Origin of the sequence: Paenibacillus sp. FSL M7-1455, assembly GCF_038004655.1 — a bacterium.
Lineage (GTDB): Bacteria > Bacillota > Bacilli > Paenibacillales > Paenibacillaceae > Paenibacillus_AQ > Paenibacillus_AQ cookii.
On record NZ_JBBORO010000001.1, the window covers coordinates 3,119,699 to 3,350,384 of the forward strand.

Genomic DNA, 230,686 nt, shown 5'->3' on the forward strand with positions numbered 1-230,686 from the left:
GGCGGTACATACATCAGTCATCGATTTGGTGGCCCGGGCGCTTGGGCAACAAGGCGTCATTGTCGCTACGGTATGCGGCGGTTCTCTGTTGCTCGCCATGGGGGGATTGCTGGAGGACAGACCGGCCGTCACGCATCATCTGGGCATGGAATTGCTCGGAGCGACCGGCGCTGTACCCGTTCCGGCACGTGTCGTGGACCACGGCAATCTGGTTACCGGAGGGGGCGTCACCTCAGGACTTGACGTATCTCTTTATTTGGTCGAGCGTGAGCTTGGGCCGCGCATCGCGCACGCCGTAGAACGGCTGTTTGAATATGAACGAAGAGGAACGGTATGGAGAGAGACCGGAATGGCGCTAGGCCGTCAGGACGCCTTGACGGGAACCGAACCGAGCAGCGCATCGGATGAAGCTCCCGAGGTACATGAACGCCCGAGCCCGGATCGCCTTATCGCGCGAGCCTCCGATTTCGACGGGGATTGGGATACGGTGATCGCCACGCCGGTCGGAAAAATGCAAGTCAGGCTGTCCATATCGACCCGACATGGGACGATACGCGGCAAAGCGACTCAGGGAAATGAAACGGTTGAGTTTATCAATCCCGTTCTCGAGGACAACATGCTTACCTGGATGCTGCGGATCACGAAACCGATGCGCCTCCATTTGAAATTCGAGGTTGCCGCCGACGGGGACCAAATGGTCGGAAGCGCCAAGGCCGGCATGCTGCCGGCGTCGAAATTGACCGGCATGCGGATTTCCTGACGGAAAGCGGCATCGGCAACAAAAATAAAAGCCGCGGAGGTTTGGCATGACATGATGAAACGAAAAGCGCTATACACGCTTCTTGCCTGTGCAAGCATCTTATTTATCCTTTACGCCCTGACGCAAAACTATATCATCGATCCCGGAGCCGAGGCATTTTTAAGCCATAAAACCGGACTGAAACGGGAGCTGAATCTCCCCGCTTGGTTGAACGTGATGTACGTCCATGTCGCGTTTGCCTGCATCGCCATGGCGGCGGGCCTGCTTAATTTTTCGAATCGCATGTTCGAAAAAAGCCGCCGATTCCATCGCGTCAACGGCTACGTTTATTTTCTATCCGTGCTCATTGTCGTGCTGACTTCCGGATACATGGCTCCATACGCCACCGGCGGCAAATTAAGCGGCATGGCGTTCAATGCGCTGAATATCATCTGGCTGCTCATCAGCATCACGGCGCTTGCGCAAATCAAAAAGAAACGGATCGACCGCCACCGGAACTGGATGATCCGAAGTTATGCCTTTTGTTTTACGAACCTGTTCATCCATCTCATCACTTCCCTTTTCCACCGGGGATTCGGAATGACGTACGTCACCAGCTATACCATTAGCATCTACGTCTCCATCGTACTGCTGCTGATTATTCCTGAAATCATCGTTCGAAGGATCGGGCGGACCGGAGATGCTGCCATCGCCTCGTAAATAAGGCTGCCTGCCCGCCTGTTAGATGAATTGCAGGTGTTCCTTGTATAAAATACTCCAAACGCTAAAAAGGCTCCGATCTTAAAGCCGCATCAGCGAGAAAGGATAAGTATTCCATGAAAAAAATTTTAGGATTGCTCATGGCCATTTCGCTGGTCATAAGTTTATTGGCTCCTGCAGCAAGCGCTGCATCGGCAGACAAAAAAGAAGCTTCCAAGGCCAATAGCCTTCATGTGCAGATCGTATTGTACGATGGGTTTGACCTCATGGACGCGTTGGGGCCGTATGAAGTATTTGCGGCCGCGGGCATGTTCGCCGAAGGAAAGGTGTCTGTCGAATTGGTGTCGGCGGAAGGCAAACGTTCCGTACCGAGCGGCCTGAAGGGGCCCGCCCTGGAAGCTCAGGCCGCCTTAAATCCGAATCGTCCGGGAATCATCGTGGTGCCCGGGGCTTCGGGCAAGCCGGCGGGAAATTCGGAAGATGCCGTCCCGATGATATTACGGCAGGCCAAAAATACAGACTTGACGCGTTTGATAAAACAGGCTTTGGATAATAAGAATGTGACCGTAGCTACGGTATGCGGTGGTTCTTTGCTGCTTGCCATGGACGGTTTGTTAAAGGATAGACATGCCGTTACGAATCAAATGGGCATGGCTGCGTTAAAAGCCGCTGGCGCAATTCCGGTCAATGCCAGAGTCGTGGAAGACGGCCCCCGGCTGGTGACCGGCGGAGGCGTAACCTCGGGACTGGACGTGGCGCTGTATTTGGTCGAGCGTGAGTTAGGTCCCCGAATCGCCAATGCCATCGAAAACTTGTTCGAATATGAACGAAAAGGCACGGTATGGCGGGCCGAAGGCATGATGCCGACCGACTTTGGGGCGAATTCCGCTGCAATCCGTTGACACCTTAAAACTTCAGCGGTTACCTGAAAGAAGTGTCGTTGGTGAATGAACGGCACTTCTTTTGTCGCAGGTCACCCCACTTACAAAATGGGGATGAGGATGCTCCAAAGCGCAGTTCTTCCGCCGATCACTGCCCTTTTTCTAACCAACATGCCATGTTTCTAAGATGATTTTCGTTTCGACCGGCCCCAATAAAAAAATGCCGCCTATTGGCGGTCGGAAGCTTCTAATGCACGCAGAATATTTTTTTGTTCTTCCAACAATTCGTCAATTCGTCGTTCGGCATCATACCTTGCATGGGTTTAAAAGGTTATGGTAGCTCTCCAGGAACCTCCGCCTTGGGTACAACGATACGTTCCAGTTACCGTTCGGCCGTCGCCGGAGAGGGTACCGGTGTATTCACAGTTGTTTCCGTCGCTGCTGTTTCTCCGCAGAACCTGGACATTGTTGCCGTATATGTTGATCGTCAACACGGCCGTGATTTCCTGAGCTCCGGGCATCGTCCATCTGGCGTCGAAAACGTTGCTGTTCCCGCGGCGGGTCCATACGCCGTTCCATCCGCCCTCCTGCTCATGCCAGATTCGTCCCAGGCGGGCTCTCTCGCGATGAATGATGGTTGCCGTCCAAGTGCCCTGACCCCGGATGCAGCGAAAATTGCCGCTCACCGTTCGGCCGTCCCCGGAAAGCGTGCCGGTGTACACGCAGGTATTCCCGTCGCTGCTGTTTTGCCGCAGGACATAAACGAAATTGCCAAACATATGGATCGTCAACACGGCCGTGATGGCCTGAGCCCCCGGCATGGTCCAGGTAGCATCGAACGTATTGCTGTTCCCCCTTCTGCGCCATATGCCTCTCCAAGGACCTTCCTGCTCGTGCCATTCGACTCCCAATTCCTGCTGACGTACTGCAGGATCGGAGGCTTCGGTCGGATAACCGCCGGGATCATTCACGACGCCGTAAGCATACGGGTTGTAACCATGGGGCGCATAACCGGACGGACCGTAATGGTATGGATACATTCATATTCTCCTTTACTGTACCGATTTAGCAACATAATATGACGGGATAAATGCCTATGTGACTTGCAAACGCCTAAATTGGGCTCATGCCGGCGTGATTTGCTCATAAAAAAAAGCGTTAAACCTCCGCTAAAGGAAGGTTTAACGCTTAATGTGACAGACAATGCAAAGCGGTCCTGCTTGAAATCTATGACTCTTCATGCACCTGCTTGGCCCGATGAACCGTCAAAGTCACCCGATTCGTTTCGCACATGAACGTGGAGAGATGCACAGGCTCATCTTTCGCGTCGAAGGCGACTTTCAAAATCCGGAACAAATTCGCCCCGACATCGCATTCGAGCAGCCTGGCATAGTCCTTCGTCGCGCTGATGACATCGATTTCTTTATCATTGCTTACGATTTCCGTTCCGTATTCCTCGGCCAAAATTTTATACGTGGACTCGTTCATCGCGATTTTTTTCTCCAGATCGGGGAAGCGGGTCAGCGAATAATGCGCGATATCGTAGAACAGCGGACGCTCATTGACATACATGAGACGCTCCAACTCCAGGACAGGGCTGCCGACATCAATCCGAAGATGCCCGGCCACTTCTTCGGTCGCTTCGATGACGTTGCTCCGCAGAATGCGGGAATTCGGAATCATGCCAAGCTGGTGGCTGAACTCCGAGAATCCGCTTACAGACAGCAGCTCGTTGTGAAATTTGTTGGACGCCACAAAGGTCCCCCGCCGCGGAATCCGGGTTAGGGCCCCTTCCCGCACCAATTCCTCGATCGCCTTGCGGATCGTAATCCGGCTCACGTTATAAATGTCGCATAGCTCGGCTTCCGTCGGGATTTGCTCATCCGGCTTGTAGCGCCCGTGCTGGATGTCATTCTTCAACATTTGCCGGATCTGCATATAGAGCGGCTGAGGGGTTGAAGGATTTAAATTCATTGAACATTCATCCTTATCCATCAATGATCTTTTCTTATCCCTCTATTATACATTGATGGTCCCGCCCAGTCACCATGCGGCAAAATAGCCGATGGTTTTTGCGGCCCTTTGCGCCCCTTGCTCCAAGCATCTTTCGACCGGAAGCCCTTTCAAAGTCCCGTAAATAAACCCGGCGATAAAAGAATCCCCGGCCCCGAGCGTATCGATGACCTCCACTTCGACGATGCCGTGCTTATAAAATCGAACGCCGTCGTATGCCAGCGAGCCGTTTTCGCCAAGGGTAGCCACGACGATTCGGGAACCCCCAGCCTTGATTTTCTTCATCAGATTCCGGATATGCTCGTCATCCTGCGTATAAGACAAAAACGGATAGTCCACATAAGGCGCAAGCGTCGTCACGAGTTCATGGTCCAACTTATCGGCAAAGTCAAAAGAGGTCAAGAGCCCCTTTTCTTTAAAATAAGGAAAATAACTGTCGGCATGGCCTCAAATGGCGGAATGGACGAGCTGGAACGACTCCGTAAACCGAAGATCCTCCGGGCTGAGGCAGAAGCCGGCCATTACGCCCTCCTCATAATCGCCCAGCTTTCTTTCGTTGCCTGCCATTTCGACGTAGGTGATCGCAGTGGTTCCTTCTTTTGCGCAAACCCTTGACGTATCCACGCCCTTCCCCTGAATCGCCCGGACCATGATCTCCCCGTAACGGTCGGTTCCTACCCAGCCGATATAGGCGGTGTCCGCGCCCAGCTCGGACAAATAAACCGCCACGTTCACCGGGTTTCCTCCCGGGTAAGCCTCACCTGTCGATTGATACACGTCCATGCAGTTGTCTCCGACGGTCACGATTCGCATCTTCTCTCACCTTCCCCGTGTTCAAAGAAGGAGTGCCGGATGGCATCGCAGCACTCCCGATCCGTATTAATATTCCATTTTGCGGTAGTATCTTCTCAGCGTCAGCGGATGGTTTCTTTCGCGTTCCAGGTAGACGCTGATCCGGCTGAGCAGCGCCCAGTTGATGCTGACGGCGAAATGTTTCCGGAACTCGTCGCTGATGCCTTCCATCGCAAAGTCTTTGGTGTCGATTACCGTCAATCGCTTCGTGACTTTTTCGGCAAACCGCTCTACGCGGTCCGTCAGCGGCCGGGTTTCATCCTCGCCCTTCAGCAGGATGACGCTGGTATCTTCCACCACCAGCTCGAGCGTACCATGGAAGAACTCGGCCGCATGAATCGATTTGGCCTTGATCCACTGCATCTCTTCCAGCACGCACATGGCGTACGAATACGTGTTTCCCCACAGGTTTCCGGAACCGACCATCATGTGGTAGTCGGTGTCTTTATGCTCAATGGCAAAAGCCTCCGCCTTGTTGTCGAACGTTTTGACGGCATCCAGAATGGCCCGCGGAAGCAGGGCGACTTCCTTCGTGAACTGCTCGTATTGAGGAAATTCGTTACGGTTATGCATGAACCGGAATACGACCATGTACAGAAGCATGAAAAACGTATCGAAGGAATGTTTCTCCGATCCCGTCGTGATGCAGTGGTCCACCAGCTTGGTGATCGGGGTATCCGGCTCGGCTACCAAAGCAAAGGTTGTTGCTCCCCGCGCTTTGCAGTATTCGATGGCCTCGATCGTCTCTTTGGTGGTTCCCGATACCGAGGTGAAGATACATACCGAATCCTTGCTGAAATGCTTGTTGTTCATCACGACGAATTCGGCGGCGATTTCGGCATGCACGTCGATCGCCGAGCTGGATTTGAGGATATATTCGTAAGGGTACATCATGGCGATCGTGCCGCCGGCGCCGATCATGAAGATGTTGCTGTATCCTTTCCGGCAGATCCCGTCCACAATCTCCTCGATTTGGCTTCGATAAGCGAGTCCTTCTTTTTCAACGAGTTTCAGGAATAGCTCTTCATCAAAATTAAACATTGATCGTATCCTCCTGTACTGGAGCAGGTGCAGCTCCGATTCTTTATTTGTTATGTCTTGTATTATAACTAGATAATACTTTTATGACAATCATTTTTTGCAAGAAAGGAATGTTAAGCCACGATATGCGGGTTGTTGTCTTGTTCCCTTTTCCGGCCGTATTTCTTTTCCCAATAATAATAGACGGGCAGGCCGGTGGCGATGACGATCAATGCCGCGATCATCCCCTGGAGCGGAGCCCAAGTAAACGTTCCCCAAGCGAGCCACGCCGCTCCAAGAATGGCCAGAATCGTCGTCACTCTCCACAGAGGCATTCGGTAGATCGGCTGATAATCCTCCCTCTTCCGGCATTTATAGACGGCCGCAAAGTCCAAAATGTTGATGACCAGCTGGATCAGCGTAAAATACCCGAGCAGCGAAGTTAAGTCGCTGAAAAACACGAGGATGCAAGCATACGTCACCTGGGCCAAAATCGAAAAACTCGGCGTTTCATATTTGGGGTGGACCTTGGCAAACCGCCGAAAGAACAGCCCGTCTTTGGCCATGGCATATTCCAGGCGGGGCTGGAACATGATGCAAGAGCTTAAGGAACCTAGAATGACGATGATGGCCGTAACCGCCACGAATGGGGACGCAATGTTGGCCAACCCCGGAATATAGCCGACGGCATCGGACACGGCGGCGCTGGAGCCCAGCAATTTGTCAAAAGGCATGAGCCCCGTGATGCACACCGAAAGCAGCGTGTATAACCCCAGGACAATCAGCACCGAGCTAATCAGCGCTTTCGGCAGCACTTTGCCCGGATTCCGGATTTCCCCCGCCATGAAGCAGATCGACGCCATGCCTGTGTATGCCCAGGTGGTGGCTGAGATGCCGCCAATCAAGCTGCCCTTAGCGGAGCCGGGCGCGGGAGTGTAGGAAAAGTGGTCGTAGTTCATGTACATCAAGCCTAAAACGATGACGATCAGAAACGGAATGATTTTGATCAGCGTAATGACGACTTGAAACCGTCCCCCCTCTTTCACGCTGCGGTAATGAATGGAGGTGATGAACAGAATGATCGCGATTCCCAGCAATTTGCCGGCAATCCCCGTAAAAAACGGGAAGAAGCTTGCAAGATACGTGACGATCGCCAGCGCCATGATCGAAATGGACGGAGGGTCAAGCGCCCAGAACGTCGCCCATCCGTAGAGGAAGGCAAGCGGTCGCCAGCCCGCCTTGTTCAGATAAACGTAACCGCTTCCATTTTCGGGATAGGCCGTTGACAGCTCCGCCAGCACCATAACCTGCGGGATGGCGATCACGCCGCCGATAATCCAGGCCAGAATCGATATCGAGGGCAATCCCGCCGCTCTGGCCACGTCTCCCGTCGAGACGAAAATCCCGGAGCCGATCGTCGTTCCCACGGCCAAGGCCAAAGCGGACCAAAAGCCCAACTTCCTAGTCAGTGTGCCATTACTCATCGTGAGTTCCTCCAAATCAAGATGATTAGATGCCCAGTTCCCTTATTTTTCGGACCGAATGCATGACGGTATCGTGCGGGTCCTGATAATAATGAAATCCCATGATTTCCAAAGTACAGGTGCCTTGATACCCATGCCTCTTGAGACTGTCAAGATAACCTCTCCAATCCAGCGCCCCGTCGTCCAAAGCCAGATGAGCGTCCGTCGCTCCGTCCCCGTCGATCAGGTGGAAATGGCACAGCTCCGGCAGCGTGGAGAAATAATCCTCCGGCGTCTCCCCGGCCAGCTGCATCGCGACGGTGTCGATCATTCCCTTTAGTGCCGGTGACCGGATCTCGTCCATCATGCTTTGAATGCCTTTGACATCGGTGATGAGGTTCGATTCGAAGCGGGTCAAAGGCTCCAAAGCAAGCATGACTCCCTCCCGCTCGGCCAGCTTGGACAGTTGACCGATCGAGTCGGCGGCATACTTCCAGGATTCCTCGACGGTTGCATGAAAGCTCCCGATTCCGGAAGTGACCAGCATCATGTCGGCGTCCAACTCCAGCGCAGCGTATACATTTTCGACGAAGTAATCCACGCTTTTCTGCCGCAATTCCGGATCGGAGGCCGCGAGATTAAACGGATATACGCATTGTTCGGGGGTATAGCAGACCACCTTCATGTTTCTTGACCTGAGCTCCTTCCTAATGCGCCTAAATCGGCCAATCCCTCCCCGATACACGTAAAAATGGGGTTCGCCTGCCCACAGCTCAATGTGTTCTACGCCCAGCTCTGTCATGGAATCGAGAAAATGCTCGAACGGATAATGCCTGTACGTAATGTTCATTCCTGCAATATTCATGGCTCCACCTCCTAATGAAAACGCTTTTAATTGTTATGTCTTGTATTATATTCAATCAATACATTAATTTCAATCCATTTCGCAAAAAAAATCCCGTCAAAAGTTCCCTGAAGGAGGAAAAACTGATGACGGGCGCAACTTCGGAAATTTTGAAGGCTGGAGTTATTGGGCATTTGGCTTGTGACGTTCGCCGCTGTACTTAGTCTTTTGCTTGATAAGACGCCATCCGGTTTGACGGGTTGTTACCCTTGGGCGACGTTATGGACCGCTGCGCCTTCTCCGCTTGCGAACCGGTACGCATGCTGCCGATCAGGACCATTCCAGCTATGACCAGCAATCCGCCCATCCATTGATGCCAACCGGTCTCTTCTTTCAGCAGCCAGACGGATAATATCAAGGCCGTAAACGGCATCATGCCCGAAAAAGCGGCGGCCGTCGATGCGCTGCAGCGCCGGATTCCCGCATACCAGCAAACAAACGCAAGCGCGGTCACAACCGGGCCATACCAAACTAAAGCCAGCCACTCCTGCCAGCCGATCCCCGCCAATGACGCCAGCGGATGCTCCGACAAGCTCGGGATGAAGCTGATCGTCCATGCCATCGCGGATACCAACACGGTCTGCACGGCCGGATGAATGTTTTGTTGTTTATTGACGCGCAAGGCAGCAGCCGCTCGGGAAAGGACATTAAACAACGACTCGCACGCCGCGGCGCAAAGGACCAGAAGATTTCCTTGGAGATGTTCATAAGTAAAACGGCTGCCCGGCAAAAACAAACCTTGAATAAGCAGGATCCCGAAAACCGTGCAAAGCACCCCGAGGATGCGCGTGACGTTCGTCTTCTCGCGCAGCAGCAGCATGGCGAACAGGACGGTGATCGCCGGGGTTGCGCCCGTCAATATTCCAGCCTCCGACGAGCTTGTCCGGGCGAGCCCAAGGAGCAGAAACATCCGGAACAAAAAGACCCCAAACACCGCCTGGCTGAACAGGAGGACCCAATCCCTTGCCGCGAGCGAACGAATCGTCCTAAGCAGCTTCCTTGAGCAAAACGGCAGCAGACAAACCAGCGAAATCAGCAGGCTTACGGATGTGATCGTAAACGTCCCCAGATCCCCGTTCACAAACGTTGCGGCGACGACGGAGGTGCCGGCCAGCCCGAATGCGCACCCCAAATAAAAAAATCCTTTCATACGTTCCATCTGCTTCACTTCCCCCGAAATAGTGGTTTGGATCCAAAATGACTGTTACAATCATAGTGGAATATACTGGTATGCAAAAGAACCAGTTCGGCAATAGATTTTACGAACCAGTTGGAGGACCGCATGTGGGGAATGAATTTGAATCGGAACCTGGATATTTCATTGAAGCGGCAAATTTACCAAAACTTAAGGGATCAGATGTTGGCCGGAACGCTGAAAGCGGGCGACCCGCTTCCCTCCACGCGCGAATTGGCCAAGGCGCTTTCCGTTTCCCGGAATACCGTGAACGAAGCTTACGAAATGCTGATTGTCGAGGGTTACGCGGAAAGCCGGCAAGGGGCGCCCACCCGGGTGGCCGAAGGGCTGATCCTGAACCGGGAACGGAACGATGCGGCAGGAACGCGGAGCGAACCGGAGGCTGCGCCTTTAATCCGGGCCGATTTTAAGACAGGCCAGCCGGATTTGCGCCTGTTTCCGCGTTATGTTTGGCAGCGTGCTTTCCAAAAGGCATTGAGCGGGATGCCGGCCGATTTGCTCGGTTATACCGGACCTCAAGGTTTGCTCGAATTGCGTCAAGAGATTGCCTCCTGGCTTATGCGAAGCAAAGGAATCGCCGTCGATGCCGGAGACATATTCATTACGGCCGGCGCCACGCAGGCGCTTCACCTGGTTTCCGACCTTTTGTATGCGGAACATCAATTCATGCTGGTCGAGGACCCGTGCAATATCGAGATGATTCAGACGTTCATCCGGAAGGGATACACGGTGGTCCCCGTGCCGGTGGATGCGCAAGGAATCCGGACCGAGACCTTATGCAAAGGGCAGCCCGGTCCGGTATACGTCACGCCTTCGCATCAATTTCCTCTCGGCGGCATCCTGCCGGCGTCAAGGCGGACCGCTTTGATTCGTTTCGCCCGCTCCTGCGGCAGTTACATCGTCGAAGACGATTACGACAGCGAATTCAGGTATTACGGGGAACCCGCGTCCCCCCTTTATGCGATGGCTCCCGAGCGGGTCATCTACATCGGAACGTTCAGCAAAGTTCTTTTTCCCGCGCTCCGCATCGGTTATGTCATTGTCCCGCGGGAACTGCAGAAGCGCTGGCGCAGGCTGCGCACGTATACGGACGTCCAGAATCCACCGTTTGAACAAGCCGCGTTAGCCGAGTTTCTGCGTACCCGAACATTTGACCGGCATATCACAAAAATGCGGAAAATATACAAGCAGCGCCGCCAAATTCTTTTGGATTCGCTAGGAGATTGTTTTGGGGACGGGTGGCGCCCCTGGGGGGATGCCGCGGGTCTTCATCTGGCCGTCGAATTTGACGGGATGGTTTTTAACGATGCTTTCCGGGACGATGCCCGCCGGAACGGGATCCGCATTGCGCCGGTGGAACACCACTGCCTTCGGAAAGGCGAGCATCATAACAAGCTGCTGTTAGGGTATGGCCATCTGGAGCCGGAGGATATCCGCTCAGGAATTTATCGGCTGCGCGAGTTCATGAAGCAGGCTAAAGATTCATAGAAAAAAAGATCCCATCATTCAAGAAATCAATGGGATCTCCGGTTCTCAGGCGCATTCGCTTCCAAAAACCCCGTAATCGCAGCCAGGATCATTTTACCGATCCCTTTCTTTTGATGCTCCGGCTTTGGTCAGCTTAGGATATTTCACTATATTTGTGAGGAGATATGTTTCGAGGAACCAAAAATCTGCGAATCTGCAATTGTAACATAATGACCAGGCCGTTCTACATAAAATTACAAAGCCATCGGGAACCGAAAAAACGGAAGGACCCGTCGTACCCACAAGTGTGTGTACCCGTCTCCGTCCCATGTTCACCGTTTTTTACGAGTTCGACATCTTCTGGAAGCAGTTAAAACCGTTCCAAGGAGGAAAATTGGGCATGTATCCATCTTACCCGTATTACGGCTCGGAGGTGCAGTGCAAACAGGTCCCGATCACGTTTCCGCCGCAAAAGCAGGATCGGCAGCCGGGAATTGAATCGGTCATGAACCCTCGACCTATCGCTGAAAATCCCTATTATAAGGGATCCGGAAAACTTGCGAACAAAATCGCGGTGATAACGGGAGGAGACAGCGGGATTGGGCGCGCCGTCTCGATCGCATTCGCCAAGGAAGGCGCGGATGCGGCCATCGTCTACTATAACGAACACCAAGATGCAGCCGATACGAAAAACAGAATCGAGCAGCTGGGAAGACGGTGTCTTTTAATTTCTACCGATTTGAAGGAAGAAAAAGCATGCCGTGAGGCGATCGGACAAATCGCCGGTTTTTTTGGCAGAATCGACGTTTTGGTCAATAACCATGGAGTCCAGTTTCCCCGGAAAAGCATCCTTGACATATCGGGGGAACAGCTTGAATTCACGTTCCGCACCAACATCTTCTCCTTTTTTTATTTGACCCAGGCGGCGCTGCCTTATATGAAGGAAGGAAGTTCGATCATTAACACCGCATCCGTGACGGCTTATCGAGGAGAAAAAACGTTGATCGATTATTCTTCGACAAAGGGAGCCATCGTATCGTTCACGCGTTCGTTATCCCTGAATTTGACAGACCAAAAAATCCGCGTCAACGGCGTCGCGCCCGGCCCCATATGGACTCCGCTCATCCCGGCTTCTTTTTCTCCGGAACGGGTCAAACATTTCGGCGTAGAGGTGCCCATGAAACGAGCGGGGCAGCCTTTTGAGCTGGCACCCGCCTATGTTTATTTGGCCTCTGACGATTCTTCGTATGTATCGGGTCAAATTCTTCACGTCGGCGGCGGCGAAATGGTCGAATCATGATATGAGCTTTCGCCCTATCCAAACCGAAATCCAATGGATAAGACCGCTTTGACGAAGCTCAAAAAGCGCCTCCCGGCCCGTGGAAGACGCTTGTTATCGAGCACATAAGTTCCTTCAGAAAACGAAATACCGAACCGGGGACGCTGCCGTCTTTTTCGAGGTACCGCCGATTCAGCGCGCCCCGTCCGTTTCTTCTCCCCAGACCCTGAAATTTTCGCTGCACGTCGTACGCGTGACTTTCAGGTATTGGTGTCTCGTAATGTTCGAACCGATTTCGGAGGCGCCGTTTCCTTTCACATGAATGCAATTTTCAGGGATCGGCGTTCTCTTCCCGTCTTTCCCGACATAAAAATATTGGTCCGTTACCGTTCCGTATTCCATGTCCGGATTGGAGGTATCGTAGGTCCCGTCCGCCCGGATCGGAATGACATCGTATTTGCCTTCTTTTGCAAGCCTTGGCGCGCCCGCAACGTTGTAATTGACCTGTATGTCGCCCTCGAAACCTTCAGGTATCAAAAATAGGTCGTCCGTCGTTGTCGTTTTGGTCAAGGAAGCAACGGTAATCCCTAACATGATACTGACTCCAATGGCCGTGATTATCGTACCCCAAATAAACCTATGACACGGTACATCTTCCCCCTCTCGCCATCGATCCTTGAAAGCAAAGCCTTTACTTGATAGTACTTTTTTTCACTTGCAGATTCCAGCCGATTCCCTGCGCCGGCCAATGGGCCGTCCATCGGTTCGAGACCTATTGGAACAACCTCCATTCGGATGCAAGGTGCCCGTACTCGTTAAACGCTTTTTGGTTTGGGAAAGTTGCGGAACATATCATGGATATCCGTCTCTTTGGAATTTCAAAAAAACAAACTCTTCCCCGCAAGCGGGAAGAGTTTGTCGCGACAAACCTTCGCGTAATTTATTAGCGGTTTTCTATGGCTTCATCGGATGATCGAATGCGCTGTTATTCAAAAGCATCCGTAACCGCGCCTTTAGAAGCCGATGTTACCAATCGGGCATATTTGGCGAGCACGCCAGAAGGCTGGTTCGGCTGTTCGCCTTGTTACGGAATAAGCGGGCGATATCTTTTTTTTGGATTTGACGCAAAAACATCAATATCACACCAACCCCCACGATCCTTGGGAGCTGATATGGGTCCGCTTCGACGGGGTCCAGGCCAAAGAATATTTCGATATGCTCGGCGGTATGGACGACCCCATTTTCCGTACGGGTGATCCGGAGCGGATGAAAAAACATTTCGCGGATCTGTTCGAGTTGTTTCAAAACCGACCGGCAGGCATGGAATTGAGCGCATCATGCATCCTTACGAACATATTGACCGACATGGCGCTTGGCAACATTGACCGGATCACGACGCGGCTGTCGAATCCACGCCTTGGGTACCCGAGCGAGATCCAAACCGCCGTTTCCTATATCGAAAGCCATTACTCATGCCCGCTTAAGGTCGAAGACATCGCCAATCACGTGCATTTAAGTCCCTATTATTTTTCGCGGCTGTTCCGCAAAACGACCGGCTGCACCGTCATGGAATACATCATGAAACACCGGGTGCAGGAGGCCAAAAGGCTTCTCGCCGACCCCAGCCATGAAATCGGGACGGTCGCGGAGCTTGTCGGTTTTTGCAATCACAGCTATTTCGCCAAACTGTTCGCCAGGCATGTCGGGGTATCGCCCAGCAGGTATCGTCAATCCATTCGGTAGGCAGCTTAGGACATCAACCGCTTATTGGAATGATTTATCGTGACATGGCTTGGGTTTTCCATTACGATTACTTTAATGATATTGAACTAAAATACAGGCGGAAAATGAAATGTTACTTGTACTGAAACTATTGAACATCGGAGTCAACCTGATTGTTGCTACCTTCATGGGTTCATGCATCATCATCGGCTTCGTCTTTTTTCTGATCGGTTTTCAAGGAGAGCGGTTATCCAAGCTTGCAAAAGGTAAACAGACCCGCATTGATCTGATCAAAATCTTCTCTACCCTAGGCATTTTAGCCGTTATTTTGCTCCTTTCCTTCGAAAGCTTGCGGACGACCGGCCACCTGGCGTTTGCCTCCCCGGATCCGGAAACGGCACGCCAGGTAGGCGTGAAGCTCATGCTGCTCGGAATGGCCCAAGGCGCATGGTTTTTCGTTTCGCTGAAATGGCTCCTCCCGCTTGTATTTGATCCCGTGAATCTAAACAAGAAACAAACCTGCGTGGTCATCACCGCCCCGCTGCTCAACCTTCTTGCAGGTCTGTTCACGTTTCTTCGCGCCGGAACCTTCAAGGACGCTCCGTTCTGGTTCTGAGAGTTGAACCCCGAGCCGTGTAGGGCTTTGGGTTCTTTTTTTTGCGCCGAAAGCACCAAACGTCTCCCATTGAGAGGCAGGACAAAATGATAGCGTTTTCATAAAAATACCAACAAGTAAACCTTGCGAGAGCTATGGGGGGAATTGGCCGAAAGTCCCCTCTTTTCGTAAAAGAGGACAATGGAACAATTCAAGCCGCGAAATGATTCTTTAGCATCAGAAGGCAAAAAAAGGAATGTGCCCCATGCCAGCGAAGATCTTAAACATCCGAAAACAATCGCATGATCGCCACCTGGAAGGATGACAAACCAAATTCAGGAGGGAAAATGAGATGAAAAGATCGAAATGGCTGCTTCAAATCGGACTGTTGGGCACCTTGTTTTTGTCGGGATCGGCGACGGCGCTGGCCGAAGAGGCCGAGCTTGTGCCGATCGAATCGCTGAAACCTGCTGTCCCGATGGACAAACCGGTCCTGACCGGTACGGGCGGTCCCCTGATTCTGAGCGACTCGCCGGAATCCCCGAAGACGGAAGGCGCGTATTACCGGGACTCGGTGACGGGATCGTTCCGGGTGTTTTGGCATCATCAAAATATGACCGGCGAACCGCTTACCGTGGCCGTGGCGGTGACCAACGAATCCGATGAGCTCGTCATGCTGTTTTCGAACGGAATCGGTCTTGCCACGGACTATTACCCGGACGTTGCCGGACAAAACGCGCTTGCCGATTTCATGGGCGACCAAGCGGCGCAGAAAAAGGAAGCGATCCTGCAGCCGGGCGAAAGCTACTACCTGACCGCCCAAACGGAACATACGCATACCGCAAGCGGCATCGCCAATTTTACCGCTTATACGCAGCAGGGGCATAAGGACGCCAAAGTGACGGTCACGACGCTGGGTTATAAGGAACAGCCGGCCAACCCGATCGACGTTCCGATCCTGCCGAAGGACATGCATGTCCGCGGCACTTTCCCGCATATGGACCGGACCGGCACGCTTCAGTACAACACCTCGAGCGGCAACTCGCTGATCCGCATCTCCTCGGCGGCCTACGGCCCATGGAGCGACAGCATGCCGGGCGAGTATGAGGAAGGCTGGAACGCGGTCGACGGCGGTACCGCCATCAACAACGGGAACTATGGCGTCATGTACCGCCTGAACGTCGCCATCCATAACGAAGAGGACGCGAAGCGGGTCATCTCGGTATATGATAACCCGTCGGGCGGCGCCGGGCATTACGTCATCGGCTGGGGCAAGGACCTGCTGCAATCGCCGTTCGTAAACTACCAGAAAGCCTGGAAATTCACCGAGTTCACGGTCAACAAAAAAGGCAAGACCGTGGCGGCCGAACTTAGCCTGACCGGCGGCGCCGCCGGACCTCAGACGCTTTATTTTACCAATCGCGGCGCGAAGTGATTCGAGTCCTCATGGAGCATATCAGGCTCCCGGTCAAAATAGACGCAAGGAGCTCAAGGCACGAATGCCCTGGGCTCCTTTTTAGCGTTGCTTGCCTCTGCACATATGTTTGGCGAATCCGAATCGGCCGCAGGCATAAAGCCCGTCAGCAGCGCCCCGCCTTCCGGATGATTCCCCGCCTCCAGATCGCCTCCATGCCTGCGGACGATTTTCTGCGAAATGGTTAACCCTAACCCGCTGCCTCCGGTCGAACGGTTTCGGGAACTTTCGCCGCGGTAAAGAGGTTCAAATACCCGCTCCAACTCTTCCGCAGAAAAGCCCGGCCCCGTATCGCGAATCGCAAATTTGACCCGATCTCCATCTTTAGCGCATTCGACGCGAATTTCGCCACCGGGAGGCGTGTGCCTGACCGCATTATCAAAAAGATTGCTCATAGCCCGCTCCAATAAATGCCCGTCGCCGCTGACGAAGCAATTTTCCTCGGCATAGCTCGATATCGAAATGCTTTTTTGCCGGGCATACGGATTCACGCTTTCGACGGACTTCCGGAGGACATGGCTCAGATTCACGATCCCGTTGTTTAGTTTCGTATCCAGGTATTCCATTTTGGCAAATGCAAACAGGTCCTCTACCAGCCGGTCCAATTGCGCCGATTTTTCCTTGCAGACCGCCAAATATTTGGCCATTTTCTCCGGCGACCTTGCGATGCCTTGCTCCAAACCGTCCAGATACCCCCGTAAAGCAAAAAGCGGCGTCCGCAAATCATGCGCGACGGCTGCGACCACGAACCGCCGTTCTTCTTCCAGTGCCGCCTGTTTCCGGGAGGCTTGCTCAAGGCCCTCCAACATGACTTGAAAACCGTCGCGCACTTCGGCGATTTCCGCGATCCTGGAGCCGGGCAGCCGGACGTCCTCATCCCCTGCCGCAATCCTCCTTGCCGCCAAGCTCATTTTTTCCAAGGGCTTCAGCAAAAATCTTCGCATCTCCATTCCGACGACAAAAATGGCCAGCAGCAATCCGGCAAGGATCGACATCCCCCCGACTCCGAGGGACTTTGGCATGTAAATGGCAACCTTTCCTATCAATCGGCCGTTCTCGATGATTGAAAATCGTTCGGCCGCCGACATCGTTCCGCGCCGCGCGGCATTCGACCGGTATATTTCCCGGCCCGAGGCGGATGTGATGACCGCATCCATCTTTGCTTGCCGCAGCTGCGCATCCAGTCGGCGCTGCCATTCGGGGTCTTGCCATTCCCCCGGGTTCGATTCGATCATGCGGATCGTTTCGTTCAAATTTCTTTGCTGAATTTCGTTTTGCGGCCCCTGTTTAGAAAAACTAAACGTGTTGGTTTCCATAAAGTGAGCCGTCACATAGAAAATCCACGGCACCGTAAGGATGAAGAAAAAGCAGAGCAGCGTAAACGTACGAATGCGAAGCGTTCTCATGTTATCCTCCCTCGAAGCGGTAGCCTACTCCCCAGACGTTAACCAGGAATTGCGGGCTGTTCGGGTCCGCCTCGATCTTCTCCCGCAGCCGGCTGAGATGAACCCGAATCGTATGCTTATCTCCCACCCCGTCCCAAAACTTGGCAAGCAGTTGTTCATATGAAATAACATGCTTGGGATGTTCGGCAAACAATTTCAACAACTCATATTCTTTCGGCGTCAGTACGACGCTTTGACCGTCTACCAGGACTTCCCTGGCCGTAAGATTCAGCTTGAGGCGGCCATAGTCCAACATCTTAGCCTCTATAGGCTGCCGGTTAGACGATCGCCGCAATACGGCTTTCACCCGGGCAACGATCTCGCCGGGCGAAGCGGTTTTAACGATATAGTCGTCGCCGCCCAGGGTCAGCCCCCTGATCTTGTCCACATCGTCTCCGCGGGCGCTCAAAAAAAGGATCGGAACGCTGCTTTCCGCCCGAATCCGCCGGCAGAGCTCAAAACCGTTTTGTCCCGGCATCATGATATCCAAAATCATGCAGTCTATCGCCCCCTGCTCGAACGCGGCCCATGCCTGAGCGGAGTCGTATGCGGTTATAACATTAAAATTGTCATTTTCCAAAAAATCCCTCAAAAGTTCGACGATACTCGGGTCGTCGTCTACGACCAGGATCGTAGGCAAATCGCTCATGAACATCCCACCTTTGCGTTCTAGTTTACCATGTTTTCCGGGGGCATCTCATGGTAGTTGATCGTTTGTGATGAATTGTTTATTGTTTCGTGACTTTTGGATGCGGGAAAAACGAAAAAAGCAGCCGACCGCTCTGGATTGAAGTGCTCCCTGTCAAGTGGACAGTGTAAAAAAACAAAAATAGTTTATCTAGATCCCTCAGTTTGTTTAACGGAACTGAGGGATCTTCCTTATGCAACTCGCCTGTATTCGTTGGGTGACAGACCCTCTAAACGTTCTGTATAGCGATGGTTATTGTAATAGCGAATATAATTGCTAACATCTTTCAGGACGTCTTCATAGGTATCATGCTTTGTAAGATAATAACTTTCCGATTTATAAGTACCCCAAAAGCGCTCAATAGGTTGGTTGTCCAAGCATCGGCTCACACGAGACATGCTTTTCATAAATCCATACTTTAGTTGGAGCCGATTATACTCGTGGGACGTGTACTGGAAACCTCTGTCGCTGTGTAGGAGTGGGGTTACACCGGGATTCTTCTCATAAGCCTGCTTCAGCGTATCCACCACGAGTTTAGTGTTGTTGGAATGGCTTAATACCCATGAAACAATGGAGTTATCATATACATCGATAATGGCGCTTAAATAGGCTTTGCGGCCATTTCCATACTTCAGTTCTGTCACATCTGTACACCACTTTGTATTTGGAGACTGGGCCTCAAAGTTACGGTTCATTACATTTTCAACGACATGGGTCTCTGGGGCTTTCATATAGCTTGGTCGTTTCTTACGAATGACTGCTTTGAGGCCAAGCGCACGCATAATTCGGTAATAGCGCTTTTTGTTGTACTGCTTTTTGAGCTTTCGGTTTAATTGAGTACGCATTTGGCGGTAGCCAAGTATTCCGTTTCGCTTGTCATAACGAAGCTTTACTTCTTTGGCTAGCACTTGAATTTCAAGTTCCTTGGTAGATGGCGTCCAACCTAACCACTTGTAATAGGCAGATCGAGCAACCCCTGCTAACGCACACAACTTCTTAATTGCGTAACCTTTTTCTTTGTTCAGTTCTTGAATCGCTTGATACAAGTTTACTTGTCGAACAAGGGTTAGCGTGTATTTCGTCGCTTGATCTCCGCCAACTTTTTTGCGAAGGCATTCTCCATCTCCAGGTATTCGTTTCGAGCTTCTAATTCCTTGATCCGCAGCTTGAGACGTTCATGCTCATCCAGTTCCTCTACAGGCTTCTTTCGACCGCGATTGTCCTTAAGAGCATCTTCACTGCCTGCTTGATACTTCCGAACCCAGGCATACACTTGCTGATAAGATACACCGTACTTTTCGATGGCTTTCTGATAATCCAAACCATTAGCGATTGTATATTGCGCAATTTCAATACGTTCCTCGTAAGTTGTTTTACGTCCTTTGTTCATTTGAGATAGTCCTCTTCCTTTAAGAGTAGGTTTTAATTCTATCTCCTTAGTATACTTGTTAATCCATTTCCGCAACACACTGTTGCTGGAAATACGATGCTTCCTTGTCGCCTCTTCAAGGGAGCAATGTCCAAATAACACATCCTGAACAGCAGCAATTTTCAATTCCCTTGAATACGTTTTCCATGTTCTCGATTCCCCCAATCCATCCAAACCATCTGCTCTGTATTTTCTTATCCACTCTCTAACTGTGTGGGAACTAACCCCTAGTTGTCTCGCTTCATAGTTTGGATTTGACCTGTGCTCCAGGCATCGCTGTATGGCATGCAGTTTCGTTTCAGTTGAAGTTGAACTTCTTTTAGACATAGAAATACTCCCATCATTGCAGTAGTAGAAGTTTTTATTTTTTCTACTGTCTACTATGATGGGAGCATATCAGATCGACTGCCTGTGCCTTATTTATCAAACGATCGCCTCCCTAAAACAAGTCGGGAAATCGGATGTTTTTATGTCGAAAATCATTTTTTTAGTAGTACAAGAGGTTCCCCTTCATAGGATAAATAAAGAGGATTTGAATAAGGGGGTTACCGAATCTTGAACATATGGATAAGCCATTTCCTGCTTGGACTTTCGCTGGCTGCCCCGATTGGACCCGTCAATGCCGCACAGATGGACCGGGGACTCAAGGGAGGTTTTTTGCATGCCTGGCTCGTTGGGCTCGGCGCCATGGCCGCCGACGGCATTTTTATGCTGCTCGTGTACTTCGGTTTTATTCATTTTCTGAATATCCCGTTCATGAAAACCTTTCTCCTGCTTTTCGGCTTTTTTATCCTGACCTATATCGGAGTGGAAAGCCTGATCGCGGCGGGAAAAACGGGGATGGAAACCCGCGGCGGCAGCGAATCGCATGTCAAATCGTTCAGCGCCGGCTTCGTGATGTCCATCTCCACCCCCCTCTCCATCCTGTTCTGGATGGGAATATACGGATCCGTTCTGGCGGACATGATCGCCAAATACGATGCCAAAGGAGTGCTGCTCTACAGCTGCGCCATCATGGCCGGCATCATGCTGTGGGACGTGGCGATGGCCCTGGCGGCCAGCATGTTCAGGCGGATGCTCACCGAACGCCTCATCAAAGGCATATCGGTCATCTCGGGGTTGTCGCTCATCGGATTCGGCCTTTATTTCGGCTACGAGGCATGCCGTATTTTGTTCTTCCGCTAACGTCGAAAATGTTCTCGGTTCCTTCTTCGGACGCATCCTTGTCGGGCCCATCGGCTTTGTTCCAGAAATGGCGCATGATCAGCGTGACGCTTCCAATGACAACGATAAACCCGAGGCTGATAAAAAAGCCGGGGCGGCTGATTTTGTGAAAGAGCGTGCCGACCAGCGTGAAGCCGATCAGCGCCATGCCGATGTAACGTTTGATTTTGCCCCAACCGGTGAGCTTGAGCAGCTTCCCGGACGTCAGCAAAATGAACAGCCAGTTATACAGCAGCATCAGCCCTGCCGCCGTCGTGATGTATTCGTAAACTTTTTTGGGCATCAAAAGAGCGAATACGACGGAGGCTAACAGGCCGGCGGCCGTTAATCCGATGGCTGGCAGGGGCTTTTTCCCTTCCTTTTTCTTCCCCTTGACGAAAAACCTCGGCGCATCGCCGTCGCTTGCAAGCGTCACGATCATGGTGGTCACCGCGAACAAAGAAGCCGTCATGGTCGAGAAACCGGCAATGATAAGCACGGCGTTGAATACATGCGGAACAAACGCGAGTTTATAGTCGACGAGGGCCACGACAAACGGGCTTTCCTCGGCGGCATACGATTTCCATGGCTCAAGGATCAAGGCCAGTCCGATCGAGACCACGTAAATGGACGCCAACAGCAAAAGCATGACTTTGCCGGCCTTCGGCGCTTCCTTGGGATCCTGAAGCCGCATCGTCATCAGCCCGAGAGCTTCCAGACCGCCATAGCCGTAAAACGCAAAAATGAGTGCCGCACAAAAGCCGACAAAACCATTGGGAAGCCAGTCTCTGGGAAACGCAGGACCATGGGCGGCGGTTTTGAACGCTCCCGTTACCGCGAGAACGGCGATCACCAGGAACATGAATATGGCCGCGATCTTCATGACCGCGAAAATGCTCTCCATCCGCTCAAAACCTTTGGTTCCGATAAAAATGATCACAAGCCCCAATATGCCGTACCCGGCCGCGAAGCACCACATCGGCACCTGGGGAAACCAAAACCGCGAGAACAAAGCAAGCGCCGTTAATTGGCTTCCCATAATGAGCAGCTCGGACGACCAATAGACCCAACCGCTGCCGAATCCCGCCCAACGCCCGAAAGCTTTTTTGGCATAAGAACGAAAAGAACCTTCCATCGGGTCTTCCGCCGTCATTTGGGACAGTTTGTCGTACACCAAAAAGGCCCCAAAAGCCGCTAATGCGTATGCAATGACTGCCGAGGGCCCGCCGATTTGGATGGCAATATGGGAGCCCAGGAAAAACCCCGTCCCTACGGTGCATGCGACCCCCAAAAGCGACAGTTGCCACCATTTCAGCTTTTTTTCTTTTGTATCGGAGCTGTTTCCTCGAGCCATAACGAACTTCCCTTCTCGATATCATTGAACCTGTTTATCATCTCCAAAAGCTCACATCTTATGTGCACTTTTTCCGGAATCGGTTATGACCGTCCTTCCCTGGTCCCTCTCTGGTCCCGCCTGGCTGTTATTCCGTTGCAAACCGTATGGCGCATGGGCTCAAAATCATGGATAACGAATGTCTATGTATATGAAAAACCTAACCAAAACTAATGTTTTGCATCATGTCCCTATATCGGAATCTATGGTAGGCTAACTTAGAATGCCTAAATGAGCCATGGATCCTTTGAGCCGTACAATCCAACAGTGACGACAACAAGCCCAGCGTTCAGGATCTGGGAGGATTTTGTACCAGGATTCGAATATGGGGAGGTTGTAGACTGAGATGAAAAAATACGTTCTATTGATGGCAGCCCTGATTGTAAGCGCCTCAATCCTTCAAGCATGCGGCTCCGGGCCGGAGCTTTCCACAAAGGCGTCCCCGAGCATTTCCGGCAGTCATGCCGACAAAGGCAATTCGGCGGCTCTTCAAGGCGCCAATCCTCCGGAGACGGTTCAGCCATCCAATGTGCCTGCCGCGGATCAGCATGATTCAACCGCAGCCGCTTCCGCAAAAACGGACCGCCCTGCCGCCTCCGACGATGGTTCCGCCATGCCGGCGGCTCCTTCCGGTACGGCCGAAGATGACACGGCTTTTTCCGTTGTTTATCATGACGGTTATAAAACGATCGTGGCCCTTGATGAATCGCAAATCGAAAAGATGACCGGATTGCGGATCGACCCGGCTTCGATCGGAGACATCATAAACAAGCTAGAGCAAGAGAAAACCTGGACAGACCAAGCTCCTCTTGCCCCATACGCCAAACTCATTGCCGAAGCGGCCGGAACCGAATCGAACCGAATCCGTTCTGTTTTAAATAAAATGATCCAAAACAAGGTTTCGGGTTTGCGATTGTATATTTCCCACAGCAAGCACAACGGAGAGGCCCATTTTGGAACGAATAACAAGGACCATTAAGGGAGCGCCTTCACCGGTTCGGCGAAAAGCCCCAGGCATCATGCCTGAGGCTTTTTTTCACATCAACAACGTTACAATAGCGGATCTCCGCCTTCGCCTGACCATGTCATTTCGACGAAAGTGGAAGGCGCGGCAGTCGACGCGGTTTTGGAACCGGATGCATAGAGCCCGCCGGCCACGCCCGTCATCGTGTAATCGGTATAGAGCTTGTTGGAGGTGAAGTTCGTATAAATCATAGCGCCTGAAATATTGGATGCGTTAACGCCCTTAAGCTCCAAATTGCTGCCGTAAGATACGCCGTCCGAAGCCGTCATTTTATTCGTTTTGAAAGCCTGCCCGGTGGACGCGTTGTTCTGGACCGTGGAATTGATGATTTGCACCTGATTGGTTCGAATGTAAAAACCGTTGTTTCCAACCGACGACTCGGGAACGGTGTTCTGGAAATCGATATTGGCCCCGATCACCTTGATGTGATGCGTGCCTTCCTTGAAATCGAAACCGTCGTTGACCGTACGAATCGCATTGCAATTCAAAAACGTGATATACCCGCTTTGGTCCGGATTCGGGCTTGTCGTCCAGTTTTGATCGGCGTCTCCGACGTAAAAACCTTCCCCGAATTTGCCGCCCGTTCCCGTCCCCTGTGCCGTACTGTCCGAGATGAGCCAATACTGGCTGTTTTTGCGGATTTTGAACCCTTCCCCTTTGGTGTTTTTGACGGTCACGTTGGTCACGAATCCATGCGATGCCTCGATCAACAACCCTTTGTTGGATTGGGAGTTGGAGTCGATCGTCACGTTTTCCAGCTTGTAATAATTGTTTTTGATATGGAATGCCGCGTTGCCGGCCGAACCGGTAAATTTGAACGTGGCGCCGCCGCCCGTCCCGCGGATCGTGATGTATTGGCCCGCCGCCCCGTTTACCGAGGTCGCAATGGTCCCATTGGACACGTTGTAGGTTCCCGTTACTTCGATGACATCGCCGGGGCTTGCGCTGGACAAGTAACTCCGCAAGGTCGCGACGTCTCCCGCCGGTACGGATTTCGTTGCCGCCTGCGCCATGCCGCCCGGATAGAAGGCCCAAACCAGGGCGAAACAGAATAAAAATACCATGCCAAACCTAATCGGAGAGCGCGTCATCATGAACCAACCTCCCATTCTTCGAATCAACCGACTTCCATCATGCGAACGGACTTCATGGATTTCCCAGCCTGCATAAAAAAGAAGCATCAACTCCTTCACCGTTTTTACTTGTTTAAGCGCTTTAATTATAAATCGGCCCCAATAACAGAAAACGGTCCAAAAATATCATTTTTTCATCCGCATCCGGTACCTGTGCGGGGTTTCGCCGTATTTGGTTTTGAATAAGGAGATAAAATAGGACGGGTAATTGAAGCCGGTCATCCTGCCAATTTCTTCGATGGTCAAGGATGGGATGGCCAGAAGCATTCTGGCCTCCTCGAGGCGCTTATCGTTCGTGAAGGCGGTGATGCTGATCCCCATCCGCTCTTTGAACGTCCTCGATAAATAATTCGCGGAGAAATGCAGTTCGGCTGCCATATCGTTTAGCGTAAACGGAAGGTTGTAACGCTTGTCGATCCATTTTGCGATCAGGCCGACCAGCTCTTCCGGGCCGGGGGCTCCTCCTTCCTGGAGGAAAACGCTTGGGCCGGCCGTGTAGATCCGGCTAACGAAATATTCAAAGAACTGGAAGGAAAACAAGGTCACAGCCTCCACCCGGAAGCTTGGCGGCACGACGGCCAGCGTCTCCTTTAATTGCATAAACCGCCCTTCAAGGTCCGAGGCATGGTCCGGCAACAAATAAAATACCTGGCAGGCCCGCTTATGTTCCAAAAACGAATGGAAAGCGGATGCAAGATTCGGCAGCGCATGGATGAAGCGTTCAATGACGGAGCTTTTGATTTTCAGAAGGGTTCGGATATAAGCCGGGGGAACCTGCACTTTAATTTCATGGATTTGAAAAGGTTTGACGACGACCAGCGTGGAGGGCTTCAAAGGGAACATCCGATTATTGATGACGTATTTGCCCGCGCCTTCAAGAACGTATAAAATCTCCAACCCTTCGTGGGCGTGAAAATATTCGACCGGCTCCGTGTGCACGCCTTGGAATTCGAACAAGTATGCATTGTCCTGCCAGCGAATGGCATTATGAATTTTCATGCCGCACCTCCCAGAGATTCGATATGGTTTTTCCCCGTCAAAATTCCACATTATTGCCGCACGGTTCAACCGACCAACCGCATTAACCGGCAAAACGTCGCGTGGGCTCTACCATGATAAATCTACGCGCGCTTCGGCATTTCATGAATTCTCCGGGAGAGGCGGAAACAGATTATGTTTATGACAGCCCTGATCTTGGATAAAGCCGGTACATGGACGTTTCGTCATCCATCGATTGCGCGATCCCAAAAGCTTCGGCCACGCTATTGCCGTTTTGGATCATTTCATAGAAAAACCGCAGTACAAACATCAGGGCGGCGTTTCCGTCAGGGTAGTCATCAGGCCCGATGTAGAAATCGCAGCCGCGATCCAAAAAAGCTTCGGCCAATGCCGGGTCGCCCAACGTGCATCCGTTGCCCAACACGGTTTTTCCATCCAGCCTTGCATAACGCATAACTTCATCCGGGCCGAAAGCGCCGCGCGGCTCCCCATCCTCGTATACGTCTTCCCCCAGCTCCGGCATGAGGAGTTTCCCCTCATCCCCGTGAAAACTAAGGATGATCATATCGGTACCATAATAGATATCTTCACCGGATAATACGGAAATCAAATCGGTCGGCCTTCCGATCCAGTAAGTGAAGACCCTTGCCTGAAAACACTCGAGGGCGGCGCGAATGGCTTGCGTTTCCATATCGCTGTCGGGGCCGCATACCAAAGCGACATTCATAACGGGTTTGCTCAAAAACTTATTCCTCCATTCGATTTTATCCGTCACGGGACGGCTAGAATAAAAAAAGCCGCGGTCATCGCGGCTCACCGTGCGTTCAGTTCATTCAAGCACCGTACGGCCAAACGTTCGTAAAACTTCGCCGCGGGCAACAGGGCCGCTTCGTCCGGTTCAAACTTCGGATGGTGCAGCGCATAGGGCGAACCGGAGCCGACGTTCACGAATGCGCCCGGAATCTGCTGCAGGTAATAGGAAAAATCCTCTCCCCCCATGCTGGGTCCCACCACCTTGGTGATGAAACCGGACTCTTTGGCCGTATCGAGCGCAAAACGGGCCCAATAGGCGTCATTGATCGTGGCGAGCGGTCCCGGATACCATTTCAACTTCGCCGATACGCCCGCGGAGGCCCCGATGCCTTCGATTATTTGGCGAATCGTCTCCGGAATGCGCTGCTGAACCTCCACGTCCAGCGTTCTGACCGTTCCTTCGAGCTCTACGGTACCGGGAAGCACGTTCCAAGTATTGCCGCCGGAGATGCGGGTCACGCTGACCACGACGGCGTCCAAAGCGCTGACGCGGCGGCTGCTGATCGTCTGCAGGGCCATAACGATTTGGGAAGCGGCGACGATGGCATCGGTTCCTTTTTCGGGCGTAGCTGCATGCGCCCCGATTCCGCGAATGAGGATTTCGAAGCGGTCGACGCCCGCGGTGATGGCGCCCTCGCAGCTGCCCAACTCCCCGACCTCTAGTTCCGGGGCATTATGGAGTCCGAAGATGACCGATACGCCTTCCAGTCCACCCGAATTCATCACGTCCCTGGCACCATGCCCGGTCTCTTCCGCCGGCTGAAAAACGATCCTAACCGTTCCTTGAAGCTCATGTTCTTTTTCCTTTAGCAAATAAGCCGCTCCCAAGGCGACGGTCGTATGAAAATCATGGCCGCACGCATGCATTTTTCCCGCAAACTTCGAACGGAACGGAACGTCCGCTTCCTCCTCGATCGGCAGTGCGTCAATGTCTGCCCGCAGCGCCATGATCGGTTCCTTTCCGGTTCCGATCTGTGCGATCACGCCCGTCTTCAGGTCGGGCAGATCCAGCACTTCAATATCCGCTTCCTGCAACCATCGTTTGATTTTCCGCGTCGTTTCGAACTCTTCGTTGGATAATTCGGGTTCTTGATGCAGCTCGCGGCGAATACCGACCAACCGTTCTTCCAAAACCTTTGCTGCATTGCCGTTCGTCGTATTGGATTTTACCATGATCGTGCCTCCTCTCGTTCCGGTGCTCGGCCGGTCATTGAAAACCTTGCCGATTCGGATCTCGTACCGTGCCTTGGTGGATTGGCATGGTCTATTTTCGCTTTCTTAATTAAAAAAACGAGCGGCCTTCCTTGATGTGCTGCGGTCTAATGCCGAGCCAAAGTCCGCCGGGGAGAAGGCGCGCTTTCGCCTGCGATAATCGGTTTATATTGGGATAATATGCCGTTCATGTGCTGCCTTGCTCCCTTCAGTCGCTTTTGTGGCCATCTTGTCACTTTATATTGTATAACACATGGCAAATAATGGACAAGGCGACTCCGCTGCAAAGCAACCCATCCAATTACCGGCCCCTATACAAAGCGACGAAGCTTCCGCCCCTCCGCCATACAGCGCATCGCGTAAGCCAACGCTCTTGGCGCCGGTTTCGGGAAGGCCATATTCAGGAATCTCACCAGGCATTCGACCAACTGCTTTCGCTCATTGAATTTTTGCTTTCCGAGCCGAGCCCTGCGCCGATCAAATGGCTGCTGTCCCAGCGCGGTCATATCCGCTGCGACCGGATTCGCCTGCCCGTACCCGATGCGGGAAATATGTCCTTTCAGCCAGGTTTATCAAAAAAGAATCTGGGGGGCCATGTATGCCTGAAATAAACAAGGGGCACTGATTCCGCATGAAAATAAATATGGGCCGCAAAGGTGCTTTCATGCAACCTTGCAGCCCGAGAGTATATAAAAATCCCTTTATCAGCTTTTAATGATGGTCCGGTACAATCGGAGATTCGCTGCCCCTTCTTCAAAACAAACGCCTCTGCCGGGAGCAGCGATATGTTCCAACAACTGTCTCTATACTTCAGATCCAAACGTCTGTGAGCGTTAAGGACCTGCAAGATCTACCACAGAAATGTTAGGTTAAGAAAAAGACATTGCTGTTTTTTACCGAATACAAGGGAGGGTTCTTACTCCACACCTAGCTATGTAGCGACTTTCTCGTTAAATAAAGATCTGCAGCTATAACGACTGTTAAGACAGGGAGACAGATATACCAGGGTGTAAACATGGAAAGAATCACGCTTCCTAAAAACGCCGCAGTGTAAGTTATTTTTCTCTGTTTGTTCATGAATACCTCCTTAAGTTGATTATTGAAAAAATATCAAATTAATCATATTAGGGATACGTATCAAATGAATGATTGGAGAATTAATGCCGCTAAGCAGCTGCAACACGGGAGGCCGGGAACATGGGCCGCAACGTTAAGCGGCGGGAAGGACGTCTGTCGTTACTGCAGTTCCGGTGTAAATTCCGACACATGACCTGTGAAACAAAATATTTCCGTCTGCCGAAATACATCATAAACATCCCCTCTGCCCGGCAGCGCGCCGGATATTGGATTTTCGCGCCGCGTTCATGAGGGGATTCGCAAGTTTTATTTTAGCAATTCAAGTACGCTACGGTCGGTCCACAGACGATTGCCGATCAAAAGCGTCGTCGAATTCAGCATTTTTTTCTGCCCGTTCACGACGGCATAGTTTTTGTCCACCGTGAGACGGATTTGCTTTCCGCCCTTTTCCACGACAGCGACCGGAAATGCTTTATCGGATTTATCGAATTTTATGGTCGCGTCAAGGGCGCGAATGTCGTGACCGGAGGCATACTGTTTCTTGCTCAACTCATCCAAATGGAACCCCATGATATGCTGAACGTATTTATTGACGTCCGTGTTCTGGAGAACCCCGCTTTTGGCAAAATCGGTCGGCTTAAAGTTGTCGGGATGGTAGGCATATAAAACGACATCCTCTGATGTATGGTCTTCATTTGCAAAAGATATCCCTGCTCTTTCCCCAAGCATGCGTCCGATGACCCCTGAGAAATCCCCGTCCTCCTGTTTCCAAGCTTGCTTGATCTCCGCGGTTTCGCGGGAAGTGAGTCCGGTAAGGCCGTAATACTGCTCCAGCACTTGCTTCATATTGGATCCGCTTTTGTTGATTTTGCTTCGAATCGCATGATTCGTCAGCTTGGCTTTTTTCATGACCGAGTCAAACTGCTTGGCTGAATCGTAAGCGGTAAGGTACAAGCCGCCCGTGTTGTGATCCGCCATCGAAATAACGGCTGTACGGCCGTCCTTTTTTGCAAAATCCATCGCCACTTTCATCGCTTGATCATAAGCGAGCGTCTCGCTGACCATGCCTACCGGATCGTTTTCGTGGCCAAAAGTATCAATGTCGCTGGCCTCCACCATCAGAAAAAATCCGTTGGGGTTCGAAGACAAAATCGATAACGATTTGGAGGTCATTTCCGCCAGGCTCGGCTGCTCTTCCGGATTGCGGTCGAAATCGGCATCCAAATTCCATGGCTGGAACAAGCCCCAAATTTTCTTCGCTTTGGAGTGATCCATCCCGCCTTTGGTTGTCACGTAATCATAACCTTGTGCCTTGAGCGCCTTCGTCAGATCGACGCCGTCTTTTCGGGCGCCTCCCTTCCCTTCGGGTTTCATTAAGGCGGAGCCGCCGCCGAACAATACGTCCACGCCGCTGTACGCCATTTGCCTGGTGATGTTTTCGGATTCGTCGCGGCTGATCGCATGGCTTACGAAAGCATCCGGCGTGGCATCATCCAGCGTGCAAGTGAAGACAAGCCCTGTCGATTTTCCCGCAAGCCTGGCAGCTTCAAGCAGCGTAGGCATCGGCTTGTTAACGTCGCTTGCTTTCGTTGACGGAACTCCCGGCATGGTGACTTCCCTCGGGAGAATGCTCAGGGATTCCGTTACTGCTTTATGGCCAGTCGCATAAGCCGAAGCCGCCGCGCCCGAATCCGTTGTGATCGAGTTTGCGGCATAGGTCCTTACGAGACCGTCAACATAGGAATCCGCTTCAAGCGGTTTCCCTTCCTGATACCATCGCGTCAAGCCGGTAACGCTGTTGCCCATCCCGTCCGGAATGACCATGATGACGTTTTTGACCGTATGTTCCCCGGCCCCCGTCTCGGCTTGTGCCTTGCAAGATCCCGCTAAGCTTCCCGCTGCCATCACAACCGCGAACATGCCGCAAATCCATGTTTTTTTAGTTTTCAATTGTCTTCTCTCCTCAGCTTTTCTGTCTAGACACTTGAATCCTCGTTCCATCCTCTATATTTTCACGCCGATGTTTTCCATGTATTAAGAGAGTTTCATAGATTTGTTAACTGGACCATCCCTGGCCGGATGGTGGGGGGGATAATGACCGGAATTTAAAAAGACGCTCCGTTAGGAGCGCCTCTAAAACGATATGTCAGGAAGCAAGCTTCACGAATATCAGTCATGCACATAGGTCTTGGTTTGCATTTATTTGGGTTCGACTTCGTCCAGCGTCATGCGGTATTCGAGGTCTTGCATATAGCTGCCGTCATGATTGAGAAATGCCATGCCCATGAAAAGGTCGCCGCCTTTCCCGCGGACGATGGCGATCAGCCTGTTCAGGCCGCCTTTCAGGATGACTTCCTGCTCAGGCTTCGCGACCTTTTCCCCGTTTATATAAATCTCGAACCACGCCTCGGTGTTGATCCGCAGCTTCCCCTGCCGCATCTCATTTTCCTTCCCGGGCACCAGGATGAAACAGCTGAGGAACCATGGCGTATCTCCAGCGTCCGCTATGCGAAGCATGCCGTCATCCGGGCGCCGTTCCTTTTTCTGCATCCATCCGTACAAGCCTTCGCCCAAATTGTTCAACGAAAATTCGGGGTCCGTGTGGTAAGCCTTCATCGCTTCGTAATCGACATGCGGCGGACAAGGCAGGGCCATCACCGCTTCCACGGCCCAATGTGCATCACCCTTCTCGCTCGTAAGCAAGCCGTCATCGAAGGCAGCTCCGAGATTGGCGAGCAGGCGCGAATACAGGCGCAGCGCCTTGTCGCTGCCGGGATCGGGCAGCAGCTGAGAGCATACCACGCTTCCCTCGCCAATCTTGGCTTCGATCACGAATGCCCCTGCGGGCACGGCTTTAGCGCGATTCAGTTCCACCAGCGCCAAACGGCTGTACTCCGCCGTGTAGCCGTTCACGAAGTAGTCCTTCCAGGCGGTGCCTTCGACGCTGCGGCACAGCAACTCCGTGCCGGGTGCTTCGATTTTGTGGCTGGCCAGCACCCGGTTGACCACGTCTCGCGGCGACAAGAATACCTTGTCGTAGCCGAACAGGTCGACCGGGCTGATGCCGCGCATGGCGGCGCCGTCATCCGCCGCCAAGTGATACGCCTCGTGCGGAGTCACCCGCACGGGGCGGTCCAGCAGGCGCGCCAGCGCCGCCTGCTGCGGGGCTTCCGCCGGCAGGACGAGCACGCGTCCGCCGGCTTCGGCGTGGCGCCGGACGGCCTCGGCCGCGCCCGGCGCCTCAAGCAGGCAGGCTTCGGCCACCAGCAGGCCGAAGCCCTGCCCGGGCGGCATGGCGGCATGCCGGCCATGCCCGCCTGCGTCCGGCGCCGGGGCGATGCCCTGCGCCGGCACCCCTTGCGCGGCGGCTGCGCCCGCCGGCGCCAGAAGCGGCGCTGCTTCGCCAAGCGCCGTGTAGTTCAGCCGCAGCTTGTCGAGGAAAGCTGCGGCCGCTCCGCCGGCGCGCACCAGCGCGGCCGTGCGGGCGGTTTCGCCTGCGCCCGCGTTATCGACGCGCCCGGCGTAGGCGATCAGGTTCCGCAGCAGCAGGCAGGCTTGCGGAACGCGCGCGAAGTTCGCCATCAGATCGAGCTGGCTCGCGATAAACATGCCTGTGCCGCTGCGGTATTCCAGCAGCGGCGACCACAAGTCTCCACCGTCTCCGAAATCGCCTGCACCGCATTCGAGCAGCAGCGTAAAGTCGCCGATGACCGGCTTTTCAAAGGCCGCATGAATGATCGGCAGCGGTCCTTCTTCCCGCAGCTCCTCATGCCAGAACATTAAATCCTCATCGCCGATCCCCTTCAGAACCGGATGGCTGTAGCTGCCAGCATGGGCACGGATGAAAGGCCTGCGCGACAGCGTCAGCTTGCCGAGCGACAGCTGGTTTTGCTCCAGCAGAATGAGACGGCCGCCGCGTTCCACGAATGCCTTCAGCTGCGCTTCCAGCCAGCCGTCCGCATCCTCGGCGTAGGTGCCGATGATGAGTAAGCTGTCCGCCGGCAGTCCGGCCAAGCTTTCCCGCTCTATTGCTGCGCATTCAGGGATCATCCGGCGAATCATGTCATACTCGCCGGCCGGACCCCAAAAGAATGCTTCCCGTCCGACTTCTACCGCTTCGCTGCGCATCCTGGCGGAAACCAGTCTGTATTCGATACGCAGCTCATGCACTAGCTGCCCGTCATGCATCAGTTGCGCGGTCAGCTCAGCCCGTTCTTCTGCATCCACAGATTCCGGGGTCCATTGCAGCGAGATGATTTGGTGCTCAGCCGGAGCTTGGCGGAAGTCAAAGCTTTGCTCATGAACGAGCCTCCCTCCCTGCCTGATCTTGCATTCCACCCGGACGTCCTGCGCGGCAAGTGTATCGTTGTACACGTCGAAGCTGCGGTGAACCGGCGCATCATCGTAAAAACAGCGATTGTATTCGGCCGCGATGATGGTGGCCGGCTTGAATGCTCTGGCCATGATAGCAAAGGCCGGATTTGGTGAATAAGCCGGATACTCCTCAGGCAGCAGACCGTTGTTCAAGGTCAGTGAATAGGCGGGGATCCGCTTCGGCTTGACGCCGGGCTGGCCGAGTTCGCCTGGACCTGCCGGCGGTAAAATCACGTCGCGGTCAGGCATAGCCCGCATGAAATAATGCGCAAAGTTGAAGGTCGAAATGCCGGATACGCCCTGGCGCCGGGCGTATTCCACAAACAGCCGCTCCTTCTCGGCAAGGCCGGCCGTGCTCTCATCCGTCCCGCAGTAGGCTCGCAGTCCGACATACATACTGCTGTTCTGCGGGCAGATGTACCACCACCCGCCATGCTCGCCGAACGTCAGCGGAACGTCACGGTCCCACTGGCCGATCGTGCCGTCGATATTGTAATGGCGGCTCTCCACCTCCGTATCTTCTTTCGATAGAAGACGGTTGTCTCCTTCAGCAAGAATCGGCCGCGTCGGGTCCAGCCCGCGGATAGCGGCCATCAGGCCGGGGATATGCGTTTTGAAAGCGTCACGCCCGTCGACCCAGCGCATTTCATTCTGTACGCTCCACAGGATGACGGACGGATGGTTTTTGTCCCGCTGCACAAGGCGGCGGACATGGTTCCGGCAGTTTTCCAGGTAAGCCGGATGGTCTGACTGCATCGATTTGCCCGAGCCGTATATCGCGGTTTCATCCACGATGAGCATGCCTTCTTCATCGGCGATCCGCACGTAGTCCTCAGGGTACGGCTCGGCATGCAGCCGGATGCTGTTCACGCCGACGGAGCGGCACATCCGGTACCAGTTCCGGATGTAGGCTTCCGTCTGCTGCACCCCGCCTTGAAAATGCCAGGAATCTCCGCGCAGATTGACCGGAATGCCGTTCAGGACAAACTGCGGTCCTTCGCACCAGAACTCCCGGAACCCGAACGTAATATGACAGCGGTCGATGACCCGCTCATCCACCAGCAGCTCAAGCTCCGCCCGATAGAGGAACGGGGAATCCGGACTCCACTGATGGGCATCCGTCCAATCCAGTATGAAGGAGGCACGGTATGCTACCCCGTCCCTCTCGTTTTCGCACAGCCTTGGCAGCTGAATAACGGCACCGTCAACGGGAACGGCCGCTGCACTCGCTGCAAGAACCGGATTTGGAGCCGGATGAGTCAAGGATGCTTGGGCATGCTCCACATGATGCTCATTCCCGTTCAACACGCCAAGCTCCCGTACGACAAGCCTGATTTGCACCGTATTCTGCTCCATCTCTTGCGAATTGTGCTCCATCTGGACCGTACCCTGCCCCATCTCGGTGGAAGCTCCTCCGGCAATTGCATGCACCTCCAGTTTCCCTTTCCGGACGGACGTGCGGATGCTGACATCCTCCAGCGACAATTCCGGATAACCTTCCAAATAAACATCCTGCCAAATGCCGCGGCAAACGGTGCCGAACCAGGAACCGGTAAGGCCGGTCACTTTTTGCGATCCGGACGGAAGGGTCACCCGGTCAAAGCTCCCGCAAACGACGTGCAGGTGGTGTTCACGATCCGCCTGCACCCGGGACGTAATATCCAGCCTGAGCGGCAGGTAGCCATCCTCCCATACGGCGATTTCCTCCCCGTCCAAATAGATAACGGCCTTCTGCATGATGCCGTCCAGGCGCAGCACAATCCGCTGGCCGGCCATGGGGTCCGGAAGCCGGAAGCTCCGGTGCAGCACGCCCGCCTCGGCGGCGTCCCATTCCTTCGGATAATCGTACAGGTCCATCGGAACATATCCGTATTCGGGAATGTTCCCGAACGACCGGCCGGTTCCCTGCTTGTAGGTTCTTCTCCAGCTGGATGGGACTTGAACTTTGTGCTGATCGTATACGATATTTTCCGGCAGCTGACGGGATTGGGGCTGATCGTACAGCGGCATGAAATCCCACTCTCCGTTCAGACATAGCGAGTTACGCATGTTGTGCACCCCTTCTTTCGGCCGGGCAGCGTACCTCTAGCACAAGCATCAGCTTGCGCCAAATGTCCTGCCCGTCCGGAGCCCCCTCCCACTTGATAAAATGGGGCTCCATCACTTCGGCCCAGTTTTCGGGCTTCAACGACGTTTTCAACCGGCCCTCATAGGGCGCAGGCGTGAGCGTCTCCGGCAGCTCCGAGTAGAAAAACAAAACGTTCTCGTGCATGCCGATCATGCCGTACTTATCGCCGTCCCCCGGCTTTTCCTCCTGGTATTGGTAGTGATAATATACATAGCTTGCCGTTTGCTCCGGCTTTAGCAGAGCGATTCTTCCGTAAGGGGTGCGTTCCTTATGGACACGGGTCCACTGCGAATTCGACACAGGGTGCTGGTAATGAAAAATATCAGTCATCGGTACCCAACGTCTTCCCGGTGCGCCTCCCGGCCATTCAGCCAGCCGCTCTCCGGTTTCAGCCAGCAAGCTTTCCGGGAGAACCGGCGTGTCCAGACATTCATAATATAGAAACAGCTGTTCTTGATCGGCAAATAGGCTTAGATTGGCGACCTGAAGCCGCTCCATCGCATCAGCAAGCGAATGCTCTCTTTCCTGGGCTCGAAAAAAAGAGCGCGGACTGCCTTCTCCGTTCCAGACGGCTCGAAATAAACATCGAATCATGTTGTCCCTCCTTGAGGTGGTTTTGGTTTTGCCATGCTAAAAATCTTTGGGTATCTGAGAATCGCGCTTATCTGAATTTCGCGCTGCTCACATTTAGCACGATTTTGCCATGAAAGGTATACCGTATTGTCCTTGAATAGAATTGAATTGAACCTCTTGATTGCTGCACCGGACCTGGAATTGTAAAAGCGCCCCCTCCATGCAGGGAGAGAGCGCCGAAGAAACCCTTAAACACCAGTAAGCTTTAAGGCACTACCGAGAAACGAATGTCGTCGAACAGCATGTAATCGAATCCGCTCACATAAAAGCCGACTTTGCCGGAAGGTTTATGTCCCGTGTCAGTGCCGGACAGCCTCAGTTCCCCGTTCACATAGAGCTGGATGTCGCCGTCTTTGACGACCGCCTTGACGTCATATTCCGTATCCGGCTGCAGGTCTTGCGTAGGCAGCGCCTCTTCCTTGATCTTCTGCCAGGCGGTGTCGTACAGCATCCATGCCGACGTGCCGTCGGCCCTTGTTTTGTAGCCGATTCGCGTCGATGCAGTGGCGTCCTGGCGGTCAAAAATGTACAGCACTCCGTCATTTGGCATAACCGCAGGCGTCTTCAGCTTGAATTCAAGCTGGTAGGACGAGAAGCTTCGGTCGAGCAGGCCGGTGGCGCCGTTTAAGATTTTATAGCGGCGGTTTCCGTCCGGATCGGCTACAATGCTGCGATTGGGATCGACAGGCCAGCCGTTTCCTCCGGTTTCAAAATCGGTCTCATGCATGATGTTTGAGACGGTGACCGCGATGTCCGCCTTGATCAGCGGGTTTACCTTGGATACGGCCGTGATGACCGTTTCGCCCTCGTACACGGCGCTCAGTACACCCGTGTCGTTCACTTCGGCTACCGCAGGATTCGCGGATTGCCAGGTCACATCCGTATCCGGCGTATCCGCGGGATCAAACGTCAGCTGAAGCTGCTTGCTCTCTCCGGCAGCCAGCCGAACCTGGTTATCCGCCGGGATCATGCCGGCCAAATCGGTTGTCAGCGCTTTGAACTGGATATCATCGAACATCATGTCGCTGACGTTGTTAACGTAGAACCCGACCTGACCCTCCGCGTTATGTCCCGGATCGGTGCCTTTCAGCCGGAACCCGCCGTTCACGTACACGCTAATGTCGCCGCCCTTGACGAGCATTTTGATGGCATATTCCTTGCCCGGCTTCAAATCATGCTCAGGCATCTTGACTTCCTTCAGCACGGACCACGCCGAGTTGTAGAGCAGCCATGACGATGTTCCGTCCGCCCGGGTTTTATATCCGATACGGCTTGAAGCGCTGCCCGCCTGGCGGTCGAAAATATACAGCGTTGCGTTTTCGCCGATGGTCGCCGGCGTCTTCAGTTTGAAGGTCAGCTCATAATCGGAGAACTTTTTGCTGCTCAGCGCGGACGCGCCGTTAAGTAATTTGTACCAGCGGTTTTCATCCACTTTCACGATGCTCCGGTTAGCATCCACCGGCCATCCATTTGCACCGGATTCGAAATCGGTGAAGTCCATAATGCCGTCGCCGGCTTCCACGGTTACATTTACTGAAGCCATCAACTGCGGATTTTCCACAGATGCCACAGTGATCTCGGTTTGGCCGACAGACTGTCCGGTAATAACACCGGCGTTATCGACCGTTGCGATTTCCGGATCGGCGGATGTGAAAGACAGAGCCGGATGATCTGCGTTCCACGGCAGGACCACGGTTTGCAGTTTGACCGTTTTCCAGCGGTCGACCGTCACATCGTCATTGTACACGGCAACCCCCTGTACAGGATGGCTGTCCTGACCTGTGCTGGTGCCGGCTCGGCCGTTAATGCCGATTTCTCCAAACGGGATGTTGGGAAAGCCAGGTATGGCGCTGAATACGGCCGCATCCGGCCGCAGGGACAAATCTCCGCTCGCCAGGTCCACAAAGCCCGGATCCTCCGTCGTAACGAAGTTATTGGCATACTGAACCAGCCCGAATTTGTCATACGCTCCATTGGCATTGGTCGTCGTGCTGCGTGGAATGGTCGGGTTGTAGATGACATTGCCCTGGAACGTGTTCGTATCGGGATAATAACGGTTTTCTGTAAAGAAGTTGGCCAGCTCTGGATACTTGGTCAAATAAGGCGTTCCGACAAAATCGTTGTTGGCGGCGAACAGCGCCTGCCATTTGGGCATGTAGTTTTTCGGGATTTGATTGTCCGGCTGATCCCCAAGGTAGATGTCTGCGTAATCATACGGAACTTTACTGTCTACGAAAATATTGTTGCGGGACAAAATATGTGCGCCGCCGTTGTTTTTAATCGCCGAGTTGCCCATTTTGTAGAAAATGTTTTCGTCGATCTGAAGCCCCATGGTGAAGTTGTCGGGATAGACGCCCTCGACGCCGGCCTTGCTTTCTCCAATATTGTGAAAATAATTTCTGCGGATTACGGTACCCCGCTGCTGCGGTGTTTCGCCCGCGTTCATGTAAATAGCCCCAAGATCCGAGAAGGTTTTGCACACATCGTATATGTTGTTGTACTCCACGACATGGTCGTTGCCGAAGATCAGCACGCCGGGATGAGGCGCGTCATGCAGCTCGTTATGCGCCATGCGGTTGCCGACCCCGGAGAGAAGAACGCCCGGATTGTAAGCTTTATGGTAATAAGCAAAATCATGAATGTGCGAATTTTCAACGACATTGTTTCCCGGCTGCAGGGTCGTTTTGTCGCCGCCCGTCAGCGTGACCGCCGTCCCGCCGATATGGTGGATATGCGTGCTGACGATGGCATGATCCGTTCCCGGCACGCCCTGAAAATCATTGTAGTAGAACCGGCTTTGCGTATTGACCAGCACGCCGCTGTTCGTGAAGTTGCGGATCTCGCTGTTCAGAATACGCACGTGGCTGCCGCCCATAATAACCGCTGCTGAGTCGCGTCCATCTTCCATGACCAGCTCGGAAAAGTCGATGTACGAAGCGTTCAGCGCATTGATCATCGGCGTCTTCAGCATCGTAACCTCGATCGTCGGATTCGCTGCTGTAAATTCGGCGTTCGGCAAAAAGTACAGCTTTCCCGCGTGGCGGTCGATGTAATACTCGCCCGGCATATCGATCTCTTCCAGCAGGTTTTGCGCAAAATGAAAATCCGGGTACCAGTTTTTGAGCAGGCCGCTCATCTCTCCGTAGCGGAGGGTGATGGTTTTGGCGGCTGTGTCAATGGAGGCGATTTTGTTGTAGGACCATTCCCAGCTGTAGCCGAATATTCCGTCCAGCCAAATATCGTCCGCCTGGGTCCAGTACTGTGGCCGGTCATACGTATACGAAAAAGTTCCTCCGCGCGTATGAACTTCGCCGTTCGGATTTTTCCGCGTCGGGCCCGGATCGATGATCTCATCCATTTGTACCGTCCCTTGGTTCGGCCATCTCGCCAAGGTCATTCCTTGCCCATTGACGTACAGCTCCATCGGTGGGACTTTGCTCAGATCGTTGGCAAGATAGTAGCCGTGGCGGCTTTGCTCGCCGTAATCGGTAATCCCCTGGCCTGCCAAGTCGGCCACCAGCACTTTTTGTTTCGCCTCGGGACTGATGATCCGGTTAAGAATCGCTTGATCGGTGACCGGTGTGAAGGCGGATTTTTCAATGCGTTTCGATCCGGACAAGGTCACCTTTTCGCCTGGATAAGCCGTATACTTAATCGGCTTCCCGGCTTCGCCGGAGTCCTGCTCGTTCAAATCAAAGCTGCCTGATCGTTCGTACCGCCCTTCACGCAGATACACCGTCACGCCGCCGGCGGGCAGGCCATCTTTCGCTTTCAGCTTCCGGATGGCATCCCTTGCCTTCTCCAGCGTTTTAAACGGGTGGTTCTTGGATCCATTATTCGTGTCGCTGCCATTGGTGGCTACATACAACGATTTTCCCGTTGGTTTGGCGACTGCTTCATCCGCTGCAGCTGGCGGCGGAGACGGGGTGAACGCGATCAGCACGATGGCCGCGAGAACCGCGAGCAACCGTTTTTTTGCCATGGCTTCTCTTTCCTTTCAGCATGGATTAGGGCCGGCCCCGGTCCCGTTGTATGCTTCAATTAAAGCCGCCCATGACAGCAGGTTTCTCCCCGTTATCCGTGCGCTGCATGCGCTTCTCTGCTTTTCAATATTCTTCTTACTTTTTCAACCCCTTGTCTTTCAGGAATTGTTCAAACTGTTTCTTCACCTCCTCCACATACTTATCCTCGCCCGCTTCCTTCAGCTTGCCGTAGAGCACCGGCCAGGTTTCGTCAAAATCAAGCGTCCCGGTCACAAGTCCGCGTTTGTATTCGCCCCATACGGCGTTCAGGTTGGCGATCTCGGTGCTGACCGGCTCCGAATTGAATTTGAACGCCCCGACCGGATTGATTTCGGCTGTTTCGTTGATCTTCTTCGTTTCCTCCCAAACGTTCTCCGGCTGTCCTTCCTTCAAATAGGAATTGAATACGCTGCCGAACACCCAGTCCATATTCGGTTTATAACGGGAATCCGGAAGTGCGCTAATGTATTCGCCGGACTGCTTCTCGTAATGAACGCCTTCCAGGCCGTTGCACAGCAGATTGTACAGCTCCTTGTCGGTGTTCACGAGGTTCAGCAGCATCATCGCCCGGTCCGGATTCGGCGAAGTGCGGCTGATCGATTGGTTGGTGGTCGCCGAATAACCGTTGGAGAACCAGTTGCTGAGCGGGATGATGACCACGTCGTGTCCGCCGTTTCTTGCCTTGACTTCAGCTTCGACGCCGGGTTTCAGAACGATATGGTAATCCACCGCGATCTTGCCTTTGAAGTCACCCGATTTCACGGTCGCCGCATCCTTGTAAATGTAACCTTCCTTGTACCATTTGCTGGCCAGGCGGAAATTGTTCAGCTCTTCTTCCGGATAACGTTGAAGCGTATAGGTCGGGTCATCCGTCTTGATGTAGAAGTGGTCATCGAGCCCCGGCACGATCCAATATTTGTCGTCATGCACCTGCGGATTGATAAAATCAGTGCCGAAGATTCCGAACGGGATCATATCCGGTTCGTTGTCCTTGATCTGCTTCAGGAACGGTTCAATGTCCTCAATCTTTTTAATCTTCGTGGTGTCCAGTTTATACTTGTCGGCAAGCTCCTTCAGCACGATAAATCCATATCGGGAACCGTTGATCTGCTGGTTGGGGATGCCGTATATCTTGCCGTCGACGGAGAGGCCGTCCCACATCACCTGGGGCACATCGGATTTCAGCTCAGGCGCGTATTGATTCAGCAGATCGTCAAGCGGCTGTATGGCTCCTTTGCGTACCAGCTCCTCCGGCTTCAGCATGTAGCCGGTCCAGAGAATGTCGAACTTCTCGCCTGCTGCCAGCACAGTGTTCATTTTTTGCACGTAGTCGCCAATAGAGACCGGCATCAGCTTGACGGTAGCGTTGATCTTTTCTTTGACGATTTTGTTGACTTCGTCCTGCACCTTCTGCTGATCGGGCTGGAGCTGGGACAGCGGATAATACCAGGTCAGCTCGACGGGTTTCAATCCGCTCTCGTTCTTCACATCCGTTGATCCGGCCGATTCTCCGCCGCCGTCCGCGCTTTTTCCTCCGCCGCATCCGGCAAGGACGGTCGCTGCCAGCAGGATAAACGCCAGCACGCCAAACCACTTTTTCTTCATCTGTGTGACCTCCTGTTTTTATAATCGCTTGCGTGTATGTTAACCCTTGAGGGAGCCAACCGTAAGCCCTTTCACGAAAAAGCGCTGGAAGAACGGGAAGATGATCAGCATCGGTCCGCCGGCCAGCACGGCGATCGCCATCCGGGCGGAATTGTTCGGGAAGCTCGCCAGGTCGATGCCCAGCTGCGTCGCAAACTCGGTATTCGTCGTGAGAAACTCGATGCTGTTCAGCGTCCGGACCAGCAGCAGCTGCAGCGGCACCTTACCCGGATCGTCGATGTACAACATCGCGTTAAACCAGTCGTTCCAATAGGAGAACGAGATCAGCAGGCCCAGCGTAGCCAATGCCGGCGTGGACAATGGAAGAATGATGCGGAAGAAAATCCGGAATTCCCTCGCCCCATCCATTTTCGCCGATTCGATGATCTCAAGCGGTATCTTGGACATGAATCCTTTCATGACCATGATGTTGAACGGCGACAGCAGCACCGGCAAAATGAGTGCGAGCAGGCTGTCTTTGAGGTGCAGGTACTGGGTCATTAGAATATAGGAAGGTACGAGTCCCCCGCTGAACAGCATCGTGAAAAATACGTAAAAGGTCGTCATCCGGTTGTAGCGGTAATCCGGCCGGGAAATGACGTAAGCGGTCATCGCGGTCAGCAGCAGGCCGACGAGCGATCCGATTACCGTGACGGTGATCGTAACCCCGTATGCCTGAATCATCACGTCCGGGGCATCCAGCAGATAGCGGTACGCCTCCAGGCTGAACGATTTGGGGATGAATTGATAGCCGTCCCGGGACAATGCCTTCTCATCCGTTAACGATACGGCGATGACGAGCAGAAACGGCAGCACGACCAAGACGGACAGGATGATAAAGAGCAGGTTGATCAATACTTTCGACAGCTCCAATGTTTTCGTCACCTTATGTCACCTCCTTACCATAAAGAATGGTCGGGATTGATTTTGCGCACAATGCCGTTAGCCAGCAGAACCAGTACGAAGCCGACAACCGATTGGTAAAAGCCCGTTGCCGCCGACATGCTCACGTTCCCGATTTCCCGCAGCGCGCGGTACACGTAAGTATCGATAATATCGGTGGATCCATACAGGAAACCCGAGTTGTTCGGAATGAAGTAGTGCAGACCGAAATCGCCGCGGAACATGTTGCCGATGGACAAAATCAGCAGTATGATGACGAGCGGCGACAGCAGCGGAATGGTGATCTTGCGGGCCATCTGCCATTTGGTCGCCCCGTCGATCCGCGCCGCTTCGTAATATTCTCCGTTGATCCCCAAAATTCCCGCGAAATAGATAAGCGTATTGAAACCGACGGCCTTCCATAAATGAACCAGTATGAGAATGACCGGCCACGGCGCTGCGTTCTGATACCAGCTGACCGGATCCATTCCAAACGCTTGCAGCGTCCGGTTGATCAAACCGTCTGCATGGTTCAAAAAAGCATACGCGACGTAACCGACCAGCACCCAGGACAGGAAATGCGGCAGAAACAAGGCGGTCTGATAAAACTTGCTCCATTTCTGCTTGATTTCGTTCATCAGGATCGCAAGCAGCAGTGCAGCCACGGTGGTCACCAAGATGTAGGCCGCATTGTACAGCACCGTGTTGCGCGTAATCCGCCAAGCCGTATCCGTAGAAAACAAATACCGGAAATTATCGAGTCCCACCCATTTGCTGCCGAAGATGCCCAGATCGTACCGATAATTTTTGAAGGCGATGATGAGCCCCACCATCGGAATATAGGCAAATATCAGCTTATACAATATTCCCGGCAATGAGAGCAGGAACAGCTCCCGGTTGTTACGGAAATGGCGCAGCTCCCTCCGGATGAACGATTTTTGCTTGCGCTGCTTTGGCGGCACATCTGGCGAGGGCAGCAGTCCGGTTTGTCCGGGTTCTGGCGCCACCCGTCTGTTTTCTGCGTCACCCGCCAGAGAAACCTTATTCAACATATCGTAAGCCCCTTTCCTCCTTTGCGCTCTGCCTGGTGTCAGGCTTTGCACGTCTAACGATAACGTAAAACACTTGCTGCTGCGTACTGTACAATTGCAGGATCACTGTACTGGCGGGCTGTATAGATGCCGGATTCCTGTATTTACAGGCCTGCAGCCGCCCTGGAGCAGGCAAAAGACCCGCCAGGGAAGAGGTTCTCCCGTGCGGGTCTTCATCAGGTTCATATGCTTCTCTCTATGGCTGATTTCAGGCGGTACTCCTTGGGTGTGGTTCCGTACCGGCGTTTGAACAAGCGGTAAAAATAGCTTTCGTTGCCGAAGCCGACCTTTTCCATAATTTCCGCTACGGTCAGCTCCTGCTGCTCCAAATACGTTCGGGCACGGGCCAGGCGGGTGGCATTAATCTGATCGACGACCGTCGTTCCTTCCTGTGCCTTGAACACCTGCCCGATGTAAACCGAGCTCATCTTCAGCATGTCGGCGATCCGCTGCACGTTGAGATCCGGATCGGCAAAATGCTTGTCGATTATTTCTTTCACGGTATCGGCAAGCAGCCTGTTCTTGTCTTCACGCCCGTTCCGCCGCTGTTCGAATACCTCGCGGACGACCTCGAGCAGCACCGTTTCGATTTCATCCAACGTTTCTTTCTCGAGAATGCGCCGGTTGATGGCCTGAACGTTGACCGATACCGGGTTCAAATTGTGATGGTTCATCTCTCCCAGCGTATTGCTGAGCGTCACTGCCAGATGCAGCAGCGCAGAGTACATATTCTCGAAGCTGAATCCGCCGATCAGCTCTCTCCAGCTCCGGATCGCCTGCTCCGTCTCTTCCAGATCGCCGCTCTTTAATCCTTCCGTCAGGCGCCGCTCCAATTCCTGCGGAATGCGGAACGTATCGTTTGCCTCGCAGCTTCGGACCCGTTCCGGCTCTAGCACCGCACCTTTGCCGAAAACCATGCGGTAATTGGCGTGGCGGACAGCCAGGTTATAATGCGCCGTGATTTCGCGGTAGTCTTCAAACGGGTCGCTGAGCGTTACCGTGAAGGTAACCCGATAATATTGAAGGATGGTGTGCTGAAGCTCCCGAAAGCGGTCGGCAAGCATGGCAAGATCCCTGGATTCGCCGCCGACGATAAAGACGAGATGCCCGCTTTTCATATCTGCGGCTTCGCAGGATCCGTGTTTGTGGAGCAGTTCCTGGCCAATATTGGCTATGGCGAAATACAGCAGCGATTCCGCTTGCGATCCCTGGCCGGGGGTAAGGCTCTGTACGTCGTCAATCTGCACCAGAGCCAGCCGGAGCCGCGATGGATAGGCGATATCGAGCCCGTACTGTTCTCTGATCCGCCGAAACTCCAGTTCGTTTACACCTTCGCTGAGACCGATCAGGCTGCGCAGGTGATAGACCTTGGCGATGTTCCATTGGGATGCCCTCTCCTGCTCGAGCCCTTTCAGCTTTCCGATCATTTCCGTGACGTTGGCGGCAATGACCGACAGCTCATCCTTCGCCGGGGGAGCATCACGCCGCTGCGGCGGAACAAGCGTCAGGAGCTGTCCGACCGGTTTATACAGCCGCAGCGAAAAAAACACGGACAGCAGCACAGCCAGGACTGCAACGGACAGCGTCACGGCCATCTCCGTCCACTTCATCTGCCGGACGCTGCCGAGCACGTCGTTATAATTTTGGAGGCTGACGATTTGCCAGTTGTTCAGCCCTTTGCTCAAATACGTCACCTTGTATTTATGCGAACCGTGCTTATAGATAAAAGAGTCCAGCGTACTCCCGGTGGATTGGATTCGCGGAAGCAAATCCTTTTTGACGCTCAGCCCTTCCGGCAGCGACCGGTCGTTGGAGATCAGCATGCGCCCGTCACCGTCGGCCACGAACAGCATGTCGTTCTCCCGCTCCGCGACACGATTAAGCGCTTTCACGTTATCCAGCATCCATCCCGGCTTGACGGTCAATATCAGGACATTATCATTTACGGAACCTAAGGAAGGACCGTCATAAATGAAGAAGGCGAATACGTCGATCCCTTCATTTTCGCCGTCCAGATCCATCGGAATCAACTGGAGCTTCGGCAGGTCGCTGCGGGACGACATATAATCCCCCAGCCTTTGATACAGCAGCCTGTTGTCCATATCATGGTTGAGCGATGAGAAAAACCGGTGCTGCGCCCCGTTGTAAAAGACGGCAGCGTGGAGATACGGAGACGCCGCTACGGTCTGATTCAGGCGCTCGATCTTCAGAATGCTCTGCTTGTAATCCGCTCCGGATTTCAGTGCGATCAGCTCTTCGTCGTTGTACAAGGATACCGCCAGGTCCTTGACGATGCCGTTCATGTTTTCGATGTTATAGTTGATTTGGGTCAGCAGCTTGCGGTCGGCTTCGTTCTGAAGGCTGAGCACTTTGTCGCGTGCGAAGGCGTTCATAAATAGGGAGGCCACCGCCAGCGTGGCGACTACGAGCATAAAGCTGAGCAAGATCCGCTGTAAATATTTCCGCGTTCGCAGCATTTGCAGCAATTTCATCGTACCTCTCTCCCTCCCAATTGTTGGAGTGACCTAACTATAATCCGGTTGATTTTTAGGTGTCAATCCGTTTCTTCAGCAATCGATCTCGAAATCGCATCCACATCGGGAATAACACCGGGTGCCGCGCCGAACATTTCCTTGAGAAGCGTACGCGCCATAACCCAGTGCCCGGCACGATTTGGATGAATACCGTCCCCTGAACGATAAGCAGCATTCAGTGCCCTTTGTTCCTTGATATGGTCCAGCAGCGGACTGCGCAAGTCGATGATCTGGTCGGCTACATCACCACCAGACAGAAGCCATGCGGAATATTGTTCGAGAACGCGGTCATACTCCCGGTATGGTGTGAGATAACTGAAATCCGGTGCGCTTTCGGGCAGAAGTTCGGCGTTCATGGAGGATGGGTCAAACGGCGGCGGCGTCATGAGCACCACCTTGGCTCCTGCCTTTCGGCTGCGTTCGGCTAGACGATACATCCCCTCTTGAAAGGCAGCAAAACGATCCACGGAGTAAGGATGGTAAATCCCGTCGTTCATCCCGTAACAGGCGGCCACGATCCCGGGCGATATCGTATCCAGCGCGTTCCGAAGCCGATCGTGCACGCAGGGGCGCGGAAACGGGTGTGCCGCCTCACTGAGTCCCGACACGGTTTCGCTGGGCACACCGCATGGAACCAGCTTCATGTCCATCGTCGGCCGGTGCTGGCGGAGCCAAGCTTCGGTATACCGGATATAATGACCGCTTGCCGTAATGCTGTCCCCCAGAAAAAGAATAACCGGCTTCACGGGCTGATTCGTCCTTTCATTCCACCATAAATCCATAAGTACCTCCCCATTGACATACTCTAAGCCGATGACGTATCAATCTGCCATGCTTCGGCCCGTAATCTTAATGGTATCGCGGGACGCCGCTCTTCGCCTTGACGATGCCGACATTGTTTAGCATAATATGGACATGATGACCAGACTGTTTGCCACGGACATCGGGCTCGAACCGGGATTTACGTTCCGCATTCAGAAATGTCCGCTAACGCACGAATATTTTGTACATAGCCACGATTTTTCCGAACTCGTCGTCATTTTGCAGGGCAGCGCCGTTCATATCATTGAAGGGAGGGAATACCCCGTTACAGCCGGCCAGGTATTCTTGATTCACAGCGGCGTATCCCATGGCTACAAAAACGTTGACGGGATTGAATACATCAACGTCATGTTCCAGCCCGAGCAGCTTCTGCAGCTGTCCGAGCTTAGGCTGCTTCCAGGCTTTCAAGCGCTCTTCTACATCGAACCGTTTTACCGCAAGGAAATGAACTTCAAGGGCATGCTTACGCTGAACCAAGCGCAGCTGCAGGAAGCGACAAGGCTGCTTGACCTGATTTTAACCGAGTATGAACTGCAGCCGCAGGGCTATCGTCTGATGATTCGCTCTTATTTTACCGCTCTCGTCGGCCTGCTCTCCCGCTATTATCAGATCGGCAGCGGAGCTGATGATAACAAGGCCCTGCGGATCGGTGAAGCCGTCACTTACATTGAAGAGCATTTTCTCCAGCCGATCACCCTGCAAGCGATGGCCGACAAAGCCTACCTGTCCACCCGCCAGTTTCAGCGCGTCTTTACGCGCAACTATCACACCACACCGATGGATTACGTCATACGCAAGCGTCTGGACTATTCATGCACGCTGCTTCGCCATCCAAACCTGTCCATTTCCCAGGTGGCCCTCGAAAGCGGCTTTCGGGACCAGAATTATTACGCCCGACAGTTCCGCAAGGTGTACAACTGTACGCCATCGGAGTATCGGAAGAAGCTGCGGGAATCTTGATCATCACTCCGGAAAAAGAATCTACCCCGTAAGTTACGGAATAATCATGCGAGCCCGCCAACTGCTACCGATAAACAGAAGCCCATCTCCCGGCTGCAGTTGATCTTTGGAAACCGGCGTTCCCACGGCAGACTGTTGTCTCGAAGACCGCGGAAGATTGATGCCGTTTTGTTTGAAAACATATTGGGTGAACGAAGAACAATCGAACTCATCCGTCCTGTTGAAGCGCCGAAATGATAGAGAACGCCCAAAAACGGCTGATATAACCAAGGCAAAGGGCTTTAACACTCACCTTTAAAATTGTGTACTTACGGATTTGCCGTTCAAGCGATATACTCGGGAAACCGATCATACGCTAGGAGGACAAACGTCATTTTATCTGTATGTACATATCAATTTCGCTTTCGGGTTGTTCACCTTTAAATCTTTCATCATACACTTCAAAACAAACGACGTCGAATTGTTCATAATCGTTTTTACGTAGCCAGGCAATAAGTTCTTCAAACGTTTCGTTGATCTGGCTTAATGGGCCTTGTGCCTTAAGTAAGCATATTCCCCGGCGGGTATGATATACGAAGACATCCCTTCGGGCACTTTGCTTGAGAGCGCGGTTTCTACGCCAGCAAGATAGCCGTATTCATCCCTTGGGATCACGCCGAGTGTTTCCGACCGGTTCACCCGGCCTGGAATTTGATCAATCCTTGCAAACAATGCCGGCCAAGCTTCTTCAGGGCGGGACGGCTTACCGATGTTTCCGATGCCGATGATTTTGCGTGCCATAAATTTAACAAGCTCAGGATGCATCGATCACCTCCATGAATTGGTTTTATCTACTTTTATAACCTATTCAATAACCGGTAATAAATCCCTGCTGTTCAGGTAGCGTCAGGGAAATGCGGATTACAAGGGTAAGGAAATCTGCTTATTAAAAAGCCTTTTCAGTTAACCCAATATTCACTTTAACAATTCCATCGGTATTTATATTCTCACTGTTAAGAAGTGTTATAGTGTTCTCCAATGCAATTTGAAATTGTCTTTCAACGGAATCCGGGAACATCCCCTTCCATATCTATTCCTACTTGCCTGAAGAAACGATTAATTCCGCTTCACTCGGCACAATCGTTGGGTGTGTATTCTCCCATCGGCAAAGCAATACCAGGGGTGTTTTATCCGATTACTTTCGAATCGTACTTTTCATTATTAACAATCGCTAATATTTGATGATTCTCCCACCTTCCATTAATCTTGACATTCTCTATCGCTATTCCTTCTTTATGAAACCCTGCCTTTTCCAGCACTTTGATGGAAGGTATATTATGAGGCATAACTCCAGCTTCAATTCGATGTAACTTTAATTCATTAAATCCATAGTCTACAGCTAATTTGACGGCCTTTGTCATGTATCCCTTCCCATTATGCTTACGGTCTAAGGAATACCCAATCCAACAACTCTGATAGTTACCTCTTGCAACCTCAGATAGTGTAACATTCCCAATCAGTTGCTTACTGTCTGTCAGAAATATACCAAAAGAATAGGCTGAGTCCTGCTTAGCTAGTAAAACATACTTTTCAATTCGCTCAATTTGTCCATCAATTGTGTAAAACTTTTCATCTCTTAGAGGTCCATAAAGTTGGAAAAAGTCTCTATTTTCAACCTCTAACTTAAGACAATCCTCCGCATCTGATAATTCCAATTGCCTAATAAATATTTCTTGTGTTTTCTCCATGTTCTTTCCTCCTTCTGAAAATAAAAAAACCACAGAAAACGACCTGTGGTTTTTAGTAACATGTTTTTATAAATTCCACAGGAAACGACCCGTGGTTTTTAACCCACTACTTTAATTAGAGATTCTAATCAAAGGATTTAAGTCGTTATTTCTGCAATTAGACAGACTTCTCCCATGATTAGCAAACACGAAAAAAACGGCAGTTGAGTACCCTACACCTTTAGATAAAGAATTCAATGATCTTTTTTTCATTATGGTACCCCTCCTTAGTCTTACTCAAGGAAAACTATAACACTATATTCAAATGTTTTCAAACTTTGCATCCATCCGAATCCAATAAAACGATATTGGGTTGGTTAAGGGAACCACCGGGTCATCCTTCACCCGAAACATTTCTAAAAGTAATAGAACGACTCGAATACATACGGGGAATAGAAGGCAAAAATTAGTCATTAGCATCGTAAGAGTATTGGAATTTCATTCTATAAAGGCAAATGAGCCACTTTTACGAGCTGCTGAGATTATCCGAGGAATGAACGAATCCGGAAAGCGAAAAGTGCCTGATGACTCAACGGTACCCCATATTGCCCCTTGAAAAAAGAGCCCTCCGATCCATTCGGATCAGAAGGCTCCTTCTTTCTTACAAAGTTTTGCTTCTATTTATTCCGGTTGAGCTCCGTAAACTTCTCGACATATCTCGGGTATTTTTCTTCCCAAACGGCTTTCCGCTGCGATATTGTCCTTCCGTCCAGAAGCGCCTCGATTACATCCAGACATACATCCCATCCGGCAATGTCCTTAGGCGTATGATCGGTGACCTCTGCGACGGTTTCGATGAAAACGAGACGGCAGCCTTCCTGCTCCGGGTGCAGCTCAAACCGGACACGGTTTTCAGCCCACGTATATTCCAGCACGGATAACGGCTTCAGTTCCAGAATTTCGAAATATTCATAAGTACCGTTCTGCATGTCGAAAGAGAGGGTCCCGCCCTCGCGCAAATCTTCTACGCGCAGCTCGGAAAACCATTGTTTCAGCTTATCGTTATCCGTCAGAAACGACCAGACTTTCTCCACCGGATGCTTCAAATGGCGTACGAACCACACCCGGGTTTCCTTCCCGTCCTGCTCAACTACGGCCAATGGGTTCATGGCTTATCCTCCTTTTTAGTTAGCCCGTTTATAAAAATATAACCTAGTATCCCGCCGCTAAGACATGGTCATGATTTTTCTTCATCCAAAAAACGTTCCAAATCATCCAACTTGCCGTTCCAGAACCTCCGATAAGGCTCAAACCAATTATTAATCTGCTCCAAAGGCTTTGCATTCAAGCCGTACAAACGCTTCTGAGCAGCGTTCCGAACTGACGAGCCCGGCTTCCCGAAAAACCCGCAAATGTTTGGATACTCCCGGCTGGCTCGGGGACGACAGCTCAACCGTTCGCCAACAGATCGGTCCCGACCCGTAAGCAGTCAAGGATCGTCCTCCGGTTCTATTCATGTACAATCTGATTTGCGTCCATATTTTAATCCGCCAAAGGTTCGCCCATCTTCTCCCGCAGCACCGCTTTTTTGGCCACCATCTCAAACATATCGTACCCGCAACCGCTACATCCTTCATTCTTAAGCTGCTCAATGGTTGCAACTTCTCCTGTGATCCCGACAAATACCTCTCTGGAGCAACTCTTGCAGCGATAAGTGCGCAGCGTTTGATTCACTTCTCCCGTGTAAAGGGCATCGGCGAAGATTCCGGAATATTCCGGCTTCGTTTGATCCGTCGTCCGCAAAATAAACATCTGGCTCCGGTTGGCGATCATTTCAGCACCTTCGTAGGCATTGAATCTCGGAAAATTAGCGGCTACCGTCAGCCCCATCCGGATGAACTCCCGCTGCATGGCCAACATAAACGACGGAGCCTTATGGGCAAAAGAAAGAAAAATCGGTAGCCCTTTTTCTCTCTTCAACGCCTGGATCCCGCGCGATACGAACAGACCCATCCCTTGCAGCGTATAGGGCGGATCCGTAAAGAAACTATCGAAACGGCCGTGCAGGTTCTCCGGCAGCTCTTCCCTTAAATCCAATTTGCTGCATGTTATCGGCAGATCATGTTCTCTCGCGATCGTCTCGATATGCTCCAAAAATCGGTCGTCAATGTCCAGCACGTGCACTTGCGTGGCGTTATGACTGCCGGACGGAAACAATTTTTGCAGCAGCAGACCGATCGACACACTCACCAGATCATCATCGCCAACGCATAATATGTTTTTTCCGATGAACGCATGCTGCTTCAAGCAGAGGATCGCCCGGTTCAGGCTCGTTTCCGGAGTGCATTTGGACTGATCGATTTGAACGTCGGCGGACGGCCGCTGTTGAAACAGTCCCTTCAATATCGCTAATACGTCTTCAAGTTTCTCATTCCATTCCGTTTCATAGAGCAAATCGCGAAACAGCGCGCGGTCCAAACCGCCATATCCGCATTCGCGTTCCATCCATGCCGCTCCCTCAGGCGTGCAGCGGACGCCTCGGTCCTGCACGAGCGCCCCTGCTTTTATCAATTCCCGTTTGATTGCCGAAGCGACCGGCGTCGGCAGCAACGTTCTGCGTGCCAACTCTTTCGTGGAAATGCCCGGATTCAAGTAACTTTCGATCAACAGCTGCTCAATAACGTGATTACCTTCCTGCAGCCGGGTATATTGACTTGCTTGTTCAATGTATGTTTTCACCCAATCCCTCCTCAATATTTACCCTCGTTATGATTCTTTCCGCCAATTTCGCGAAGCTCTCCGACGCCGACATACCATCACTCCTTTCATCAAAATAGAAAAAGGGCAGGGATGAACATACGTCATCCCTGCCCTTTTCGGATTCCGCCTGAAATGAACGCCACATAAAACAAAAAATCCGCGCTGAACTCAGCACGGATGTGGGTGCATATCAATTAGGCAGCCTCTAAGGCTCCGATTATATCCGCCGTTCTTAACTAATTCCGAAGCTTCCACATGCCCAAATAAAAGCAGGACCATGCCATTTCATCCATGGGTCTTTGGGACTTTCTGTGAAGCTTCAAATATGGAATTTAATTAGTTAAGAACGGTTCCGGACATCAAAATTTCCCCTTAGTAAAAATTTTACTTTATATTACTATACCCGTTGACCATAGTCAACCGCGCCATGTTTTTTCATCTCTTTTTGCAAAAAGGCTCCCGGAAGTCAGCCTTAGCTGCCTGCGAGAGCCTTTGTTTTAACCCTATTTATGGATTCAATCCGCTTTAAAGCAGCCTCGTCCTGCTACAGCACTTTCTGCAAAAAGCTGATGGTCCGTTCGTTTTTCGGGTTGCCGAACACTTCTTCAGGCGTGCCATCCTCGATGATGTAGCCGCCGTCCATGAAGATGACGCGATCCGCCACCTCGCGGGCAAAGCCCATCTCGTGCGTGACGATCATCATCGTCATCCCTTCGCGCGCCAGGTCCTTCATGACGCCGAGCACCTCGCCGACCATTTCGGGGTCAAGCGCCGATGTCGGCTCGTCGAACAGCATCACGTCAGGGTTCATCGCCAGCGCGCGGGCGATCGCTACCCGCTGCTTTTGGCCACCTGACAGCTGACTTGGGTATGCGTCCGCCTTGTCGGCGAGTCCGACCCGCGCAAGCAGCTTCATCGCCGTGTCGCGGGCTTCCTTCGCATTCATTTTTCCCAGCTCCATCGGAGCGAACATGATGTTCTTCAGCACGCTGAAATGCGGAAACAGGTTAAAATGCTGGAAGACCATGCCGATGTTTTCGCGTGCCTTGTTGATGTCCGTTTTCGGATCGTTCAGGTCCTGGTCATCGACGATGACCTTGCCTTCCGTAATGTCCTCGAGCCGGTTGATGCAGCGCAGGAACGTGCTTTTCCCCGAACCGGAAGGACCGATCACGCAGACGACCTCGCCCTGCTTGACCTGCATGTCGATGCCTTTCAGCACCTGGTTGGCGCCATAGCTTTTCTTCAAACCTTCAACCCGGATTTTACCCACGGCGCACCCTCCCTTCGAGATATCCTGAAAGTTTCGTTAACAACGTAATGACGATCAAATACATGATGGCAACTTCTGCCCAAATGGTAAAGGATTCATACGTTCTCGCGATAATGATTTTGCCGGACTGCGTCAGCTCGACCAGACCGATCGCCGACAGAATCGACGTGTCTTTAAGCGTAATGACAAGCTGATTGATAAACGCAGGAACCATGACGCGAATCGCCTGCGGGATGATGATCTTGATCATCGCTTTGCGATAAGGCAAACCGAGCGACCGTGCCGCCTCCATTTGCCCCCGGTCGATCGATTGGATGCCGCCGCGAATGATCTCCGTCACGTAAGCCCCCGCATTCAAGCTCAGCGTCAAAATCGCCGCCAGGAACAGCGGCATCGTAAAGCCCAAAGCCTGCGGAATGCCGAAATAAATGAACAGGGCGAGAACGATCAGCGGAATGCCGCGGAACAGATCGACGAACACCGTCGCCACGCCGCGCAGGAACCGGTTTTGCCCCACTTTCATAAAACCGAATATCAGGCCCAGAATAAAGGCAAAAAAGAGCGAAACGATCGTGTACAGAAGCGTCTTGCCGAGACCGACCAGAAGCGGCTGGATCGATCCTAAAATCAACTCCCCGCGGCTTTGCTTTACCGAAACGGCCGCATCTTCGCCAAGATATTTTTCTTTGATGCGTTTATATTCTCCGCTTGCCTTAAGATTGGCCAGGCCGGTATTGAATTTTTCCAGAAGCTCTTTGTTTTTGCCTTTGCCTACCGCAAAACCGTAGGAGGCGCCCGCTTCCTTCTGTGTTACGATTTTAAGGGCTTTGCTTTGGGTGGCGACGTAGGCCAGCACGGGATAATCTTCGAAGCAGGCCACGGAGTTCCCGGTTTTCACGTCTTCGTACATCTGGGAAGAATCATCGAACGGGACGATCGTGAATCCGTATTTCGAAGCGATCGATTTCGCGAAGGTGTAGCCTTCGGTTCCGGTTTTGACCGCAACCTTTTTCCCTTTCAAATCGTCGTAGCTTTTGACGGTGTCGTTATTTATGCCGACCGCCATGACGACGCCGGATTCAAAATACGGTTCGGAAAAATCGAACTTTTGCTTCCTTTCGTCGGTAATGCTCATCCCCGCGATCACGCCGTCCACCTGGTTCGACTCCAAAGCCTGAACGGCTGCGTTAAAGCCCAGAGGTTTGATTTCATACTTGAAATTTTGATCTTTGGCGATGGCTTCCATCAGATCCATGTCGATTCCGACGTATTTTCCGTTAACGTCCTGAAACTCAAATGGCGCAAACGTAATGTCGGTGCCGATCACGTAAGTTTTGCCGGAATTCGGCTCCGCTGCGGCGCCTCCCGCCAAACCGGACAAGCCGGTCACCATGAGGAGCAGCAACGTAAGGGAAAATAATGAGAGCTTAATTGATTTCATGTGTCCTCCTCTTCTCGGTCAACGCCGAAACTTAGTCCCCTTCATATTCTCTTTTTGGGAGACGGTACTCTACCGCCCAGAATACTATTTTACCAAAAAAACCATGATTTCTTAAAATACAATTTCAACCAGTTCCAATGGATGAGTTCATGGGAGAGAGGTCATGCATATTTCGGGGCAGGTTAATTATACATTAACCAATATACCAACATTTGCATAGAAAAAGAAACTCCCTTTCTGATCCCTTCCCCTCAACTTTTGCCAGGCTTGAAGCGCAAAAATCCCCGCCAGACGATGTCTGACGAGGAATAAGAGATCTAATATTCTCCGAGATTAAAAGACCATGGACTCTCCCGACTTTAATGAAAGCAGGCCCGGGTGCCCTTCCCGTCCGAGGCGGGCAACGACCTGATCCGTTTCGGCTTGCGGAGCATGGACCAGCAACGTATGACGGCTCGGCACCTCTTGCAGCATACGGCGGACGTCGTTCAGCCCCTGATGGATTTTGTAGCCGATCCGAACCGTTTCGCAAGACATCCCCACGGCTTCGCCCTTCAGCAGTCGGCGGGCAAACGTCCCTTCGCTTGCATGGCCCGTAATGACGACGGCATGGTTCGCGTCCGGCGCAAGACGGCTGGCGTACCAACGGGCCCGCGGCGACTCCATCATGCCATCGGTCGTAAAGATAAGCAGCGGATGGTTGCCCTGCAGCCGCCGAAGCCGTTCGTCCTGGCATGCCGGAACATGAAGATACGGGGAGGACAAGGCTTCCTCAATTTGGCGTTCGGCCCCAGGTCGGAGCCAATGCTTCCATTCGGCCATCTGCCGAAGCCCTTCAACGATTTCCGGTTCGGCAAGGATATGCCGATTCGGGAAACGTCTTCGCGCCCACAGCAGCAAATCCTGTCCCCGGCCGAAAGCCGGGACCGGCATCAGGACATGCCCCCCTCGTTCCAAAACGCGTTGAGCGAACCGGCCAAGCAGGTCCAGCTTCTGATCCTGCGACTCCTCGTCCGTCCCATATGCATTGTCCATGATGGATAAAGAAATTCCGGTAGGTTTTCGGTCAAGATCTGAAGACGTTTCCCCTAAAGAGGACGCATCAGGCGGATCGGCGACAAGCAGCCCGGATTCGCGGCTGAAGTCTCCCGAATAAAATAAATGCCGGTCCTCCATATAAATCCGCAGCCAGACGGAACCGAGCATATGGCCGCTCCGCCCCCACCGCAGCCGAAGCCTATCCTGCAGCTGCAGCCATTCGCCTCCGGCAACTTCCTCCTCCAGGATGCGAAAGCGCATGGCGGAAATATGCTCTTGGCCATATGGAAGCTCGCCGTTTCGTCCTGCCACGTATTTGCGCCAATGGTCAAAATAATGCTCCAACTGCTTGACCGTTGGCTTCGTTGCCCAAATCTCCCCGCGATAACCATGCTTGTATAACAGAGGCAAGGCCATGGAATGATCCTCGTGGGCATGCGAAAGGAATACCGCCGTCAGATCGGGGATCAGGTTTTCTTCAAGCAGGGGGTATTGTCCGGTCCCTCCCTTTTTGACGCCGCAGTCGAGCATGATCCGATGCTGATTTCCTGTGATTACGTAACAAGAACGGCCATGCTCGCCGGCGCCGCCCCACACTTTCAACTCCATCATCGAGCGTCCCGCTTTCTTTTGGAGCCCGCGACTTCGAGCAGAACGAGCAGCAAGGTGGTCAGCCCCACCGAGATGACGGCCATCGCCATCCCGAGCGATACTTGCCCCTGCTCGAACTGGGCGTAGATATACGTGGCCGAGGTCTGCATCGACGGCGGCAAAATGAGCAGGGAGCCGACCAGCTCCCGCGATGCGATCGTAAAGGTCATCATCCATCCGGCCAGCATTCCCGGAACGATCAGCGGCAGCAGCACCCTGCGGAAAATGTAGCCCGGTTTTGCGCCGAATACTTGCCCGGCCTGAACGAGCGACGCGTCGATTTGCGTGAAGGCGCTTTTGACGTACTGCACCGTGTACGGAACGAATAAGACGACATACGTGAGGATGACCATGCCGTAGGTGTTGTACAGCGGTATCGGCATCCACGGGGAGTTCCATAACAAAATCAACCCCACGACAAGAACGATTCCCGGCACCGTGTTCGGGAGCAAACTGAACAGATCGAGCGTGCGCTGCCCGCGGGTTTTGGACCTTCCGATCGCGACGGCGAACCAGGTCCCGAGCAGCACGGCGATGGTCGAAGCGGCCAAGGACAGCCATAAACTGATCATCAGTGCCTTCATGCTGGGCGAATGCCAGCTGAGCAGCTCTTTATAGAAATCGAGCGTAAAGTTGTTCCAGGCGAGTCCGACGCCCCGCAGCTTCATCGTGGAAGCCGCTACGATCGAAAAATACGGGATGCCGATCGATGCGATCAGCAGCAAAATGACGTAGATTCCCGCCGCCCACTGCAGCCAGCCGGCGCCGCGCATGGCGGAACGGCGGACGCCTTTTCCCCCTACCAAGCCAAACGTATATTTTCGGCTCATCACGGACTGCATGTACCAGACCAGCAGGCAGCTTGCCAGAAGCACGGACGACAGCGAAGTCGCCTTGCCGAAATCGATTGGCCAGCTGGAAATGTATTTATGGATTTCGGACGTCATGACTTCGTATCCGATTCGCTTGCCGAACGTAACCGGGGTGCCGAATTCCGCGATCGTTTTGACAAAGATGAGCATCGCGCCCATGCCGAAGGCCGACAGCAGCAAAGGGGCGATCACCCGGCGGAAGCGGTAGAGAAACGGCGCTCCCATCACCGCGGCCGCCTCCTCCATATTCCCTCCGATTCTCTCGAGCGCTCCGCGCAGCAGCAAGTACAGAAACGGATAAAGATGCAGGCTCATGATCGCAACCATGCCGCCGAAGGAGAAAAAGGCTTCTCCAAACCCGGCAAGCCCCGGAGCCAGCTGCTCCAGGTACCCGTTTTTTTGCATGAACAGAATCCAACCCATCGAACCGATGTATGGCGGCGTCATGAAGGGAACAAGGAACACGATTTCCAGCCACCGCCGCTCCCCGAGCCGGGTATGGACCATCACCCACGCAAGCGGAAGGGCGATCGCCGTCGTACCGAGGATGACGCACGCCCCCAGCCAGACGGAAGACGTGAGCACGTTCATCAATTCGGAATCCGCCAACGTTCGGAACGGGGCCGACCATTGCAGCTCCCCGTCCCGGTATACGCTTTGAATGAATATTTCGCCCAAAGGCAGGACGATGAGACCAAGCAGGACCAGGAGCGCCAGTCCCATCGACCAGGCTTTTCGTCGGCGCGGAAGCATCGATGGATTCATGTTACTTTAGCAGCTTCGTGAATCTCTCGGTGACTTCCGTGCCGTGCTCGCCCATCCAACCCCAGTCCGTCTTGAGCAGCGGAATTTCGTCCAGATTGGCGCGGTTCTCGGCTTTGATGTCCGTGCGGCCCGGAAGCAGCGCGGCATCGGAAACCAGCTTTTGCGCCGCATCGGAAAGCAGATAATCGATGAATGCCTTCGCGTTTTCTTCATGTTTGGTGGATTTCAGGATCGCCGCAGGCCGAGGGCTGACCACGGTGCCTTCCTGCGGATACACGATGTCGATCGGCTCGCCTTTCGCTTTGGCTTTATAAGTCATGTAGTCGACGGCGCCGGCGACCATGCTCTTCGCGCCGGTAATGACCGGATCCAGTGCTTCCTGGTTGGCCCCGGCCATGGCAACGCCGTTCGCCTTATAGCTCTCGAACAGGGACCAGCCTCCCTCGCCTTTGTCGCTAAGGTAACCCGTAATGAAATCAAGGGCGGAACCCGACAGCGACGGATCCGGAATGTTAACCTGATTCTTGTAATCCGGTTTGGCCAAATCGCTCCAGGACGTCGGCGGCGTCGTTACCAGCTTGGTGTTGTAGGCGATCCCGAGCGCCGACGCGCTGGTACTGAAGTAGTTCCCTTCCGGATCGGACCAATCCTTGTTCAGCTTGTCCGCGTTTTTCGCTTCCGGATAAGGGAGCGTCAATCCTTCTTTTTTCAGGCCCTGCGCGGAAGGCAGCGAGGCAAGAATAACCACGTCCGCCACCGGATTGGACTTTTCCGCTTCCAATCGGGCCAGGATTTTTCCTGTCGTGCCCTGAAACGTCTCGACCTTGATGCCGGTCTGGGATTCGAAATCCTTGATGAGATTGTTCGCTAATCCCTCGGGTCCCGCCGTATACACGGTAAGCGTTTTGTCCGCCGTCTCCGCCTGCTTGCCCTCTCCGGCTGCGGCAGCCGTATCTTCGGCCGCCTTGTTGCCTCCGCAGCCGGCAAGCGCGGCTCCGAGCGTCAATGCAAGAACCAGGGCGCTTCCTTTCTTCCATGTGTTCCGTTTCAAGTTGAACATCGTCGTTTCCCCCTTGATATTTTTCGTTTTGATCCCCATGTTTCAATCCCCGTCCAACCGATGAATGCCATGCTTCGGCAGGTAGATCGTAACCTCGGTCCCTTCGATCAGCCGCCGGGGATAATAGGCGAGCCAGAGTCCGGCAGCCTTGTCCGACTGCAGCCTGACTTCGTACCGGTCGCCGACGTAGCTTACCTGCTCAACGGTCGCGGCATAAGCCAGAGTATCTTGCCCGTCCGGCTCGAACCGGATCTGCTCCGGCCTGAACATGGACCGTCCGTCCGCAAGCCAGTTGGACTTCCCGATAAACCGCGCGACAAACGGGTGCCGCGGCTGATTGTAAATTTCTTCGGGCGTACCCTTTTGCAGCACCTTTCCCCCATGCATCACGATCACTTCGTCCGACATGGACATCGCTTCGACCTGGTCATGCGTGACGTAAAGGGCGGTCAGTCCCATCTCGCGCACCAGGTACATCATTTCCAGGCGCATCTCGTCGCGGAGCACCGCATCGAGCGCGCTTAGCGGCTCGTCGAACAGCACCAGCCTCGGGCGCGTCACGACCGCTCTCGCAAAAGCCACCCGCTGCTGCTGGCCCCCCGACAACTGATGCGGATAACGCTGCTCCATGCCGCTAAGCTTGACCTTGTCCAAAGCCTCCAAGACTTTATCCCGAATCGCGTCCTTGCGCCCGGCGGCCCGGAGCCCGAAAGCGACGTTTTCGAAGACGGTCATATGCGGCCATAACGCAAAATCCTGGAATACCATGCCGAAGCCGCGCCGTTCGGGCGGCACCTCCCTCGTTTCGCTCGCCAGGACGTCCTCGCCGAAGCGGATGCTTCCGGTATCGGGCCGCTCCAGACCGGCGATCAAGCGCAGCAGGGTGGTCTTCCCGCATCCCGAAGGTCCGAGCAGCGTCGTGAATTGTCCATGCCGGATCTTCAGGTCGGTCGGATGCAAAGCGGTATTTCCTCCAAAACTTTTGCCCACTCCGCTTATGTTCAAATCCATTTTTGTCTGCTTCCCTTCCTTGCTTTAACATTGGGGACGTTCGTTTGGTTCCAACGTTCCTACATACCAAGTCTACCTGCGGGAATGAAAGCCAGTATTACCGTAATGTAAAACGACAATTAATTCTTTCGATGAACTGCGTTAACATTCATAGATTTAATCTATACATAGGCGATAACCAGAAAAGAATAGGCGGGGATTTAACGATGATGAATCTTAATTTATTGAAACTTCAGATTATCGAACTGTTGGAGAAACACCATAAAATCACCACGGTGGCCGACCTCCTGGGACTCAAACAGCCGACGGTCACCTTTCACATGAAAAATCTCGAGCGGGAATTCGGAGTGAAATTGTTTGACGCCCGCATGGGCAGGATTATTTTGACGGACGCCGGACGCGCCCTGCTTCATTATGCTTCCAAGATCAATGCGCTTGCATCGGAAGCCCAACGGGTCGTCAACGATTTTGATACGCTTAAACAAGGAACTTTATCCATTGGAGCGAGCTATGTGCCTGCGACGTACATTTTGCCGTCGATTCTCGATTCCTTTACCAAATCGTTTCCCGGGATCCGCGTGACGTTGTCCGTCAAAACGGCGCCCGCCATCATGCAAATGCTCCATTCCCATCAGATCGATGCCGGAATCATCTCCACCACCCCTTTTCACAAAACGCCGCTCAAAGCGCAAGCGCTGTGCAAAGACGAGCTTGTATTGATCTGCTCTCCTTCCCATCCGTTGGCGGATGCCGAAGCGTGGACGCCGGAGCTGATCGCCGCCTCCTCTTTCGTGCTGCACGGGAAGGCATCCAATACCCGAAACATGACCGACGCGTGGTTGGAGCGGCAGGGCATTCGCCCCTTCGCCAGGCTGGAACTCGACTCCCTGGAAGCGATCAAACAAGCCGTCATGCTGGGCGAGCATATTTCCTTCGTCTCGCGGATGGCGATGCAATCCGAAACGGCAGCCGGCCGGCTGCGGATGTGGACGATTCCGGACCTCCCGGACGAACGCCATGTGTACGTCATGACCAACAAAGATCGGTACCTGTCGGCGACGAGCGCCCGATTTATCGAGCTGCTGGAACAGTGGCGGGGAACGGCCCAAGAACCTCTCTTGGGTGGCCAAGAATAAATGATTCTATTTTTTACCTGAACGGGTCATTTCCTTGATCAAGGTTTGACACTGGCCCTTTACAGTAGGTTACGAACGATATATCCATACGAGGGAGATGAAATGATGAAATCCAAGGCTGGAAAAGGAAAATCCATCGTTATTGCCGCGTTGGGCGCAGCGATCCTGATGACCGGCTGGCAGCCTGCCGGCAAAGCCGAAGCGGCGGCCAATGCGGTGCCGTCCTATGAAGTGAAGTTCATGCTGAAAGCCGATAAGGTCCTGAACCGGGATCTCACGCTGCAGGATCAGGTCGAAAAAACCTTTGCGATCGAAGAACCGGCAGCCAGAATGCTCGTGGAGTATTTTGATACGGCGTCCCTGGAGCTGAACGATGCGGGCTGGAATGTGCGCTTTCGCAAAAAAGAAGACAAGAAAAAATACGAGTTGACGTACAAAAAACGGTACGCCGTGATCAACGGGGATATCAACGCCGCCCTGGACCAGGCGAACCGGGACGGTTTCAGCGCGGACGACATGAATTACGATGCGGAGATCGACTGGGGTTACGGCAAACAGACGCTCAGCTTTTCGAATGATAAGGACGTTTCGGCCTCCAAGGGGCTGAAGCTGCCGAGCGAAAAAGATGCGCTGGAAATGCTGGTGAACGAAATTCCGGGCAAACTCGATAAAACGAACGGGTCGGGATGGGGAACGTCCGTATTGAAGAATTCCTACGCGCATGGCCCCGTTTCTGTCAGCAGATACACGGGTATCTTCGACGGCCTGGAGACGGATATCGAGCTATGGCCGATCGTCGGCGCGGACGGCAGCGGCACGGAAAACATCGTCGAGATTTCCTTCAAAACCGATGATTACCAAACGGCGGCATCCGAACGGGCGAAGCTGATGAAGCTGCTGGAAGACAAAGGCTGGCTCATTCCGGCCGACTCGCTTAAGACGAATTTGGTCCTTGAGCGTTATTAGATATAGCAATAACCCGCAGCAGGGACATCACGTCCAGGCTGCGTTTTTTTGTTATGACTCTGTCTTATTTGGCAGTTTCCAAGGAATTTCAAATGACCGATTGTCAAGCTAGCCGTTAAAGATTCGACGTCATCACGCATTCGTAATATGACTTCCCCACTCGCCCTTCGGCTGCAACCAGCTGACGCTTCTATCGACAATGAAGTCGCCCAGTGTTTGTTCGTAATTCTTGAGGTATGGTTTATTCAATTCCCATCGGTAAAACTGAACTTTCGGCATGGGTCGTTCGAAAGTGGCCCCTCCATCCTTGGTATGTTATGATTAACATATATTGGTTTTTTTGTAAGTTCTCCATCATAAAAACCGGGAGGGAAACGAATGCAAAAGGAAATTATCTCCTTAGCCGAAATCACCCAGTTTCGATCCGCCGCCGAAGAATTTAGCCCTTTTGAATGGTACAAGCACAAATTGGAACAGGAACCGATCAGCTACAACGAGGCAACGAATTCGTGGAACGTGTTCCGGTATGACGACGTCAAAAGAGTGCTGAGCGACCATGAGTACTTCTCCAGCGTAAGAACGAGGACGACGATCAGCGTCGGCGCGGACAATGAGGAAGGCCAACATGCTTCCGGCCGCATCAATTTGAATTCGGATCCTCCCGAGCACCGGAAAAGCCGCAGTCTCCTTTCCGCCGCTTTTACGCCAAGAAGCTTGAAACTTTGGGAGCCGCGCATCCATGAAGTGGTCAGGCAGCTGATCCAGGACATGGGCGACGAACCGGTCATCGATATCGTCCCAGCTTTTTCCGGCGCCCTGCCTACCATCGTGATTGCCGACTTGCTCGGCGTTCCGTCGGAGGACCGGTTTTTGTTCAAAACGTGGGTCGACCACCTGTTCCTCCCGCTGCCGAAAGAAAATGTCGAGGACGTTCAGGATCTGAAACGACAGGCGGCCAAAAACTACTACAGCTATCTTTACCCTCATGTCGTCCATAAAAGAACGAACCTTGCCGATGACATCATCTCGGACCTGATTCAGGCGGAGGTTGACGGGGAACGTTTGACGGATGACGAAATCGTCCGGATGACCATGTTCATCCTGGGAGCCGGCATCGAGACGACAAGCCATCTGCTGGCCTGCACGTTTTATTCGTTTTTATATGACGACGAACGGATTTATGCCGAAGTGCAGTCGAACCGCGAGCTGCTTCCGAATACCGTGGAAGAAATGCTCCGCTACCGTTTTCATGTCGCCAAAATGGATCGGACGGTAAAGACGGACAACGACGTACTCGGCGTTCCTTTAAAAAAGGGCGATGTCGTCATCGCCTGGATGAGCGCGGCCAATATGGACAAGGAAGTGTTTGAGGATCCATTTACCTTGAACATCCACCGTCCGAACAATAAAAAGCATCTGACTTTCGGCAGCGGGCCGCATTTTTGCCTGGGAGCCCCGCTTGCCAGATTGGAGGCCAACATCGGCCTCGGACTGTTCATGGATCACTTCCGGCGGATCGAACCCGTTCCCGGTTTCAAGCTGGAAGAACATCTGACGCCTTCCGCCGCCGGACAAACGCTGGCTTCCCTGCCGGTACGCGTCCATCGCTGGTGAGAAGAGATATGACTTCTAGCATGAATGAAAAAAGCCTCTTCCTTGTGAAGAGGCTTAAGTTTATTTGCAACCAAACAATCAGCAGCTTGGGTCCGGTTACCCGATGGCTTTTCGGATGTCGTAATCCCGGATGTCGATGTCCAGGTCCATTCCCAATGCCAGCTTGGCCAATTGGCTTCCTAAAAACGGTCCCATCGTCAAGCCTGACGCCCCGAGTCCGTTGGCCGCAAGCAGCCCTTCCCAGCCCGGGACGGCCCCGATGACGGGAAGGAATTCGGGCGTAAACGGGCGAAAACCGACCCTGACCTCCTGAAACGTGCTCTCGGCCAAGCGAGGAGCCAAGCTTAACCCTTTATTTAAAATCTCCTGCATTCCCCCTGCCGTGATTCGCGTATCATAACCTTCGATGTCGTTTTCGTGGGTAGCCCCGATCACGATTTTTTGTTCGCCGAATGCGATCATGTATTGATCCGAAGGCGGCATCACGACGGGCCACTTGCCCGTATCCTCTTTGCGGTCGACCTGCACGTGCATGATTTGCGCCTTCTGGAAACGAACGTTAAATCGAATGCCGAGCGGCTCCAGCAGCAGCCCGGCCCATGCGCCGGCGCAAACGACGGTTTGGTCGGCCGAAAAGCGCTCGTTGCCTACCTTGGCGCCTGTTACGCGGTTGGCCTCATACGTTAGGACGGCATCGCCTTGCAGATAAACGGCTCCATGCCGCTGCGCCGACCGGATCAGCGCGTCACGCAGGGCGCGTCCATCGACGCGGGCGGCGCCGCTGATGCGAACCGAATGATATCCTTCTCCCAGCAAAGGAAAAAGCGCTTGGGTTTCAGCATCGTTCAGCATCGCAATCTCTCCGATTTCCGGCGCGTCTTCTTTTCGCAGCCGTGCCCGCTCCTCCATCTTGCGAACTTTTTCCGGATCCGGATGGATGCTAAGGGCGCCCACCCGTGCATATCCCGTTTCGGTTTCGCCTTCTTGGATGAGCTCTTCGATCAATCCCGGGTAAAACCGCGCCCCGGCCTTCGCCAGCCGGTACCAAGCTTGATTGCGGCGCTGCGACAGCCAAGGGCAGATGATCCCGGCGGCGGCATCCGTGGCTTGCCCTTGATCTTGGCGATCGATCAGAAGGACATCCGCCCCCATTTTCGTCAGTTGATATGCGGTCGATGCCCCCAGAATTCCCGATCCGATGACGATGACTTTCTTCATGACTACAATCCTTTCCAAAACATGAGGTCGCATGATTCAATAGTTCATGAAACTTATGTTACCAAACGAAATAAAAAAAGCCCAGAGAATCAGGCTTTTAAAGGATAAACCGCAAAACCATTACCGTGAGGATGCCTACCACGACCGTCCCCAACAAGCTTCGCGTAAGGATGGCAGTCGCAAAGGTCGGTACCGCCGCCAATATTTCGGTATAATTCCGGGATATATCAAGCTTTCCGTCATTCATGAACAATTCCTGGCCAATTAAGGCAGCCATAACCGCGACAGGAACATAATTCAGCCACCGCATCGCCCAATCCGGCAGCTGCATCCGGCTGAGCACCACAAGCGGAAGCACTCTCGGAAGGAGCGTCACGACGGAGGCCCCTATAATCGCGAGCAGGATATGCCATCTTATCTCCATTTTTCCACCGCCATTCCAAGCGTCGCCGCAATAACCGTAGCCGCGATGACGGCCATGCTTCCCGATAAGAAATAGCTGGAACCGATCACCAACCCCACCGCGCAAACGGCAACCATCAAGTCTTTAAAGAACTTCTTTCTGCTGACCATCTGCAGGACGAGCAAACCGATAAACATGCCCGTCAGCGCAAAATCCAGGCCGAACTTTTCCGGTTCCGTGATCCATTGACCGAAAAAAGCCCCGGCAATGGTCGCAATAATCCAATTGAGATACGCGGTAACGTTTAAGCCGTGCATCCATTTCTCGTCGAGGGAAGTTCGATTCATGGCCTTGTTCATCGCAACCCCGAACGTTTCGTCCGTAAGCAGGGTGCCGATCAACATCGTCTTAAATGAAGTAAGATGCCGGAAATAAGGCGATACGGCCGCGCTTAGCAGCAAGTGGCGAAGGTTCACGATAAAAACCGTAAGAATAATGGCCGTAACCGATCCATGGGAAGCAATCATGCCTGCCATGATAAATTGGGCGGAACCTGCATAAATCATCGTAGACATCAAGGTAATTTCCAACAATGACAAGCCGGACGTTTTTCCGACAACGCCTGCGGCGAAACCGATGCTTAAGTAACCGAGCAGCGTCGGAATGCAATCCTTGACGCCTTGGTAGAAGCTGTCTTCGCGCACGGTAAAATCTTGTTTGTTTACTTGAACCTTTTCAGACACCGTTTTGATCCTCGATTCCATTTCGTTTTTTCTCAGATGTTAGCTTGGGCAGCGGATGTTGACGAATCCGTGAAGTGTTGACGTTCCGAACCCCCCTCTCTATCGCATGTGCGTTATAGTATATATTACGTGCATTATATCATACGAAATGCCGATAGATGAATAGATTTCACCTCGTAAAATGAGCGTAACCAGCAGGGAACTCGAGGCCGACTTCAATCCTGCACATATTCGGACAAAAAGGATAGGGTCATCTCAAAACACTCCATGGCCTCCGGCGTATGCAGCTGAAATTGATATTCGTGCGGAACGACGCCGCGGGCCGGCGGATAAAACAAGGCGGTCACGGGGACGTTCGCCGCCCGAAGCTTCGCCTCCAGCTCCTTCCCGTGTTTTTCGAAAGAACCGCTGTTGCCATCCGTGATAAACGTCGGCGGAAAATCGCGGGTCACATGGTTGGCCGTCGAAGCGTCTTCCGCTTCGCTCCTCTCCTGCCAATTACGTTTTCCGATATAAGCCCACCCCAGTCGTTGCAAGAAAAACCTCTCCATGTTCCCCGTGACGTTCGCAAGGTGTTTGACGTTATAAGGCCCGCAATAGAGCAGCGCGGCTTTCAACGTACCGGCAGGAACGGTAGGATCGATTCCAACGCGCCCGGCCAGCCCGGGGTTGGTTTGAATGGCAGCAAACTGGGAGGCGATTTGGGCGCCGGCCGAATCTCCCCCAATGATCAACCGGTTCAAGTCCAGGGAAGGAAATTGAGGAGAGATCGATTTCAGATATTCGTAGGCCTCTCCCATTTGCAGAATGGGCGCCGGGTATTTTGCCTCGGGAGCCAATTCGTAGTTCATGCTGACGACGGCATAACCTTTGCCGGCCATCATCGTGCACCAATAGGACGTTCCGGATTTATCCCGGCAACGACGAAAACGATGATCGACACGATCCATATTAAAATCTTCATTTTGTTCCTCTCCTTAGCGATTTTTCGTGAACATATTGTATTTCGTCTCCGCCGCGCGCTCTACCGTAATTCCGACTTTTCCATTGCCATATTCCGACTTGATCTCGTGGAGGCCCCCTAATCCGATGATTATGGTCTGCCGGATTGCAAGGATTTCAAGACATAAAAACGGACCGCCGGCATGTTCAGCGGTCCGTTTGTGTTATGTTAGGCCTGCTGCCTTACGGAAATCAGGCATTCTATCCGTCACACCTTATACGAAAACTTACTATAAATAGTTATGTCAGATCGAAACGAATTCTGGCGAATCTATGAAATTTCGAAAGGAGGGTTTCCTATTCCAACCTTATCCCCTGAATCCCGCGGGCGAAAAGGTCCGGCGGGCGTAATTCTTCAAGGCGACGGAAGAATCGGTCTATTCTGGCGCATCCTGCTGGGATGGCTCGCGTTCGTTTCCGGCCTTGGGCTGGCGGTAGCCGCGGCTACGATCGCCGGTAACTACGGCTTCCCCGCGTTGGCGCTGCAGGTCATTTTGGTCGTGGTCACGACGGGCGTAAGCGTACCGCTCATTTATTTGCTGCGGCGTTATGCCGACAGGCGGCCTTGGAGCGGCCTGGGATTGAGTTCGCCCCCGAAAGGGCTGCCTTATTTTCTGCTCGGGATCGGTCTGCTGGCATTGTTGACCGCCGCATCGCTCCTCATCGGCAGTCTGCTCGGGTGGCTGAGAGTCGTTGCTTTTCATCTCCCCGCCTCTACCCTTTTTATCATTCTGATCAATTCGGCCATCGCTTTCTTCAACGAAGCGTTTCCCGAAGAAATCTCCTTCCGCGGCTACTTGTACCGGAACCTGAACACACGCTTTCCTCGTTGGCTCGCCCTTGTCCTCCAGGTTGCCCTGTTCGTGCTCGCCCCCATCGCGCTGACCGCGTTGATGGTTCTTGCCGGAATCGCGACCTGGGATCAAGTGACGGTCGACTATATCATCAATCTGGTCGCATTCGGCACGATGCTGCAGCTATGCCGCATTCTATCGGGCAACCTGTGGATGAATATCGGTTTCCATTTGGCATGGCTCGAAATGGTCCGGTACGTTGTCGTCCCTTCTCCATCGGCCATCGTCGAAGTGGAATATATAACACCGCTTGCCGGCTACCTGGTGAACATCGGCACGGTCATCCTTGGCGTGATCATCCTTTTGGCCTGGTCGCTCCGACAACGGGTGAACTGGAATCGGATCGAGCCTGATGATCAGCCCGAACCCGAGCAACCCGCAATCTAACCGTTTTTTGAATGCAGGCTTGTTTAGGGTAACGCAAATCCGGATATCCGCATGGTTTCAGTTTGGCGCCTTCTGCGCTGTTCGAAGCCATCGAAGGCACCCGATGAAAATATCGGGTGCCTTCTTCGTTTATTCCGTCTCAATTCCATCCGGTACACCGGTTCGTCAGCGTCTCAATGAGCTCGTGCTGACGACGCCGTATCTGGACAGCAGTTTGCGCCCCAGCAGCGCGACGGCCCGGTCGGTGAGAAAACCCATCAGGCCCAGGCAGATCAGCCCGACGAAAATCCAGTCGGTTCGGAAAAACAGCCGCGAATTCCAAATCAGATAACCGACGCCTTCGTTGGATGCGATCATTTCCGCCCCGATGATCGCCATAAACGACGTTCCCATCGCAAGGCGAATGCCGGTAAAGATATAAGGAACCGTTGCCGGAATGATGACGTGGATGACGATCTGCCATTCCGACGCGCCCATGCTGCGGGCCGACCTGATTTTATCCTCTTCGACGGAGAGGACGCCGGTTAACGTGTTCAAGATGACGATAAAAAACGTGGCGTACATGATCAGCATCACTTTGGACGTTTCCCCGATCCCGAACCATACGAGGAACAATGTGATAAACGCGATCGGCGGAATAAACCGGATAAAATTGAGGAACGGCTCCGCAAACGCCCGGATGGCCCCTACTTTTCCGATCAAGATGCCGACGGGAACGGCGATCAGGCTCCCCAGGGTCCAACCGAGCAGCACGCGGTATGCGCTGATCCCGATATATTGCAGCAGCGTTCCGTCCGCAAGCAGCTCGTAGCCGCCTTTTGCCGTATACAGCGGTCCCGGAAGGATTTCCGGTCCATAGATCAGCGATATCAGCTGCCAGAGAACCAGGATTCCGATCCAAAACGCAATGTTCAATGACGTTTTTTTGAAATTACCGTTCATGGTGTCCCTCCGTTCCTTCCCCTACTCTTCGAAATGCGCCTGAATGCGATTGTACAATGCGTGGAATTCAGGCGCGGACATGTCGCGCGGATAGGCCAGCGGCACATCGTAGATATGCGTTATTTGGGACGACGGACCGGCGGACATGATACCGATGCGCCCTCCGAGCAGCAGCGCCTCCTGAATGTCATGGGTCACTAAAATGACCGTCTTGTCGGTATCCCTCCAAATGTTGACCAGCTCCCTCTGCATCGTGCGCCGGGTCATCGCGTCGAGCGCGCCGAACGGTTCATCCATCAGCAGGATGGACGGGTCGTTCGAGAGCACCCGCGCAAGCTGGACGCGCTGTTTCATGCCGCCGGACAACTCGCGCGGGAATTTGTTCTCATGCCCTCGGAGTCCAACGAGACCTATGAAACGGTCCGACACTTCCTTCCGCTTCGCTGCCGGGATACGTTTCATGCGCAGGCCGAACTCCACGTTCTCCCTTACGGTCAGCCACGGAAAAAGCGAGGAATCCGCCTGCTGAAACACCACCGCGCGGTCCTGTCCCGGCCGGTCCACTTCCTTTTCCCCGACCCGGACCTGACCCGAGGTTTTGGAGACGAAACCGGCGATCAGGCTGAGCAGGGTGGATTTCCCGCAGCCGCTCGGCCCGAGCAGGACAAAAAATTCTCCCCCTTTGACGACCAGGTCCACGTCTTGAATAATGTAATGAAGATGGCCGGCGCCCGGGGACGCGTAGCTCTTGTTTAACCGTTCAATATGGATTTCGTTTGGCTTAGGCAGCGAGCTCATGGGTTTCCCTCCTATTTCAATTCGATGACGCGGTCCGGAAACGCCTGGCGTACCAGGTCCAGATTCAGTTTCGCATGAAGGTCGAAATCTTTTTCGATGATCTTGTTTTCGACCATATATTTCTTTTGTCCGACCAATCCCTCGTATGCTTTTTGCGTGAAGCCGATATTCCATGGATTTTTCAGAAGATCCTTAAGCGTTGCTTCTCTCGGCTGTTTCACTTCGTCGTACATAATATCCGCCGTTTCGTCCGGATGGGCCTGCGCATAAGCCGAGGCTTCATCCAGCGCCTTCAGGAATTCCACCATGCCTTCCTTGTGGTCCTTGATGAACGAACTTGCGGCAATCAGCCCCGTACCGATCCGCACCGGCGTTTGGGACATATCCGACAGCTCGCGGGCCTCCTCAAGCCCGGCAAACTTCTGGTTGAGCACCGCTCCGTATACCCATGCCGCGTCGATTTCGCCTTTTTTCAGCGCGACGTACGCTTCGTCAAACCCGCCCTGCCCTACGAGCGTCACGTCGGACAACGAAATGCCGTTTTGCTGCAGATAAACGTCCCATAGATACGGAATAAACGTGCCTCTTGAAAAACTCAGCTTTTTGCCTTTCAGATCGGCTGCGCTGGCGATTTCCTTGCGGGCAAACAGTTTCCACTCGCTTGCGCTTAGATCCGTGGCCGTACCGGAGGAGGCGAAGATGGAATAATCGCCTTTGCTGACGGCGTTCAGCAGCGGGAAGTCCGCGCCGAAGGCGACGTCGACCTGCTTGATGAACAAGGAATTCACGCCTTCGGCCGGGGTGGCGAAGTTCACGAGCTCGGCGTCGATGCCGTGTTTCTCGAAAAAGCCTTTTTTATTCGCGACGCGGAAGACCGTATTGGTCGATATATCGGCGATCTTCAGCTTCAGCCGGCCGCCCTGGTTCGATCCCGCGGCCGTTCCGCAGGCGCCAAGGAGCGAAGCCGACAGCACGAGGGCCATGACGACGAGACTCAAGCGCCGAATGTGCAGCTTATTCATTGCCGGCGTTCTCCTTCCGTATGGTTTCGTCGGTCGTGGCCACGCAGAAGGCGCCTTCCCCGTAAGATACCGTCCCTTCCACCTCGACGGCCGTCACCGCTCCCCGGGCAGCGGCGCCCGGCAGGCGGAAATCGGCGACGTCGATCGGGGCGATTTCCGTTTCGACCGGCGCTTCCAACTGCGGAATCCACTCGTAAGGGACCCGATAAGCGCGGTAGACCATGTTGGAATTCCGTTTGTTTTTGTACGGCGAAATGTATTCCCATACCAGTTCATGCTCGCGCGTCACTTCGAAGATTCTGCCGTCGGCGCCTTCCGTAATGAGCGTGTTGCCGTTCGGGAGACGCTGCGCCGAGCTGATGTAAGGACTATAGAACCGGTAAGAGTCGAGCGGCGCCTGGAATCCGGCCTCCGTCGGCGTATACTGCCATTCGATCGCAAGCGTGACCGGGTTGATCTCCAAAATGCGGGAATGGTCGCGGCGCGCCACCTTCAGCCCGTCCGGTGCTTCGGGGTTCGGACTGCCGTAGCCGCCCCAGCCGCCGTTATCGAATACGAGGATATTCCCTTCGCCAGGCAGCCCCCGCGGAATGAGGTGGGCATGGTGTTGGCCGATGATCCAGCCGATATGCTCCGTTTCTTTCGACGAATAATCGGGTCCCAGCTTCCATACGATGTTCCCGGATTTTTTATCGATGATCGCGATGATGTTCGATTCGCGCGCGTCCCAGATCAGGTTATCGGGATGGAACCGCTCGTCGCCCGCATCGTAATGTTTGTTCGGGCCGAGCACCGATACGGAGTTGATATGCATCCAGTCCCCCGAGTGGGTGCCGAACGCCCGCGTGTTGGGATCGCGGAACAGCGCCTGTTTGGCCGCTTCGTCGAAGCCCAGCTCGTCAAAATGGGCGCTGACCGCCCATTCCCAAATGACGTTCCCTTCCCAGTCCACCTCGATGATCGTGTCGTCGAGCAGCTCGGTGTCGGAAATTTCCGGCCGGTTCACGTTTTTATGCGCAAGGATGATCGTGTTCCCTCCGTCCACCTTTGGCGTTAGTCCCGGGGCGTAATACCCTACCGGATTGCCTTCGCGCTGATAATCATGATGCTGGCGCGCCATCCATTGCGCCGGATGTCCCGGATCCTCGATCCATGCGTAACGGTCGAATGTCCAGACGATGTTGCCGTCCCAGTCTACTTGCACCAGGTTGGCTTCGTCCTGGAAACCGTATTTCGGGTCGCGTTCCGCCGTGCTGCCGAGCACGTAACCTCCGGGAAATATTTTGTTCGGAAAACCCCGCAGCCCTTTCCAAAGACGGACCTCCCTGCCGTTCATGTCAATGAGCAACGCGCCGGTATCGGCCGCCTGATAAATCGTATACCCGCTCCAAGCTTTGCCTGGCAGGTAAACCGTCGTTCCCGTCGGATAAATCGTTGGATGTCCCATAATGTTTCTCCCTTCCCGTTTGCGATAATCGTTTTAATACGAAACAAATTTGTTTGACCGCTTGCCGCTCTCCTTGATGCAAACCGCTTCCGTCGGCAAGTCCCCGCCGGCCGATTCCGCTTTTTGGATGACCGCTTCGGCAAACCCCTCCAGGCGGCCGTGCAATCGCTGGAACAAGAAGATCAGAAGCTCGAGTTCGGCGAAGGTAAAGGACCCGAACAACGCGTCGATCATATAAGTCCCTGCCTCCCTGTTCCGTGCGACCATCTCTCTCCCTTGCTCGGTAATGTCGAGCGCCACCGTCCTCCGGTCGGTTTTGCTTCGTTTGCGGACGGCAAATCCCAAAGCTTCCAGTTTGTCGCAGATCGCGGTGACGGCACCGGACGTAAAATCCAGCTGCTCGGCGATATCCCCAAGTCCTTGTTCCCCGTCCCTCACAATGGCGTTCAGGATGAGCATGCCCGGGAGCGTGACCCCTTCGATCGTAATTTTGTCGCGCTCCTTGACGAATCTTCGGACCAGCTTCCGAAAATGCCAATCCGCTTCCTCCATTTGTGCCCAGTCTTTTTCTTTCATGCCGCTCCTTTCCGGCGTTATCGACCTTGCTCTGGCTGATTTTTAAGAAAAAGGCCTTCCCTGCCCCTCCATCGCGAGCCTTGCGCCGGGAAACAGAAAAGGCCCCTGGTTCTCTACCGGCATGTTTCCGGTATCGATCGCAGGAGCCTTTGGTGGACCAATCGGCTGATCATTTTGTTTAATGTTGAAATAACGAGCATTCATTCAATGAACGATAACCCGTTGGGCTTGACGTAAGATTAAACCAATTATTCACACCTGTCAAGTAGGTTTTTATTTATCATTTGGTATGCACGAAAAATTGCCGCTTGAAGTCTATAGGTTAACGATCTTTATATTATGTAAACTGTAAAAACAACAAGTTCACCCTGCTCTCCTTGTTATTCCAATCCTCATCAAAGAGTCATGGGATAACCTACCCGCGCTTTTTTCGCTTTTTAACCTCATTTCAATTCCCCGAATTTACATCTCAGGAATACTTTGGATGTCTTCGGTTCACAATAAGATCCGATTTTACGTTCAGAACGGAGGCATCTCATGGATAACGTTATGCTGGCGCGATCGCTGTTCGGGTCGTCCATGGCGTTTCATATCATTTTCGCGACGCTTGGAGTTGGAATCCCCTTCATGATCGTTATTGCGGAAATTTTGTATCAGGTAAAAAAAGACAAGGACTACGCCATGCTCGCCAAACGCTGGACGAAAGGCCTTGCCATCCTCCTGGGGGTAGCGATCCCTTCCGGAACGCTCGTGGGCGTCATGCTTTCGCTGCTATGGCCGGGTTTCATGGAAATCGTCGGCCAAGTCATCGCGCTGCCCTTTCAGATCGAGATCTGGGCGTTTTTCCTCGAAGCGTTGTTCATGTCGATTTATGTCTACGCGGCGGACCGGCTGCCGGCGGCGGTGCGAATCCTTAGCGTCGTTTTCGTGGCGATCGGTTCCAGCATGTCGGCGGTGCTGATTACGGACGCGCATGCATGGATGAACACGCCAAGCGGCTTTCGGCTGGAAAACGGGCAGGTGGTGGACGTGCATCCTTGGGCGGCCGTGTTTAATCCCAGCTTGGCGACGACGGCGATGCATGTGCTCCTGTCGGCCTACATGACCGGCGCTTTTGCCGTCGCCTCGGTGGCTGCCATGAAGCTGCTCAAACGTCCTCACTCGGAACGGGAACGGGCCTATCACTACAAAAGCTTGTTCCTCTCCCTGTTCATCGGCGGCATCATCTCGCTGATCACGGCGCTGAGCGGCCATGAAACGGCGCAAATGCTGCATGCGCATCAGCCCGAGAAACTCGCGGCGGCCGAGGGGCTTTTCGAAACGCAAGCCTATGCCCCCCTTTCGATCGGAGGCGTGGTCGACAAGGAAACGCGCAGCATCAAAGGGGCGATCGAAATTCCTTGGGCGCTCAGCTTCCTCGCAGGCAACCGGTTCGACACCATCGTCAAAGGCTTGAACGATTTTCCCGAAGAGGAGTGGCCTCCGCTGTTCGTGCATACGCTGTTTAATCTGATGGTGGGCATCGGCATGCTGCTGATTCTCGTATCTGTTTTTACGGTGGGCTTCCGCATCCTTGCCAAGCGCCCCTACCCCAGATGGCTATTATACTCGCTGCTGTTTGCCGGCCCGCTATCCATGGTGGGCATCGAGACCGGCTGGGTGTTCAGCTGCACGGGACGGCAGCCGTGGACCATTTACCATATCCAGAAGACGGCGTCCGCCGCGACGCAGGCCCAGCATTTGGGCTCGTTGTTTGTCCTTTTTCTCGGGCTGTATGCGTTTCTGCTGATCGTAACGGCGGTGGTCATGTTCTACTATTTCAAGCGGCATCCCGTCACTTTTGAACCGGTGGAAGGCCGGAGCGGAGAAGGGAGGAGCCTATGAGCGATACGCAGCTGGCGATCACCATTCTTTGGTGCTTTATCTTTATCTATTCCATTGCGGGTTCCATCGACTTCGGCGCGGGGTTTTGGTCCATGGTGTTCAGCAAAAGGAATCCGCATGCCGCGGACATTGCCAACCGTTTTTTGTCCCCGTCCTGGGAAGTTACCAATGTGTTTCTCGTGCTGTTGGTCGTGGCGCTTGTCGGCTTTTTCCCCCGCGCCGCCTTTGTGCTGGGCACCCTGCTGCTGGTGCCGGTCAGCCTTGTGCTCGTACTGCTGCTGTTTCGGAGCGCGTTTATCGTTTATTCGTATTCGGTGCAGAAACATGAACAGGCGCTGCGTATCGTTTCGGGGATCACCGGCCTGTTCATTCCCGGATTGCTGGTTAGCGTGCTGCCGATTTCGCTAGGCGGATTCATCCATACGGAACAGGGCTTTCCCCAACTCGAATTCGGAACTTTGCTGCGCAGCGCCACATTGTACGCCCATGTCGGCTTCGGCATTCTGACGGAACTGTTCTTATCCGCCTTATTCCTGTCCGATTACGGACGGGAAGCCGGAAACGAACAGGTGTCGCAGCAATTTCGCTCCCTCGCGATCGTGCTTGGCCCCTTGGCCCTTGCCATGGCCGTCTTGGCCACCTTTACGATGGTGCCGGAGGCGCTTTGGATCGTGGCCCGCATGCAGGAGCAATCGGTATGGTTCCTGCTGTCGGTCGTCGCGTTTGCGATCGGGTACGGCGCCTTGTGGATTCGCCGGAAAGACGGCAGAAAAGGCTGGCCCCGGCTGGCCGTCGTGATGACGATCCTCCAGTTCGCGCTTGCGAGTTATGCGTACGGGAAAGCGCATCTGCCCTACATCGTTTACCCGGATTTGACCATGGAAGCCGGCATCACGAACCATTCGATGTTCGTATCCTTGCTATGGGGGTACGGTTTCGGGACGGTAATTTTATTGCCGGTATTCGTCTTGTTCTGGTGGTTGTTCTTAAAGGACAAGCGCTACCTGAGAACGAAGTAAAGCGAATCTGTTTTGCTGCATTTGACGGTGCTGCAAGCCAAAGAACCGACAGGGAACATCCCCGTCGGTTCTTTGGGTTATGGGCTACTCCGGAACGATTTTCTTTCGGGCTGACACTTTTTTGGGTAAATCGCTGCGCCGACCTGCGTGACTCATTTCCAGAAGTCAAAAAAAAGCGCCCTTGACGGACGCTATGAACGCGTTTATTCATTCGTTTTTCGGCGGTAAAGCCAAAATGCCAATGTCATAAAGACTAGCAGAATCGATCCGAGCACGGCAAGAGCGGCGATGAGCACCGGGGCTTCCGCCGTGCCGTGCGTCAGTCCCCGGGCGGCCGAGGACGCCAAGCTCACAGGATTATAAGCCACGATTCGCCCGAGCCATGGCGGCATGGTGGACGTATCCGCAAAAACGTTGCTGGTAAACATGAGCGGGTACAACGCAATGTATGACATTGTGGTGAGGGTTTCGGTTTTTTTGACGACGATTCCGATGCAGGCGAAAATCCAGCTTAAGCTGAATGCATACAGCATGACGAGCGCAAACGCAAGCAGGAATCCTGCGATGCCGAACGAGATCCCGAAAACGGCTATAGGCTGTTTACACCCGTACATATCAGGCAAATTTTACTTATACGCACCCTGCGCAAAACCGTTTATTATTTGGAAAACATGAAGAAATCGTGCATGCCGTCGAGCGCAACAGCCTCGAAAAAGCCAAAAAAGTGACTTTGGAGGCCTTGTCCAGCATCCATGACCGTAACCGGAAACAGTTTTACGGGGTGTATCTTCTGACCGAGCTTTGCATTGAAGTCGGCCTGATCGATCCGAAGGAATACAACAAAAATATGTGGTACGACTATTACAACAAAACGGAACAGGATTCCCCGGAAAATTAACCAGTTTGTACGGCGGCACAAAAAAAGCCTGATTATTCAGGCTCCTCCTTCAATCCTTCATGTGCCGGCCGGGACTTTTTGCACGACCGGAGCTTGACGCTCGTTGTCCACCTTCATGACAAAACCGGCAGCATATTCTCTGGCGCATAACGTGATATCCTCTTCAAGAAATTCCGGCTTCCCCGCATCGTAAAATTTCGCTGCCGCCTCCGAATCGTGGATGCGCTCGATGGTCCGATCGGAGGAAATGCCGCCTACGCCCCGAAGTATGCCTGCCATATATTCAGCGCATGCCAGATCATCGTCCCCGCTCGGATGCGAGGCGATCAGCTGCACTTTTACGTCTTCGCCCTTCATGAAATTTCGTTTGATGAATTCCGCCGTCGTTTTGGCATTGGTAAACCCTGTGACAAATACGTGGTCCGCGTTCAACGCGTTTAAAGCCGCCGCAACGCCGTTTGTCGTTTTCTGAATCAAATATTTCCCGTTCAAGTCGAAGCGCTGCAAGCGCGCCGGCGAATTGTCCAGTTCAAACCCCGGAATCGGCAGGCCTTGAATCTCTCCGGCCAACAGATGGGAAGGATAACGTTCTTTTAAACGGAAAGCCTCGTCCACCGTCCCCGCCAGCATGATTCCCCGCACCCCGCCGATAAAAGCGTAATGCGCCACCGTAAAAGCGCGTATCACGTCGATGATCACGTTGATGTCGGCGTCTTCCAACTCGCGGCTGCTTCCCTGAATGATCCGTAAAGGCATTGGTATCCCCTTTCACCCTTTGCGTAAAGGTACTGCAATAATCAGTATATTGGCCCGCATGCAGGTGGTGCTTTTTTAACGCAAAAAAACCCTTCCTCCTCAAAGTCTGTCAAGCCTTGGTTCGCTTATCGCCCATTCCCAAATCCGTAATTCCGGAATGTTATATTCCTTCTGCGGCAATAATTAGAATGGCGGAATATCGCCAAATACAGTCAAGGAGCCGCACCATGGAAAAAACGAAATCACGAAAAATGAATATCCGCTTTGAAAGCGATATCGAACCGACAAGCCCCGATGAGACGGCGGACCAAGAGGCAAGCGCTAAACAATCGTCGGCAGACGGCCGTTCCAAAGGCCAACTATGGGAGTTCATTGCACTGGCCACCATTCCGATCGTGCTCGTTTTCGGCAATTCCATGCTGGTTCCCGGCCTTCCGCAAATGCAAAAAGAACTTGGCATCAGCAAATTCCAAAGCAGCTTGATCATATCGATTTTCTCTTTGGCCGCCGGCTTGTTCATCCCGCTGATCGGATATTTGTCGGACCGGTTTGGCCGCAAGGTCGTGATCATACCCGCGCTGATTATTTATGGTGCGGCCGGTATCCTGGCCGGCTTCGGCGCCATTTGGGACTCCTACACCGTCATTATCATCGCCAGGGCGATTCAAGGTTTTGCCGCCGCCGGAACCGCTCCGATTGCCATGGCGCTCGTTGGCGATTTGTATGAAGGAGGGACGGAAAGCAAAGCCCTCGGTCTCATCGAAGCCTCCAACGGCGCAGGCAAAGTGCTGAGCCCGATCATCGGTTCCCTGCTCATGCTGATCGTCTGGTATGCTTCTTTTTTCGCCTTTCCCGTATTTTGCGCATTATCGCTTTTAGCCGTCATCTTTTTGATCAAAGAACGCAAACGGAGTCAGAAGCAGGAGCTGAAGGCATATCTCGGGAAAATCAAATGCATCTTCAAGGAAAAAGGCCGCTGGCTCGTCACCGCGTTTTTTGCGGGATCGCTTGGGCTGTTTATCCTGTTCGGCGTGCTTTTTTATTTGTCCAACATCCTTGAGGACAAGCCTTACAACATCGACGGCGTCGTTAAAGGCCTGATTTTGGCCATTCCCCTGCTGGGGATGGTCATCACCTCCTATACGACCGGAAGCTTGATCAAGAAAAAAGGCCTCCTCATGCGCGTGCTGATGAATGTCGGACTTATTGCCATGACCGTTTCGCTCGCGGCCACCTTGTTCTTTTTGAAAAACATCTATGTGTTTATCGGCTTGCTGACCATCAGCAGCATCGGAACGGGCATGCTTCTCCCCTGCCTGAATACGCTCATCACGGGAGCCGTAGAAAAAAGCGAGCGCGGCATGATCACGTCGCTTTACAACAGCTTGCGTTTTTTGGGCGTGGCCGTGGGACCGCCGCTGTTCGGCTGGATGATGGATAAATCGGATCGCGTCGTGTTTATTACGGTATCGGCGCTGTCTTTGATCACGCTTGGTTTCGTGTTCTTTTTGATCAAGCCGCCGCGCAAGGTCGGATAAAGCCGCAAAATGATGGGGCGGGATGGGCACCTGCCGTTCGGAATGCGCATAAGATACCAGTGTCATTTCGATTCAACGACAATTCAAAAAGAATTGAGGAGATCCCCAAATGAACATTTCCCTTCGTGCAGTATGGCCCAAAGAGTTATGCGACCCCAGCGGGCTGCGCGAACGTCAACTCGGCGGCAATAGCCCGCAACAACTCGGCGGCGGGTTTACGATGGTCATCGATAAGGGCCTGGGCAGAAACGCGTTTACGGATCTGGTCGAAACCGCTTCAGATTATATCAGCTGCGTCAAATTCGGTTTTGGAACGGCTCCGCTATATAAAACGGAAGTTCTGCTGCACAAGATCAACCTTGCCAAACAGCACGGCATCCTGGTCATGCCCGGCGGAACCCTGCTTGAGACGGCCGTTCAGCAGGATCTCGTTCCCGTCTTTTTCAAAACGATATGCAACCTCGGGTTTAATGCGGTAGAAGTCTCCGACGGCACGATCGAACTGCCTCGCAGCAAACGCACGGAGCTGATTCGGGAAGGCAAACAGCACGGGCTCCGGGTCTTCACGGAATACGGCAAAAAGCTTTCCGGCTCTCTCATCGACGCCGCCCGATTGGCCGAGACGATGGAGACGGATTTGGCCGCAGGCGCTGAATTTTTGACGGTGGAAGCCCGGGAATCGGGGGTAGGCGTAGGCGTGTTCGACCAGAACGGCGAATGCCGGGAAAAAGTCATCCAGGATATCATCGAGTTTGTCCCGGATTCAAGCAAGCTGGTGTGGGAAGCACCCCAGAAGCAGCAGCAAGCGATGTTTTTGCGCAAATTCGGCCCCAACGTGAACCTTGGCAACATCCCTCCCGGCGAAATTCTTGCGCTCGAGACGATGCGCCGGGGCCTCCGCCAGGATACGTTTGAATTCGGGACGAACCAAAAGCAAGCCGACGAATTTTGTTACGTGATTTAACCATACATCTACGGCCGATCGAAAGCCCGCATGGCGACAAACGCATAAAAAGAAAACCGAAAGCACTTTCGTGATAAGTTCTGAAGCTAAGGCATTCTGGCATGAACCCGTTCGTTATTACAGAATGCCTTATATGTATCTTTTGCCGTTCCCGGAATCCCCTTCTATAGACAAGCATACAATGTATGCAAAGAAGGATTCATACTCCACTCAAGAAGGAGATTCCGCGTGAAGATTCAAATGATTTCCGGCCGCAGCAAGCCGTTGATGATCCGCCATATTTCCAGAAAACTCTTTTTTATCACCGCAGGTTCAGTCATCCAAGGGTTCGCGATGGCTGTTTTTTTGTTTCCGCATGCCATTCCGTCCGGGGGAGGAGCCGGGATCGCGGTGCTTCTGAACCATGCGTTCGGCATTCCGATGAGCCTGGGACTGTGGTTTGCCAACTTTGCATTCCTCATTTTTACGGTCCATTATTTGGGCAGCGTCAGTGCCTTCGGGACCGTTTTTGTCATTACGGTAACTTCGGTATCGGTGAATTTTTTCGAGGTGTTCGTTAAACCGCCGATCGGCAATGTATGGATCGATCTTCTCGTCGGTTCGGTCATTTTGGGGACGGGCATTTCGATGCTCCTCAGGCAACGGGTGTCCAACGGCGGCATCGGATATGTCGCGCTCGCGATTTACAAATATAAACGAATCCATCCCGGCACGTCGTTATTTTGGATGAACGGATTCATTTTTATGTTGACCGCCTATGTCATCGACTGGAAAATCATCGTTCTTGCGGTAGCATGCCAGTGGATGTCGACACGGATCATCAATTGGATTCACCGGTTTCAGATCCCCGTCTGGCGCGGAAAGTAACCGACTGTTAAAGGCTGTGCAGGACATTCATGCGCTCACGATTTGAAGGACAAACCGGCTTCTTCTAAAGCTGCCCGAAGTTTAGGCAAAGAAGCCGGGCCCATGCCATGAAATTGCAGGATTTCTTTTTCGCTGTGCTCCGAAAGTTTGTGGAGAGACGTGATTCCATGATTCTCCAATGCCCGTCTGGCCGGCGCGGAAAGAAGCAACAGAAAACCCGTTTCGTTTTTTTGTTCCCGCTCGCAAATCGGGCATGTCGGACAATCGCTGCTTTTATAATACCTGTGTCCCTGGCTGCAGGTTTTTGCATCCCCTTTTGGAGTTGGCATGTTCAATCCTTCACCCTTTCAACCATGCGCCCCTAGCGCATGATATGTATTCATCATTCATTGTCCCGACCGTTCAATTCAGCCAGCGATTTGCTTGAGGAAATCCTTGCACCTCTTCAGGCATTGGTGGTACTCATTGAAGTTGTAAGCGTCATGATAAGGGTTCATAAATCCATGTTCGGCGTCGATCATTTCGACATGCGCGTTCTGTTTATCCCTTAATTTTTGCTGCAAATCCAATGCGTTAAACGATTTCTCATGCTTAGCGAAAAACAATAAGGAGGCGCAAGCGGGTTCGATCTCCGTATAATCTCTGATTCTCGATCCGTAAAATCCGACGATGCCGTCTACCCCGTGCCCGCTCGTCATCCATGCAAGCGTTGCGCCCACGCTAAATCCAATGATAAAAATCCGCTCGTATTTGTCCCGGTTTTGATCTACGATGTTGCATACATGGCGATGTGCACCGGCAAATCCGATCTCGTTCATAAAATAATGGTAGTCTTCCATGTACTTTGACTAGCTCATTCTTTTCATCATCGGATGGTCTTCGTTGAGCTGCAGCAAATCCCACAGGTTCCCATAAAGGTCTTTGAATACTGCCACCATCCCATAAGGCTGCTCCTGGGGTTCTCGGACAAACTCTATTCCGTTTGAAACCATCTCGCGATAATCTCTCCAAAAATCATCCGTATTTAAAAATAAAAATACTCTCCCGCCGGTTTGATTCCCGATAAATGGTTCTTGCTCCGGTTTCGACGCTTTGGCCAGCAATATCGTGGTTCCTGCCGATCCAGGGGGAGATACGACGACCCACCTTTTATCTTGTTCGGGCTGATACGTATCCTCAATTAATTCAAAATGGAGCTTTTTCGTATAAAAATCGATGGCTTCATCATAATCCTTCACGACAAGCGCGATGTGGACGATAGACTGGATCATACCCTCTTTCCCCCGACTCCAATTTGTTTTAATCCTTCCCGTCATCTAAAGAGCGATCCAATCGGTATTGTATAAGCCGGGCGTTTTGTCCTAAATATACTTCGCTCCCGTGTCGGCCCGTCTCCTCAAAACCTAATCTCTCCAGCATTTTTCTGGATCGGATATTCGTTTCATGTGTTTCTGCGTAAAACATGGAAATTCCATACGTCTTTACCCCGTATTCTATCATACATAAAGCAGATTGATATCCTATTCCCTTTCCCCATAAGGAGCTTTCACCGATGGCGATCCCCAGTTCGGCCGCATGGTTTTGAATGCAGGCTAAATCCGCATAACCAATCAACTGTTTATTCCGTTCTATGCCCAATCGCACAAAATCATCTGCAGCCGTATGGATGCATTGATTCCACCATTTGCACAGCTCTTCCGGGCTGCGATCCTTTGCCCATCCATTTGCCGAACAGAAGGCGTCATCCTTGCTCCAGTTCAAGACAATGGGATAGTCGCCCGTGGTTAACCGCCTTAGATGTATCGATGCCGGTGGCATATAGTCCCCCCCACTGTGTACTTCGGATTCCTCCGCTGTTCCGTCTAGATCGTTTATGGTTTTTATTTGTACAAAATTATCGTTGTTCAGGTCTTCCTTCATTCCCGTTACATGGACTTGACCTCTATTGCCCGGATCACTTGGGTCATAAATAAACGAAATCTCATAATCGGCATAACCTTTTCGATATATGTAAGAATACAAATTTTCTGGTTTGGTCCCCTCTTGATAAATGAAATATTGCCCCACTTTTCCGGTTTCTCGAGCTTTCGCTAACCATTGATTGACTTGATCGGCATGCTCCTTCTCTACCGCGTTCCATTTGTAATGGATCACTCGATCCATTTCGCAAGCAACAGCTGTTTCATTATTTCTCCTTTCGTCTTAGATATGATAAGGCATGTTCATTTACTTCTGCGGTTCACTTCGCCACCTCTCTGTTATCTTTCCTTGCTCGAAAAAATGAATTCCGCTGGAACATACCCATTGATTTTTAGCCCAGAAAACCAAAAAATCTTTTATTTTTCTCTACCTTGACCTCTTCTATGGTGACGTATTTTTCACCGTACGTGTGTTGAATCGTATACATCCCTAGCCGGAGTGATTTGAACAGCAGAATGGATTCTTTGCTGACTCGGCCATGAATCAAACATTTGATATAATTTTTGGTTTTCCATCCGTTCATTCATAATCTTGCTCCTTATCTGTCAGCGGGATCCTTTCAAAGATCATGGAGACTTTTTCATGTTCCTTGCATAGTCCGGCATTCGTCTCATCATTCGGTCCTTGTCTTCTTCAAAATGATATTGCCTGTATAGACCATGAGCGTCTTGCGTACCTAATACCCCCATTAAATCCTTTAATTCTTCCGACTCTGTGATGGTTTTTATCAGCTTTTTACCAATTCCCCTTCCTCTGTACGCCTCATCAATAAAAACATCGCATAACCAATACATGGTTGCGTGATCAGTGACAACTCTTGCAAAACCGATCTGTTTGTTCCCGTCATATACTCCATAACAAATCGAATTCATGACGGATTTTTCAATACGATCTTTGGATCTGCGATGTGCCCAATAACTTCTCGACATAAAACCGGCTATGGTTTCCATGTTTAATAATGTTTTTTCATCACTGATCAGAAAATGATCAAATTCAAGTCTCACGCCGTTCACCCGTTTCTTTTTAGTTTTTTAAAATGGCATAAACGATTCCCTATTTATGAAGGAGAGAGCCTGTAGCGTAGTCCGCAATAATCAAAGAGGCTTTCCATTACTTCAAGGCTCCGGATCGCGCTAAGCGCACCCTCTTTTTGTTCCAATAGATCCAGAGCGATATGTGCCCGCCGATGCGTCTGATTCAAAAATCCCCCTCCGAACGGTTCCAAGCCCACCATGTTGCCAAGTGAATAAAATAGAATATCTCGTCTTTCCAATCCTCCGCATGAACGTGAAACCCCTCCGTTACCAATCGCCCTTCGATTTCCATTGCAGTTGGAACATAGGGTTCATTCCAGAGATCGTACCCCATTCTGTTTCTTACGGCTGCGACATCCATAATTGGCTCGATATAATTGGGCGTTGTTCCCCAAAAATTCCGATCACCGTCCGTTGCAAAAGGAGGAATCCGAAGCATCCCTGAATCTATGAGGTCTTTTTCAGATCGCGCGGGGAAGTATGTCAGCTCTTTATCAGAAGGGTTGGATACGTTATCGTTATACTCAAGCCAATATCCGCTTTCATCTTCCATACTGAATTGTTTCAACAGGGGCTTCATTCGATAAAAAAAAGTCCACAACCTGCTTGTGGACTTCGCTTGGCGCCAGTCCGGTTTTTACAAATCCGGAAAATTTCAAGGTGTCATCCCATTGAATGATGATAGATTCGCAATCTTGGTGCGGCGTAACCGTTATGAGATTTTTTTCCTTGCGGTCAATCTGCCAACCCTGATTCCTGGCGGAATCTTCTACATAGCTGATGAGTTTTGGGCCATGGTTTTTCTTCACGATTCCTTCATAATGTATTGTAATCCCCAAATGAACTTGCCTCCTAACAAAATCAGGTATGAAATCGATTGTATGACCAAGTGCAAATAACAGCTTCCAACGAGCGAGCCGACCTTAGATCGCATTTGTCTTTGGCCGGCTCATGATCCTATTTTCTGACCTTACTAGCAAAAGGAATACTTCGCCAGCATCTCTCCCCACGGTGCTATCCCTGTTTCTTCAAACCCTACCTTCGCGTACAATTTACGCGCTCCTTCGTTGTCAGGCTGATAGCCAAGAAAAATAACCCTGAATTTCGAAAGCCCATAATGGTGGCCAGTTTGTAGCAGGATTAGTAGGCAACAACTGTAATAAACAGGGAAATACCCAGTGGATTACGCGACGATTCTGAAAAGAGGGTAGTCTTTCCCCCTCCCCATAAGACAGGGCTAAACGGTTTCCATGTTAATTTGTGGTAAACGTCATTCTAAGGCAGCGACTTTGGCGGCGATACGTTGCCAGGCGCAGCGGTTCGCGAAATCTTTAGCCAGTTTCAGAACGACTTGTCGGCTATGCTGAATCATCGTAGCTGCACAGTGGAAAAACTCTAGACGGAACCGGGCAATCGTATACCCTTGATGGACCGGTTCGCAACAGTCTCGCTTGAATCTCTCGTAGAGATTGTAGGCGAGCAGCTTGATGAGCAGGTCGATTTCATTAGCGGTAAAGTCACCGGTAGCGATTCGATCGATGGAAAAGCCGCGTTTGGCTTCTTTGATATAGTTCTCCATGCAGCAACGCTGGTTGTAAAAGCGCCAAAGGTCGATCGGCTCCCACTCGAGATTGGTGACGATCGCTTCGTAATGCCAGTCCGTATCGAGGAGAAGCCGAGCTTGATCGCCGTCAAACACCTGCGCTTTACGAATCACCACAACGCGGCGCGGTTTCTTCCATGAGGTGGCTTGGTAGATCAGGGTGATCCCCTCGATGACCCAATCCTCATCGACAAACCGCTTCCAGTAGCGGCATCGCCCTACTTCGGCCTGAAGTCGCTGCGTCCATTTCAATTTCCCGACATACCCGATTCGCTTGGCTTCCCATAGGCTGTAGAAGTCTTCGCCGCCAAATCCCTTGTCAAACCGGGCGTACTTTACCGGACGGTCACCAAGCAACTCAAAGATCTGACGGAGGAAGGCGGCTGCATCGGTGGAAGCGTGCGTATTCCCAGCACGCAGTACTGCATTCAGGCACAGGCGCGACTGGCCCTCAAACGCCATCAGCGGATGGTAACTTTTACGTCCGGGTTTGTGGGGATTCGTGCCGACTGCCGCCCCCTCTTGGTGACCGTATACCGTTTCTACCGTGGAGTCTAGGTCCACGATGAGTTCAGAAGGCAGACAGGGTGCAATAATCTGCTGATTCAGCTTTCGCAAATCCAGCGTTAAGGTTGGGCGGGTCTTGCTGAGTCGATCCAGTTCCTTATACAGCAGGGTGTGATGCGGACAGCGCCCGCCGAGAAACCGCCGGATGAGCGCGTCATGTTGCAGCCTGCGGAAATGAAAGAGGCGTTCGCATCCGAGTATCCAGCCGACAATGAGATAGAGCAGGATGCGGAAAACAGGGAACAGGGAATTGCCTTGCTTGGTACAATTTAAATTCTGCAAAGCCTTACCGAGCTTGATTTTTTCGAGATATTCCAGAAAGATTTTGCTTCCTCCAACATTTGAGGCGTTTTGCAAGGTAAATTCGGTCTTGATTTTGCTGACGGGTGTGGTAGACTTCATCTAAAAGGTGCTCCTTTCTTTGTAGGTGATGTTCTGGACAAACACCATTCTACCAAAGAATTGGAGCCCTTTTCTTGTTTTTCAGACGATGTTACTTTCGAAATTCAGGATAACATTCGTTCGATCATGCTTACTCTCGATTTCGCGGATAATCAACTGCATGGCATCCTTGCCATATCCGCGTCCTTGAAATCGCTCGTCGATCATGAATCTGTAGATCCAATAGTTGCCGTCATCGGGATCTAGCCCGTACATGGAAAAACCAATAAGGATTTCGTCCACATAGATTGCCCTGGTTACAAATCCAGGTAAAAATTGTGCCTCCGCGATCGAGTAGAGATTTGATGCAATAAACTGTTGTTGTTCGGGTTTGGGTTTAAGCTGAACACACTCTTCCCAGTTTGCGTGATCAATGGACCTTAAGCTAATCATTTCCGGATTCCTCCCGTGTTGTAGAGAAATCCAATTTCAGGATTCCTCTAAGAAAATATGGATACCTCCGACAGTTCGACGATGACTTTATTTTTCATGCCACATCACTCCTTTCAAATGTTCTCCTTATCCGTAAACTCAACACAAAATGGTTGCATCTCGGGTTTTAAGCAGTATTCTATTCGTTGTCCAAAGTTTTTCCATTGTACTTTATGAAGTGCTTCCTCGATCGGGAAAAATCCCGCTTCCAAACTTTCGTCCGATGTAGTTAATTCTCCCCCAATGGGCTTTGCTAAAAATAAAGTGTTGCAAATGGAATTCCCCGTGTTCTGAAATATTCCGCAGAATTTAATGATTTCGATATCGATCCCTGATTCCTCTTTCGTTTCCCTAATTGCTGCTTGACTTAAAGACTCTCCTTCTTCTACTTGACCGCCAGGCATTTCCCAGCCCCTTCTTGGGCCTTTAATAAGCAATATTTCATTCTTTTCGTTTACAACGATGGCTGCAGCAGAGAGGATATGTTTAGGCGGGCTCATTCATTCGCTCCTTTTAGATTTTTAAGGTTTTCTTCGCAGATTTTATCGTTTATTTTAAATTTAGTTTGTATAACGTCGCGAACCACCGAAGCCGATCCGCTGCGCGAATATAATGTTATGTCATGTTCCTGCCTTCTGGATTACCTTTCCATTTCTTTCTACCCATTTACCAATCTGTTTGATCGATTCCTTTGTTTTAAACGTTTTACTTATAGTTTCAATTTGATGATCCAGAACTTTGTCTTCCATCTCTTTTATTTGATGATTTGAGGCGGCCGTTTCTATCCGGCTAATAACAGATAAAAGATCTATGGTATGACCCTCCAATTCATGAGATCTTGTGCGGACATTACATCTAACACTTATTCTACGAATTCCCATATACTTCCTCTATTCCATGTTATTGCGATATTTTCTGACAACTCAACCTCAAATTTTTTTGCCGGAGATCAGATCAAAGTATCACGCTCTACGCCAAACCCATGAACTTCAATCCAAAACAGTCCTCGATTGCAAAAACATAAAAACCGCCCGCGAAAGCGGGCGGTTCCATGATACAGATGAAGTTGGTGTTGAAAGGATGCAATCTATGAATAGCGAAAAATGCAACGGTTGCCCTAAATCGCCCGCCTGAACTGGCTGTTATACAACTCGAAGTAAACGCCCTGCAGTTCAAGCAGCTCCTCATGGCTGCCTTGCTCCGCAATCCGCCCGTCTTGGATGACGAGGATGCGGTCCGCATCCTGAATCGTGCTGAGCCTGTGGGCGATGACGAAGCTGGTGCGGCCTTGCATCAGCGTTTTCATGGCCTGCTGGATATGCATTTCCGTGCGCGTGTCGACGCTGCTGGTGGCTTCATCCAGGATCAAGATGGCCGGATCAGCGAGGATCGCCCGTGCGATGGTCAGCAGCTGGCGCTGGCCATGGCTCAAGCTTCCGCCTTCGGCGCCAAGCATCGTGTCATAGCCATGCGATAGCCTTGCGATGAACCCGTCGGCATTGGCAAGCTTCGCGGCCTCTTCCACTTCCCGGTCGGTCGCATCGAGACGGCCGAAACGGATATTTTCCCGTATCGTCCCCGAAAATACGTGCGCATCCTGAAGCACCATGCCAAGCTGGCCCCGCAGATCGTTTTTGTCGATCTCCCGGATGTCAACGCCGTCTATAAGCACCGCACCATCACTGATTTCATAAAAACGGGTCAGCAGGTTGATGATCGTCGTTTTCCCGGCCCCCGTCGGTCCGACCAGAGCGATTTTCTCGCCGGGTTTCGCTATGAAGTTCACGCCGCGAAGTATGGGCGAATCCGGCTTATATCCGAAGGATACGTCCCGAAAAACCACCTCACCCTGCAGACGCTGAAGTTTGACGTTCTTCTGTTCATGATCGTATTCCGACGCCATATCCATGACTTCAAAGACGCGCTCCGCTCCGGCAATGGCCGATTGGATCAAATTGTACTGGTTGGCCAGCTCGGAAATCGGGCGGCCGAATTGGCGCGAATAGTTAAGGAAGCTGACGATGACCCCAACGGTGGCCATGCCATGGAAAGCCATCCAACCGCCGACGCCGGCGATCAGCGCAAAATTGAGGTTGTTGATCATGTTCATCACCGGACCGACAAGTCCGGAAACAATCTGCGCTTTGATGCCGTATTTGTTCAATTCGCCGCTCAGCTTGCGAAATCGCTTGGCTTCCGTCTCTTCCCTGCGATACTGCTTCACTACCTTTAAGCCGCTTACCGTTTCTTCGATAAAACCGTTGAGCTCGCCCAAATGCCGCTGCTGGTTTTTGAAATAAACCCGGCTGAACCCGGAGATTTTGCGGCTTGCCAGCAGTACGAGCGGAACGGTCACCATCGCGACGAGCGTCAGGGGAATGTTCAGCATCAGCATGATGGCCAGCGATCCGCTGAGGGTAATCAGGCTGTTTAACAGCTGCGTCACGCTTTGGTTCAACGTGTTCGCGACATTATCGATGTCGTTTGTTGACCGGCTCATTAATTCCCCGTTTGCATGCGTGTCAAAAAACTGCACGGGCAGCTCGTGGTATTTTGCGAACAGGTCGCGCCGAAGCTCGAACACGGTATGTTGCGACACCGCCGTCATCACGTAAGCCTGCACCCATGCGATCACGCTTCCAAGCACGTAAATCCCGAGCAAAAGCAGGCAAAACCGGACTAAACCGCCAACATCGCCGGGGATCACCGCCTGATCGATCGCCTTACCGATCAAATATGGCCCGATCAGGGAAGCGAGCGCGTTCAATACGGTAAAGACGTACACCGTGATAAGTCCTGCCCGCTGGCGGTTCAAGTACGCCCAGATGCGTTTGATCGTAGCGCCGCGGTTTTTGGCGCGCACCTTCGGCACGTCGCCTCTTCCGGGCCCTGCTCCTTGCGGCCCGCCCCCGAAACCGCCCGGACGACCGGGGATCGGTATCGGCGCGCGGTTATGTAGATTCGACATAAGACGCCTCCTCCCCATTCAGCTGCGACTGCAGAATATCCTGGTATATTTCGCTGCTCCGCATCAGTTCTTCATGCGTGCCTTGGGCCACGATCCGGCCGTAATCCAAAATCAGGATGCGATCGGCGTCCACCACGGACGAAACGCGCTGGGCAATCAAAATGTTGGTGCTGCTCTGCATCTCCGTTTTTAACAACTGCCTAACCCGCGATTCGGTCGCCGCATCCAACGCGCTGGTACTGTCGTCCATGACGAGGATCGTTGGCCGGATGAGCAGCGCCCTTGCGATCGCAAGACGCTGCTTCTGCCCGCCGGAGAGGTTGATGCCGCGCTGGCCAAGCACGGTGTCATAACCTTGCGGAAGCTCTGTTATAAAACGGTGCGCCTCGGCAATCACGGCGGCTTGTTCCACTTCCTCGTCGCTGGCGTCCGGACGGCCGAAGCGGATATTGTCCCGAATGGTGCCGCTGAACAGGATGGTCTGCTGCATGACGAACCCGATCCGGCTGCGAAGATGTTCCAGGCTCATCCGGCGAACATCCGTGCCGTCGATCGTAATCGCACCGCTCGAAACGTCATACAACCGCGGAATGAGGCTGACGAGCGTAGACTTGCCCGTGCCTGTAGCGCCAAGGATCGCGGTCGTTTTTCCCGGTTCGGCGACAAAACTGATATCCTCCAAAACCAGATTTTCATCGCCTTTGTCGTAAGCGAACGAGACGTTATGGAATTCGACCCTGCCTGCACGGATGCCGTCGCTTAGGGCGGCGGGATCTTCGGTAATCTCGCTGGCCGCGGCAAACACTTCATTAACCCGGTCGGCCGATACTTTGGCCCGCGATACAAAAGTTAGCATATTGCTCAGCATCATCATCGACATCAAGAGCTGCGTCGCGTAATTGATAAACGCCACCAAATTCCCGACGGGAAATCCGTAATTCCAGTTCTGCACACCCCCGAACCACAACACGGCAACGATGCTTGCGTTCAAAACGAGCATCATAAGCGGCAAATTCAGCGCCATGAGGCGGTTCGCCTTGATCGCAGTCCGGGTATAATCGGTGTTCGCCGCATGAAAACGCTGCTGCTCCTGCCTTGCCCGAACAAATGCCTTGATGACGCGAATCCCGGCCAAATTTTCCTGCAGGACGATGTTGACGCCATCCAGTTTGGCCTGCATTTGTGCGAACAAGGGAAAGGAGAGCCGGATCAACGTATACAAGAAGATAAACAGCAGCGGAACGGCGACAAGCAGGATGACCGTAAGCGACGGACTGATCCGGATGGCCATCACCAAGCTGCCGATCAGCAGCAGCGGCGAACGCACGAACGACCGCAAAATCATTTGCACGAACGTTTGGAGCTGCACGACGTCGTTCGTTAACCGGGTGATCAGCGATCCCGTCTTGAGCCGGTCCAAGTTTCGATTCGAAAACGACTGGATATGCTCGAACAGCCGTATCCGCAAGTCGTTGCCGAAATGTTGCGAAGCGATGCTCGAAAACACGGTGCAGCCCACGCCCCCGACTAATCCGATCAGCGCCACGCCGACCATCGTCAAGCCGGTCGAAACGATATGCCCGAGATCATTTTTCATCAAGCCTTCATCCACGATGCTGGCCATCAGCGTCGGCTGCAGCAAATCCATGAATACCTCCACCACCATCAGCAGCGGCGCCAGCAAGCACCACAACCCATAGGGCTTCAAAAAGCCTTTAAGTTTCCACATTTCGTTCACCTTCGTTTCCGGCAGGGTTCGGCTTCGTCACGAACGTCCCGAAAGACGAAATCATGTGCAGTCCCATGTTGCCTTTACCCACCGCCTCATTGATTTTCATGTTTCGTATCGTCTTCTTCGCTTTTGTTGTCGTTCCCAGGGACCGCTTCAAACAATTCGAACGTATGGATAAACTCCTGAATGATCGCATCCGTTGCTTTGAGCTCCCCGCTGATCACCTGTTTAATGGATGCATATTCCGGCTGATCCAGCTGCTGCACCAAAGTCGACCGTTTGACGTTCAATTTTTCCAAAAATGCGATCGCTCTTCCCCGGCGAAAGGTCTGGGCTCTATGGGAACGCTCCTTTCTGTCTTCATGTCCGCGCCCCCGGCCTTCCCTACGCTCCATGGGATCGCGGTGTCCCTTCCGTTCATGTCTGCCTTCGCGCATGATTGCTCCCTCTTTCTTATGTATACATTCGTATACACTTCTTATTTGTATACAAATGTATACGAGCGGCGCGTATGTTGTCAAGACCGTTTCAGGGCTTCCCATGTCCAATCGACTGCCGACGGATCCGCGACATTTTCCGGGAAAAACAAAAAAACCTGACGGATCAGGTTTTTTCAGTACATTTCAAATACTTATATGTAATTTTGCAGTCGGCCGAATCTTATTCGAGTTCCAACCGGAAGCCTTCAAGCTCCTCCTCGGCGTCGCGAAAGAGCTCCAGCAGAGAATGGCTGTATTCCCCCAGCTTCTTTTCGCTTTCCTTAAAACGGACCCAACGAACCGTCAGCGGCATGTCGACCCACCCGGTCAGACTATCCCACAACGCGTCCAGATTGCCGCCGTAATGATCGGGCAAATCCAAACCTTCCTTGAGGACGGCATGCAGCTGGTCGATGCTCCCGATGTTCCCGCCATCTAAAATGATCGTTCGCATTTGTTAAGCTCCTCCAATGCTTACTTGATTTGCTCAAACGTCTTGTAATGGTCTTCCGTCTTGTAAATTAAACCGTCATTGGAAAAAAGGATGCGGTCTTTTCCCCGGTGTCCGGATGTATAGTTGATATCCGCTTCATACCAGACCCGCCCTTTTTTATCGGGCAATTTTTTCTCGCGGTTCCGGAAAATATCGCCGCCAATGCTTTTTCCCGGCGCAACCTTATGCAGGTTTCCCTTTTGGGCGTCCCAGCCCAGCTTTTTCGCTTCGTTTTTCGTAATAAAGTTGTCGGGAAGTTTATGATGCTCCTTGATGTAATCCGCAACGCCCTCAAACGTGGTTAAACGATCCGGCTGCTCCTGACGGTCTTGCCGCTGCGCCGGCTGGTGGCTCGGTGGGTGGCCCGGTTGCTGGGTCTGCTGTATTTCGGCCACTCCGCAACCGGTCAAAAGCAGCAAACAGCTGAACAACACAAATAATACGGATTTTAGTGCTTTCAATGTTTCATCCTCGTTTCTTTTATGTAATGGTCTAATGATGTCCGGCGTCCCGTCATCGGAGCGCAAACAAAAAGCCTAAGGAATGAGATCCGAAGGCTTTGAACGGCTGTTTTTATCGACACCTTATTCAACATCATATCAATCCGGAAAGAAAAAGTCTATATTTTCGGCCGGATTTTATCTATGCTTGGAGGGCCGGCAAAACTTGTGTACGGGAGTGTTGTTCAATGAATGGAACGGATCATCTAGATTCAGCGGATTTGCAGGAGTATATTCGGGATGTTTTGGGTACCGGCTATTCCGTTGCCGAGGTGTCGAGGATGCACGGAGGCGCGCAAAAAGTCGTCTACAAGATCGGCTGCAGCAATGGATTTTCCTGCGTGATGTACGTATGGGATTTGTCGATGAATTATTTTCAAGAAGAAACGGTGCATCAGGATTCGGGCCAGCGATCCTTCGGCAGCGATCTTTTTGAACATAACAATAAGCATTTGACGCAAAAAGGCATTCGTACGCCTTCTCTTTACGACGTAAATAAAGCACGGAACCGTTACCCTTTTGATTATGCCCTGGCGGAATACGTGGAAGGACAAAAAGCGGAGGACTATTTCCATCATTCCGATTCAAAAGTCCAACATCAATTGTTCCAACGGTTGGGGGAAATGCTTGCGACCATGCATGCCGACAAAAGGGAAACCTTCGGAAATCTGGCGGAGCCTAAATTCAGCGCGGGAACCGCTCAGCAGGTTCAAATGGAAAACGCCAAAACGCAGCTGGATTACGTTTCCCGCCACATGGAACGCATAGCAGCGAACCATGGGAAACTGCTTGATACCATGAACGAGCTTGAATCGAGGATCTCGCCGCGGACGGAGTACGGTTTTATTCATGGAGAACTGGGACCCGATCATGTTCTGGTGAATAACAGACTGGAACCCTATCTGATCGATATTGAAGGGGCGATGTTTTTTGACATCGAACATGAGCACAGTTTTATGTCGTTCAGGTTCGGCGAGTTCTACCGGTATCTGAAACATGATTCGCTCGATGAAGACCGAATGCGTTTCTACCGCTTCCTTCATCATATTTCGCTGACCTCGGGCGGTTTGAAGCTGCTTCGCCGGGGGTTTCCGGATCAGCGATTCGCCAAAGAGTTGGCCGATTACCATTGCGAATGCGCATTAGCTTTCCTTTAAATGAGGAGCGCCCGTTTCCGCGGAAACAGGCGCTTCGTTTCATCTTCTCTTGTTAAAATGGCTACGGGTTAAGCAGCCGCCCCGCGTCCCGCAGCAAAAACTCCGCGGCTTCGGCAGAGATGTGCTTCCCCTTTTGGGCCTCCACTTCTTGAATAAAGCTGCCTGCATTCCGTTTTTGCAATTTTTTCAACAGGCTGTTTGCGATCCCTTGGTTGTCGATCCAGCCGCGATTCGCGAAATGCCTGACCAGCTCCCCGAGCGTTTCATAACTGGTCAGCACCTGAAAACGGACGGATTTTTCAGCCCCGTTCCCCGCCAAATCCTCGGCTTGAACGGTCAATACATGATCTCCAGGCTCCAACAAGTACAGAGGTACGCCGTCTAATGTCCCTAATTTGTTACCGTCCAGCAGCACTTCGGTTTTCGCCTCGTCGACTCCGGTCAGACGGTCCGAAATGTCCAATTGCGGTTGAAGCATGCCAGTGTTATATACGGAAGTCGTTACCGAACGGATCGTAATTTCCGGTGCCGTCCAATCGACCGTGATGCGGCTGGAAGCTTCAAAATGGCCGTCATCCGTTTGGGCGGTGATTACCGCCGTTCCTTCTCCTGCCGCCGTCACCGTTCCCTGATCGTCCACCGTGGCCACCCGGGCATCGCTTGTGCTCCATGCGATCTTTGGATTGGTCGCGTTTTCCGGCGTAACGGTTGCCTTCAGTTCCACACGGCGATCGGAAGACTGATTAAGCACAAGCTGCGGCTGATCGAGCGAAATTCCCGTGACGGGAATATGTTCAGGAATGTGCTCTACGATCAGCTCATTGAGCGCAATGTTGCCCCAAACCCGGTTGCCATCATTCACCTTCAACCGAAGTTTATAAGCGTTTACCGTCGGAAAAGCAACGCTTTGGCGTTCTTTCGTGCTGTCGTTCAGCTTCCACTCGATGGTAGCATCGGATAACGCGGTTAGCCAGCGGCTGCCGTCGAAATATTCCACGTCAAAATCGGTAATGCCTTGGCCGATGCCGAAAAAAGTGACCAACGTGACTTTATTGACGGGCACCGGTCGATCTCCGTAATCCAGGGTGATGTAACCCGGAAAGCTGATATTGGTGGCGCTTCCCCACGCCGAGTTCAAATTGCCGTCAAGGATGTTCGTAATTTCGCCGGCCCCTGTCGGAAAACTCGTCGTGACCATGTCTTTGTATAAATCAGGATTGTTGTATAATTCAAGTTCGTTCAGCGAAAGATGTCCCGATTGCCGATTCCCGTCATGGACCTTCAATCTCAGTTTAGAGAAACGGGTCAATGGGAATTCCACGGATTTGATCTCGTTATAGCCGGTCGTCGAATCCCACGTCAGGTGAACTCCCGTTCGAATCGGAACCCAGGAAGAGCCGTTATGATATTCCAGATCGAAATCCGTGATCCCGGATTCTTTCCCCATTCTCGTATTTAATTTCAACTGGTTGGCGGAAACGGGTTCATTGCCGAAATCCAGCGTAATATCGTTCGGAAACGCAGGCGAATCCTCGGATTTCCAAGCCGTGTCGTAATATTTGTCGTTAATGCTGCCGATCGGCTCGGAAGGGGAAGAATGAAACGACGTGCTGGCGACGGCCAGCGGCGCCAAATCATCCACAGGCGTGCTGACCGGACGGATCCGTACGATATCGATCGGGTCCGGCATGGAGCCGGCCGGAGGCACGCTGCCTTCATATTCGTGCGCGCCGATGTCGGGAGCCTCGTTGTATAGCGGATTGCCGAAATAGTCCCGCCCTCCGTTGTCGTTTATCCGTATGCCCGCCCCAATCAACGGGGAGCCGGCTTGCAGCTTGTATCCGCCGACGGTATTCATGCCGATCGAACCGCTTCCGGGGTCGACGAATTTCGGATCGGCGGTCACCTTATGCGCATCGGCCTGCACTAACGTGTTCCCTCCGTAATACGCGTTGTAGTCGAAGGTCTGGCCCCGCAAATCCCAGCCCCGGTCGCCGACGCTGTAATACACGTTGTTATAATTTTTGATGTTGCGCGGCGTGCCCGAAGCTTTCGTGAAATAATCGCTCATTACCGGGTTGCCGGACGCTTGGCCTACATAAACCGTATTGTTGTAATTATAGACGTTATCGATCGATCCGCTGTAACGGAAGATGCTTTTCCGGTCATTTTGGCTGATGTTGTATCGCACGATCGTGTTGACGGTGTAATAGGTATCGTTGACAAAAAGCATGAACCCGCCGGCGTTGTCGTGGCTGTAATTGTATTGGACCAACGAACCGATGTTGCCCGCATCCACGTCGAAGCCGTGGCCGTCCTCTGCGCCGTTGACGCTTGCGAACGATTCGTTGAATTGCACGAGATTGTTGTCAGCATAAGCCCACCAAATCGAGGCGTTGGTTGCCAGGTATGTGGCTTGACCTACCGTATTGCGCTCGACGACCGCCCCGTCGGTTACGTTCCATGCGATCCCGCCGGTTGCCGCCCGGAGCACGGTGTTGTTGGATATTTTGACGTTCGTGGAAGGCGTCCACGGTCCGTAAGGTTTCGGCACCCACGGCCATAAATCGCCCATGCCGTAGCGCAAAATGCAGTTGGAGCCGATGTATATGCCATAGGCGTCCACATCCGTCAGCGTGTTGCCGTCAATCAGAATATCGTTAAAAGCACTTGGGGTGTTCGATCCGACCGAGTCGACGATAATTCCTCCGGAACGGGTCGTATAAGAACCGTCCACATCGTGGATATTCAAATTTTTGATATAAATATGATTCAATATGCCTGCTTCCTCATTCAAAATATAGACGCCTCTCCGCTGGCCCCGCGGGTTCTGCCAATCCCTGTCGAAAGGCAGCGGCGAGCTGTTCGTCACCTCGAGGTTGTTGATTTCCCAATACTGCTGATTTTTCAAAAAGACGGCTTCCAGTTCGGACGTCACCCCGGCGATTAACGGCTTGCTGCCGGTGCCGTACATGTCGATGACGATCGGGTTCCCATGTTCCCCGGAGCCTTTAGGCCATAATCTTCCATTCCAGCTTCCCCCGGCTTTAAACAAAATTTTGTCGCCCGGGGCAAAGGTCGTTGCGTTCACTTTATCCAGCGACTTCCAGGCGGAATTTTCGCTTGTGCCGCTGTTGCCGTCATCCCCTCCCAAACTATCCACGTAATACGTGGTTCCGGCGGCCTTCGCCGCAGGCGGCAAAGCGATCACCAATGAACAAAACATGGAGAAAATCAGAATCATGCCGATTGCTTTTTTGAATCCCCGTCGGCTCAATGAGCAACATTCCTTTCCGTTTTTGATTTGAGGATTTTGCAAAAATCCTCGTTTATGTAATGCCTGATCGGCTTTACATTCGAAACGTCTTGTACAGTCGTTCATTGACGACAACCCGCGCATCCGCGATCCGCTGACGAACGTAACCGGCATAGCGGTCATCGATATAGTCTTTGGACACTTGATCCTTTACGGCATCAAAAGCCAAATAGCGGGAGCCAGCCCTCACGTTCTCCAATCTTTGGATCAGGTAAAAACGGCCGTTTTCTTCGATGATTCCGCTGATCTCCCCGGCCTGCAGCATCGAAGCCGCCTGAGCTACCGGACTTTTGGCGTTATGCCTGAAGTTGTCCAAAGGATAGGATTGCTCCGCAACTTGTCCATCCGGACCGATTTCCTTTGCCGCTTGCTCGAATGCCATGCCGTTTGAGATTTTCGCCGCCGCTGCCTCGATTTTTCGTTTCGCCTGGGCCTTCCGGCGTTCATCGGCATGCAGGTCCGCATCAAGAAAAGATATCGATATCTGCCTCGCCTTTACGGCTTCGGGCGCTTGGTACAGCTCGCTTTTTTTCGTTTCGTAAAACCGTTTCAGCTGCGGTTCGTCCGGTTTCCAGTCATGTTCCGCCAAATGCTTTTTGACCGACAACACCGCATTCACCATCGCATATTCGAAATAAGCATCCTCGGTATATTGGGCAGGCCCGAACACCACCTCATGATTTTCGATGGCCTTTGCTCTTCTTTCATTTTCGTTCTCTAAATTTTGCAAAAAAACGTCGTAACGGATATCCGTCAGCACTCCCTGTTCTTTGGCGATCAGCTGCTGGACTTTCAAATTCACGCTCTCCTCCAGCGCTGTCCTCTTCAAACGCTCAAGCGGAGTTTCCCCGCCATAGGTCTCGGTCCAAAAGGAGGCCGACTGCCCGGCGCCGTATTTTTCGTGAAAATAGTCGATGACGCGGGCTTTGTTCGCTTGCACGGCTCTTTGAAACTCGCTTAAGAGGATCGGTTCGCCGTTTACGGTTGCCATCGGATCGTCGGATCGGTTGGTTTTGGAGAAAACGGGCCTTTCAACGAAGATGAACGCAATGGCTGCAATGACGGTCATTCCGGCGATAAGCCACACGCTGGATCTGCTTAATTTTCGTGACGTCATGGCCATAAGCACCTCCCTCGTCCTTGAATTTTTTGGCAATGAAAACTTTGATCTCCATCATACGGCAAGAAAATATCCAAATCATGTTATAAATGCTTCGCAAATCCATTATAGATTTCATCAGAAAACGCTTACAATTTAAAGTTCTTTACTTTTGTTTCATATTTTTTACCTCATTGCTGACATAAATGTGATACAATCATGCACATGGCGGTTTTGCGCCGCCATTTCTTTCAATACCATTGAAAGGGTTGGGTGAGGGGCTACAATGGAAAGCAGGTATTCGGTTGGTCCACCAGGAAAACCATGGACCGTCGCATACGAAAGAGAACGCTTCACCTAGTCCGGCTTCCCGCCTTGCCCCGAGCGCTTGGCGGCGGGAGCTGTTAGCGGGAGTCGTATCTTTTTTTGCGATCGTCTACATTATTATTGTGAATTCATCGATATTGGCGGATGCCGGCATCCCCCAGGAAGCCGGGATTATCGCCACGGTTCTGGCGTCGGCGGTCGGGTGCTTCGTCATGGGCATTTGGGGAAAAGCTCCCTTGATCATCGCGCCCGGGATGGGGATTAACGCCATGTTTACCTACACGCTCGTCCAAGGGATGGGGTTGACGTGGCAGCAGGCGCTGGCGGTCGGCATGATGTCCGGCCTCTGTTTTTTGGCCATCAGCATGACCTCTTTCGTCGAAAAGTTGCGGTCGGCCATTCCCGCCTCGCTTCAGGAAGCCATCTCGGTCGGCATCGGCCTCATGCTGGTCCTGATCGGATTGCATAAAGGCGGCGTGATCGCTTCGGATCCGTCCTCGGTAATTGCCATGCGTTCGTTCGCCGATCCGGGCGTGCTTGTAACGCTTGCGACGTTGGCGTTGACGTGCATCCTCTACATGAGCAACGTGCCCGGCAATTTGCTGCTGGCCATCATCGGAGGAACGGTGCTGGCTTATCTGCTCGGAGCCGCGCCTTCGAAGGCGGCGGATGTTGGAGGGTCCTCGTGGTCCACTTACGGAGACGTGTTCGGGCAGCTGTCGGTGAAAGGCGCCTCAATAACGACGTTGATCGTCGCCGTATTTTCGCTGACGCTTGTCATCGTGTTCGAGAACGTCGGACTCATTAACGCCCAGTTGAACATGAGCGGAAAACAGGAGCGCTTTAAGCGCGCCATCCAGGCGACTTCGTTCACCGTCTTTTTGAGCGGCCTCTTCGGCACAAGCCCGACGGTCTCTACCGTGGAGGCTGCCGCCGGCATTTCGGCCGGAGGAAAAACCGGCTGGACCCCGATCGTTACGGGGACGCTGTTTTTGCTCTCGCTGATCGCGATGCCGGTCATCATGCTCGTCCCGGATCAGGCGGTTGCGCCGATCCTCGTTTTTATCGGGGGGTTGATGATGCCGGCGGTCCGCAATATTTCCTTTAAACGGCTGGAAGAAGGGTTTCCCGCGTTTTTTATCATCGCGTTTATCCCGCTGATGCACAGTATCGTGGACGGGATCGCGATCGGTTTCATCAGCTATGCCCTGTTCCATGTCGCGGTCGGCAAATGGCGCGAAGTGAAGCCCCTCTTTTATGTCGTGTCGCTTCTCTTCGTGATCTATTTCGTGATGCAGGCGATTTGATCCGCACAAACGAAAAAAAGCCCGCTTCGTACGCTTTGGCGTGCGAGCGGGCTTTTTTAGCTGCCTGCTGCTTTTGGCTTGAGTCAGTTGAAAACCAACTACTTTGCTTCTTTTTCGTTAATGATTTTGGTCGCTTCCTCCACCATCCACTTCTGAACGTCGTCAATCGGTTCGTTGCTCAGCATGAATTTGCTGAACCCGTCATCGATGACTTTGGTCAGATCGGAAGAGCTTGTCGTCACGATCGGCGAAGCGTCCAAATATTTGATGTCCGGACCAAACAGCGTGTTTTTCAACGAATCCACGTCGTACATGTCCTTGTTTTTGCCGACCAGACGGTCAAGCACTTTGTTTTGGTCGGATTTTTTCCAGCCGGAGAACTCCATTCTCGATTCCGAGTCCGTCGTCGTCATGAAGCGCATCAGCTTGTAGGCTTCTTCTTTATGTTTGGACGTTGCCCCCATTGCCAGCTGGCCGCCGCCCACGAAATATTTGCCGCCCTCGTAGTTTTTAGGCAAAGCATTCTGCGGCGGAAGCGGTACCGGCGCAAACGCGGTTTTGAAATCATGCGGATACTGTTCCACGTTCCCCGGATCCGGGATCATGAAGCTTCCCGAAAGCAGCATCGCGGCATCGCCGCTGAAAAATTCGCTTCGGTAGTTCAGCTTGGCGGCAAGCGTATCGGCGTAAGGCTTCGCGGATTTGTCGATGTTCTCCATGTCCTTGCGAAGCTGGAAGAAGTATTTGTACGTCGGGTCCGAAAGGATGGTGGTGCCGTCATCGTAGCGGAACGGGTCTTTCATGACCGTCTGGGCCGGCGCGTTCATGTACAGCTCCCATGTATGGAAATACGTGCCGTAACGTTTGTCGACGCCTTCGCCTTTGGTCAGCTTTTTCGCGTAATCGCGGAAATCGTCCCATGTCCAGCCATAGGTCGGCACGGGCAGCCCCGCTTCGTCCAACGCATCTTTGTTGAGCAGCACGAACTGATAACCCGCGGTCATCTGCATGCCGTAATATTTGTCGCCTACCTTCGGATTGACGTAATATTCGTCTTCCGGCTTTAACCCTTCTTTGTCGTAAAATTCATTCAACGGAGCAAGCGCCCCCCGGGCCGCCCGTTCGATCACGGTGCCTGAGCTCGGCAGGTTGACGACATCGACGGCTTCGCCGGACGATATGAGGAAATCGAGTTTTTTCAGCATTTCCACCGAGTTGCCGGGAACCAGCACGACATGCTCTACTTTGATGTTCGGATTTTGCGCTTCGAATTCTTTGAGCATCGCGTCCGTCGCGGCTTCCTGATCGGCATTGTCCCAGTTGTAGTACTTAATCGTGACTTGTCCATCGGACGATATCCCGCTTCCGCCGGCCGAACCGGAATTGCCGCCGCATCCGCTCAGCGCGGTAAACGCTGCCAACAACAGGCAAAGTGAAGCCACAAAATTCCGTTTGCTTTTCCTTCTCATTTTTCTGCCCCCTAAATATGGAAGATCCTCATCCTTGCAACCCCAGTATAATCACTGGCCGCGGTTCGCAAGTGCATAATTTTGAGGTATAACGATCACTTTTTTGACTTTTTGAAACCGCATACGCGATCAACGTCAGCCCTTGACCCCGCCCAAGGCGATCCCGTTGATGACCTGTTTTTGCAAAATGATGAATACGATCAAAAGCGGCACGATCGCGGAAAGCGAGGCCATCATCATGATGGCGTCGTTGGTCGTATAATCGTCCCGGAACAAGGTCATGCCGAGCGGGATGGTATACAGGTCCTTCGTCTGCAAAAAGATGAGCGGGTTCTGATAATCGTTCCACGACCAGATGAATTTGATGATGGCCACGGTCGCCAGCACCGGCCGGCAGAGCGGGACGATGATCGACGCGAAGGTTCGGAAATGGCCTGCCCCGTCGATTTTCGCCGCTTCGATGTATTCATCGCTGATCCCCACCATAAACTGGCGCAGCAGGAACGTAAAATAAATCGAAAACATGCTCATGAAAATCAGCGCGACATGCGTATCATAGAGCCCCATCCAGCGGATGAGCATGAACCGCGGAATCAGCGTTGCCTGGTCCGGGATGATCATGAAGGCGAGCAGCGCCGTAAACACCAGGTTTCTCCCGCGAAATTTAAGCTTCGTGAACGAATAGGCCGCCATGGTCGACACGAGCAAGGTGATGAACGTAACGATGACGGCAACCTTGATCGAGTTGAAATAAATGTGCAGGAAGGGGACTTTCCCCATCCAAACCGCTTTGAAATTGTACACCACATTTATCGATTTAGGAATCCACTCAATGGGAAAACGCATGACGTCCTTTTCGAATTTAAACGCCGACGAGACCATCCACACGAACGGAATCAGGAAAAATACGGATAAAGCTCCCATTAGCACCGTCGTAATGAGCTTTGAAATATTTCTGCGAATAAACGGCATGGTCGTCCTCTCCTCCTTCTACTCTTCTTTTCTCATTTTCCAGGTAGCTGCCGTAATAGCCGCAATAATGGCAAACAGCAGCCAGGAAATCGCGGAAGCATAACCCATGTTGTAGTTCACGAACCCTTCCTCGTAGATCCGGAACACGATGACCGTCGAGGAATTTTCCGGCCCTCCTTCCGTCAGGTAGGAAATGATATCGAACACTTTAAAGGAGCCGATCAGCATCGTGATGAGCAGGAAAAAGGTTGTCGGGCGAAGCAGCGGAACCGTAATTTTAAAAAACTTCGTCAGGGCCGTAGCGCCATCGATTTCCGCGGCTTCATACAGTTCGCTCGATATGTTCGTAAGTCCGGCCAGATAAATGATGATCGTATACCCGAGTCCGGCCCAGGAGCTGATAATGGCGATCGAAATGAGCGACGTTTTGGGATCCACGAGCCATTTCGGCGGGTTGGAGATGCCCAGGTCCATCAGGAACTGGTTCACCGGCCCCAAGGAAGGATGGAACAATGCGCTCCATACGGCCGCAACGGCAATGATGGACGAGATATACGGTATAAAAAACACGACCTTAAAATAGTCCTTCCAGAACACCTTGTTATGGATCAAAACGGCGAGCACGAGCGCGATCGCGATCGGAACCGGAACCGTCAGGACGGTATAAATCAAATTGTTTTTCAGCGCCTTCAGGATCGTCGGATCCTGAAACATGTGAATGTAATTTTCGAGCCCCGCGAATTTGATCCCCGAAATCCCGGACAAAAGGTTCCAGGAAGTAAAGCTTAAATACAGGGAAAATCCAAGCGCAAAAACATTGAGCAGCAGCATCCCGACGATTTCGGGAGCAAGGAACAACCAGCCGACGAGGGCCTCCTTCCGCTTGGGCGTCCAAAATTTGCGGGCTTTCTGAGGTTTCTCGGCCTTCAGAGTTGGTTTGGCAGCTTCCACTTGTATCACCTCAACATGATTAGTTGGCCTCAAGGCCGCGTGTACGATTTGCAAAATCCAGGGATTTTTGCTTATATCATAAAAAGAATCCATCCTGCTCGAAGGATGGATTCTGACCTGGTATGGGTAATATTTTGACTTTTTCCGCACCGAGCCGATGTTGGCCGGCCGCCGTGGCTGCAAGCGCTTCATCTCGCGGTTTTGCTTACGGCATGCTTCGCTTTGTACTCGCTTGGCGTCATCCCGATGTATTTCTTGAACACTTTGGAAAAATAGGTGCGATCGGAATAGCCCAGCCCCATGGCGAGCGATTCCAAGGTCTGCGCGGAGCTTTTCATCATTTTGGCGGCGATGCCCATTTTGTATTGGTGGACGTAATCCGTAAAATTGACGCCGGTGAGCCGCTTGAAATAGCGGGAAAAATAACTGGAATTCAAATATAAATACCGGGCGATGTCGATCGAAGTGATATTGTCGGCCAGGTGCTGGTCGATAAATTGCTGAATCACCTGCAGCTTCGGCTCTTGGATGGCCCGGGCCGCTCCCTTCTGCTGATGCTGCGCGATGTGCGCAAGCTGCCTTTCCGCAAGCTCCATGCAATCGTCCAAGGTTCTCGCCGCACGGAGGTAACCGTATCTTGTCTCATCCGTCTTTTTCCCCGCAAAGATGACGTCCATGCGGCGCAGCAGCAAGGTAGGAATCGTAATTTCCTGAATGAACTCGGCCGGTTCAAAACGCTTCTCCTTGGCCATGTGCCCGATGGAAGCGGCCAACTCGCGAATGGCGGAGAGATCGTTTCCCAACACCGCACGCTCAAGCTCCGCTTTCATACCGTCCAACGTCCCTTGGGGCAAAGGCAAAAACATGTTTTGCACGAGGAGCTGCATGTCGGCAGCCGTAAAATTCCCATTCTCGTAAAACTCGTATTTGTGCCGAATCATCTGATGATAGCAGGAACCCAGGGCCGCAAGCTCCATTTTGTCCGTCACGGCCGAGATGTTTAACCGCAATTTCAAAAATTGCTCCGTCCGGGACCGCAGCTCCCGCAAATAATCCCGAAAATGGGAGCAGGCGTTGCCGGCCAAATTCAACCTGTAATTATATAAAACGATCAAATGATCCTGCTCCATGAACGGCGTGATCCTTTCGTATGATGAAGCGAGCTCGACGGCGATATTGTATACGGCATAAGCGATCAACGGGACGTTGCCTTGAACGTACAGCCGTTCAAAGGTCGCATAATGCAAATGCGCGATCCCCATCATGAACCAAGGGTATTGCCATGAGATCCCGAGCCCGGCCGCGTACTCGCGCGTCGTTTCGGGATGCACTCCGTCCAGCACCCGTTGGATGAGACCCTGCTTGAACAAATCGCTGTTATAATTGGAGCTTTTCTGAACCAACGGAGTTCCTTTGGAGCGGAGGAGCCGGATCGATTTTTGCAAACTTTGCTCCAGCTGCGCCGCGGTCAACTGATCCTTGAGCAGGTAATCGTCGGCGTTCAGCTTGATTGCCTGCTGGGCATAATGAAAATCTTCATGGCAGGTCAAGAAAATGACACGGGTGTCGGGTTTCATGCCGCGGAATGCCTCGGCAAGCTCAATCCCGTTTTTTTGCGGGAGTCCGATGTCGGTCACGACAATGTCCGGCCAAGTCTCCTGGAACATATGCAGCGCTTTGGCGCTCGAATAGGTCGAACCGACGATATGGAGCTGGAGCGCATCCCAATCGATCATTTGCTTCAGCACCTTCAGCATCGGAACGTCATCGTCGATCAACATGACTTTAAACATCAGATAACATACCTCCCTGGATGAGTATTGCGGGTATCCCGATCCGGAATTCGCAGCACGGCGGTGATCCCCCGCCGCTTGTTCGGAACCAGCGCGATTCCCGCTTCCGAACCGAAGGATAACCGGAGCCGCTGGGCCACGTTGATCAGCCCCACCCTGTCATAAGGGGTATCCGGGCCGGAATCGGGGATTTGCAGCCGGTCGTTCACCATTAAGAGCCGTTCTTCTTCGATGCCGTCGCCGTTATCCTCGATTTCGATCGTGACGAATCCCTGTTTTCGTTGGGCGCGGATCCGAATGCAGGCATCCGGATGATCCATCAGTCCGTGCACGATCGCATTTTCGATCAAAGGCTGCAGCATCAGCTTGGGCATGGTCCAAGACGCTAAACCGGGTTCCAACTCGATCGTAAGCTGCACCGGGATGTCGTTCCGGATTTTCATGATATCGACGTAATGGCGCATCAATTCGCATTCTTCCTGCAGCGTCGCCGGTTCGTTAAATTTCATGTACGCGCGTAGCAGGCTCATCAAGGAATCGATAATGCCGCTGTGCAGATGATCCTGCTGCAGGATCAGGCTGCACTTGACCGAATTGAGCGTATTGATCAGAAAATGCGGGCGAATCTGCATGAACAGCGCCTCCAGCTCCATGACCCGCTTTTGCTCCTGCTCCTGTTCGATGTCGTGAATCAGTCCCTGAAGCTGATCGAGCATCGTATTCAGCGTGCGGCTCAGCTCGGCGATGTCGTCCCTTCCCTTCACTTCCAGCCTGGCGTCCAAATTTCCCATGCCGAACTGCCGGACGACGCGCTGCAGCTTTTGGATCGGCCTGTGCAGCCTTTTAGCGATAAACATCGACGAAATCGAAAAAATGACGAAAAACAAAACGACGCCCCCGATCCCCGCGTAAAAGGTCCGCGAAATTTTCCCGGTAAACGCCTCTTTGCTGGCCTCATAAACCAAGGTCCAATCCGCTTTGTCGAGCGTCACTTCCGAGCGGAGGTTGGACGGGGGGGCTGCCGGATCGGGCGCGGAAAGCTCCGCGCTTCCGGCAATGCGGTTCTGTTTTGCATCAAACAAGGCCACCTTGCCGAACTCGACCGGCTTGAGAAGCTTTTCGAAATACGATTGGGAAATCCCGATCAGAAGAACCGATAAATACTGCTTCTCGTGTTTGTCGTGGATGACCCTGGCAATGTAATAGGTTCCGGCTTTGCCCGGGTTGTCCCTCACCATGCCGAGCCACTGCAACGTTTCCGGCTGGTTGAAATCGATTTTGCCGTACAATTCGTCCAAGTGCTTGTTGACGCTTGTCATGTCGTCTTCGCTCGAAGGAATGATAAAGCGCTTACGGTTTACCAGATACATCCGGGTATTGTTGTTCAAAGGCTTGGACGTGATCAGGGAAAAGACGCCTTTAATCTCGGTGAAGTTGGTGTAATCGTCGTAAGACCGCAGACGGTCCGTATCGGCGAAGTTTTTCAGGTATTTTTTGAAGCTTGTATCGTTCACCATGAAATGGGAGGCAAACGATGCGTCGTCTATGGTTTTGCCGATTTCGTCGGTCATGACCTTCAAAAAATTGTCGTTCGTCAATTGCAGCTTCTCTACCATCGTTTCTTTGATGAGCGCAAAGGAAATCACCGAAACGGTGATGATCGGCACGATAATGAACAATAGGAATGACAGCTGGATTCTGCGGTAATAGTTCAGCTTGAACATGGGTGACTTTCTCCTCTTTCATGCTTCTAAGATGATCATGCTACCCGTATCGTATCTCGTCTCGGACAAGTTGTCATTCCTTTTTGTCGAATCCCGGTCATTTGCGTTCGTGCCAATATCCCGAGATTCCCTTCTCCAATCGCATGAGCGCCTCCAGGTAATAATAATCGCCCCAAATCATGTAATCGTCGGGAGAGATGCCTCCGTTGACGTGATACGATCCGTGCTTCAGCAGCCCTTCCGCGTCTTCTTCGCCGATGGTGGCATACCGCTGGACCAGGCTTGTCATCGATTTGATGAGCATGTCCTGAAAATAGCTCCGGTCCGGGTCCCGTGCATCCAGATGGGAGATCAACTCCAGCAGGCCTGCGGCCGCAATGGCGGATGCGGAGCTGTCCCGGTAGGTGTCGGCGTTTACAGGTGCGTTAAAATCCCAATAAGCGACATGATCCTCAGGCAGATGTTCCAGGAAATATCGGGCAAGGCGTTTTGAAGTTTCCAGGAACCGCGGGTTTTGGGTATACCGGTAAGATAACGCGAACCCGTAGATGCCCCAGGCCTGCCCACGCGTCCAGGTAGAACCGTTCGAATACCCTTGATGCGTCGCTCCTCCAATGGGTTCCCCCGTCTCCGTGTTAAAAAAGAATGTATGATACGAACTGTCATCGCCCCTGACAAGATACCGCCTGGATTTCTCCGCCTGCGCGGCCGCAGCGTCCCGATAAACCGGGTCGCCCGTTTGTTCGCTTGCCCAGTACAATAGCGGAAGGTTCAGCAGACAGTCGATGATGATCCGTCCCGCTTCCTTGGCGTCGTCCTTCCTGCCCCATGCCTGGATGTAACCGCCGGGTTCCCGCCACCGCTTCATCAGCACATCCGCCGCTTGCAGGGTTAACTGCCGGGCGGATTCGTCCTTCAAGACGATCCACTGGGCTTTGGCGGATAACGAATACAAAAAACCGATATCATGATGATCCAGCACCACATGGTCCTCCAGACGTTTGCGAAAGCTCGCGACCGTCGCTTCGGCGGCCTGGCGGAACCGATCGTCTCCGGAATATTCGTAACACAGCCACAGCATCCCCGACCAAAATCCATCGGTCCAGTCGTCGTTATCATTGAGCTCGTACGTTCCGTTTCGGCTTACATGAGGGAATTTCGGTCCGAACCGGTCGATATTTTTTAACGTTTTGGCCACGGCATCCTCGATCGCTTGGGTCCACATATGATACATCCCCTATCCTGATTGGTTTACGATTTTAGAACCATCATATCGGATTCAAGGGCTCGCCAGGCGCGCGAATTTGTTCAGTGATGTGCACAATTTTGACTTTTTGCCCCAGAAAACGAACGCGTTTCGAAAGCACAGCGCCGGCGAATCCGGGATATCAATCGTTGGCCGGATCCAACGAAAAAAGCCCGGCATTTATCCTAAGATAAGCCAGGCTTTCATTTTCGTATATCGCATATGCATGTCTTGCGTCCCACGGTTAGTATCAGTCGAACAAGTCCCCGAACACGTCCAGCACGCTTTTTTTCTTTTTCTTGTTCGGGTACGAGGAATGGCCGTGCTTGTCATATTCGGAGTAGTGCTGCTTCGGCGGCGGGTAATGCTGTCCGCTTGGCTGGTGTCCCTTGGGTGCGCGATGCTCATCGGAATCCCCGTAGTACCATTCGTTATATTTCGGACGCTCTTCCCGGACGTTCGCCATCAGCTTGTCCAGTTCCCCCCGATCCAACCACACCCCTTTGCAGTTCGGGCAAATGTCGATCAGGATACCGTCCTTCTCCACTTCCTTCATGCGAGAACCTTCGCAAATCGGGCAATTCATATTGAATTCCTCCTTGGGATCCATTTACAAATTTCACGGCTTAACGCATATTACGGATCAATGCAGGAATGGTTTCAAAGCTCCATGATTTTCATCGGCCTAACTTCGCTTGGGTTTCGGCTAAAGACATCATCGTCGCTTCACCATGACGGCTTCACTGCGGCTCCCGTTCTCTCCGCCCCGCCTTCCGGACCCCCGGACCGCCCTGAAACTCGCCGAGATCATGCCTTATGTCTTCTCCTCCGCATTTTTGGCTCGCCAACACCTCTGCCGCATCATCCCTTGGCCGGTAGCCGATCAGCTCGCTCAGATACCCGATGTCGTAGTAATTGTCTGCATTGGCCGATGTCCCGTATAAGGTGAGGTACGTCAAAGAGGGATCGGCCTCAATGCAGCACATCGCCAGATGCACCATATCGCGGCGCGAAATCCAGATATGCGTGGCCCGGTCCGAATGCGGCCGGTCGTCGCCCGGAAAGTTGCCGATCCGGATATTGAAGGAAGAAATCCCGTACTGATCCGAATATAACCGGCCCAGCAGCTCAATATAGCTTTTGCTTAGTCCATAAAAACTGTCGGGGCGGTGGTCTTTGGGGGTCACTTGTTCGCCTATCCGGTAAAAACCCGTCGCGTGGTTCGAACTGGCGAAGATCACCCGCGAGACGCCCCCTTTGCGGGCGCCTTCGTATACATGATAGGCTCCGGTCACGTTAACGGGGAGCACCTTGCCAAGGAAATCGTCCTCATCCTTCGCCCAGCCGAAATGAAGCACCGTATCCATGCCCTGCAGCGCCGTTTCGACGGCTTGCGCGTCCGTGACGTCCAGCTTTTCGATGCCGCGGTCCGGATCGGGAGCGATGTCGGTGGCGATGACGTCGTACCGGCCGGCGGCCCGCAAGCCTTCGGCCAAACAGCTCCCGATCCGCCCGGCGGCTCCGGTGATCAGAATTTTTTTGTTCATTGACGAATGTCCTCCATCATGACCTATTCTTTTTCACCCCGTTGCCACACATCCTGGTAATCCTTATGCCGTTTAAATTGGACCAATGCGAACGAACATGCGGGAACGATCTTCTTGCCTTCCTTGCGGGCCAGATCCACGACGGCCTTCACCAGCTGATCGCCGATTTTCTGGCCCCTTAGCTCTTCCGAAACGAACGTATGTTCAATCATGATCGTCTGTTCATCCACCGGCCGGAAAGTGATTTCCGCGACCTCCCGTCCATCCTCGACCATGACGAATCCTCCGCCGATCTCACGAATTTCTCTCATTGGCACACACCCCATCTCGCTTTTTTCCGTCTCTTCTATTCTTCCCCGTCGCGGAGTCTGCCGAAACGTTTAACAAAAATATCAAACCGAAAAAAGCTCTCTCCTGAAATTTACTCTGGTGCTTTACCAGAAGAAAGTGTATGATTAATACCTGTCAGTGTTTTTTATTCATGCAATTTGCGACTTCATCATTCGATTATTAAAGGAGTTTGTCATCATGACCAGACACAAATTGGGCTTCTGGATCCTGACCGCGCTTGTCGTCGGCAACATGGTCGGTTCCGGAATTTTCATGCTTCCCCGCTCCCTGTCGGCAGCGGCAAGCCCTGCGGGCGTCATTCTGGCCTGGATTGCTACCGGGCTGGGCGTGCTTACGCTCGCGCTTGTCTTCGGAAGCCTTGCCGTCCGCAAACCTGAACTCAGCGGCGGTCCGCAAATTTATGCGAAGGAACTTTTCCGCGAAGGCTCGCAAGGCTCGCTTATTGCCGGGTTTATGTCCACTTGGGGATATTGGGTCGGCAATATTGCGGGTTTTGTGGCGGTGATCACGACGTTCGCCAGCTACCTTTCCGCCTTTTTTCCGGTGCTTACGAGCGATAAGGTTTGGGTGGATTTCGGAGGTTTTACGTTAAAAGCAGGCAATGTCCTGACGTTCCTCGTCTGCTCTTTGCTGCTGTGGGGGACGCATGCCATCTGCCTGAAAGGAATGAAAGGCGCAGGACGCCTCAATTTCATCGCGACGGCAACCAAGGTCATCGGCTTTGTCCTGTTCATCGTGATTGCGTTATTCGCGTTCCAGCAAAGCAACATCGGGCCGTTTCTGGCTCCGCGCACCAACGAAAGCGGCGAGACGCTTCGCCTGCTTTCCCAGGTGAATGCGGCTGCGGTTGCGACGCTGTGGGCTTTCATCGGCGTCGAATCCGCGATGGTCTTTGCCGCCCGCGCCCGCCGGAAGCAGGATATCCGCCGCGCGACCATCGCGGGGCTGCTGATTTCGATCGTGCTGTATGTCGGCATCAGCATGCTGACGATGGGCCTCCTGACGCAGGAGCAGCTGATGGCTTCCCAGAATCCGTTAGTCGACGGCATTTCCGCCGTGACGGGCCCGATCGGGGGCAAGCTATTGGCGGGTCTTGGGCTCATCAGTTTGCTCGGCTCCACGATCGGCTGGGTGCTGCTCAGCGCCGAGGTGCCTTTTCAAGCGGCCAAGCTGGGCGTGTTCCTCCCGTCGTTTTCCAAGGAAAACGGCAAAGGCATGCCTAAGGTTTCCCTTTGGGTCTCCAACGCGCTCGGCCAGATTTTGCTGCTGTCCACGGTTTCCGGCTCCATTTCGGCCGCATTCGATTTTATCATCTATATCGCTACGCTCGCTTATTTGGTGCCTTACCTGATCGCTTCGCTTTATCACCTCAAGCTGATCTGGACCGGCGAAACCTACGCGCTGCGGAAGGAGCGCGTAAGCGAGGGAATCATTGCCGGATTGGCGGCGATCTATTCGCTGTGGGTGATCATCGCGGGAACGGCGGATCTCAAGACGTTCCTGCTCGGAGTTGCGCTGATCGTCAGCGGCATCCTGTTTTACCCGCTGCTGCGGCGGCATCGGAAAACCGGAAACAAAACCGCATAAAGCCATAAAAAGTCGTGTGTCCGAATGCAAATCAGGCGTCCATCTCTCGATGGGCGCCTTGTTTTACGCAAGTGGAAGATGGGGAACGGGCATCGTCATCGGCAGCCGCTCCGGGGAAACAGGACGAAAGAGGCTGAATGGTCCGGGTACGGGGGGGTTAACTTTTATATAATCTTTCGGAAAGCTCCCTTTCCACGACCCATTTATGGTTTGTTACCGGGGCTCCCCCGTTTGTCGGGATGTAATCCACCATATATACCGTCGTCCGGTCGGCCGTTTCGATCGTGGCCTGAGCCCCCATCATGCCTTCCATATGATCGGCTTCCAATATCACGTTCTGTCCCGGCTCCAAGGGTTGATTGCCTGCATCCTTGATTTCTTCCTGAATGACCCACTTATGGTTGCGCACCGGTTTGCCTCCGTCCGTCGGCGTGTACGTAACGGAATAGGCTACGGTATCATAAGCGCCGACCACTTTTCCCGTGGCCCCGTCCATGCCAGCCATATGTTTCGCGTGGATGACCACGGTATCTCCCACATGGTATGTCGGATGCTCGGCTTCTCTTAACCCTTTCGGTACTTCTCCCGAATCGGAGTGATGATGCATGCTCATCATGCCCATTTCCGCATTTTCCTTTTCCGCGGCGGTTTCCGCATGGCCGTTGGCACCACGGTCGCAACCGCTTGTCAGAAGCACGGCTGCAAGGCACAGAGAGACGATTCTTTTGTTCATCGATGTCACACACCTTTGCGTTTTTTTGGTCTTGCCCGGGAACCCCCTATGCCTTAACATTTTTACCCAAAATCGCCGAGATATGAGATGCAGATGTTGATATATTATTTTTTTCAGGCTATGCCGTCCGGCCCCAAAAACAAAAAAACCGCGGCATCCGCGGTTTTCTGTTTATTACGGTCTCCAAAACGAAGCATGCTCGCGGGCAAACTGTTCCAGCGACTTTGGAGGGCGCCCGGTGATGCGCTCGACCGTATCGGTTACCAAATCCTCCTTGCCATGGAGCATGATGTCTTCATCCATTCCGGCAAGAAACCGGGCATAATCTTCCGCCATGCCAAAAGACGTCAACCGGTTCGCCAGCTCCCCCGTGCTTACATGTATATGATGAATCGCCCGGCCGGCCGCCGCGCCGATGATTTCACCCGCTTCCGCGTAAGTCAGGGAATGCGGACCCGTGATGATATGATCGGTGTTGTGGGGCTGATGATCGATCAGCGCCCTCACCCCTACTTCTGCAATATCGTCGGCGTCCACGAACCCGACCCTGCCTGCCCCGGTGGCGGTGATCATGTTCCCTTCACGGATGATTTGGGCTCCATGATGGCCTTCGGTGAAATTTTGCATGAAATAGGACGGCCGCAGTACCGCCCATTCCGGAACGCGCTGGCGTATGGCCTGATGTATCTTGCCAAAAACCGGGCCGCCTTCGGGGATCGAAGCGCTGCCGAGAAAAACGACCCTGCGTACGCCTTCCCTTAAAGCTTTTTCCAGAAAAGGCAGCACGATTGGCGAAGGATCCATCATCCCAACCGGACCGACCAAATACAGCTTATCGACGTTTTTTAAAGCGGGTGCATGCGTTGATTCGTCGAACCAGTCAAATGTCACTTGCTCGCCTGCCCCGAGAGTAGCCGATTGCCCGCGGCTCGCGGTTCGAACGCCGTATCCTAACTCGATAAGCCGTTTCGTAATGCGGCTTCCCGTTTTGCCGCTCGCGCCTGTTATCAAAATTTTGCTGTCGTTGTTCATGTCTGGTTTCCCCTTTTCAGATTGATTGGTCTAAAATATTAATGCGAAGCCATTTCTTTTTTCTCCACCTTGGATGGCTGTTTTTTCCGTTTGAGGGTGATAAAAGTAACGGCTACGCCCAGCAGCGTCATGACGGAGGCCGCGAAAAAGGACATATGAATGGCATGATTCAAATCGCTTGATTCCAAGGCTTCCAACTTCAGGCCCGATCCGAGGTTGGCGGAGATGATCGCCATGATCGCGGCCAAACCTACCGCACTGCCTATTTGCTGGCCGGTCGAAATGATGGCCGACGCCACGCCTTGCTCCTTGGGATCGATGCCCGTGCTTCCCGCAATGAACATGGTCGTAAACACGAGCGCTTGACCCAGCCCGACGATGACGGTACCTGGAATGATCCCCCAGGCGGAGCCATTCTCGGATAACTGCGTGAGCACCAAAAAACCGATGCCTCCCAGAATCATCCCGATGGTGACCGTACCGGCCACGCCTGCCATGGACAGCATTTTATTAATGAGCCTTCCGCCCAAAAAAGCGCTGATCGTCAGCGGCAGGAAGCTGACCCCGGATTGAATGGCCGAGTAATGCAGTACCTCCTGCGTATACAGGGTTAGAAAATAATACAGCGAACCAAAGGAGGCCGAAAATAAGACAGCAATAAGCGCCGCTCCGGTTAAATTGCGGTTACGGAACAGCCTGAACGGGATTAACGGTTCTTTTGTGCGCTGTTCGATCACGACAAACAAAACGAGCAATAACGCGCTGAGCAGTCCAAACGGCAAGGTTCCCAGGCTTAGCCATCCTTCGACCGGGGATTGGATCAAATAATATACGATAAGGATCATCCCCGCCGTCACCGATATCGTTCCCAAGGCATCATAACGCTTCGGTCCCGAAGCCGCTTTGTTTTCCGCCAGCACGAACGGGGCAAGAATAAGCGTGATCAGGGCGATCGGCACATTCACGAAGAACGTGAACTCCCAGCCCAAATAACTGGTCAAAACTCCGCCAAGAAGCAATCCAAGCGACAATCCGACGCCCCCCATCGACGCCCAAATACCCATCGCCCGGTTGCGTTCGGCGCCTTCGTCAAAATTGGACATGATCAGCGACAACGTGGAAGGCGACAGCAGCGCCCCGCCCAGGCCTTGCAATCCTCTCGCCGCGATCAACACCATTTGCGAATCCGCCAATCCGCCAAGAAGCGAACCGGCGCCGAAAAGAGCCATGGCAATGATAAACATGCGCCGCCTTCCCATCAGGTCGGACAATCTTCCTCCAATCAGCAAAAATCCGCCGAAAACGAGCGAGTATGCGCTAACCACCCACTGCAAATGATTCGCCGAAAACCCCAAATCCGCTCCAATCGAAGGCATGGCGACAAAAACGATGGTATAATCCAGCGCCAATATCAATTGGGAAACGGCAAGAAGAATGAGCGCCAATCCTTTATGCCTGCTTTTGTTCATGGATATCTCTCCTTTTCGCAATTTACGGACCAAACGGTCTAATTTGAACAAAAATATTTTTGACTATTTAATCTAGAATGATCAAAGTGAAGAAGCGTCAACGAACGCTCCATCAACAATCGAGAACCGACAGCGCGACGGCTGCGATTTCTTCCAGCTCTTTCGGGTTATTGGACAGCTTTGCCGCTTGCGTCATCGAATACCTGACATGGTACAAATACCGCGCCACCACATGCAGATCTTTGCCCGGCCCGATTTCTCCCTGCTCCTGGGCACGGACGAGCGCTTCGTAAAAAGCTTTTTCAAGCCGTGTCCGATCTTGCTCGAACAGCGCCGCCATTTCCGGATCATGGGGGATCTGGTCGATCGCGCTGTGCAAAATCATGCATTCCTTTTTCCGTTCCTCATCCTGAAGCGTGGACACGATGATCCGAAAAATGTCGCTGATCGTTCGTTTCACCGATTCCGCTTGCTCCAGTTTGGCGACAACCGACGAGGATTTTTCGTGTAAGTAATGTTTGGCGGCCTTGATAAACAAATCCCTTTTCGTCCCGTACGTGTCGTACAGACTCTGGCGGGCGATGCCCAGTTCATCAAGCAGCGTTTGGAGCGATGTGCCGTCATAACCGTAATGTCCGAACACTTCCATCGCCTTATGCAGGACAAGGGTCGTATCGAATTCTTTGTTCCTTGCCATCTAACGATACCTCTTTTCTAGGCCTCTTCATGCGGCCAGCAATTCGATCCTTCTTATCGGACCATTCAGTCTAAAACATGCGAATCCAAACCTCCTTCCTTTCATGTCCGTATATTATCATTTCCGGATCATTCAGTCAATAATAAAATCTTCGAACCGCCGGTACCGGCCAGTTCCCACGTCAATCGTATTTTTTGTACATGCCGACGGAAGCAGGAGCTCCGTATTCAAAACCGAACTGCCGGTACAACCGGTCTGCCGGTACATCGGCCATCAGGCTGACGTAAGCCCCTTTCGTGGCATGCCGATCCAGGTAAGCCGTCACCTCGGACATGATTTTTTTGCCGAGCCCTTGTCCCTGGCGTTATACATCCTTTCTTTTAGGTCATATCTAATCATAAATCACCCCAAGTCCATTTGTCATCAACTCTAAGGTGTTCATTTCACTGAAACGTTCAACGGTTCCTCAAAATAACCATATACTCATGATCATATATTCATATATAATGACTCAAAAGATCATTTTTGTATTTTGGAGGTATCGATACATGCTGGATGTTGTGATCATTGGCGGCGGTCAAGCCGGTCTTGCAGCCGCCTATTATTTGAATCAAAGCCGAGCCCGCTTTCTGATCGTCGAGAAAGGCCCAAGCATCGGCGACTCGTGGAGGCAAAGATATGATTCCCTGCAATTGTTTACTCCGAGAAAACACAGCCAACTGCCAGGTCTTTTGTTATCCGGCCGCCCTGAAGGATTCCCCGGCAAAGATGAGGTTGCGGACTACTTGTCCGCCTATGCCGTAAATTTTAGCCTGCCTGTCCAGTTCAATACGGAAGTCATGTCTGCGTTTGCCGTTTCCGGCGGTTTTGTCATCGAAACAACTCGGGGCGTGCTCCAAGCCCGAAACATCATAGCGGCAACCGGCCCATTCCACGTTCCGTTTATTCCGCCATTCGCCAACCAGATCTCCGCCGGCGTCACGCAGCTTCATTCATCCGTATACCGTAATAAGAATCAACTGAAAAAAGGTAACGTTTTGGTCGTTGGGGCCGGAAACTCGGGCGCCCAAATTGCCGTCGAACTGGCCGGCGCTTTCGATGTCCGTCTGTCCGCCTCGCGTCCGTTGCATTTCATGCCGTTGACCCTGTTTGGGAAAAGCATTTTTGATTATTATGAAACGTTTGGCCTCTTAAGGGCGGGGCAACTAACCAAACGGGGAATCTGGCTGAAACGGCAGCCTGAACAAATTTACGGGTTGGATTTACAAAAACGGCTCAAGGACAAAACCATTGCGTTATTGCCCAAAGCTGTTCAGGCGGAAGGCAACATCCTGACCTTCGAAGACGGCCGACGCCTAGAAGCGGACAACGTCATTTGGGCCACCGGATTCCGTTCCGATTTTTCGTGGTTGAAATTGGAGGATCATGGGGGTCGCCAGCAAAATGTTTGCCACCAAGACGGCGTGTCGAATGTGCCGGGCCTTTATTTTATCGGTTTGCCTTGGTTGACATGCAGAGGTTCGGCTCTGCTGGGCTGGGTACGGCATGACGCCAAACGCATCGTGCAGCACATCCTGGGAACATCATCAATCGGGATTCAATGAACCTATAAACATAATCCAAAAAGGAAGAGGAAAGCCGCATCGGCTTTCCCCTCCGTTGTACATTCGCCGACAGTTGCTTACCGTAACAATTCTATCATTTCCAGTTCTTCGCGGCCTCTGGCGATGTCGATCGGGGTCTGGCCGCTCCGGTCTTTTCGCGTTTTGTCGGCTCCCAGGCGCAGCAGCGCTTCGACGACATCCAGCCTTTCCTCGCCGTCGGATACCTGGGTGTGGAGCGGCGTGCTTCCGTCCTCCGCTGCCGCGACGTCCGCCCCATGGCGGACCAGGAGCGAAGCAATTTCGGGATACAGTGCGATATGCAGAGGCGTAATCCCATCCTCATTCCTGGCATGGATGTCCGCCCCCTGCCGAATCAAAAATTCGACCAATTCCTCGTTATCCGTCGAAACGGCGCCATGCAGCACTGAAAATTCGTATTCGTCTTTCCCGTGAATCAACGTCGGGTCCGCTTGCAAAATCCGTTTCACGGCCGTAAAATCATCGATCTCCGCTGCTTCGTACAAATCTTCGAACGTATAGGTCATTGCTGCCCCTTCCTTCCCCCGATAAAACGTTTTAATGTCCTTCGTCAATCACGATTTTAACAAATTTCCTTTTGCCTGACTGCACGATGTCGCCGTGTTGGATCCGGATCGGCTCGTACGGGTCCGACAGCTTTTTCCCGTTGATTCTGACCGCGCCTTGCGTTACGCTGCGCCTTGCTTCGCTGTTGGACGCCGCGAACCCGAGCATGACCGGCAGCTTGCCGGCCGGAATGCTTCCTTCCTCCAGATGATCGCGGCTTAGCGAAAATTCCTCAATATCTTCCGGAAGCGAGCGATGCTGGAATACGGAGGCAAAATGCCTTTCCGCTTGTTCTGCGGCCTGCTCGCCATGGTACATCTGAACATACGTTTTGGCTAATCGGACTTTCGCGTCGCGGGGATGGATCTCCACGTTTTCAAGCCCTTTCTTCAGCAGAAGCAGGTCGTCGTTCGAGATCGGCGTACTCAATTCGTAGTATTTTAACATGAGTTCATCCGGGATCGACATCGCTTTTCCGAACATATCATTCGGCGAATCGTCGATGCCGATGTAATTGCCGAGGCTTTTGCTCATTTTTTGCGAACCGTCAAGCCCTTCCAAAATGGGCATCAGGATGGCGATTTGGCTGCTTCTGCAATCAAGTGCGTTTTGGAGCGTCCTCCCCATCAATATGTTAAACGTCTGATCCGTGCCTCCGAGCTCAATGTCGCTTTCCAGCGAAACCGAGTCGTACCCTTGCATGAGCGGATAAAAAAACTCATGGATGTGAATGGGCTGGCGATTCGCGTAACGTTTCGCAAAATCATCCCGCTCCAGCATTCGCGCCACCGTCACCTTCCCCGCCAACTGCAGCGCATCTTCGAAATTCAATCTTTGAAGCCATGCGGAATTAAAATAAAATTGGGTCTTTTGAGGGTCAAGAAGTTTATACAGCTGCTTTTCATACGTGGCGGCGTTACGTTTGACATCCTCTTCCGTCAGTTGCTTCCTCGTTTCGGATTTTCCCGTCGGATCGCCGATCCTCCCCGTAAAGTCGCCGATGATCAGCTGAACCTCATGTCCCAAATCCTGAAACTGCCTCAGCTTGTGCAGGACGACGGTATGACCGATATGGATGTCCGGGGCGGACGGATCCAGCCCGAGCTTCACTTTCAGCGGTTTTCCCGTAACGATCGACGACGCGATTTTTTGCGCCAACGCTTCTTCCGGAACGATGTCCGCCGTTCCTCTGCGAATGATGTTCAGCTGCCGGTCCAGCTCTCGTTTTTGTTCATCCGACAACTGTCTTACCCACGATTCCATGTGTGTCTCCCCCTTAAGCTCAACCAGAAATAATAAAAAAAACAGCCCTCTCTCCCATCAAGGGACGAGAAGGCTGTCTCGCGGTACCACCCTAATTAAAGAAGTTTTGGAATAACCTCTTTCGCTTATTTGTCATAACGGCATCTGGACATGCCGGGTAAAAGCTACTGTGCGCGCATTTCGCTTTTCCAGCTCCGGATCGTAATTCGGGAACATGATCGCACCGGTTCACACCAGCCACCGGCTCTCTGCAGACGTCCATTCAAGCTCCTTACTGAAGGTGTACACCCTATCCATCATCGCTTTCCTGATATTCAATTTTTTCCATTTAATCAAAAAATGCCATGGATGTCAACGCCTTTCTTTCACCGGCATGGTCTATGTCCGACATGGATCTAACAATTATCCATTTACAAATCGGATCCGTTCCGGTATATGAAAAGAGCGGGGAAAAATGGTTGATCCATTCTAAGGAGCGTGATCTGTAAACGATGAAAATTCACTTTTTGGGAACGGCGGCCGCCGAAGGCGTGCCAAACGTGTTTTGCCGCTGCGATACGTGCTTGCAGTCGAGGAAGCTCGGCGGGAAAAACGTCCGCACGCGTGCTTCCGTCATCCTCGACGACACTTGGAAATTCGATTATTCGGCCGATTCGCAGATGCAGGCTCTGCGTGACGATATCGATCTGGGCCAAATCGAGCATCTGCTTGTGACCCACACGCATTATGATCATTTTCAGCCGCAGGATCTTATCAGCCGGATCGAAGGTTTCGCGCACGGCATCGAGCACCCGCTACGGATTTACGGCAACGATCTCGTCATGTTTCATTCCCGCCAAGCCCTCGGACACTTCAAAAACCGCTTTGTTTTCCATCGCATGAAACCGTTTCAACCGGTGCCGATCGGCTCCGCAACCGTGACGCCGCTCCTTGCGGACCACGACCCCATGGAAACCTGCTTGCTTTATTTCGTGGAGAAAGACGGCAAAACGCTGCTCTACGGCAATGATACCGGATGGTTTCCCGATGCGACCTGGGAATGGCTCCAGGGCAAAAAAGCCGATATCGCGATCCTGGACTGCACCCATGGCTTGACGGGAAACAACCGCCAGTCCGGACATATGAGCGCAGATACCATCCTCGACGTTCAAAGAAAATTTCTGCAGGAAAGGATCCTGACCGAAAACGATCTGATCTACGTTACCCACTTCACGCACAACGCCGGCCTGCTTCACGAGGACTGGGTCCGAATATTCGAGCCTCACGGCATCGGAGTGGCATACGACGGCCTTATCCTCCATGTCTGACTTTCAGGAGAAACCATGAACTCTACTCTGCGAAAAGATTATCAAGGTAATCGCCAGCAGCCGGTCACCGTCATCGCCATCGTTACCGCGCTCTGTCTGCTCGGGGATTCGATGCTCTACATCGTTTTGCCGATTTACTGGAAGGAGGCCGGTCTCACGGCCCTTTGGGAGGTTGGCCTCCTCCTTTCGATCAACCGGTTTGTCCGCTTGCCCATCACGCCGCTGATCGGGCTGCTCTATCGAAAACTGCCGCTCCGGGTCGGCCTTGCTTTTGCCGTCCTGCTGGCATCCGTGACAACGGTCGGTTACGGCGTGTTGAACGGGTTCGCCGCGTGGCTCGTGCTCCGGTGCCTATGGGGGATTGCGTGGTCCTTTCTCCGCATGGGCAGTTACTTAACGGTCATCCGTTATTCCGACGATTCGAACCGGGGCCACCTCATGGGGCGGTTTAACGGAATTTCACGCCTCGGAAGCCTGGTCGGCATGTTGGCCGGAGGCATTTTGGTCCCGTTTACCGGCATGGATGCCGTCTCCGTCGCATTCGGGTTGTTTATGCTGGCGGGACTTCCTTATGTTGCGTTACATATCACCGGCACCACCGACCGGACGGCAAATGGCGGCTACGATTCACATCAGCAGAAGGATCGCGGCAACCACCTGCGCGAGAACGTCTGGACGAAACCCGTAATGAAAATCATCGCTACCGGCTTGCTCTTATTTCTCATCCAAACGGTATTAACTTCTACGCTAAGTCTCCTGATCGAAACCCACTATGCGCAGCCGATGATGCTCATCGGCATGATCGTGACAAGCACGATGCTGTCGGGCGTGCTGCAAGCGGTTCGCTGGGCCTGGGAGCCGTTTCTCGCTTCTTTGTTCGGCCGATGGTCGGACGGAGTCAAGGGGAGACTGCCTCTTTTCCGTATGTCATTGATCGTTTCGGCGGCGGGATATGCACTGATTCCGTGGCAGCTTCCCGTCTACGTTTGGTGCGCGGCCATCTTGTTCGTCATGGCAGCCAGTACGGCCATCACCACGTTACTGGATGCTTTGGCTTCGGATGCCGCCCGTCTTTCTTCCGTCATCGCCGTCATGACCGCTTTTTCGGTTGCTGCGGATTTGGGATCGGCGATCGGCCCGATGCTGACGTATTTGATCCTCAACCTGCCTCACGGTATCATGTACACCTACATGGGAAGCGCCGTCGTTTTGGTGGTGCTGGCGATATGGCATCGGTCAAATGCGCAGTTGGTTAACGAGGCCGCACAAAAAAACTTGGGCCCTTTCGAAAAATCCCAATGATGAATGAAAGCTTGGCACCCTTTTACTTTCCGGACGACATAAACGAAAAACGGCAGTCTCCGATGGTATGCATCGGAGACTGCCGTTGTTGGATTCGGCTTCTTTGAACGTTTGGCGCAAACGGCTTAATACAAGCTTTCCAGCTCATCGATAAGCGATCCGACATAGGCAGCCGCGCTGCGGATCGGATCGGGCCGGGACATGTCCACGCCGGCCAGCTTCATCAAGTCCAGCGGGCTCATGGAGCCCCCGGCTTTAAGGACTTCGAGCCAGCGGTTCACGGCCGGCTGCCCTTCCTCCCGGATGAGTTTGGCTACCGCCGTGGATGCGGTAAGCCCGGCAGCGTAAGTATACGGGTACAGGCTCATATAGTAATGCGGCTGGCGCATCCAGGTCAACTTGGCATGGTCATCGATGACCACATCCTCTCCCCAGAACGAGGACAGGATATCCCCTTTCAGGTCGCACAGCTTCACGGCCGTGATCGGAACGTTGGCCATAGCCAGATCGTACACCCGGCGCTGAAGCTCTCCTTCAAGCAAATGGGTGACGAAATTGTGGTAGTAGGTGCCGAGCAGCTGGGAAATGACCCAGCGGCGCATCCTCGGATCATCGGAACGGGACAGCAAATGATCCGCAAGCAGAAGTTCGTTCATCGTCGACGGCGCTTCGATGAAATACAAGGACGGTCTGTAGTTCGTCAAACGCTGGTATTTGCTTGCGAGCATGAGGTGGCCTGCATGACCGACTTCATGCGCGAGCGTAAAGGCGCCTCTCATGCTGTCCGCCCAGCTGATCAAAATATAGGAATGCACTCCCGGAATGGAGCTGCAAAACGCTCCCGTTCTCTTTCCGGCATTATCCGCATAGTCCACCCAACGGTCGCGGAAAGCGGCCGACACGATTTCCCCGTATTCCGGACCCAGAATCGATAAAGCTTCCTTGATCAGCTCGCCTGCCTCCTGAAAAGAAATGCTCGGATTGAACTCGGGATCAAGGGGAGCCTTCAAATCCGCAAACGTCATTTCGTCCAAACCCAGCACCCGTTTCTTAAGGGCGGCGTACTTTCGCATATGCGGCGCAAGTTCTTCCTGCAAAATATCCAAAATATTGTTATACATTTCTTTCGTGACCTGTTGGGGCGTGAGCAGCATGTCCGTGACGGAGTCGTATCCGCGCAGGCGCGATTCGATCACTTGCCGTTTCACTTCGGTGCCGTACGTTTCGGCAAACGTATTGCGGTATTTGTGCAGCGTTTCGCTGAAAACTTTGAACGAATTGCGGCGCAAATCGGTATCCGGTGATTCGACGTATTTGTTTTCATAAAGCGCAAACGACACCGGTACCTCCTCCCCTTCGCCGTTTAGGGCGGACGGGAACGTCATGTCTGCCAGCTTGCTGCGTTCATAGATGCGATAAGGCGCTCCCAAAATTTCGCCGAACGAAGCCAGTACCTTTTCGGTTTCCGCCGTCAATCGATGCGGCTTGGTTTGCAAAAGCAGCTGCAGGCTGCGCTTGAAATCCTCAAGGGCAGGTTGTTCTTTTATGTACTGCTCGATCGTTCCGTCAGGCAGCGCGATGATTTCCGATTTGATGAAAGACAGCGCGGTGCTGACCAACGAAGATACATCCCGGGCTTTGGCCGCTTTGATCTGATTGTCCGGATTGATGCTGTCTCCCGACTGAAGCAGGTGAGCATAAGCGGCGGTGCGGTTGGTTCTGCCCAGGAGTTCTTCCTGCGCAACCAAACAAGCCAGCAGCGTATCCGCCCCTTCGCCGAGTTTCCCTTCGAACCGGGTAACGGAAGCGATATCCTGCTCAATGGCCTTCAGCTCCTGTTCCCATGCCTCCGGGGTCGCAAAAATATCGTCCAAATTCCATGTGGATTCCACGGCCACTTCCGACCGGGTCAAAATTTTCGCCATACGCTAAGCACCTCTCCCATGATATGAATTGACCAATGTTTAGCTCCAATAAATCCCATTGTATCATACTTTTTTACGCCGTCACCCGGAAGATTTGTACCTACTGACAGCAAAAATGGTAATTTTTACATAACCAGACTATTTAGGCTATGCTCGATGTCAGGTCAGATCCGCTCCAAATGCCAAACGCTCCGGATTCCGAGCGCGGAAGCTCCGGGTCCCAGCCAAACTTTAGGATATTTTAAAGAACGATTAAGGTTCCCCTCAGGTTTGCCGTTTACAATGACATTAGGCTGGCAACCCGCTTCCCGAAACTTTACGCAGACCATACGCACGATAAAACAAGAAAAGAGGATTTTCACCATGAACATAAAGCGAGTGATGATTGTCGGAACGATGGTAGTCATATTGTCCTTTGGAAACACCGCGTTAAGCGGCTCCATCACAAGCGCATGCCCGGCGCCGAAGTGGTCCTCCACGGACGCTCCGGAAAAAGACGATTTTTTGAAGGCACTCAACCAGTCGTCCGACGAGGAATTGGTTCAATCTTTATACGAAGGCAAATCCCTGCATGACATTGCCTCAGAGCAAGGCGGCGATATCGAAAACGTCATCGAGCTCCAGGTCGCCCAGCTTTCGAAACAGCTGGATGACCGGCTCCGTAGCGGCAGCATAACCGCAGAGCGGCATGCCGCGCATAAAGCCGAAATCAGGGAACTCGTAGAACAGAGCGTCTATACCTCCTTCGGCTGACGGAAGGTACATAAGAAGCAGATGCTCCGTGCCTAAATTTGATATTCTGCTCCGAAAACCAACAAGGACTTTCTCTCCATCGGAACGTTGCGGCGATTGCCGCTCCTTCCGGCGGGAGAAAGTCCTTATTCGTGCATCAGGCGATGATGGGCATTAACGGCCAAATGGATGATGCTCCATCCGGACCGTCTGCATTAGCGATGGACAACGCCATGGATCTTCCGGTACAAACCCCGAATCCATCGAATGACCGTTGGCAGCAGCATCAGAGCGACGACGGCCCCGATGATCAAATACACGATTTGGCTTTTCCGTTCCTCCGATACCATGCGTTCCACGCTTGTTCCGATCAAAATGACGCGCTTCTCATCCTCCCCCGGCAACGCAAACGGCTCCAGCCGTCCATCGCGCGCCAAAGCGATGACCGCCACGTGATCGCCCGGAGAAACGGCATAATAGCCGTAAGCCTTTTCTTTCGGGCTTTCGACCAAAAGCGGACGGGAAGAATCGCCTTCATAAATATTCGGTACTTCATCCGCATCAACCGTAGAAGCATTCAAGGGCAGCCAGTCCGAGTAAAACCGGAACCAATCCGATTCCACGATGGCCCCGTTTACGCCCATCAAACCCGAAACCTCGGGCTTCCGGTCTTCATTTCGCTTATAGGAACAACCGCTTTTGCTGCACTGCCAATAGAACGTTTCCTTTTGGATCAGCGCGAAGTGAGCCCTGAGCTTGCCTTCGTCCGTGAAGGCGGCCGTGCCCTCGGCCTGGCCTTCGAGCTTGACCATGCCTGTCGTCTCGTCGGTCAGTTGATCGACCGGCGTCGCGTTTAATATGATCGACGTCAGCCGGGCCGAATCCCCATATAGCAGAATCATGCCCAACAAAACCACGAATCCAAGCGCTTTTAAAAATCCGAACCAGAACCTGGAGCCCCAGCTTTCCTTGGGGGTTTTGCGCTTGTTTTTGTTTTTGGATGCTTTCTTTTTGCGCGCATGGCTGTACTGGTATACATGTTTTGGTGCCAATAATGCCGCTCCTTCCCCTATTTGCTGCCCGCAAACTTATATCGTTATCTTATACGTTTTTTTGCAGGCAGCCGGTTTCGTACGCGGACATAGATAGGTTTTACTGCGGCCAAGAGCGGTCAACCCCGGTTTCCGCAAGGTGTTCCCGCCGATTTTGGCGTCCCCTCTTATTCCTCCTGCCGGAAATTGAGCAGTACGGCCGGCAGCAAGCCGGGAAATCGGGCATTCAAATCCTCGTAGCGAATCGAAATAAACCGCTGGGTGCCTTCGATTCTCGTATGAACGATTCCGGATTCGCGAAGCACCTTAAAATGGTGGGACAAGGTGGACTTGGGCGCATCGATCTCCAGCGAGCTGCAGGACTGCTCGCCTTTTGCATCCAAAATTTTGATGATGTTCAAACGGATCGGATCGCTTAAAGCATATAAAACCGTGGTCAGGTTCAATTCATCCGTGCGCGGATGATACAAAGTTCTCATGATGGATCATGCACCTTTCTCGGACATATCTTGTTGCTTGCATTGTACCATAATCCATGCTATATTTCCATTGTTCGAATATATTCGTACATACGAATTAAAACGGAGGAATAACATGATGAACCGCAATATGGCTTTGTTTTTCTTGATTATGTTCGCGATCGGAACCGACTCGTTTATCGTCTCGCCGCTGATGCCGACGCTTCGCGAGTCCTTTGGGATCACCGTGGCGCAATCGGGCTGGTTCGTGTCTGCCTACGCCTTGGGATATGCCGCTTTTGCCTTGATTGCAGGACCGTTATCGGATGGATGGAACCGGAAAAAGGTGCTTGTGTACGGCTTGTTCGCTTTTGGCTTGTTCACGCTGCTTTGCGGTTTTGCCGCGGGCTTTTGGCAAATGGTCGCTTTTCGTTTTTTGGCCGGCGTCAGCGCCGCTTTTGCCTCGCCGCAAATTTGGGCCGCCATTCCGCAGCTGGTGAAGCCGCAAAACGTATTAAAAGCGATGGGCATCGCAACCGCAGGGCTGGCCGCTTCCCAAATGCTGGGCGTTCCTCTCGGAAGTTACCTCGCCGCATCCGGCTGGCATACCCCGTTTTTTGCCATCGGCGCTGCCGCCTTCGTACTCGCGACTCTCGCCGCGATCCTGTTGCCTGCAATGCCCGCTTCGGGCTCGAAGAACACTTCAATTTGGGGCAGATACCGTTCCCTGATGTCCGGATCCGCTCCGAAACTCTCGTTCATCGCCTACTTCCTGTTTCAATTCGGAAACTTCGGGGCCTTCTCTTTCATGGGAACCTGGCTTTCCGACCGTTTCCATCTGAGCGTTGCGGGCGTCGGAACCGTCATGCTGTTTCTTGGTTTGGGAAATATGATCGGCAGCTTTTGGGGCAGCGGTTTTACGGCCAGATTCGGTCAAAGGCATGCATTCGCATACGGCGTTATTTTTATCTCCCTTCTGTATTTGCTGCTGCCCTTCATGCCTAAACTCGCCCTTGTCGAAGCAGCATATTTTCTCATTTTCCTTGCCCTGAGCATGTTGTTTCCCCTCATGATGAACGCGCTGCAAAAATTGTCTCCGACCGTGCGCGGCACAATATCGTCCCTTGCCAATTCGTCTATGTATTTCGGTACGACATTGGGCTCATTGACAGCCGGACTTTTATATTCCTGCTCAGGAGCATTTATGTCGGTCAGCCTGTTAGCCGCCGTCTGTTTCTGTCTTTCGCTCGGGCTGTTTTCCGGCAGCGGGGCGTTTAGCGCCGTTTCCCCCGTTTTATCCCATAAAAAGCAAACATTAAAGCAATGACGTTTGAAGCCAAAAAAAGGCGGACATCCCGGTATGTATTCCGGTGCCCCGCCTTTTTGCGCATAAACCAGTTAAAGATGGACTACTTTTTTAACGTAATGCCGAAGGTCGAACCCGCTTCCCCGGCAAAAACGACGGTTCCGTTCTTCGGCAGAACGACTTCGTTTTTCCCCGTGGCGACGGTGAAGTTCATGCAGGTTCCCTTTTCGTCATAGACCGCATACGAACCCCGTGCCGGCATGTTGACCGTCATTTGTTTTCCGGCCGCCCCATCCGGAATGGTGAACCACTTGGCGTAGCCGTCAGGCTGGATCGTCACCGTGGACTGTTTCCCTTTATAGAGCGCTTTTATCTTTTCACCGCTGACGTAAAGTCCCCCGGCTGCCTCCAGGTACTCCGTGCCGTTCTCCTTATAAAAATGGAATTCCGCCTGATCGCGGCCGCTCATGGCCGGAATCTGCAGCTGGCTTGCCGCCGTGTCGGGGCCGGTAATTTGCCTGTCTCCGAAGTATCCTTTCAAATCATCGGCGCGGGTGATTTCGACCGAAGGCTTCATCATGTATATCAGCGAATCGAATTTCTCGTTGATCGGATAGTACGTTTGGCCCTCGCGTTTCGACCACGCTTTTTCGGCTTCCTTGGAGATCGGGTGCTCTTCAAGCTTTTCCGCCAGGTATTGGGATACGGCGATTTGCCCTAAACCCGGTATGCTGGTGTATTCCCGGTCCCACAGGTACGTGCGTCCGTTTTTCTCCTTGACGAAAGCAAGCTTCGCGGTTCCTTCCGCGTTCACGAATGTCCCGTCCGCCGTGTAGACGAATTTTTGTTCGGGAGCCCCAAACGCGCCTGGCATCGACAGCGTAAGCTCGCCGTTATGGATGGCGACGCGGATTTGTTGGCCCAAGGCGCCGTAATATCCTGCGTAATTTTTCACTTCGCTTGGCATGTCGGCCTTTACCGGCTTGCCGAACGACTTCTCGGGCTTGATCGCTTGGATCGCTCCCTTTTCCTTCAACGCTTGCAGCAGCAGTTCAGAGGCCAGCATCTGGTTCGTCGAACTGCTCCCCCCGGAAGACAAGACGGCAGCGGCCATGTTCTGCTCCGGAAGCACGACCAATGAAGCATGGTACAAAACGGTGTCGCCGCCCTTGACCAAAGCCTTGATGCCGTAGTCGTTAAACGGATACAGCCTTACACTGTCCCAGCCGAGCCCGTAATCGACGGAATTGTCGGCGTCTTTAGGCCACAGTCCTTTTTTGTATTCCTCCTGCTGCATGGCTTGAATCGACTTTTCCGATAAAATTCCTTGTTGTTGTCCCGTAAACAGCTGCGAAAATCGCGCCAGATCCTCCGCCGTCGAGTAGATTCCGCCCGTGCCGATCACGTTGACCGTTTCATTGGGAAGCTGCGCGTCAAATCCCGGATAATAAAGCCCGGCAAACTTGCCTTGCCCCAGGGGATCCTGCGAAGTTTTCGTATGATCCATGGACAGCGGGCCGGTAAAATGCTGATGGATGAATGCGGTAAAATTCATGCCGCTGACTCTTTCGACGAGAATTTCGGCCAGCGTGAACCCGTCGTTGCAGTATACGGAAAAGGCGCCCGGATCGGCCTTGAGCCGTTGCGATGCCAGCTGTTTAAGCAGCGTGTCATGCGCGTACGTGTCTTGATCGTTGAACAGGAAAGCATTGCCGAGGCTGGACCCCTGCAGGCCCGAAGAATGGTTGAGCAGCATGCGCGGCGTAATTTGCTTATACCGTTCGTCCTTCATTGTAAAATCGGTTATGTACTTCACAACCGGGGTATCCAGATCGATTTTGCCCTCATCGACCAGCTTCATAACGGCCGCTGTCGTAAACATCTTGCTGGTGGAACCGATGCCGTACATCGTATCCTTGGTCAGCGGAATCTTCCTTGCCGGATCGTTGAGGCCCGTTTGACCCGAAGCCAATATCGTGCCGCCGTCGATGAGCGCATATTGGACGCTGGTCGTCCCGTATTTTTCGGTAAGCAGCGCGGCTTTTTCGGCAGCGAATTTCTCAAGCCCTTGAACCGCTGCGACAGCTTTGCTTTCGGATGCAAGCGCCCCGGTCGGCACCAGCGGAGTCAGCGCAAGCGCGGCGGCCAGCAGCCAGATGAACTTCTTTTTCCTCATATAACATACCTCCTTGGAGTTGGGAATCTCATAAGTTAGTACGTATGACTAGCAAAAATGGTTCAACTTTCCACTTCAAAAATCATGAAAAATGCAGAAGATTTGCGGCCAAACGCAACATATCCTGCATCTTGAAAGTTCCTTACCTTTTATAGATCGGTCTTATCCTGCGGCCAGAGGTCCGAAGCTTAATAGATCGGGCGGCCGTGACGGTCTTCGATTCCCGACTTCCGGAAAAAGTACGTGTTGACGACATCTCTCCACTCCCTGGCATTCGCGAGCTGAATCCGAAGCCGTTCCATCACCTGTGCATGGCGTTTCGCATCGATTCGCCCTTCGAGGCCTTGCCAACGTTCGATGAAAGCCTCCACGCCTTCCACCCCTTCGAAGTGGCTGTCATAAATATGTTGAATGACCGTTTTGCCTGAATGCAGCGTATGGGTGTACGGCACGTGATGGAAAAAAAGCAGCAGCTCGTCCGGACAAGTCTCCGGCGATTCGTAACGCTCCATGTTTTCGGGAAAATACTGCGACGTGTACCCCGTTCCGTCCTTCACGGTCCGATTCACGCCCATGCCGCGGCAATCGGCATAATGATACGTCCCCCACACGGAATATTCGTAACCGTCGACGTTCGGCCCGTAGTGATGCCCCGGGTTCACCATCCATCCGATCCCGAGCGGCGACGTATAACTTTCGTATACCCGCCAGGATTCGGCAAGCATGGAACGCAAGACTTGATAAACCTTTTCATCTTTGCCGAATGTGAGCCGGATCCACTCCGCCGTGATCGCCTCTTCCGAAAGGTCCGGATTCCACGCCAACCGCCCGAAGCCGTAAAGATTGGCCTGCGCCAGCGTATGCCCGGTCCAATTCGGATCGTCTCCCACGTTGATGACTGCCGCCATCCCGGAATGTGCATAAGGGTACGTTTCTCCGGCGACGATCTTTTTTACTTCGGTACCTCTGCCCCGCGCAAAAGTATCGAAGTCAAGCACCTCCTTCCACTGCGGAACGAGATAACATAAATGTTTTTGCTGGCCCGTGTATTCCTGCGTGATTTGAAACTCCGCCATTTGGTTGGTCTCCGGCATCGCGCCGAATAGCGGGGAAACCGGCTCCCTGACCTGAAAATCCATCGGCCCGTTTTTGATTTGCAAAACGACGTTTTGCTTGAACTGCCCGTCCAGCGGCTTGAAGTGGTCATAGGCGGCTCTGGCCCGGTCGGTCGTGCGGTCTCTCCAGTCCTGAAGGCAGTTATAGACGAAACATCTCCAGACAACGATGCCGCCGTACGGTTCGAGCGCCTCCGCAAGCATGTTCGAGCCGTCCGCATGCGTCCGGTTGTAGGTAAAGGGGCCGGGCCGGTGCTCCGAATCCGCTTTCACCACAAATCCTCCGAAATCGGGGATGTGCCCGTAAATTTCGGCGGCCTTTTCCTTCCACCATGCCCGCACGCGGGAGTCGAGAGGATCGGCCGTATCCAGTCCTCCCAGCTCGATCGGGCTCGCATAATTGACGCTGAGGAACAAGGCGATTCCGTACCGGCGGAAAATCCCGGCCACCTCCGCCACGTCCGGCAAAAACCGGGACGTGATCAGCTGCGTTTCGGTCTTGTGAACATTCACGTTATTAATGGCCACGCCGTTAATGCCGACGGAAGCCACCAGCCTCGCATAATCCCTGATCCGAGCCTGGTCCCGAACAAACTCGTTATCCTTGAAAAAGATCGATTGCCCGGCGTATCCGCGTTCGATCGAGCCGTCCATGTTGTCCCAGTGGTTCATCATGCGGAGCCCGTTCCGCGGATTTTCCAGAATTTGCAGTCCGCTCCGCAAATCTCCGGTTTGCATCAACCTCAATAAATGGAATGTGCCGTACAGTACGCCTTTGCCGGATTTTCCCGCTACGAGAATCGACTCCCCCCCGTTTTCCGGGACGGACCGGATGACATAACCTTCCTCGTGCAAGTCGTGTAATGGCGCCAGTTCCCGCAACCGTTCCGGCAAAGCCTCGTCGAATTGGACGAGCCGGACGACGTTCGCTTCAAGGCCGTTCGGATCTTCCGCCGTTTCCGGCACCGACCCGGTCATCTCCGTCATGCCGTAAACAAGCTCCGCCAGCGCCGAACGGATTTGTTCCGACGAGCCATGGACGGTAATTTTGGCCAAACGCGGGATGCCTTCAAGGGATTCATTTTTCGTATACCTCAACCAGCAGGGATCGGCATCCGAATAAGGAAGCTTATCGTTTTTATCAAGCGTCATTTTCGTTTCCCCTTTCGTTTCTCCTCTATGCATTGCTTTAGATAAAGTAGTGCGGGTACTTTTCCTTCAACATGTCCTGTTCGATTACGACAAGCCGCAAATGGTTTTCCATGATTTGCACGGCTTGCTCCTTCTCCTGCCGTATGATGAGCTGGTACATTTCTTTATGCTGCTGGATGATATGCTCCCAGTGGGAGTCCTTCGACAGACGCAGCAGCCGGAGCCGGTTGAAATGGATATTCAGCTGCTGCAGCATTTTCCAGGTTCGTTGCTTCCCCGAAGCTTCAAACAAAATTTGATGGAATTCCTCATCCAATTCGTACAGCTTGCAAACATTGTTTTGGGAGGCGCAAACCTCCTGCATCGCGATGTTGGCTTCCATGCGAAAGCGAAAATCATCCCCGAACTGTCCGCAAGCCAGCGCCACGATCTCTTTTTCGATTTTTTCCCGGATAAAACGGCCTTCCTCGACATGCCTCAGATTGATTCGGGAAACGATGGTGCCGCTCTGCGGGATGATGTCGAGCAGCTCCTCCTCCGCCAGTTTCATGAAGGCTTCCCGAACGGGCGTCCGGCTGACGTTCAGCTCGTTGGCGATCTCTTTTTCCGAAATTTTCGTTCCCGGCTCAATCTCCAGATGCATGATTTTGTTCCTCAACAATTGATAGGAGTAATCCCGGGTCGATCCTTTGATCTTTTGTTCCATGGACATACGGCAACCTCTTTCTGCATTCGCTTCGTAGGGTATTCATTCATATGATTAGCAGCGGCGACGGCGTCCGGACAAAATGAACCGGCATGCCGGGGAACAGATCCCCGATCAGTTCCGCCAGCAGTTCCATGCCCGGCTCTTCGCTGGCCGCATGACCCAATACGAACAACGAACGGCCGATGCCTTGGGCGGCCGCATCCCGGACGTATTCCGGCGTTTCCCATTCGGGACCTTCCCCGGCGAGCAGGAGATCGACTTCCGCTCTCTCGTACAGAGGAATGGCTACCTCGCCGCCCCCCCGGTATCCTACGGCGATGCCGATGGTTTGACAGGCGGTTTCCATGCTCCCTGCCGCGCGCAGGTAGGGAAGATGAAGTTTGCTTTTGACATGGGACGCGATCTCGCGAATCCGGCGCGCTTCCGGCAGGGTCACCACAACCGCGGCATCGGCATAGTCGTGCTGGTACCGCTCCCACTCCAATGCACGAAGCAGTCCCCGGGTGATCAAATCGGGATTTGTCCGGTGCGGATGGTCATGATACCGATAGATCGCCATTCCTGCCGATTGAATGTAACTCTCCTTCATGAGTCGAACCCGGCTGCGATCGGCCGTCCCCCTCCCGCCTTCCTGATGGCGGTAAAACGCCCCTTCGTGGGTAATCAGCAAATTGGCGCCAAGCGCCGCCGCTTCCTTGATCGCTTCGTAAGAGGCGACAAACGATACCGCGATGCCGCGGACGGCCGTTTGGCCGCTTCCCGCAACGATGCCGTCCACCGTGGTTTCGTATGGCCCGAATGCACGATGCAGTTTGTCGATCACATTCTGTACGGTGATGCTCAAACGTTTCCCCTCCCCATGGCGCATGCTCCATCAAAGGCACACTAGTATAACTAGTATGGTAGTTTGGTTTGTCTTATTGTAATGGACAATGTTCATCAATACAATCATTGAATTTAATCACTTGGCTAATAAATGTTAGAAACCAGAAAAAAACCCATCGCATGGCCTAATGCCTGCAAATGGGCTTGAATCAATCCGTATTGGCCGGTTTAAATCAACAGCCGGATCCGGTTATGGGACGGATCTTCCGTAATCCAGGCAGCTTGGCTTTCATGAACGGTAACACCCATGGCCTTCAGCCGCCGAACGGCGCTTTTTCTCGCTTCCTCGTCCGGAAATACGATATCGAAGGAAGCCAACCCGGCGCTGTTTTCCGCGGGCGCAGGAGCGCCTACCCCGTTCCAGGTATTTAACCCGATATGATGGTGATACCGGCCCGTCGAGATAAATAACGCCTGGTTGCCAAGCCGGCTGACGACATCGAAGCCCAGCCCATGGCCATAAAATGTTTCGGCCTCCTGCAAAGAAGAGACATGCAGATGGATGTGCCCCATCAACGTCTCCGCAGGAAGGCCGTCCCATTGGGCTCCCTCCCCTTCCTGCAAAAGATCGCGAATATCAAGGGCCCGGGTATCCATGACGACCTGCCCGTTGGCCCACGCCCATGACGATGACGGCCGGTCGGCATATATTTCGATGCCGTTGCCGTCCGGGTCCGCCAAATACAGGGCTTCGCTGACCAAATGATCCGACGCCCCTTGAAGCGGAATCTGGTGCTGGATAAAATGCTGCAGCACGCGGGCCAAATCGGACCGCTTCGGCAGCAGGAGCGCAAAATGGTACAGGCCTGTCGTGCGCGGCTGTTTCGGCGAAACCTGTCCGGGTTGTTCGATCGATAACAGCGGGGTTTTGCCGTCCGCCGTCAAGATCGCTTTTCCGTCGGACTGCTCCAAAACGCGAAATCCGATCACATATTGATAAAAGGCAAGCGAACGCTCCAAATTGGAAACTTTTAAGTCCACCTGGCCGATAAAGGTGTGCGGTTTACGATGAAAGTTCATGTTACGCCGAGTCCTCCGTTTTGATTTATTGTTGTTTCGATCGAAAAATGAGATTATCCAATGCGAGCGATGAGCGGTTGCCGATGATGAAGTACACGGAAATGATCAGCAGCGCCAGGTCGATTTCGTATCCCGGAGATTGGTTGCTCCCCAAAAAACCTGCGGCCAGTTTTACCTTGAAGATTGCTCCGGCCATAATCAAGACAAACAAGCACGCGATCACCCGCGTTCCAATCCCGAGAATCATGGCGGCTCCGCCGATGAGCTCGATCGTCGCCACGATGTAAGCCGCAAAACCCGGCAGACCCAAGCTTTCGAAAAATGCGGCCGTGTTGCCGATGCCTCCTTGGAACTTAGCCAAACCGTGGGCGAAAAAGGCAGCGCCTAAAAAAATCCTCAACAACAACGCGCCGATTTCTTGTTTTTTTGTCATGATAAGAATTCCTCCCTGATAACCTATTGGACATAGCGTTATTTTTGTAAGTTAATTACTTTATGTTTGTGATTATATTTTGACTAGCGATTAATGTCAAGTAAACTAATGTTTTTTGTAAGCTTTTGAGTAGAAATAACCTTGGATGGAAAACAAAAGGACGATATTCCGGGCAAGTCGATTGACCTTGGAAATCGTCCTTTCTATTTTGTCTTCAAATATAGCCCCAGCAGCGCCATGACCGGGATCCCGTCGATTTCGTCCGCCGGAACGTCAAACGGATTCAACGGATGCAGTTCATTTCGAACCCGAAGGAACCTTCGCGCGTGGTCACTTCCGTCGCACACTGCCACTCCGGAATGAAGACTCCGTGCTCCCGTTCCGCCACCGCCGGATGTCCGTCAAGCCATGCGGTGACTCTGGCCCAAGCTTCGCGAACCCGTTTTCCGTCTCTAGGAACCCGCAGAACCGCGGCTTTCATTTCCGGGATTTCTACGATTTCCACGTTCACGACGCCAGCCCCGCATGCTGCTGGCAAACCATCACGATATTCCCGTCCTCGTCCCGAATGTTAAAAAACGACACGCGGGGGAGCCTTTGAATGCCGTAAACGATCTCGAAGCCGATTTCCTCCGCTTCTTTAGCGGCTTTTTCGATATTGTACGTGCCCAATTGAAAAAGAACCGGCCCCCGCTCGGGAATCGGCACGTCCTCCATCCCGTTGGAATCCAAAATGAGCTCCGCCCCGTTATTCAGATGAAACACGTGCAGATGATCGAAACGGTCCTCCGCCCTGACCTCCAGCCCCATCAGCTTGGCATACCGCTCCACTGCGCGGTTCAAGTCCCGCACCCACAAAAATGCGGCTTGAATATGCGGATCGATGCTGCAATGGGCCCGGCTGCCGTCGATCCCGCCAAACGCCAGATGATACCCGTCCGGATCGGCGATCACGAATTCCTTCCAGGGTCCGCCTTCTGCGTAGATGACCGGTTCTTGGGCGATGACGGCGCCTTTGGACTTGAATTCTTCGTAGAGGCTGTCCAGCGCGGCCCATGTATCGACATAGGCGGAAACATCGATGCCAAGCTCCGCTCCCGGTTCAGGCGGGTTCGGATGTACGGCGGCCGGGTCCGGAGCCTGATGAAGTTTGAGCGCAAGCCCGGTGAGTCCGTCGCGTTCGGCCCACCAGTCCGTCACGTCGAAACCAAGAACCTCCCGGTAATACTGCCTGGAGCGTACCAAATCGGATACGGATAATACGGTTAATGAACTGCTGATTTGCTTGGACACGGTTTCACTTCTCCTTTTCGATTAAATATGCATATGCGCGACGACGATGCGGTTGCCATCGGGATCCAAGAGGGCAAACTCGCTCAGATCCGGAAAGCGGCAGGGTTCGCCCGCAATCTGAAACCCCTGGTCTCGGGCGAATGCGAAGGCCGCATCGAAATCGTCCGTCTCGAAATAAAACACTTCCGTAAACGACTCCCGATTTAAATAACGGTTATGATCGAGCAGCAGCGCGGCGCCGGAATCCGTCGGCACGGAATAGATGCGTTCCTCTGCAGCCGATCCGTCAAAAGGCACGCCCAAAAGATCGGAATACCAGCGCGCAGCCTCCGGCATGTTCTTCACGTCGACGAACACGCCTCCGACGCGCGGCAAAATCGGACTAACGTTGCTCGGCTCGGGTGGCAACGCCTCCCCCGCGTGCTCAGCCCAGCACGCCATATGGACGTTCCCCTCCGGATCGCGGAAATTGAAGAAGGCCATCGTGCCGTGCCTTTCCGGCTCATCGATCGTTTCGCCGCCTTTTTCCCGCACATGCCTAAAGGCTGCGTCGATCTCTTTCGCCGCGAACATGATGCGAGGCATCATCCCTTCGTCCCAACCGGGGTTTTGCCGGTTCACGCGGTTCGAATCGAGAATCAAATGCGTGCCTTGAAAATCAAACCAATAGACGGGTCCTCCGTTCAGCCGTTCCTCCATCAGCGGCAGTCCCAATAAACGGCTGTACCATTCCGCCGACGTGCGCAGATCCGTCACGTGCACGAACACGCTGGCTACCCGGTTCGCAAGCGGGATGCCGGCAGCAGCCTGAACGCCATGGCCATGATTAACCAATAAGAACCACCTCCCTTTCCTAAATTTGTAGCCTCAGACCTTGCAACGTTTTACGATGTATCCTTTCCTCCATGCGGATCATGGTAATTGATATTTCTCCCTCGCCGAGCATTAAATCGATTTCTCTGCTGCCCCGCCGCGCGATTTGAAATTCGAATTCGCCGGCGTACCATTCCGCTGCCAGCCTGGCATCCGGAACCGGCAGAATGCCCCTGCCGGTGCACTCCATCATCGTTAGCACGGGCGGCATGGAGTTCCTCCTTTCGATCGGATCTGCTTACTTCATATGAATAACGATGAATAAGCCTCAAACCATACATGGCTGCAAAAGTTTCTCAAATAAATGATTCGCTGATCATCAGCAGATTGCCGTCCGGATCATGGAGCGTCAAAAAGCACCGGCAGCCTTTCGCATGGATTTCCGCGATCCGGCAGCCATGTTCAAACAGATGCAAGTAGGCCTCGTAAATCAGCCGGGGATCGTAACGGCGAAATGCTTCGGCCACGGAAGAGAGCAGTTTGGCGTGTACCGCTTCGGGGCTTTTCCGGTGCGGGAAACCGCCGTCGGGAGGTCCCTCCGGTTCCTGGAGCGCGAGACGGCGCAACCGTTTTCGAGCCCTCGAAAGGGCAACCTGCACCGATACTTCCGCCGCGTCGATGCAGCGCCCCGCTTCTTTGGCGGTCATGCCGAACACGTCGCACAGCAATACGATGACAAAAGGTTTGGGCGTCAGACGGTACATCAGCTCCTCCAGAAGCTCGCGAGTGATGAGGAAGTCCGATTCGGCCGGGGCTGCCGGTGCGGCACAAGGATCCAGCTCTTCGAAGGATACGGATGTCTGGCGGCGGCCAAGGCGGCAGCGGTCGATCCAAAGATTCCGGGCTATCCGGAACACGTAAGGCTTGTTCACCTTGATTCCCGGCATTTTTGCATGGCGGCACAGGACGCGGATCAACGTCTCCTGCGCCAGATCTTCGGCCTCCCATTCCTTGCCCGTCAGGGATCGGCAGTAACGAAGCAGTTCCGGTCTCACGTCCGTCAACATTCCTTCGAGGTCATGGGGAAAAGTAGAATAAAGGGGTGTCGTCATCGTTCGGCTCCATATGATCAAAATGAAATCCTATGATTCGTCAAATGCTTTTAAATTGATCTGATTTTACCACACATTTGTTCCCATTTTCCATACTTTTCCTTGCAATGTCAAAAAAATCAGTCAGAAACCGTGCAGCCTGCCAAGCAGGTATTGTGAACCGGGCAGGGAACGTTCCGAATCGCTGTCGTCAGGTTCCTGAATCTCTGCTCCCGTGAAAAAAAGCCGCGCAGTTTCGCGGCTTCGTTGCAATTGTATTTATCGCTGGCCCTATGGCAGCAAACTATGATCATTTGATATCCATCTGTGCATCTATCCAGTCAAAAAGCATCAAAACGCATCGTCGAACGCTTTTTCCATTTGCTCCGCTTCCTGAGAGACAGCAAAAAAGACGAACGAACCTTTGGTTTTCAGCACATGGTTTTCCACCAGAAAAAACTCGTTGGGGCGGTAATCCTTGAATTTGATTTTTTGCGCGGCAATCCGCTGCCCGATGCCGGCTTTGACGTTTTCCGCCTGCTGCGGATCCTTCAGTTGGATCACTGCCCATTCATCCGCTCTGACGTTCGAGTTCGACGTGTAGAGGATGAAGCCGTCAACGGCGTCCGGATCGATATTGTACAATTTCTGCAGCTTTTTCAGGTCTCCCTTTTTCATTTCTTTCAAATCTGCCGATTGTCCGACCTTTTCCCCTATTTCATCGAGGGACGTCGCGGCGGTTCCTTGGCCCCTCCCCCCTTCGCACCCGGATAACAGACCGATGACGACGGCGATTGCGAGGATGGCGGCAAGCCAGCCCCATGTTTTTCCTTTCCATGGCGTATTCATAAAATCACTCCGATATGTGTTTGATGGATGGGTCTTCGCAAAACGTGATTGCGTTGTATAACAGCAGCATCTCCCGAATGCCGCGTTCCTTCACCAAAGCCGCCAGATCGCCCTCGTAGTAACGAAGATCCACCACGTCAATTTCGCCGAAATGCATGAGCAAAAACGGAACGAAGCTGTTTGCGTACGAATCCTTGACGACCAGCAGCTTTCTCCCGTTCTTCTGACCCGTTTGGATCCGAACCAGCGCGTGGTTGCCGTTCAAAAAGACCGCATATTTATCCTTCTCCTGCAGCTGGTCCATCGCATACAACGAATCGGTGGTCCGCCCTTCGTCGACATACGAGACGGTATAGGCTTCCGGATGCTTTGGCATATAGAGCTGGACGGAGTCGGGCTGCACATGCCTGAACCCGCTTTTGGAATACAGCGAGCCGAAAAACGTGCCGGTGGCCTGCCGGATGTGAAAATCCTCTTCTTTTTGCGCGTTCAGCCCCATGTGCTTGCACAGCTCCAGATAGGCGGCATAAGCCCCTTTCGTCGTCCAGTGGTGGTCGGTTCGATAAAAAATGGGCTGCTCCCGTACAGCATATAATGCGGGGAACACATCGACAAAACGGATGCCGGGAGGCATCATCTGCCGGACCTTTCCTAAATAAACCTCCTCGGCGCCGGTTTCGGCGTATCTCGGCAGCTTGTCTTGAAGCAAGGCCGCTGCCGTCGGCACGATCATCGCATATTTGCGCAAGCCTGGCGTCGCTTGGTCAAACGCATGGATGGCTTGCATTTTGGCTTCCAAATCCCCTTCCGCCGGAGGGACGAACTTCTGGATCAGGTAACCGCCTTTTCCAAGGTAAACGCCGTTGCTTTCTTTTTTTCCCATGGCGCGGTCCGCGTCGGTTTTCGCTCCGATCCATAAGTCGCGCAGGGCAAATTGATCGGACACGTAAGCCTCGAAATCGGAAGTAAAGGCGCCCGAAAGCAGCGATTCGAACGTAAAATGCGGCAGCTGCTTCAGCATGCGGTTCTCCGAGTCCGAAAAGGTCCGGTCCGGCGCAGCCAGATTCAGTGCGAGTATGACGCCGATAAACAGCAGCAGCAATACCGCCGGCGTTTTTTTGTTGAAATTTTCGAACTTGTCCATGGCCGCCCTCCTTTAAAATCGAAAGTATAAAAACGGATTGTACGTTTCGTTGACCAGGTAAGCCGTCGACAACGCCATGAACAGGAAATACAGGAGCGGAGCGGCGATAGCTCCGGCCCATTGAAATTTCGTTTTCACGAATGCGAGCATCTTGCCCGGAATCGGGGTCGCGCAAAAGGCTAATACGATAAACAGCGCGGCATTCGCGGACAGCGCGTACAGCGCCTGCCGGTCCGCAAAACCGTGCCCGCCGAAGCCGAACAGCACGCCGATGAATTGAACGGCTTCCGCCAAATGCTCCATTTCGAACCATACCCAGCCGACGATGACGATCAGCAGCGTATAGACACGCCCGAACCATGCCGGACAACGGCTTAGCCACCGCAGCAGGAACAGCTTTTCGATCATGACGAAAAAACCGAAATACAATCCCCATACGATAAAATTCCAGCTGGCGCCATGCCATAGACCGGTCAAAAACCATACGGCCAGCACGTTCCGAAGCTGCTTCGCCATGCCCTGACGATTGCCGCCAAGCGGAATGTACACATATTCCCGGAACCAGGCGCCAAGCGAAATATGCCATCTGCGCCAAAACTCCGTGACGCTTTTGGATATATAGGGGTAGCGGAAGTTTTCCATGAAATCGAAGCCGAACATTTTGCCGAGGCCGCGCGCCATATCGGAATACCCGCTGAAATCGAAATAAATCTGCAGCGTAAACGCGATGATCCCAAGCCAGGCGGACAGGACGGAAAGCTCGGCGAACGGCTCCGCTTTGACGCTTGTCCACAGCAACCCGATGTTGTTGGCCAGCAGCACTTTTTTGGCGAGGCCTTTCATGAACAGCTCCGCCCCCTCGCCGAAGCGGGCCAAGCTGACGCTGCGCGAAGCAAGCTGCCCGGCGATGTCGCCGTATTTGACGATCGGACCCGCGACAAGCTGGGGGAACATCGTCACGTACGTCCCGAAAGCAACGATATTTTTCTGTGCGGGCGCTTTTCCAAGATATACGTCCACGACATACGACATCGTTTGGAACGTATAAAAGGAGATGCCCACCGGCAACGGCAGATCGGCCGTTTGCAGATGCAGATGAAACAGCCCGTTGATGTTATCCGCGAGAAATCCGGCATATTTGAAGAACCCGAGAAGGCCTAAGCTTCCCGTCATCGAACCGATGAATACAGCCCTTGCGATCCCCTTTCGGTGCCTGTACTTCTCGATCAAAAGACCGTTCACGTAATCAAACGCCGTCGAGAACACCATGATCAAAATGTATACGGGTTCGCCCCAGGCATAAAAAATCAAGCTTGCGACAAAGAGGACGGCGTTCCGAAGCTTCCTAGGCGACGCATAATAAACCAGCAGGGTGCCGGGCAGAAAAAGAAACAAAAAGATCAGACTGCTAAAAACCAACCCGCGTCACCTCCATAAGGGACTGAACCGCCGCCATATTATTTCGCTTGCTCCTTTAACAGCTCCAGCAATTTCGTATAATATTCAGGTTTGAAATGAATTCCATCGGCATCGTAAAAATCGGAGCCGCCCGAAAAGATCGGCGACAAATCGACAAAAGAGGCGCCTTCCTTGCCGGCCAATTCTTTGACGGCTTGATTGTAGCGGCCGATATTTTGATAGCGCGGCTCCATCTTGACGGCCTCCTCCGTTACCGGGGTCACCGACAACAGCGTGATCCGGGTTTGGGGAAGCTTTTCTTTGATCTTGCCGATCAGCTTCGCGTAGTTTTTCATGGAGTAAGCTATGGGGTCGTCCGTCGGCCACAAAATGTCATCCGAACCCAATTGAATAAACACCTGATTTGGATTGCGCTTCGTGAGCTCGCCGATGTCCTCCAACGAAAATTCCGCCGTTTTCCCCGCGCCGGCCAGCACGTTTTTCTCGTCGAGCACCTCGTGGAAGGACAACCCCTCCGTAATGGAATCCCCCAGAAACACGCAATCTTCAAATGTCCGTTGATACGAATCCTCCGGCGCGGATGCAGCAGCATTCCCCCGTTCCTGCGTTTGGGAAGCGGTCTCTTGCGCCTGTTTTTCCGGCGCATCGCTTCCGCATGCCGCCAGGGCTGCCGCGATGCTCCCGATGAGCAATGACGTTACGATTTTTTTGTTCATGTCCATCTACCTTCCTTGAATCGAATTTCCATCTATGGTTTAATCCAGCTGCAGATATTCCTTGATACCGTCCAGGATGGACCCGGCTATCCGGTACTGCGCCTCGTCGCCCAGCATTTGCGCTTCTTCCTGCGGATTCGTTAGATACCCCGTCTCAATCAAAACGGCCGGCATCTCCGTATCCTTCACGACGAAGTAATTCTCTTTCTTGACGCCCCGGTCCCGAAACCCGCTCCCTTGAACGACATGCTTTTGCATGATTTCGGCCAAAGGGAGGGAATCGTCGTGATAATAGTAAGTTTCCGTCCCCGAAACGCTTGCGTCCTCGTACGTATTGCCGTGAATGGATATAAACAAATCGGCCCCCAGATCGTTGGCGAGTTTCGGCCTTTCGCGGTCCGCCGAAGATATGAACCGGTCATCCGTCCGGGTCAGATGAACCTCGATTTCCGTCTCCTTCTTCGCTAATTCCTCCACTTTAAGCGCCAGCCGCAGCGTAAAATCCTTCTCGAAATTTCCGCTCGCCCCGGTCGCGCCGCGGTCTTTGCCCCCGTGTCCGGGATCGATGACGACTTTATAAGGCGTCCCCGGCGGATGGGATGCGGCGCCGTTTTGGCCCAAAAAGCTTATCATTCGATGGTTTAGATCGATGCTGCCGCGGCTTGACCCTGCCGAACGGATGCCATAAAGCAGGACGATCAGCGCGACGGACAGCAAGCAAGTCACGATCAGCACGGATTTTCTCATTCTCTCTCTCCTCCTTCCGAAAAATAGTTTAATCGTGCGAAATAAAGATCAAGTGCAGATGGCATCAAAACGATGTATAGATTCCGGAGGGCTGCGATGCGAAACGATAAAAAGGAGCTGTCTCCAAGAACCGATCGGCCCGTAGAGATAGCTCCTTCCGTCAAATCTTCCTTTTTAACGCCGCCCTGCGGCTATAAATTGCGATCCTTCAGCTTCCAATCGTTCGAATCGATCGTCCAATCCCGGATTTTGATGCCTTCCTCGGCGATTTGATCGCGGAGCTTACGGTCTACAAATTGCTGTTGATCGTAAAACTTTTTATATTGATGGGTATCTGCAATAAAGATTAGTAGCAAGAGATGCAGACGTCATCATCGTCATCAAATAAAAATGAAAAAGCGCAGAACCGAAGTTCGCGCCTTCATCTTACGTTTTTTTATTCAAATAAAAATAGAACAGGACCCCGTCCTCCGTGTTGGTGACGCCGTAAGGGACGCCGTGCATTTCCAGGATTTTTTTGGAGATGGCCAGGCCGAGTCCCGTACCTCCGGTCGACCGCTGGCGGGAGGGTTCCCCGCGGTAGAAACGGTCCCATATTTTTCCCAGCTGCTCCTCCGGGATATGGGCGCCTTTGTTTTCGATGCCTATTTTTACCCGTTCCCTTTCCTCCGTGACGGCGACGAAAACGGTCCCTTCCTCGGGCGTATAACGGATCGCGTTCGTCAAAAAATTGACCAGGACCTGACCGATCCGGAGCTCATTGCCGACGACTTCGGCCGGTTGAAGCGACATGTGCAGGCGAAGTCCTTTTTGCTCCATGTCCGGCGCCAATTTGGCGCATATCCGCCCGACGGCAGCGCCGATGTCAAACGGTCCCATCTCCATTTTGTACGTGCCGGACTCGTATTTGGCCAATTCCAGCATGTCCCCGATCAGCAGGTTCATCCGGTTCACTTCGTCTTCCATCGCCGCAAAATAATGATCCCGCTTATGGCTGGCAATCCCGTCCTTGAGCACGGACAAGCAGCTTTGGATGACGCTTAGCGGAGTCTTCAGTTCATGCGACACCCCGGAGATAAATTCCTTCCGCGTATGCTCGAGCTGCTTTTCCTTTTCGATGTCCTGCTCCAGCCTGACGATATGGCTGTGCAGCTTCTCGGAAAGCTCGTTGATGCTGCGCGACAAATCGCCGATTTCGTCTTTGGTCGCAACCGGTATTTTTTCGGAGAAATCGAGCGCCGCCATTTGCTGCGCGGTTCGGTTGATGCGGAGCAGCGGCCGGGCGATCCGGCGCGAATAATAGAACGACGCAAGCAGCACGAGCAGCAGCGCGCCGGCCGCAATGTAGGCGTAATAATGCCGGATCATCCCCGCAGCTTCGTTCACCGGCTGCAGCGACGTGACCGCAAACAGGTATCCGGTTTTCCCTTTCTCGTCTTGGAGCGGATCGATGAATATTTTGTAACTCACGCCGTTTTCTTCGTAATTCAGCAATGGTTTCGCATCTGCCGTTTGATCATAATCCCCGTAAAGCAAATCGGCCTGGAAAGCTTTGATGCGCTCCAGAAACAAGTGGTTCGTGTAGCGCGAGCCTCCTGCGCCTTCCGGTATTTCGACTTTCGTAATCATCCCGGTGAACAAAACGCTGGGATAAGTTTCATGATACTGGGTCGGGGGGCTCGGGTACCGATTGACGACTTCGTACTCTTTGTTGACCATCTGCCGATTTTCCAACTGGCCTTCCTCCCGCAGATTGTATGGGTATTTCGCCATCCGCTGGATAACCAGCTGCTCTTTTATGATCAATCCTTCAAAGGCGATGGGTTCGCCCTCCTTGATCCAAGGCGTGATAAATTGGTTATCGCTATAAAAATCTTCCACGTTAATAAAGCTGTAGAGCGGGACTTTGATCGTGCGACCGGAGAACTCAGGGTAGTCGTCCATACGATCCAGCTTGATCTCCATAAAGTAATCGTCGGTATGTTGCAAATTTCCAAAGGAGTCCAATTCCGTGATCCATGTATTATACTTTTGGTAAAAATCTTGCTCCAGCTTCGCCGTCTGCTGCGCGTTCGCGGCATGTTTCACGTAGTCCTGTCCGTAAGCTTGCAGCGCCGACTGCACATCCTTTACCTTTTGATGGGCATAAAATTGTTTGAAAAACACGGTTTGAAAGGCGAAAATCACGACGACCAGAAACAGGCACAACCCCGCTGTCAATAAGAACAGCTTAAGCACGATGCTCCTTTTCATGGCTGCTCCTCGAATTTATACCCCGAACGTACGACCGTGACGATATGTTTGGCATGCTCCCCCAGCTTGGAACGGAGATTGCGGATATGGCTGTTTACCGTGCGGTCGTCGCCTGCGAAATCATATCCCCAAATTTTCGTGATCAGCTGCTCCCGGGTGATGATTATTCCTTTGTTTTTCATGAGATGGGCCAAAATCTCGAATTCGGTATGCGTTAAGCTGCAGTTTTCCCCCACGACCGATACGGTGCGGGACGGAAAATGAATCGCAATGCCGCTGCTAGTCAGCGTATCGCTATCCTGTTCGCGAACCTGCCGGCGGTCCAAAAGCCGCTTCGCCCGTGCAAGCAGGATCGGCGGGCTGTACGGCTTGGTGACGTAATCGTCGGCGCCGAGCTCGAATCCGAGGAGCGTATCGTCTTCGTCCGAGCGGGCGGTGAGCATGATGATCGGGACGTTTGACGCCTTGCGGATCCTCTTGCACACGGACCAGCCGTCCAATTCCGGCAGCATGATGTCCAAAATGATCAAATCGACCTCATGTTCCTGGAATAACGCAAGCGCTTGTTTGCCGTCGGCGGCTTCGAGCACCCCGTATCCTTCCTCAAGAAGATAATCCTTCATGATTTCCCGTAAAATAGGTTCGTCTTCCACAATCAAAATCGTATTCGGCATGTGACAACCTCTTTTGCATTATTCTTTCCAAATGGCTGCTGCGCGGGTCTCCCATTTCAGGAGAAGCCCGGCAACGTATGTATTCGTTATCCTAGCATGTTTGCATCTTGCAGACAAACCCCTTGCAGCATTGAATCCATGAAGAATCCATGAAAAAAAAGATGCCGCATGTTCGCGTTGAACATGCGGCATCCGGCATCTTATGCAATCATCCTCCGTTACGATCTAAGCGACCGGGCAATTCCGGTAAAAATGACGCCCAGCGCATACGCTCCGGCATCGGGGTACCCGATGCTCCGGTCGCCGACCGTTCCCGCGCGTCCCATCCGGGCGGCAATTGCTTCGGTCTTTTTGGCGCCTTCGACCGCCGCCTCCGCTGCCTGGATGCCGGCGGCAATCAGGTCAGCGCCGTCTTCAGCCGCCGCTGCCCACGCATCCGCGTAAGGCGCCAGCGCGTCGACCAGCGTTTTGTCGCCGACGACGGCTCCCCTGCCGAAAGATCGTTCGCCGGTATCCTGAACGCCTTTGACCACGGCGGCCATCATTTCGGCGATTTCCGGCACGGACAGCTCTTTCCGCTCGCCCGCATATTTGCCCGCCGCCCGGAACGCCGAACCCCAGATCGGTCCGGAGGCTCCGCCGCAGTGCTCCATGATCACCAGCGAGCACGCGTCCAGGAACGAGCCGATGTCTTTTGCTTGGGCGGTCACTTCGTCCCATTCCGCTTTGAGCTGCCTGAATCCTTTCGCCACGCTCATGCCGAAGTCCCCGTCCCCCGCATGGGAGTCCAGTTCGCAGAAGGGCACTTCGTTTTCGATGATGATGGCGCTCATTTTATCGACCACATAAATCAGGTTATCAAGCGAAAGCTTCCCGTCGCGAATGACCGCATGCTCTTCGCCGGTCGTCAGGCCGAAGGAAGGCGGCTTTTTGCCGCTCTCTTCAACGGCGCCGTTGCGATAGCGCACCGGTTCGAACGGGCCCCGCACGGCCAGCGCCGGCGTCTCGCATTCGGCGGCAAGCAGCCGCTTCAGCCGGTCGTCCAGCTTCATGATCGAGACGGATGCGCCGGCCATGTCGATGCTTGTCATGTAGTTGCCGACAAACACTTTGTATACGGCGATTCCGCGTGCGTCCAGCTCCCGCATGACGGCATGATTCAGCAGATAAAGCTCCTGCAGCGGCGTGCCCCCGAAGCCGTTGACCAATACGGCAACCTCTTCGGCGGCCTTCCCGTTCATCTGCAGGCTTTCCAGCAGCTGCGCCACCATCCGGGCAGCCAGGACGTCCGCCGGGATCATCGGTTCGCGCCGGATGCCCGGTTCGCCGTGGATGCCCACGCCGTATTCCATTTCCCCTTCGCCGATTTCGAAGGTGGGCGTGCCTTTGGCCGGCACGGTACAGGACGTCAGCGCAAAACCGATGCTTTTTACGTTGTCGATCGCATGTTGGGCGCAAGCTTTGACCTCTTCCAAGGACATGCCCGCTTCGGCGGCGGCCCCTGCGATTTTATGCACGAGCACCGTGCCTGCGACGCCTCTGCGCCCGACGGTGTAAAGGCTGTCCTCCACCGCGATGTCGTCGTCGACTTTGACGTAATCGACCTGAATGCCGTCTTCGCCGGCAAGATGCGCCGCGTTTTTAAAGTTCATGATGTCGCCGCTGTAGTTTTTGATGATGAGCAGCGCCCCTTTTTCGCTCGCCGACGAGCGGATGGCTTGGTAGACCTGGATTTGCGACGGCGAAGCGAACACGTCGCCGCAGACCGCGACGTCAAGCATCCCTTTGCCCACAAACCCGGCGTGAGCCGGCTCGTGGCCGCTGCCGCCGCCGCTGATCAGGGTGACCTTTTGCGGATTGATGTCCTTTTTCTTGACGATTTTATATTTGCTGTCGAATTCGAGTTCCGGATGCGCCATGACGAGGCCGCTAAGCATTTCCCTGACAAGCGTCTCCGGTTTGTTCATGATTTTTTTCATCGTATCGCATCCTTTTTGCTTAGTTTAAAGTCCCGGCCGATTCGGTCCGCGACTACGATCGCCGAAATCACGGCTTCCTCCGTGATCGGGAACGGCATCGCATGGATGGATTCCTCCGGAATGCAGGCCGTTTCAGCCACCAGACGCAGCTCGTCCGCTGTAACGGCATCTACGCCGATGTCCGCCAAGCATACCGGCAGGCCGACCGAGAAGCAAAATTCCAACACTTCGTCGATTTCCGCCTTGGGCGCGTTTTCGAGCACGAGTTGGGCGATGGTGCTGAACGCCACTTTTTCCCCGTGAAAATAATGATGAGTGCCCGGCAGAACCGTCAGGCCGTTGTGGATCGCGTGCGCGGCGGCCAAACCGCCGCTTTCGAAGCCCAGGCCGGACAGCAGGATGTTGGTCTCGATGATGTTCTCCAGCGCCGGCGTCACTTGGTTGGCATCGCAGGCGATTTTGGCCCGCACTCCGTCTTCCAGCAGCGTTTCGTAGCACAGCTTGGCCAGCGCCAGGGCCGCCTTGGTTCCTCCCGCCGCGGGCGCCGCACCTTCATGGACGCCGCAGGGCAAACCCGCATTCACTTTCGAAAAGGAGCGGGATGTGGCTCGGGCTTCGAAATACGTCGACAGGGCATCGCCCATCCCGGATACGAGGAATCGGGTCGGCGCATTGGCAATGACGGTCGTATCGATCATCACCACGCTTGGACTTTGCTTGAAATAAGCATAATCCTCAAATGCCCCCTCCCCGGTATATATAACCGCCGAATGGCTGGTCGGCGCGTCCGTGGCGGCGATCGTCGGCACGATGATCAGCGCGTCGCCTTCCGCGACGCATTTGGCCGTGTCGATCGCTTTGCCCCCGCCGAGCCCGATCGTGCACGAACATTGCTTTTCCCGCGCCAGATCCTGCAGGCGCTGCACTTCTTCGCGGGAGCACTCCCCGCGGAATTCGCTTTCAACCAGCGTAACATTGAATTTTTTTGATGTAAAATCAAGCTTGTCCTTCACCCGTTTGACGTCCTCCGGATGGGCAATCAGCAGCGCGGACTCGCCGTAAGTTCGAATAAAATATCCCAAATTCAGCAGTTCGTTTTCGCCTTGGACATATTTGCTTGGACTGATAAACGCTTTTCTCATGATCTCTTTTCCCCTCCGCCGTAATCTCATGTCCATTATACGCGCGGGGACCAGCGGAAATCATGGCACTCAAACCGCCTTTTAAAGCGCTTTCCGATGGTGTTTTTTTGTCCTTTTGCCTGTAAAATTGTACTATCTTGTTCATTCAAACCGGGTTTTTAGTATAATAGAACAAGCAACGTTGCGCTCAAAATACAGATTCGCTGCAGCCGCACCCTGCACTGCCCTTAGGGAATGAATAATATTTGGAGACGATGCACATGAACCCGCGCTACGACTTGAAACGAATCATCGATATCGAAAAATGGCACAAGCCTTTTGCCAGGGAGTTCGCAAGGACGGCAACCTGTCCTCCTACTGCCAAAAATGCGATGCCCGCGGCGGCCTCGAGGCGGTACGCACCAATAAGCCGTACGTTTACCGCTGCCATTTCGGCATCGTCGACATCGCCGTGCCCATCATCGTCGAAGGCCAATATATCGGCGCCATCATGGCGGGGCAAATCAAGCTTCGCGATGCGGACTTGCCCCTCGAACAAATCGTAACCCGTCCGCCGAACGCTGAAACGGACCGGAAGTTCAAGGAGCTGGAACCCGAATACCGCGCGCTCCCCGAGTTGTCCTCCGAGGAGGTGTCGGCCATTGCGGACATGCTGTTTCATTTGTGCAACTACATCGTCGGGGAAGCGATCCAAAAACATGCGACGGTCGACATGTACAAAAAGGTATTGACCGCGGAGCCGGCCGCTCCCGATCCGGTCAGTGCCGCGCCGCAAGCCTACGAGCAGATCCAGGCCATGCAGCACGAGCTGTCCAGCACGCTGATCGAAGCGAAAATCAAGCAGGGCACGGAACGCGCATATCGCGCGGCGAACCCGCTGCTGCAGCCCGCTTTTGATTACATGTACCGGCATAAAAACGAAAACGTGCGCCTGCAGGATATGGCCGCGCTGTGCCACGTCAGTCCGAGTTATTTTAGCCGCGTCTTCACCCGGGAAACGGGAGAAAACTTTTCGGTGTTCGTCCCCCGCCTGAAAATCGAATGGGCCAAGCAGCTGCTCGAGACGACCGATTTATCCGTGAACCACATCGGCGATGAACTCGGCTTCGCGGATCCCGGTTATTTTATCAAAACGTTCAAAAAGTTCGAAAGCTTGACGCCGGCCGTATACCGAAAAATCTATTCTCGTGAGCAGCGCCGAAACTCTGCCGATTAAAGCCCCCGTGCGTAAACACCCGGCTTGTTCTTTTCCCGCACGGATTATAATCGTACCGTTTGCCCCGCGGGGATCTCGACCGGGTCGCCTTCCGCGCTGATCCAGACAGACAAGGCCGACGGGTTATGGACGATGCGGCTGTCCGCAGAGAAACGAAGCCGTTTTAACGCGTCCGCATAGGCATAAATTTCGGCGTTGGTCGCGTACCAGATGTCCTCCCGTCCGCCGACGGTTTCGCCGAACCGTTCGATCAGATCCCAATTCCCGTCGTTTTCGAATTCATAGCTGTGCCCCCATACGTACAAAAGCGCCATGCGCGAAAACCGCTGTTCCAAACGGACGAACTGCTCCGCGAATTCCACCATTTGTTTGTGGTGGCAGGTCGGATGCCAGCGGAGCCAATCTTCGGCATATGGAACGAGCCGTGGCTGTTGACCGTCCGGGCATATTCGATGCCGACGGCGCGAAGAAGGCTTACCACCTGATCGTTGTAGGTCCCGAACGGATAACTCATTCCTTTGATCGGCACGTGAACGAGAGCTTCTAGCGCCTTCCGGTCCTCCACAACTTGCGATACGACCTGCTCCGGCGGGGACTGCTCCAAAAACGGATGGCTGACCGTATGCGCCGATACCTCATGCCCGCGGTACAACGTCCCTGCCTCTTCCTTGCCGATGTATCCTTCTTTGCCCAAAAAACCGCTGTTTAAATGAAACGTCGCTTTGATACCGTAGCCGTTCAGCATGCGGACGAATCTGCGGTCATGGTCCCTGCCGTCGTCGAAGCTGAGCGTCAAGGCCTTATGCAGGCCGTTCGGAAACCGGTCCAATTGAATGCGCATTCAAAATTTGCCTCCCCCAAAAATGATGTTCTCGTCCAATACTATATTCAATTCGCGCCGGGAAGTAAATCGGTCCTGCCGGACCAAGGAACGTTCCATTTGATACAGCCGTTCCAGCGCCATGGCGCGAACCGCAGCGCCCATAAAGTGAACAAGTGTGATCATGGCTCCGCCGCACGGCCGGCCTTGTTTAACTTTCTGAACTGGTTGGGCGAAGTGCCGTTTTTCTTTTTGAATACCGTAATAAAATAGGAGCTGTTTTGAAAGCCGATCCGCTCCCCGATTTCTTTTACGTTTAATGTTGTCGTCAGCAGCAGTTGTTCGGCATCGTACAGCCGCAAATCGGTCACGTATTGCGTAAAGGACACGCCCATGGCTTCATTGAACAGCTTGCTGAAATAAGGCACGGAAATGTCGAGTTCGGAAGCGACAAGTTCGGCCGAAAGACCGCTGCTCCGGTAATGGTTTCGGATAAATCCGCAAGCGGTTTTTACGAGTTCGCCGCGATTTTGGTGCCGGTTCGTTTGCAACTTGCCGATGATAAAATCTACCAGCTCCCCGTAAAATGCCTCGACCCGTTCCAGCTCCGCAAAGCGCTGCACGATCCCGTAAAGCGAATCTTCTCCACGATCCATCAGCAGCGGCGTAAAATCCGTCATCGTCCCAAATTCATGTTCAATCGTCGTCACCGATTGCCGCAACGCGGCACGGATATCTGCCGGCGCGCTGCCCCGCAATGCTTCGAACCATTCGCCGAGAATCCTTCTTGCCTCTCTTCGGTCGTTGACTTTGACGGCATCAAACAAAGACCTTTCCAATTTGGCGGGATAGCGGAACGGAGTGCCGGTTGCGGCGCGAACCCCCTCAAAATCATAGACCGTTCGGCGATAATCCACGAAACTGTACTCCAACGCTGCCCTCGCCTCCTCAAAAGACCGTCCCAGTTCCCCGATCGACTCCGCACGGCCGCCCACGCCGATTTTCATCTGGAAACCCGTCACCCGTTCGGCTTGCTGCACCAGCCTGTTCAGCCGATGGATCGAAGGGTGATCTTCAGGCTCCCGCATCAAAATGGCCAGCGACTGCCGCCCAACGTCGACCTTTTCCATCTCGTCCCGTTCGGGAAAAATGCGGCGGGCCAGCTCGAATACGGTATCTTTGACCAATCGGATCCCTGTGTCCGTCACGCTGCCTTCCCTTTGAAGCGAGTCCTCTACGACCACCGTCAAGGCTCGCATCGGTCCTGTGCGCAATAATATGCCATGCTGCGCGGCATGCTGCTCTTCATGCAGATCGCCGGCAGAAATACCGCTAAAAAGAAGATCTTTAAGGTAGCTTTCTTTCAGCTTCTCCCTGCTTTTGACCGCCGAATCTTCAAGGGACGTCACCTTGCCGATCAAACTTTTGAATACGTCGCTCAAATACGCTGCTTCATCGGCCGATCCGTTGCGGGCCTCCCCGGATGCATTCGCCGGATGGCTTCCTCGCACCATTTGAACGACGTTCCCGATCGGGCCGTAAATTTTACGGTTCATCAGGATCGTTGCCGCAAAGCATGCCAAAAGCATCAGCAAGGATACGATGATGATGTTTCGCTGGAGAATAAAGCTCCCTTGGGCCAAATAAGCATAGCTTGTCGCATTGACCAAATACCACTCAAGCTTGTCGTTGTAGGTATAGGTGATCAGGGATTTTGAACCGTTCATCGAAGCGACGAAGCTGCCGGAATCGGTGCCCGAATTCATTACCTTGCCCATGAATTCGGCGCCGGAGGCCGCATCCATAAAGGCATCGGGCTTGTCGCTGCGGGTGATCAGAATCCCGTTTTTGTTCGTGACCATGAAGCTGGATTCCGGGGAATTGCCCATTTTATCAAATAAATCCTGGAGCGCGGACAATTTCAGATTAATAAAGATCGCATACTCCGACCTCGCGTCGGACGGAATAAAGATAAGGGAAAGAATCGGGTTGTCGTATCGCTTGCCCGAATAGACGTACTGCTGCCTGTGGGGGAGGAAAATCATTTTGCCCAGTCCGTTGCGGACCTGAACCAGCTTGCGCGCTTCCGGATCGATGTCGGCGATCTCGACGTCCCGCGGAATCGAATGGATGAATTGCCCCGTCGCGCCGTTGCGCAAATAAACGGAATCGATAAAATCATTCGCATTGACGATTTCATGGAGCTTTCGGTCCAGCGCAAGCGAGTCGACCGGATCAAGGTTTGGCGCGTACAGGCTTTGGATGACGTCCTTGTCGTTCAGGAGCTGTTCCCCGGCCCGGAACGCCCTTTCATACAGCATCTCGATGCTGGCATCGGTTTGATGGAGCAGCTTCCGGGTCGTTTCCGAGATCTGCTTTTCGCTGATCATATTGGTAAACGTATAGTTCACGGCCGAAAGCATGAGCAGGCTCAGGCCAAAAACGATCGTGTTGGCCGCGATCAATCTGAACAAAAAGCTTCGGGTCGGCACATGCCATCTCCATTTCATCGGGTTCACCGGCATTTCACATCCTGTCACTCTGGAATCCTAAATATATTGGCCGTCGATCGGCTGAATCCTCCCTGTTCAAAGGCAGCCGAATCGGGCTTGATCGATGATGCAGGCCTTCCCCTGAGGGAAGGCCTGCTGGAATGTGTATTTTAACGAGCCGGCTCAACTTTGGCATCGGCCCAATCGGCATGGTCTTCGGCGTTTCCGTCTCCGCCGTCCAGAACCACGAGTTTGAGCTCGTTTTTGCCGGAAATGTCGACATCGACTTGGCGGGCAGGCGTGTTTCGGTTCATCGTGCCGCTGTCGAACAATTTGACGCCGTCCGCCCACACCTGGAACACCGCCGAACCACCAGGGCTTTCCAAATCGATTCCCGCCGCGGCGGTAAACCGCTTATAGCCTTTGCCCCCGATGGAATAGCGGATTTCCGAGGATGCATGGGTGCCCAAGCCCTTCTTGTACGAACGGCTTCCTTTTCCGTCATACAAGGTCAGCACGTTCCCGCCGACGCTCCAATCTTTTTTCACCCGGCTCCAGCCGCTGGTCGCGTCCGACCACTGCATATCGCTTAAATACTGCGGCGCGTCCGCGAATGTGAAATCGAAATCGTCATGGGCGGCGAGCTTCATTCGGACGGTGCCGGTATAGCCGGAATCGACCGCGATCGGCTTTAGTACCGGATTGGCCTCGACCCAACCCGGGAAGCCTGCGGGATGGGACCATTCGTTCCGGATGTGCAGGCGGACCGATCCGTCAGCGTTCAGCGAAGCTTTGACCGCCCCCGAGCCGTCCCCCTGCACCGAAATCCGGTTTCGGGATTTGCCGAACAGGAGGGAAGCGTAATTCACGTTCGTCTTGGAGGCGCGGAAATCCGCCGTCCCGAGGCCCTCCTTCTCATCCTCCATCCACGGCCAATCCGGCTTGACGCCGTACTTCTCTTCACCTTCGGAACGCTTCTTATAAGCGGTGCCGGTGAGTCTGCCAATATGGTTTGCCGGATATTCGTTCCATTCCCCGTTCCGATCCCAGGTGATCCGGTCGGCATCCGCGGCTGCATCAAAGGATACGCCGACGGCGTCGTAAGTTTCCGGCGGGTCGGTGACGGTATACGTGGTGGAGATGAGCCCCTTGCCGTCCACGCGAACCTCGAAATGGACGCCCGTCTTGCCGTATTGGCCCGATATGCGGATGACGGCTTCCTTGCCCGAGCGGCTTTGGCTGATGCCGGAGAGCGTCCATGCCCCAAGCTTCGACGTATAGCCCATATCGAGGTACGGCCCGCCGGTGATCATCGTTTTCCCTTTGTATTCGCCGGTTTGGATCATGCCCGTCGTTTTGCTGAACGTTAGGCGGAAATCATTGCCGGAAACGACGATTTGGCTGCCGGTTTCCCGGATATCCGGGGCTTTCCCTTGCGGCTTCCACGGCACGATCGTTCGCTGGCCGACGACTAGCAGGTATTCGTCCACGAGCGAATCGGCAGCGGTATGGTCGTCCCGGTAAATTTTCAGGCGGACGGCATCTCCGTTTTTCCACTTTCTTGCAGGAAGCGTAAGCTGCCCTTTGCTCATGGGCTCCACGGAAGAGCCTTGGAGCTTTCCTTTTTCTTTGCCGACGCTCCACTCGATGGTAACCTCGCTCAAATTTGTATGATTGTAACGGTTTTCGATCGGTATCGTCAGCGGTTGGCCCGCTCCCGGGTTCGGAAGCGAATCGGCCCCGATTCTTACGGGCGAATAAGCTTTTTTGACGTTCCAATATTCCGGCTTTTCCCGGTTCCATTCGTCAAGGATGCCCCAGTTGACCAGGAAGCCCTGCCAGATCCCGTCCGGACCGTAAAAGCGCAGGTCGCGGGAGTGCCAGATGGCTCCGCCCAGAACGCCCGGCGTCCCGTACAGATCATCCCACAGCCGGTGAAGAGCGGTGCCGTAAAAATCCCTGTAGGCCGGATCGTCGTCGATCCAGTCGCCGTAATAGACGTAACCGTGGGCATATTCGTCGTACAGCTCCGGCTTGTCATGCGTACCGAAAGTATGGCCGTATGGGGTGTAATGAATGCTGAACAAGTCGGTATACCCGGCAGGAGCGTTGAATCCCCAACTGAATTTTACGGGGCGGGACGGATCAACCGCCTTGACGTAATCATGGGTTGCCGCCACGTTGCTTCCCCACGCGCTTTCATTGCCGATGGACCAGATGACGATGCTTGGATGGCTGCGGTCCTTCTCGATCGTTTCGGAGAATTGGCCCATATAGTTGTTTAAATATTTCGGATCGCTGGCCCTGCCGTCGCTGACGAACATCACCGAGTTCTCCTGTTCGACGTAAAAGCCGAGTTCATCGGCCAAATCCAGCACGTATTCGTACTGCGGCCAATGGGAAGCGCGAATGTAGTTGACGTTGGCTTCCTTGAGCTTGATCAGCGACTCGCGGTCATGTTCCGGATCGGCGGCGACACCGATAAGCGGGGACGACTGATGCCAATCGACGCCGCGCAGCTTCACGACTTTCCCGTTCACCAGCATCTGGTTGCCCTCCATTCGGATCGACCGGAAGCCTATTTTGCGGATCACGGTTTGCACGGATTTGCCGTCTGCTTTCGCCGTAGCTTTCAGCGTGTACAGCCGCGGATGCTCGGCATCCCATTTCACGGGTTTTGCGACCGGGATTTGGATCGACGCTTCCGGCTGACTGCCCGTCAACGAAATTGCAGCCGGCTCGATCGGTACGTCGTTTCCGTCCGGATCGGTAAGCTGCAGCTCGATTTCCCCCTGCATCGCCTCCTCTAACGCCATGCCGGCCGATACCTTCAACGTCGCGTCCGAATACGCGGCGTCGAACTCGGTTTCGGCGTGCAGGCGGGTGATGTGATCGACGGGCAGCGCAAACAGCTTCACCTGGCCGATCAGTCCCCGGACATGCTGGTATTCGACAAACCCGGTTTCTGCCGTAATCCCGACGGTGATCGTGGCGTCTTCGCCCGGGGCAACGTATTCCGTAACGTCGGCGTCAAACGTCGTAAAACCTCCGCGGTGCTGGCGGACCAAATGGCCGTTGACCCAGACGCGGGCGAAGTTGAACGCCGCTTCGAAGCGGAGCATCACCCTGCTTCCATCATAGGAAGACGGAATGTTTACCGTTTTCTGGTACGCGTGTTCAATATTGCGGTCCGGGAACCAATCGCAGCCCTGCTGGCCGCGGATATCGAAGCCGAGCACCTCGATGTTGGCCGGGACCCGGACCTCTTTCCACCCGGACGTATCGGTGCCGTTTCGCCAGAAGCCCTGTCCGGGATTCAGCTTGAATTTCCACGTGCCGTCCAGACTGACGACCGGCTCGGGTACGCCGCTGACCGAAGCAGGAAGCGGAACGATCACCGGCCGCGGCCAACCATTCGTTGCCGGACCTACCGGAACGAGAGGCATCGGTTCGCTTGGCGTTCCCCAAACCGCCAACTCGCGGATGCCCGGCTTGGTGCCGGGCTCCAGCCCCGTGACGGTCACCCGGACATAACGCCGCGCCGTTTCCAGGAAGCGATCTTTTCGGACCTGGTCCCGGCCGGTAAGATCGGTCCTGTCCGCAACCGAATACCAGTGAAGGGCGTCGGCGGACACTTCGATTTTGTATTTGTAATTTTTTGCTTCATTCCAGGCGATTTGCGTGCCTGTCAGGTCGTAATCGCCGCCGAGATCGACCTGAAGCCAGCCGTCGGCTTCCGAGCTGCCGGCGATCCACGCGGTATCTTGATCGCCGTCGACGGCATTACCCGGTTTGGCTGCCGGCTGCGACGACGATGCCGACGCCTCTTTGTTCAGCGCGACGTTGGTTTCATCCCGCATGATGCTGTACGGAATGGAAGCCGAAGGGCTTGCATTCGCCCCGTCCGATACGTAGGCGCGGATCGTGACGTCCTCTTCCACGATCAGCGGCTCCGTATACAGGCGTTTGGAGACCGATGTCAGCGGATCCGTTCCATCCAGCGTATAGAAAATGGAAGCGCCCGGAATGGAGCTGGACAATGCAACGGCCGTCCCTGCAGCCACGTCCCCCGGCGGCGGGGTAGCCGACAACGGTATGACCTGATATTCGAACGTTTTGACCTCGCTGTCCTCTTTTCCCTCCATGGCGGCGTAAGCTTGCAGTTTGGTTGCGGCGCCGATGCTCCCGCCGTGCAGGATGATCGGTTCCTTATACACGGTCTTGGTCTCCGATGTCTTTGGATCGGTGCCGTCCGTCGTATAATAAATCGCGGCTCCAGGCTGCCCGCCGAACAGCTCGACGGCCGTGCCGTCAATCACCGGTCCCGGCTTGACGCTGGTTTCCACAGGCAGCGCGACGGCCGTATTGTACAGCTCGAACTCCCATATGGCCGCGGCGATGCCGGTTTTGTCCAACTGATGAAGCCTGACGTAACGCGCCTTCGCCGGGGCGAAACCGTATATCTGATCCTTGGAGTCGTCATTGCCGGTTTCTTCGGCCACCGTCGTCCAGCGCTCCCCATCTTCCGATACGTCGATCGTAAATTTCGTCACGTAGTTGACGTGATCCGGATTTTTGCGAAGGACCGCATAATTGACCGGCTGGCTGCTGCCCAGATCGACGGTCAAATCCCACAGCACGTTTTGTTCCGGTTGGGCATACGTCCCGGGGTTGCCGTCAATGGCGCGTCCGGCGACATTGCCCCAGCCTGCCGGGGACGACATTTCCGCCGTGGCCGTCAGCGCGAGGTTCGGATATTGGGACAAATCCTCCTTGGGAACCCGGTATTCAAAGCTTCCGACCTCGCTGACGCCCCCTCCCTTTTCGTCGACGGCAACCGCTTTTATGTTCAGGTCGGATCCGACCGAAATCGGTTCGGTATATGGATGCCGGGTCTCGGATGTCACCGGATCCGTTCCGTCCGTCGTGTAATAGATGGCCGCCGTGCCTGGAGAGCTGGACAGCTTCACTTGGGTGCCCGGCAGCACGGTTCCGGACGGCGGAGCGGCCGTCAATACGGGAATGACCGCGGCCTTCGAGAATAATTCCAGCTCGCTGACCCGTACGGCCGGCCAGTCGACGCCTTCAGCCGTTTTTTTCGTGACGTGAAGACGCACATACCGGGCCGAGATCGCATCCGGCAACGTCCGGTCGGTCACGGCATCCATGTTGCCGACCACCGAATCCGCCGTTTGCCAGGGGCCGCTTGCATCCCCCGTGCTGTATTCCAATTGGAAATCCTTCGTCGCCCATGTTCCCGCCGCGCCGTGATAGACCGTCCAGCGCATGATCGGTTGAACGGCGCCCAGATCCACCATCGCCCATTCGTCGGCCAGCGGGCTGCTTTGCCATCCGGTATCGCTGGTAGACCACATAAGGTCCAGCCTGCCGTCCGTCAAATACGCTCCCGGATGCTGCGGAAGCGCGCTGCTCGCCGTTACCGGCTTGTTCAGCGCCAGGTTTGCCCCGGGTACGGCCGCGTCGCCGCTGCCGGGGGCCATCGCTTCCTCTCCCGGCCGAACCTCCGGCGGGGCCTGCCCATCCGTGCCGGGCTGCGCTTGGACATCGGCAGGGGAAGGGTTTTCCCCTGGCTGCTCCGGCTCCGCGCCGGGCGGCTGCTCGCCGGGCGGTTCTTGTGCCGCCGGCGGTACTTCGCCTTCAGGCCATCCTTCTTGCGGCGGCGCCTCTACCGGACCCGGCGTTTCGGTCCCTGAAACGGCGGCATAGGCCCTGGGGGAAAAAAGCGGCGCGGTAAACGGTCCAAGCACAAGCGAAGCGGACAAAGCCGCGATGGCCCATGATTTCAACTTGAGCATGATCGGATATCCCTCCAACATTCAAAATGTTACGCTGCGCGTACCTCAGCCTCGCGGTGATTTGCGCTTAGAAGCGATAAATGCATCCAGCTGGCGCTGCATCTCCGCGATGACTTTATCGATCCCCGCCGATTTGAGCTTGTTTTCGAATTTCGGGTAAAATTGGTCGTAATCCGAGAATCCCGCATAAGCCGCATCGACATATTCCTTCTCGACGGCGTTGATTTGGGCCATTTCGGCTTTGACCGGATCGGCATTAAACCGGAAGCCGAGGGTCGGGGCCTCTTTCGCCCCTTCGTCCCATTTCTGCAGCGACTGGATGAGTTCAGGGCTGACGTGCTTGCTGAAATGTTTGAGGCGAATATCGTCCCAAGCCCAATACACCTGATTATAGGTTTGCTGCTCCCCGATGCCTTCGAGGGAAATGGCGCTGCCGTCCAGCTTGAAGTTGACGTCCTTCACGCCGTAAGAGAAGAGGTCGTAATTCTCCTGTTGGCTGCGGAACCAACTGACGAAAGCGATGGCCCCCTCCGGATTTTCGCTCGTGGAAAATACCGACAAAAGGTTGGAAGCCGCATCGAAAATGTACTTGGGCTTGTCGGGGTGCAGGAACACGTCTTCCAGCTCCCCTTGAGGAAGCGTTTTCTTGAATGCGTCGATCCGTTCCGTCGTTTTTAGCACGTTGGACCAGATTGCCGCAAGTTTCCCGTTGTTGAGCGCGGCTTCGGGGTCTTTGATTTCCTGCGCGTCCTTCGGCATCCATCCGTTCAAATACCATTTCCGTTTCGTGTTTACGATGTTTTTAAAAATTTCAGATTCGTAAAAATTGCGCACCTTCAGCTCCGGATCGGCGGGATCCACATATCCCGGCCCTGCTCCCATGTCGCCGACGGGCAAGTAGACGTCGCCGAACTCCCGCAGCAGCGCGCGGGTACCGTCGTTGGCGATCGGCATCATACCCGGTTCGTTTTTCTTGATCGTGTCCAGGTAATGTTCGAAGTCGGCAAGCGTGCGAATTTCGGGCAGGTTGTATTTTTTGCGCAGATCCCCCCGGACCGCAAAGAAGTTGTTGTTTTCCGCCGTCGGCACGAGCGTGGGAATGCCGTAAATCTTGTTGTCGATCGAAGCGCTGAGCCAGTTGGCGGAAGGAATGTTCGCCTTCAGGTCCTTGCCGTTCGTTTCGAGCCATTCGTCAAGCGGGGACACGACATGCTTGGAAACGATTTGCGACAGCCAGCTGACATGCGTCCAGGCCAAATCGTATTTTTCGCCCGAAGCGGCGATCAGGTTCAGCTTGTTGGAATACTGATCCCACGGGAAATACGTAAATTCGAGCTTCAGCGGCAGCCCATCGGCGTTCAGTTTGTCTTCAAGCGCTTTCTGCACGTTCGCCAGATCTTTCGGCGCATCGCCGGGAAGCACAATTTTGACCGTTCCGCCGACTGGCGTTTTGCCTTCTCCGCCCGTTCCCTGCTCGGTCTTCTTGTCGCCCGGGTTCTCCTCCTTTCCGGTCGCTGAACCGCCGGAACCGGAACAAGCCGCAAGCAGGCCGCTCAGCATCATTGCCAGGATGAGCATGGTTGCAAATGCTTTCTTTTTTGTCACCGTTTAGAACCTCCCCGATTAAGTTGAAAAAGCTGTCTATGTTGAACCGTCTTCGGACGGCTGCAACCTATCCTTTGACCGCGCCGATCATGATGCCTTTCACGAAATACCGCTGAATAAACGGATAGACGAGGATGATCGGGCCGATCGTGACCAGCACCATGGCCATCTGCGCCGTCTCTGACGGAAGCGTTTGGCTGCCCGACACCAGGTTCCCCTGCGTGCTCATGTAATTGATCATGGATTGGATTTTGAACAGGATGAACTGAAGCGGGTACAACTTCCGGTCATCGATCAGCCAGAGCGCCAGCCCCCAATCGTTCCAATACGCGAGCGAGTAGAACAAGGCTACCGTCGCGATGATCGGCGCGGAAAGCGGCAGCATGATTTTGGCAAACACATAGAGCGGTCCCGCTCCCTCCATTTCGGCCGATTCCAGCAGCGCAGGCGGCAGCGACTTGAAATAATTGCGAATCAAGAACACATGGAATGGATTGATGAGCATCGGCAGGATTAAGGCGGCCAGCGTATCCTTCAGATGCAAATATTTGGTGACGAAGATGTACCATGGGACAAGCCCCGCGTTAAAAATCATCGTAATGAAAATAAACAAGGCGATGCCGTTGCGGTATCTCACTTTCTGCCTGGCCATCGTGTGGGCAAGCATGGCGCTAAGCAGCAGCCCGGCACCCGTCCCGATCGCCGTCACCGTAACGGAAACCATGTACCCCCTCCAAATTTCGTCTCCGGAGAAAATAAGGCGATAGGCATCCCACGAAAACGTGTCCGGAAACAGCGAATATCCGTGCTTAATTACCGAGGATTCGCCCGAGACCGAGACCATGATCGTCAGAATAAACGGAATGGTCGTAAAAGCGCAAAAGGCGACGGCGATCAGATGAAATAAGACCTGAGAAAACGAGTACCTTCGTTTTTGGATGTGCATAAGATCCTTCCCCCAGTTAGAACAGCGCGTTATCGTTGTTGATTTTTTTGACGGCCCAGTTGCAGCCGAGCACGAACAGGAATCCGCAGACCGATTGGTAGAGGCCTACCGCCGCAGGCATGCTGATGTCGCCGACGTTTTTGACCGCGCGGAAGACGTACGTATCGATGACATCCGTCGTTTCATACAGCAGCCCGTTATCGCCCACGATCGAATAAATCGTTTGAAAGTCTCCGTAGAAAATTTTCCCGACTGCCAGCAGCGTGACGATCGTGATGGTCGGCACAAGCAGCGGCAGCGTAATGTGGCGGATGCTTTGCCAGCGGTTTGCGCCGTCGAGCGCGGCCGCCTCGTACAATTCGTCGTCGATGCCAACGATCGTGGCCAGATACAAAATGACGGCATACCCGGTATTTTTCCAAACGTAGACCCCGACGAGGATGGCTACCCAATACCCCGGAGCGGAATACCAGTCGACCGGCGCCAGGCGCAGCAGATCCCTCAACTGGTTCACCAGCCCGTATTTGGAGCTGAACATCAGATACACGAAGTTGCCGACGACGACCGCCGAAAAAAAGTAAGGCAGAAACATCAGGCTTTGGTACGTTCGGCGAAAAAAGCTTTTGCGGATCTCGTTCAGCAAAATCGCAAAGCCGACAGCGATCACCGTGCCAAAAACAATATAGTTGGCGTTGATAAACAGCGTATTGAACGTCGTTCTCCACGCATAATCGCCATGGAAATAAAAAGCGAAATTTTGCAGTCCCGCCCACGGGCTTCCGAAAATGCCGTCCTTGAAGTTATAATCCTTGAACGCAATCAGAATCCCGGGCAGCGGCAAATAACAGAACACCAGGAAATACAGCAGTCCCGGCAACGCCATGAGGTAATACCATCCGTTGCTTCGCAGTTCCTTGAACATGCCCTTCATACCATCGAATCGCTCCCCAAACATAAATTTCGCTTTTGTAAGCGTTGTCAAATTCGATCATAGGAGGTTTGCCCCGGAAAGGAAATTTCACTTTGTTAAGATGATATAAAAAATTTACGAAACGCCCCTTTAAATTTTTAATCGGATGCGGATTTTTGCCGTTTGCCAAGGAAAACGCCACTATTTCGCTTTAACCGGCCGGGGGGCGCCCCTCTACTTGCCATTGCTGTTCCACAAAAAACCGCCTTAAATTTTTAAGGCGGGCCAATCTTTATGGCATGCGATTACGCAAAAATCGATCTTTTCGTTAAAAAATATGATTTTCGCGAAAAATAATGGCTTCTGACCGGTTCTTAACCGGCTTCAAGCGGCATTCAGCGTCGTAAAATCACTTCCGCTTCGGCAGCCGCCTCCATCTGCATTTCGGCGATCAGCGCGAGTTTGCCGCACTGCGGCGATGTTGAATCCTGCTTCAGCTTTTGCAGCAGCTTGGGTACCTCCCATACGGAACGCAGCGCGAAAGCCGCCAGAAAACCGAAACGGGGAAGCATTTCATCGCCATGCCAGCCTGCCTCTCGCAGCCCTTCAATATAGGAGGAGAGAAACTGTTCGCGCAAGTCCCTGCCTGACTCCGGCTGAATTTGCCCTCTGCTGACGGATAATCCGAAAAAGCGGCCCAAATCTTCCCCGACGCCGGAGATGCTGGCAAACTGCCAATCGATCAACGCCAGACTTCCTGCGCGCAAGCGATTGCGACTGAACAAAATGTTGGCTTCATAATAATCCTGATGCGAAAACGTTCTGGGCAGACGCTCCAGCGCATCGATCCACTCGGGTAGGGAGGTTTCCAGCGCCGCGAACTTGTCCAGCAAGGAAGCTAATCCATGGCGGGATACCGCCGGATCACGGGCTATTGGTTCAACATTCAAGGATCGGTATTTCTGGCATTCCCGGATCCATGACCGCATCCAGCCGCGGTTGATCCACGGATATTCAGGCAGCGCCTTTCCGAGGAGATAGACGGCATGAAACGCTCCCAGCTTTTTCGCTGCAAACGCATAGTCCTCCAGTTCCCATCCCTTGGACTCATGCGGCATCTCCTCAAGCCACAGCCATACGGATCCGTCAGCCTGTTCATCGATCCCGTAACATGCCGGCGCCTGAAAACCTTCCGGCAAATGTTCCAGCAAACCTGACTCGTAAACCATCGCTTCGCGGCGCCAATAATTGTAGTGCGAAGGGTCGCTCCGATTCGGGTCGGCCAACACGATTTTAAGGATGACGGTCCATTCGCGAACCTTTCCTTTGACCTCATTGGTACCGGAGACGCGGTATACCCCGTCGGTCACGAAATTACGGGCCTTCGGCCCGATTGGTTCGCAAGTCCAACGGATCATCGCCCCCTCTTCGGTTTGGAGGATACGCTTCGAAATGCCGGTCAGCCGTTTTTCGTCGATTTGGGAATATACGCTTTCAGTGATCATTAAAATAAGATCCTCCTTAAAGGGCATTATATCGCCCCTCCCCGTCAGTGCCCGCATGAATGGAACCAACGTGCATGGTTTGGCGCCAATAAGGCCTGTCTAACCCCATTTTCCCCGTCTATCCCTATGCAATGCCTCCATGATGTATCGTTACGATATAATCTACCACACCTTCCATAACGTTCCAATGCCAAAAAACATCGGATGCTTGCTGCCGCCGCAAGTCCCATGAGGCTTGCATTTTTGCACCGTATCGTTTAACTTAATGTTCGAACCGGATAAAGGTAAGATTTTTCCAGTCCAACCAGCATGTTAAAGGAGTTATAACTACCATGACCAAGTCGCGCATTGTACTTCGATGTTTAGCCCTGTTTTTCCTTATCGCCCTGTTACCGGCGTGCAGCGTTGCCAAAAAACAAATCGTTCCGCAAGACGTCGGGCCGGAAGCCCTATTGCACGGTTTGTATGAAAGGGAGTCCATCCAATCGGTCAAATCCGTATCGACCCTGCCTTTGCATGAGATTTCGGAAATCGATAAAAACATGAATCTTTATTACCAATACGCTTTTTTGGTCAAGGGAGCCGTCAATCAGGAAAACAATCCCGTTCCGGATCAGCTCTATGTCATCGCCGCCGTCGAAAACCGGAGGGAAGATCGGGAAGTCAGCATTGAAGATTTCGAAGGAAACATCAACGGGGAAATCGTGAATATGGCTCCGCGTCATCATACCTTTGACGTTAACGTCTGTTACGGAAAAACAAAATCCGAATGCAATCCTACAAAAAATCCTCCCATTCAAGTACATAGCATTAATTTTAACCTGGATCAATTCAAGTCCTTTAAGCCAAAACAGGAAAACATCGTGGATATCAGCGTCAGTTACGCTTTGGGGGCGAGCAAAAAAGAGCTTCGCGAACAATTTTTGAGCGATTCCGGACTGCAGAATGTCGGGGAAGAAAGCGTCACGCTTCAACTGCCGGCGGATTTTTATTAACGGCCTTTTTAAGTTCCTTGCGCAGCAGGATCTGGATGCTTTGATGAAATCGTCCGCAAATTCGCTGCTGCTTTTAAAATTCCATTTTATTCATGAAGCCGGTTGATTATAATCATGTCATGAGCTATTTGGAAAGGAAGTGTCATATGAGCAAAACGACCCGAGTGCCTTTGACCGCGCTGGCGTCGGTTTTGAATCTCTTCCCCCCTGACGGGCGGGTTTGGTACAAGAAAAAAAGAAACATCCTACGGATGGCCCTCATCGCGTTCTGCTTGATCGGCATGCTGGTCGTATGCTTCAAATACGGAGGCAACGTGCGCAAGCATTTATGGATCGGCATCGGGGGATACAGCGGCGTACTGTTTTTCTTCAGTTTTTTTCCTACATATGTCTTTTATCGAATCCGCCGCCGGCAGGCAGGCCCGACCAAAGCGGATCTCGGTTTCATGGCGTTCCTCTTCCTGCTGTCCTTCTACCCGCTGATCATGCTCGGAATGGTAACGGCAGATATCGTGCAGGGCCCGATCGTCAAAGTGATCCATGTGGAGGAAAAATGGGATCCGAAACGCGGCGGGGACATGGTGAAAACAAGCGAGGGCACGCAATACGAGATTGCCGACCGCAAGATCAATATGAGAGAAGGCGGCACCTACCGCGTCAAAGTGTTGAAGCATTCCAAGCTGATCCTGGAAGCGAAGAGACAGCGCTAAAAAGCGCGTCAGCCAATCCCGGCGGCTCTTCTTTTTACCCTTTTTCCACAAAATGATGGTCAAAATAAGCTTTAAAACTCGGATACAACAACACAAGATGCTCTTGGAGCTGCTTCCGATCCGTATGTACTTCGTCCAACCCGAACAAAATGTCGTGGTCGATTTCGTAAATCGCCTGTTGATCTTCGTCCGGTCCGCTGCCCACGTCGATGCACCAAATGCATCCGTACTCCGCATCCCATGTGAATGGGAGATAACCAAGCCTGCAGAGCAGCGGGTTGTACATGTCCCGGATGTTTTTCAATGGCTCGTTCGTATCCTGCTCCGGAATATCGTCGAAATAGTGATGATAAGTGGAGATGAAGGCCTTGTACCATTCCGGAAACGTCAGGCCGAACTCTTTTTCCAGCGCCGATATATCTTCTGCGGTGACCGTCGACGGCACCAGCTTCCACACGGACCATTCCTCTTGGCTGTCATTCGCTTTCATCGGAGCAGGCACACCAGGGCGCATCCATACGCAAAACCCGTCCTCCCCAACCTTGCTGTGCCGGTCATAATAAGCTTCAAATCCTGATTTGATGTAGTCTCGTATATTCATCGCGGGTTCCCCTTCAATATGAAAAAGTCCGAACTTCAAATGCTGCAGCCTTTAGCCGCTCCGGTTCGTATTTTTATGGTAACCCAAGCCGGCAATCCAAAGAAACCCCTAAAAGACAAAAAATAAAAAGCCGCTGGAAAGCGGCTTTTCGTTAAACATGACTAAACGGTATAAGCTATGCTTCCTCCCCTTGTCCGCCCGCAAGAATTCAGGAAGATATTTTCCGCCGCAGCCATGCGACAGCCACAAGGAGAAGCGGAACCAGGACGAGCACGATCACCGACGAACCTGTCCCTCCCGTAGGGAAATAGTGGAGCATTTGCTGGAAGTTTTTTGCGACCCATATGCTAAACACCGAGATCAGCAGACCGACCGGAAAAACAAGCGGACGATAATCCTTGATGTTTAGCCACTCGGCAAGATTCAGGGACAACGAGTAATACCACATCGAAATTTGCACGAAACCGCCGAGAATCCACAAGGCCATCACGATTGCTTCCACGTGCGAGAAAAAGTCGGAAATGCTGATATACCGGGAAGCCGACAGAAAAGGAAACGTCAAATTAGCCGTAGTTTCCCCGAACAAAAACAGGCAGGTAAAGTTGGTGATCACCATCGTTAGCATCATGAGAATTACGGCGAATAGCCCTCCTTTAACCCCTTTGTCCCCCTTCCGGACCGACGGATAAAAAGACGTGATCAGCAAAAATTCCATAAACCAGACCGCAGGCTCCAAGGAGCCTTTCAGCGAAGGGAGCACCCCCATTCCGAAGACCGGAAGCATGTTCAAAACGTTGTACTCGGGCAGAAGGAACAAAAAAATGGCCGCGACGAACAAAAAGAATATCGGCGCAAAAATCATCGCAAACCTCCCGATGACTTCCACGCCCGAACGCACGGCAAACGAGGACGTGGCCACGATGGAGCCGATGATCACGGTCAGCGGCGTCTGCGAGAGAAAAGCCTGCACGATAAACTCGGCATATTCCCTCGTAATCAATCCGATCGCATCGATCTGGAAAAACAGGAGCATGAATCCGAGCACGCTCCCGAGCCACTTGCCAAACACGCGGTTCAAATGGCAGATGATCGTTTCCCCCGGATAATACCGGTTCATGATCCACGCAAGCCCCACGCATAGGAAACCAAACACCGAGCCGATGATAGGCGACAACCACATATCCTGTTTCGCATACATGGCCGTGAATGACGGTACGACGAGAATCGAGGTGCCGCCGATCATCAAATACATCATCAAACCCAATTGGATGTTCGAGATTTTTTCCTTCTCCATCGTTTCCGTCCCCTCCTATCCTTCTGGATAAAAGATGTTCCAGATCGGCTTCGTCACGTAATTGATGAATTCGGTCGGACCGGGAAGGCGGGGGAACCACATCAAAGCAATCGCCAATGCCCACCCGGCCGAGGCCAATACCGTAAAAGCCGCCTTTTCTTTCTTGTTTTCGGGGCGAAATCTCGGATATTCGTAAAAAAACATCAGCAAAACCAGCAGGGTAACCCCCAAGTTTTTTAGAATAATCATCGAGTTCCCCCTTCTTTATAACTTTTTCCGGAAAATCCCGGCGATAGAATTTTGACTCGGGATTCGGTGCGAACGTTGACGTTAGGAAAAATTTCATCCCAGCGCCGCTGCTCCTTCAGCCATACCTTGGGATATTTCCGCCAAAAAGCGTCCGAAGCTCCGAATATGTCGGCACCCGTTTCCCTTTGAATGAGCCGGAACGTTTCTGCCACCCGTTTTTCGATTTCCTTGTTCAGTTGCTCTTCCACGCCGCGCAGCTCCTGCGGTTTCGTCACGTTGACGCGGGTTTCGTTTTGCAGGATGCTTGCTTCCCCGTCAAAACGGACGATGATGCTCCATGAACGACCGCGGATTACGGGAATGAGGGCCGTTCGGCCTTTAACGATCTGCGCGGTCATCATGCCTTCATCCTTCCCCCGGTTGCCGCTAACGGGAAAAGTGACGTTGGTCCTCTTCAGTTTGTTCCGGATCAGCAGCGTTTCGCGTTTGACCTTGTCGCCGAATGTTCCCGTCAGTTTCCCATCCTTAATCACGGCCGCTCCGGTGATGTATGGAAAGGTGTTTCCTTCGGGTTCCTCTTTTTTATCCACCAGCGGAACGACGGCCGCTTTGGATCTTCCCGTAAGCATCTCGCTCAAATCTTTAAGCGAAACGCCCATTCCGAACGGCAAAATGGCCATCTCGCGCAGCGTCTCCGCAACATCCCTTTCGACCTTCGGAATGATTTTCAAAATTTCTTTGGCATCCCCCTTGCTCACGAAAACGTAAGCGCGCTCGCGCGGCTGCAGGTGGCGGAAAATAAAATCCATTTGATTCAGGATGCCTTGGCGCGCAAGTTTCTCGCCAAAAATAAACACCTCGCCGTGTCCCCAAAAAACCTTTCGCGTCATCTGTTCCTGCAGCTTGGCCGCCGCATCGGCAAAATCGGTTCCTGTGGCGCTTTGCACGATAATCGAGTTGTTTCCTCCCGAGCCTCCGCCCATTAAGCTGTTGCTTCCCCCTTCGCCGCTAGATTGGTTGGGCGTAAAAACCTGCACGGAAAGTTCCACGTTTCCATTTTCGGCGAGATCCAGCCCTGCCGCCATAATCAGTCCAAGATCGTTGACTTCCGTCCGGTCCCAACACCCTCCGATCAGAGGCAGCATGCAGAGCAAAAGGCAGGCCATGCCGAATTTTCGGAGCAGCCTCATGTTTTGTTCCCTCCATCGGGGGGACCCGGACGTTGATGGGAGCCCTGCCGGTACCGGTTCCAGAATCCCGTTTTCGGTCTTCTGTTCATTTTCCAAAACGGTGCCCGGACGCTGACATCCTTCAACTGGTTCCAATGGGTGACGGTGGCGAACGAAGTATACGGCACCCCAAACGACCGCAGCGAGAAGAGATGAGTCAAAATAAGCGCAAATCCCATCATCAAGCCAAAAAAGCCGAGCGTTCCTGCCAAGAGCATCATCGGAAATCTCAGCAGCCGGATGGTTATGCCGAGGGTGAAATGCGGAATCAAAAAGGAGGCAATGCCGGTGATTGCAACGACCATCACCATCGGGGAAGAAACGAGGCCCGCCGCAATCGCAGCTTGTCCGATGACGAGCGCCCCCACGATGCTGACCGCCGCACCCATCTGTTTGGGCAGCCTCACTCCCGCTTCACGGAGCGCTTCGAACATAATCTCCATCAGCAGGGCTTCGACAAGCGCCGGAAAAGGAATTTGTTCCCGCGATTTCGTCATGTTCAACAGCAGCTTGGTCGGAATCATTTCCTGATGAAACGTGACGACGGCCACATAAAAAGAAGGGCCGATTAAAGCAATAAGGGAAAACAGATAACGGAGCCACCGGATCGCGGAGCCGATATAATAACGTTGGTAGTAATCTTCGGGCGAATGCAAAAACGTAAAGATCGACGTCGGCATGACGAGGACGATCGGAGTCCCTTCAACCAGGACCGCCGCCCTTCCTTCAAGCAGATTGGCTGCCACGACATCCGGACGTTCGGTCGTCTGCATTTGGGGAAACGGCGAATACGGATTGTCTTCAATGAGTTCCTCAATGTTCCCGCTCTCCAATATTCCGTCGACGTCGATTCGTCCAAGTCTGGCTTCGATTTCCTTAATCAGCTCCGGATCGACGATATCGTTCAGGTAAGCGATCACGACCTCCGTTTGGGAATAACGCCCGATCCGCATCGATTTCATCTTCAGCGCCGGCGTTTTCAGCTTTCGGCGAATCAGGGAAACATTGTCGATCAGCGTCTCGACGAAACCTTCGCGCGGGCCCCGTACGACGGGTTCGGCCTCCGGTTCGGTGATGGACCGTTTTTCCCACTTGGCCAATGAAAACGAGAGCGCTTGATCCTCATCTTCCATCAACAGCACCGGATTTCCGTTTCCAATCTCCATGATCAGTTGATCAAACGTTGCTGTCTTGGCGAACGACGATACGGGCAAACATTCGCATAATGCGCCAAGTCCCCCCTCTTGGTCCTTCATCTTTTGCAGCGCCGGCTCCAGAACAAACTGATTCAGTTGATCGCTGTCGGTCAAGCCCGTCAAATAGATGACGGCCGCTGCTTTCTCTCCGCATTGGAGATGGTGAAATACGACATCATAACTATCTGCGTACAACGCTTTGATCCGATCGAGATTTTCCGTCAATCGCGGCGAAATTGCAGATTCGCTATCGTTGTTCATGTTCACGCCTCCCGGGAAATCATTCGTTAACGCATAGGAAAAAATCTGGTTTTCGGTTAGTATGTTCCTCCGGACTTGAGAAAATACATATTGCGTTTTTTTCTCTGTTCAGGCTGCCCCGGCGACGGCTATGATTCGCCATGTACTACGTGCGAGTGCTGGAACTAAAAAAGCATCCGGCGCGCCCCAAGGCGTCCGGATGCCGGTTGAAACCGTCGTCAGATGTGGTTTTTTCGTTTTGTGCTTTTAATATCCGGCGCATATTTCGTCGCGCAGCCGGTAAAAATCCTGCAGCTGATCCTGCTCGTACGCATACCCGGCACGAATCAGCAAATCTTCCCTGCAGCGCGCGGCGACCAGCTGAAGCCCTACCGGAAGTCCTTCGCTCGTCAGACCGTTCGGGATGGACAGGGCAGGCAGCTCCGCCATATTGAATATGCCGGTGTAGCGGGTCATGGCATCAAAAATGCTTTCCTTGTACGACCCGATCTGGACCTCGTCCACGCCGATTTTTCTTGCCGGAATCGGTATGGTCGGCGTGGCGAGCACATCGATGTTTTCCCTGAACAGTTGATCGAATTTCTTCATGTAGAATTCCTTCATCTTCAGCGCTTCAATATATTGAAGCGCGGTGATATCCCGCGAAGATTCAAGGAAAGCTCTCGCGTCAGCCCCGTACTGCGACAGGCAGCATTCCATCCTGGATTTGTGGACGTATCCTGCTTCGGACGCCGCGATCGTGAGCGAGACGTCGGCGTTGCCCGCAACAAACGACACGTCCGTATCGATCAGGATTGCGCCAAGCGCCTCCAGCGCTTCCAGGGATTTAACATACAGCGCATACGTTTCGGCTTCGATATGCTCGTTGAAATAACTTGTGGGCACGCCGATCCGAAGTCCCCGGATATCCTGCTTAAGGTACGGCAGATAAGACTGCTTTGCCATGGCCCCCGCAAGGATGGCCATATCCGTCATATTGGCGGTCAGCGGACCTACATGATCCAGCGTCCATGAAACGTTAAAGACTCCCTTGGCGGGAACCTTGCCATACGTCGGTTTCAATCCGACGACCCCGCATGATGCAGCCGGAATCCGCACGGAACCGCCGGTATCCGTTCCGACCGAGGCAACCGCCAAGTCGGCGGCCACGGCCGCACCCGATCCGCCGCTCGAACCCCCGGGCGTGTATTCCGGATTCCATGGATTATGGACGGGACCGTAGTGGGGATTGTTGGAGGTTACGCCCAGGGCGTATTCATGCATATTGTTTTTTCCGAGGAGAATGGAATCCTCCCGGTAAAGCCGCTGAACGATTGCCGCGTTTTTATCGGGAACATGATTCGCATCGATCGAAGATCCGTAAGTCGTGCGGATGCCTTTGGTGTCAATGTTGTCTTTATACGAAAGCGGAATGCCGTAGAGCAGCCCCGTCTGTTCGCCCGCGTTTTCTTTGGCCTCGGCCATCCGCGCCTCTTTGACCGCTCTTTGCTTCGCCACCGTGATATAGGTGTTCAGTTCGGGGTCCATGCATTTGATTCGTTTCAAATAATGTTTCGTTATTTCCAGGGGCGTAAACGAATGGTCCGCATAACCCGCCTGCAGTTCTTGTATTGATTTTCTGCCCATGACCTTTGTCTCCCTTCAATCCAAAATAAGGATAGAAAAAAGCCGATCCAATCCGGCTTTTTCCAGCGTCCCTATCAATTTATGCCGGATTTGATAGATTGGTATGGGGAAAAACTCATACATACGGAAAAAGGCTGGACCTCTCTTTCGAGAGGAACCGCCTGCGCAGGTCTGTCGATTGGAATGTAACGTTCCCGCTCGGTGCTTCCGACGGCAAAAAACCGCACATCAAATCGCGATACGCTCCAGAACGCGGCCGACGAAAGCGAATAATCGCTCCCCAAGGTGCATGGACCAATCCATCATATGACCAATAGCCAGCGACAGGCAGCCTAATACCATGACGACCAAAAGGACGTTCAACCATATCTCTTTTTCCTGTTTCTCTTCCATCGTAGTCACCTTCATGTCAAAAAATATGAATCTCGCCTTGCAAAAATGGATGTTGAGGCAACCATGGGCAAGACGATCCGAATGATTCTGAGCCCTAGTATAAAAGATCCTGCCGGTTTTCCCTATTGATTTGGCTTACGCCAACCTTACAGCCTTGTAAGCCATGCCCGCGGTAAAAAACATCTATAATCGATTTCTCCCCCTCACCGCCCGGCCATCACGGGTAAAATAAGGAGCAATAAAACAAACGGAGGCGATTGTCAATGCGGCAACTCAAAAATTCAACTCATTCGAAAGGACCATTTAACATGAGGAAATCGAGGTTTAAACGATATGAAAATCATCAATATTGGGGTGTTGGCCCATGTTGACGCCGGCAAAACGACGCTGACGGAGCAGATCCTGTACCAAACGGGGGTCAAGGAGCGCGCCGGGTCCGTCGACCAGGGCGATACGACGACCGATTCGCTGGAAATCGAACGGAGAAGAGGGATTACGGTCAAATCCGCAGCGGTATCTTTTGATGTGGACGGCTTGAAAGTCAATTTGATCGATACGCCGGGGCACGCCGATTTTATTTCGGAAGTCGAGCATGCTTTAAGCGTGCTGGATGGGGTCATACTCGTCATCTCCGCGGTGGAGGGCGTTCAGGCGCAGACGAGGGTACTCATGCAAACGTTAAAAGAGCAGCGCATACCGACGCTCTTATTCATGAACAAAATCGACCGCCGGGGCGCGAATTATGGGCAAGTGCGGACCCGGATCCAAAACCTGTTGGATCCCCATATCTGCGACATGACGGTCACGGAAAACGAAGGATGCGAAAACGCCGGAGTTCTCCCTGCGGATCCGGTATCCGCAGGATGGCTGGAAACGCTGGCCCTTCAGGACGACGAGCTGCTGCGGATGTATGCGGAGGACATCCCGGTTTCGGCAGACAGGCTGTATGAAGAATTGATCCGGCAAACCAAGGCAGGAAAAGCCTATCCTTTATTCGCCGGTTCTGCGGCCAAAGGCATTGGGGTCGATCGGCTGCTGTCCTGTCTGGGCGATTTCATTCCGACAAACGGATCGGCCGTGCTTTCAACTGCCGAAGACCTTCCGCCGCTGTCGGGGTTCGTGTTTAAAGTGATCAAAGATTCGTCCGACGAACAAGCTGCTTACGTCCGGTTATTCGCGGGCCGGCTTCGGCTGCGGGATGAAGTTCGGGTCATTTCCAGGGCCGGGAACATCCGATCCTTGAAGGTCAAGCAGCTGTACGCCTTGCAAGCCGGAAAAAAAACAGCGGCCGGCTGCATCGAAGCGGGGGACATCGCCGTGCTTCCCGGCAGCGAATTGCACATAGGCGATGTGATCGGCTTCCGTTCCGACCGAATCAAGGACTTTGCCTTCCATAAACCGCCGATCCAGGTCCAGGTACTTGCCGAAAAAAAGGAACATTCGGCGATGCTTCATCAGGCGCTCAGCAGGCTGACCGTCGAGGATCCTTATTTGGAATACCAACACGATCAGTACGCCAACGAGCATACGGTCCGGGTATTCGGCAGGGTTCAGCAGGAAGTGCTGGCCGAGACCATCCGGGAGCAATACGGGATACAGGTGACTTTTTCCCCGCCAAAAGTGCTGTGCATCGAAAAACCGGCCGGTGTAGGGGAATCCGCGGAAATGATGGGGGATCCGGGCAATCTCTTTTGGGCCACCGTCGGTTTCAAAGTCGAGCCGGGAACATCCGGCAGCGGGATCACCTATTCCTTGGCGGTTGAATTGGGGGCCCTTCCCCTTTCTTTTCAGAAGGCTATCCGGGAGACGGTTGAGGAAACGTTGAAAGAAGGTTTGTACGGTTGGCCCGTCACCGATATCGCCGTTACTTTGACGCATACCGGATACGCCAGCCCGGTATCTACGGCCAAGGATTTCCGGAGATTGGCCCCGCTCGTGTTGATAGACGCGTTGTCCAAAGCGGGGACTGCCGTTTTCGAACCTGTGAACGCCGTTCACTTGGTCGTGCCGGAGGCCGCTTTAAGTAAAGTGATCACGCGGCTTGCGCAGCTTGAAGGCTTATTTCATGAGCCGGAGCTTCAAGGGACGGCGGTCCGTTTGAACGGGACCATTCCGGTGCGTACGGCCGATCGGCTGCAGACGGAGCTGAGCTCGTTAACCAACGGCGAAGGCCTGCTGTCGATGAAGCCGGGCGGATACGCGGAAGTCCGGTCCGCTTATCCGGAAAATGAACGCAGACGGTTAAATCCTTTGAACCGAGGGGAATACTTGCTGCGCTTGAACAAGATTCTGTAAATCCATAAAAAAAGAGTCCCGGTTCGCCGCCTTAGGCAATCGAGACTCTTTTTTCTTTGCAACTTTGGGATCAACCGATCGTTTTCTCCATGACATAATCGTCCATCACAAAACCGTTCCCGATGTCCGCTACCTGGGTCTTGACGGTTTCGAAGCCTTTTTTGTTGTACACGGCGATGGCCGAATGATTATGCCGGTTGACCGTCAACCAGATCGAGGCCAATTTTCGCTCTTTGCAGCGCCCGGTCAGTTGTTCCATCGCTTGGCTGGCATATCCTTTTCCCCGCTCTTCCTTGCGGATGTAGAATTTGCTCAGGAACAGCTTGCCTTCATCCTCTCTGACGGCCAAATAGCCGACGTTCCGGCTCTCTGCTTTCATGACGTAATATTCATATCCTTGCCTTTTGATTTGCTCCGTCATGGCCGGAGCGGATTGGAATTTCTCCACCATATATGCGATTTGTTCCTTCGAGATAATGCTTACGAAATACTCGAACCAAATTTGCGATGCCATTTCAGCCACGGTTGCGATTTCGTTCTCCGTTTCCACTTTGGCCAGCATCAAGTCCATAACCTTCCCCTCCTGTGTTTGCGCATGGCAAAAGGAAAAGGCCAGCCGATCGAAAATCCGTCGGCTGACCCCCTTTCTATTCGTCCAGCAGAGCTGCCTGACGTTTGTAATGATCTTCGACGACCATGCATGCCATCGCCTCGATCACCGGCACGACGCGCGGACAGATGCACGGATCATGTCTGCCGATCGTTTGAATCTCCCTTTCGTTCCCTTCCACGTCCACGGTCCGCTGCGGAGCGGAGATCGACGACGTCGGCTTGACGGCCACCCGGAACACGATCTCTTCCCCCGTGCTGATGCCGCCGATGATGCCTCCCGCGTTGTTGGTGAGGAAACCGCTCGCGTCCATCTGGTCGTTGTGTTCGCTGCCCCGCATCGCGGCCGCCTGAAAACCGGCGCCGAATTCGATGCCTTTGATCGCCCCGATCGACAGCATGGCTTTGGCCAGCTCCGCATCCAGCTTGTCGAACACGGGCTCTCCGAGTCCCGGCGCGACGCCGCGAATGCGGCATTCGACGATGCCGCCGCAGCTGTCGCCTTCGGCCGACAACCGTTCGATAAGTTCGATCATGCGTTCGGCCGCCGCCGGATCGCATGCGCGCACCGCGTTGCGTTCAATGGCGCTTTCATCGAAAACGTCGCATTGGATGCCGCCGATCTCGGTCGTGTAGGCCACGACCGAAACGCCCCGACGTTCCAGCAATTTCCGCGCCACGGCGCCAGCGGCCACCCGGCCTGCCGTTTCTCTGCCCGAAGCTCTGCCGCTGCCGCGGTAGTCGCGGATTCCGTATTTTTTGTCGTAGGTGAAATCCGCATGTCCCGGTCTGTACATGGATTTGATGTCATCGTACGCCGAAGGGCGCATGTCCGTGTTGTTCAACAAAATGCACAGCGGCGTGCCGGTCGTGCGTCCCTCGAATATTCCGGATACGATCCGGATTTTGTCATATTCCTTGCGCGGCGTCGTAACGGAGGATTGCCCCGGCTTTCTCCGGTCCATCTGAACCTGAATGTATGCTTCGTCCAGCTCGACCCCCGGCGTAACGCCTTCCACGATGACGCCTACCGCCTCCCCGTGGGATTCTCCGAACGTGGTCATTTTCAATCGTTCTCCAAACGTGCTTCCTGCCATATCGATTCCTCCATGTTGTTGGGATTCCTTTTTATATAGTTTAGCGTTATATTTGAAATAAATGAAATTGCAATTTTCCCTGTTTGACATAGAGAGGATTGATATCAAATGGTCATCAATACCGAATGGTACCGCATCTTCCTTCATGCTGCCGAACATTCCAACCTTACCAAAGCGGCTCAAACCTTGCATATGACGCAGCCTTCCGTTAGTTACGCCATCAAGCAGCTGGAAGAAGCGCTCGGGGTCGCTTTGTTCGACCGGCTGTCGAAGGGCGTGCGGCTGACCCAGGAAGGCCATGCCTTGTACCTGCACGTGAGACAGGCTTTTGCTGAACTGGATTCCGCGGAGCGGCACATGAAGAAGCTGAAGGGCTTCAGCGAAGGAAGGCTGCGCATCGGCGCAAACGGAGCGATCATCAAGGATTTCCTCCTGCCGTCGCTCGACGTTTACCATGCCCGATATCCGCATGTGCGAATCCAGATGTCCCAGGAAAAAACGAGCCGGATATTGGAGCGCCTGAAAAACGGTTCGCTCGATCTCGGGTTCGTCCATCTCCCGATTTCGGACGACGAGATCATGATCCATTCCACCCAAGCCTCCCCGTATTGCGCGGTGGCAGGCACCGCCTTTGCCGATTGGGCCCGGCAGCCTCTATCGGCGGCAACGCTAACCAAGCTTCCTTTGTTGATGTTATCTCCCGACAGTTCGACCCGCTCTTTTATCGAAGGGTGGTTTCGATCGCAGGGATTTGAAGCGGAAGCCGATTTCGAGTTAACCAATTTGGACATGCTGGCCGAGTTTGCAAGGCGCGGGTACGGGGTTGCTTTTTTGCCCCGAACGTTTGTCGCTTCCGATATCGCGGACGGTTCCCTGCTGGAACTTGTCACGGAAATTCCCTTGCCCGACCGGCGGATCGGCATCGCGGTCCCGAAGGCCCTGACCCCGTCGTTGGCCGCAGGGGCGTTTTTGGAGCTGCTTCAGGACAAAAAAGACCGGGCTTAAGGTAAACAAACTTCAGATTCGAAAGAAAAACAGGAGGATGACCCGCGCTAACGGGGCTGTCCTCCTGTTTTTAACATGTTCCGATCTTTACCGTGTTTTCACGTCCAGGATGATTTTCCCGATATTCCGGTTGCCCAGCATATGCTCGTGCGCTTCCTCCGCTTCTTCCAAAGGAAAGGACGTATCGACGACGGGCAGAATCTCCCTTTTTTCGAAATAAGGCAGCACCGCCTGGTAAAAATCCCGCGTCAACCGGGCTTTGTAATCGTCGTCCCGCGGCGTCAGCAGCGTTCCCGTCACCTCGATCATTTTGGACATCAGCGGAAACAAGTCCACCTTCTCGACGGTGCTGCCTCCCAAAATGCCGATCAGCACCCAGCGGCCGCCTTTTTTGATGCTGTTCAAATTCCGGGTCCAGTAATCCGCTCCGACGAAATCAAGGATGACATCGGCCCCTTGGCCCTCCGTGGCCTTCAGCACTTCCTCGTCAAAGTTTTGCTCTTTATAGTTGATAAGGACGTCGGCACCAAGCTTTTGGCAAAAATCAAGCTTTTGCCGGCTGCCGGCCGTCACGATGACTTTGGCGTTGCGCAGCTTTTTCGCGAGTTGAATCGCCGCCGTGCCCACCCCGCTTGCGCCGGCATGAATTAATACCGATTCGTTCTCCCGGAGCTTTCCGATCCAAAACAGCGTTTGATAAGCCGTCAGGAACACCTCCGGGATCGCGGCCGCTTCCGCGAACGTGAAGGATTCCGGAATTTTCATCGCCCGATCCGCGGGCATAACGGCATATTCCGCATAACCTCCCCCATTGACCAACCCCATGACGCGGTCGCCGGCTTTAAATCCGGTATCGCCGCTTGCCTCTGCGACCGTTCCGGCGACTTCAACGCCTAAAATGGGATGGGTCATATAACCCGCCTTCCCCTGCCGGTTAACGATATCGGTCCGGTTGACCGCTGCAGCATGCACTTGGATCAGCAGTTCGCCCGCAGCCGGGCGCGGAATTTCCACTTCTTTCATTTCGAGCGAACGACGCTCGTCCGATCGATTGACCGTGACACCTAACATGGCATAGCCTCCTGCGTTTTAGCGTGATGTATATGAGATTATGATCGCCAAGATGGCCGATTCTATGACCCGTACCTTTTTTATTATAGTGCCCGGCTTTTTTTATCACAAACTAGGGCGGCCGGCCGCCGTCGCTGAAGCAGATCAAAATAGTCGTGCCATGATTGACTCCATGTCTTCTATCATGGTTATAAGGAGTTATAGACCGGGGCATAATCAATCGGCAGTCCAGCGCTTGAAGATCAAGCGGCTGGACTGCTTTTTTGGCGTTTTATTGCTTTCGGTACCACGGAAGCCTCGACAGCGGAGCGGCAACTTCCCGTTCGCACGGTCCGATTACGATGCTGCCGTCATCCCCCTGCCACGTTCCGGACGGGAAGACTATTTTACGCGTTACCGCGCCCTTTTTGACTACCGGAGCCACCAAAATATCGTCCCCCAGCATAAATTGATCGCTTACCTGCTCATATCCTTCTTCCGGAAACACATAGGCCAAATGCCTCATGATCGGTTCACCCGTTGCTGCGGCGGACTTGGCCAAAGCCGCGATTTCCTCTCCCATTCGGCAGTGCAAATGCGCCGCTCGAATGCAATGCTCCAAATGCGTCTCATCCAGCACCCTCCACGGCGCGGTAGAAAATTGCATCATCGGGAACAACGCCGAACACTGTGCGTAACGGACGAACAGCTCGGCATCGACTTCAAAATCAGGCAGGATCAAGTCCCCGTACTGCCCGCCGCCGACCATGTCCGGACAATGAAACGCATAACCCGCAAGTCCCTGCGCCAAACCGTTCGGAATCAAGCTGGCCAGGCCGTCGTTTCCCCAGCTGTGGTTTTTGTCGCTGAGCCGCTGCACCAACGGCTGCCCTGCGCATTTCCAGCAAGCCCGGTATTCGTTGAAGGCATATCGCAATCCGATGCGGGCCCAAGCCTCGCATTGGCCGTTCGGCGTCATCGGCTGAGCGCTGACATCATCGGTACGGTAATATTGGGGATCTCCCGCGTCCAATTTAAAACCGTCCACTCCGTAATTATGGATAAGCCGGTCCAGTTCGCCAGTAAACCAATCGACGGCTTCGGGATGCGATCCGTCCAAAACGGCGCTGTACCCGTTCCACCATTCTCTGACGATCGGGCTTCCTGCGGAATTCCGCAGCAAATACCCCCGCTGCCGGAGCATGCGGAACACCTCGCCGTCCGGGCTGATAAAGGGGCAAACCCACAGCATGACGCGGAATCCGAGCTCATGGAGCCGGTCGATCATGCCTCTCGGATCGGGGAAACGGCCCGGGTGGAATTCAAGCGTTCCGTAATCTTCATGCCAATTGTCGTCGATCATCAGAATCCCCGGCGGAAGCCCGTGTTCAAGGATCGCCTCCGCATAGGCTATCACCTTCGCCTGTGTCGGCTCGTAGCTCATTTCCATCCAGGTGTTATACTGGGGAACGTTAAAAAACTGCATGTCCGGATACGTTCCGGATGGCGGGAAATGGTTTCGGGAGGCCTGAAGGAACGCGCCGCGCAAATTCCCTCCGTCCGCTCCGAACGTCAATGACCCCTTCTCCCCTTCAATGGTTAATTGGCCTTTGGCCAACGCAAAACGGAAGGGCTCATCCGACCAGACATACCTCCCTTTGTTTGAAAGAAGCCGCGGATTCCCCTGATTGTACGCCAGGTCCCCCGACAGATCGCGCCGATGCGGCAGTGCCCCGAAAGGCATATGCGTCCCGTCCTGAACGGCCCCGCCCCACCAGCATTCACCAGGCAATAAAGGAATCGTTATCGTTTCGTTATACATGAATTTCCCTCCTCTTTTCCCGCCGCCTACAAGCTTTTATCGATCGGAAAAGAACGTCCCGACCATGCCCGGCGCGAGGTCCAATCCTGGTCCGGATCGCTCCAGAACGGAGACTCCGCCGGAAGCCCCAGCGGCAAAAAGACCAGGGAACAAAGATATACACTTCCGGTCGAAATGTATAACTCGCCGATTTCCGGCTGGTCGCCGCAAAAGCCGATGTTCAGCCACCCCTGTTCGTCATAAAAACCCGGGGCTTCCGCCATTCGCCGCATGACCGCCGTCAATGCGCAGCGCACTTGGGACGGGGCAAGCTTGTCGGGAAGTTCGCCGCGGAGCGCCATATGGCTTAACGGCTGAAAAGCGCCGAAACGGTACGCCAGCGATCGGCCGATCGGAGGAAACGTCCCTTCCGGCGAAATCAACCTTTCCTGGATCGCCGCATACCGTTTTGTTCTCTGAACGGCCATTTCCTTCCGGGCGGCCCAATCCCCGTATCGATCGCCGACCGTTTCCAGAATATCAAGCAGCATCGGATGAATGACGAACCCGTTGTAATAGTCCCATGCGAACTCCTCCCCGTCCGAATACAGCCCGTCGCCCACGTACCAATGTTCATGCTGCTTTAGCGCATAGTCGATCCGCATCGGGTCCCACTGCTCGCCGATCCGGAACAAACATGCCTCCACCGTCGCCGCAAACAGCAGCCAGTTGTTGTAAAAAGGCCTGACTCGCCGAATCGCATACAAAGCTTGCGCCACATTTCGTCGGACTCGGGCGTCCAGTTGATCCCACAGCTCGTTCGGCGCACGCAGAATCGCCTGGGCCAGAAACGCGATGTCGACCAGCGGCTGCTCGCCTTCGGTCAAGTTGACGTAATCCGGGGAATCCGGATCCGTCCCCGCATCGATCGCCATCCGCGCCAACGCCGCGTACCGCTCGCGCAGCTCCCCTTCCGCTCCAGACCGTGCGCCCGATTCAAGCCAAGGAGCCATGCCGGCCAGCAATCGGCCGAGCGCCTCCAAATGCATATACCGAATCCGCGAAGGATCCCCTTTAATCGGCATCACGGTTTTCAACCGTTTTTCGGAAAGCGCACTCAAAACCGGGTCCGCAATGCGGCACAGCGTCTCCACCCAATACTTTCTGCTGTCCAGTACCATATCCAAGTCGCACCTCATTTTTATCGAAATGATGTCATCCCTTGCCAAATCATCTACAACCAAATAACTCATTTCTTCGCGACCCGCCCATTTCCTTTTCTAACTTTAAATTTATTCGACAACAACGCATCAAAAAAATCCCCCGCCGGATTCCTCCGACAGGGGATTTCATTGCAGTTATGGCCGACGCCGGGCACTTCCCCGAACCGTTGAAGGTTCTTGGCACGCTTTTTCGCGCCGGGATATTGCAGGTCGGTATCGCGTTTTTATCCCAACGCTCCATCTTGCTCCGATAACGAATATAACGGCACTTCCCGTTCCTCTTCCGGATTGCCGAGCGGATAGATGCGGGCCGTTTCCGTTTGCTCGTTGACGTGCTGGATGTAGATCTGCGTGCCTTCGCACAGCACGTTTGCCATGACGGGTGACGCAGCGATTTCTTTTGCCCTTTGAACATTCATGCGAAAAGGCCTCCTTGCTTGATCGGTACGCCTTTTACTATGCGCTAAGCCAATAATCGCTATTCGCGTTTTGCCCCTTCGCGGCCGAATATCTCGATCTGGCTCAGCGCCGGGAACGGGGACGGATCATCTGCTTTTATCAGTTCTTTTATCGTGACCCACTCCACGTTGCGCGGCTCAAAAACGATCGTTTGCTTCTTGCGGGTTTTGATCAAATCCGCCGTATGCCGGCTTCCGTCCGAAAATGCCAACGTAGCCCGCTCCCAATAACTGTCGTGCGGGAAATCGGCCCGGATCGTTAACGCGACCTTATCGATTTCGACGAGCCTGCCAAAATGGACGGTAAGCTCCGCATCGGGACGCTGGTTGATTCCCCAGGATTCGAACGGCCACTTTCCGTGCGAAAAGTTCACGCCGTTGCCATTAATCACGTTTCGGGCGGCAAACACGGATTCGCCGCGCGTTTCCACGTTGGCGCAAGCGTGCGGGAAACACGCAACGTTTTCGTGCTGGTCGTACACATTAAGCGCAACATCCTTGTAAGCGCCGATTTCATCTTCCGTTCCCAATCGCACGGTCAACACATGCAATTCGCCCGCAAAGGCTTTCGGGGAATAGGAAAACTTTTTTTCGCCAAACGGTACGGCAAAGCGGTATTCGGTTTCCGCTAAATAGACGAAAGCCGGCCCCATGGCATCGTCAAGCTGAAGGATGAGATAAACGTTTTTCGATTCGCTTCGTAAAATGATTTCGTCCCCTGGCTGATAGGCACCCGAATATACGAGTTGGGCTTGGCCGTCATCCGAGCCGGCTGCCTTGACGATCCCGTCGTTGCCGCGAACTTCGAGGGTCATTCGGTTCAATTGGCATCCTCCCCATGTTCATGTTTGCTGTGATCCTTTACCACCATATCACAACTTCCTGAAACTGGGTACTCCCGCTTGGAACATGTCAAGAATCGGACTTTTTAAACGAAAGGCCTTGACGTTTCAACAATGGCGCGGCATCCGTCCCGGCGGGCTGATTCCCCTTCACCTGCTTTAACGTCGCTACGATCAAAAAACTAACGATCACCAACAAAAGCCATGAACTCACCTTCCCGAGATGGACCAAACTCCACGCTTCGGCCTGATTCGGATATTTCCAAGCTCCAAAAAACGTGGCGATATTTTCGGCGATCCATATAAAAAATCCGATCAGCACGAAGGAAAGCGCGAGCGGCATCCGGTACCGCGTTCCATTGACCTCGTAAACGACCCAGGATTTCCAAAAGACGACGATGACCAGTCCCGACAACCACCAACGTACGTCAATCCAATAATGGTGGGTGAAAAAATTCAAATATATCGCCGCCGCCAGGGATACAACCGCCATAAACGGAGGCCACCGGACCAGTTCGACCTTCAGCCTTCTCCATGCCTGGCAAAGATAACTCGCTACGCTTGCGTACATGAATCCGCTGTACAAAGGCACTCCGTAAATTTTGAAATATCCTTCCTCCGGATAGGACCACGAGCCCATATGTACCTTAAAAAGCTCCAGGGCCAGGCCGATCAGGTGGAACAAGGTGATGACTTTCAGTTCATCCCGCGTTTCAAGCCCAGAGCGGACCATCCACCATTGCATCAAAAGACAGATGATGAGCAGCCAGTCATACCGCGGCAGGAAGGGAAGCGGAATGATCTGCGTTAGAGCCAAAGAGGCGAAAATAACGACGGGAAACAAACATGAAAGGGCCTGCTCCCAACCGAAACGGACGAGTTGCTTTAGTGCTCTCAAAATCCTTCCCCCCCATGCTTGAGTTTAAAAATCTCCTTTGGATGAATCACGGGAGTCTTCGTCGCTCCGGTATTCCAGAATATCTCCTGGCTGACAGTCCAAAGCCTTGCAAATCGCCTCCAAAGTGGATAAACGAATCGCTTTTGCCTTCCCGTTTTTTAATATCGAAAGGTTGGCCATCGTGATCCCGACCCTCTCCGACAGTTCCGTGACGCTCATTTTCCTTTTGGCCAGCATGACGTCAATATTGATGATGATTGCCATAGTTTTCACCTCAGACCGTTAAATCATTTTCAGATTTGATGTCGATCGCTTCTTTGAGCAATTTTTGAAGCACGGCCGCAAACACCGCAATGACCATGGAAGCGAAAGGAACCACCAAGCCGACGAAGATCACGCCCGGGGCGTCGTCCTTCTCCGCAAAGAGATAAAACAGCGGCAGGACCAGCACGTGCAAAATACTGATGGCGATGGCGCAGCGTTTGATGTTCTTCAGAGCCATGACGGCCAAATCGGAGAACGCCTTGCTTTGATCGATGTACTGCAAAAGCTTGAAGGCTTGGTACAAAGCAATGTAAAAAGGAATGGCCGACGCGTAAAAGACGGCGAAAACCAGATATTTGACAAGCGCGAACTCCGGAAGCAACTCCGCCGCAAGCTTCCCTAACTCAGGCACCAAAAAGACGCACAAGGCAAGGATCGGAACTCCAATGAAAAACAGGGCTATTTTCAAAAAAAGCGTTGACACCCGTTGCATAAAAAGCACCTCACTCATTGATTATCAACTTGAATTTAGCATACTATTTATCGTTTTACAATAAATAATTGCCGTTTAGGGTCATGTTTTTGTTGTCATTTAGAAAAAACTCCGTCAGCCGCCCTGCTTGCAAAAGGAAAAAACCGCGGAAGACCGCGGTTTGTCAAAGCGTGCGCGTTTCGCGCCGCATCCTTTGCCATAGTTCATCATCCGTTCATCCACATGACCTTCAACGTTTTTGCCCATGGGGAAAGACGCTCCGTGGAAAGCGATCCTGCGGTGGAATGTCCGTTCAAAAAAGCATCGGTGAAAAAAAACAGCAAGCCCCTGAAATCAGGATGCCTGCTGCTTTTTATGACTATTATTTTGCCTGAATATATCCTTCCGCTTTCAGCAATTCGGCAATCAGTACGGCGCCGCCTGCCGCTCCGCGGAGCGTGTTGTGCGAAAGGCCGACGAATTTGTAATCGTAAATGGCATCCTCGCGCAATCTGCCCACCGAAACGCCCATGCCGCGTTCGATGTCGCGGTCCGGCTTCGTCTGCGGACGGTTTTCTTCTTCAAAATACGTGATGAACTGCTGCGGCGCGCTCGGGAGGCCAAGCTCCTGCGGACGGCCTTTGAACTCGCGCCAGCGCGTGATGATCTCCTCTTTGGACGGTTTGTTTTCAAAGGAGACGAAGACGGTGGCCAAATGTCCGTCCGTGACCGGAACGCGGATACATTGGGTCGTAATGAGCGGCGAGCTTGCCTTGACGATTTCGCCGTTTTGAAGGCTGCCCCAAATGCGCAGCGGCTCCTGCTCGCTTTTTTCCTCTTCGCCCCCGATGTAAGGGATCACGTTGTCGAGCATTTCCGGCCAATCGGTAAAGTTTTTGCCTGCGCCGGAGATGGCTTGATACGTCGATGCGACCACTTTTTCCGGTTTGAAGTCAAGCAAGGCATGAAGCGCCGGCACGTAGCTCTGAATGGAGCAGTTCGGTTTTACCGCGATAAACCCCGTTTTGGTGCCCAGACGTTTTCTTTGCGCTTCAATCACGCCGATATGGTCCGGGTTGATCTCCGGAATGACCATCGGAACGTCAGGCGTCCAGCGATGGGCCGAGTTGTTGGAAATGACCGGAGTTCCCGTCTTGGCGTAGGCTTCCTCCAGCGCTTTGATTTGATCCTTGCTCATATCCACCGCGCAGAAAATAAAATCGACCTGCGAAGCGAATTCCTCCACCTGCGATGCATCCTGCACGACGATGGTTTTGACCGGCTCCGGAATGGGACCGGCCATTTTCCATCTGCCCTGCACGGATTCCTCGTACGTTTTGCCCGCCGAGTTTTTGCTCGCCGCAATCGCAGTCACTTCAAACCAAGGATGTTGATCCAGCAGCTGCACAAAACGCTGGCCAACCATTCCCGTTCCTCCGACAATACCCGCTTTAAGTTTTTCAGACATAAGTTTTCAATTCCTTTCGATTGTGTCATCTGGCTTCAGGTTTGTTTGGATCGTCCGTGTACCGGACTCGTATTGTTGCGAAATTCCCTTACTCAATAACTATTCAATGCATCTTTGCCGCGTACATGGCGTACATGACCTATATGAATGCTTGATACAATAAAAAATCCCACCCCCAAGACCGTAGTCTTAGGGACGAGATTTGAACACTCGTGGTACCACCCCAAATTCGCCAATATGTCGCCATATTGGCCTCTTCAAGTACGGCATGCAAACCATGCATATACTCTAGCTCTGTAACAGGAGCACCTGGCACACTATCCCCGCGGCTTGCGGTTCCAATGTGCTGCTCGGAGGCTTTGTTCAATAAACGCTTCTTTGCTCCTTTTCAGCGGACGGAGCTCTCTGGGAAAGAATCGGCTTATCTACTCTTCTCTTCATCGCATTTGATATGACGCTTCATTAGATATTACGTTAATAATATAAAAAAATCGTTTGAAGGTAAATATGTTTTTTGAATTTTTCGCGCGGGTGGTTCAAATTTCCCTGTCGAATGCCTTGGCGCTTGCGGGACGGCCCGCTTAACGCTTGGTTTCCTTTACCGTTTCGCTCCAACGCTCGAGCACTTCGCCTTCATGCTTCAACCGGATTTGAATGCCCGAGGTAATGTCCGCATATTTGGCCTGATCCTCTTTAAACGATTCGACGGCGGCCGAAAACCGTTCCAACGGATGTTTAGCGCCTTCCAATATGCCGATGCGATGAAGCGAAAGCCTTACGTAATTCACCTTGCCTTTATAGACGGCGACGAGAACGGCTTTGCCGCTTCGGATGCAATTTTGGGTCGTGTTCGTTCCCGGCCACAATGCGATCCGCAGCGTTTTTTTATCCAGGGCGACGATTTCGCCGACGCTGACCATGGCGTTGTGCGGCCATCCGTCTTCGGTTACGGTCATCAAAAACATCGCTTCATGCTGTTTCCGTTCGAGATGTTCGCCGTTTAAGAGTTCGAAAAGGTCATCCGAAAGTTCGGAACCGTGCAAATGCTGCATTTCCCTACATCCTTTCAAAAAATGAAGTCGACCGGCCAACGTGACAGGGCCCCCACCAGCGAACCAGATGCCCGGTTTCCGTCCATGCCTGCCACACCAATTTCGCGCGGCGCATCAAAAGTACGGTTGAATAAGATTTCCCGGTCCTGTAGGTGTGCTCCGTTTCCACCCCGTTAGCCCAATCCTCCATCGCCCCAGGTTTTCCCTATTCGGGACGTTGTTTCTGATTCTCTTTCATAACCTGCAAATATTGCTCCAGCCGATCCAACCGTTCCTCCCAAACCTCGGTGATCGATTTCAGCCAATCCTCCATCTCTTGAAAGGGCTCCCGGCGCAAACCGTAAAACCGGCGGTTCGCTTCCGCATGGACTTCGACGACCCCCGCTTCAAGAAGTACGCGGAGATGCTTCGAGGCTTGCGGCTGCCGAATGGCAAGACGTTCGCTGATCTCCCCGACGGTTAAGGGGCCGCGCCGGAGCAGTTCCACGATTTGAAACCGGTTGGGTTCGGCCAGTGCGCTGAATACATTCGTGTTGTTCACTGAACCCGCTTCCTTTCTTTGCTACATTCTCTGAATTTAATGTATCATAACGGGAATATTCCTTCAAGGGAATATTAAATTCCAAATGTCTTTCTGCCTTTTTTTCGTCCGCGGGAATGTTTCCAGCGTTCAGACGTACGGGATCGATAACATTCGAGGTTTGACCCGAGATACCGATGCCCGCTTCCGTCATGGTTTGGACCGCTAAACCGCCATCAACCACAAATAAAGCCCGACAAGCGTGATGAATAACGTCGGGATGGTCAGTATAATCCCCGTTTTGAAGTAGGTCCCCCAAGAGATTTTAACGCCTTTGGCGCCGAGCACGTGCAGCCATAGCAGCGTAGCCAGCGAGCCGATCGGCGTGATTTTCGGTCCGAGATCCGAACCGATGACGTTTGCGTATACCAACGCTTCTTTGACCGCGTCCGTGGCATGAACCGCATGGATGGCCAACGCGTCGATCATGACCGTCGGCAAATTGTTCATCACCGAGGACAGGAATGCCGATAAGAATCCCATCGAGATCGTCGAGACAAACATGCCTTGGTTGGCCGCCGCCCGGATCAATTCGGCAAGCCAATCGGTCAACCCGGCGTTTCTTAGCCCGTAAACGACGACGTACATCCCGATCGAAAAAAACACGATGGCCCACGGCGCCCCTTTGATGACGTCCTTTACGGGAACCATCGGGCTTTTCCGCGCCATCAGCAAAAAGAATACCGCAATGATTCCCGCAATGATGCATACCGGCATGTCCAAAAATTCGCTGACAAAATAACCGACGAGCAGCACGCCGAGCACGATCCACGACCATCGGAACATCACCGGATCCTTGATCGCGTCGGAAGGCGTTTTTACGTAAGCCAAATCATACTTCTTGGGGATGCTTCTCCGGAAAAACAAATACAGCACCAGCATGCTGGCGCCCAGCGCAAACAGGTCCGGTACGATCATGCGGCCGGCATATTCCATAAACGTGATTCCGAAAAAATCCGCCGACACGATATTGACCAGATTGCTGACGACAAGCGGCAACGAGGTCGTATCCGCAATGAAGCCGCAGGCGATGATAAACGGAAACACTTTTTTTTCGTCGAAACGAAGCGCCCGGACCATCGCAAGCACGATCGGCGTAAGGATCAGGGCCGCTCCGTCGTTGGCGAAAAATGCCGATACGACGGCTCCGAGAACGGTCACGTATACGAACATCCGAATGCCGTTGCCGCGGGCGGCCCGCGCCATATGCAGCGCAGCCCATTCGAAAAAGCCGATGCTGTCCAGAACCAGCGAAATAATGATGATCGCGATAAACGTCAGCGTCGCGTTCCAGACGATCTGTGTGACGTCCCACACGTCCCCGAACGTGACTACGCCAAAAAGCAGCGCCAAAACCGCCCCGCCGCAGGCCGACCAGCCGATGGACAGATTTTTGGGCTGCCAAATGACAAACGTAAGCGTGATGAGAAAAATGATGACGGCTAGAATGACTGATAGCAAAAGTATACCCTCCAATTAACGACAATTAGGCGTGATCCCTTGATCTTCCAACGCCTTGAATTCCTGGTCTTGAGCCGGCACATGGTCCATGATGTCCGCTATAAGAGCATGATGCCTGCTTTCGGGATTCCAAGCGTAGTGGACCCACTGCCCTGCCTTTCTTTCCTTTAAAAGCCCCGCGTCCTTTAATTTCCTTAGATGCTGGCTGATCGCAGGCTGGCTCACTTCAAAAATTTCGACCAGCTCGCATACGCAGCATTCCCTGTGTTGAAGCAGTTTGATGATCGTAAGCCGGGTCGGATCACCCAGCAGCTTCAGAATTTGGGCGATCCCGCCCCCTTCGTCGGACACGTTTTTTGGCATCTCCTCACATCCTCGATTCATTGATGAACTTCATCATTATATAAGCATATGCTTATATAGACAATAGACTTGTTGCGCCTGTTAGCGGAAAGAGACGCTTGGCACTCATGAACGGGCCGGTACGAAAAAAGCCCCCGGAATCCCGGGGACAACTGCCTGCATTAAATCAGCTCGTTTCTTTTCTTTAAAGATCGATACAAAACTACGCTGCAAACGGCGCAGACGGCCGCGCACAGCCCGATAAACCCGTATCCGGCCTGCAAACCGCGCAACAATCCGGTTTCGGTTTCGCCCCCGAAGATCGCTTTGGCGCCTTCGATCACGCCTCCGATCAGGTAATTGCCGATCACGCTGCCGACGCCCATCAGCGTAACGGTAAAGGTAATTGCAGTATCGCTGCCTCCCGGAAACCTCTTGGCGATAAAAGCCATCACCGTTGGATAAATCATCGCCACCCCAATGCCCGCCGCGGCGAACAAAAACGCAAAAGACTCCCCGCCCGCGATCGCCGCAAACGTGCAAACGGCCGAAAACGCCGGAAAAATAACCAGAGATAAGGTGAAGCCGATTTTATCGGTAACCGGTCCCAAAAGCAGCCTGGCCAGCGTAAAACACAAAAAGAATCCGGACAGCATGCCCGAGGCTTTGACCGGCTCCCAGCCGTATGCCTTCTCAAGAAAATTGACCAGCCAGCCGCCGACCGCCAGCTCCGAGACGACGCCAAACGAAAGGATGAGCACCGTGAACCATAACACCCGGTCCCGCAGCAGCGTTTTTAACGGAACCCGCTCCTCGTGGGACAGCTGATCGCCGGGGAACGTCCCGCACAAAGCGAATATCATCGGCAAAACGGAAAGCGACAGCATCAAGAGATACATGCCGCGCCAATCAAGGGAATGGCCGAAAAGGCTCGCCGACATGAAACCGGTTGCGATCATGGGCGCCACGGTCGAGCTAAGCCCATAAAACCCGTGAGCCAAATTCATCATCGTTCCCGTGTTTTTCACGAAAATTCTCGCCCCCAGAATGGCTAGCGCAATCTCAAGCATGCCGTTGCCGATATACATGAAGAAATACGAAGCCGAAAAGGCCGGGTAACTGCGGGACAAATAAATGAATACGCCTGAAAGAATCATCGCGCCAAAGGAAAGGCTGCTGACGATTTTAATCCCCCACCACCGCGTCCACGCATTGGTAAACGAACAGGCGATCAAATATCCAAGCGCGTTCAGCGACAACAAAGTGCCGATCTGGGATTCGTCCAGCATAAAGTCGATCTGAATCCGGGGAATGGCCGGCCCTTTGATGTTTTCCGAAAATCCAAAGATAATGAAACCTAAAAAAATGGTCGCCAATTGAATGACATACCTGCTATTCGTTTTTTTCAAACGTTTCTCCACTCCGCTTAACCTCCAAGCCGATTGCGCGAGCGGCCGCACTCTGACAACGGGAACGGCACACATGCAATAATGGAACTAATGATAAAAGAAAAGCGGCCATATGTAAATATAAGATATAACAAATATATCGAACTACGTTCGAGCATCAATAAAAAATCCGGCGGGCTGCCGCAGCAGTCACGCCGGAGTATGCGCATTTTAAGGATACAAACCGATTTCCGCGATTTGAAGCTCCGCCCCGCCGTTGTTCGCCGTAACGTGGAGCCGGTAATATTTGAAGGCGGACGGCTGGTTAATGGCATAGGTTTTGGTCAAAAACCGGCTGGCGAAAGCTTCGTTCGAACGGGTATCGAGCGTCGTCCAATTCGTCCCGTCGTTGGAACCGAGAAGCGTCCAATTTTTCGGGTCTCTTGACGGAAAGTCGTTGGCGGACGTGATCGAATACGTTGCGGCTGCATGGGAAGCGTTGTTTCCGAACTGATACTGAATCCATCCGGAGTTCGCGAAAATCAGCCATTTCGTTGCGCTGCTGCCGTCAAACGCCTTTTCCTTCCCTTCCCCGGACGGGCTGTTGGAAGAACTCGCCGCAACCGTTCCGCCGGTCGTCAACGACCCGGCATTAGGCGAAGACAGCGCATTGTTGATGGCAGCGGCATAATCGGCCGCCGACCCGGCGCTTGGGTTGTTCAAAATCGCGTCATAATACCAGATGAATCCGCCGTGAATGCCCGCTTGCGCCTTCCATTCGGCCATGCGGGAGGCGACTTGGCCCGGGGTATGGCCGCCGCCGGACGTTTTGCTGTCGAGTCCCGGCATGACGGTCATGCCCATTTGGCTGTTCCAGTAAGCCGGATCATTCCCCGCTCCGCCGTCATACACCTGCAAATAAATGCGGTCCACGCTGGCCCCGAGCTGGGATTTGACGCTTTTCCAGTAGCTGACGTTGGTATAAGGACATAAGGTGATTTTGTAGCCGAGGCCGGCCAGCATGCTGCCAAACGATACCGATGAATTAACGTCGTACAAATCCTCGTTGTCGAAGCTGACGGCATCCGCCATGGTTGCGGTTTTCAGTGCCGCAAAGTTTTTGTACAAAATGCTGTTCGTACCGGTGCCTTGGGCGGCAATCAGGTACAAATCGGCAGCCAAACGCAAGATGCCTAGACCAAAGCGATTCGCTTTCCCTTTGAAAACATGATTATCCGCCCGGACCGGCTGATCGCTAAGCTGGAACTCAACGTTCCGCGATCGGCGCCCAAACGGCCCGCGTCCATGCCATCCGCAGCCCTGCCCGCTCCATGTTGTTTTGGCTAGTGCTACCGAAAGCGGCTTGGGCGGCGACCAGCTCGCATTCGGCCTTATAGGCCTCATGCAAACGCCACTTCAACAGCGACGTCTGGAGTCCTTTGTTCCTGAACTCGGGATGCGTTGCCGCCAAGGTCAGCGAGGCCGTCCGGCCGCTGATATGCATGACGCCGACGGCCGCGGGCCGGCCGTGCCATGATGCCATGAACAAATTCCAGCCGGGGCGGTTCAGCAAACCGATGTTGTTTTGGATGAAATGATGTTTATGCCGGATATCCATGCCGGAGCCGATGCAATGAATGCCTGCGTAGACGTCAAAATCCGCTTCGTTTTCGACCGGACGGATCGAAATGCCTGAAGGCAGACCAGGCGCTTCCGGGGCCGGCAGCCCGTACAAAACGGAATGGAAACGCCGATGGGCAAGCCCGTTTTCGGTTAAATGGCGGAGCAGCTCCGGGCTTGTTCCTACCGGATCGATATCCAATTCGAATGCACGATCCCGTTCGCGGTAAAATTGAATGATTTCTGCCACGCGGTCCATGTCCTCATCGGACAAACCTTTGACGGAATTAAATACGCCCCATGGCATCGTCCGGATATAATAGGACACCGCATTTCCGAAGGTTTGGATTTCGACCCCTTGCGGGTTGCCTTCTTGCTCGCCAATCGAGCGGATCCGCGAAGTCGTGAAGTCGATTTCCGACTGCCGGATTTGCCTGGCCAATGCTTCACGGATTACCGGTAATGCCTCCATGCGATCCCTCCCGCTTTTTTTATGTCATCCATTTTGCAGACATCCCAACCCAAAGGGGTGCTTCAATCATCGCTTGTCCCGCGCCATGAAAAATCATCGAACGGCCGGGAACCAAAAAGCCTCAGATGAACAACGGCCCATCTACGGCTTTAGACATCGGTCAAACACCCGGGATAAATACAACGCACTACAATTTCACATATTTTCCTATATTCTATTTCGTTGCATTTTTAACGTCAATCTATTTTTTAGGCTTTATTCGTTTCCCTTACGCGTGCTTCAACAAAAACTGCTTTCCGTATTCCCCGTGGTCATGGATCGACGGATGTTCGATTTGAATGGTCGAATGCGCGATGCCGTATTTATCTTGGAGGAGTTGGTTGATCGCCGAAATCACCTGAAACGCCTGCATGTCTTTCCGGATGAACACATGTGCCGTAAGCGAATAATGATCGGTGGATACGGCCCATAAATGAAGCTCGTGCACGTCATTGATGCCTTCCAGGGCGCGGATATCGCTGCGAATGGCGTCCAAATCGAATTGGTCGGGCACGGATTCCATCAGCACCAGGTAAGACTCGCGGATAATTTTGGCCCCGCCGGTGAAAATGATTCCCCCGATGACCATGCTGATGAGCGGATCCAAAAAGTGATAACCGGTAAAATAAATCAGCACGGCCGACACGATAATCCCGACGGAGCTTAACAGGTCCCCGATAAAATGCCAAAGCGCGCTTTTGACGTTAAGGTTCTCTTCTTCCTTCATGCTGCGGCTCAGAACGACCGTAAGGACGATGTTGACAATGAGACCGATAACCGCGATCGTCAGCATCGTAGGCAGCTTCACTTCCACCGGATGGATCATGCGCTGAATGCCTTCCACAAAAATGCCCAATGCAATGACGGCCAATGCCAGGCCGTTCAGAAACGACGCGATGATCTCGAAACGGAGAAAACCAAACGTATATTTCCGGTTCGGTTTGCGCGTGGCCATGTAAATGGCCGCCATGCTTAACCCCAAAGCCAAAACGTCGGAGATCATATGCGCCGAATCGGATAACAAGGCCAAGGAATGGGAGATCAAACCTCCGGCGACTTCGACGATGGTAAAAAACAACGTCAGCAGCAGGGTGATCCAAAGCGTTTTTTTCGAGGTCTGCTGTTCTTTCACATGGTCCAGGTGGTGATAGTCGTAATTTTTCATGTCTGCGTCCTCCTGTATCTTAATTAGAATTATTCTAATCTGATAATTTATATAAATAATATACCCGTTTTTGTGTCTCCCGTCAATTGAACTTTTAATGGATACCGCGGATGATGTTCATGGCCGCAAAACGCAAAAAAAGCTGCCGAGATTTTGTCTCGCACAGCTTTGCTTCAGGATCTTCGAAAAACTTTAATTTGTTATGGCTAAATGGATGCGTAGACGGCTAATTCCAGGTCGATACGCTGCCTGATGAGATCTAGGCATTCGGCGGCCGTTTCGGCAAAGATCCGCTTGCCGTTGACGATCGCATAGGGCCTTCTCGCGCATATCCCGCAAAACGAAAGGCAGGTGCTTTCAAGCACGGCCACTTCCGGATATTCGGCCTCCAAAATCTGTTCGATCTTGATCTCTTGAATCAGGCTGCCGCCGCAAATTTCGACGATGATGATCCCCATGCCGCTTCGCCTCCCTTCAAGCAGGCCGATCCGCCGATTCAGGCGGGAGCGACGCTAAGCAACCTTCTGGCATTCACTTCATCCTGTTTCATTTGCTCGATCAGCGCATCCAGACCCGTAAATTTGATTTCGCCGCGCAGATAATGCATGAAGGTCAGCGTCACCGTCCGATCATACAAATCTCCGGAGAAATCCAGCAGGTAACCTTCGATCAAATACCCCTGACCATCGACGGTGGGCCGGTACCCTGCGCTGATCAGGACGTGATACCGGCTTTTCCCTTCCGGTTCGCCATGGATATCGGCCGTCCCCACGTAAACGCCGGGCTTCGGGAAAACATAGTCGTCCACCCCGCCCATATTAATAGTAGGAAAACCCAGCTTTCTGCCCAGCTTCTGGCCGTGTATGACGATTCCGGTAACCGAATAAGGCCGGCCTAAAAGCGAAAACGCCGTTTCCACGCGGCCTTCGGAAATGTCGGTTCGGATCTCCGAGCTGCCGATTTTTACCCCGTTATCGGTCACAAGCGGAATCACCGTTACTTCCGCGCCGATGCGGGCACATAGTTCGCCGAGTTCCTTCGTGCCTCCCCCTTGCCCGTGCCCGAAATGAAAACCTTCGCCGACCACGATGCGCTTGACGTTCAGCCTTGAAAGATGCTCCATGACGAATTCTTCCGCCGAGATTTGGGCGTATTCCTTCGAAAAACGGATCCGGTAATAACGCTCGACGCCAAATTGCCCAAGGATGCGAATTTTCTCGTCCTCAGGCGTTATTTTTCGCTTGAACGCTTCATCCTGCTTCAACACCCACAACGGATGCTCCGAAAAACTCATGACGGCGAGCGCTTCCCCTTCCCTTTTCAGTTCGTTGGCCGTTTGGAGGATCGCCTGATGTCCTTTATGGATTCCGTCGAATTTTCCGATCATCAGCACGATCGGCTTGGAATCATAAGGAGGTTGTGACGCGATGTCGATGACTTCCATGAAAAATACCCCGCTTTATCCTTTAATATGATGGATTGTTTCTAAAAAGCGAATATCGTATTCAACAAAACATACTACACTTAGTATAGTAGAATGTATATAAAGTTTGGTGATTTCATTAGAACATAATGGATGGAAAAAATCAATCGCTTATTTTCAATACGAACCGGGGCGCGTAGCGCAATTGTGATCCGCGTTGGCCCCATTAAACATACGTTTCGTTAGCTGCTTATTTAATTATACTAACAAACCGGGGAAAACTGAATACCGAACTTTTCGCACGAAAAAAAAGAAACCCGCAATCCTGCGGGTCCATGGGCGTTGCATATGAAATCAGACTTGTACGGCATATTTTTCGCGCGCGATCTTGGTCGCTTCCACCATGTTGCGCAAGGAGGCCACCGTTTCTTCCATGCCGCGGGTTTTCAGTCCGCAGTCCGGATTGATCCAGAACAGCTTCGGATCGAGGACCCGCAGCGCGCGGTCGATCATGCCTGTCATCTCCTCGACGCCGGGAACGCGCGGGCTGTGGATATCGTACACGCCAAGTCCGATGCCGAGCCCGTAAGTGTTCTCTTCAAAGCTATGGATCAGTTCGCCGTGGCTGCGGGAGGTTTCGATCGAAATGACGTCCGCGTCCATCGCCGAAATCGAATCGATCATGTCATGGAACTCGCAATAGCACATATGCGTGTGAATTTGCGTCGTATCCTGCACCGTGCAGGTGGTCAGGCGGAACGCTTTGACGGCCCATGCCAAATATTCGGCCTGGTCTTTCTCTTTCAGGGGAAGCCCTTCGCGGACGGCAGGTTCGTCCACCTGGATCATGCCGATGCCGGCCTTCTCCAATGCTTCTACTTCTTGCCTCAAGGCATAAGCCAATTGGTAAGCGATCTGCTCGCGCGAAATATCCTCGCGGACGAACGACCAGTTCATGATCGTAATCGGACCGGTAAGCATCCCTTTGACGGGCCGGCTCGTTTTCGACTGGGCATATTGCGTTTCCTCGACGGTCATCGGCTTTTCGAACGCGACGTCCCCGAAAATGATCGGCGGTTTGACGCACCGGGATCCGTACGACTGCACCCAGCCATACTGGGTAAAGGCAAACCCCGCAAGCTTCTCCCCGAAAAACTCCACCATGTCCGTCCGCTCGAATTCGCCGTGCACGAGGACGTCCAGCCCGATTTCCTCCTGCAATCCGATCCAGGTGTCGATCTGTTCCCGGATGAAGCCGGCATACTGCTCGCCGCTCCATTCCCCTTTTCTCCACAGCTGCCTTGCTTTGCGCACTTCTACGGATTGAGGGAAACTTCCGATGGTCGTCGTCGGCAGCACCGGGAGCTGCCATTTTTTCTGTTGCACGGCATGGCGCACGGCAAAAGGAAGGCTGCGTTTGGCGTCCTGCTTGCTGATGGCGGCAACGGCCTGCTGGACGTCGTTCCGGTTGCGTTCCTTGGACCGCTCCAGCGCGCGGATGGCCAGGTCGCATTCGTCCAGTTCTTTACCGATCGCGTCCGTTCCCGAAGAGACGGCCTTCGTCAAAAGAACCAGTTCGTCCAGCTTTTCGTCGGCAAAAGCAAGCGCCCCCTTTAATTCCGGCAATAATTTCGTTTCGCTGCTCACGGTCACCGGGACATGCAGCAAACTGCACGAGGACTGGACGATGATCCGGTCCGCCGGAACGAAGGATTGGAGCTTCTCCAGCAGCGCGGCCTTCTCGCGGAGCGATGCCTTCCAAATGCCGCGCCCGTCCACGACGCCCGCCCCCAACACTTTGTCTTGCGGGAATCCCGATGCCTGGATCGACCGGATATTGCCCGCATAACCATGGACAAAATCGAGGCCGATCCCTTTGACCGGAAGGGAGACGATGTCGCTGTAGCTTTCGACGGCTTCAAAATAAGTTTGCAACATGATGTTGAGGGTTGGGGCCTCTGCGGCAAACGTTCCGTAGATGCTGTGCAACCGCCGGATGTCGGCATCGCTTAGGCCGGTAACCAGAATCGGCTCGTCGATTTGCACCCACTCCGCGCCTTCAAGGGCCAGTTCCCGAAGTATGTGCGCATAAAGCGGCACAAGGCGCTCCAGCCAGGCGTCCGTTTCGGATTCGTCATAACCTTTGGACAATTTGAGGAAGGTGAGCGGCCCGAGAATAACGGGTTTTCCTTCGATGCCAAGGCGTTCCTTCGCTTCGCGGTAGGCAGCCAAAGGCTTGTTTTCCGTAACGGCCGGCTCCGCTCCGTCCAATTCAGGGACGATGTAGTGGTAATTGGTATTGAACCATTTCGTCATTTCGCTTGCCGCCGCATCCGTCGTTCCCCGCGCGATTCCGTAATAAACGGAGAGCGGCACGGGTCCGCCATCATAAGGAAACCGTTTCGGAACGATGCCGAACATCGCGGCCGTATCCAGGACGTGATCATAATAGCTGAAATCGTTCACCGGGATCAGATCGATGCCCTTTTCCTGAAGCTTGCGCAAATGGTTCAACCGAATGTCCTGCATCCGGCTCTGGAATTCGGATTCTTCGATCTTTCCCGCCCAAAACGCCTCAAGCGCTTTTTTCCATTCGCGGTTATCGCCGATGCGCGGATATCCCAAAATACTGCTTTTTGTCATCTTGTAACACTCCTAATCATGGATTTTGCGAAAATTCCAATCCAAATGGTTACAAGAAAGATATCACGGATTCAGCGATATAGTGTAACTGTATTATCCTATATCCAGTTATAGCCAAAAGCTATATTACATGGACACCGATTTTAGATTATGATAAAGAGTTGATTACCACTCGGGATACTTGCTTTTCCCAGGAGTCGCTGCCGGACAACTCGATTTTCAGGTACTGCGTTCCCGCGGGCATTTCCAGCGGCGTGTACGTTTTTTTATACCATTTGCTTCCGGTATAACTTCCCGGCGTGCTCGTATGCACGACTGGGGTCCAATGCTGATTGTCGGCCGACGCATAAAATGCGACGCCGTCCCACACGCTGAATTGATACAAGTCCGCTTTAAAATTCGTGATGTTGGGAACGTGGTAAACGAAGTTTTCGGTCGTGCCGCTGTTCCGTTTCACGCGGGACGTATCGCCGTTAAAATATCCGCTGTTGGAGGAATCCATGACCAGGCCGCTTGTATGGGAAAAGGTTTTGGACCAATCGTTCAGGTCGTCCGTCAAGGTTTGCTCCTGAAGGGACGGCGAGCCGTTTTCGCCCGTGTAGGTCACGACGCTTTTTGGAGGAAGGGAGACGTTGAATTTCCCGTTTTGCAAAGGAACGGCGGGGCCTTCCGCTAAATTGAGGTTATCGTTGGTGGTATAGGGAGTGAGCCGTCCAGCCGTGAAGCCGTTGGGCACAAAGCCAAGCTCTGCCGTGGCATCGGTGTCATTGATGGCGACGATGGCGAACTTTCCGGTTGCCGGATCTTTGTAAGCCGAGGTGTATACGCCGGACTGGGGATTGTCAGGGGCTCCGATCCGCACATAGCCGGGTTTGATGAATTTGCTGAAGTTGCCGAAGGTAAAGTAGCGTTTCGTCAGCGCGTAGGTGTTGGCGGCTTTGTCGACGTTGATCAAACCTTCGTCGTTATTGCCCGGGATCGCGCCCGTCCAATACATCCAAGCGTTGACGCCCGCCTTGGTCATGAAATTATGGGTCTGCTTCGCGAACTTGAGGCCGGAACCCATGCCCGGATCGTAGGAATCGACCTTGGACACCTCCGTCATCCATACCTTTTTCCCTTTGGATTGGGCGGTCGTAAACGGGGTTGTCGGCAACTCCGCATTGATGATCGGCACGGGGTAGTTATGTCCGGCCACGATGTCCAGCCTTTCGGCGGAAGCCGGGTCGTTCAGGGAGTCCTTGATCAGATCCTCCGACCACCAGGACGATTCGCCGGCGATGACTTTGGTCGACGCCACCCCTTCGTTGATCATCGCTTGCTTCAAATAATCCTTCAGGAACACCTGGAAGTTCGTCGAATTCCATTCGCTCGAATCCCAGGTCAGGAACGTCATGGAGTTCGGCTCGTTGGCAATGGAGACGGCGTACAGGTCAAGACCGAACTGCCGTTTGTATTCTTTGATGAATTTGGACATGAGCAGCGCGTAGTCGCCGTAATTTTCCTGCTTCAGGTACCCGCCGTGCGTCGTGGAGTTGTTCGTTTTCATCCATGCCGGCGGGCTCCACGTGCTGGCGATCAGCTTATCCACGCCTCTTGCTTTCGCCTGCTGCATCACCCATACCTGGTCCGGTCTGGCGTTGAAATCATATTGTCCCGGGGCAGGATTAAACTGCGGGAACAACGCGCCGCGGAAAATCGAAATGCCGATGCCGGTGTCCGGTTTGAACAGCAGATCCATGATCTCGCTGCGGACGGGCTCCTGCAAATCATAGATGGCGTCGGACCAGCCGGCCTGCGACACCCCGAAGCCGTCGATTTCCTGCTTAACGTCATTCCAGTTGACCGTAACGTCCGATGCTGCATGCGCGGTAAAAGGAACGGCCGCGAAAGCCGTCAGCATCACGCTCATCGTCAAGCCCATCAGTTTTTTGGCGAATGTTTTCCTCATAACAAACCACCTTTCGAATCGTTGTCATGAAATCCTAAAAAACAAAACGTATGCGGTATCATGCTCGCAAAACACGCCGCTGCTCCTTGTGCCGAGCTCGTTGTCTTATCTCCGTTCTTCCACCTCCTTCCCGCTCAAAAAAAATGTAAGCGCTTGCATCTAGATTATATCCATCCTCTTCGAAGGCCGCTACCACAATCATGACCTGTTTCTAACATTACCGTGACTTTTTCGCGCTCCCCTTTCATATATCAAAATAGGGTCCATGGAACCGAATCCAAGCCAAAAAAAATATAATAAACAAACTTTTTGTAAGTGGCCTGACAAAATATATGCGCAGAGTTTATGATACTGACAACTGATCATGCATACCTCATAAATTACGAATGAGTGTTTTGCATAATTCCGTTTCAGAGAAGAAGCGATAGCATATTCACTGTCGTTAAGGGGTAATTTTCGAAAATGGTATTATATGGATGAAGAAAAGGGCAGACTTGCAGAATTTTAGAACAGCTCGTTTTTTAAGCGGCAGCCCGTTTTGAATGATGAGAAACGGCGAGCGCAGATGCAAGCAGAACAATGGCATTCAAATACTGGTGAGTTGTGACTTTCTGAATGCCCCGGACATGTGCGGCGTCTGCCGTCAAATAGGTTTTCAATCGGGAGTTGCAGCGTTCTACGCTGGTTCGTTCATTGTAAAGTTCCTTCCAACGCTTTGTATCCCGATGAGGGATGCTGTATCGCCGGAGATCATCCTTCGCATTTACTTTGACGACCATTCCATAGTTTGAAGACGAGCAGGCAGCCATGCCAAGCGGACAGTCGACTTTACCCGTGGCATGCGGGCAGCGAAATTTATGCATATCGCCGTCAACTCCCCAGTATGTCATCGCATAACCCATGGAACAGCACGGTGTTCCGTTCGAGGTCATGCCAGCAGGCGGTTCCTTCTCCCCCCGAAGATTAAGGGGAATGATGGCTTGTGCCTTGACGTTGCGGGCGGCCTCATAAACTTTCATTTGGTCGTAGCCCGCATCGAGTATGAAAAATCGTGTGCTCGTCCTGGACGCTGTTTTCTCGATCAGGCCCGGCGCCATTTCTCCATCATTGACATGCGCCGGCGTTACTTCCAAGGCGATCGGCAATTCACTTTTCGTATCGACCGCCAGATGAATTTTGTAACCAAACCATGTGATTTTATTGCCGAAGGAATCAATTTTTGCGCCCCAGTTCGCATTACCCGTTTGCTCGCTTTTGCGTTTGGGCTGCTTTTTCTCGTAAGCGCGGAGAGCGGTGCTGTCTATGGCGACGTTACTGCCTTCTATGATACCTTCCTGCTGACAGCGTGTGACCAAATCCTCAAAAAGCCGTTTTGCCAAGTCCTTTCTCGTCAGTTCTGAGAAAACTCGGCTTAATGTGGATATGGAAGGAGCTTCTCGATCCAGCGGAAGACCACACTGATAACGAAACCGGAGATCCGTATCCAAACGCTTATGCAACCCTGAAAAGGTACTTATTCCTTCAAGCGGCGCAGCCAAGAGTGCTCGTAGAATACCTTGTCTGCAGTATCCCTCAGCGCCTCGGGGTGAACGGCTTCTCAGTTCCTTGGCATACGGTCTCAGATCGAGAGAGCTGAAGAAGATCGGCAATCTCTCCTTGGGTTGAATTTTTAAAAGTTCTTCGAAGGAAAACAGACATTCTTGGAGAATATACAAAGTGACTTCCTCCATCCTTGAGGTTTTTGGGTTTGGTCACTTGAAAACTTCTCCAAGTTGGGGTGAAGTCCCTTTTTTATGTCCGAAAATCCTTACGGCTCAAGGCCTCAGATTACTGCAAAACGCTCACGAATAAAAACGAACGATAAGGAGAGAAAACAATATGTCAAAATTGAACATCGGCATTATTTTGGGAAGCACCCGCGAAGGACGTTTGAGCCCGCAGGTTGGGGAATGGGTCAAAAAAATCGCGGATGAGCGCGGCGACGCAAACTACGAAATCGTGGACATCGCGGACTACAAACTGCCACTTTTGGGTGAAGCAGACGCTGCCGAGCAAGCCGAAGCATGGAACCAAAAGCTTTTCAGCCTGGACGGCTTCGTGTTTATCGTGCAAGAGTACAACCACAGCATCTCGGCTTCCCTGAAAAACGCGCTGGATTACGCGCGCGACGCCTGGTTTAATAAAGCAGCGGGCATCGTGAGCTACGGTTCCGTGGGCGGCGCCCGTGCGGCCGAGCATCTGCGCGGCATTTTGGGCGAATTGTCCGTGGCGGACGTTCGCGTTCACCCGGCGCTTTCGCTGTTCACCGACTTCGAAAATTTCTCCACCTTCAAACCTGCCGACCTGCATCTGACGAACCTGAACGGAATGTTGGATCAAGTGCTGGCATGGAGCGGCGCTTTGAAGACGTTGCGATAAACAATGCGGAAACCGTCCTGATCGGCCATCGAAAGATGCCGAAAGGGGCGGTTTTTATATGCCTTTTGCCGACGCCAAACTCGGTGTCATCATCAAAAAAAAGCGGCGCCGCCGGGCTTCGTTTTCCCGTGCAGGCATGCCGCTTAAGGGTGTCGTTTATTTCATCTGCCAAAGGGCCGGTACGTTCGGCGGCTCCCACCCCGTCAACGAGGTATGGGGCTGGCGGCAGACATAGGTTTTCCCTCCGTAAGTAACTTCGTCGCCGGATGTATAGCCGACATTCGGGGCCCAAGCTTGAGCGCCGCCCTGTGCATCCGTCGTGACGGCAATCACGGTGCCTGGCGACAGGTTACCTGCCGCATCCCTTGCGGTCACCGTAAACATGTAGCTTGTATTTGGCGTCAAACCGCCGATGACGGCGCTGGTCCCGCTTACGGTAACGCTCCCCGTTCCATAGGATACGGTATAACCGGCAACGCTGACGTTATCCGTCGAAGCGGTCCAGCTCAACGATACGCTGGTTGCCGTTTGGGACGTGACGATGACGTTCGAAGGAGCCGTAGGCGGCACGGAATCCGGCACCGGCGGACTTAACCCGTCCAGATAGGCGCGGTGGCTGTTCGAAAATTCGAACTGGTTGAAGCGGTCCCAGTTGATGGACCATGTCATCAGCCCCCGGAAATCCGGATATCCTCCGGCATTCCCCCGCATCGTATAACCGGGCAGCTGAACCCCTTTGATCAAGGCATCGAGCGCTTTATGGACTTCGCTGACGGATGTGAATCCCCCTCCCGCATTCGCGTTCGCCGGCAGCCCCAACACGACCTGATCCGGACGCAGCCCCGGAAAGAAGCGGTTCGGATTTTTCGCAACCGGAAAACCGGTCAGCACCATGTCCGCCATCGCGACATGAAAATCCGCCGTCCCCATATTGTGAAACTGATCATCCAGCCCCGTGATCGGCCCCGAATTATAGTTCTGCACTTGGAGCCAGTCGAGTATATCCCGCGTCGCGTCAATGACCGGCAAATAAGCACCCGCACGGTTGTCGCAGCTGATGCAGCTCCCCCCGTAAAACGAATACCCCAGCTGCACGAAAAAAGTCTCGGGCGCCATCGTCAAATAAAACGACTCCGTCCCGAAATGGTCGTTGATCGCGCGCAGCGCCGAGATCAGGTTGACGACGACCGGCGTTGTCGGATGCTTAAAATCGGTGTCCCCTGCATTCAAATAAAGCGAATGGCCTTCAAAATCGACGTCCAGTCCGTCAAAGCCGTATTTTTCGATGATCGCCGTGACGGAAGCCACGAAATTATCGCGGGCTTGCGCGCTTGCAAGCTGCACCTGCCCGTTCGCGCCTCCGATGGAAATGAGGACCTTTTTTCCTTGGCTCTGCAGAAAGGCAACGTCCGCCTTAAAATCCGCTTCCGTGTAATTGTAGGGCGTAAAACCGATCGTCCCGTTGGTCGCCCCGGCGGCTGGTTCCGCAAAAGCGACGTTGACGACGTCAAACTTGGGCGAAACGTCGCGGAGCCTGATAAAACCGGAGCCGTTGTCGAAGTTGTGCCAATACCCTACCATCGTTTTGCTCCCTACGGCCGCATGGGCTTTGGGTACGGCTGCCCCGAATCCCTGGATCAAAAAGCAAAACATCAATGCAATCAAGACCATGCTCCACGTTTTCCGGAACGCGATACGTTTGAGGATCATCGGGCATCTTCCTCCTTGTCATGGAATAAATGATACCGCTTCCAAAGGATGGTTTTCGGCTTGAACCGCCTGCCTGCCCCTCCCTTCTCCCGAGGCGTTTGCCGGCCATCTCTTTTGGGCGATTGCTTACCTCTCCATTATCAGGAAAAGGGATGCCGAGCAGAAGGGATAATATACAATACAAAGGGATAAATTCCCGTTTTATGTATGTTTAAAAGAGTAATCCGCAGAAATAAGTGGTTCGGATTGGAACTTTCGCCTTTTCGGTTTTGTCGCGCAATAAACGCGAAAAACGGCAAACCGGAATCGGTTTGCCGTTTTTCGATGACGATTAATAAGCCAATACGCTGGATGTATATTCAATGCTTTGTTCGAAAACACCGTTTTTATTGATCGAATGAATGCAAGCAACGCGGTAATAAAAACCTTTCACTCCGGTAAAGACCGCATCTCCAACGACGAAATCGGACGAATTTTTGGAGAACAGGGTGGAATTGACGTTCACCCAACCGGTTCCCGTAAACCGCTGCAGGGTTACGTCGGCTTTAATGACATCAACCACCGTGGTAGCGGTCGTATCGGCGTTCACGCTTAACTTCCCGTTGCCGATGGCCGAAATGTTTGCATTACCGCCAGCCAGATACAAATAATTGCCGTTAATGCTCAAGCTATTCAATGTTTCCGGAGGTGGTGGTGTGAGAGCGCCCGGCTCGGTCACTGCAGAAGAAGTAGCGGTATTGTCGGCTGCGTACGATTCGGCTCCCGCCCCGGTCGCCAGCAGCATGCTGAGCGCAGAGACGGCAACGGTCATGGTTAATAGCTTGCGAACATTGGATTTCTTCATACTCTCACCTGTCCTTAAATGGTTAATATTGGAATACAATATGTATAACGTTTGAAACGTGGACAAGTTTCGCTGTTACGCGAATTTTTTTTGTGAAATTTTGTGAAATTTGCTTTTTTTCGATCTTACCGTCTGTTGGTGTAGTATAATAGGGTTTCGTTTCGCGTATTGGCTATTTTATGTCGGTTATTTTCGATCAAGGAGGGAAAACATGATCCGATCCGAACAAGATCTGATCCGCCTCGTGCAGCAGGATGACTGGATGATGGACGTTCTTTATGCCGCCAAAACGCTGCATCTGCCGGACTGGTGGGTTTGCGCCGGCTTTGTCCGCTCGAAAATATGGGACGTGTTGCACGGCTTTGCCGAAAGAACGCCCTTACCCGATGTCGATGTTGTCTATTTTGACCCCGGTAACCTGAATGAAGCTGCCGAAAAAGAACTGGAGCGCAAGCTATATGCCATACGTCCGAACGTTCCGTGGTCGGTCAAAAACGAAGCCAGAATGCATGTGATCAACCAAATGCCCCCTTTTATTTCGTCCACCGACGCCATTGCGAATTTTACGGAAACCGCGACGGCTCTTGGCCTGACGTTGGACGAACAGGACCGCGTCCGGCTGACGGCTCCGCACGGCATAGAGGACGCCGTCAACCTGGTCGTTCGACCGACTCCCTATTACATGCGATCTCCGGATCGGGCACGAATCTATGAGAACCGCGTCTCGAACAAACGGTGGAACGAGACCTGGCCCCGCGTCGTGATCGAGCATATTCGGATGGTTTAACGCATTCCCCCTGGATGTTTTCGCTAAAAAGGCATGGTTCCTGAAGGAGCCATGCCTTTATAATTCAAGATTCAAACCTAGGCCAGATGGCAAGCCACGAAATGGCCGCCGCCCGCGTCGCGGAACTCCGGCACCTCTTCCTTGCAGCGGGCCACGGCAAACGGGCACCGCGTATGGAATTTGCAGCCGGACGGCGGGTCGGCGGGGTTCGGGATGTCGCCGTTCAGGACGATCCGCTCGCGTTTCAGTTTCGGAATCGGAATCGGCACCGCCGACAGCAGCGCTTTGGTATACGGATGAAGCGGATTTTTAAACAACTCGTCCCGCGATGCGGTTTCCATCATCGAACCCAAATACATCACCCCGATCCGGGTGCACAAATGCTCGACCACGCTAAGGTCATGGGAGATGAACAGGTACGTCAGCCCCCGCGTCTCCTGCAGCTTCCTGAACAGATTGATGATCTGGGCCTGGATCGACACGTCCAGCGCGGATACCGGTTCGTCCGCAATGATCAGGTCCGGGTTCAGAATGAGCGCCCGGGCAATCCCGATCCGCTGGCGCTGCCCTCCCGAAAACTCGTGCGGGAAGCGGTCGATATGATAGGACGACAAGCCGCAGGATTGCAATACTTCAAGCACCCGGTCGCGGATTTCATCCTTGGGCACGAGGCCGTGGTCCAGCAGCGCCTCGCCGATGGCGTCTCCGACGCGGATTCGCGGATTCAGCGAGCTGTACGGATCCTGGAAGATAAGCTGCATGCTCGGACGGATTTTGCGGAGCTCATCCGAAGACAAACCATACAGGTCGATGCCTTTGAACTTCACTTCGCCGTCGGTTTTCTCTGTAAGGCGGATGATCGTTTTGCCGACCGTGCTTTTGCCGCTTCCGGATTCGCCGACGAGGCCGAAGGTTTCCCCTTTCTGAATCGTCAAGCTGATGTCGTCGACGGCTTTCACGTGCCCGACCGTCCGGTTCAGCAGCCCTTTTTGTATGGGGAAATATTTTTTTAAGTGATTGACTTCAAGCAATGCCTCAGGCATGGACCAGCGCCTCCTCGTACAGCCAGCAAGCAGCCTTCTGCTGCTCGCCGACTTCTTTCAATACAGGCTGCTTCGTTCTGCAAATGTCCATGCAGTGCTGGCAGCGGTCATGGAAATAACAGGATTCCGTCAACTCCAGCGGATTCGGGACCTGGCCCGGAATCGAATACAGTTCGTCCGTGCGCTGATTGATGATCGGCTTGGATTTCAGCAACCCTTGGGTATACGGGTGTTTCGGCGATTGGAACAGCTGGACGACTTCGCCTTCTTCCACGATTTTGCCCGCGTACATGACGATAACGTAATCCGCCATTTCGGCCACGACGCCGAGATCGTGGGTGATCAGCATGATGGACATGTTGTTTTGTTCTTTGAACTGGCGGAGAATATCCAGAATTTGCGCCTGGATCGTTACGTCGAGCGCGGTCGTCGGTTCGTCGGCGATCAGCAGCTTCGGGTTGCCCGAAATCGCGATTGCGATCATGATCCGCTGGAGCATGCCTCCGCTCAGCTCATGCGGGTAAGAATCCGCGATTTGCTCCGCGCGCGAAATGCCGACCTTTTCGATCAGTTCGATCGCCCGTTTCCGCGCTTCCTTTTTGCTCAGCTTCTGATGGACGAGCAGCGGCTCCATGATTTGCTGGCCGATCTTCAGGACCGGATTGAGCGAAGACATCGGCTCCTGAAAAATCATCGATATTTCGTTGCCGCGAAGGGAGCGAAGCTCGTTTTTGCTCAATTTCAAAAGATCCCGGCCCTCGAAGTGGATTTGGCCGTCCACGACTTTGCCGCCGGGCTCCTCGACCAAACCCATGATCGACATGGCGGTCACGCTTTTTCCGCAGCCGGATTCCCCCACGATGCATACCGTTTCGCCTTCGCGAACGCGGAAGCTGACATCGTTGACGGCTTTGACCGTGCCGTTTTCGGTATGAAAATGCGTGCTGAGATGGTTGATTTGAATTAAATCTTTCATCGGAAGTTCCCCACCTACCTCTTCTGTTTAGGATCCAGAACGTCCCTGAGGCCGTCCCCGAAAATGTTGATCGCGATGACGGTGGCGAAAATGGAAAAACCCGGAGGAACCCACAGCCATGGATGCTCCTGAAAATCGATCAGGTTGTTCGCCGCGTCGATCATGTTCCCCCATGTCGGTGTCGGCGCCATAACCCCGAGCCCGAAAAAGCTGAGCGCCGATTCGCTGAGAATCGATCCGCCGATGTTCAGGGTCGCGATCACGATCAATAACGGGATGATGTTCGGCAGCAAATGGTTGAACAGTTTGCGGCGGTCCCGCAGCCCGAGCACGACGGCGGCCTGCATGAATTCCCGCTCCCGCAGGCTGAGCATTTGCCCCCGCACCATCCGCGCGAGGCCCGGCCAGTTGACCAACCCGAGCATCAGCATGACGATGTACATCCGGTATTCGGTCGGCACTTTCCAATCGGAAAGCAGCGCCCCGAAAATAAACAGCAGCGGCAGTCCCGGAATCGTCAGCAGCAGATCGGCGATCCGCATGATGATTTGGTCGACGATGCCCCGGTAATACCCTGCGATTGCGCCAAGTAACGACCCGATAAAAACGGACAAAACCATGGACGCCAGGCCGACGGTCAACGAAATGCGCCCGGCCTGGAGCACGCGGGTGAGGACATCCCTGCCAAGGGCGTCCGTTCCCAGCCAATGCTTAAGGCTCGGCGGTTTGTTCATCAAAGCCATATTGACTTTATTGTCGGTGTAAGGCGAGAAAAACGGCCCCACAAAACAAGCCAGAAACATAATAACGACAACGACGAGCCCCGAAACCGCGAGCTTGTTTTTCATCAGCCTGCGCATCGATTGCTTGAAAAGGGATGATGATTTGGCGGGAGCGTTTTTCGCCCCGACCGCCTCCGGTAGCGGAGTGCTGTTCAGTGACATGTCTGGTCCCCCCTCTAATGCAGCCGGACGCGCGGATCGGCGATATGGTACAAAATGTCGGATAGCAGCGTCCCGATGACGGTCAACACCGCTAACAACATCGTAAAGCCCATGAGCAGCGGATAATCCCGCAGCCCGAAGGACTGGATGTACAGCTGCCCGATCCCCGGCCAGTTAAAAATTTTCTCAATGATCAGCGAACCGCCGAACAAGGAAGGAAGCTCGAACCCCACCAGCGTAATGGCCGGCAGGAGCGCATTGCGCAGCGCGTGTCTGAACAGCACCTTGTTTTCCTTCAATCCTTTGGCCCGCGCCGTGCGGATATAATCCTGCTTGATGACGTCGATCATGTTGCTGCGGAAATAACGGGTCAAGGAACCGACGCCCAGCAGCGTCATGACGACGACAGGGAGCGTCATATGATGAATCACTTCCTTGACGTACGCCAGCCCCGTCGCGTTGCTGCCCGTCGTCAGCATGCCGCCCGGCGGCAGCCACTTCAGGTCGACGGCGCATATTTTGATCAGGAACAAACCGATAAAAAACGACGGGAGCGACATGGCCGCAAAAATCAAAACCATCACGAGCGTGTCGAACCAGGAATACTGCTTGTACGCGGAAACAACGCCGATGATGACGGCGATCAGCCAGGTAAAAAACGTCGATACGGCCGCAAGCAGGAAGGAGTTCCATATGTACTCGTTAAACAGCGTCAGCACGGGCTTCTGCTGCGCCAGGGAGAATCCGAAATCGCCGTGCAGCGCGTTTTTCATCCAAATGCCGTATCGCTCGAGCAGCGGTTTGTTGAGCCCGTAAATTTCTCTCAGCTCGGCCTTGCGCTCGGGGCTCAATTTGATATTGCTGCTGATGAAATCCCCGGGCGTCAGCGCATACAGGCAAAAAATCAACAGCGACGCGGCCAGCAAAATGATCACCATGTAGCTGATCCGTTTCGTTAAATACGCACTCATCATTAGCCTCCTAATCGCATGGTCCCCCGCCCGCGGCGATCATGCCGCGATAAGCGAGGGACGGGATGGTTGTTACGGATTATTGCGCCGGTTTCAGCGTCCAGTCCGGAAGACTGTTGGCCAAGCCGACGAACGGGCTAACGGACAGGTTGTCGATTCGTCCATTGTATCCATAGACGGTTTTTTTGTAGCTCGTGAAGATGATCGGCAGTTCGTCGTTCAGCAGCTGGAAGATTTCTTTGTAAATCTGTTTCCGCTGCTCGATGTCGGACGTCGCCAAGCCTTTTTCATACAATTCTTTGAATTTCGGATTGTCGTAGCCTTTGATCTCCCCGTCCATGAATTGCACAAGGCCATCCGAAGGATCGGTCAGCATCGGCGTGGAGAAGGACACGAGATCGTAATCTCCGCTTTCCACTTTCGACACGAGCGAGTTGAAGTCCGCGAACACTTCCGGCTCGAATTTTACGCCCAATGCCTGGAAGTTTTCTTTGGCTACGGCGATGAAAATATCGGTTTGCTTGCTCTTGGAGCCTAGATAGTGAATGACGAGCTGTTTGCCGTCTTTTTCGCGGATGCCGCCTGCGCCTTCTTTCCAACCTGCTTCGTCGAGAAGCTGTTTGGCTTTTTCCGTATCGAATTTATACGGGTTGATGCCTTCTTCCGTGTACGCCCAGGAGATCGGGGAAGCCGGAATGTTCGCTACCGAACCTGCTCCTTGGTTGGCGTCCACATAGATGCTTTGGCGGTCCAAACCGTACGTGAGCGCTTGCCGTACTTTTTTGTCCTTAAGCGCTTCGTGTTCCAGATTGACCTGAAGGTATCCGTACGTGCTTGGCGTGTATGGAATGATGTTCACGAAGCCGAGGGACTTCAGCTTCTCGATGTTTTCCGTCGTGGCGCTGAACGAAGCGTAGTCGACTTCGCCGGTTTCGAGGTACTGCCACGTGTCGCCTTCCGACGTTTTATAGATGAAACGTTCCGTTTTCGGTTTGCCTTTGTAATAGTTTTCGTTGGCCACAAAACGGACTTCCTGTCCCGGAATGAATTTTTCAAGCTTGTATGGTCCGCTGCCGACCGGGTTCGAATGAAGTTTTTTGATGTAATCCAATTGTCCGAATTTGTAGTCTTTGCCGTAATAAGCTTTGGACAAAACCTGTCCTCCCAGCATGACGAGCGCGGTGGCGTTCGGCTTCTCGAGCGTTACGGAAATCGTCTGCGGATCGATGACTTTGATCCCTTCGATGCTTTTGGCTTTGCCTTCTTTATACGCTTGGGCCCCTTTCACGGCGAGCGTAGGAACCATGGAATCCCCGTCGTACGCTTTGTCGAACTGAATCGTCCACGTAAACGCGACATCGTCCGCCGTCAGCGGCGATCCGTCGCTGAATTTCAGGTCTTTGCGCAAGTGGTATGTATACGTAAGCTGATCGTCCGATACGTCCCATTTTTCGGCCAAATCAGGAATTGGCAGCCCTTTATCGTCAACGGTTACCAAAGAGCTGAACAACAGGGAGTTGACGTTGCCGTCGTATCCGCTTTGGGTAAAATATGGCGTAAACGCGCCGCTCGGATCGGTGAGCCCGACGATAATCGTATCGGTACGCTGCTTGGCGACCGCCGGAAGTTTGGACATGTCCGCTGCCGCGTAAGGTTCCGTTAATCCGGATTCGCCGCCCGGTACTGTCGTGTTCCCCTCTTTCGCGCCTTGTTCCGTTTGCGCGGAATTGCCGCTTGCGGCCGGCTCCGCATCGTTGTTGTTCGAGCACGCCGACATCAGCAGCGAACCGACGAGCATGAGCGACGTTAATAAAATGACACCTTTTTTCATGAAACTCTAACCTCCCGTTTTGTACCCATCTCGATCATTCCTATAAGATAAGTATGAATTAAGATTCCATTAATTATTGTCTATTATAGGAAGCAAACCGAGTTCTGTAAATAGAGAACTTCAAAAGTTTTCTGAAAAAATTTTTATAAGTCGCAATCGGCTTGCACGGATAACGCATTTTGCTGACGAATGATTCGAATCAAAAAACCTCCTTACTGCCCGTCAGGCAAATAAGGAGGTCCCAGAGCTTATCCCTCTTCAATATAACGGTAGATCCGCTCTTGGAGCTGATCCAACGCCCGTCTTCTCAAGCTGTATTCCGTCAGGTTTTCGCCTTCGAAATGCGCGTAAAGCACGCCGGCGCTGCGGAGTTTGGAGATATGGTCATGCGTGATGCCTTTGGAAAGCTTCAAATGGCTGACGATTTCCGTGAACGTGCGCGGGCCCCGGTTCAGGAATTTCAAAATTTTCATCCGGTTTTTTTCGCCAAGGCTGCGCAGCAAACGGAGATCATGCGTCGGAATGAGGTCCTCATCCCCCAAATAGATGCGCGCATTATAATGGCAGACGAGCATGCTCCCGTATTGGGCCACCATATTCAGCGGTTGAAAATGATATTGCGGCACAAGCACGAGTTTCTCGATTTCGGGAAGCGGCTTGAAGAGCATGCCGTTGGTCGTTTCGTCGACGAATTCTTCGCCATCGATTTCGGTCAAACGCCGAAGCCGGTCTTGTTTTTCTTGCTCCAAAGCGAGCAGGATGGCCGGATCGACATGTTCGAAATATTGCTCATGCCACTGCCGGAACAGGTGAATCGTTTTTTCATGGAAAACCTCGATGTCTTCCTCCGGAAATTCATTGCCGTTGGCCGCGAAAAGCTCGATCAAATCACGGGTGCCCAGCTGCCCGAACCAATCGAGAAAGCCGTCGACCCCCAACCCTTCGGGAGCAACGAAAGCGGTCAAATACGCGAACCCCCAGTCTCCGTTAACGAGCATGTCATCCAGCAGGCGGGCGAATTCAGGGGTGAGCCGCTCCTTTGTTTCTTGTGCCCAGCATGGGGCAAGATCTATCTTTTTGTGCGACTTTCGACATATGTAGGAATGCAAGCTATTCATAAACTCGTGAACGGGCTCGAACGCAATTTCTAAATCAAACGCCAATTTCTCTCTCCTCCCTCCCATTTTACGAAACGAAATTGACTTCATTATAACGTGAACACTTTAAAGCAATCCACTATTTCCATCGTTTAACTTAGGAATGTATCACATTTATATGCAAAAGCATGCATCCTTTTGGCGGTTGGATGAAGACCGTTGCCATCATACCAGATATTCCGCCGCCCCTTCAACAATCCAAAACCATCCCGCAACGCCGAACGCCGGGCCTTTAAAGCCCCCAATTTCGATTCAGAACTTGCGTTTTCCCCCATCGTGAACAACAAAAAGACACGGGGCGGATGCCCCGTGCCTTTCATCTATTTCACACTTTATGCGCCCGCTTCCTCCGCCATCACCTGCGGAACCAGAAGCTTAATCCTTGAGATGCGCTTATGATCCGTTTCCTCCACTATGAAAACATGCCCGTCGACTTCGGCCGATTGCCCCTTATGCGGCGGGATCGTCTCGATATGGGAGTACAGCCAGCCGCCTACGGTGTCGTAGTCGGTCGTATCCAAATCAAGCCCGAATCGGTCGTTGATTTCCTCAATGAGCATCAAGCCGTCAATCGAATATTCATGTTCCTGAATTTTTTCGATGCCGGGACGTTCCTCGTCGAATTCATCCTGAATTTCACCGACGATTTCTTCCATAATGTCTTCCAGGGTTACGAGCCCGGATGTGCCGCCGTATTCATCGATCAAAATGGCGATCTGGGTCTTTCCCCGCTGCATCAGCTTCAGCAATGCGCTGATCTGAATGGATTCCGGTACAGCCAGGATCGGACGAATTAAAGTATTATATTCGGTAGCCGTAGAACGCAATAAGTCCTTAATATGAATGAATCCGATAATATGATCCTTGTCACCATCGCAAACCGGGTATCTTGTTCTCATGCCTTCGTAAGCAATTTCAAGATTTTCTTCTCGGGAAAGCTGCGTGTTCAGGCAGATCATTTCCGTCCGGGGAATCATGATTTCCCGTCCGGTCGTTTCCGCAAAATCGAAAATATTGTCCACCAGCGCAAGTTCCGTATTGTCGATCAAGCCGTTTTTGTTGCTTTCCTTCATCAAAATCCGTATTTCTTCCTCCGTATGGGCGGATTCCGATTCCGATGCCGGGGCGATCCCGAAAAGGCGCAGCAACGCATTGGCAAGCCCGTTTAATACCCAGATGAAAGGATACATCAGCTTATTAAAATAAACCATTGGAGCGGCCGACATCAGCGCGACGGATTCCGACTTGCGGATCGCCATCGATTTCGGCGCCAATTCACCAAGCACGATATGAAGAATGGTAATGATGAGAAACGCGATGGCCACGGCGATCCCGTGAACAGCGGCTTCTCCGAAGCCCAAGGCGTGAATCAGAGGTCTGACGAGGGTTGCTACGGCCGGTTCCCCGAGCCATCCAAGCCCCAGCGATGCCAACGTGATGCCAAGCTGGCAAGCGGACAAATAAGCGTCCAAATTGTTGACGATGCTGCGGGCGAACACCGCGCCTTTTCGTCCTTCGTCAACCAGCGTTTCCACGCGGCTGCTCCTGATCTTGACCATGGCAAATTCCGCGGAAACGAAGAAACCGTTTAATAATACAAGTACCACTACCCAAATCAAATTAATCAAACTCGGTAAGGGGTCAGCCAATATTCTTCCTATTCACCGTACGTTTTGACCGGCAAATAGGTACACCTCCTTCGTATGTTGAGATCGTAAATCCTGTGATGCATAAAAATCGTGTTAGCCGTCAACTTCCCAATGGATCCATCTCCTGTCTTTGTCAAGGTTTTTGCAAAATCATGTGTATGATTTTGGAATATATCTTTAATTATATAATTATACACTATACAGTCAAACCGACAGGTATGACTGTATACGAAAGAGACCCGTTGCTATCGCAAGCAAATCTCAGATATGCAGGCAAAAAGAGCCGCCCTTTGTCATTTATGACATGAAAGGCGGTCTTTTCGGCGTTTAAATCAAAATATGGTATTGAAGATGCCGCCCCCCCTCTACATGATGAGGGCGACAATCCCTTGTTACCGGCCTTGGGGAGGGTTGCCGATCACGCCGGGATATTGGTAAACGAGAGGTTCGTTAAACGTAATGTAGTCCAGGTTCAGCGTCAACAGGAGGATGCGCTGCCCGGTGGAGCGGTCGGAAATGATGATATGGTCCCGGCCTGCGGCTTCGATCACGCCGGTAAACACTTTCGCATTCCACTGGGAGTTGTTTTCGTAAGTCATGTAAAACGTTCCCGTTTTCCCCAGGTTCAAACGCAAAATGTTTTCCACGTAGGATTGCTCGAATTGCTGCTGCGGGGCTTGAATGACCGCTCCCGTCGGAGTCATCGGACTGCCGCTCGTGACTTGGGGCGGGACCGTGCCCATGCTTCCGGGCATTCCCGTGCTGCTGCCCGATACACCTGGATAACCGCCCATTTGATAAGACGATGGACGAAAAAACTGAGGCACCATACTTTCAAATCCTCCTTCAATTAAGTACGAATTCATTCTTTTTCATTTTGTTTTTCCGCGATCAATACACGTTCGGGCAATCCGCGCTCGAGGGACTGAAGAAGCAATGGCTTTTGTAGCGTCCCGTATTCGATTGGTTAAACCAAGTTGCCGGACAGCCGCCCGTGGGGCGAAAAAACCATAAAGCATTCGAAGCCGGCCAAAACCGTTCGCCGTTAATGGCGCGTTGCGCAAGCCTGATATCCTGTTCTCTGGCCCTTTGATAAAAATACGACTTCTGCGGGGCTTCAAAACCGCCTGGGCTTTGGTACACCATATCCCTGATGCTGCGGATATTGTTGAAATCCAGACAATTTCCCAGAATCCTGTTCACGCCGACGTTGCCGACCATCAGCATGCCGAGACTCCCTTCACCTTCAGCTTCAGCCCTCATCAAACGAGCGAGCAGTCTTGTTTGCTCTGAATTCGTTTTGATAACAGCCAAGATTCTACCTCCCTGCAAGAATGATTTTCCTTATAAGTGTATGTGCATTCGCCTAGATGAGTGACAACAAATCTTTACAACTTGTACTTAATTGCGACACGGACTGCCTTCCGTTTGCTTTCCTCCCCCTCCCGACAGAGGGAATATGCATGCTCAGGGGCACCAACAGTATTAGCGCCTTTTTACGCATTCAGAGGCGAAAAAGGCGCTTTATCCGGAAACCTAAAATGGCGTCGAATGTTTATGCATCAGGTGATACCGAAGAATTCGTCAATGCGTCTACCTGCCGGATGACCTGGCTTGCGATTCCGCGCAAAGCCGCTCGGTCTACTGCCGCATCATACTCGGCCCATACTCCGTCCCGGATCCGTTTGATGTCCGACAGAATCGAAATCGAATGTTTCATGGAAGCGGAATACCGGCCCCGAATCTCGGCGATTTCCTCGGCGAACGCCTCGTCCGTGCCTTCCTTGATGGCCAGTTCGTACACGTCGAGGATGCTGTCCCCTTCGCGGCTTGGAAAATGCTCATGCGGCGCCGTGCTGTCGAAGATGGCCAGACTTAGTTCAGGAAAAATAAGCATATCCAGGCTGTTCGGATCAAAACCGCAGTGGTAAATCTCGGTGTCGATACCCCGCGCTTCCGCTTCTTTGGCCAATTTTTTGAACATGGTGGATTTTCCGGAGCCCGGGCGGCCCTTGACGAAAATCCGCGTGCGGAGGTTTTCCGTCAAGTTCGGAACGTAATCGAGGGCTCCTTGCCACGTAGCAGCGCCGAGAAACCGGCGGGTGACGTTCGCTTTCTTCGAGCGGAATGGGACCAAATATTCGTCGGCAAACTCCGCCGTGATTTGATTGGCGCGTTCGCGGTCTAAATGATCGATGTATAATTTCTCCCATTCGTCATGGATGCGCAGCGTTTTTAAAAAGGAGTCGTAAGCCTTCGCGTAAAGCGCGGCGATTTCCTGCTCCAGATCCTTCGTCCGCGCTTCCACATCGTCGATGAAACCGCTTCGCAGCGCCGCGGCAGCGTCAATTACGCGAATTTCCGTCCCCTCCAGAACGGGATCGGCGCTCCAGGCGTTTCCGTCGACGATGCCGATACGCGCTTCCTCCAAAATGATGCCTTCCAGCCGCTCGCTATCCAACGTCTCATGTATATAGTGCTTCGTCCAGCCGTTATCTTTCCACGCCGCCGCCAATTGGGCAAGCACTTGCGAAGTCCCCGATCCGATCCGTCCGTCGATGACAAATACGGTATCCAGTCCGTTTAAAATGGAATCGTACAACGTGTACAACCCCGCCGCCGTATTGCCGCGCCCGAAATAATGCTTTTCCAGACCTGCCATTTTCGTTCACGCTCCTTTATCTCACTCGCGTTGCTAACACCTTATGGTATGCCGGCAGCCGTTTCTGTGTGAATGCCCAGCGTGCCGCCCGGCATGCCCTCGGCTCGCCCTGACGAGTGATCGCGCCCCGGAATCATAACCACCCGTCCAACGGGTGGTTTGCACTTGGGGTATAACCCCCTGTTGCCAAACTGCGCCTAAAGACGCTAGCCTGACAATAAATTGTTCAGGCTCAGTGTAATTTGCCTCTTTCACTTACCAGTTAAACTGGTTTACTTTTTCTTGCTACTATTTATGCTAAAAGGATCCTCATACTCCTTCACACTCAGTTTGTCCACTGCCTGGTCATGTGCTTCTTGTTCACGAATATATTTTGCGACGGTTGCCTCGTTTAAGCCTACTGTACTGACGTAGTATCCTTCCGCCCAAAATTTCCGATTCCCATATTTATACTTTAATTGCGCATGCTTCTCAAAGATCATTAGCTCACTTTTCCCCTTCAGATATCCCATGAAGGCTGATACTGAAATTTTCGGTGGTATCGCTACCAGCATGTGTACGTGATCTGGCATCATATGACCTTCTATGATCTCTACTCCCTTGTATTTACATAATCGTTTGAAAATTTCGATTAAATCTTTCCTCACTTGATTATAGATCTCTTTCCGTCTATACTTCGGGGTGAATACAATGTGGTATTTGCACATCCACTTTGTGTGAGCTAAACTATAGTTCTTGTTTGCCATCTAAGACCATTCCTTTCAATTGAGCCTGAACATCTCAATTTTATCGGGATGGTCTTGTTGGTCAAACCCTCGTTCCCTCCACCCGCATAGCGGGTGGTTTTTTGTTTCGCACGCTTCGCGAGCTCAACTGGCTAAAGCCTAAATAAAAAATCTGCTTGCCGCCTATTCGGCGCAAGCAGAACATTTTGCTCATTAGCGATTCAGGTTCAAGGTTTTGCGTTCCTCCAATAATCGTAAGCGTGCACCACGTTGCCTGCGTAGGAGGGGGAATCTTTCAACAAACCGGGCAGCTTCGCCAGCTCTCCCTCCATGTATTCCGCTCCTTCCTCGAAGAAGGTAATGTGGTTGCCTTCATGGCTTTCTTTCATTTCCACCGAAAGGAGGATCGGCTTGCCCAATTCGTCCGCAAAACCGATTTCTTCTTTGGCGACGTTGACGATGCCGTTCGAACCGGCCGCGGAATCCCGAAAAGCCATCAATGACACGTGGTCCATGCGCCGGATCATCCATTTGCTGATCGACATGTCCCCGCCCGGAACTTTATATTTGTCGAGCCAAACCGCCAAATCCATGCTCGCTTGCAAACGGGAGTCCTTTTTCATCTCCGTGACGAACGCATCCAGGTTGGAGGTCCATTCCGAAAGGACCCGCTGCGGATCAGACCTCCATTCCGGAAGCACGTAGGGCTCGATATCCAAATGGATGCCATGGAAACGTTCATCTCCCTGAACCGAGCGGTTGTAGTCCTTGACGTATTTGACCAGCCTCATCATTTTGGGACGGCTTTCCTGCAGCGCCCAAATCGGGTGCCCCCCCATGGCGTGCACTTCAATGCCTGCGGCCGAAGCCTGTTTGACGAAGGATTGATACGCGCTGAAAGGCTGCTCCAAATCCAACCGGACATAAAGCCAGTTCAGCTTTTTCTCTTTGGCGAAGCCGATGATCTCCTGAGCGTTCTGAAGCACCTGGTTTGCTTCCCAAATATAGGTACCCCTTACCATGGAATCCCGAACGACCGGGTCCGCATCGGGAACGTTGCCCTCCGGGTCGGGGTCCGGGGCCGGTTCGGGGGCCGGACCGGGTCCCGGCTGATCGCCGCCCCCGCCGCCGCTAGGCATGTTTTCCCAATAACGGAAGTCATGGATGGCCAGTCCCGCAAAAGAGGAATGAGCGTCCAGCCGGCCCGTCAGATCCGATAAGGACTGGTTCATCTGCTCTTTTTGCTGCCCGTAAAAGGTCGTGTAGCTTTCGCCCGGCATTTCCTTCGTATTGACGCCGATCAGCACTTTTTTGCCGAGTCGGTCGGCTAGGTTGAGCTCGTCTTGGGACAAGGCGATAATGCCGTGTTCCGAATCGACGTCATTCCGGTAAGCCAGCACCGTGACATGATCGAATTGCCGCATCAGCCATTCGTTGAGCGGTTCGCCCCCGGAGGCGCTGTAACCGTCAAACCAGAAGGGAATGTCGATTCCGAGTTCGAGCCCCGAGCCGGATGTTTTGCCGAGAAAAGCCGATAGGTTGCTCTCCCACGTTTGGATGACTGCATCATGATCCGCTGCCCATTGGGGAAGAACATATGGTTCTATATCGAGATGGATTCCATCGAACCGGCTTTCGGGCGAAGCGCCGGCATTATACTCCATCGTCCACTTGGCAAGTCCTAACATGCGGTCCCGATATTCCGTCAGCGCCCATCCTGGATCGCCGCCAAGCGCGTGGACGGCGACGCGTTCCTCATGCGCGTGCTGCACGAACGTTTCATAGGTCTTTTTAGGCAAATCCCGATTGATTTGCAGGTAGATCAGATGAATGCCTTCATTGCGGGCGAACTCTAGCAATTTTTCTCCGCCATCCTCGATCAGTTCCGTCTGCCATACCCAAGTGGCCTTGACGTCCTTGGACGGGGCGCTGAATCCCGTAAGCAGGATCGCCGCCAGAAACAGCAGGGCAGTGAGCCATCGAGAATTTTTGACAAACATAATTTCCCTCCATTCCTATGCGAGGACTTGCAATCCTCATGTTGTAAACGGAGTAATTATAGCATTGATCCCCCAAAAAAAGATGAGCCCAAGTCCTTAAAGAACGGGCTCATGCAAATCGCGCAAAATCAAGAATGCCTAAAAGGAACTATGCCGGCCGCGGAAGAGGGCCCGGAATGATCGGAGAATGAGAAATACTGGAAGGCATTAGGGCCAACTGCGCAGGATAAAAGTTACGGTTCATAGATCATTTTCCGCGTCATGCCCCCGTCGATCACCAAATGAGTCCCGGTTACGAAGGAATTGTCCGGGTCTGCCAAATAGAGGCAAGCCTTGGCGATATCCTCCGGTCTGCCTACCCTGCCTGCCGGATGTTGTTCGTGATCGGCCGGTTTCAGCGAATCGTAGTTTTGCATTTCGATCCAGCCGGGGCTTACGCAATTGACGCGGATCTGGTCCGGTCCGAGGGAAACGGCCATGGCATGGGTCAGGGCCACGATGGCTCCTTTCGAAGCGGCATATGCCTCCGAATTCGGTTCCGACATCAGCGCGCGCGTGGATGCGATGTTGACGACGGCTCCCGAAACGCCGTTCCTTTTCATGGAGCGGGCCGCTTCGCGGGTCGCCAGAAAGCAGCTTCGCACGTTCGTGTTCAGCACGTCGTCCCATTCGCCGACGGACAGCTCAAGCGGCGATTTCCAGCGGGACACCCCGGCGTTGTTGATCAGCACATCGATTCTGCCGTATTCGTCCTCCGCGGCTTTCATCAGCTGCCGGATATCCTCTTCTTTGCGCACATCGCAAGGCACGAAGATGGCTTGTCTGCCTTCGTTGCGGATCGCAGCCGCAGCAGCCGCGCCCTGATCTTCGTTCAGATCCGCCATGACGAGTTTGGCCCCTTGCTCGGCAAATGCTTTGGCTACGCCGAAGCCGATGCCTTGGGCCGCTCCGGTGACAACCACGACGATATTTTGAAATGTCACATGGATTCCTCCTTTATTCTTGCCTTACCCGATGCTTCTACTTTAGATTCAATCGTCTTCCCATTCAAGCATATTGCAAAAACAAAAAGACCACATCCTTTGGAAGATGCAGTCCAATCATTTGCTTTTGCCATCGGTACGCGTCATAAACGCTCATAATTCCGATAACGCGCCCCCGCCTCGACTTCGCCGGCAAACCGCATACGGCGCTCAAAACCTTTGAACCGGGTGCCTTGAAACGTAAGCCTTCCCGTATCCCCTTCCGCGCATAATCCGAACTGTTTTCCGCTGACGGGAAACTCCATGCGGTCCCCGCTTTCCACTTCGAACGTAATATAGTAGACCGTATTCGTATGGCTGGTCATCTGATCATTCGGCTCATGCGTATGGCGCTGGTTGATTTCTGTCCGTTTGCTGACGATCCGGGAGTCGACCGTGAGAACAGGCTGTTTGTTATTCCGCCCCCACTGCAGCAATCCTCTGCCGACGGATACGGCGATGATACCGACAACGACGACAAAAAAGATCGGCATGACTTTTCCGAAGAAGTCGAACATCCAAAATGACGAATCTCCTGGCATGCTTCCCCCTCCTTTTCGACTTTAGGCTGAGCGATGCTCCTTAAGCGGGCCTGTTCATAACAAGTATATGCGGGGGAAATGACAAAAAAACCACTAGTCCTTGTCAGACAAGCCTTTCCCGAACTTTTTCCCGCCTATGAACCGATGCATTTTCTTGCCGAACGCAAAAACGGAGAACGTCCTGTTCTCCGCCTGCCCTCTTACAATACTCTCCACGTCGCTCCGCCGTCCGTCGTTTGCAAAAGCCGCGAACTCCGCTGCTCGCTGTTTCCGATCAGAAGCCAGCCTACTTTAGGTGACGAAAATTGCAACTTCACGACTTCAGGGTACTCCTGAAGTTTTTCTTTTAACGCTTCGTTCTCCGGAATGGCCGCCCACGTCTTGCCTTGGTCGACGGTATGGTACAACGTGCTGCCGACGAGCGCCCAGCCTTCGTTTGCGTTAATGAACGCGGGTCGCAGGGATTGATTCAATCCCTCGCTAGCGGGAAGTCCGAAGTTGGCGAAATTCCAAGTCTCGCCGCCGTCTTTCGTGAAATAACCGTTGTATTTGGTGCTGTCTCCAAGCTTACAGCCGATCGGAATCCAACCGTCCTTTTGCGTCCCGAAAAACTGAAGATTGCCTGCCGCATAAGAAATGCAAGGCTTCAGCTTTTCCCTGTCAAAAAATGCCGGACCCGCAATCCACTTTTTTCCCCCGTCCTTCGTCCGGTAGAGTTTGGGTTCCCCCAATTCCTGAATCATGGCGTATCCGTTCTTGAGATCCTTAAAGTTAATGCCCACCGTATATCCGAGATGAGGAATCGGGCTGCCGGTATCGGATTTTCCCGGATCGTACACCGTATTCTCCATTACGACGTTCCATATAGCTCCGCCGTCATCCGTGCGGTAAAGCACCTTCAGCTCCTTGCCGGTCGATGCCTCTTCCGTCGTCATCAGCCAGCCGTGCCTTGCCGAATCGAAATGGATGGCCGAAACCTTGTTTTTTTGCGGGATCGATGAAATATCCCAATGCTCTCCCCCGTCACTCGTATGCAGAACGATCGTTTCCGACATTCCTGAAGGGTCGCGAACAATCCAGCCGTGTTTCGGATCCGTAAAATAGATATCTTTTCCGTACCTTGGATTCGCCGGAAACTGCACATTTGCCGACGGCGATATATTCACCCAGGTCCGGCCGTTGTCTTCGGTCAAATACATGCGAAGTTCATTGCGCGTCAGTCCCCAGGCGATGCCTTGGGTTTCGCTTAAAAGCTGGAACTCCGTCAGCTTGGTTTGGATTTTATATTTGCCTGCGTCTTGGTTTACCTTGTTTGCTTCGCTCGGTGCCACCACCGTTAGGGTCTGGCCGGCATCGGCCGTGGTTTCGGCGTAATCCTGCACTGCGGGGGCTTGTGCCGGCGCAGCGGTCCGTCCCTCCTCGGAGGAACATGCGCTTAACAAAAGGCTGCACAGCAAAGCGATTCCTACGAGTTGTCTGCCCCATTTCATCCCAAGTTCCTCCTCTCCTTAAGGACAGCCCGTCCTTCAAAGAAGCCCTCCAACTCAAATAATATAACATATCGGGGGAGTTGCGCCAATTCCGGCCGTTTTGCGGACGGGTGGAAAAGCGCTGGCTAAGCATGAATGGGCAGGCCTATGGACCAAACAAGCAAAAAGCGCCTAAACCTCCCATACTGGGTTTTTAGACGCTACATTGGGCAAAATCGCCTGCCGCTAATCATGCTGTTTATATGCGGAGCCGGCATGCCACGGATGGATTACTGCTTCACCCATGCCGTCCGCAGATCCATCTCCCGGATGCATTCTTCGTTGTCATGCGTATCGTTTCCGATTAGAGGCGTGACCGGGTAAGCTTCCATTTCTTCGTCGGAGTACGTTTGCAGAAGCGTGCTCAACGAATGAAAAGCGGTATGTTCCTCGTTCAGCCAGTCTTTCATCGCTTCCTCCGGCAATATGGCGGGCATGCGGGATTCTTCGAAATCCCCGATCAGCCGGTTAGCCCTTGTCATGACCAAGGTAAAGGTCCGCAGCGGCTCGCCGTGGTGATCCTTCCAGATTTCATACAACCCGGCCACGCCGAACATTCCCCGATTTTTCAGCACCACGCGCACGGGGTACGCTTTTTTGCCTTCCTTTTTCCAATAATAAAAGCCGTTGCACGGAATGACGCACCGCTGTTTTTCGATCATTTTGCGGTACGAAGGATTTTCTTTTACCGTATGCAAATCGGCATTGACCGCGTCTTTCCCCCAATAGGGAATGAAGCCCCAGCGGAATTCGTCCAAGACCCGCTCCCCGTTTTGCTGAAGAATGACCGGAGTGAATTGGGTCGGACTGATATTGTAGCGGTTTTTGTAATAATACATCACGCGGTCAACCTGGAAATGATCCATGATCACCGGCAGGTCGGCAGCCATTGAATAACGCTGGCACATGCAGCATCACCCTCCTCTTTGGACGTTAGTTTCCGCCAAAAGAGGAAAATTATGCATACACAAGTTTATTCCATGGCCGCGTAGGCGTCCCCGCAGCTTCGTCAGATGGATGTTGTCCCCCGTAATCCTCCTAATCCCCCTTACGAAGGTTTCGCAGAGTTTGAACCGGATCTCGATTTCCGGCTTGATTTCCACGATTCTGCCGGCTGCTTTCGCTGCCGAATCTTTTTCGACTACGGTTTTATCAGCATCTTAAATCGATCTATTTCATTGCAATAATGCGTCGGCGTTTGCGTAAAACGTCCATGGCTCCCCGGAAACCACGCAACCGCAACGGTGTCCATGCCTGCCCGGGTTCCCGATTCAATATCCGCATCGCTGTCACCGACAAAAAGGACTTGGGTTTTATCCATTTCCCAGACCTCAAGGATTTTATATAATCCTTCTGCATCCGGCTTTGGACTGGATACATCGTCCCCTGTAATGGTCACATCAAAAAAATCCTCCAATTGCAGCTTGCTCATTGAGATATCAAAGCTCTTCCGTCCCTTCCCGGTAAAAATGCCAAGCCTGTATCCTTCATTCCGCAGCCCGTTCAATAATTGCCTCAAATGTGGATCAAAGCCGACGAATTCATGGTGTGCCCGATCGTAATGCCAATAATATTCTTCAACGGCTTTGTCGATTTGATCAACCGCTTTCAAATTTTGTTGAATTATTCCTGCCTCGGATGGTCCAAACATTTGAACGATTTCTTCTGCAGACAGATCTCTCTGATCATATTTTTTGAAAATTTCATTAAATGAATAAAAACAAAGCGGCAAAGTATCCGCGAGGGTTCCGTCAAAATCAAAAATAATCCCCTTGTATTTCATGCTTAACATACCTCCAATCCGTGAAATGGGTTCGCGTTAAAGACCACGTTTTGCGAGCGCTCGGTCAGTATGATTATTTTGATTTTACCTTGAATCGCACCGGCGTGCCAGCGGTCCTATTTTTTTGAATGTACGCAAAAGAACCCGCAATCCGTGGATTGGGGTTCTTTTCATATATTTGGCGGTCATTTTGATTAAATAACCCGCGTGATGAGTTGATCGCGTCTCGGCCCTACCGAAATATACTTGGCTTTGACTTGCACGTAAGCTTCAATAAAAGCGATATACCGCCGGGCTGCTTCCGGCAATGCATCGAATGAACGGGCTTCGGAGATATCGCATGTCCATCCTTCGAACGTTTCAATGACCGGTTTGGCATGTTCCAGCTCGGCGCTTACCGGAAACCGGTCCGTGACCGTACCGTCTTCCAACTCGTATGCAACGCAGACCGGAATTTGGTCCAGATAGCCCAACACGTCCAGATTGGTCAAAGCAATTTCGGTCGCGCCTTGTACCATGCAGCCATATCGGGTCGCTACCGCATCAAACCAGCCGACTCTTCTTGGGCGGCCGGTCAAAGCGCCGTATTCCCCCGCATCGCCGCCGCGCCGCCGCAATTGCTCCGCTTCTTCCCCTTCCAGCTCGGAAACGAACGGACCGGCTCCAACGCAGCTGGAATACGCTTTGACGACGGCGACGACGCTGCCGATGGCATGCGCCGGCAAACCCGCTCCAACCGTCGCGAATCCCGCCAAAGTCGACGACGACGTCGAAAACGGATAGATGCCGTGATCCGGATCCCGAAGCGCGCCGAGCTGCCCTTCAAGCAAAATGGTTTCCCCGTTGCGATAGGCTTCATTCAGCATCTGCGTCGTGTCGACGACGTACGGCCGAAGCTTCTCGCCTTGCTCTTTTAATGCCTTCGCCAATTCTTCCGCGTGCATGGACGGTTTGCCGTACATATGGTTTAGCAGCACGTTTTTGGCGTCGAGCATTTGCTCCAATCGTCCCATCAATCGATTTTCATCGTATAAGTCCGCAACCTGAATGCCCAGCTTCGCATATTTATCCGCATAAAACGGAGCGATCCCCTGTTTGGTGGATCCAAAGCTCCGCACCCCCAGACGCTCTTCTTCCAATTCGTCAAACAGGCGATGCACCGGCAAAACGATCTGGCTCCGGTTCGATACGGCAAGCTTCGGTTCCGGCACGCCCCTGGCTACCAGTTCATCCCGTTCTTTGAACAATACATCCGCATCCAATGCCGTTCCAGGACCGATGACATTCATCACATTAGGATAAAATACTCCCGAAGGCAGCATATGCAGCGCAAACTTCCCGTACTCGTTGATGATCGTATGACCCGCATTGCTGCCTCCTTGGAAACGGACGACATAGGAAGAATCCGCCGAAAGCACGTCCGTCATTTTCCCCTTGCCTTCATCTCCCCAATTTGCTCCTACAATCGCTGTGACTGGCAATATCATTTCCTCCCCATCGCTTGTATTTATCTACATGAACTAGTATAATTTCGACGGGCATATAAGTGAAATTGATATTAATAATCTTTGATATAAACAGGAGTAATATCTATGGACATAAATATGGAATGGTACCGCGTTTTTTATTGGACCGCCAAGCTGGGCAGCTTGACGAAAGCGGCGGAAGAGCTGCATATTACGCAGCCCGCGATCAGCCATACGTTGAAGCAGTTGGAGGGCAGTCTCGGCGGCCCCTTGTTTTTTCGCACGACCAAAGGCGTCACCTTAACGGCCGAAGGACAGGTTCTTTTCAAATACGTCGAGCAGGCGATCCGCTTGCTTGAAACCGGCACAAAGAAAATTGCGGAAATGCAAAATTTATTGCACGGAGAGATCAATATCGGCGCCAGCGATACGTTATGCAAGCATTATCTTTTGCCTCACCTCGAGCGGTTTCACGCTTTGTACCCGGATATCCGGGTTCATGTGACGAATCGAACGACTCCGGAAACGCTAACGCTTTTAAAAGAGGGAAAAATCGATTTCGGCATCGTGAACATGCCCGTAGCCGATCCCAAGATCGATTTTCGTCACAGCCTGGTTCTGCAGGACTGCCTGGTTGGAAACCGGCAATTTGCATCGCTGGCCGGATCTCCTTTTCCGCTGGAAAAGCTCAGCCAATATCCGCTGCTGCTTCTCGAGCCGGGAGGAAGCACGCGCAATTACCTTGACGAGTATGCCAAATCCAACGGCGTGGAGCTGAAGCCCGAATTTGAACTCGGAAGCCTGGATCTGTTGGTCCAATTTGCCCAAAGCGGCTTCGGTTTGACATTTATCGCGAGCCATTTTATTGCCGAAGAACTCGCCTCGGGCAAACTGGTCGAAGTTCCGCTGGTACCGCCGATCCCGCAGCGCCATGTCGGAATAGCCACCTTAAAGGGAGTTCCGCTGTCCGCGGCTTCGAAAAATTTTATTCAATCCTTGCCATAAGTCCTATCCCCCGGCTTTTTCATCCACCATCAATCGCCCGATCCGATCGTGCTCTTCCGCAATCCAGACGTCCCCGATGGCGGACACCGCAATGCCGTGCGGTTCCGCTTTTTCGGTCGGGATCGCATATTCCGTAATGATTCCATCGGTCGTGATCCTGCCGATCTTATTGCTTGCCCATTCGGTAAACCACAGATCCCCCCGTATTCCGGGCGTGATGGCATGCGGCCGCGCATCCGGCGTCGGGATGACATATTCCGTGATCGCGCCCCCGACGGTGATCCTCCCGATTTTATTGCCCACAATCTCGACGAACCATAACGCTCCGTCAGGTCCGCACGTTATCACTACCGGTCCGGACTGAGCCGTCGGAACATCATATTCGGTGATCTGGCCTTCTGCGGTGATCCTGCCGACTTTATTGCCTTGATTTTCCGTAAACCACATCGCGCCATCCGGTCCCCGGGTGATAAACGAAGGAAACGCTTGGGCGTTGGGCAGCTCGTATTCCGTGAATTCTCCCGACGAAGTCATTTTGCCGATGATGCCTGTATTCATTTCCGTAAACCATACCGCTCCATCCGGTCCCTCCGCAATTCCGAAAGGAGCCGCGTTGGCGGTCGGAATAGCGTATTCGGTTAAAGCGCCGTTCGCCTGCAGTCTCCCGATTTGATTCGCATGATATTCCGTAAACCAAACGTCTCCTTTGGCTTCCGATATGATCGACATCACGCCCGCTTGCGGCGTCGGGACGTCAAACGTTGTCGTCTCGCCGCTTTCCGTGATTCGGCCGATCCGGTTTCCTTTTTGCTCCGTGAACCATAGGGCGCCGTCTTTGCCGCAGGTTATGCCGTATGGCCCCGATTCGGGATGCGAAACCGCATATTCAAGAAACGCCATTTTCATAGGTTCTCCCTCCTTGAACGCTTTATGGTAGTTGCTTTACGGTTGCCGCTTCATGGTTCGCATCGCCCCGATATCCCCGCTGACGATCGCTCCCATGTACTCCTGGATGACCGTAATGTCGAAGTCCCACCATCTTAGATCGAGCAGTTCCTCAATGATTTCCGGCGCAAAACGTTGCCGAATTTCTTTGGCCGGATTACCGCCTACGATCGTGTACGGCGCAACATCTTTCGTGACGACCGCTTCCGCGCTTATGACGGCCCCGTCGCCGATCCGCACGCCCGGCATAATGGTCGCCCGTCTGCCGATCCATACATCGTTGCCGACAACGGTGTCGCCTTTGATTCTTAGCTGCTCCAACGTTGGCGTGTGCTTCTCCCAGCCGTGGCCAAAAATGTTAAATGGATATGTAGACCCATCCATTCTATGATTGCCGCCATCCATCATAAAGCGCGTTTCCGGGGCGATGGAGCAAAACTTGCCGATGATCAGCTTCGTGCCGATCACTTCATAGTGGTACAGGACTTGATCTTCAAAGGACTCGCCGTTCGCCGAATCGTAATAGGAGTAATCGCCCGCGACAATATTCGGCTTCGTAATCATATTTTTAATAAACTGCACCTGGCGGTTTCCGGGAATAGGGTATTTTTCGCCGGGGTTCGGTCCTGTCATAACACATCATCCTCTCCGTCATCGTGGGAAAAATAATCGGAATGAGGGGCAAAAAACAGCACAAAAAAGCCCCTGTTTCCGCAATCCGGACAGAGGCAGGCAGACGCGCTAAGCGGATCGTTCCACAAGAGAACGCCGCCCTGCACGTCTATATCGATAAAAGCCCGCACTAATCCTATCCGGAAAAATGATCTTCGATCTCGATTTTTCGCTGGAATAGGATTAGTAGATCATTGGCCTTTGGTTCACCCTTTCAATACTGGTTGGATTAACCATATCACAGGCGCGGAATGGAATCAACCCTTAACGAAGCCATCATGCCTTGAACACGAAGATGTCGTATTTTCGAAAACCGCAAAACATTTCCGTTGAACATACAAATCATGGTTGACCCTAAAAAATGAAAATTATGCTTTGAAGAAATGGACTAATACGGGGGCAATGGCCTCCGGCGATACATCATGCCCTTGTCCTTGCAAAGCTTTATACTCCGCACGTTCGACGTTGTTTGCAGCGGCTTGGGCGGCATCGCGAAACATCGGTTCGCTTTGGTCGCCATGGATCACGAGTGTATCGGCGGTTATGGAGGTCCACCGATCGTCCGGCAATGGCTTGCCTGACATGAACTCACGGGAGATGAGGCCGTCATAAGCCAAGGTATGCGCCACCGCCTCCATCTCCTGCCACATCGGGTCGGCTTTCATCGGAGCCAGGTACTCTTCGGGAATGAGCAGCGCTTGCGTCATGAAGACCTCAACGGCTTTGCCCGGGTTGCCCGCTTCGATGGCCGCTTGGATTTGCTCGACATAATCCTCCGGCAGCGATGGTCTGCCGTCATTCAAAATAAGCGGCGGTTCATATACTGCAAGTTTCGTAATTTTGGACGCCAGGCGGTCGGCTGCCTCCAACGCCAGGATCGCACCTGAAGAAATGCCGTACACGCATGCTGTTCCGCCCGCCGCATCAATCAG

General features: G+C 53.0%; 202 protein-coding genes, 7 pseudogenes and 2 other annotated features (2 of these 211 cut by a window edge). Of the genes and pseudogenes, 40 read left to right on the top strand and 169 right to left on the bottom strand.

Annotated features, from left to right (window positions below):
* The 3 genes from NYE48_RS14415 to NYE48_RS14425 form a co-directional block, all read left to right on the top strand.
* A protein-coding gene (locus NYE48_RS14415) for a DJ-1/PfpI family protein (RefSeq protein ID WP_340999153.1) crosses the window boundary here: on the top strand, positions 1 to 760 show its 3' portion. Its footprint begins 281 nt before the window's first position; 760 of the gene's 1,041 nt are visible here — the last part of the coding sequence; the start codon falls outside the window, past its left edge; it ends in the stop codon at positions 758 to 760.
* A gap of 51 nt (positions 761 to 811) precedes the next feature.
* Positions 812 to 1,459 (top strand): DUF2306 domain-containing protein, encoded by a 648-nt coding sequence (locus NYE48_RS14420; RefSeq protein WP_212951272.1) that lies wholly within the window; start codon positions 812 to 814, stop codon positions 1,457 to 1,459.
* A 116-nt stretch (positions 1,460 to 1,575) separates the two neighbouring features.
* Positions 1,576 to 2,361, top strand: a complete 786-nt coding sequence (locus NYE48_RS14425; RefSeq protein WP_340999154.1) for a DJ-1/PfpI family protein — start codon at positions 1,576 to 1,578, stop codon at positions 2,359 to 2,361.
* A gap of 302 nt (positions 2,362 to 2,663) precedes the next feature.
* Here the strand turns inward: NYE48_RS14425 and NYE48_RS14430 are convergent, their stop codons facing one another.
* The 7 genes and pseudogenes from NYE48_RS14430 to NYE48_RS14460 form a co-directional block, all read right to left on the bottom strand.
* Entirely contained in the window at positions 2,664 to 3,380 is a 717-nt protein-coding gene (locus NYE48_RS14430) for a hypothetical protein (RefSeq protein ID WP_212951268.1), read from the bottom strand.
* A gap of 187 nt (positions 3,381 to 3,567) precedes the next feature.
* Positions 3,568 to 4,314 carry a GntR family transcriptional regulator gene (locus tag NYE48_RS14435; protein WP_212951266.1) on the bottom strand — a complete coding sequence of 249 codons (747 nt, stop codon included), beginning with the start codon at positions 4,312 to 4,314 and terminating at the stop codon, positions 3,568 to 3,570.
* A gap of 69 nt (positions 4,315 to 4,383) precedes the next feature.
* A pseudogene (frlD, locus tag NYE48_RS14440) lies at positions 4,384 to 5,166 on the bottom strand (fructoselysine 6-kinase).
* 66 nt (positions 5,167 to 5,232) lie between these two features.
* Positions 5,233 to 6,246, bottom strand: coding sequence for an SIS domain-containing protein (locus NYE48_RS14445; protein ID WP_340999155.1), 1,014 nt, complete (start codon positions 6,244 to 6,246; stop codon positions 5,233 to 5,235).
* A 113-nt stretch (positions 6,247 to 6,359) separates the two neighbouring features.
* A complete protein-coding gene (locus NYE48_RS14450) occupies positions 6,360 to 7,709 on the bottom strand; it encodes an amino acid permease (RefSeq protein ID WP_212951261.1) in 1,350 nt (449 codons plus the stop codon).
* A gap of 25 nt (positions 7,710 to 7,734) precedes the next feature.
* Positions 7,735 to 8,553, bottom strand: a complete 819-nt coding sequence (locus NYE48_RS14455) for a sugar phosphate isomerase/epimerase family protein (RefSeq protein ID WP_340999156.1) — start codon at positions 8,551 to 8,553, stop codon at positions 7,735 to 7,737.
* Between the two features lie 199 nt (positions 8,554 to 8,752).
* Positions 8,753 to 9,751 (bottom strand): DMT family transporter, encoded by a 999-nt coding sequence (locus NYE48_RS14460; RefSeq protein ID WP_340999157.1) that lies wholly within the window; start codon positions 9,749 to 9,751, stop codon positions 8,753 to 8,755.
* Positions 9,752 to 9,883: 132 nt separating this feature from the next.
* Between NYE48_RS14460 and pdxR the strand changes: the two genes are divergently transcribed.
* Positions 9,884 to 11,275: a MocR-like pyridoxine biosynthesis transcription factor PdxR gene (gene pdxR / locus NYE48_RS14465; RefSeq protein WP_340999158.1), complete on the top strand. Its 1,392-nt coding sequence runs from the start codon at positions 9,884 to 9,886 to the stop codon at positions 11,273 to 11,275.
* Between the two features lie 379 nt (positions 11,276 to 11,654).
* Positions 11,655 to 12,554: an SDR family oxidoreductase gene (locus tag NYE48_RS14470; protein WP_212951255.1), complete on the top strand. Its 900-nt coding sequence runs from the start codon at positions 11,655 to 11,657 to the stop codon at positions 12,552 to 12,554.
* Positions 12,555 to 12,725: 171 nt separating this feature from the next.
* Here NYE48_RS14470 and NYE48_RS14475 read toward each other — a convergent pair whose 3' ends face one another.
* A complete protein-coding gene (locus NYE48_RS14475; RefSeq protein WP_340999159.1) occupies positions 12,726 to 13,127 on the bottom strand; it encodes a DUF6843 domain-containing protein in 402 nt (133 codons plus the stop codon).
* 510 nt (positions 13,128 to 13,637) lie between these two features.
* Between NYE48_RS14475 and NYE48_RS14480 the strand changes: the two genes are divergently transcribed.
* The 3 genes from NYE48_RS14480 (at position 13,638) to NYE48_RS14490 (ending at position 16,285) form a co-directional block, all read left to right on the top strand.
* Positions 13,638 to 14,276, top strand: coding sequence for a helix-turn-helix transcriptional regulator (locus tag NYE48_RS14480; protein WP_341000663.1), 639 nt, complete (start codon positions 13,638 to 13,640; stop codon positions 14,274 to 14,276).
* A gap of 109 nt (positions 14,277 to 14,385) precedes the next feature.
* Positions 14,386 to 14,871 carry a hypothetical protein gene (locus tag NYE48_RS14485; RefSeq protein ID WP_340999160.1) on the top strand — a complete coding sequence of 162 codons (486 nt, stop codon included), beginning with the start codon at positions 14,386 to 14,388 and terminating at the stop codon, positions 14,869 to 14,871.
* 331 nt (positions 14,872 to 15,202) lie between these two features.
* Positions 15,203 to 16,285 (top strand): hypothetical protein, encoded by a 1,083-nt coding sequence (locus NYE48_RS14490; protein WP_340999161.1) that lies wholly within the window; start codon positions 15,203 to 15,205, stop codon positions 16,283 to 16,285.
* A 53-nt stretch (positions 16,286 to 16,338) separates the two neighbouring features.
* On the opposite strand, the gene NYE48_RS14495 is transcribed toward NYE48_RS14490, so the two are convergent.
* From NYE48_RS14495 to NYE48_RS14510, 4 genes are all read right to left on the bottom strand, one after another.
* A complete protein-coding gene (locus NYE48_RS14495) occupies positions 16,339 to 17,730 on the bottom strand; it encodes a sensor histidine kinase (RefSeq protein WP_340999162.1) in 1,392 nt (463 codons plus the stop codon).
* A gap of 1 nt (position 17,731) precedes the next feature.
* Complete coding sequence (locus NYE48_RS14500; RefSeq protein ID WP_036715429.1) at positions 17,732 to 18,418, bottom strand: response regulator transcription factor; 687 nt, start codon at positions 18,416 to 18,418, stop codon at positions 17,732 to 17,734.
* A gap of 230 nt (positions 18,419 to 18,648) precedes the next feature.
* Positions 18,649 to 19,503 (bottom strand): IS3 family transposase, encoded by an 855-nt coding sequence (locus tag NYE48_RS14505; RefSeq protein ID WP_081872853.1) that lies wholly within the window; start codon positions 19,501 to 19,503, stop codon positions 18,649 to 18,651.
* A 20-nt stretch (positions 19,504 to 19,523) separates the two neighbouring features.
* Positions 19,524 to 20,213 carry a helix-turn-helix domain-containing protein gene (locus NYE48_RS14510; RefSeq protein ID WP_340997487.1) on the bottom strand — a complete coding sequence of 230 codons (690 nt, stop codon included), beginning with the start codon at positions 20,211 to 20,213 and terminating at the stop codon, positions 19,524 to 19,526.
* 228 nt (positions 20,214 to 20,441) lie between these two features.
* Between NYE48_RS14510 and NYE48_RS14515 the strand changes: the two genes are divergently transcribed.
* Entirely contained in the window at positions 20,442 to 21,071 is a 630-nt protein-coding gene (locus NYE48_RS14515) for a LysE family transporter (protein WP_340999163.1), read from the top strand.
* Here the strand turns inward: NYE48_RS14515 and NYE48_RS14520 are convergent.
* A complete protein-coding gene (locus NYE48_RS14520; RefSeq protein ID WP_340999164.1) occupies positions 21,013 to 22,443 on the bottom strand; it encodes an amino acid permease in 1,431 nt (476 codons plus the stop codon). The genes NYE48_RS14515 and NYE48_RS14520 overlap by 59 nt on opposite strands.
* Before the next feature lie 385 nt (positions 22,444 to 22,828).
* Between NYE48_RS14520 and NYE48_RS14525 the strand changes: the two genes are divergently transcribed.
* Positions 22,829 to 23,461: a hypothetical protein gene (locus tag NYE48_RS14525; RefSeq protein WP_340999165.1), complete on the top strand. Its 633-nt coding sequence runs from the start codon at positions 22,829 to 22,831 to the stop codon at positions 23,459 to 23,461.
* A gap of 71 nt (positions 23,462 to 23,532) precedes the next feature.
* On the opposite strand, the gene NYE48_RS14530 is transcribed toward NYE48_RS14525, so the two are convergent.
* The 4 genes from NYE48_RS14530 to NYE48_RS14545 all read right to left on the bottom strand — a co-directional run bounded on the left by NYE48_RS14530 (position 23,533) and on the right by NYE48_RS14545 (position 27,624).
* Positions 23,533 to 24,600 carry a hypothetical protein gene (locus tag NYE48_RS14530; protein WP_246537057.1) on the bottom strand — a complete coding sequence of 356 codons (1,068 nt, stop codon included), beginning with the start codon at positions 24,598 to 24,600 and terminating at the stop codon, positions 23,533 to 23,535.
* Between the two features lie 165 nt (positions 24,601 to 24,765).
* Positions 24,766 to 25,638 (bottom strand): AraC family transcriptional regulator, encoded by an 873-nt coding sequence (locus tag NYE48_RS14535; protein ID WP_340999166.1) that lies wholly within the window; start codon positions 25,636 to 25,638, stop codon positions 24,766 to 24,768.
* Between the two features lie 178 nt (positions 25,639 to 25,816).
* Entirely contained in the window at positions 25,817 to 26,380 is a 564-nt protein-coding gene (locus NYE48_RS14540) for a delta-aminolevulinic acid dehydratase (protein ID WP_340999167.1), read from the bottom strand.
* Positions 26,381 to 26,451: 71 nt separating this feature from the next.
* Positions 26,452 to 27,624 carry an amidohydrolase gene (locus NYE48_RS14545; RefSeq protein WP_340999168.1) on the bottom strand — a complete coding sequence of 391 codons (1,173 nt, stop codon included), beginning with the start codon at positions 27,622 to 27,624 and terminating at the stop codon, positions 26,452 to 26,454.
* Positions 27,625 to 27,926: 302 nt separating this feature from the next.
* Between NYE48_RS14545 and NYE48_RS14550 the strand changes: the two genes are divergently transcribed.
* Complete coding sequence (locus NYE48_RS14550; protein WP_340999169.1) at positions 27,927 to 28,274, top strand: dihydrodipicolinate synthase family protein; 348 nt, start codon at positions 27,927 to 27,929, stop codon at positions 28,272 to 28,274.
* Between the two features lie 772 nt (positions 28,275 to 29,046).
* Here NYE48_RS14550 and NYE48_RS14555 read toward each other — a convergent pair.
* The 9 genes from NYE48_RS14555 to NYE48_RS14595 form a co-directional block, all read right to left on the bottom strand.
* Positions 29,047 to 30,690: an alkaline phosphatase gene (locus NYE48_RS14555; RefSeq protein WP_340999170.1), complete on the bottom strand. Its 1,644-nt coding sequence runs from the start codon at positions 30,688 to 30,690 to the stop codon at positions 29,047 to 29,049.
* Between the two features lie 249 nt (positions 30,691 to 30,939).
* Positions 30,940 to 35,163, bottom strand: a complete 4,224-nt coding sequence (locus NYE48_RS14560; protein ID WP_340999171.1) for a glycoside hydrolase family 2 protein — start codon at positions 35,161 to 35,163, stop codon at positions 30,940 to 30,942.
* Positions 35,156 to 35,836: a hypothetical protein gene (locus NYE48_RS14565; protein ID WP_116230536.1), complete on the bottom strand. Its 681-nt coding sequence runs from the start codon at positions 35,834 to 35,836 to the stop codon at positions 35,156 to 35,158. Before NYE48_RS14565 ends, NYE48_RS14560 begins: the two co-directional genes overlap by 8 nt.
* 244 nt (positions 35,837 to 36,080) lie before the next feature.
* Positions 36,081 to 39,857, bottom strand: a complete 3,777-nt coding sequence (locus NYE48_RS14570) for an Ig-like domain-containing protein (protein WP_340999172.1) — start codon at positions 39,855 to 39,857, stop codon at positions 36,081 to 36,083.
* A 136-nt stretch (positions 39,858 to 39,993) separates the two neighbouring features.
* Positions 39,994 to 41,502 (bottom strand): ABC transporter substrate-binding protein, encoded by a 1,509-nt coding sequence (locus NYE48_RS14575; protein ID WP_089547240.1) that lies wholly within the window; start codon positions 41,500 to 41,502, stop codon positions 39,994 to 39,996.
* Between the two features lie 39 nt (positions 41,503 to 41,541).
* Positions 41,542 to 42,426 (bottom strand): carbohydrate ABC transporter permease, encoded by an 885-nt coding sequence (locus tag NYE48_RS14580; RefSeq protein ID WP_089547239.1) that lies wholly within the window; start codon positions 42,424 to 42,426, stop codon positions 41,542 to 41,544.
* A gap of 14 nt (positions 42,427 to 42,440) precedes the next feature.
* Positions 42,441 to 43,475: an ABC transporter permease gene (locus NYE48_RS14585; protein ID WP_340999173.1), complete on the bottom strand. Its 1,035-nt coding sequence runs from the start codon at positions 43,473 to 43,475 to the stop codon at positions 42,441 to 42,443.
* Between the two features lie 221 nt (positions 43,476 to 43,696).
* Positions 43,697 to 46,006 (bottom strand): AraC family transcriptional regulator, encoded by a 2,310-nt coding sequence (locus NYE48_RS14590; RefSeq protein WP_340999174.1) that lies wholly within the window; start codon positions 46,004 to 46,006, stop codon positions 43,697 to 43,699.
* 62 nt (positions 46,007 to 46,068) lie between these two features.
* Positions 46,069 to 46,830, bottom strand: a complete 762-nt coding sequence (locus NYE48_RS14595) for an SGNH/GDSL hydrolase family protein (protein WP_340999175.1) — start codon at positions 46,828 to 46,830, stop codon at positions 46,069 to 46,071.
* A 133-nt stretch (positions 46,831 to 46,963) separates the two neighbouring features.
* Between NYE48_RS14595 and NYE48_RS14600 the strand changes: the two genes are divergently transcribed.
* Positions 46,964 to 47,830, top strand: coding sequence for an AraC family transcriptional regulator (locus NYE48_RS14600; protein WP_340999176.1), 867 nt, complete (start codon positions 46,964 to 46,966; stop codon positions 47,828 to 47,830).
* Positions 47,831 to 47,902: 72 nt separating this feature from the next.
* Here the strand turns inward: NYE48_RS14600 and NYE48_RS14605 are convergent.
* The 11 genes and pseudogenes from NYE48_RS14605 to NYE48_RS14660 form a co-directional block, all read right to left on the bottom strand.
* Positions 47,903 to 48,049 (bottom strand): annotated as a pseudogene (locus NYE48_RS14605) (C40 family peptidase); the annotation flags it as partial.
* A 151-nt stretch (positions 48,050 to 48,200) separates the two neighbouring features.
* A pseudogene (locus NYE48_RS28245) lies at positions 48,201 to 48,634 on the bottom strand (GyrI-like domain-containing protein).
* 362 nt (positions 48,635 to 48,996) lie between these two features.
* Positions 48,997 to 49,557: a GNAT family N-acetyltransferase gene (locus NYE48_RS14620; protein WP_340999178.1), complete on the bottom strand. Its 561-nt coding sequence runs from the start codon at positions 49,555 to 49,557 to the stop codon at positions 48,997 to 48,999.
* Positions 49,558 to 50,213: 656 nt separating this feature from the next.
* The gene (locus tag NYE48_RS14625; RefSeq protein ID WP_340999179.1) at positions 50,214 to 50,705 is read right to left on the bottom strand and encodes an SRPBCC family protein; all 492 of its coding nucleotides are present in this window, start codon (positions 50,703 to 50,705) and stop codon (positions 50,214 to 50,216) included.
* Positions 50,706 to 51,078: 373 nt separating this feature from the next.
* Complete coding sequence (locus tag NYE48_RS14630; RefSeq protein ID WP_340999180.1) at positions 51,079 to 52,275, bottom strand: bis-aminopropyl spermidine synthase family protein; 1,197 nt, start codon at positions 52,273 to 52,275, stop codon at positions 51,079 to 51,081.
* 565 nt (positions 52,276 to 52,840) lie between these two features.
* Positions 52,841 to 53,569 carry an amino acid ABC transporter ATP-binding protein gene (locus NYE48_RS14635; RefSeq protein ID WP_340999181.1) on the bottom strand — a complete coding sequence of 243 codons (729 nt, stop codon included), beginning with the start codon at positions 53,567 to 53,569 and terminating at the stop codon, positions 52,841 to 52,843.
* Complete coding sequence (locus tag NYE48_RS14640; protein ID WP_340999182.1) at positions 53,562 to 55,010, bottom strand: amino acid ABC transporter substrate-binding protein/permease; 1,449 nt, start codon at positions 55,008 to 55,010, stop codon at positions 53,562 to 53,564. The genes NYE48_RS14635 and NYE48_RS14640 overlap by 8 nt, the downstream gene beginning before the upstream one ends.
* A 333-nt stretch (positions 55,011 to 55,343) precedes the next feature.
* The gene (locus tag NYE48_RS14645) at positions 55,344 to 56,660 is read right to left on the bottom strand and encodes an MBL fold metallo-hydrolase (RefSeq protein ID WP_340999183.1); all 1,317 of its coding nucleotides are present in this window, start codon (positions 56,658 to 56,660) and stop codon (positions 55,344 to 55,346) included.
* Positions 56,657 to 58,336 (bottom strand): ABC transporter permease, encoded by a 1,680-nt coding sequence (locus NYE48_RS14650; protein ID WP_340999184.1) that lies wholly within the window; start codon positions 58,334 to 58,336, stop codon positions 56,657 to 56,659. The genes NYE48_RS14645 and NYE48_RS14650 overlap by 4 nt, the downstream gene beginning before the upstream one ends.
* Before the next feature lies 1 nt (position 58,337).
* Positions 58,338 to 59,396, bottom strand: coding sequence for an ABC transporter substrate-binding protein (locus tag NYE48_RS14655; protein ID WP_341000665.1), 1,059 nt, complete (start codon positions 59,394 to 59,396; stop codon positions 58,338 to 58,340).
* Between the two features lie 42 nt (positions 59,397 to 59,438).
* Entirely contained in the window at positions 59,439 to 60,407 is a 969-nt protein-coding gene (locus NYE48_RS14660) for an ABC transporter ATP-binding protein (protein WP_340999185.1), read from the bottom strand.
* 209 nt (positions 60,408 to 60,616) lie between these two features.
* On the opposite strand from NYE48_RS14660, the gene NYE48_RS14665 reads away from it, so the two are divergent.
* The 3 genes from NYE48_RS14665 (at position 60,617) to NYE48_RS14675 (ending at position 64,123) form a co-directional block, all read left to right on the top strand.
* Positions 60,617 to 61,543: a LysR family transcriptional regulator gene (locus NYE48_RS14665; RefSeq protein WP_341000666.1), complete on the top strand. Its 927-nt coding sequence runs from the start codon at positions 60,617 to 60,619 to the stop codon at positions 61,541 to 61,543.
* Positions 61,544 to 61,648: 105 nt separating this feature from the next.
* Positions 61,649 to 62,509, top strand: a complete 861-nt coding sequence (locus NYE48_RS14670; RefSeq protein ID WP_445324071.1) for a hypothetical protein — start codon at positions 61,649 to 61,651, stop codon at positions 62,507 to 62,509.
* A 378-nt stretch (positions 62,510 to 62,887) separates the two neighbouring features.
* On the top strand, positions 62,888 to 64,123 hold the full coding sequence (locus NYE48_RS14675; protein ID WP_340999187.1) for a cytochrome P450: 1,236 nt from the start codon (positions 62,888 to 62,890) through the stop codon (positions 64,121 to 64,123).
* A gap of 96 nt (positions 64,124 to 64,219) precedes the next feature.
* Here the strand turns inward: NYE48_RS14675 and NYE48_RS14680 are convergent, their stop codons facing one another.
* The 4 genes from NYE48_RS14680 to NYE48_RS14695 all read right to left on the bottom strand — a co-directional run bounded on the left by NYE48_RS14680 (position 64,220) and on the right by NYE48_RS14695 (position 67,437).
* Entirely contained in the window at positions 64,220 to 65,341 is a 1,122-nt protein-coding gene (locus tag NYE48_RS14680; RefSeq protein ID WP_212951221.1) for an NAD(P)/FAD-dependent oxidoreductase, read from the bottom strand.
* Between the two features lie 97 nt (positions 65,342 to 65,438).
* Positions 65,439 to 65,765 (bottom strand): AzlD domain-containing protein, encoded by a 327-nt coding sequence (locus NYE48_RS14685; protein WP_036715267.1) that lies wholly within the window; start codon positions 65,763 to 65,765, stop codon positions 65,439 to 65,441.
* On the bottom strand, positions 65,756 to 66,508 hold the full coding sequence (locus tag NYE48_RS14690; RefSeq protein WP_081992816.1) for an AzlC family ABC transporter permease: 753 nt from the start codon (positions 66,506 to 66,508) through the stop codon (positions 65,756 to 65,758). Before NYE48_RS14690 ends, NYE48_RS14685 begins: the two co-directional genes overlap by 10 nt.
* A 194-nt stretch (positions 66,509 to 66,702) precedes the next feature.
* Positions 66,703 to 67,437, bottom strand: coding sequence for an alpha/beta hydrolase (locus NYE48_RS14695; RefSeq protein ID WP_340999188.1), 735 nt, complete (start codon positions 67,435 to 67,437; stop codon positions 66,703 to 66,705).
* Positions 67,438 to 67,731: 294 nt separating this feature from the next.
* On the opposite strand from NYE48_RS14695, the gene NYE48_RS14700 reads away from it, so the two are divergent.
* On the top strand, positions 67,732 to 68,730 hold the full coding sequence (locus tag NYE48_RS14700) for a CPBP family intramembrane glutamic endopeptidase (protein WP_340999189.1): 999 nt from the start codon (positions 67,732 to 67,734) through the stop codon (positions 68,728 to 68,730).
* 165 nt (positions 68,731 to 68,895) lie between these two features.
* Here NYE48_RS14700 and NYE48_RS14705 read toward each other — a convergent pair whose 3' ends face one another.
* The 5 genes from NYE48_RS14705 to NYE48_RS14725 are packed head-to-tail and all read right to left on the bottom strand — an operon-like array spanning position 68,896 to position 73,515.
* Positions 68,896 to 69,672 (bottom strand): ABC transporter permease, encoded by a 777-nt coding sequence (locus NYE48_RS14705; protein WP_036715265.1) that lies wholly within the window; start codon positions 69,670 to 69,672, stop codon positions 68,896 to 68,898.
* Positions 69,673 to 69,693: 21 nt separating this feature from the next.
* Positions 69,694 to 70,470 carry an ABC transporter ATP-binding protein gene (locus NYE48_RS14710; protein WP_212951217.1) on the bottom strand — a complete coding sequence of 259 codons (777 nt, stop codon included), beginning with the start codon at positions 70,468 to 70,470 and terminating at the stop codon, positions 69,694 to 69,696.
* 11 nt (positions 70,471 to 70,481) lie between these two features.
* Positions 70,482 to 71,492, bottom strand: coding sequence for an ABC transporter substrate-binding protein (locus tag NYE48_RS14715; protein WP_340999190.1), 1,011 nt, complete (start codon positions 71,490 to 71,492; stop codon positions 70,482 to 70,484).
* The gene (locus NYE48_RS14720; RefSeq protein WP_340999191.1) at positions 71,485 to 72,939 is read right to left on the bottom strand and encodes an aryl-sulfate sulfotransferase; all 1,455 of its coding nucleotides are present in this window, start codon (positions 72,937 to 72,939) and stop codon (positions 71,485 to 71,487) included. Before NYE48_RS14720 ends, NYE48_RS14715 begins: the two co-directional genes overlap by 8 nt.
* A 33-nt stretch (positions 72,940 to 72,972) precedes the next feature.
* Positions 72,973 to 73,515, bottom strand: coding sequence for a MarR family winged helix-turn-helix transcriptional regulator (locus tag NYE48_RS14725; protein ID WP_340999192.1), 543 nt, complete (start codon positions 73,513 to 73,515; stop codon positions 72,973 to 72,975).
* A 537-nt stretch (positions 73,516 to 74,052) separates the two neighbouring features.
* Between NYE48_RS14725 and NYE48_RS14730 the strand changes: the two genes are divergently transcribed.
* Positions 74,053 to 75,399, top strand: coding sequence for a cytochrome ubiquinol oxidase subunit I (locus tag NYE48_RS14730; protein ID WP_036715260.1), 1,347 nt, complete (start codon positions 74,053 to 74,055; stop codon positions 75,397 to 75,399).
* Positions 75,396 to 76,418: a cytochrome d ubiquinol oxidase subunit II gene (locus NYE48_RS14735; protein WP_340999193.1), complete on the top strand. Its 1,023-nt coding sequence runs from the start codon at positions 75,396 to 75,398 to the stop codon at positions 76,416 to 76,418. Before NYE48_RS14730 ends, NYE48_RS14735 begins: the two co-directional genes overlap by 4 nt.
* 203 nt (positions 76,419 to 76,621) lie before the next feature.
* Here the strand turns inward: NYE48_RS14735 and NYE48_RS14740 are convergent, their stop codons facing one another.
* Positions 76,622 to 77,032, bottom strand: coding sequence for an ABC transporter permease (locus NYE48_RS14740; RefSeq protein WP_340999194.1), 411 nt, complete (start codon positions 77,030 to 77,032; stop codon positions 76,622 to 76,624).
* Here NYE48_RS14740 and NYE48_RS14745 point away from each other — a divergent pair.
* A pseudogene (locus NYE48_RS14745) lies at positions 76,991 to 77,316 on the top strand (hypothetical protein); the annotation flags it as partial. The gene NYE48_RS14740 and the pseudogene NYE48_RS14745 overlap by 42 nt on opposite strands.
* Before the next feature lie 57 nt (positions 77,317 to 77,373).
* Here the strand turns inward: NYE48_RS14745 and NYE48_RS14750 are convergent.
* Positions 77,374 to 78,072: a 2-phosphosulfolactate phosphatase gene (locus tag NYE48_RS14750; RefSeq protein WP_340999195.1), complete on the bottom strand. Its 699-nt coding sequence runs from the start codon at positions 78,070 to 78,072 to the stop codon at positions 77,374 to 77,376.
* Positions 78,073 to 78,299: 227 nt separating this feature from the next.
* Here NYE48_RS14750 and NYE48_RS14755 point away from each other — a divergent pair, with 227 nt between their 5' ends.
* The 3 genes from NYE48_RS14755 to NYE48_RS14765 all read left to right on the top strand — a co-directional run bounded on the left by NYE48_RS14755 (position 78,300) and on the right by NYE48_RS14765 (position 81,441).
* A complete protein-coding gene (locus NYE48_RS14755) occupies positions 78,300 to 79,610 on the top strand; it encodes an MFS transporter (RefSeq protein WP_340999196.1) in 1,311 nt (436 codons plus the stop codon).
* Positions 79,611 to 79,719: 109 nt separating this feature from the next.
* Positions 79,720 to 80,574, top strand: coding sequence for a phosphosulfolactate synthase (locus NYE48_RS14760; RefSeq protein ID WP_340999197.1), 855 nt, complete (start codon positions 79,720 to 79,722; stop codon positions 80,572 to 80,574).
* A 228-nt stretch (positions 80,575 to 80,802) separates the two neighbouring features.
* Positions 80,803 to 81,441 (top strand): YitT family protein, encoded by a 639-nt coding sequence (locus NYE48_RS14765; protein ID WP_445323993.1) that lies wholly within the window; start codon positions 80,803 to 80,805, stop codon positions 81,439 to 81,441.
* A 35-nt stretch (positions 81,442 to 81,476) separates the two neighbouring features.
* On the opposite strand, the gene NYE48_RS14770 is transcribed toward NYE48_RS14765, so the two are convergent.
* From NYE48_RS14770 to NYE48_RS14850, 17 genes are all read right to left on the bottom strand, one after another.
* Entirely contained in the window at positions 81,477 to 81,770 is a 294-nt protein-coding gene (locus tag NYE48_RS14770; RefSeq protein ID WP_340999198.1) for an RNA polymerase alpha subunit C-terminal domain-containing protein, read from the bottom strand.
* 78 nt (positions 81,771 to 81,848) lie between these two features.
* On the bottom strand, positions 81,849 to 82,280 hold the full coding sequence (locus tag NYE48_RS14775; protein ID WP_340999199.1) for a dienelactone hydrolase family protein: 432 nt from the start codon (positions 82,278 to 82,280) through the stop codon (positions 81,849 to 81,851).
* Positions 82,281 to 82,289: 9 nt separating this feature from the next.
* A complete protein-coding gene (locus NYE48_RS14780) occupies positions 82,290 to 82,712 on the bottom strand; it encodes a VOC family protein (RefSeq protein WP_340999200.1) in 423 nt (140 codons plus the stop codon).
* Between the two features lie 28 nt (positions 82,713 to 82,740).
* Positions 82,741 to 83,604, bottom strand: coding sequence for a GNAT family N-acetyltransferase (locus NYE48_RS14785; RefSeq protein WP_340999201.1), 864 nt, complete (start codon positions 83,602 to 83,604; stop codon positions 82,741 to 82,743).
* A 148-nt stretch (positions 83,605 to 83,752) separates the two neighbouring features.
* Positions 83,753 to 83,944 (bottom strand): hypothetical protein, encoded by a 192-nt coding sequence (locus NYE48_RS14790; RefSeq protein WP_340999202.1) that lies wholly within the window; start codon positions 83,942 to 83,944, stop codon positions 83,753 to 83,755.
* Positions 83,945 to 83,987: 43 nt separating this feature from the next.
* Positions 83,988 to 84,425, bottom strand: a complete 438-nt coding sequence (locus tag NYE48_RS14795) for a GNAT family N-acetyltransferase (RefSeq protein ID WP_340999203.1) — start codon at positions 84,423 to 84,425, stop codon at positions 83,988 to 83,990.
* A 193-nt stretch (positions 84,426 to 84,618) separates the two neighbouring features.
* Complete coding sequence (locus tag NYE48_RS14800; protein ID WP_340999204.1) at positions 84,619 to 85,023, bottom strand: hypothetical protein; 405 nt, start codon at positions 85,021 to 85,023, stop codon at positions 84,619 to 84,621.
* Positions 84,998 to 85,294 (bottom strand): hypothetical protein, encoded by a 297-nt coding sequence (locus NYE48_RS14805; RefSeq protein WP_340999205.1) that lies wholly within the window; start codon positions 85,292 to 85,294, stop codon positions 84,998 to 85,000. Before NYE48_RS14805 ends, NYE48_RS14800 begins: the two co-directional genes overlap by 26 nt.
* A 431-nt stretch (positions 85,295 to 85,725) precedes the next feature.
* The gene (locus NYE48_RS14810) at positions 85,726 to 87,027 is read right to left on the bottom strand and encodes an IS1380 family transposase (RefSeq protein ID WP_120463466.1); all 1,302 of its coding nucleotides are present in this window, start codon (positions 87,025 to 87,027) and stop codon (positions 85,726 to 85,728) included.
* Between the two features lie 81 nt (positions 87,028 to 87,108).
* Positions 87,109 to 87,459 (bottom strand): GNAT family N-acetyltransferase, encoded by a 351-nt coding sequence (locus tag NYE48_RS14815; RefSeq protein WP_340999206.1) that lies wholly within the window; start codon positions 87,457 to 87,459, stop codon positions 87,109 to 87,111.
* A gap of 113 nt (positions 87,460 to 87,572) precedes the next feature.
* Entirely contained in the window at positions 87,573 to 87,998 is a 426-nt protein-coding gene (locus NYE48_RS14820; protein ID WP_340999207.1) for an NUDIX hydrolase, read from the bottom strand.
* A 617-nt stretch (positions 87,999 to 88,615) separates the two neighbouring features.
* Positions 88,616 to 90,466 carry an ABC transporter ATP-binding protein gene (locus NYE48_RS14825; protein ID WP_340999208.1) on the bottom strand — a complete coding sequence of 617 codons (1,851 nt, stop codon included), beginning with the start codon at positions 90,464 to 90,466 and terminating at the stop codon, positions 88,616 to 88,618.
* On the bottom strand, positions 90,450 to 92,195 hold the full coding sequence (locus NYE48_RS14830; protein WP_340999209.1) for an ABC transporter ATP-binding protein: 1,746 nt from the start codon (positions 92,193 to 92,195) through the stop codon (positions 90,450 to 90,452). The genes NYE48_RS14825 and NYE48_RS14830 overlap by 17 nt, the downstream gene beginning before the upstream one ends.
* Entirely contained in the window at positions 92,182 to 92,304 is a 123-nt protein-coding gene (locus tag NYE48_RS14835) for a hypothetical protein (RefSeq protein WP_339324659.1), read from the bottom strand. Before NYE48_RS14835 ends, NYE48_RS14830 begins: the two co-directional genes overlap by 14 nt.
* Positions 92,291 to 92,635: a hypothetical protein gene (locus NYE48_RS14840; protein WP_340999210.1), complete on the bottom strand. Its 345-nt coding sequence runs from the start codon at positions 92,633 to 92,635 to the stop codon at positions 92,291 to 92,293. The genes NYE48_RS14835 and NYE48_RS14840 overlap by 14 nt, the downstream gene beginning before the upstream one ends.
* Positions 92,636 to 92,858: 223 nt before the next feature.
* Positions 92,859 to 93,131: a barstar family protein gene (locus tag NYE48_RS14845; protein ID WP_339324657.1), complete on the bottom strand. Its 273-nt coding sequence runs from the start codon at positions 93,129 to 93,131 to the stop codon at positions 92,859 to 92,861.
* Positions 93,132 to 93,151: 20 nt separating this feature from the next.
* Entirely contained in the window at positions 93,152 to 93,631 is a 480-nt protein-coding gene (locus NYE48_RS14850; protein ID WP_340999211.1) for a ribonuclease, read from the bottom strand.
* Between the two features lie 227 nt (positions 93,632 to 93,858).
* Here NYE48_RS14850 and NYE48_RS14855 point away from each other — a divergent pair, with 227 nt between their 5' ends.
* A complete protein-coding gene (locus NYE48_RS14855; protein ID WP_340999212.1) occupies positions 93,859 to 94,827 on the top strand; it encodes a phosphotransferase family protein in 969 nt (322 codons plus the stop codon).
* 61 nt (positions 94,828 to 94,888) lie between these two features.
* Here the strand turns inward: NYE48_RS14855 and NYE48_RS14860 are convergent, their stop codons facing one another.
* Together NYE48_RS14860 and NYE48_RS14865 are read right to left on the bottom strand one after the other, a co-directional pair.
* Positions 94,889 to 98,104 (bottom strand): discoidin domain-containing protein, encoded by a 3,216-nt coding sequence (locus NYE48_RS14860; RefSeq protein WP_340999213.1) that lies wholly within the window; start codon positions 98,102 to 98,104, stop codon positions 94,889 to 94,891.
* A gap of 73 nt (positions 98,105 to 98,177) precedes the next feature.
* Positions 98,178 to 99,260: a peptidylprolyl isomerase gene (locus NYE48_RS14865; RefSeq protein WP_340999214.1), complete on the bottom strand. Its 1,083-nt coding sequence runs from the start codon at positions 99,258 to 99,260 to the stop codon at positions 98,178 to 98,180.
* A 287-nt stretch (positions 99,261 to 99,547) separates the two neighbouring features.
* Between NYE48_RS14865 and NYE48_RS14870 the strand changes: the two genes are divergently transcribed.
* A complete protein-coding gene (locus NYE48_RS14870; RefSeq protein WP_340999215.1) occupies positions 99,548 to 100,876 on the top strand; it encodes an NCS2 family permease in 1,329 nt (442 codons plus the stop codon).
* 98 nt (positions 100,877 to 100,974) lie between these two features.
* On the opposite strand, the gene NYE48_RS14875 is transcribed toward NYE48_RS14870, so the two are convergent.
* The 9 genes from NYE48_RS14875 to NYE48_RS14915 form a co-directional block, all read right to left on the bottom strand.
* The gene (locus tag NYE48_RS14875) at positions 100,975 to 102,345 is read right to left on the bottom strand and encodes an ABC transporter substrate-binding protein (RefSeq protein ID WP_340999216.1); all 1,371 of its coding nucleotides are present in this window, start codon (positions 102,343 to 102,345) and stop codon (positions 100,975 to 100,977) included.
* 135 nt (positions 102,346 to 102,480) lie between these two features.
* Positions 102,481 to 103,317 carry a carbohydrate ABC transporter permease gene (locus tag NYE48_RS14880; protein ID WP_212950785.1) on the bottom strand — a complete coding sequence of 279 codons (837 nt, stop codon included), beginning with the start codon at positions 103,315 to 103,317 and terminating at the stop codon, positions 102,481 to 102,483.
* Positions 103,318 to 103,335: 18 nt separating this feature from the next.
* Positions 103,336 to 104,268 carry a carbohydrate ABC transporter permease gene (locus NYE48_RS14885; protein WP_445323994.1) on the bottom strand — a complete coding sequence of 311 codons (933 nt, stop codon included), beginning with the start codon at positions 104,266 to 104,268 and terminating at the stop codon, positions 103,336 to 103,338.
* Between the two features lie 188 nt (positions 104,269 to 104,456).
* Entirely contained in the window at positions 104,457 to 106,061 is a 1,605-nt protein-coding gene (locus NYE48_RS14890; protein WP_340999217.1) for a response regulator transcription factor, read from the bottom strand.
* Positions 106,061 to 107,785, bottom strand: a complete 1,725-nt coding sequence (locus tag NYE48_RS14895; RefSeq protein WP_340999218.1) for a sensor histidine kinase — start codon at positions 107,783 to 107,785, stop codon at positions 106,061 to 106,063. Before NYE48_RS14895 ends, NYE48_RS14890 begins: the two co-directional genes overlap by 1 nt.
* Positions 107,786 to 107,882: 97 nt before the next feature.
* Positions 107,883 to 109,010, bottom strand: coding sequence for a glycoside hydrolase family 88 protein (locus NYE48_RS14900; RefSeq protein WP_340999219.1), 1,128 nt, complete (start codon positions 109,008 to 109,010; stop codon positions 107,883 to 107,885).
* 271 nt (positions 109,011 to 109,281) lie between these two features.
* Positions 109,282 to 109,617, bottom strand: a complete 336-nt coding sequence (locus tag NYE48_RS14905; RefSeq protein WP_212950780.1) for a TFIIB-type zinc ribbon-containing protein — start codon at positions 109,615 to 109,617, stop codon at positions 109,282 to 109,284.
* A 154-nt stretch (positions 109,618 to 109,771) separates the two neighbouring features.
* Positions 109,772 to 110,578: an NAD-dependent epimerase/dehydratase family protein gene (locus NYE48_RS14910; protein ID WP_340999220.1), complete on the bottom strand. Its 807-nt coding sequence runs from the start codon at positions 110,576 to 110,578 to the stop codon at positions 109,772 to 109,774.
* A gap of 23 nt (positions 110,579 to 110,601) precedes the next feature.
* The gene (locus NYE48_RS14915) at positions 110,602 to 110,889 is read right to left on the bottom strand and encodes a GNAT family N-acetyltransferase (protein ID WP_036713809.1); all 288 of its coding nucleotides are present in this window, start codon (positions 110,887 to 110,889) and stop codon (positions 110,602 to 110,604) included.
* 217 nt (positions 110,890 to 111,106) lie between these two features.
* Between NYE48_RS14915 and NYE48_RS14920 the strand changes: the two genes are divergently transcribed.
* On the top strand, positions 111,107 to 112,516 hold the full coding sequence (locus tag NYE48_RS14920; protein WP_340999221.1) for an amino acid permease: 1,410 nt from the start codon (positions 111,107 to 111,109) through the stop codon (positions 112,514 to 112,516).
* A 157-nt stretch (positions 112,517 to 112,673) separates the two neighbouring features.
* Here NYE48_RS14920 and NYE48_RS14925 read toward each other — a convergent pair whose 3' ends face one another.
* The 5 genes and pseudogenes from NYE48_RS14925 to NYE48_RS14945 form a co-directional block, all read right to left on the bottom strand.
* Positions 112,674 to 113,249: a YdhK family protein gene (locus tag NYE48_RS14925; protein ID WP_340999222.1), complete on the bottom strand. Its 576-nt coding sequence runs from the start codon at positions 113,247 to 113,249 to the stop codon at positions 112,674 to 112,676.
* A gap of 174 nt (positions 113,250 to 113,423) precedes the next feature.
* Positions 113,424 to 114,281: an NmrA family NAD(P)-binding protein gene (locus NYE48_RS14930; protein WP_340999223.1), complete on the bottom strand. Its 858-nt coding sequence runs from the start codon at positions 114,279 to 114,281 to the stop codon at positions 113,424 to 113,426.
* Positions 114,282 to 114,319: 38 nt separating this feature from the next.
* Complete coding sequence (locus tag NYE48_RS14935; protein WP_340999224.1) at positions 114,320 to 115,750, bottom strand: MFS transporter; 1,431 nt, start codon at positions 115,748 to 115,750, stop codon at positions 114,320 to 114,322.
* Positions 115,751 to 115,862: 112 nt separating this feature from the next.
* Positions 115,863 to 116,447 carry a TetR/AcrR family transcriptional regulator gene (locus NYE48_RS14940; RefSeq protein ID WP_036713801.1) on the bottom strand — a complete coding sequence of 195 codons (585 nt, stop codon included), beginning with the start codon at positions 116,445 to 116,447 and terminating at the stop codon, positions 115,863 to 115,865.
* Between the two features lie 181 nt (positions 116,448 to 116,628).
* Positions 116,629 to 116,796: pseudogene (locus NYE48_RS14945) on the bottom strand (GNAT family N-acetyltransferase); the annotation flags it as partial.
* A 199-nt stretch (positions 116,797 to 116,995) separates the two neighbouring features.
* Between NYE48_RS14945 and NYE48_RS14950 the strand changes: the two are divergent.
* Positions 116,996 to 118,051, top strand: a complete 1,056-nt coding sequence (locus NYE48_RS14950) for a flavin-containing monooxygenase (RefSeq protein WP_340999225.1) — start codon at positions 116,996 to 116,998, stop codon at positions 118,049 to 118,051.
* Between the two features lie 77 nt (positions 118,052 to 118,128).
* Here the strand turns inward: NYE48_RS14950 and NYE48_RS14955 are convergent, their stop codons facing one another.
* Both NYE48_RS14955 and tyrS read right to left on the bottom strand, forming a co-directional pair.
* Positions 118,129 to 118,596, bottom strand: coding sequence for an ankyrin repeat domain-containing protein (locus NYE48_RS14955; protein WP_340999226.1), 468 nt, complete (start codon positions 118,594 to 118,596; stop codon positions 118,129 to 118,131).
* 31 nt (positions 118,597 to 118,627) lie between these two features.
* Complete coding sequence (tyrS, locus tag NYE48_RS14960) at positions 118,628 to 119,899, bottom strand: tyrosine--tRNA ligase (RefSeq protein ID WP_340999227.1); 1,272 nt, start codon at positions 119,897 to 119,899, stop codon at positions 118,628 to 118,630.
* A 57-nt stretch (positions 119,900 to 119,956) separates the two neighbouring features.
* Positions 119,957 to 120,208 (bottom strand) — a binding site (T-box leader).
* 182 nt (positions 120,209 to 120,390) lie between these two features.
* On the opposite strand from tyrS, the gene NYE48_RS14965 reads away from it, so the two are divergent.
* Entirely contained in the window at positions 120,391 to 121,206 is an 816-nt protein-coding gene (locus tag NYE48_RS14965) for an MBL fold metallo-hydrolase (RefSeq protein WP_340999228.1), read from the top strand.
* Between the two features lie 15 nt (positions 121,207 to 121,221).
* Positions 121,222 to 122,508, top strand: a complete 1,287-nt coding sequence (locus NYE48_RS14970; protein ID WP_340999229.1) for an MFS transporter — start codon at positions 121,222 to 121,224, stop codon at positions 122,506 to 122,508.
* 125 nt (positions 122,509 to 122,633) lie between these two features.
* Here NYE48_RS14970 and pepF read toward each other — a convergent pair whose 3' ends face one another.
* The gene (pepF, locus tag NYE48_RS14975) at positions 122,634 to 124,433 is read right to left on the bottom strand and encodes an oligoendopeptidase F (protein ID WP_212950760.1); all 1,800 of its coding nucleotides are present in this window, start codon (positions 124,431 to 124,433) and stop codon (positions 122,634 to 122,636) included.
* Positions 124,434 to 124,796: 363 nt separating this feature from the next.
* Here pepF and NYE48_RS14980 point away from each other — a divergent pair, with 363 nt between their 5' ends.
* Positions 124,797 to 125,186, top strand: coding sequence for a hypothetical protein (locus NYE48_RS14980; RefSeq protein ID WP_036713795.1), 390 nt, complete (start codon positions 124,797 to 124,799; stop codon positions 125,184 to 125,186).
* A 194-nt stretch (positions 125,187 to 125,380) separates the two neighbouring features.
* Here the strand turns inward: NYE48_RS14980 and NYE48_RS14985 are convergent, their stop codons facing one another.
* Together NYE48_RS14985 and NYE48_RS14990 are read right to left on the bottom strand one after the other, a co-directional pair.
* Positions 125,381 to 126,217 carry a hypothetical protein gene (locus NYE48_RS14985; protein WP_340999230.1) on the bottom strand — a complete coding sequence of 279 codons (837 nt, stop codon included), beginning with the start codon at positions 126,215 to 126,217 and terminating at the stop codon, positions 125,381 to 125,383.
* Positions 126,218 to 126,384: 167 nt separating this feature from the next.
* A complete protein-coding gene (locus tag NYE48_RS14990) occupies positions 126,385 to 126,696 on the bottom strand; it encodes an ArsR/SmtB family transcription factor (protein ID WP_212950755.1) in 312 nt (103 codons plus the stop codon).
* 118 nt (positions 126,697 to 126,814) lie between these two features.
* Here NYE48_RS14990 and NYE48_RS14995 point away from each other — a divergent pair, with 118 nt between their 5' ends.
* Complete coding sequence (locus tag NYE48_RS14995; RefSeq protein WP_445324072.1) at positions 126,815 to 128,002, top strand: MFS transporter; 1,188 nt, start codon at positions 126,815 to 126,817, stop codon at positions 128,000 to 128,002.
* Positions 128,003 to 128,084: 82 nt separating this feature from the next.
* On the opposite strand, the gene NYE48_RS15000 is transcribed toward NYE48_RS14995, so the two are convergent.
* The 16 genes from NYE48_RS15000 to NYE48_RS15075 form a co-directional block, all read right to left on the bottom strand.
* A complete protein-coding gene (locus tag NYE48_RS15000) occupies positions 128,085 to 130,157 on the bottom strand; it encodes a serine hydrolase domain-containing protein (protein WP_340999232.1) in 2,073 nt (690 codons plus the stop codon).
* Positions 130,158 to 130,345: 188 nt separating this feature from the next.
* Positions 130,346 to 132,424 carry an alpha-glucuronidase family glycosyl hydrolase gene (locus NYE48_RS15005; RefSeq protein WP_340999233.1) on the bottom strand — a complete coding sequence of 693 codons (2,079 nt, stop codon included), beginning with the start codon at positions 132,422 to 132,424 and terminating at the stop codon, positions 130,346 to 130,348.
* A gap of 37 nt (positions 132,425 to 132,461) precedes the next feature.
* Entirely contained in the window at positions 132,462 to 133,136 is a 675-nt protein-coding gene (locus NYE48_RS15010; RefSeq protein ID WP_212950750.1) for a GntR family transcriptional regulator, read from the bottom strand.
* Between the two features lie 40 nt (positions 133,137 to 133,176).
* Positions 133,177 to 133,977, bottom strand: a complete 801-nt coding sequence (locus NYE48_RS15015) for a Nif3-like dinuclear metal center hexameric protein (protein ID WP_212950748.1) — start codon at positions 133,975 to 133,977, stop codon at positions 133,177 to 133,179.
* A gap of 209 nt (positions 133,978 to 134,186) precedes the next feature.
* Positions 134,187 to 135,038: a VOC family protein gene (locus NYE48_RS15020; protein ID WP_212950746.1), complete on the bottom strand. Its 852-nt coding sequence runs from the start codon at positions 135,036 to 135,038 to the stop codon at positions 134,187 to 134,189.
* 25 nt (positions 135,039 to 135,063) lie between these two features.
* On the bottom strand, positions 135,064 to 135,471 hold the full coding sequence (locus NYE48_RS15025; RefSeq protein WP_340999234.1) for a DoxX family protein: 408 nt from the start codon (positions 135,469 to 135,471) through the stop codon (positions 135,064 to 135,066).
* 283 nt (positions 135,472 to 135,754) lie between these two features.
* The gene (locus NYE48_RS15030; protein ID WP_340999235.1) at positions 135,755 to 135,976 is read right to left on the bottom strand and encodes a hypothetical protein; all 222 of its coding nucleotides are present in this window, start codon (positions 135,974 to 135,976) and stop codon (positions 135,755 to 135,757) included.
* Positions 135,977 to 135,978: 2 nt separating this feature from the next.
* Complete coding sequence (locus NYE48_RS15035) at positions 135,979 to 136,764, bottom strand: VOC family protein (protein ID WP_340999236.1); 786 nt, start codon at positions 136,762 to 136,764, stop codon at positions 135,979 to 135,981.
* Between the two features lie 21 nt (positions 136,765 to 136,785).
* Positions 136,786 to 137,598, bottom strand: a complete 813-nt coding sequence (locus NYE48_RS15040; RefSeq protein WP_340999237.1) for a VOC family protein — start codon at positions 137,596 to 137,598, stop codon at positions 136,786 to 136,788.
* A gap of 19 nt (positions 137,599 to 137,617) precedes the next feature.
* Complete coding sequence (locus tag NYE48_RS15045) at positions 137,618 to 137,848, bottom strand: hypothetical protein (RefSeq protein ID WP_340999238.1); 231 nt, start codon at positions 137,846 to 137,848, stop codon at positions 137,618 to 137,620.
* Between the two features lie 85 nt (positions 137,849 to 137,933).
* Complete coding sequence (locus NYE48_RS15050; RefSeq protein WP_340999239.1) at positions 137,934 to 138,689, bottom strand: RNA polymerase sigma factor; 756 nt, start codon at positions 138,687 to 138,689, stop codon at positions 137,934 to 137,936.
* A gap of 330 nt (positions 138,690 to 139,019) precedes the next feature.
* Positions 139,020 to 139,517, bottom strand: a complete 498-nt coding sequence (locus tag NYE48_RS15055; RefSeq protein ID WP_036713780.1) for a DUF4358 domain-containing protein — start codon at positions 139,515 to 139,517, stop codon at positions 139,020 to 139,022.
* 4 nt (positions 139,518 to 139,521) lie between these two features.
* Entirely contained in the window at positions 139,522 to 140,661 is a 1,140-nt protein-coding gene (locus NYE48_RS15060) for a DHHW family protein (protein WP_340999240.1), read from the bottom strand.
* A gap of 12 nt (positions 140,662 to 140,673) precedes the next feature.
* Entirely contained in the window at positions 140,674 to 142,080 is a 1,407-nt protein-coding gene (locus tag NYE48_RS15065; RefSeq protein WP_340999241.1) for an MBOAT family O-acyltransferase, read from the bottom strand.
* A 38-nt stretch (positions 142,081 to 142,118) separates the two neighbouring features.
* Complete coding sequence (locus tag NYE48_RS15070; RefSeq protein WP_340999242.1) at positions 142,119 to 142,796, bottom strand: SGNH/GDSL hydrolase family protein; 678 nt, start codon at positions 142,794 to 142,796, stop codon at positions 142,119 to 142,121.
* Between the two features lie 39 nt (positions 142,797 to 142,835).
* Entirely contained in the window at positions 142,836 to 143,543 is a 708-nt protein-coding gene (locus NYE48_RS15075) for an N-acetylmuramoyl-L-alanine amidase family protein (RefSeq protein ID WP_340999243.1), read from the bottom strand.
* Between the two features lie 96 nt (positions 143,544 to 143,639).
* Between NYE48_RS15075 and NYE48_RS15080 the strand changes: the two genes are divergently transcribed.
* Positions 143,640 to 143,816, top strand: a complete 177-nt coding sequence (locus tag NYE48_RS15080; RefSeq protein ID WP_340999244.1) for a hypothetical protein — start codon at positions 143,640 to 143,642, stop codon at positions 143,814 to 143,816.
* A gap of 153 nt (positions 143,817 to 143,969) precedes the next feature.
* On the opposite strand, the gene NYE48_RS15085 is transcribed toward NYE48_RS15080, so the two are convergent.
* The 4 genes from NYE48_RS15085 to NYE48_RS15100 form a co-directional block, all read right to left on the bottom strand.
* Positions 143,970 to 145,796 (bottom strand): HAMP domain-containing sensor histidine kinase, encoded by a 1,827-nt coding sequence (locus NYE48_RS15085; RefSeq protein WP_340999245.1) that lies wholly within the window; start codon positions 145,794 to 145,796, stop codon positions 143,970 to 143,972.
* Positions 145,793 to 146,470 (bottom strand): response regulator transcription factor, encoded by a 678-nt coding sequence (locus tag NYE48_RS15090; RefSeq protein ID WP_340999246.1) that lies wholly within the window; start codon positions 146,468 to 146,470, stop codon positions 145,793 to 145,795. The genes NYE48_RS15085 and NYE48_RS15090 overlap by 4 nt, the downstream gene beginning before the upstream one ends.
* Before the next feature lie 218 nt (positions 146,471 to 146,688).
* A complete protein-coding gene (gene dhaK / locus NYE48_RS15095; protein WP_340999247.1) occupies positions 146,689 to 148,449 on the bottom strand; it encodes a dihydroxyacetone kinase subunit DhaK in 1,761 nt (586 codons plus the stop codon).
* The gene (locus NYE48_RS15100; protein WP_340999248.1) at positions 148,446 to 149,591 is read right to left on the bottom strand and encodes a glycerol dehydrogenase; all 1,146 of its coding nucleotides are present in this window, start codon (positions 149,589 to 149,591) and stop codon (positions 148,446 to 148,448) included. The genes dhaK and NYE48_RS15100 overlap by 4 nt, the downstream gene beginning before the upstream one ends.
* Positions 149,592 to 149,895: 304 nt before the next feature.
* On the opposite strand from NYE48_RS15100, the gene NYE48_RS15105 reads away from it, so the two are divergent.
* Positions 149,896 to 150,807 (top strand): PocR ligand-binding domain-containing protein, encoded by a 912-nt coding sequence (locus tag NYE48_RS15105; RefSeq protein WP_340999249.1) that lies wholly within the window; start codon positions 149,896 to 149,898, stop codon positions 150,805 to 150,807.
* A gap of 44 nt (positions 150,808 to 150,851) precedes the next feature.
* On the opposite strand, the pseudogene NYE48_RS15110 reads toward NYE48_RS15105, so the two are convergent.
* The 3 genes and pseudogenes from NYE48_RS15110 to NYE48_RS15120 all read right to left on the bottom strand — a co-directional run bounded on the left by NYE48_RS15110 (position 150,852) and on the right by NYE48_RS15120 (position 153,432).
* Positions 150,852 to 151,648: pseudogene (locus tag NYE48_RS15110) on the bottom strand (polysaccharide deacetylase family protein).
* A complete protein-coding gene (locus NYE48_RS15115) occupies positions 151,649 to 151,813 on the bottom strand; it encodes a hypothetical protein (protein ID WP_340999250.1) in 165 nt (54 codons plus the stop codon). It lies immediately after the preceding pseudogene.
* On the bottom strand, positions 151,810 to 153,432 hold the full coding sequence (locus NYE48_RS15120) for a helix-turn-helix domain-containing protein (protein ID WP_445323996.1): 1,623 nt from the start codon (positions 153,430 to 153,432) through the stop codon (positions 151,810 to 151,812). Before NYE48_RS15120 ends, NYE48_RS15115 begins: the two co-directional genes overlap by 4 nt.
* A gap of 222 nt (positions 153,433 to 153,654) precedes the next feature.
* Here NYE48_RS15120 and NYE48_RS28250 point away from each other — a divergent pair, with 222 nt between their 5' ends.
* On the top strand, positions 153,655 to 154,293 hold the full coding sequence (locus NYE48_RS28250; RefSeq protein WP_445323997.1) for a hypothetical protein: 639 nt from the start codon (positions 153,655 to 153,657) through the stop codon (positions 154,291 to 154,293).
* On the opposite strand, the gene NYE48_RS15125 is transcribed toward NYE48_RS28250, so the two are convergent.
* From NYE48_RS15125 to NYE48_RS15145, 5 genes are all read right to left on the bottom strand, one after another.
* The gene (locus NYE48_RS15125; protein ID WP_340999251.1) at positions 154,290 to 159,935 is read right to left on the bottom strand and encodes a discoidin domain-containing protein; all 5,646 of its coding nucleotides are present in this window, start codon (positions 159,933 to 159,935) and stop codon (positions 154,290 to 154,292) included. The genes NYE48_RS28250 and NYE48_RS15125 overlap by 4 nt on opposite strands.
* A gap of 45 nt (positions 159,936 to 159,980) precedes the next feature.
* Entirely contained in the window at positions 159,981 to 161,540 is a 1,560-nt protein-coding gene (locus NYE48_RS15130) for an ABC transporter substrate-binding protein (protein ID WP_052147295.1), read from the bottom strand.
* A 67-nt stretch (positions 161,541 to 161,607) separates the two neighbouring features.
* Positions 161,608 to 162,486, bottom strand: coding sequence for a carbohydrate ABC transporter permease (locus tag NYE48_RS15135; RefSeq protein ID WP_340999252.1), 879 nt, complete (start codon positions 162,484 to 162,486; stop codon positions 161,608 to 161,610).
* A 16-nt stretch (positions 162,487 to 162,502) separates the two neighbouring features.
* Positions 162,503 to 163,417: an ABC transporter permease gene (locus NYE48_RS15140; protein ID WP_156124698.1), complete on the bottom strand. Its 915-nt coding sequence runs from the start codon at positions 163,415 to 163,417 to the stop codon at positions 162,503 to 162,505.
* 374 nt (positions 163,418 to 163,791) lie between these two features.
* Positions 163,792 to 164,901, bottom strand: coding sequence for a phosphotransferase (locus NYE48_RS15145; protein WP_340999253.1), 1,110 nt, complete (start codon positions 164,899 to 164,901; stop codon positions 163,792 to 163,794).
* 332 nt (positions 164,902 to 165,233) lie between these two features.
* On the opposite strand from NYE48_RS15145, the gene NYE48_RS15150 reads away from it, so the two are divergent.
* Together NYE48_RS15150 and NYE48_RS15155 are read left to right on the top strand one after the other, a co-directional pair.
* Complete coding sequence (locus NYE48_RS15150; RefSeq protein ID WP_340999254.1) at positions 165,234 to 165,896, top strand: hypothetical protein; 663 nt, start codon at positions 165,234 to 165,236, stop codon at positions 165,894 to 165,896.
* A gap of 146 nt (positions 165,897 to 166,042) precedes the next feature.
* On the top strand, positions 166,043 to 166,606 hold the full coding sequence (locus tag NYE48_RS15155; protein ID WP_340999255.1) for a hypothetical protein: 564 nt from the start codon (positions 166,043 to 166,045) through the stop codon (positions 166,604 to 166,606).
* Positions 166,607 to 166,640: 34 nt separating this feature from the next.
* Here the strand turns inward: NYE48_RS15155 and NYE48_RS15160 are convergent, their stop codons facing one another.
* The 7 genes from NYE48_RS15160 to NYE48_RS15190 form a co-directional block, all read right to left on the bottom strand.
* A complete protein-coding gene (locus tag NYE48_RS15160) occupies positions 166,641 to 167,207 on the bottom strand; it encodes an SMI1/KNR4 family protein (protein WP_340999256.1) in 567 nt (188 codons plus the stop codon).
* A 208-nt stretch (positions 167,208 to 167,415) separates the two neighbouring features.
* Positions 167,416 to 168,501: a GerAB/ArcD/ProY family transporter gene (locus NYE48_RS15165; RefSeq protein ID WP_340999257.1), complete on the bottom strand. Its 1,086-nt coding sequence runs from the start codon at positions 168,499 to 168,501 to the stop codon at positions 167,416 to 167,418.
* A gap of 15 nt (positions 168,502 to 168,516) precedes the next feature.
* Complete coding sequence (locus NYE48_RS15170; RefSeq protein ID WP_340999258.1) at positions 168,517 to 168,750, bottom strand: hypothetical protein; 234 nt, start codon at positions 168,748 to 168,750, stop codon at positions 168,517 to 168,519.
* Positions 168,747 to 169,940 carry a Ger(x)C family spore germination protein gene (locus NYE48_RS15175; protein WP_340999259.1) on the bottom strand — a complete coding sequence of 398 codons (1,194 nt, stop codon included), beginning with the start codon at positions 169,938 to 169,940 and terminating at the stop codon, positions 168,747 to 168,749. The genes NYE48_RS15170 and NYE48_RS15175 overlap by 4 nt, the downstream gene beginning before the upstream one ends.
* Complete coding sequence (locus NYE48_RS15180) at positions 169,937 to 171,436, bottom strand: spore germination protein (protein WP_340999260.1); 1,500 nt, start codon at positions 171,434 to 171,436, stop codon at positions 169,937 to 169,939. The genes NYE48_RS15175 and NYE48_RS15180 overlap by 4 nt, the downstream gene beginning before the upstream one ends.
* A 246-nt stretch (positions 171,437 to 171,682) precedes the next feature.
* Positions 171,683 to 173,062: an amidase gene (locus NYE48_RS15185; protein WP_340999261.1), complete on the bottom strand. Its 1,380-nt coding sequence runs from the start codon at positions 173,060 to 173,062 to the stop codon at positions 171,683 to 171,685.
* A 228-nt stretch (positions 173,063 to 173,290) separates the two neighbouring features.
* The gene (locus NYE48_RS15190; RefSeq protein ID WP_340999262.1) at positions 173,291 to 173,455 is read right to left on the bottom strand and encodes a hypothetical protein; all 165 of its coding nucleotides are present in this window, start codon (positions 173,453 to 173,455) and stop codon (positions 173,291 to 173,293) included.
* A 333-nt stretch (positions 173,456 to 173,788) separates the two neighbouring features.
* On the opposite strand from NYE48_RS15190, the gene NYE48_RS15195 reads away from it, so the two are divergent.
* Positions 173,789 to 175,750, top strand: coding sequence for a translation factor GTPase family protein (locus NYE48_RS15195; RefSeq protein WP_340999263.1), 1,962 nt, complete (start codon positions 173,789 to 173,791; stop codon positions 175,748 to 175,750).
* 70 nt (positions 175,751 to 175,820) lie between these two features.
* Here NYE48_RS15195 and NYE48_RS15200 read toward each other — a convergent pair whose 3' ends face one another.
* On the bottom strand, positions 175,821 to 176,321 hold the full coding sequence (locus NYE48_RS15200) for a GNAT family N-acetyltransferase (protein WP_036714003.1): 501 nt from the start codon (positions 176,319 to 176,321) through the stop codon (positions 175,821 to 175,823).
* 76 nt (positions 176,322 to 176,397) lie between these two features.
* Positions 176,398 to 177,456 carry a chorismate synthase gene (gene aroC / locus NYE48_RS15205; RefSeq protein ID WP_212950705.1) on the bottom strand — a complete coding sequence of 353 codons (1,059 nt, stop codon included), beginning with the start codon at positions 177,454 to 177,456 and terminating at the stop codon, positions 176,398 to 176,400.
* A 108-nt stretch (positions 177,457 to 177,564) separates the two neighbouring features.
* Between aroC and NYE48_RS15210 the strand changes: the two genes are divergently transcribed.
* The gene (locus NYE48_RS15210; protein ID WP_036714002.1) at positions 177,565 to 178,461 is read left to right on the top strand and encodes a LysR family transcriptional regulator; all 897 of its coding nucleotides are present in this window, start codon (positions 177,565 to 177,567) and stop codon (positions 178,459 to 178,461) included.
* A gap of 87 nt (positions 178,462 to 178,548) precedes the next feature.
* On the opposite strand, the gene NYE48_RS15215 is transcribed toward NYE48_RS15210, so the two are convergent.
* The 22 genes from NYE48_RS15215 to NYE48_RS15320 form a co-directional block, all read right to left on the bottom strand.
* The gene (locus NYE48_RS15215) at positions 178,549 to 179,532 is read right to left on the bottom strand and encodes an NAD(P)H-quinone oxidoreductase (RefSeq protein WP_340999264.1); all 984 of its coding nucleotides are present in this window, start codon (positions 179,530 to 179,532) and stop codon (positions 178,549 to 178,551) included.
* 271 nt (positions 179,533 to 179,803) lie between these two features.
* Positions 179,804 to 181,333, bottom strand: coding sequence for a glycoside hydrolase family 31 protein (locus tag NYE48_RS15220; protein WP_340999265.1), 1,530 nt, complete (start codon positions 181,331 to 181,333; stop codon positions 179,804 to 179,806).
* 26 nt (positions 181,334 to 181,359) lie between these two features.
* Positions 181,360 to 182,493 carry a DUF2264 domain-containing protein gene (locus NYE48_RS15225; RefSeq protein ID WP_341000670.1) on the bottom strand — a complete coding sequence of 378 codons (1,134 nt, stop codon included), beginning with the start codon at positions 182,491 to 182,493 and terminating at the stop codon, positions 181,360 to 181,362.
* Positions 182,494 to 182,759: 266 nt separating this feature from the next.
* Positions 182,760 to 182,954, bottom strand: a complete 195-nt coding sequence (locus tag NYE48_RS15230) for a small acid-soluble spore protein H (protein WP_212950699.1) — start codon at positions 182,952 to 182,954, stop codon at positions 182,760 to 182,762.
* Positions 182,955 to 183,013: 59 nt separating this feature from the next.
* Positions 183,014 to 183,808: a carbohydrate-binding protein gene (locus NYE48_RS15235; RefSeq protein WP_341000671.1), complete on the bottom strand. Its 795-nt coding sequence runs from the start codon at positions 183,806 to 183,808 to the stop codon at positions 183,014 to 183,016.
* Positions 183,809 to 183,905: 97 nt separating this feature from the next.
* On the bottom strand, positions 183,906 to 184,733 hold the full coding sequence (locus NYE48_RS15240) for a DUF817 domain-containing protein (RefSeq protein WP_340999266.1): 828 nt from the start codon (positions 184,731 to 184,733) through the stop codon (positions 183,906 to 183,908).
* Between the two features lie 24 nt (positions 184,734 to 184,757).
* The gene (locus NYE48_RS15245) at positions 184,758 to 184,997 is read right to left on the bottom strand and encodes a helix-turn-helix domain-containing protein (protein WP_036713996.1); all 240 of its coding nucleotides are present in this window, start codon (positions 184,995 to 184,997) and stop codon (positions 184,758 to 184,760) included.
* 10 nt (positions 184,998 to 185,007) lie between these two features.
* Positions 185,008 to 185,490: a DUF2975 domain-containing protein gene (locus tag NYE48_RS15250; protein ID WP_340999267.1), complete on the bottom strand. Its 483-nt coding sequence runs from the start codon at positions 185,488 to 185,490 to the stop codon at positions 185,008 to 185,010.
* Between the two features lie 361 nt (positions 185,491 to 185,851).
* Positions 185,852 to 186,937, bottom strand: a complete 1,086-nt coding sequence (gene asd, locus NYE48_RS15255; RefSeq protein ID WP_340999268.1) for an aspartate-semialdehyde dehydrogenase — start codon at positions 186,935 to 186,937, stop codon at positions 185,852 to 185,854.
* Between the two features lie 188 nt (positions 186,938 to 187,125).
* Positions 187,126 to 187,387 (bottom strand) — a binding site (T-box leader).
* 131 nt (positions 187,388 to 187,518) lie between these two features.
* Positions 187,519 to 187,989 carry a pyridoxamine 5'-phosphate oxidase family protein gene (locus NYE48_RS15260; RefSeq protein WP_340999269.1) on the bottom strand — a complete coding sequence of 157 codons (471 nt, stop codon included), beginning with the start codon at positions 187,987 to 187,989 and terminating at the stop codon, positions 187,519 to 187,521.
* 205 nt (positions 187,990 to 188,194) lie between these two features.
* Complete coding sequence (locus NYE48_RS15265; RefSeq protein ID WP_339324586.1) at positions 188,195 to 188,530, bottom strand: ArsR/SmtB family transcription factor; 336 nt, start codon at positions 188,528 to 188,530, stop codon at positions 188,195 to 188,197.
* A 204-nt stretch (positions 188,531 to 188,734) separates the two neighbouring features.
* Complete coding sequence (locus NYE48_RS15270) at positions 188,735 to 190,030, bottom strand: arsenic transporter (RefSeq protein WP_036713991.1); 1,296 nt, start codon at positions 190,028 to 190,030, stop codon at positions 188,735 to 188,737.
* Between the two features lie 15 nt (positions 190,031 to 190,045).
* The gene (locus NYE48_RS15275; protein ID WP_340999270.1) at positions 190,046 to 190,393 is read right to left on the bottom strand and encodes an ArsR/SmtB family transcription factor; all 348 of its coding nucleotides are present in this window, start codon (positions 190,391 to 190,393) and stop codon (positions 190,046 to 190,048) included.
* Positions 190,394 to 190,554: 161 nt separating this feature from the next.
* Positions 190,555 to 191,793: an MFS transporter gene (locus tag NYE48_RS15280; protein WP_340999271.1), complete on the bottom strand. Its 1,239-nt coding sequence runs from the start codon at positions 191,791 to 191,793 to the stop codon at positions 190,555 to 190,557.
* Positions 191,794 to 191,991: 198 nt separating this feature from the next.
* Positions 191,992 to 192,942, bottom strand: coding sequence for a discoidin domain-containing protein (locus NYE48_RS15285; protein ID WP_340999272.1), 951 nt, complete (start codon positions 192,940 to 192,942; stop codon positions 191,992 to 191,994).
* A gap of 85 nt (positions 192,943 to 193,027) precedes the next feature.
* On the bottom strand, positions 193,028 to 193,852 hold the full coding sequence (locus NYE48_RS15290; RefSeq protein WP_340999273.1) for an N-acetyltransferase: 825 nt from the start codon (positions 193,850 to 193,852) through the stop codon (positions 193,028 to 193,030).
* Positions 193,853 to 194,120: 268 nt separating this feature from the next.
* Positions 194,121 to 195,056, bottom strand: a complete 936-nt coding sequence (locus NYE48_RS15295; RefSeq protein ID WP_340999274.1) for a cation diffusion facilitator family transporter — start codon at positions 195,054 to 195,056, stop codon at positions 194,121 to 194,123.
* Between the two features lie 206 nt (positions 195,057 to 195,262).
* Positions 195,263 to 195,514 (bottom strand): DUF1450 domain-containing protein, encoded by a 252-nt coding sequence (locus NYE48_RS15300; RefSeq protein ID WP_340999275.1) that lies wholly within the window; start codon positions 195,512 to 195,514, stop codon positions 195,263 to 195,265.
* 38 nt (positions 195,515 to 195,552) lie between these two features.
* Complete coding sequence (locus tag NYE48_RS15305) at positions 195,553 to 196,500, bottom strand: bifunctional riboflavin kinase/FAD synthetase (protein WP_036715118.1); 948 nt, start codon at positions 196,498 to 196,500, stop codon at positions 195,553 to 195,555.
* A 333-nt stretch (positions 196,501 to 196,833) separates the two neighbouring features.
* Positions 196,834 to 199,122 carry a 5-methyltetrahydropteroyltriglutamate--homocysteine S-methyltransferase gene (gene metE / locus NYE48_RS15310; RefSeq protein ID WP_340999276.1) on the bottom strand — a complete coding sequence of 763 codons (2,289 nt, stop codon included), beginning with the start codon at positions 199,120 to 199,122 and terminating at the stop codon, positions 196,834 to 196,836.
* Positions 199,123 to 199,270: 148 nt separating this feature from the next.
* Positions 199,271 to 201,073 (bottom strand): glycoside hydrolase family 30 protein, encoded by a 1,803-nt coding sequence (locus NYE48_RS15315; protein WP_052147402.1) that lies wholly within the window; start codon positions 201,071 to 201,073, stop codon positions 199,271 to 199,273.
* A 521-nt stretch (positions 201,074 to 201,594) separates the two neighbouring features.
* Positions 201,595 to 202,788, bottom strand: a complete 1,194-nt coding sequence (locus NYE48_RS15320) for a transposase (RefSeq protein WP_340997203.1) — start codon at positions 202,786 to 202,788, stop codon at positions 201,595 to 201,597.
* 163 nt (positions 202,789 to 202,951) lie between these two features.
* Between NYE48_RS15320 and NYE48_RS15325 the strand changes: the two genes are divergently transcribed.
* Positions 202,952 to 203,491: an NADPH-dependent FMN reductase gene (locus NYE48_RS15325; protein WP_036715116.1), complete on the top strand. Its 540-nt coding sequence runs from the start codon at positions 202,952 to 202,954 to the stop codon at positions 203,489 to 203,491.
* 156 nt (positions 203,492 to 203,647) lie between these two features.
* On the opposite strand, the gene NYE48_RS15330 is transcribed toward NYE48_RS15325, so the two are convergent.
* Together NYE48_RS15330 and NYE48_RS15335 are read right to left on the bottom strand one after the other, a co-directional pair.
* A complete protein-coding gene (locus tag NYE48_RS15330) occupies positions 203,648 to 205,201 on the bottom strand; it encodes a carbohydrate-binding protein (RefSeq protein WP_340999277.1) in 1,554 nt (517 codons plus the stop codon).
* A gap of 331 nt (positions 205,202 to 205,532) precedes the next feature.
* On the bottom strand, positions 205,533 to 206,045 hold the full coding sequence (locus NYE48_RS15335; RefSeq protein ID WP_156124737.1) for a hypothetical protein: 513 nt from the start codon (positions 206,043 to 206,045) through the stop codon (positions 205,533 to 205,535).
* A gap of 211 nt (positions 206,046 to 206,256) precedes the next feature.
* Between NYE48_RS15335 and NYE48_RS15340 the strand changes: the two genes are divergently transcribed.
* Positions 206,257 to 206,832: a nucleotidyltransferase family protein gene (locus tag NYE48_RS15340; protein ID WP_340999278.1), complete on the top strand. Its 576-nt coding sequence runs from the start codon at positions 206,257 to 206,259 to the stop codon at positions 206,830 to 206,832.
* 77 nt (positions 206,833 to 206,909) lie between these two features.
* On the opposite strand, the gene NYE48_RS15345 is transcribed toward NYE48_RS15340, so the two are convergent.
* The 19 genes and pseudogenes from NYE48_RS15345 to NYE48_RS15430 form a co-directional block, all read right to left on the bottom strand.
* Complete coding sequence (locus NYE48_RS15345; RefSeq protein ID WP_036715114.1) at positions 206,910 to 207,875, bottom strand: ABC transporter ATP-binding protein; 966 nt, start codon at positions 207,873 to 207,875, stop codon at positions 206,910 to 206,912.
* The gene (locus NYE48_RS15350; RefSeq protein ID WP_212953144.1) at positions 207,868 to 208,851 is read right to left on the bottom strand and encodes an ABC transporter ATP-binding protein; all 984 of its coding nucleotides are present in this window, start codon (positions 208,849 to 208,851) and stop codon (positions 207,868 to 207,870) included. The genes NYE48_RS15345 and NYE48_RS15350 overlap by 8 nt, the downstream gene beginning before the upstream one ends.
* Positions 208,852 to 208,865: 14 nt before the next feature.
* A complete protein-coding gene (gene opp4C, locus NYE48_RS15355) occupies positions 208,866 to 209,795 on the bottom strand; it encodes an oligopeptide ABC transporter permease (protein WP_212953148.1) in 930 nt (309 codons plus the stop codon).
* 14 nt (positions 209,796 to 209,809) lie between these two features.
* Complete coding sequence (locus NYE48_RS15360; protein WP_036715112.1) at positions 209,810 to 210,766, bottom strand: ABC transporter permease; 957 nt, start codon at positions 210,764 to 210,766, stop codon at positions 209,810 to 209,812.
* Between the two features lie 79 nt (positions 210,767 to 210,845).
* On the bottom strand, positions 210,846 to 212,597 hold the full coding sequence (locus tag NYE48_RS15365; RefSeq protein ID WP_212953151.1) for an ABC transporter substrate-binding protein: 1,752 nt from the start codon (positions 212,595 to 212,597) through the stop codon (positions 210,846 to 210,848).
* 248 nt (positions 212,598 to 212,845) lie between these two features.
* A complete protein-coding gene (locus tag NYE48_RS15370) occupies positions 212,846 to 213,595 on the bottom strand; it encodes an ArsR/SmtB family transcription factor (protein WP_331480886.1) in 750 nt (249 codons plus the stop codon).
* Positions 213,596 to 214,086: 491 nt separating this feature from the next.
* Positions 214,087 to 215,403: a hemolysin family protein gene (locus NYE48_RS15375; protein ID WP_340999279.1), complete on the bottom strand. Its 1,317-nt coding sequence runs from the start codon at positions 215,401 to 215,403 to the stop codon at positions 214,087 to 214,089.
* Between the two features lie 392 nt (positions 215,404 to 215,795).
* A complete protein-coding gene (gene gerQ / locus NYE48_RS15380) occupies positions 215,796 to 216,233 on the bottom strand; it encodes a spore coat protein GerQ (protein WP_445324001.1) in 438 nt (145 codons plus the stop codon).
* Positions 216,234 to 216,294: 61 nt separating this feature from the next.
* Complete coding sequence (locus NYE48_RS15385) at positions 216,295 to 216,717, bottom strand: cell wall hydrolase (RefSeq protein ID WP_340999280.1); 423 nt, start codon at positions 216,715 to 216,717, stop codon at positions 216,295 to 216,297.
* A 241-nt stretch (positions 216,718 to 216,958) separates the two neighbouring features.
* Positions 216,959 to 218,065, bottom strand: a complete 1,107-nt coding sequence (locus NYE48_RS15390; protein ID WP_340999281.1) for a hypothetical protein — start codon at positions 218,063 to 218,065, stop codon at positions 216,959 to 216,961.
* 272 nt (positions 218,066 to 218,337) lie between these two features.
* Positions 218,338 to 218,811, bottom strand: coding sequence for an IS200/IS605 family transposase (gene tnpA / locus NYE48_RS15395; protein WP_340996591.1), 474 nt, complete (start codon positions 218,809 to 218,811; stop codon positions 218,338 to 218,340).
* A 206-nt stretch (positions 218,812 to 219,017) separates the two neighbouring features.
* Entirely contained in the window at positions 219,018 to 220,790 is a 1,773-nt protein-coding gene (locus NYE48_RS15400) for a hypothetical protein (protein WP_340999282.1), read from the bottom strand.
* Positions 220,791 to 221,023: 233 nt separating this feature from the next.
* A complete protein-coding gene (locus NYE48_RS15405) occupies positions 221,024 to 221,773 on the bottom strand; it encodes an SDR family NAD(P)-dependent oxidoreductase (RefSeq protein WP_340999283.1) in 750 nt (249 codons plus the stop codon).
* Between the two features lie 143 nt (positions 221,774 to 221,916).
* Positions 221,917 to 222,354 carry a DUF2500 domain-containing protein gene (locus tag NYE48_RS15410; RefSeq protein WP_340999284.1) on the bottom strand — a complete coding sequence of 146 codons (438 nt, stop codon included), beginning with the start codon at positions 222,352 to 222,354 and terminating at the stop codon, positions 221,917 to 221,919.
* A 200-nt stretch (positions 222,355 to 222,554) separates the two neighbouring features.
* Complete coding sequence (locus tag NYE48_RS15415) at positions 222,555 to 223,844, bottom strand: WD40/YVTN/BNR-like repeat-containing protein (RefSeq protein ID WP_340999285.1); 1,290 nt, start codon at positions 223,842 to 223,844, stop codon at positions 222,555 to 222,557.
* Between the two features lie 269 nt (positions 223,845 to 224,113).
* The gene (locus NYE48_RS15420; RefSeq protein ID WP_340999287.1) at positions 224,114 to 224,791 is read right to left on the bottom strand and encodes an SOS response-associated peptidase; all 678 of its coding nucleotides are present in this window, start codon (positions 224,789 to 224,791) and stop codon (positions 224,114 to 224,116) included.
* 6 nt (positions 224,792 to 224,797) lie between these two features.
* Positions 224,798 to 225,007, bottom strand: a pseudogene (locus tag NYE48_RS28255) (DUF3898 domain-containing protein); the annotation flags it as partial.
* A gap of 17 nt (positions 225,008 to 225,024) precedes the next feature.
* The gene (locus tag NYE48_RS15425; RefSeq protein ID WP_340999288.1) at positions 225,025 to 225,666 is read right to left on the bottom strand and encodes an HAD family hydrolase; all 642 of its coding nucleotides are present in this window, start codon (positions 225,664 to 225,666) and stop codon (positions 225,025 to 225,027) included.
* Between the two features lie 194 nt (positions 225,667 to 225,860).
* Entirely contained in the window at positions 225,861 to 227,147 is a 1,287-nt protein-coding gene (locus NYE48_RS15430; RefSeq protein ID WP_340999289.1) for an adenylosuccinate synthase, read from the bottom strand.
* Between the two features lie 111 nt (positions 227,148 to 227,258).
* Here NYE48_RS15430 and NYE48_RS15435 point away from each other — a divergent pair, with 111 nt between their 5' ends.
* Positions 227,259 to 228,137, top strand: coding sequence for a LysR family transcriptional regulator (locus NYE48_RS15435; RefSeq protein ID WP_340999290.1), 879 nt, complete (start codon positions 227,259 to 227,261; stop codon positions 228,135 to 228,137).
* A 3-nt stretch (positions 228,138 to 228,140) separates the two neighbouring features.
* Here the strand turns inward: NYE48_RS15435 and NYE48_RS15440 are convergent, their stop codons facing one another.
* The 3 genes from NYE48_RS15440 to NYE48_RS15450 all read right to left on the bottom strand — a co-directional run.
* Positions 228,141 to 229,043, bottom strand: a complete 903-nt coding sequence (locus NYE48_RS15440; protein ID WP_340999291.1) for a Vgb family protein — start codon at positions 229,041 to 229,043, stop codon at positions 228,141 to 228,143.
* Between the two features lie 36 nt (positions 229,044 to 229,079).
* Positions 229,080 to 229,715: a streptogramin A O-acetyltransferase Vat(I) gene (vat(I), locus tag NYE48_RS15445; protein ID WP_340999292.1), complete on the bottom strand. Its 636-nt coding sequence runs from the start codon at positions 229,713 to 229,715 to the stop codon at positions 229,080 to 229,082.
* A 407-nt stretch (positions 229,716 to 230,122) separates the two neighbouring features.
* Positions 230,123 to 230,686: the 3' portion of an alpha/beta fold hydrolase gene (locus tag NYE48_RS15450; protein WP_340999294.1), read on the bottom strand. The gene runs 240 nt beyond the window's last position; only the last 564 of its 804 coding nucleotides appear in the window; the start codon falls outside the window, past its right edge; the stop codon is at positions 230,123 to 230,125.

What these genes read in the sequence shown, in the direction of transcription:
- NYE48_RS14995 (WP_445324072.1), top strand. Translation starts at nt 126,815, where the DNA reads ATGAACCGCAATATGGCTTTGTTTTTCTTGATTATGTTCGCGATCGGA.
- NYE48_RS14495 (WP_340999162.1), bottom strand. Translation starts at nt 17,730, where the DNA reads ATGAGAACGCTTCGCATTCGTACGTTTACGCTGCTCTGCTTTTTCTTC.
- NYE48_RS14550 (WP_340999169.1), top strand. Translation starts at nt 27,927, where the DNA reads ATGGACAAGGCGACTCCGCTGCAAAGCAACCCATCCAATTACCGGCCC.
- NYE48_RS14740 (WP_340999194.1), bottom strand. Translation starts at nt 77,032, where the DNA reads ATGTACGGGTGTAAACAGCCTATAGCCGTTTTCGGGATCTCGTTCGGC.
- NYE48_RS15250 (WP_340999267.1), bottom strand. Translation starts at nt 185,490, where the DNA reads ATGCAACGGGTGTCAACGCTTTTTTTGAAAATAGCCCTGTTTTTCATT.
- NYE48_RS14725 (WP_340999192.1), bottom strand. Translation starts at nt 73,515, where the DNA reads ATGAAAGAAAAAGACTGGGCACAAATGGAGGAAGCGGATTGGCATTTT.
- NYE48_RS15120 (WP_445323996.1), bottom strand. Translation starts at nt 153,432, where the DNA reads ATGGATGCGGCCTCCGGCGCCGAATTCATGGGCAAGGTAATGAATTCG.
- NYE48_RS15080 (WP_340999244.1), top strand. Translation starts at nt 143,640, where the DNA reads ATGCGAAACGATAAAAAGGAGCTGTCTCCAAGAACCGATCGGCCCGTA.
- NYE48_RS15055 (WP_036713780.1), bottom strand. Translation starts at nt 139,517, where the DNA reads ATGAATACGCCATGGAAAGGAAAAACATGGGGCTGGCTTGCCGCCATC.
- NYE48_RS14840 (WP_340999210.1), bottom strand. Translation starts at nt 92,635, where the DNA reads ATGCGCGAAGGCAGACATGAACGGAAGGGACACCGCGATCCCATGGAG.
- NYE48_RS15010 (WP_212950750.1), bottom strand. Translation starts at nt 133,136, where the DNA reads ATGTCCATGGAACAAAAGATCAAAGGATCGACCCGGGATTACTCCTAT.
- NYE48_RS15305 (WP_036715118.1), bottom strand. Translation starts at nt 196,500, where the DNA reads ATGGAAGTCATCGACATCGCGTCACAACCTCCTTATGATTCCAAGCCG.
- NYE48_RS15400 (WP_340999282.1), bottom strand. Translation starts at nt 220,790, where the DNA reads ATGTTTGTCAAAAATTCTCGATGGCTCACTGCCCTGCTGTTTCTGGCG.
- NYE48_RS14445 (WP_340999155.1), bottom strand. Translation starts at nt 6,246, where the DNA reads ATGTTTAATTTTGATGAAGAGCTATTCCTGAAACTCGTTGAAAAAGAA.
- NYE48_RS14450 (WP_212951261.1), bottom strand. Translation starts at nt 7,709, where the DNA reads ATGAGTAATGGCACACTGACTAGGAAGTTGGGCTTTTGGTCCGCTTTG.
- NYE48_RS14970 (WP_340999229.1), top strand. Translation starts at nt 121,222, where the DNA reads ATGAACTCTACTCTGCGAAAAGATTATCAAGGTAATCGCCAGCAGCCG.
- NYE48_RS14895 (WP_340999218.1), bottom strand. Translation starts at nt 107,785, where the DNA reads ATGTTCAAGCTGAACTATTACCGCAGAATCCAGCTGTCATTCCTATTG.
- NYE48_RS15335 (WP_156124737.1), bottom strand. Translation starts at nt 206,045, where the DNA reads ATGAAGAAATCCAATGTTCGCAAGCTATTAACCATGACCGTTGCCGTC.
- tyrS (WP_340999227.1), bottom strand. Translation starts at nt 119,899, where the DNA reads ATGGAATCGTGGGTAAGACAGTTGTCGGATGAACAAAAACGAGAGCTG.
- NYE48_RS15325 (WP_036715116.1), top strand. Translation starts at nt 202,952, where the DNA reads ATGTCAAAATTGAACATCGGCATTATTTTGGGAAGCACCCGCGAAGGA.
- NYE48_RS14935 (WP_340999224.1), bottom strand. Translation starts at nt 115,750, where the DNA reads ATGAACAAAAGCAGGCATAAAGGATTGGCGCTCATTCTTCTTGCCGTT.
- NYE48_RS14700 (WP_340999189.1), top strand. Translation starts at nt 67,732, where the DNA reads ATGTCAGATCGAAACGAATTCTGGCGAATCTATGAAATTTCGAAAGGA.
- NYE48_RS14910 (WP_340999220.1), bottom strand. Translation starts at nt 110,578, where the DNA reads ATGAACAAAAAAATTCTGATCACCGGAGCCGCCGGGCGGATCGGGAGC.
- NYE48_RS14915 (WP_036713809.1), bottom strand. Translation starts at nt 110,889, where the DNA reads ATGAGAGAAATTCGTGAGATCGGCGGAGGATTCGTCATGGTCGAGGAT.
- NYE48_RS14685 (WP_036715267.1), bottom strand. Translation starts at nt 65,765, where the DNA reads ATGGAGATAAGATGGCATATCCTGCTCGCGATTATAGGGGCCTCCGTC.
- NYE48_RS14810 (WP_120463466.1), bottom strand. Translation starts at nt 87,027, where the DNA reads ATGAAGTCTACCACACCCGTCAGCAAAATCAAGACCGAATTTACCTTG.
- NYE48_RS14595 (WP_340999175.1), bottom strand. Translation starts at nt 46,830, where the DNA reads ATGGATTTATGGTGGAATGAAAGGACGAATCAGCCCGTGAAGCCGGTT.
- NYE48_RS14535 (WP_340999166.1), bottom strand. Translation starts at nt 25,638, where the DNA reads ATGAAAATTCATAATGCCATTCGCTGGCAGGACAATGCATACTTGTTC.
- NYE48_RS14660 (WP_340999185.1), bottom strand. Translation starts at nt 60,407, where the DNA reads ATGGATTTGAACATAAGCGGAGTGGGCAAAAGTTTTGGAGGAAATACC.
- NYE48_RS14990 (WP_212950755.1), bottom strand. Translation starts at nt 126,696, where the DNA reads ATGAGAACTTTGTATCATCCGCGCACGGATGAATTGAACCTGACCACG.
- tnpA (WP_340996591.1), bottom strand. Translation starts at nt 218,811, where the DNA reads ATGGCAAACAAGAACTATAGTTTAGCTCACACAAAGTGGATGTGCAAA.
- NYE48_RS15135 (WP_340999252.1), bottom strand. Translation starts at nt 162,486, where the DNA reads ATGCACATCCAAAAACGAAGGTACTCGTTTTCTCAGGTCTTATTTCAT.
- NYE48_RS15295 (WP_340999274.1), bottom strand. Translation starts at nt 195,056, where the DNA reads ATGAAAAATTACGACTATCACCACCTGGACCATGTGAAAGAACAGCAG.
- NYE48_RS15165 (WP_340999257.1), bottom strand. Translation starts at nt 168,501, where the DNA reads ATGGAGAAGGAAAAAATCTCGAACATCCAATTGGGTTTGATGATGTAT.
- NYE48_RS14950 (WP_340999225.1), top strand. Translation starts at nt 116,996, where the DNA reads ATGCTGGATGTTGTGATCATTGGCGGCGGTCAAGCCGGTCTTGCAGCC.
- NYE48_RS15025 (WP_340999234.1), bottom strand. Translation starts at nt 135,471, where the DNA reads ATGACAAAAAAACAAGAAATCGGCGCGTTGTTGTTGAGGATTTTTTTA.
- NYE48_RS15195 (WP_340999263.1), top strand. Translation starts at nt 173,789, where the DNA reads ATGAAAATCATCAATATTGGGGTGTTGGCCCATGTTGACGCCGGCAAA.
- NYE48_RS15185 (WP_340999261.1), bottom strand. Translation starts at nt 173,062, where the DNA reads ATGGGCAGAAAATCAATACAAGAACTGCAGGCGGGTTATGCGGACCAT.
- dhaK (WP_340999247.1), bottom strand. Translation starts at nt 148,449, where the DNA reads ATGAAAAAAATCATGAACAAACCGGAGACGCTTGTCAGGGAAATGCTT.
- NYE48_RS14665 (WP_341000666.1), top strand. Translation starts at nt 60,617, where the DNA reads ATGAATCTTAATTTATTGAAACTTCAGATTATCGAACTGTTGGAGAAA.
- NYE48_RS14600 (WP_340999176.1), top strand. Translation starts at nt 46,964, where the DNA reads ATGATGACCAGACTGTTTGCCACGGACATCGGGCTCGAACCGGGATTT.
- NYE48_RS15370 (WP_331480886.1), bottom strand. Translation starts at nt 213,595, where the DNA reads ATGCTCGTTAACGGAGACTGGGGGTTCGCGTATTTGACCGCTTTCGTT.
- NYE48_RS14695 (WP_340999188.1), bottom strand. Translation starts at nt 67,437, where the DNA reads ATGGATCGTGTCGATCATCGTTTTCGTCGTTGCCGGGATAAATCCGGA.
- NYE48_RS14485 (WP_340999160.1), top strand. Translation starts at nt 14,386, where the DNA reads ATGTTACTTGTACTGAAACTATTGAACATCGGAGTCAACCTGATTGTT.
- NYE48_RS14775 (WP_340999199.1), bottom strand. Translation starts at nt 82,280, where the DNA reads ATGGAAGACTACCATTATTTTATGAACGAGATCGGATTTGCCGGTGCA.
- NYE48_RS15180 (WP_340999260.1), bottom strand. Translation starts at nt 171,436, where the DNA reads ATGAACAACGATAGCGAATCTGCAATTTCGCCGCGATTGACGGAAAAT.
- NYE48_RS15060 (WP_340999240.1), bottom strand. Translation starts at nt 140,661, where the DNA reads ATGGACAAGTTCGAAAATTTCAACAAAAAAACGCCGGCGGTATTGCTG.
- NYE48_RS15435 (WP_340999290.1), top strand. Translation starts at nt 227,259, where the DNA reads ATGGACATAAATATGGAATGGTACCGCGTTTTTTATTGGACCGCCAAG.
- NYE48_RS14510 (WP_340997487.1), bottom strand. Translation starts at nt 20,213, where the DNA reads ATGTCTAAAAGAAGTTCAACTTCAACTGAAACGAAACTGCATGCCATA.
- NYE48_RS15070 (WP_340999242.1), bottom strand. Translation starts at nt 142,796, where the DNA reads ATGAACAAAAAAATCGTAACGTCATTGCTCATCGGGAGCATCGCGGCA.
- NYE48_RS14690 (WP_081992816.1), bottom strand. Translation starts at nt 66,508, where the DNA reads ATGGAATCGAGGATCAAAACGGTGTCTGAAAAGGTTCAAGTAAACAAA.
- NYE48_RS15290 (WP_340999273.1), bottom strand. Translation starts at nt 193,852, where the DNA reads ATGGAGGCATTACCGGTAATCCGTGAAGCATTGGCCAGGCAAATCCGG.
- NYE48_RS14890 (WP_340999217.1), bottom strand. Translation starts at nt 106,061, where the DNA reads ATGTTTAAAGTCATGTTGATCGACGATGACGTTCCGATGCTGAAGGTG.
- NYE48_RS14955 (WP_340999226.1), bottom strand. Translation starts at nt 118,596, where the DNA reads ATGACCTATACGTTCGAAGATTTGTACGAAGCAGCGGAGATCGATGAT.
- NYE48_RS14570 (WP_340999172.1), bottom strand. Translation starts at nt 39,857, where the DNA reads ATGGCAAAAAAACGGTTGCTCGCGGTTCTCGCGGCCATCGTGCTGATC.
- NYE48_RS15415 (WP_340999285.1), bottom strand. Translation starts at nt 223,844, where the DNA reads ATGAAATGGGGCAGACAACTCGTAGGAATCGCTTTGCTGTGCAGCCTT.
- metE (WP_340999276.1), bottom strand. Translation starts at nt 199,122, where the DNA reads ATGACAAAAAGCAGTATTTTGGGATATCCGCGCATCGGCGATAACCGC.
- NYE48_RS15360 (WP_036715112.1), bottom strand. Translation starts at nt 210,766, where the DNA reads ATGAGTGCGTATTTAACGAAACGGATCAGCTACATGGTGATCATTTTG.
- NYE48_RS14425 (WP_340999154.1), top strand. Translation starts at nt 1,576, where the DNA reads ATGAAAAAAATTTTAGGATTGCTCATGGCCATTTCGCTGGTCATAAGT.
- NYE48_RS14565 (WP_116230536.1), bottom strand. Translation starts at nt 35,836, where the DNA reads ATGATTCGATGTTTATTTCGAGCCGTCTGGAACGGAGAAGGCAGTCCG.
- NYE48_RS14675 (WP_340999187.1), top strand. Translation starts at nt 62,888, where the DNA reads ATGCAAAAGGAAATTATCTCCTTAGCCGAAATCACCCAGTTTCGATCC.
- NYE48_RS15150 (WP_340999254.1), top strand. Translation starts at nt 165,234, where the DNA reads ATGACCAAGTCGCGCATTGTACTTCGATGTTTAGCCCTGTTTTTCCTT.
- NYE48_RS14420 (WP_212951272.1), top strand. Translation starts at nt 812, where the DNA reads ATGATGAAACGAAAAGCGCTATACACGCTTCTTGCCTGTGCAAGCATC.
- NYE48_RS15260 (WP_340999269.1), bottom strand. Translation starts at nt 187,989, where the DNA reads ATGCAGCATTTGCACGGTTCCGAACTTTCGGATGACCTTTTCGAACTC.
- NYE48_RS15140 (WP_156124698.1), bottom strand. Translation starts at nt 163,417, where the DNA reads ATGAAGGGCATGTTCAAGGAACTGCGAAGCAACGGATGGTATTACCTC.
- NYE48_RS14980 (WP_036713795.1), top strand. Translation starts at nt 124,797, where the DNA reads ATGAACATAAAGCGAGTGATGATTGTCGGAACGATGGTAGTCATATTG.
- NYE48_RS15365 (WP_212953151.1), bottom strand. Translation starts at nt 212,597, where the DNA reads ATGAAAAAAGGTGTCATTTTATTAACGTCGCTCATGCTCGTCGGTTCG.
- NYE48_RS15200 (WP_036714003.1), bottom strand. Translation starts at nt 176,321, where the DNA reads ATGGACTTGATGCTGGCCAAAGTGGAAACGGAGAACGAAATCGCAACC.
- NYE48_RS14760 (WP_340999197.1), top strand. Translation starts at nt 79,720, where the DNA reads ATGAACATTTCCCTTCGTGCAGTATGGCCCAAAGAGTTATGCGACCCC.
- NYE48_RS15390 (WP_340999281.1), bottom strand. Translation starts at nt 218,065, where the DNA reads ATGGCAGGTCTGGAAAAGCATTATTTCGGGCGCGGCAATACGGCGGCG.
- NYE48_RS14585 (WP_340999173.1), bottom strand. Translation starts at nt 43,475, where the DNA reads ATGTTGAATAAGGTTTCTCTGGCGGGTGACGCAGAAAACAGACGGGTG.
- asd (WP_340999268.1), bottom strand. Translation starts at nt 186,937, where the DNA reads ATGTCTGAAAAACTTAAAGCGGGTATTGTCGGAGGAACGGGAATGGTT.
- NYE48_RS14490 (WP_340999161.1), top strand. Translation starts at nt 15,203, where the DNA reads ATGAAAAGATCGAAATGGCTGCTTCAAATCGGACTGTTGGGCACCTTG.
- NYE48_RS15075 (WP_340999243.1), bottom strand. Translation starts at nt 143,543, where the DNA reads ATGAGAAAATCCGTGCTGATCGTGACTTGCTTGCTGTCCGTCGCGCTG.
- NYE48_RS15245 (WP_036713996.1), bottom strand. Translation starts at nt 184,997, where the DNA reads ATGGCAATCATCATCAATATTGACGTCATGCTGGCCAAAAGGAAAATG.
- NYE48_RS14475 (WP_340999159.1), bottom strand. Translation starts at nt 13,127, where the DNA reads ATGTTAGGGATTACCGTTGCTTCCTTGACCAAAACGACAACGACGGAC.
- NYE48_RS14785 (WP_340999201.1), bottom strand. Translation starts at nt 83,604, where the DNA reads ATGGATCGAGTGATCCATTACAAATGGAACGCGGTAGAGAAGGAGCAT.
- NYE48_RS14750 (WP_340999195.1), bottom strand. Translation starts at nt 78,072, where the DNA reads ATGCCTTTACGGATCATTCAGGGAAGCAGCCGCGAGTTGGAAGACGCC.
- NYE48_RS14705 (WP_036715265.1), bottom strand. Translation starts at nt 69,672, where the DNA reads ATGAACGGTAATTTCAAAAAAACGTCATTGAACATTGCGTTTTGGATC.
- NYE48_RS15425 (WP_340999288.1), bottom strand. Translation starts at nt 225,666, where the DNA reads ATGAAATACAAGGGGATTATTTTTGATTTTGACGGAACCCTCGCGGAT.
- NYE48_RS14835 (WP_339324659.1), bottom strand. Translation starts at nt 92,304, where the DNA reads ATGAAAATCAATGAGGCGGTGGGTAAAGGCAACATGGGACTGCACATG.
- NYE48_RS14865 (WP_340999214.1), bottom strand. Translation starts at nt 99,260, where the DNA reads ATGACGTCACGAAAATTAAGCAGATCCAGCGTGTGGCTTATCGCCGGA.
- NYE48_RS14680 (WP_212951221.1), bottom strand. Translation starts at nt 65,341, where the DNA reads ATGAAGAAAGTCATCGTCATCGGATCGGGAATTCTGGGGGCATCGACC.
- NYE48_RS14710 (WP_212951217.1), bottom strand. Translation starts at nt 70,470, where the DNA reads ATGAGCTCGCTGCCTAAGCCAAACGAAATCCATATTGAACGGTTAAAC.
- NYE48_RS14520 (WP_340999164.1), bottom strand. Translation starts at nt 22,443, where the DNA reads ATGGCTCGAGGAAACAGCTCCGATACAAAAGAAAAAAAGCTGAAATGG.
- NYE48_RS14545 (WP_340999168.1), bottom strand. Translation starts at nt 27,624, where the DNA reads ATGGTAAAATCCAATACGACGAACGGCAATGCAGCAAAGGTTTTGGAA.
- NYE48_RS14455 (WP_340999156.1), bottom strand. Translation starts at nt 8,553, where the DNA reads ATGAATATTGCAGGAATGAACATTACGTACAGGCATTATCCGTTCGAG.
- NYE48_RS14620 (WP_340999178.1), bottom strand. Translation starts at nt 49,557, where the DNA reads ATGGAGAAAACACAAGAAATATTTATTAGGCAATTGGAATTATCAGAT.
- NYE48_RS15175 (WP_340999259.1), bottom strand. Translation starts at nt 169,940, where the DNA reads ATGAGGCTGCTCCGAAAATTCGGCATGGCCTGCCTTTTGCTCTGCATG.
- NYE48_RS14470 (WP_212951255.1), top strand. Translation starts at nt 11,655, where the DNA reads ATGTATCCATCTTACCCGTATTACGGCTCGGAGGTGCAGTGCAAACAG.
- NYE48_RS15410 (WP_340999284.1), bottom strand. Translation starts at nt 222,354, where the DNA reads ATGCCAGGAGATTCGTCATTTTGGATGTTCGACTTCTTCGGAAAAGTC.
- NYE48_RS14460 (WP_340999157.1), bottom strand. Translation starts at nt 9,751, where the DNA reads ATGGAACGTATGAAAGGATTTTTTTATTTGGGGTGCGCATTCGGGCTG.
- NYE48_RS14650 (WP_340999184.1), bottom strand. Translation starts at nt 58,336, where the DNA reads ATGAATCCATCGATGCTTCCGCGCCGACGAAAAGCCTGGTCGATGGGA.
- NYE48_RS14855 (WP_340999212.1), top strand. Translation starts at nt 93,859, where the DNA reads ATGAATGGAACGGATCATCTAGATTCAGCGGATTTGCAGGAGTATATT.
- NYE48_RS15420 (WP_340999287.1), bottom strand. Translation starts at nt 224,791, where the DNA reads ATGTGCCAGCGTTATTCAATGGCTGCCGACCTGCCGGTGATCATGGAT.
- NYE48_RS15300 (WP_340999275.1), bottom strand. Translation starts at nt 195,514, where the DNA reads ATGGGGATCATCATCGTCGAAATTTGCGGCGGCAGCCTGATTCAAGAG.
- NYE48_RS14820 (WP_340999207.1), bottom strand. Translation starts at nt 87,998, where the DNA reads ATGAGCCCGCCTAAACATATCCTCTCTGCTGCAGCCATCGTTGTAAAC.
- NYE48_RS14925 (WP_340999222.1), bottom strand. Translation starts at nt 113,249, where the DNA reads ATGAACAAAAGAATCGTCTCTCTGTGCCTTGCAGCCGTGCTTCTGACA.
- NYE48_RS15275 (WP_340999270.1), bottom strand. Translation starts at nt 190,393, where the DNA reads ATGCCAAAAAACGTGTCCGACGAAGGGGGCGGGATCGCCCAAATTCTG.
- NYE48_RS14920 (WP_340999221.1), top strand. Translation starts at nt 111,107, where the DNA reads ATGACCAGACACAAATTGGGCTTCTGGATCCTGACCGCGCTTGTCGTC.
- NYE48_RS14530 (WP_246537057.1), bottom strand. Translation starts at nt 24,600, where the DNA reads ATGATGACGCGCTCTCCGATTAGGTTTGGCATGGTATTTTTATTCTGT.
- NYE48_RS15215 (WP_340999264.1), bottom strand. Translation starts at nt 179,532, where the DNA reads ATGTTAGGTGTCACGGTCAATCGATCGGACGAGCGTCGTTCGCTCGAA.
- NYE48_RS14755 (WP_340999196.1), top strand. Translation starts at nt 78,300, where the DNA reads ATGGAAAAAACGAAATCACGAAAAATGAATATCCGCTTTGAAAGCGAT.
- NYE48_RS15170 (WP_340999258.1), bottom strand. Translation starts at nt 168,750, where the DNA reads ATGATTATTCTAAAAAACTTGGGGGTTACCCTGCTGGTTTTGCTGATG.
- NYE48_RS14645 (WP_340999183.1), bottom strand. Translation starts at nt 56,660, where the DNA reads ATGATGGAGTTGAAAGTGTGGGGCGGCGCCGGCGAGCATGGCCGTTCT.
- NYE48_RS14780 (WP_340999200.1), bottom strand. Translation starts at nt 82,712, where the DNA reads ATGATCCAGTCTATCGTCCACATCGCGCTTGTCGTGAAGGATTATGAT.
- NYE48_RS14790 (WP_340999202.1), bottom strand. Translation starts at nt 83,944, where the DNA reads ATGAACGGATGGAAAACCAAAAATTATATCAAATGTTTGATTCATGGC.
- NYE48_RS14880 (WP_212950785.1), bottom strand. Translation starts at nt 103,317, where the DNA reads ATGCCGTTTATTCGCAGAAATATTTCAAAGCTCATTACGACGGTGCTA.
- NYE48_RS14730 (WP_036715260.1), top strand. Translation starts at nt 74,053, where the DNA reads ATGGATAACGTTATGCTGGCGCGATCGCTGTTCGGGTCGTCCATGGCG.
- NYE48_RS14655 (WP_341000665.1), bottom strand. Translation starts at nt 59,396, where the DNA reads ATGTTCAACTTGAAACGGAACACATGGAAGAAAGGAAGCGCCCTGGTT.
- NYE48_RS14575 (WP_089547240.1), bottom strand. Translation starts at nt 41,502, where the DNA reads ATGAAGAAAAAGTGGTTTGGCGTGCTGGCGTTTATCCTGCTGGCAGCG.
- NYE48_RS14500 (WP_036715429.1), bottom strand. Translation starts at nt 18,418, where the DNA reads ATGAGCGATTTGCCTACGATCCTGGTCGTAGACGACGACCCGAGTATC.
- NYE48_RS15160 (WP_340999256.1), bottom strand. Translation starts at nt 167,207, where the DNA reads ATGAATATACGAGACTACATCAAATCAGGATTTGAAGCTTATTATGAC.
- pepF (WP_212950760.1), bottom strand. Translation starts at nt 124,433, where the DNA reads ATGGCGAAAATTTTGACCCGGTCGGAAGTGGCCGTGGAATCCACATGG.
- NYE48_RS15100 (WP_340999248.1), bottom strand. Translation starts at nt 149,591, where the DNA reads ATGAGAAAAGCGTTTATCAGTCCAAGCAAATATGTCCAAGGCGAAAAC.
- NYE48_RS15440 (WP_340999291.1), bottom strand. Translation starts at nt 229,043, where the DNA reads ATGAAAATGGCGTTTCTTGAATATGCGGTTTCGCATCCCGAATCGGGG.
- NYE48_RS14815 (WP_340999206.1), bottom strand. Translation starts at nt 87,459, where the DNA reads ATGATTAGCTTAAGGTCCATTGATCACGCAAACTGGGAAGAGTGTGTT.
- gerQ (WP_445324001.1), bottom strand. Translation starts at nt 216,233, where the DNA reads ATGGTGCCTCAGTTTTTTCGTCCATCGTCTTATCAAATGGGCGGTTAT.
- NYE48_RS15350 (WP_212953144.1), bottom strand. Translation starts at nt 208,851, where the DNA reads ATGAAAGATTTAATTCAAATCAACCATCTCAGCACGCATTTTCATACC.
- NYE48_RS15235 (WP_341000671.1), bottom strand. Translation starts at nt 183,808, where the DNA reads ATGACCCTCGAAGTTCGCGGCAACGACGGGATCGTCAAGGCAGCCGGC.
- NYE48_RS15315 (WP_052147402.1), bottom strand. Translation starts at nt 201,073, where the DNA reads ATGAGGAAAACATTCGCCAAAAAACTGATGGGCTTGACGATGAGCGTG.
- NYE48_RS15050 (WP_340999239.1), bottom strand. Translation starts at nt 138,689, where the DNA reads ATGACGACACCCCTTTATTCTACTTTTCCCCATGACCTCGAAGGAATG.
- NYE48_RS15145 (WP_340999253.1), bottom strand. Translation starts at nt 164,901, where the DNA reads ATGATCACTGAAAGCGTATATTCCCAAATCGACGAAAAACGGCTGACC.
- NYE48_RS15190 (WP_340999262.1), bottom strand. Translation starts at nt 173,455, where the DNA reads ATGGAAGAGAAACAGGAAAAAGAGATATGGTTGAACGTCCTTTTGGTC.
- NYE48_RS15340 (WP_340999278.1), top strand. Translation starts at nt 206,257, where the DNA reads ATGATCCGATCCGAACAAGATCTGATCCGCCTCGTGCAGCAGGATGAC.
- pdxR (WP_340999158.1), top strand. Translation starts at nt 9,884, where the DNA reads ATGAATTTGAATCGGAACCTGGATATTTCATTGAAGCGGCAAATTTAC.
- NYE48_RS14965 (WP_340999228.1), top strand. Translation starts at nt 120,391, where the DNA reads ATGAAAATTCACTTTTTGGGAACGGCGGCCGCCGAAGGCGTGCCAAAC.
- NYE48_RS14590 (WP_340999174.1), bottom strand. Translation starts at nt 46,006, where the DNA reads ATGAAATTGCTGCAAATGCTGCGAACGCGGAAATATTTACAGCGGATC.
- aroC (WP_212950705.1), bottom strand. Translation starts at nt 177,456, where the DNA reads ATGGCAGGAAGCACGTTTGGAGAACGATTGAAAATGACCACGTTCGGA.
- NYE48_RS15345 (WP_036715114.1), bottom strand. Translation starts at nt 207,875, where the DNA reads ATGCCTGAGGCATTGCTTGAAGTCAATCACTTAAAAAAATATTTCCCC.
- NYE48_RS15000 (WP_340999232.1), bottom strand. Translation starts at nt 130,157, where the DNA reads ATGAGGAAAAAGAAGTTCATCTGGCTGCTGGCCGCCGCGCTTGCGCTG.
- NYE48_RS14525 (WP_340999165.1), top strand. Translation starts at nt 22,829, where the DNA reads ATGAAAAAATACGTTCTATTGATGGCAGCCCTGATTGTAAGCGCCTCA.
- NYE48_RS15230 (WP_212950699.1), bottom strand. Translation starts at nt 182,954, where the DNA reads ATGAATGTTCAAAGGGCAAAAGAAATCGCTGCGTCACCCGTCATGGCA.
- NYE48_RS14560 (WP_340999171.1), bottom strand. Translation starts at nt 35,163, where the DNA reads ATGCGTAACTCGCTATGTCTGAACGGAGAGTGGGATTTCATGCCGCTG.
- NYE48_RS14430 (WP_212951268.1), bottom strand. Translation starts at nt 3,380, where the DNA reads ATGTATCCATACCATTACGGTCCGTCCGGTTATGCGCCCCATGGTTAC.
- NYE48_RS15005 (WP_340999233.1), bottom strand. Translation starts at nt 132,424, where the DNA reads ATGACGCTTGATAAAAACGATAAGCTTCCTTATTCGGATGCCGATCCC.
- NYE48_RS15225 (WP_341000670.1), bottom strand. Translation starts at nt 182,493, where the DNA reads ATGGTACTGGACAGCAGAAAGTATTGGGTGGAGACGCTGTGCCGCATT.
- NYE48_RS14940 (WP_036713801.1), bottom strand. Translation starts at nt 116,447, where the DNA reads ATGGCAAGGAACAAAGAATTCGATACGACCCTTGTCCTGCATAAGGCG.
- NYE48_RS15220 (WP_340999265.1), bottom strand. Translation starts at nt 181,333, where the DNA reads ATGTATAACGAAACGATAACGATTCCTTTATTGCCTGGTGAATGCTGG.
- NYE48_RS14930 (WP_340999223.1), bottom strand. Translation starts at nt 114,281, where the DNA reads ATGAACAACGACAGCAAAATTTTGATAACAGGCGCGAGCGGCAAAACG.
- NYE48_RS14830 (WP_340999209.1), bottom strand. Translation starts at nt 92,195, where the DNA reads ATGTGGAAACTTAAAGGCTTTTTGAAGCCCTATGGGTTGTGGTGCTTG.
- NYE48_RS14875 (WP_340999216.1), bottom strand. Translation starts at nt 102,345, where the DNA reads ATGAGAAGGAAAAGCAAACGGAATTTTGTGGCTTCACTTTGCCTGTTG.
- NYE48_RS14735 (WP_340999193.1), top strand. Translation starts at nt 75,396, where the DNA reads ATGAGCGATACGCAGCTGGCGATCACCATTCTTTGGTGCTTTATCTTT.
- NYE48_RS14720 (WP_340999191.1), bottom strand. Translation starts at nt 72,939, where the DNA reads ATGGGACATCCAACGATTTATCCGACGGGAACGACGGTTTACCTGCCA.
- NYE48_RS15155 (WP_340999255.1), top strand. Translation starts at nt 166,043, where the DNA reads ATGAGCAAAACGACCCGAGTGCCTTTGACCGCGCTGGCGTCGGTTTTG.
- NYE48_RS14715 (WP_340999190.1), bottom strand. Translation starts at nt 71,492, where the DNA reads ATGAATAAGCTGCACATTCGGCGCTTGAGTCTCGTCGTCATGGCCCTC.
- NYE48_RS14770 (WP_340999198.1), bottom strand. Translation starts at nt 81,770, where the DNA reads ATGCCAACTCCAAAAGGGGATGCAAAAACCTGCAGCCAGGGACACAGG.
- NYE48_RS14900 (WP_340999219.1), bottom strand. Translation starts at nt 109,010, where the DNA reads ATGTGGACCCAAGCGATCGAGGATGCCGTGGCCAAAACGTTAAAAAAT.
- NYE48_RS15020 (WP_212950746.1), bottom strand. Translation starts at nt 135,038, where the DNA reads ATGAACTTTCATCGTAAACCGCACACCTTTATCGGCCAGGTGGACTTA.
- NYE48_RS14825 (WP_340999208.1), bottom strand. Translation starts at nt 90,466, where the DNA reads ATGTCGAATCTACATAACCGCGCGCCGATACCGATCCCCGGTCGTCCG.
- NYE48_RS15330 (WP_340999277.1), bottom strand. Translation starts at nt 205,201, where the DNA reads ATGATCCTCAAACGTATCGCGTTCCGGAAAACGTGGAGCATGGTCTTG.
- NYE48_RS14905 (WP_212950780.1), bottom strand. Translation starts at nt 109,617, where the DNA reads ATGAATTGCCCGATTTGCGAAGGTTCTCGCATGAAGGAAGTGGAGAAG.
- NYE48_RS15085 (WP_340999245.1), bottom strand. Translation starts at nt 145,796, where the DNA reads ATGAAAAGGAGCATCGTGCTTAAGCTGTTCTTATTGACAGCGGGGTTG.
- NYE48_RS15125 (WP_340999251.1), bottom strand. Translation starts at nt 159,935, where the DNA reads ATGCTCAAGTTGAAATCATGGGCCATCGCGGCTTTGTCCGCTTCGCTT.
- NYE48_RS15210 (WP_036714002.1), top strand. Translation starts at nt 177,565, where the DNA reads ATGGTCATCAATACCGAATGGTACCGCATCTTCCTTCATGCTGCCGAA.
- NYE48_RS14640 (WP_340999182.1), bottom strand. Translation starts at nt 55,010, where the DNA reads ATGAAATCAATTAAGCTCTCATTATTTTCCCTTACGTTGCTGCTCCTC.
- NYE48_RS15115 (WP_340999250.1), bottom strand. Translation starts at nt 151,813, where the DNA reads ATGATCACACTTGTTCACTTTATGGGCGCTGCGGTTCGCGCCATGGCG.
- NYE48_RS14670 (WP_445324071.1), top strand. Translation starts at nt 61,649, where the DNA reads ATGAAATCCAAGGCTGGAAAAGGAAAATCCATCGTTATTGCCGCGTTG.
- NYE48_RS14625 (WP_340999179.1), bottom strand. Translation starts at nt 50,705, where the DNA reads ATGAACCCATTGGCCGTAGTTGAGCAGGACGGGAAGGAAACCCGGGTG.
- NYE48_RS15090 (WP_340999246.1), bottom strand. Translation starts at nt 146,470, where the DNA reads ATGCCGAATACGATTTTGATTGTGGAAGACGAACCTATTTTACGGGAA.
- NYE48_RS15045 (WP_340999238.1), bottom strand. Translation starts at nt 137,848, where the DNA reads ATGCCGCCCGTGCTAACGATGATGGAGTGCACCGGCAGGGGCATTCTG.
- NYE48_RS14845 (WP_339324657.1), bottom strand. Translation starts at nt 93,131, where the DNA reads ATGCGAACGATCATTTTAGATGGCGGGAACATCGGGAGCATCGACCAG.
- NYE48_RS14435 (WP_212951266.1), bottom strand. Translation starts at nt 4,314, where the DNA reads ATGAATTTAAATCCTTCAACCCCTCAGCCGCTCTATATGCAGATCCGG.
- opp4C (WP_212953148.1), bottom strand. Translation starts at nt 209,795, where the DNA reads ATGTCACTGAACAGCACTCCGCTACCGGAGGCGGTCGGGGCGAAAAAC.
- NYE48_RS15105 (WP_340999249.1), top strand. Translation starts at nt 149,896, where the DNA reads ATGGCACAAGCCTTTTGCCAGGGAGTTCGCAAGGACGGCAACCTGTCC.